This window comes from Nocardiopsis sediminis (assembly GCF_042650565.1).
Classification (GTDB): domain Bacteria; phylum Actinomycetota; class Actinomycetes; order Streptosporangiales; family Streptosporangiaceae; genus Nocardiopsis_B; species Nocardiopsis_B sediminis.
Genome location: NZ_JBHSBH010000012.1, coordinates 1 through 172,875 on the forward strand (window position 1 = coordinate 1; position 172,875 = coordinate 172,875).

Sequence of the window (172,875 nt, forward strand, 5' to 3'; positions counted from 1 at the left end):
AAACACCACTCGAGAACCAGACAGACCAACCGGATGCGGCCCCGCCCACCAGATTCTGCTACCAGACGGTGTGCGGATCGGCCGAGAGAAGACCACCGCCCGGCCGGCAGACCCAACAGGCCCGCGCCAGGCGACTCGAACGACTATAGCCGGTACCCACGGAAGCACCAACTCGCACCGGCGTGAGCTGACCGACACCGTGTCCCTCGGGTCCTTGGCCCCTTCGACCGACCCCATGCCGCCCCATGTCCCATGACCCATGCCCCGCAACGCATCAGGCCGCGCGCAGTGCCTCGCCCAGTCGACGCACACCTTCCCCGATCTCTTCCGGGGTGGGGGTGGCGAAGGAGAGCCGCATGGTCGCGGGGTCCGGGTTCTGCGCGAAGAACGGTGCTCCCGGGACATAGGCGACGTCGTGGTCGAGGGCCTTGCGCAACAGGGGCGTGGTGTCCGCGCCCTCAGGGAGCTTCGCCCACACGAACATCCCGCCGTCGGGCTTGTTCCAGGTGCTGCCCTCGGGCAGGGCATCGGGGAGGCCGGCGAGCATGGCGTCGCGGCGCGGGCGGTAGGCCTCGCGGAGACGGCTCACGTGCGCGGCGAGGTCGGTGGTCGCGAGGTAGGCGGCGGCCGCCGCCTGGTCGATGGTCGACGTGTGGAGGTCGGCGGCCTGCTTGGCGACGGCGAAGGGGCGCCGGACCGACTCGGGGGCGTACAGCCAGCCGAGGCGCAGCCCCGGAGCCATGATCTTGGAGAAGCTGCCCAGCAGCAGCGTGCGGTCGCGCGCCCCCTCGCGGGCGGCGATGGGGGTGATCGGGTCTCCGCCGTAGCGGAGCTCACTGTAGGGATCGTCTTCGACGATCCACAGGCCCTGGTCGGCGGCCACGGCGGCGATCGCGTCGCGGCGTGCGGTGGGCAGAGTGCGGCCGGTCGGGTTCTGGAAGGTGGGCACCAGGTACAGGAACTTGGGGCGTTCTCGGCGGACGATCTCGGCGAGGGCGTCGGGCAGGACGCCGTCGTCGTCGGTGGGCACCGCGACGATCCGGGCGCCGGCGAGGCGGAAGCATTGCAATGCGGCCAGGTAGCCGGGTTCTTCGACGAGCACCGTGTCGCCGGGGTCCAGCAGGACGGTGGCCGCCAGTGACAGGCCCTGCTGCGACCCGGTGGTGACGATGATCCCCGACTCGTCGTCGGGGAGCCCTTGGCGTGCCCGTCGCTCCGCGATGATCCGGCGCAGGCGGGGGTCGCCCTCTGTGGGGGAGTACTGGAGCACCCGCCGCGGGTCGGCGGTGATGACGTCGTCGAAGGCGGCGCGCAGCCCCTCGTGGTCGAACAGATCGGGGGAGGGCAGTCCGCCGGCGAAGGAGATGACGCCGGGCCGCGACACCAGGGCCAGCAGTTCGCGGACCGGCGAGCTGCGAACGTCGGCGATCCGGGCTGCGGGCGGGGGTGCAGGGGCTGCCATCGGGGCTCCTCACGGATCGGCTGGGCACGATGGCGCCACTCTACTCATCTGTTTCAGATCATGAGATCAAATTATCGGATCGTGAGACCGTGTGTCGTGATCACCTCCCCGGTCACCTCCCCGCTCCCCCCTCCGCGCATGCCGCCGGTCGAGGATGAACCCGTTGGCCGCGGCCGTGAACTGCATGACGATGCCGTAGACCGCGACCGGGATGGCCACTTCGGTGCTGTTCAGCAGGGCCGGGCTGAGGGCGATCGCGAGAGCGAGCGTGCTGTTGTGCAGGCCGATCTCCATGCTCGACGCGATGGCCTCGGGCCGGCCGACGCCCGCCCAGCGGGGCACCCAGTATCCGGTGGCGAGGCTGAGGATGTTGAAGATCAGCACCATGGCGCCCACGGCGACGATGTAGTCCCCGATGTTGGCCCACTCCTGCGCGATAGCCCCGGTGATGAGGGCGGCGAGCACGAGGACCGAGGCGATCTTCACCGGCCGCTCCATGCGCTCCGCGAAGCGGCTGCGGCGTGCGCGGATCAGCATCCCGATGGCCACGGGGACCAGGACCACCGCGCAGACCTGAACCAGCTTGCCGCCCTGGAGGCCCAGCGTGCCGTCGTCGCCGGCGAAGTAAGCCAGCGCGAGGTTGGTGATGACCGGCAGCGTGACGACGGCGATCAGCGAGTTGACGGCGGTGAGGGCGATGTTGAGGGCGACGTTTCCGCCGAACAGGTGGCTGTAGAGGCTCGCCATGGTCCCGCCGGGGGAGGCCGCCAGCAGCAGCATGCCCACGGCCAGTGGGGGAGCGGGGTCGAACAGCAGCACGAGGCCGAGGCAGGCCAGGGGCAGGACGACGATCTGGCAGCCCAGGCAGAGCAGTACGGCCCGCGGATGGGAGCGCAGCCGGGCGAAGTCGGCGATGGTCAGCGACATGCCCAGGCCGAGCATGATCACGGCGGGGAGGGCGATGGTGGCGAGGAGGGGGTCGATGGCGCACCTCGGGGCGTGGGGGTCGCTATGGGCTGCCCGGCGGACCACTGCTCGTTCGTGATGAACGTAGAACGCCCACTACCGGTCGGCAAGGGGGCGAACGGGCAGGCGTGCTCCCGCTGCGGCGCCTGCCGGCGAGCGATGGGCGGGCGGCCCGTGGGGGACGACGTCCGGGCGCTCGGGCCCGCCGGCCTCGGGGTTCTCCGTTCTCCAGGTGGCCGGACTCACATTGGGCACCCATCGCAGAGTAGATACGTGCGTATTATCTTTCTGGGAAGATAGATGCATTCCGCACTTCCGATCCGGTGAGGACCACCCCATATGAGTGACAGCGTCAAGCTCAGCGTCATCTACTACTCCGCCACCGGCACGGGCTACGAGATCGCCCGCGAGATCGCCGAGACCGCGGAGAAGGAGGGCGCGGAGGTGCGCCTGCGCAAGGTCGCCGAGCTGGCGCCGGCCGCCGCGATCGCGAGCAACCCGGCCTGGGCCGCCAACGCGGAGGCGACCAAGGACGTCGCCGAGGCCACCTCGGACGACATCGTGTGGGCCGACGCGGTCGTGTTCGGCTCGCCGACCCGCTACGGAAACGTCGCCGCGCAGCTCAAGCAGTTCATCGACTCGCTCGGCCCGCAGTGGGCGCAGGGGCTGCTCGCCGACAAGGTGTACAGCGGCTTCACCTCGACGTCCACCCTGCACGGCGGCCAGGAGTCCACCCTGCTGGCGCTGGGCAACACCTTCTACCACTTCGGCGGGATCATCGTGCCGCCCGGCTACACCGACGCCGCCAAGTTCGCGGACGGCAACCCCTACGGCACCTCCCACTTCGACGCCTCGGGCAACAGCCCGGTCGACGAGACGACCCGCACCGCCGCCCAGGTGCAGGCCAAGCGGGTCGTGCGCGTCGCCCGCGCGCTGAAGACCGACACCAGCCTCTGATCCGGCCCGCCCTCCCGGGGGCGATCCAGAGGAGGGGAGCGAGGGGACCGCGTTCGCGCGGTCCCCTCGCGCATGCCCGGCCCGCCCGGACGGGGGTCGCCCCCGGCGGATCCGCCGGGGGCGACGCCGTTCCCGAGCGCGTATCGCCATGGTGCTTCGTCGGCGTGTCGACAACGACACGGGGCGCCATGTCGACATCGGCGCCGGGCCCCGGACGGAAGAGGCGGGACTCAGGCCTCGGCGAGGGCGAGCAGGCGCGTGGTCGTGTTCCAGTTGCGGACGGTCGCCGGCGTGCCGAGGCGGCGCGCCAGCAGCGGGGTCAGCTTGGCGCGTCCCAGCCCGTCGGGGAGGTAGAGGTACAGCTCGCGCTCGCCCGGCACCATCTCCTCGGGGGCGAACGCTTCGGGGTCGAGAGCGGCGAGCCGGCCGGGGTCGGGCGGTGCCTTGAGGAAGCAGACGGCGCACTTGGCGGGGTCGCGGACGTCGAACGGGATGTCGTCGACGACCCGGCGCAGGTGGGCGGCGGTGCGCACCATGACGTCGACGTCGAGGCCCAGCCCGGTGGCGAGCCGCTCCTCGATGGCGGCGGCGACGGCGTCCTCGCCGCCGGCCGTTCCGGGAGCGGTGAAGACGGCGTTCCCGCTCTGGAGGAGGGTGGTGACGCCGGTGTGGCCGAGCCCGGTGAGCACGGCCCGCAGGTCGGCCATGGCGATCTTGCGCCTGCCCCCGACGTTGACCCCGCGCAGCAGCGCCACGTAGACGGTCATCCCCCGCACCCCTCTGCTCTGCCCGCACCGGGCGCGGGCCACCACGACGATACGGCGACACGGTGACATGTCGACCGGGCGACACGGAGCCAAGGGGCGCCCGGAGCGGTGGAATCAGCCGTTCCCGCGGTTCGGGGAGGTGGAACCGGCGGAATCGAGCACGCGCCGGAGCACGTAGGGGAGCAGCCCGCCGTTGCGCAGGTAGGCGAGTTCGTTGCGCGAGTCCACCCTGAGGGTCACCTCGTACTTCCGCTCCGGCGCGCCGTTGCCGGCGATCCGCAGGACGACCGGGTTGGCCCCCACGCGCAGGTCCCGCAGGCCCTCCAGGTCGACGGTCTCCGATCCGTCCAGGGCCATCGCCCCGGTGTCGGTCCCGGCCGTGAAGCACAGGGGCAGCACCCCCATGCCGATGAGGTTGCTGCGGTGGATACGCTCGAAGCTCTCGGCGATGACCGCGCGGACGCCAAGGAGCGCCTGTGCCTTGGCGGCCCAGTCGCGGCTGGAGCCCGCCCCGTACCCCTTCCCGGCGAGGAGGACCAGCGGGGTTCCGGCCCGGACGTGGCTCAGTGCGGCGTCGTAGACCGGGCGGACGGCGCCGTCGGCGGCGATCGCGTGGCCGCCGCGGCCACGGGCCTCCTCGGGCAGCAGCAGGTTGGCGACGGCGGCGTTGGTGAAGGCGCCCCGCAGCATGACCTCGTGGTTGCTGCGCCGGGTGGAGTACTGGTTGAGGTCGCGCGGTTCGGTGCCGAGGTCGCGGAGGTAGCGCCCGGCGGCCCCGTTGCGGGGGATGGCTCCGGCCGGGGAGATGTGGTCGGTGGTGACGAAGTCGCCGAGCCGCAGCAGGATCCGGGCGCCGCGGATGTCCGGCTCCTCGGGGGAACGCCGGGAGACGTCGCGGAGGTAGGGCGGGCGCCGGATGTAGGTGGACGACTCCGCCCACGGGTAGCGCTCCCCCTCGGGTGCCGGCAGCGAGGCCCATCGGGCGTCGCCCTCGCGGATCGCCCGTGTGTTCGCCGCGAAGGCGCCGGGGTCGAGGGCGGCACGGACCGTCCGCTCCACTTCGGCGTCGCCGGGCCACAGGTCGGCCAGGTACACCGGGCGGCCGCTGCGGTCGTGGCCCAGGGGCGCGGTGGCGAAGTCGTGCAGGACCGTCCCGGCGAGTGCGTAGGCGACCACGAGGGGCGGGGAGGCCAGGTAGCCCAGCGGTGTCCGGGGGTTGATGCGGCCGGGGAAGTTCCGGTTGCCGGAGAGGACGGCGACCAGGGTGCGGCCCTGATCGGCCAGGCCCTCCATGTCGGGGTGCAGCGGCCCGGAGTTGCCGATGCAGGTCATGCAGCCGTACCCGGCGGTGTGGAAGCCGATCTCCTCCAGTGCGGGCAGCAGCCCGGCGGCCTCCAGGTAGTGGGTGACCACGCGGGACCCCGGCGACAGTGACGTCTTCACCCACGCCTTGGGGGTGAGCCCGGCGGCGACGGCGTTGCGCGCCAGCAGCCCCGCCTGGACCATCAGCCGCGGGTTGGCGGTGTTGGTGCAGCTCGTGATCGCGGCGATCGCGACCGCGCCCTCGGGGACGGGGTCGCCCGATACCCGGCCGGCCGGTGCGGGGGAGGGGTCCGGGCGGTGCTCCCGGAAGGACCGGGGGACGGCGGAGAGGGGGAGGTGCTGGTCGGGGCGGACGGGGCCGGCCACGCTCGCCTCGACCTCCGCGAGGTCGACCTCGACGGTGCGGTCGTAGCGCGGTTCGGGGGAGCCGGGGCCGCGTTTGAGCCCCTGGGCCGTGAGGTAGGCGTCGACGACGGCCCGGTGCTCAGGGGTGCGGCCGGTCAGCCGGAGGTAGTCGGCCGTCACGTCGTCGTAGGGGAAGAACGCGCAGGTCGCCCCGTACTCGGGGGCCATGTTGGAGATGGCGGCGCGTTCGGCCCAGCCCAGGCCGGCGGCGCCGGGGCCGATGAACTCCACGAACTCGTCGACCACCCCCATGCCGCGCAGGATCCGGGTGAGGGTGAGCACGAGGTCGGTGCCCGTCACGCCCTCGCGCAGCCGGCCGCGCAGGCGCACGCCGACCGTGCGGGGGAAGGCGATGGCGACCGGCTCGCCGAGCAGCGCGGCCTGCGCCTCCAGCCCGCCGACGCCCCAGCCCACGACGCCGATGGCGTTGATCATGGGGGTGTGGCTGTCGGTGGCGACCAGGGTGTCGGGGTAGAGCAGGGGCTCCGGGCCGGTGCCGTCGCCGGCCTCCACGACGCGCGCCAGGGACTCCATGTTGACCTGGTGGATGATCCCCTTGCCCGGCGGTACGACCCGGAAGCCGGCGATGCTGCGCTCCGCCCACCGGATGAAGGCGTAGCGCTCCGCGTTCCGGCGGAAATCGATGTCGAGGTTGTGCTCCAGCGCATCGGGGCGCCCGTGGCTCTCCACGATCACCGAGTGGTCCACGACCAGGTCGGCGGGGATGACGGGGTTGATGTCCGCGGCGTCGCCGCCGAGTTCGTGGACGGAGTCGCGCAGCGCGGCGAAGTCGGCGAGGGTCGGCAGGCACGTGGTGTCGTGCAGCATGACCCGGCCGGGGTGGAGGGGCACTTCGCAGGCGGGCCCGTTGCCGCGGGCCCGGTCGAGCACGCGGCCCAGCGCCTCCGGTGCGCGGCGCGCGACGTTCTCGATCAGCACGCGGAGCGCGTAGGGGGTGGCGTCCAGCTCCTCCGGGGTCATCAGTGACCGCAGGTCGACATGGCGATATGTACGCCCGGCGACATGGAGCCGGGCTTCGGCGGGGCTGCTGGGGTGGTGGGCCATCGGCTCCCCTTACGGGCGCGTGGGGCGGCTGGATCCGCTGAAGCATCCAGAGCGCTTTTTGTTTCTCGTTGAAGATTAGTACAACATCCGCGCTTGATCGCGCATCGCGACCCCGGCGGCCGCATCGTGACGCGATCCTCGCCACCTCACCAGTTCGGGACGGCGGTGACGGCGAACAACGCCCACCGCAAGAACCCGCAGAAGACGTATTGCATCCAAGTGTTGATTGAGACAATATGGCCTGCGTCACCGAGGTGTGCGGCCCGCGTCATGCGGGCGGGCGCCTCGGGCGGCAGCGGCGCCGACCGGGCGCGACGACCCCGGGCCCCGGCCGCCGCAGGACCGACGGATGGAGAATCGTGAGCGCGCACAGCCCAGGCACCGGCAGCCGCCGGGACTTCCTCCGCGGGATGGCCGCGGTATCGGCCGCGGTCGCCGGAGCGCCCCTCTTCACCGCGTGCACCTCGGGGACGGGAACGGCCGCGGGGGCGCAGGGCCGCATCGGCGACCACTACCCCGCCGGCTACGGCCGGATCATCGAGGCGTCGCAGGACGAGGACGGCCTCACCATCTACTCCAACACCTCCCAGGAGAACTGGGCCCCGCTGTTCGCGGGGTTCCAGGAGCGCTACCCCTGGGCCGACAACCTCGCGGTCACCGCGCTGGGCAGCACCGAGGTCTTCCAGCGCTTCTATAGCGAGGACGCCGGCCACGGCTCCGCCGCCGACCTGCTGGTGGCCAACGCCCCCCAAGAGTGGGCGCGGTTCGCCGGCCGCGACGCCGCGCTGGCCTACGACACCCCGGAGCGGCCGTTCTTCGACGACAAGCTCGAAGGCCTGCCGGGCGTCTTCGCCCTCACCATCGACCCGGTGGTGATCGGCTACAACACGCTGCTGCTGGAGGACGTGCGGCTGCCGCGCAGCCTGGCCGACGTGGCGCGGCTGTGCGAATCCGACCCCGCGCGGTTCCGCGACCGCGTCACCACCTACGCCCTGAGCAACGCCTACGGGTTCGCCATCAACCACACCTATGCCGCAACGGCCGACGACCCCTGGGCGACGCTGGACCGGATCATCCCCTTCGTGCGCACCGAGACCTCCGCCGGCGCGATGGTCGACAAGCTCGTGTTGGGCGAGTACGCCATCAGCTACTTCCAGTCGGGCGGGGTCATCGCGCTGACCGCCGAGCAGAGCGAGGGGCTCATCGACTGGTCCTACATCGAGGACGGCACCCCGCTGGTCCCGCGCAGCGCCTGCATCCTGCGCGACGCGCCCAACGTCAACACCGCGAAGCTCTTCATCGACCACGCACTGTCGTACGCGGGCCAGGTCCAGCTCAGCGAGGGCGGGCTCACCCCGCACCGCGGCGACCTGCGCGACGACGACGCCCCCGGCCACTACGACGCCATCGTCGACGCCGTGGGCGCCGGCAACGCGATCCTCGTCGGCTACGAGGAGCTCGGCGACGCCGACGTCACCGCGCTGACCCGGCGGTGGGAGCAGGCGCGCAGCGCATAGCCCGCCGGCGCCCCCGTCCCGCCCGCCCACCGGCACACCTGGAGACCCCCGATGACGACCCTCACCCCGCCGCGACGACAGCTCCGCCCAGGCGAACTCGGCGTCCCCCACTACCGGCGCCCCGCGGGTGTCGGCCGCGAGAGCGCCGTGCACTACGGGGTGCTGGTGATCACCGCGGCCCTGGTCCTCGCCCCGATCCTGCCGATCCTCTACCAGTCCTTCGCCGACCGCCCGCTGTACGAGGCCGGCGGGCTGCTCACCGTCGGCAACTACGTGCGGCTGTTCACGGAGGCGGGGTTCGGGCGCGTCGTCCTCAACAGCCTCGTGTTCGCGGTCATGACGACCGTCATCGCGCTGACCGGCGGGGCGGCGCTGGCGATCCTGCTGGTGCGCACCCGCATCCCCGGCGGAAGGGTGCTCACCGCGGTCCTGCGCTGGCCGATCTACATCTCACCGCTGGTGCTGGCCTTCGGCTGGATCATCCTCTACGGCCCGGCCGGCTTCATCACCCTCGTTGTGAGCGACGCAGTCGGCTTCACCCCGTGGAACCTGTACACGATCCCGGGCATGGCGCTGACCGAGGCGGTCGCCGCGATCCCGCTGGCCTACCTGTACTGCGCGAGCGCCCTGCGCTTCTCCGACACCTCGCTGGAGAGCGCCGCCCGCACCTGCGGGTCGGGCCCGCTGCGCATCCTGTGGTCGGTGGTCCTGCCCACCCTGCGCCCGCCGCTCGTCTACAGCGGCCTGCTGATCTTCACGACGTCGCTGGAGTCCCTGAGCGTGCCGCTGCTCTACGGCCAGCCCGCCGAGATCGACATGTTCTCCAGCTTCCTCTACACCAACGGGATCGCGTCGATCGACCCCGACTACGGGATCCTCGGCGCGGCCTCGGTCGTCATCCTGGCCGTCACCGTGGTGCTGGTGTGGGTGCAGACCCGGCTGCTGCGCGACGGGCAGCGGTTCGTCTCCGTGCGGGGCAAGGCGGTCCGGCAGCGCCCGCTCGACCTCGGCCCGATCCGCTGGGCGGCGCTCGCGGTGATCGTGGCCTACGTCCTCGTCGGCCCGTTCCTGCCGATCATGGGGCTGCTGTTGCGCGCCTTCACCACGATCCTGACCCCGCTGGTCTCCCCGCTGGAGTTCCTGTCGCTGGACAACTTCGCGGTGATCTTCACCTACCCCGTCTACTCCACCTCGATCGTCAACAGCCTGATCGTCGCGCTGGCCGGCGCCGTCTTCCTCACGGTCTTCGCCACGCTGGTCGTCCTGGTCTCCCGCCGCTCCGGCTTCCGCTTCGCCCGCACCCTGGAGCTGCTCGCGCTGGCCCCCCAGGCCATCCCCGGGGTCGTCCTGGGCGTGGGCTTCTTCTGGGCCTTCACCCTGCTCCCGGAGAACACGGCGGCGGTGCGCGCGAGCCTCGTCGCGATCATCATCGTGTTCAGCGTGCGCTCGCTGCCGGTGGCCTTCGGCGCGGTCGCGCCGATCGTCATGCAGATCGGGACGGAGCTGGACAGCGCCGCCCGGGTCGCCGGGGCCGACTGGTGGCGCACCGTCGTGCACGTCTTCGCGCGGCTGCTCACGCCCGCCTATCTCTCCTCCTTCGTCCTCGTCTTCGTGCAGATGATCAAGGAGTTCGCCCCCGCCGTCTTCATCGCCACGGCGGCCACGCAGGTCATCGGCACCACCACGTTCGAACTGTGGATGCAGGGCACCACCGGGCCCGTTGCCGCCATGGCCACCATCCAGATCGCCATCACCGCCGTGTGCGTCGCACTCGCCGGGCGCATCGAGAAGGGACGCACCAATGCCTGAACTCGTCATCGACGGACTCCGCAAGCGGTTCGGCGGCACCACCATCCTCAACGGGATCTCGCTGACGGTGCGGGACGGCGAGTTCTTCACCCTGCTCGGCCCCAGCGGATGCGGGAAGTCGACCACCCTGAACTGCGTCGCCGGCCTCGAGCACCCCGATGGGGGCAGCATCCGGGTCGCCGGCACGACCTTCGTCGACCACGCCGCCGGGGTGTTCCTCGAGCCCGAGGCGCGCAACCTCGGGCTCGTCTTCCAGTCCTACGCGCTGTGGCCGCACATGACGATCGCCGGCAACCTCGCCTACCCCCTCAAGATCCGCAAGGTCGGCCGGGCGCGGCAGCGGGAGCTCATCGACGACGCGCTCGACAACGTCGGCATGAAGCACCTGCGCGACCGCTACCCCCACCAGCTCTCGGGCGGGCAGCAGCAGCGCGTCGCCCTCGCCCGCGCGCTGGTCTATGCGCCGAGCATCCTCCTGCTGGACGAACCGCTGTCCAACCTCGACGCGCAGCTGCGCGACCAGGCGCGCGCGTGGCTCAAGCGCCTCCAGGCCCAGGTGGGGATCACCACCGTCTACGTCACCCACGACCAGATCGAGGCGCTGGCCCTCAGCGACCGCATCGCGGTGATGCAGGACGGCGAGATGCTCCAGGTGGGCACCCCGCGGGAGATCTACGAGACCCCGGCGAGCCCCGAGGTCGCCGCGTTCATCGGCCGCTGCAACTTCCTGACCGGCACCGTGCACGAGCAGACCGGCCGGCACACGGTCGTCGCCCTGGCCGATGACGGCCGCATCCGCGCCGCCCGCGCCGACTGGGCCGCCGTGGGAGACCGGGTCACTGTTGCCGTGCGCGCGGAGAACGTGCTCGTGGACGATGCGGCGGGCGCCGGGCACTCCGACGCCTACAACCGCCTGGACGCCGAAGTCGTGCACAGCGCCTACGTGGGCGCGCGCTACGAGCACCGCCTGCGCATCGGCGCGAGCACGGTCCAGGCCGAGAGCGTGTCGGAGGGCGCGGGAGCGGCGGTGTCGGTGGCGATCAGGCCGGAGCACTGCATCGTCTACCCCGGGACGGCGCGGGGCGAGCTCGCCGGGGTCTGACGGCGCCGGCACCGGGCGGCCGGCGGACGGGGGGCGGCCGGCGGGGTCAGGCGGGCAGGCGCGGCACGTCGGGCTCGGGGCCGTGGCCGGTCTTGAGCCAGCGCACCCGGTCCAGGTGGGCGTGGAGCAGGGCCGACGCCTCCTCCAGCCGGCCCGCCTCGACCAGGTCCAGCAGGGCGAGGTGCTCTCGGGCCTGGTCGACCAGGCGCGCCCGGTCGAACTGGTGGCGGTACTCGATCAGCCGGCGCACCCGGTTCTGCCGGCGCAGCGCCTCGGAGACGAAGGAGTTGCCCGCGCAGGCGACGAGCATCTCGTGGAACTCCGCGCCCGTGCGGTACAGCCGGGCGCGGGGGGAGGTGAGGATGTCGCCGCTCAGCAGGGACTCCTGGCGGGCGCGGTGCTCGGCGAACGCCTGCGGGTCGGCGCGGAATCCCGGCTCCAGCAGGGCGGCGGGCTCGACGATCATCCGGAAGCGGTAGCTCTGGTCGTGCGCCTCGGTGGTGGACAGGACCCCCTGGAACTCCCAGCCCCGGCCGGGGCGGCGGCGCAGCAGGTCCTCGCCCTCCATCCGGGTCAGCACGCGCTGGGCGGCGCGCGGGCTCAGCCGGTAGCGGCGGGCGACCTCGGCGGTGGTGAACTCGCCGCCGAATCGGCCGCCGAGGTGGTCGTCGGCGATCTGGAAATAGGCGTCCTCCTCCGCGTCGGCGGATTCGGTCACGTCGATGCCGGGGATGTCCTCGGCGGCCCGGGTGAGGAAGAAGCCGCGGTTGGGGACCTGCTCGACGATGCCCAGCTCGGCGAGGAGCCCCATGGCCCGCCGGACGGGCGACCGCGACACCCGCAGGGAGTCGGCCACCCACTGCTCGCGCAGGTGCGCGCCCTCAGGCAGGGCGTTGCGCCGGGCGAGGTCGATGATCTGGGTGGCGATGGAGGTCGACAGGTCGCCGGAGGAGCGGCGGGCCCCGCCGCGTCGCGGGACGACTCCGGACGTCATGGACTCCCCAACGTGTGAACGGACGCGCCGCGCCTCGGGGGCGGACGCTTCGGTCCCAGCGTATAAGGCCCCCGTGTGGACACGTCGACAGGACGACTGGACGACAGGGCGATTCGGCGGCACCGCGCCATGGCGATCCGTCGGCTGGTCCGCGCTGGTCCGCGCCCGTCCGCCACGGGAGGGCGGGCAGGACCCGCGCTGATCACGCGGGGTCCTGCCCGGTGCGGCCGGCTCACCTGGTCCGGCGGTTGCCGTCCTTCTTGAGCGACACCGGGGCGTCGCGTCTGGGGGAGGCCGGCCCGGCGCCCTGGCCCGGCCGTGCGGGGGAGCGGGGCAGCCCCCGCCCCTGGGGGAGGTCCATGGCCCCGACACCCATGCCGCGGGCGGCCCCGCGCTCCGGCAGCGCCGGCAGCGGCCGCCCCTCGCCGTCGAGCAGGACGCCCTTCGGACCCTGCACGGTGTGCCCGCGCGGGTTGACGGCGGCGTGCCGGAACGCCTCGACCACACCGGCCGCGGCGTCGCGCCAGGAGTACTCCTTCAGGACGGTGCGCATCCGGGCCGCGTTGGCCACCTGGGCCGGGTAGTCGCGGATCATCCGGTCGATCGCCTGCGCCCAGGCCGCGACCCGCTCGCCGGGGCGCCGGTCGAGCCCGCGGTCGGGGACGACGAACCCGCGACCGGCGTCCCGGGCGCCGGGCACCCGGGTATCGGCGAAGAACTCCGCGACGCCGCTCTCCTGGTTGACCAGGACGGGCAGGCCGCGGGCCGCGGCCTCCGCTGCGACCAGGCCGAAGCCTTCGGCCACCGAAGGCATGACCGCGAGGTTGGACGCGGCATAGTCCCCGGCGAGCTCGTCGAGGTCGGAGGTGTAGGGGCGGATATCGACGATGCCGGCCGCCCCCACCCTGCCGGCGGCGTACTGCCGCTGCTGCTCCACGTAGGCCTCGGGGACGCCCCGGACCCGCAGCCGGGCGTCGACCCCGCGGGCGCGCAGCTCGTTGACGACCTCCAGCAGGTGGTCGTAGCCCTTGATGTCGTCGTTGACCCGGCCGGTGAAGAGGATGTCGAAGGTCTCGCCGCGAGCGGGTTCGACCGGCGGCCCGCTGACCACCGACCCGGGCAGCATCTCGTGGAAGGCGGGCTGCCGGGGGTTCGAGGCGGCCATGTTCCGGGCGACCTCGGTGAGGTAGGCGCCGACCCCGATCGTCAGGTCGGTGTCGGCCATCACCTCCCTCTCCAGCCGGACCATCGTCTCCTGCACCTCCAGCGGGCGTCCCTGGATCTCTGCGTAGCGCTGGATGGGCATGTGCACGACGTGGCCGAGCTGCGCCTCCGGGTACCAGTGCTGCCACACCGCCTTGGCGGCCGGGCCGGAGAACCGCGAGTGGCCGAAGACGGCGTGCGGCCGCCAGTCCGGGTCCATCCCGGGGACGTCCCCGGGGCCGCTGTGCAGAGGGAACTCCTGGAGCTGCTGCGAGGCCCAGCTGATGTCCGGGTCGCGGGGGATGAGCAGGATCCGGGCGTCGCCGTGCGGCTCGGTGCCGCCCACGGTGAGCAGGGTGACGTTGACGTCGGGCAGCGATGCGAGGGCCTCGGTGAGATGCCCGCTGGCGACCGGGACCCCGCCCGCGTTGCTGGCCCGTCCGCTGACATCCGCCACCACCAGGACCTCCAGGGGGGAGCCCTCCCCGGGGCCGCCGTCAGCCGGCTGTGAAGGCACGCTGGAACCGTCCTTTCAGGAACAGGTGGACCGGGTAGGCGGTGAAGTGGATGGTTCCGGCGCGCGCTCCGGGGGCCAGCCGGGCGGCCAGTTCCTCCAGGAGTTCCGCGGCGACGAGGGCCGCCTCACGGGAGAGCACGGTCCGGGTTCCCCCCTCCGCGAGGTCGCCGGGGGGCGGGTCGTCCGGCCCCAGCAGGCGCGGCGGAGGGGCCTCCGCGTGGAGGGCGCGAAGGTCACCGGCCAGCTCGGGGAAGGACAGCGGGCGGGCTTCGCCGGGGCCCCAGCGGTAGGCGTGCACGAGGTGCCGGCCGGGGTCGACGCCGGTGCGGGGCTCCCGCCATTCGGGGGTGTTGTCGTCCTCGTCGACCCGGGCCAGGTCCGCGGCGGCGTCGCAGGCGGCGATCCGGATCGAGAAGTCACCGTTCTCGACGGCGTCGGCCCGGCCGGGGACGGTCCGCAGGGCGGCCCGGGCCGCGTCGCGCAGCCGGGCGCGGTCGGCCTCGGCCACCCGGGCGGACGGAGCGGCCGCCGTGCCCAGCGGCGGGGCCGTGGCCGGGGCGGTGCCGGCGCCATCGGGGGCGAGGGGCAGCCGGAGGGAATCGGCGGCCTCGCACACCGCTTGGGCCAGGTCCGCGGCGTCCTGCGCCACGGGGTGGCCGGGCCGGCCCGGGGCCAGCCGCTCGTCGAGCTCGGCGAGCAGCGCGACCACCGCGCTGCGCCGGGCGTCGTCGAGGACCAGCGCAGGCCCGGAGGGGCCGCCGTCGTCCGGGGCCCCGCTCGGGCCCGGGTCGGCGTCGAGGCGCGCCTCCCACGCGCGGACCGCGTCGCCGAAGGGGATCGGGTGCCCCTCGGGCGTGCGGCGGGAGGCCAGGTGGCGCGCGGGGTCGAGCGGGCCGGGCGGTATGGCGTCCCCGGTCGGGACCGCGGAGAGGCACGCCTCCAGGTCGCGCCAGGAACGGGCGCGCTCCGGGGGCCAGAAGTCGCCGCGCCACACCGGGTCCCCCTGGACCCAGAGCATGCGGGCCGCCGCCGAGTAGAGCCGGCGATGGCTCTCGGCGAGGTCGGGCTTGGTGGTCATACGTCCCTTTCTTGCTGGTGCGGCGCCGGGTGCACGGCGGCGTCCGGCGACGGGCGGCCATCGGGCCGCCCGCCCTCGTTCCCCGTTTCCGCGGAGGGCCGCGCTCTGCGCCCAGGCGTTCAGAGCGGCGCCGCGAAGGCGCATTCTTCTCCCGCCGCCATTGGACACCGGAAGCACCCCTGCGGTTCCGTCGAATCCGAAGGTATTCGCATTCCGCACCGGAGAACGTGAGCGACCGCGTAGATTATTCATCTGCGGCGTTTCGAGGTGCCCTTCTCCGTCGCTCCGAATTTTTCCGCGGGCGGCGACCCGTCCCGCACGGCCTCCGGCCGCCGCACCCCGGAACGGCGCCGTACCCGGCGCTCCCGCCGTCCGGCCGACGCCGTGACCGGGGGATGACCGCCATCGAAAAGGGAAGGCGCCGATTCAGCACGGGCGCTTCCGGCGCCATTCCACGACGTCCGTTCCGCTGGATAACGCTACCGCTGCGCTCCGTGTTCGATTCCCCGGATACTGCGGTTATCTCCGCCCGCCGCGTCCCTATGATGAAGAAATGAATTGGGAATCGTCCTTCTATGAGCTGACCGCCATTGCGTCGCGTCAGCTGGGTCTCGTCACGGCCGCCCAGGCCGAGCGGGCGGGCGTCCCCGCCGAGGCCCTCGGCCGCTTCTCCGAGGCGGGCCTGCTGCTGGAACTCGACACCGCCGTCTTCCAGCTCTCAGGCAGCCTGGCCGACCCGATCGCCGCCTACCCCTACGCCGCCTGGCTGGCGATCGCCCCGGAGCGCTACGCCTGGGAGCGCCCGTCCGCGGCGCACGAGGACGCCGTCCTCTCCCACCACTCGGCCGCCCGGCTGCTGCGCCTGGGCGCCCCGTCGCAGGCGGGCATGGTCTTCACCTCGGCGGAACAGCTGGCGGCGCCGCCCGGGGCGACCGTGCGCACCGCCCCGCTCGCCCCGCACGAGGTCACCCGCGAGCTGGGCGTTGCGGTCACCACCGCGCACCGCACCATCGTCGACCTGGTCCGCAGCGGGACCGGCCACGACGAGATCGGCGGCGTCCTGTGGGCCGCCCTGCGCCGCGACCTGGTCGACATCCGGGCGCTGCACGCCGACCTCGCCCCGCTCGCCGGCCGGTACGGCTTCCCGGCCGACGGCGCCGCCTTCGCCGACCACTTCCTTGCCGACGCGGCCCCTGTGGCGCCGCCGCCCGCTCTGTCCCCCCGCAACGTGCGCGGCCTGGCGGAACTCCGGTGCCCGGCCCGCGTGAGCGAGGTCGAAGGGCTGCTAAGGGAACTGGCCGCCGGCCGCGCGGCCGGCACCGGCGCGGCCGTGCTCACCGAGGACCCCGAATTCACCCGCGGCATCGCCGCTGAGATCACCGGTCGGAGCGACACCCGTGGCTGACTCCCTCACACCCTTCCGGCGCGCCCTGAACGAGCGGGTCCGCGAGCGCGCCCGGATGCGCGGCACCTCGCCGCAGGACGAGCTCCGGCAGTGGGTCCTGCAACGGGTCATGGTCCGCCTCTTCGCCGCCCAGCCTGATCTCTGGATCATCAAGGGCGGGCAGATCCAGCTGGCGCACTGGGCCGACGGCCGCTCGACCGACGACGCCGACGTGTCCGCCACCGACGAGGTGCCCGCCACGGTGATGGCGGGGCGCTTCAACGACGCCATGGGCCAGGACATGGGCGACCATCTCCGCTTCGTGCCCGCTGGCGGGTTCGACACCAGCATCATGGACACCGGCCGGGCGGCGCGGATGCTGCACACCGTCTACCTCGGCGACAAGGTGCTGATGGAGGTGCAGACCGACGCCGCGCTCCCGGACGCGCGCCCGCGGTGGAAGCCGGTGAAGGACGTCCCCTTCCCCGAGCAGATCCACGCGTCCGGCGCCGAGGGCGAGAACCCGGTCCTGCGGATGCTGGACCCGCACGACGTGCTGCTGCACAAGATCACCGGCATGCACATGATGTCGCGCGACGGCAATCCCCCGTTCCGGGTCCAGGACATGGTCGACACCCTGTTCCTGGCCGACCGGCTGCACCTGGACGGCCCGGACCTGCACGCCATCCTCCAGAAGGAGGTCGCCTACCAGCACGCCGAATACGGCCGGCTGCGCATGCCGGCGGACCGCTTCGAGCTGCCCAACCCGAACTGGCACGAGGGGTACGCCGCCTACGCGGCGTCCACACCGGGCCTGGCCTACAAGACCCTCGACACCGCCGTCCCCGCCATGCAGCGGTTCCTCGACCCCCTCCTGGGCACCGAACCGCCCCAGGCCGACTGGAACCCCGACCGCAAGGAGTGGGTGGCGCGCACCGCGGAGGGCGCGCGCGGGACCGCCGTGCGGCAGAGCCGCACCGGCCTCACCTCCCTGGACAACCCCCGCGGGGCCGGCCCCGATATCCGCGGCTACCGCGGCCGAGCGAGCACCACCGCCGCCTCGGCACAGCCCGCCCACGACCAGGACCAGGGCCGGCGCAGGGGCAGAGGGGCCTGACGCCCGTCGGCCGTCCCGCCCCGGACAGGGCGGGACGGCCGACCGGGCCGGTTCAGCCGAGGGAGGGGCGGGGACGCCCCTCCTGGCCCGGCGACCGCCGGGGCGACCGCAGCAGCGGGTTCCCGTGCGCCTCGTCCGAGGCGGGGGCGGTGCGCCGGACCGGGCCGCGCTGCGCCGGCGTGTCCATGGCGACCATGCCGGTACCGGACGTCCGCTCCACCGTGGGGACTTCGGAGCGGCGCTCGCCCTCCGTAGGGCGGACCCACCGGCCGCGTTCGTGGTCCCAGTCGGCGTCGGGCGGATCCGGCAGGAGCAGCGGGTCGAGGAAGGCCCGCGCCACGGGCATCGCCGCGTCGAGCGTCCGCTGCGGGCAGCCCGGGGCGCGCGACACCGCCTTGGCGTAGCGCCGTTCCCACGACTCGTCGGGGACCTCGAAGCGGGGCGGAACGTGCAGCTCGTTACCGCGGGCCCGGATGAGGGCGAACTCTTCCCGCGTCACCTCGTGCAGCCTGCGGCCCGGGAAGTCCTCCTTGGCGGCCATCAGGAGGATGTCCACCAGATCCTTGGCCCGGCTCGGTGGCAGCCCGTCCCAGTGGATGAACAGCCCGCCGATCTTGTTGGCCATCTGGTTGAGCAGGGGCCGCACGCGCACGCCGGGGTCCGCGGCCTCGGTGCCGACGCTCACGAGGGGGCGGGGGAGCGGGCGGACGTCGGGCTCCGCCGCCAGCGGCGTGGACAGGACGACGTCGACGCTGACCCCGTCGACCCGCCTGCCGCCGCAGGTGACGGCGAAGTCGATCTGCGCGCCCGGGGGGGTGGAGAACTGCGTGGCCGCTTCGACCTCGAACCGGACGAAGTCGCCCGCGTCTCTCTCCGCCGCACGGATGAAGGCGGCCACCACCAGGTCGAGGCGGCCCTTCGCGACGGTCGACACGTCGAGGTCGGTGGTGAGCCGGAAACCGGGGTAGCGGATCGCCAGGGAGCGGCCGCCGTCGACCATCCACGTGTCCGGCCCGGCGGCGAAGACGCGTGCCAGCAGCCGGTTGTAGACGTGCTCGGTGACCTCCTCCGGCGGCGAGGTCCCGTTCTCCTCGGCGGCCTCTCCGGCGCGGTCCTGAAGCGCTTGCCAGAAGGTCTCCTCGGAGTAGCCGGTGCCCTCCTGCGGCGGCGAGGCCCCGTTCGCCTTCCTGGCGCGGTCCACAAGCTCGCCCAAGAACGTCTCCGGGCGTTCGGGGGAGTCACTCATCGGCCACCGCCCGGCCGACCACGAGCGCCGCGATCTCCCGCCCGAACGCCTCGTCCCTGGCCAGGACCTCGCCGGGGCCGCCGGCGCGCCGCAGGCTCGCCACCAGCGCGTCGCGCACCGCACCGACACGCTCGGGGTCGGTGAGCTCGACGTAGCCGACGAGGTTGCGCGGCGGGAGCGCGGCGACCGGGACGCGGGTCAGGAAGTGGGCGGCGAACCGGGGGCCCTCGTCCGGGAAGCCGTACTCCGCGGCCAGCGGCGCCAGGTCGCGGTGCAGGCGGAGCAGGTCGACCAGGTCCTTGCGGACCGCGTCGGAGACGGCCCGGCGCAGGTCGTCCAGGTCGTTCCAGTCGCGGACGAGGTCGACGAGGGTGCGGTGGGCCGTGGTCACCGGCACCCCGTGGACCACCTCCACCTCGTCGGCGCGGAGGGGGGCGGTGTGCAGGCGTATCCCCGGCGGGGCGCTCCGCGGGGCGGGCGCGGTGAACACCACCTCGCGGGAGGAGGGGCCGGTGATGCCGAGCACCTGGCAGGCCGACTCGTGGGAGACGACGGCGTCCTCGTGGGCGGCGGACGGCCGCTCCCACGCGAAACGCTCCTCGTCGAGCGCGAGCCACGCCGCGTACCTGTACATGTACACCGGTGCGGTTCCGGCGCCCGCGACCCGGTGGACCGACCAGCTCGGCCGGGACAGCAGGCCGGCGTCGGCGAGAACGGCCAGCCCGGCGTCGTCGATCCCGATCCGGTGGGCCTGGCGGGCCGTGACCATCCCGCACTGCCGTGCGGCGGCGTCCGACAGCTCCTTGAAGGCGGAAACCGATACGTGCGGATTCATCAAGGATGACTTTCTCGTTCTTAAACCCCTATGACCAGGCGATATCCGTCGGCCACGATATCAGCGGACACCTTCGGCCGGCGTCCCGCCATTGGTGCCCCAGGACATTTTATAAGGGCGCGAAAACGGAATGGTTCCGCGTTCTTCTCGCATTTTTCCGAAGGGCTCGCAGATTGCTAGGCTGCCGCCATGACCTGGGAAAAATCGTTCTACGAGTTTTCGCTCGTAGCGGGGCGCCAGCACGGGCTCGTCACCGCCGCGCAGGCGGAGCGGGCGGGGGTCGCCCCCGGCGACCTGGACCATCTCGTCGAAGCCGGGCTGATCCGGGAACACGACTGGTCCGTGTTCCAGCTCTCGGGCGCGCCCCTCTCTGTCCGGCGCGCCTCCCTGCACGCCGCCTGGCTCGCGCTGCGGCCGCGCGACTTCGCCTGGGAACGCCTGTCCGCTGTGCACACGGACGCCGTCCTCTCGCACGGCTCGGCGGCCCGCTTCTTCGGCCTGGGGGCGGTGCCGAGCGCGCAGGTGTCGTTCACCGCTCCGGGGGACGCGGGCCTGGAGACCCTGCGCGCCGCAACGGTCCACACGGCGTCGCTCGCCCCCGAGGACGTCATGGTGAGCGACGGCATCCCGGTCACCACACCGCACCGCACCATCGTCGACCTCGTCCGCGACTGGGCGGACCCCGGCGAGGTCGGCAGGGTCATGGCCGACGCGCTCCGCCGCGACCTGATCGACCTCCCGGCCCTCCACGCCGACCTCGCCCCGCTCGCCGGGCGCTACGACCTCCCATCGGACGGGCCGCGGTTCGCCGACCTCCTCCTCGGCGATCTCCCGCTCTCCGCGCTGCCGCGGCGCAGCCTGCGCGGCCACGCGCTGCTCCGCCACCCCGACCGGGTCGACGCGGTGCAGCGGGCCCTGGCCGGCGCGTCCTCGGACCGCACCGGGGGAGCCGGCGCGGACCTCGCCGTGCTCGCCCGGGACGCGGAGTTCGCCCGGCGGGTGGCCGCGGAGATCGTCGGAAAGGCGGAGGCCGATGGCCGGCGGTGACGAACCCTTCGCCTCCTTCTGGCGGGACCTGACCCGCCGGGTGCGGCGGCACGCCCACGAGCGCGGCACCACGTTCGAGGCCGAGATGCAGCAATGGGTGCTCCAGCGGGTCATGGCCCGCCTCTTCGCCGCCCAGCCCGACGACTGGATGATCAAGGGCGGGCAGACCCTCCTGGCACTCTGGCCCGACGCCCGCTGGACCGGCGACGTGGACGCGGTCCGGACGTCGCCCGTGCCGATCCGGCGGATGGTCGGCGACTACAACCACGCGATGGCGCAGGACTTCGGCGACCACCTCCGCTTCGTGCCCCGAGGGGAGGAGTCCTACGAGCCCTATGGCTGGGCGCGGATCACCCACGCCGTGTTCTGCGGGGACGTCGAGCTCATGGAGGTCGAGACCGACACGGTCCTGCCCGAGAAGCGGCCGCTGCGCAGGCCGCCGGAGATCGCGGACTTCCCCCGGCACATCCACCCGTCCGGCGACCCCCGGGAGAACCCGCCGCTGCGGATGCTCTCGGTCACCGACACCCTGGGCCACAAGGTGTCGGGCATCTTCAGTCGGTACTGGGAGGGCGGCCCGTCCGTGCGCGCGCAGGACCTGGCGGACCTGCTCTTCATCGCCGACCGGGTGGCGTGGGACGGCCCCGAGGCCCACGCCGTGATCCACGACGAGATCGCCTTCCAGCGCGCCGAAGGCAAGACCCTGGACGTGGGCGACCGCTTCGAACTCCCCAACCCCACCTGGTGGGAGCGCTACCCCCGCCACGCCGCCATGACCCCGGGCCTGGCCTACCCCACCCTCGACACCGCGATCCCCGCCGCGCAGCGCTTCCTCGACCCGCTCCTGGCCCCCGAACCACCCCAGGCGGACTGGAACCCCGACCGCAAGGAGTGGGTATCACGCACGGCCGGCCCCACGCGGGGACCCGCCGCCCACCAGAGCCTCACCGCGTTGGACAACCCCCGCGGAGCCGGCCCCGCGGTCCGCCGCCCCCGCGCCCCCACCGGCACGACCACACCCGCCCCCGCACAACCGGCCCACGACCAGAGCCGGCACAAGGGCAGAGGAGCCTGACCACTGGTTCCCGTCCTGCCGGCATAGGGACAGGACGGGAACCACGACACGAATCGCGCGAGGGGTCGAGGCACAAATGGCGGCCGGGCATAAAAAAAGACCTCCGAAAGGAGGTCTTTTCACAGGTGGGCGTACCAGGACTTGAACCTGGGGCCTCATCCTTATCAGTTCGATCATGGGCCACCGTAGGGGCTCGACGACCTGGGGGTCGGTGTCCGCTCAGCGCTGGGCCGATCGAGCGGTGTCCGCTGGTGTTGCTGTCGCTACTGCTGTCAGACCGATCCCCGCAGCCGTTGCAACCCCGACCATCGTCGCCCGGCCACAGCGCACGCCGCGCCTTTCCGCGGGCCCTGGGTGGCAGTTCTCCCAGCCCAAGCGGCGGGTGACCACGGTAACCGACCGGCGCGGGTTCTGGCGCGATCGGTCCGCACCGACGCACGTCCCGCATCGCGCCAGGTTCCGTGTCGGCCCCGGGGGTCCATGGGGGCGGGAGCCCCCTGGTACTACCAGTCCTCAACCGATCCGACGCGCCATCGTCGTGCCGCTCCACTTGGCCGTCGTGGACGCGACGGCGCGCCCCCAAGACGGCGGTGACAGGGACAGGCGACCCGCGCCACGTGCCCACCCCCGGCAGGCGGGCGCACGCTCGGGACCGGGCGGCAGCCCGCAGCCCGAGCGGCGGCCGGCACGCCGGGAGCGGCGGCGCGAAGCGCCGTCGCCTTGATCCCATACAGCCCAATTCGGCAACGTTCCGGATAGACCAATTCGACTTTGAGTACTGGCCCTAAATTCCAAACAGTTGACCTTTGATGCGGCGGACGATAATTTCTTTCAAGTCCACGTCGAATTTGATTCTCTACAAAAAACCTGGAGTGATCGAGAATCTCTATTCACGCATTTCTTATGCCCGGATGGGATAAGTACAGCACATGGGGAGAGGATCTCGGATTCCTCTATGCCCAGCTATATAGGAACGATGATGACCGCGATGCACCCCCGCGCATCTGGATCACCGAACCCAACTATCGAATTTCCACATTCGAACATCTTTCCGAGGTGGTAGCTCAGGAAATTTCTCGACATGAAGCACTAACAATCCCTACCGAAATTGCTCAGATGTACCTACGGCGCGGTCAAGAGTAGGTGAACGTCATGGGCACTTGGAACGATCGCCTGCGGCCTGGCCTAACGACTCGCCAGTGACTCCAGCGCTCGTGTCCATGGAAACGTGGCATGTGTTCCGGCTCCGCTGCCTGCTTCGTGGGGCTCGAATGCTCCGGGGCCGATAAGGACTGGGACACCTTCTTCGCGCAGGGACTTCACGCTGTGCTGGAACGGGATCCGGTTGGCGTAGGCGGAGTTAACGAACGGCAGAATGACGACCGGGATGCCCAACCCGATGGCCTCGTTGGCGACGTCCAACGCGTAGGTGTCGGCGATGCCGTTCGCCAGCTTGTTGACGGTGTTGAAGCTGGCCGGGGCGATGATGATGGCGTCGGCCTTCGGGGAACGCGGTGATCCTGCCTTGCGGTGGTGGCTGCGGACGGGGCGGCCGGTCTGCTTCTCCAGCGCTTCGGGGTCGATGAAGGTGAGTGCGGCCGGTGTGGCGATGACCTGGACGGTCCATCCGCGCTCGTGGGCGTGGTCGATGAGGACACCGACGTCTCCGGCCGGACCTGCCGCGCAGACGATGACGTACAGGGTCTTCGCGTCGCTCATCGGGTGACACCAGCCCTTTCGGCGAGATCGGTGATGTTGTACTTGAGGTGGCCGGACGCGCGTGCCTCAAGGTGGCTGATGAGTTCGTGAACGGCCGGACGGGTCCGGAGTTCTTCGCTGGCGAGGTGCTCGGCGCTCACGAGCGCTTCGTAGGCACGGTCGACCTTCCCCCACTGGCTGTATGCCCGTGCCGCGTCCACGAACAGCGTCACCTTGCGCTCCATGACATCGACGTCGTTCAGCCGGACCTGCCGCGCGTAGTCGATGGCGCTTCCGGCGTCTCCCAGTTCGACAGCAGTGCTCACCCGGTGCAAGAGGACGTTCGTCGGCCCGAACGCGGTCCACTGGTGGTTGTGGTCGCCCCCGAGACGGCCGCCGGCTGTTTCCGCCTCGTCCAAGAGAGACGTGGTCTGCCCACGGTTTCCTCTGCGGGCCGCTGCGACGGCTCCACTTAGGAGTAGCGCACCGTAGACGGACAGAGAATCGGGTGTCGCCCGGTCGGTAGCGCTGTCGACCCGTTCGGCCATGCTGGTCGCAAGTTCGGTTGCGGCGCCATAGTGGCGGTCACGCATCAAGGCTCGGGTGAGTACCCGCGAGCTGGCACCGATGGTCGTGGGGTTCTCGCTGCGCTCGGCGGCCTGAATGCTCCGGTCGGCCGCGATCCAAGCGAGTCCCTTGTCACCGGACTTCAGAAGAACGCTCGCCGCCACGTGGTACGCCTCCGCCTGGAGCACGTGGGCCTTGCGGCGGTCCTCGCCTTCGAGGTGTCGCGTGGCATCGCTGAGGCGTTCCAGCAGGCTCGGAATCCGGCGGGCGACCTCCGCATAGTGGCACGCCTGGTACCCGCTCTTGGCGGCGCTAACCGCCTTCGCCAACGACGCCACGCTCGGAAGCTGAGGCGGCGGCCCGGTGCGGACGCCCCCGTACCGCGTGAGGGCAGTGGCGATGGCGTCCAACTCCGGCCCGGGGCCGGTCGCCACCTGGAACACAGCCGCTCCGGCCAATCCGACGAATTCACGACGTCTCACGCTGTCCTCCCTAGCGCCCACTTCCACGCTAGGCGGCGGGACCAAGCCCGACCGCGCGATAGGGCTGCCACCGCCGGTGAGGACGGCGAGGTTCTTCGGCGCGAGCCCGAAGAGCATCCGAGACTGATCGGGCATGTCCAAGCCGTCGGCGATGCGCTCGAAGACCTCGAATGCGGTGACGCTCTTGCGCCCGTTCAGGATCTCGCTGACACGCCCCTGGGCGATTCCGGTGGCTGCGGCGAGACGGGTCTGACTCGCTCCTCCGTAGCGCTGCGCGAAGCTCAAGAGGCCGGAGACATCGCGGGCGATGAGGAGGCGACGCGTCTCTTCGCGGTCCCAGGCCCATGCGGGGATGCCGATGGGGTCCAAAGCTCGTCCCGGCATCAGAGCCTCTCGATCGCGCTTCGTCGTCTCGCCCTTCGCCATTATCCCCACGTGGGATATCCGCTGGGGATGGGGCCGTCGCTCCCACCGCGGAATCGTTGAGCCCATGAACGGGACACCGCTGACACCGTGCAGCCCTTGCCGCGGCCGGGGGTGGCGCTGGGTACGGGAGCGTCGGGCGACTCAGTGCGATGACTTCCCCGGACTCCAGGTGAACAGCGTTCGCGAAGAGTGCTGGCACTGCGGAGGATCCGGGGAACAGGCCATCACGCCACAGGAGGGGGTGGCGTGATGGCATATCGGAACGTCGCGTTCGAACTGGCCATGTTGAACAGGCTGCGTGTGCGCCTGGAATGGCTCGGCTTCGAGGTCTCTGTGATCGAGAGCATCGCCGCCCTTCGGGTGACCGCGCCCGGCGGTTCCGAAGCGCTCTGGGTCTCGGTGAACGGCAAGGGGCAGCTCTTCCTGTGGGACGGCGATTTCTGCATCGCGCGTGTACCCGCCTCCGTGGACCAAGCAGACCAGGTCTCTCGGCTCTTCTGGACGCACATGCCCCATCGGGCGCGTCATGGGTGACCTCGATGCCCAGATGTCCCGGATCCGGGACCTGATCGAGAGAGAGCTACGGCGAGAGTTCCCCACCTGCGACTTCTGTCAGCTTCCGCGCGGGTGGTGGGGCGCCTGGCACTTGGGCATCCGCATCACGGCTCCCACCGCCGGCCAACTCCGCCGGAAGCTCAACCGCTCGGTGAGCGAGTATGAAGGGCGCCGTGGTGGCCACCTTTAGGGCTGTCACGTACAGGTTCCGTTGTTAGCCTGAGTTGATAGAGCACCATGCGCGCCGGGGAACGGCACAGATCAGTTGAGCAACCTGGGATGGTAGTGAATGGCAGCCAACGGCGAACGGAAGTATGAGCGGGTAGCCCGCACGCTCCGCGAACGCATCACGCATGGCACCTACCGTCCCGGTGACCCGCTCCCCTCCGAGGGGCGCTTGGCCACAGAGTTCGAAGTTTCCCGTCCGACAGTGATCAGCGCCCTTGGCCTGCTGCGGGATGAAGGGCTGATCTTCACCCAGACCGGCGCGGGCTCCTTCGTCCGGGGCAAGACCCCCAAAGTCGAGGAAGTGCTGTCCCGGCCGGGTCTCCAGCTCCTCGACGGAGCCGAGGAATCACAGGCAGCGGAGCTGCTGCAAGCGGGCATCGTCGTCGCACCTCAGCACGTCGCCAACCTGCTCCGCCTCGATCGCCCGGCCAAAGCCTTCCTGCGGCAGTACGTCCTGCAAGACCAGGACGGCCCGGTGGAACTCGTCTCCGCGTGGTTCCCCTTGGAATTGGCCTCGGGTACCCGGTTCAGCTCGCCGGAGCCGCTGGGGTCGAGCATCCGCCGGCACTTGTTCGAGAAGAAGAAGGTCCGGTTGGATCACGCCGTCGAACGCATCATGGCGCGGTCCGCGACCCCAGACGAAGCGGGCGCCCTCGGCATCACGACCGGCGCACCCGTCCTGAATGTGGTCGTCACCGGACACGACGCCGGTGGAGACGCATTGCAGCTCATAGACGCCGTCCTGCCTGGTGACCGTCACGAGCTTCGGGACGTCTACCCGCTTAGCTGAGCCTGTCAGAAACTCCTGCGATACCGACTTGACCTATCAGGTTCACCCGCGTACTTTTGTCGCATGACCTGATAGGTCAGATTTTCGAAGAGAGCTTTCTTGATAGGAGTATTCCAATGGCGATTCAGGGTACGATCCCGGTGGCCTTCGGGACGGTGTTCCCCTTCGGCGCCTACGCGCTGGGCATTGAGGCGATCACGGACTTCGAGACCAAGCGTCCGCAGATGGACAAGGACTCGGGTCTGCCGCTGTGGGCGGTGGACGTGATCGATGCCGACCCTGAAGCTCGGGGCAAGGCCAAGTCGGTGAAGGTGAAGGTCGCCGCCGAGTACTGCCCGACGCTGCCCGATGAGGTTCCGGGGCTGCCGTTCCGGCCGATCGAGTTCGAGTCGATGTCGGTCATGCCCTACGTCGACGACAACGGTCGTCGTCCCCGTGTGGCGTACTCGCTGCGGGCCAAGGGCGTGAAGGCTCCGGGCGGTCCCGCGAACTCGCGCAAGACCCCGGCCGGTGCCGGTGCGGGCAAGGACGGTGCCTGATGGGTGGCCGTCACCGCAACGGGGTCACGTCCCCGGCGAGTGTGATGTCCCTGCACGCGCGGGGGGAGTCCTCGGCTGAGGCACGGTCCTACCCGGGGCGCTCGCCGGTGCTGGTGCTGTCGGTGGCCGGAACCCAGATCACGTTGGGCACCTCTGACCGGGAGCGGGTGAGCGCCGCTGACGTGGTCTTCACCCGGCTCCTGGCCGAACAGGCCGCCGCGTTCGCTCGTGCCTGCGAGCGGATGTATCGGGGGCGTGGGGATGCAGGGGTGCGCCGATGAGCGAGCGGGCTTCCGTGGGCGGGTTCTTGTTCAGCGCCGGTGACGAGGCGTGGGTGACCTGCCACACCTACCGCGACAGGACGCCGATCCTCGCCTTCTACGCGCCCAGTGCGGACCTGCGGGTGACATCGGTGTCGGGCAGGGGGCAGGTGACCGATGGGGATCTGCGGTTCGCCGAGTCCTTCGCCGAAGCGGCCACCGCCTACCTCGCCGATACGCAGCGCCTCCACGCCGAACAGTCCAGGCCGGTCGCCGACGACCCCTCCGAGGGCTCCGAAGCGGCCTGATAGACGAAGCGGGGCGGCCTGGTGCTCCAACACCTTGGCCGCCCCTTCAACCCCATCGCTACACGTATGCCCACACATGAACACGAGAGGTGTGCCCACCCTATGTTGCGCAGCAACGGTTCCGGGGCCGAACAGGTCCAACCGACCACCCCCGTCCCCGCTCAGTCCTTCCGCTTCTCCACTCCCGTTGTGGATACCCCCGGGATCTTCGTTCTCGGGTCATGGCTCGTCCGGCTCGTCCGCCTCCTGGTCCTGCTGCCGTTCCGCTTCCCCGTCGCCGTCATCACGGCCTCGGTCTCGGTGCTGGTCTTCAACCACCTGGGGTGGGTGTGGCTGGCCGTCGCCTGGACGGTGGCCGACCTGGGGCTGTTGGTCTGGTGGCGCCGCTGGCCCCAGACGTTCCGGCGCTACGTCGCGCTCCGCGTTCTTGCGGCGTGGCGGTGGCTGTCGGTCTACCAACGGCACTGGCAACCCGTGCTGGTCGTCGCCGGTCTCGCCGAGTCCTACCAGGAACGCCGCTACCTTCCGCGGATTCGGCGGGTCACCTGCACCGACTGGGCCGACCGTGTCCGGGTGCGCCTCGTGGCCGGCACGTCTCCGGCGGATATGGAACAGCGCGTGTCCGAGCTGGCGCACGGGTTCGGCGCTCCCTCCTGCCGTGTGAGCGTGCTGGGCGCGCGTGACGTGGTCCTGGAGTTCCCCCGACACGACACCCTCGCCGATCCCCTCGACGCCATGCCCGTACCCGAGGAACCCGACCTCGCCGCGCTTCCGGTGGGTGCCGGTGAGGACGGTGAACCCTGGCTCCTCCGGTTGCACGGAACCCACGTGCTCGTCGTCGGCGTGACCGGTGCGGGCAAGGGCTCGGTGCTGTGGTCGGCCATCCGCGCCATGCTCCCCGCGATCCACGACGGGACGGCAGAAGTCCGCGCGATCGACCCCAAGCGCATGGAGCTGTCGTATGGGCGGACCCTGTTCGCCGACTACGCAGACGACGGGAAAGCCGCCGTTGAGCTGTTGGAACAGGCGGTGGCCGACATGCAGGAACGCGCCGAACGCTACGCCGGGATACAGCGCTCCCACGTTCCCTCGACCCGTGACCCGTTCGTGGTGGTGGTGCTGGATGAGGTGGCGTTCCTGACCGCCTACCACCCCGACCGCGACGTCCGGCGGCGTGCGGAGAACGCCATTGCCACCCTCACGAGTCAGGGCCGGTCGGTGGGGTTCTGCGTGCTGGCCGCGTTGCAGGATCCGCGTAAGGAGGTCATGAACCTGCGGAACCTGTTCCCGGACAAGGTCGCGTTGCGCCTGGATGAGGCGGGCCAGGTCGACATGGTCCTCGGGGAAGGTGCCCGCGACCGTGGAGCACTCGCCCACCTGATCGACCCGGGCCTTCCCGGTGTCGCCTTCGTCAAGCTCGAAGGATCCCCCTCGCCCGTCCGCGTCCGGGCCGCCTACGTGACCGATGAGGACATCGACCGCATGGCCGGCGGTGGTGCCTGATGCCGACCCCGACCGGCAAGTCCACCCGCGCCGAACGCATGGCACAGCCGTTGGCGCGTGAGGTGGCCGAGACCATCGCCGCCGAGAAAGGGGTGTGCATCCGCCCCGTGGCCCTGCGGCGCACCGACCTGGCCACGGGCCGTTCCGAGATCGTGGACGTCCCGTGCGGGTCCACGCTGGAAAGCAAGTGCCCTGCCTGCGCCAAGCGCAAGAGGTCCCTTCGCCGGTCCCAGTGCGAAGAGGGCTGGCACCTCACCGAGGAACCCACCGTGGTCCCCGATGAACCCTCCGAGGTGCAACGCGGGTGGGTCGAACAGCGCGCCATGGTGACCGCCGAACGCGACCGCCTGGCCGAGAACGGGTCTACCGATCCTGAGGACCTGGCCGCGCTCGATGCGGTCATCGCTGACCTGGATGAGGAGATCTCGGCCTCGGGACTGCGCGGCAAAGCCGACCGGGGTTCCTCGGGTGCGGCTCGGCCTCGGCGGTCCCGCTCGACCCGCCGTCGTCAGGATGCGCCGGACCTGCCCAAGCGGCAGATGAAGCGCTCCACCGTGGGGCGGGCCTTCGAGGATCCCGACACGGGAAAGGTCTTCCGGCCGTCGCTGTTCATCACGCTCACCTGTGACACCTACGGGCGGGTGAAGAAAGACGGCACCCCGGTGGACCCCTCCACCTACGACTACCGGCGGGCGGCCCGGGATGCGTTGCACTTCTCCAAGCTCATCGACAGGTTCGTGCAGAACCTCCGACGTGTCGCCGGGTTCGACGTCCAGTACTTCGCGGCAGTGGAACCCCAACGGCGGTTGGCGCCGCACCTGCACATGGCCACTCGGGGCACCGTCCCCCGGGCGGAGCTGCGCCAGATCGCGGCGGCGACCTATCACCAGGTGTGGTGGCCCAAGGCCGGTGAGGTGGTCTACGCGGGGGAGGACCTGCCCGTCTGGGATGAAGCGACAGGTGCCTATGTCGACACCTCGACAGGGGAACTCCTGCCCTCCTGGGATGACGCGCTCGATGCCCTCGACGCCGACCCCGACGCCGAACCCATGCACGTGGTCCGGTTCGGGCCGCAGGTGGACGCCAAGGGCGTGATCGCCGGTTCCGCGGATGCCGACCGGTGCGTCCGGTACCTGGCGAAGTACCTGACCAAGGACATCGCCGAATGCCATGAGGTCGAGACCACCGCGCAGGAACGCCACGTTGACCGCCTGGTGGACGCGCTTCGGTTCGAACCGTGCTCGCCGAAGTGCGCGAACTGGCTGCGCTACGGGATCCAGCCCGACGACCCCAAGCCGGGTCTTCGCCCCGGGTTCTGCCGGTCCAAAGCCCACAAGCGCGAACACCTCGGCTACGCCGGGCGCCGCGTCCTCGTGTCCCGGAAGTGGTCCGGCAAGACCCTCGCCGACCACAAGGCCGACCGCCTGGCGTGGGTCCTCGATGCCCTCGGTGTCACCCCCGGCGATGACGGCCCGGACGATGGCGACACCCGTGCCGGCACTGACTTCCCCCTGGCCGTCGCCTCCAATGGCCACGCCTGGGAACTCGCCCGCCCCACCGATTCCGACGTCCCGCCCCGCGAACACCGCCTCCTCCGCGCGGTCGGTGAGGCGCTGAAACGCCGTGCCCAGCTCGACCACGCACGCGAGACCAATCTTTCGGCAACTGGAGTACCTGCATGACCGTCGTCCCGCTGAACCGGCGCCTCCTGACCGTCCCGGAGGTCATGAGCGCCCTGGCCTTGGGCCGGGGGAAGGTCTACGAGCTGATCCGCTCCGGCCGCTTGGAGTCGGTGAAGATCGGCCGTGACCGCCGTATCCCCGTGGACGCCGTTGAAGCCTTCATCACCGACCTTCGAGAGGACGCAGCCTGATGCCCAAGACGGCGCTCGCCACCCCCGAGGATCCCGATGGCCGCAAGGGCAAACGGTCCCGCGCGAACGGCGAAGGAAGCGTCTATCAGCGTCAAGACGGCCGCTGGGTGGCGTCGGCCTACGTGCTGGCGTCCGACGGCTCGATGAAGCGTGTGCAGCGCTATGGGCGTACGCGAAAGGAGGCATACGACAAGCTCACGGAGCTTCAGCGCAACAGCAACCGCAACGTCGCCGTGCCCGACCGGCCGTGGAAGCTGGGGGAGTACCTGGACTACTGGCTTGAGCAGGTGGCCAAGCCTTCGGTGCGCTCCACCACCTACGCCAAGTATGAGCAGACGGTCCGGCTGTACCTCAAGCCGAACCTCGGCACTCAGCGACTCGACCGGCTTCGGGTGGCCAAGCTTCAGACGTTCCTCAATGGCCGACTGAAGGCGGGGGACTCGGTGCCCAAGGTGCACGCGATGCGGACCACGCTCAGTTCCGCACTGACCCGTGCCATGCGCGAGGAATTGATCAGCGTGAACCCTGCCCGTCTCGTGACTCTTCCGGCAGAGGATCCGGAACGGATGCGGCCGTGGAACGCCGATGAAGCGAAGCGTTTCCTCGAATACGCACGCTCCAACCCGATGTACCCGGCGCTCGTGCTGATGCTGCTCTACGGCCTGCGCCGTGGGGAAGTGCTCGGGCTCAGTTGGGAAGATGTCGACTTGGAGACCGACGTCATGTCGATTCGTCGGCAGGTTCAGCGGGTGGACGGTGCCCTTGCCCTCGTGGACGTGAAGACGCGTGCGGGTCGGCGGTCGCTCCCGCTGCTGTCGTGGGCACGTGATGCCCTCATCGAACAGGCCGAGTGGCAGTCGGACAAGAAGCGTCGTGCGGGGGAGGGATGGGCGGAAACCGGTCTGGTCTTCACCACACGGACCGGAAAGGCCATCCAACCGCGCAGCCTGTCCCGGACCTTCGAGCGGCTGGTGAAGGCGTCGGGCATGCGGCCGATCCGCCTGCACGATCTCCGGCACTCGGTGGCCTCGCTGCTGAAGCGGGCGGGGGTCGCTCCGCGCGATGCCATGGAGATCCTTGGGCACAGCCGGATTTCGGTGACCATGGAGATCTATACACATAGCGACGAAGAGACACAGCGACAAGGACTCGGACGCCTGGGCGGAGCGATCTTCGGCGAAACCGGAAACGACGGCGGAGAATAGCCGCGTTGCTGTCGCTACTGATGTCAAAGGTCCCTGTCGGATTTCCGACAGGGACCTTTGTGCTGCTTATTGGGGTGGGCGTACCAGGACTTGAACCTGGGGCCTCATCCTTATCAGGGATGCGCTCTAACCGACTGAGCTATACGCCCGTGTTCCGAGGGAACTCTACCGCATGCGGGGGGTCGGGGCGAACCGGTTGACCTGGGATGCGGGGAGGAGGGACGCGGGGAATCGCGGCCCTCTTCCTCCGCTACTTTAGCGCCTTCCGGCGGTGGTCGGGACCGTCACTCGGACTCGGTCAGGGTGACGTCGATGCCGCCCACGAGGTCGGCCGCCAGGTTGTAGAGCATGGCCCCGACCGTCGAGAGCGCGGTGATCAGGATGATGTTCAGCGCGCCGATGAGGCCGGTGTAGCCGAGCACCCGGGTGGGGGAGAACCAGCTCTCGGGGTTGATGGCGAGCTCCTCGCCCTCGCCGCCGTCGGTGAGTGAGGCGATCAGGTCGGTCAGGGCGTCGAAGACACCGAGGCTCGACAGGATCGCGTACATCACGGCGATGGCGACGAACAGGATGATGAAGCAGACCAGCGCGATGACGAAGCTGAACTTCATCACCGACCACGGCTCCACTCGGCCGACGGTCAGGTGGGCCTTTCGGCTCGCCTTCGTCGCTCTGACCGCCGGCGCCTGCTGTGCCTGTTGCTCCTGCGGCACCGTCATCCGTACGCCCCCTTGTTCGCTCGCGGATTCCACCGCGTCTTCCGCCGCTGCCCGCGTCGCCGCCCCTGATGTGCCCGCGCCCGCCTGGGTACCGGCCGCCCAGGGCGTGCTCGGCGTACCCGACGTGCTGGGCGTACCCGATGAGCCCGCCGGCTCCGGTGCACCCGTGGCCTCCGGCGAACCCGTCGGCTCCGGCGTGCCGGGCTTCTCGGCCCGGTCGGCCTCTTCCACCTCGTCCGCCTTTCCGGCCGTGTCCGCCTCCTCGGCCGTGACCGCCGTGCCGGCCGTGGCGTTCACGGCCGCCTCGACGGCCGGGCCGGCCTCGGCGGTGTCTTCGCCCTCGGCGGGCACCCCGCCTTCGCCTGGCACCTCGTCCTTGGCCGACACCTCGCCCTTGGCCGGCTCCTCGGCCTCCGCGGGCGTTTCCGCCTCGGCGGCCTCGGTGCCCTCGCCGTCGTCGGCGTCGGCCGTGTCCTCGGACGCGGCCTCCGCCCCGGTGGCGGGCTCGTCGCCGGGACCGCCGGCGGTCCCGGCGGTGTCCCCGGTGGCGGGCTCGGACTCCGGCTCGGTGGTGCCCGGGGTGGTGTCGTCGGGGGNNNNGTGCGCCCTCGGCCGCCGCGTCCTTGGGATCGTCGACCGCCGTGGTCGACTCGGGGGCAGCGGATTCCCGTTGCGTGTTGTCAGACATGGCCACGTTACCGCTGGACTTTCCGTGTGACGGTGGATCCGGTCAAAAGGGGATGTGATGGCCGCCCCGGCCCGCGCGGGCGAGGGTGCGCCGCAGTGCCGCGGCGCTGGGCCGGGCACCGGTGGTGCGCGGTGCGGGGATCGGCGGATGCGGCGCGCGGGGGCGGCCGGTGGACGGCCGTGCCCTCGGTGCGCCGCACCGCTGGAAATGGTGCGGGTGGTGCGGATGATACCGGTCCGCGCCGATGCGGGCGGACCAACGGGGTGCGGACCCGGTGGGCCCGCCGACGGCGTCGGTCACACCGGCGGGAGGCGCGCACGGGGCCCTCAAGGGGCACCCGGTGCCCGAAGGGGACAAGGAACCGGGGCGGCCCGGTGCGGGCCGCAGGGCTCGCCCACAGGGGCCGGGAAGGCGCCCCTGCTCGCCGGGGAACGCCCATAGCCGCGCACCGGGGGAGTGCCCACGCCCGCACCCCGCTCCCACGGGCGCCGGGACGCCCCCCGCGCAAAGTCCGGCCACGGACGCCGGGGAGGCGACCCCGGGGCGCGGAGTGGGGCTCCGCGCTCCTGGTGCCTCCCCGGCGGCGGGGGTCACTCCCGGGCGTCCTCGGTGTCGCCCGGACCTGCCACGGTGGCGCCGGTGACCGCTTCGCCGGCGGTCGTGCCGGCCTCGGCGGTGTCGTCCGCTTCGTCGACGGCCTCCTCGGCCGCGGCCTCGGCGTTGCGGGCGATGGCGACGACGTGGTTGTTCTTGCCGAGGTTCATGAGCCGGACGCCCATGGTGGCGCGGCCCGACTGCTTGATCTCGGAGCTGCGGGTGCGGATGACCCCGCCGACGGAGGTGATCGCGAAGACCTCGTCCTCCTCCGGCGACACCATCAGCGCACCGACGAGCTTCCCGCGCGCCTCGACCACCTTCGCGGTCAGCACGCCCTTGCCGCCCCGGTTCTGCACCGGGTACTGGTCGGACGGGGTGCGCTTGGCGTAGCCGCCCTCCGTTGCCACCAGGACGTCGGCGGGGCCGTCGGTCTCGCGGATGACGTCCATGCTCAGCAGGTAGTCGCCTTCGAGGAACCGCATGCCGATGACCCCGCTGGTGGCGCGCCCCATGGGGCGCAGCGACTCGTCGGAGGCCGTGAACCGGATCGCCTGGGCGTCGCTGCTGATGAGCAGCAGGTCGTCGGTGGGGAACACCAGCCGGGCGGCGATCAGCTCGTCGTTCTCGCGCAGGTTGATGGCGATGATGCCGGCCGACCGGGAGGAGTCGAAGTCCTCCAGCCGCGACTTCTTCACCAGGCCCTCGCGGGTGGCGAGCACCAGGTACGGCGCGTCGTCGTAGTCGCGCAACGCCATGACCTGGGCGATCTCTTCGTCCGGCTGGAACTCCAGCAGGTTGGCGACGTGCTGCCCGCGGGCATCGCGCGCGGCCTCGGGCAGCTCGTAGGCCTTCGTGCGGTACACCCGGCCCTTGTTGGTGAAGAACAGGATCCAGTTGTGGGTGGTGGTCACGAAGAAGTGCTGGACGATGTCGTCCTGCTTGAGCTGGGCGCCGCGCACCCCCTTGCCGCCGCGCTTCTGGGCGCGGTAGTTGTCGAGGCGTGTGCGCTTGGCGTAGCCACCACGGGAGATCGTCACGACGACGTCCTCCTCGGCGATGAAGTCCTCCATGCGCATGTCGCCCTCGAAGGGGATGATGTGGGTGCGGCGCTCGTCGCCGTACTTCTCGACGATCTCGGTGAGCTCGTCGCGGACGATGGTGCGCTGCCGCTCGGGCGAGCCGAGGATGTCGTTGTAGTCCTCGATCTGCGACATCAGCTCGTCGTACTCGTCGGTGAGCTGCTGGCGCTCCAGGGCGGCGAGCTTGCGGAGCTGCATGTCGAGGATCGCGCGGGCCTGGATGTCGTCGATCTCCAGGAGGCCCATGAGCCCGATCTTGGCGTCGTCGGCGGAGGCGCTGCCGCGGATGAGCGCGATGACCTCGTCGATCCGGTCGATCGCCTTGATCAGCGCCCGCAGGATGTGCGCGCGCTCCTCGGCCTTGCGCAGCAGGTAGCGGGTGCGCCGGACGATGACCTCGATCTGGTGGGCGACCCAGTACCGGATCAGCTGGTCGAGGCGGAGCGTGCGGGGCACGCCGTCGACCAGGGCGAGCATGTTGGCGCCGAACGTGTCCTGGAGCTGCGTGTGCTTGTACAGGTTGTTCAGAACGACCTTGGCGACGGCATCGCGCTTGAGGACGATGATCAGGCGCTGGCCGGTGCGGCCGCTGGTCTCGTCCTTGACGTCGGCGATCCCGGTGACCTTGCCGTCCTTGACGAGCTCGGCGATCTTCTGCGCGAGGTTGTCCGGGTTGACCTGGTAGGGCAGCTCGGTGACGACGAGCGACTGGCGGCCGCGGGCGTCCTCCTCGACCTCGACGACCGCGCGCATGGTGATGGAGCCGCGCCCGGTGCGGTAGGCGTCCTCGATGCCGCGGCGGCCCACGATCAGCCCGTTGGTGGGGAAGTCGGGGCCCTTGATCCGCTCGATCAGCGCGTCGAGCAGCTCTTCGTCGGAGGCCTCGGGGTTGGCGAGGAACCAGTTGACGCCGGCGGCGACCTCGCGCAGGTTGTGCGGCGGGACGTTGGTGGCCATGCCGACCGCGATGCCCGCCGACCCGTTGACCAGCAGGTTGGGGAACCGGGCCGGGAGGACGACGGGCTCCTGGGAGCGGCCGTCGTAGTTGGGCCGGAAGTCGACGGTGTCCTTGTCGATGTCGCGGAGCATCTCCATGGCCAGCGGCGCGAGCTTGCACTCGGTGTACCGCATGGCCGCGGCGGGGTCGTTGCCCGGCGAGCCGAAGTTGCCGTTGCCGTCGACGAGCGGCATGCGCATCGACCACCCCTGGGCGAGGCGCACGAGGGTGTCGTAGATCGGGCTGTCGCCGTGGGGGTGGTAGTTACCCATGACGTCGCCGACGACGCGGGCGCACTTGAAGTAGCCGCGGTCGGGGCGGTACCCGCCGTCGTACATCGCGTACATCACGCGCTGGTGCACGGGTTTGAGACCGTCGCGGACGTCGGGCAGGGCCCGGCCGACGATGACCGACATCGCGTAGTCGAGATAGCTGCGCTGCATCTCGACCTGGATGTCGACGGGTTCGACGCGGTTGCCGCCGGTGTCCTCTGGGGCTTCCGGAGTGTTCGCATCCGTCACTGGATGTCGATCCTTTTCGCTTGAGTCGTTGGCTGGCCTCGGAACGTGCGGGCGGTCAGATGTCCAGGAAGCGGACATCCCGCGCGTTGCGCTGGATGAAGGAGCGCCGGGATTCGACGTCCTCGCCCATGAGCACGCTGAACATCTCGTCGGCCTGCGCCGCGTCGTCGAGTGTCACCTGGAGCAGCACCCGCCGCGCCGGGTCCATGGTGGTGTCCCACAGCTCTCCGGCGTTCATCTCGCCCAGGCCCTTGAAGCGCTGGACGAGGTCGCGCGGCCGGGGGTCGCGCTTGCCCCCCGCGATGCCGGCGGCGATGACCTGGTCGCGCTCGCGGTCGGAGTAGGCGTAGTCGGCGTCGCTGCCGCGCTGGTCCCACTTGATCTTGTAGAGGGGCGGCTGGGCGAGGTAGACGTGGCCGGCCTCGATCAGCGGCTTCATGAAGCGGAACAGCAGGGTGAGCAGCAGCGTGCGGATGTGCTGGCCGTCGACATCGGCGTCGGCCATCAGGATGATCTTGTGGTACCGCAGCTTGGCCAGGTCGAAGTCGTCGTGGATCCCGGTGCCCAGGGCGGTGATGATCGCCTGGACCTCGTTGTTGCGCAGGATCCGGTCGATGCGCGACTTCTCGACGTTGAGGATCTTGCCGCGGATGGGCAGGATCGCCTGGTAGTGCGGGTCGCGGCCGCCCTTGGCGGAGCCGCCGGCGGAGTCGCCCTCGACGATGTAGACCTCGCACCGCTCGGGCTCGGTGGACTGGCAGTCCGACAGCTTGCCCGGCAGGGAGGTGGACTCCAGGAGGGTCTTGCGCCGGGTGAGGTCGCGCGCCTGGCGGGCGGCGATCCGGGCGCGCGCCGCCGAGCTGGCCTTGGTGACGATGTCCTTGGCCTCGCCGGGGTTGCGCTCGAACCAGTCGCGCAGGTGCTCGTTGGTCACCCGCTGCACGAACGACTTCGCCTCGGTGTTGCCGAGCTTGGTCTTGGTCTGCCCCTCGAACTGGGGGTCGGCCAGCTTGGCGGAGATGATCGCGGTGAGGCCCTCGCGGATGTCGTCGCCGGTGAGGTTCTCCTCTTTCTCCCGCAGCAGCTTCTGCTCGCGCGCGTAGCGGTTCACGATCGACGTGAGCGCCGCGCGGAAGCCCTCTTCGTGGGTGCCGCCGTCGGTGGTGTTGATCGTGTTGGCGAAGGTGTGCACCGAGGAGGTGTAGGACTGGTTCCACTGGAGGGCGATCTCGGCCGAGATACCGTCGCCGTCCTCCTCGAAGGCGATGATCGACGCGTGCGCCGGCTCCTTCGACTTGTTGATGTGGCGGACGAAGTCCGCCAGCCCCTCTTCGTAGTGGTACGTGTGCACCACGGGGGAGTCGCCGATGAACTCCGGGCGCTCGTCGCGGATGGTGATGGACAGCCCCTTGTTCAGGAACGCCATCTCCTGCATCCGCCGCGCGAGGGTCTCGAAGCTGTAGGTGGTGGTCTCGAAGATCGACGGGTCGGCCCAGAAGGTGGTCATGGTGCCGGTGTCGGCGGTCTCTTCGCCCTTGTCGAGGTCGGCGACCGGCCGGGTCATCTCATAGCGCTGGCGCCAGACGTGGCCGTCGCGGCGGATCTCGACCTCGAGCGCGGTGGACAGCGCGTTGACGACGGAGACGCCGACACCGTGCAGGCCGCCGGAGACCGCGTAGGACTTGGAGTCGAACTTGCCGCCCGCATGCAGGGTGGTGAGCACCAGCTCGACCCCCGGACGCTTCTCGACCGGGTGGAGGTCGACCGGGATGCCGCGGCCGTTGTCGGCGACGCGGACGCCGCCGTCGGCCATGAGGGTGACCTCGATGGCGTCGGCGTGGCCGGCGAGGGCTTCGTCGACGGAGTTGTCGACGACCTCGGACACCAGATGGTGCAGGCCCCGCTCGCCGGTGGAGCCGATGTACATGCCCGGGCGTTTGCGTACCGCTTCGAGCCCTTCGAGGACTGTGATGGATCGAGCATCGTAGGCCAAGTGGAAACACCCTCCTGCTGGGGAACGCCTGCCAGACGGGCCCCCGACTGGGGAGGGGAACCGGCGCCGTGCCGCGGTGGCAGGGGTGATGTGGCCGAAGGCGCGCACCGCCCGGACACCGCTCACGGCTCCGAATCCCGCCGCCCACTCTTGGGGCGGGCTATACCGGCGGAAGCGTCCGAAGAACCGTCTCCATGATACCGCGCGCGTAGCCGGAAAGTGGCATTCGCGGCGCTGTGCCGCCCGAGAACGCGTGAATGGGCGGGGAGATGACTCCCCACACACGACCACCCCCGCGAGCAATTCCCCGCGCCGTTCAGCGCCGCTGAGGCGGTCCGGTCGGTGATGCGGACGACAGCCGGAGGTAACGCGCGGTTCTCCGGCCGGTCAACCCGCCCTGCGCGGTCCGGAGCCCCGCCCGCGGCCGGGCCCCTGCACCTTGATCCGCTGCACGGTGCCGTGCCCCAGCTCCTCGTTGAGCCGGCGCAGGAGGTCGCGGGTCATGGCGCGGGCGTGGGCCGCCATGGTCGCGGAATCGGCGGCGATGACCAGCTCGCCGGAGTCGTAGGTGACGGGCCGCAGGTGCTGGGCGTTGAACTCGCCCACGATGTCGGCCCAGCGGCCGAAGACGCCGCCGATCGCCACCTGCTCCTGCCAGCCGTGGTCGATCAGCCAGGCCCGCGCCGCCTCGCCGAAGAGCTGGGGTTCGTTGCGGCCCCGGAGGGGGCCGCGGCGGACCCGCCGGGGCCGGGAGTCGGGGGCGGCGCCGCGCTCGCGTGCGGCGGCCCGGGCCTGGGCGAGGGCCTGGCGGGCGAGGTCGGCCCCGGTGGGGCCGGCGGCGGCCGGGGGGTCGCCCGCGGGGCGGGGGTCGCGCGGGTCACTCACGGGTGACCGCCCCCTCCGACACCCGGAAGCGGGTCCCCTGGAGCTCGGCGGGGATGTCGTCGGGGACCGCGGCGCTGACGAGGACCTGCTCGGCGTGGCGCACGTGCTCGGCGAGCCGGCGGCGCCGCTCGGAGTCGAGCTCGGCGAAGACGTCGTCGAGGATCAGCACGGGGTCGTCGCCGTCGGCCCGCAGCAGCTCGAACCCGGCCAGCCGGAGCGCCAGCGCGTACGACCATGACTCGCCCTGGCTGGCGTAGCCCTTGGCGGGCAGATCGTCCAGGCTGAGCTGGAGGTCGTCGCGGTGCGGGCCGACCAGGCTCACGCCGCGCCGCAGCTCTTGGGGGCGGGCCTCGGCCATGGCGGCGCGCATGAGGTCGGCGATCGCGCCGCGGTCGGCGGGCATGGCCAAGGCGCCGTCGGCCTCGGCGGGCGCGGCCGAGCACCGGTAGCCGAGCACCGGAGGGCCGCCGGCCGTGGTGAGCTCGCCGTACGCCTTGGCGACCAGCGGCTGGAGCTCGGCGACCAGGGCCAGCCGGGCGGCGAGCAGCTCCGCGCCCGCGGTGGCCAGGTGGTCGTCCCAGACGTCCAGGGTGGCGAGGTCGGGCTCGCGGCGCTTGAACAGCTGGACCGACGCCGACTTCAGCAGGGCGTTGCGCTGTTTGAGGACGCGGTCGTAGTCGGACCGGACCCCGGCGTAGCGCGGGGTCCGGGCGACCAGCAGCTCGTCGAGGAAGCGGCGGCGCTCGCCGGGGTCGCCCTTGACGAGGGCGAGGTCCTCCGGGGCGAAGAGCACCGTACGCAGGATGCCGAGGATCTCCCGGGGACGGGTGGCGGGTGCCCGGTTGAGCCGCGCACGGTTGGCCCGGCCCGGGTTGATCTCCAGGTCGATGACGGCCCGGCGGTCGTCCTTGACGATCGCTGCGCGCACGATGGCGCGCTCGGCGCCCTTGCGGACCAGGGGTGCGTCGTTGGCGACCCGGTGGCTGCCGAGTGTCGCGACGTAGCCGATGGCTTCGACGAGATTGGTCTTGCCTTGGCCGTTGGGGCCGACGAACGTGCTGATGCCGGGCTCCAGCGCGAGGTCGGCGGACTTATAGGAGCGGTAGTCGGCCAGTTGCAGGTGGGAAACGTACATCCGGCCTCTCCTGTCCTACGGATCTGCCCGGGGTGCGGGGTACCGGCACGACCGGTCCCGCCGCACGCCGACGGGGATCGGTTTCACGTGAAACGCGGACCGGTCGGGGGTGGTCAGCTGCGGTGCGCCGGCTCGTCGGTGCTCTTGCTGACGGCGTGCCCGCCGAACTGGTTGCGCAGCGCGGCGATGACCTTCATCGCGGGGCTGTCGTCCTGGCGCGAGGCGAACCGGGCGAACAGCGCGGCGGTGATGACCGGGGCCGGGACGGCGTGGTCGACGGCGGCCTTGACGGTCCAGCGGCCCTCGCCGGAGTCCTGGGCGTAGCCGCGGATGGCGTCGAGCTCGGGGTCGTCCTCCAGGGCGCGCACGAGCAGGTCCAGCAGCCAGGAGCGCACGACCGTGCCCTCGCGCCAGCTGTCGAAGGTGCCGGGCACGTCGTCGACGATGTCGGAGGCGGCCATGAGCTCGTAGCCCTCGGCGAACGCCTGCATCATGCCGTACTCGATGCCGTTGTGGACCATCTTGACGAAGTGGCCCGCGCCGACACCGCCGGCGTGGACGTAGCCGCCTCCGGCGTCGGGGGTCAGGGAGTCGAGCACGGGCTTGACGCGGGCGATGTCCTCGGCGGTGCCGCCGACCATGATCCCGTAGCCGTTCTGCCGGCCCCAGACGCCGCCGCTGACACCGGCGTCGACATAGCCGATGCCGCGCGCCTTGAGGTCGTCGGCCCGGCGGCGGTCGTCGACGTAGTGGGAGTTGCCGCCCTCGACGATCAGGTCACCTGTGGACAGCAGCCCCGCCAGCGACGTGATGGTGGCGGCGGTGGGGTCGCCGGCCGGGACCATCAGCCACACCACGCGCGGCGCTTCGAGGCGGTCGACGAGTTCGGCCAGGGACTCGACGTCGCGGCCGTCGGCATTGAAGTCGAACCCCACGACCTCGTGGCCCTTGTCGCGCAGGCGCTGGGCCATGTTGCCGCCCATTCTGCCCAGGCCGACCATCCCTAGTTGCATGTGCTGATCCCCCAATTACCAAATCGACCTGTGGATAAATCTCGATGGCGCGGCACGGTCGTCAGCTCGAAAGCCGCACCGGCATGATCAGGTACCGGTAGTCGGAGGTCGCGTCGTCGTCGGCGGGCTTGCCGGTGATGATGGCCGGTTTGGTCGACGTCGTGAACTGGAGCCGGGCGATGTCGGAGCCGATGGCGTTGAGGCCGTCGAGCAGGAAGGCGGAGTTGAAGGCGATCTGGATGTCGTCGCCGTCGAGCGAGGCGTCGAGGACCTCGACCGCCTGGGCTTCGTCGCCGGTCCCGGCCTCGAGGACCAGCTGGCCGGAGCCGAACGCCAGCCGCAGCGGGGTGTTGCGCTCGGCGACCAGTGAGACGCGCTTGACGGCCTCGATGAACTCCGACTTCTGCACCTCGGCCACGGAGTTGAACGAGTCGGGCAGCAGCGCGCGGTACTTCGGGAACTCGCCGTCGAGGAGGCGGGTGGTGGTGCGGCGGCCGCCGCCCTCGAAGCCGATCATGCCCTCGCCGCTTTCGGCGCCGGAGAGCGCGATGGAGACCTCGGCGCCGCTGGTGAGCGACTTGGCGGTGTCGGCGAGGGTCTTGGCGGGCACCAGGGCGACCGCGGAGAGGTCGGGGTTCTCGGGCTTCCAGGCGAGCTCGCGGACCGCGAGGCGGTACCGGTCGGTGGAGGCCAGGGTGACGGTCTCGCCCTCGATCTCGATGCGCACGCCGGTGAGCATCGGCAAGGTGTCGTCGCGCCCGGCGGCGACGGCCACCTGGCTCACGGCGGCGGCGAAGGCGTCGCTGCCGACCGACCCGGTCAGCCGGGGCATCTCGGGGAGCGTGGGGTAGTCCTCGACCGGCAGGGTCAGGAGGGTGAACTTGGCGCTGCCGCAGGAGACGACGACCTTGGCGCCATCGGTGGCGATCTCCACAGTCTGTGGAGGAAGGTTGCGGGTGATCTCGGCGAGCAGCCGCCCCGAGACCAGGGTGGTGCCCGGCTCCTCGATATCGATGTCGACCGCGACCTGCGCGGAGACCTCGTAGTCGAAGCTGGAGAGCTTCAGCCTCTGCCGTCCGTCGCCCTCGCCGGCGTCGAGCAGCATCCCCGCCAGTACGGGGACCGACGGCCGCGCCGGAAGACTGCGGGCGGTCCAGGCCACGGCGTCGGCCAGTACGTCGCGTTCGACCCGGAACTTCACAATCCGACTCACTTTCCTCGGAACCTGGGAGCCCTCACTGCGGCGGGGCGGCGGCACGGGGGTCGCCGGGCGCGTCAAGGGGGCGGGTTCACACGGTACCCGGATTCCACTCCCGGCGCTGCCCACCACACACGTTCGCCGCCGGCCGGCCCGCCCCGGACCGGCCGGAGCCCGGTCGTCCACAGATTGGGGGCCCAGCCGATTTTTCACGCCACATGCTCTTCTAAAGAGGCGCAGTAGTAGTAGGGGCTGTGGATAGTGTGGATAACCATTGTTTTCGCAGGTCGTCCCGGGAATTTTTATCCACCGGGCCTGTGGGTGGGGCTGGGGAGAAGTGGCGCGTGCTGTGGACGCCGGATCTGCATCCACAGCCCGTCCACGGGTTATCCACCGCTCATCCACCGGTTATCCACGGTTCGCCCACAGGCGCCGGGGACGCGACGCGGACCGGCCGGGTCCCCCGCCCACAGGCCACCCACAGGTTGTCCACCGTTTCGGGGCGGTTATCCGCAGGGTTATCCACGGGTTGTCCACAGAAAAACGGCCCGGCCTGGGGATAACTCCGCCGGGCCGGGCCGAAAAAAAGGTCCTCAGATATTTTTCGACTGCTGTTTGATCCGGTTTGTCAGCTCGGTCACCTGGTTGTAGATGGACCGGCGTTCGGCCATGAGCGACCGGATCTTGCGGTCGGCGTGCATCACCGTGGTGTGGTCCCTGCCACCGAACTGCTGGCCGATCTTGGGCAGCGACAGGTCGGTGAGCTCGCGGCACAGGTACATCGCGATCTGCCGGGCGGTCACCAGCACCCGCGAGCGCGATGTGCCGCACAGGTCCTCGGTGCTCAGCCCGAAGTAGGACGCGGTCTGGGCCATGATCGCCGAGGCGGTGATCTCGGGCCCTTCGTCATCGGGGATCAGGTCCTTCAGGACGATCCCCGTGAGGTGCAGGTCCACCGACTGCCGGTTCAGGCTGGCGAAGGCGGTCACGCGGATGAGCGCGCCCTCGAGCTCGCGGATGTTGGTGGAGATCTTGCTCGCGATGAACTCCAGGACCTCCGGCGGCGCGGCCAGCCCCTCCTGGGCGGCCTTCTTGCGCAGGATGGCGATCCGGGTCTCGAGCTCGGGGGGCTGGACGTCGGTGATGAGCCCCCACTCGAACCGGTTGCGCAGCCGGTCCTCCAGGGTGACCAGCTGCTTGGGCGGCCGGTCGCTGGAGATCACGATCTGCTTGTTGGAGTTGTGCAGCGTATTGAAGGTGTGGAAGAACTCCTCCTGCGTCTGCTCCTTGTTCTCCAGGAACTGGATGTCGTCGACCAGGAGGACGTCGATGTCGCGGTAGCGGCGGCGGAAGCCGTCGGCCTTGCCGTCGCGGATCGAGTTGATGAACTCGTTCGTGAACTCCTCGGAACTGACGTAGCGCACCCGCGCGCCGTCGTAGAGGCGCTGGGCGTAGTGGCCGATGGCGTGCAGCAGGTGGGTCTTGCCCAGCCCCGAGCCGCCGTAGATGAACAACGGGTTGTAGGCCTTGGCCGGCGCCTCGGCGACCGCGACCGCGGCGGCGTGCGCGAACCGGTTGCTGGACCCGATGACGAAGGTGTCGAAGGTGTACTTCGGGTTCAGCCGCGCGGGCTCGGTGGCGGCGTGGGGCCGGTCCGCGGCCGCACCCGACGGGTCAGGGGCGCCGGGCGGAGGGGTCGCCGGCGCCGCACCCGCGCCGGGGGAGTCGGGCGGGGCGACCGGGCCGGGCCCGGGCTCGCCGTGGTCGGGTGCGCCGGGAGCGTGGCCGGCCCCGGGGTGCGGGGGCGGCGGGGTGTCCCACGAGGGCGTCTCCCACGACGGGGTCTCCCAGCGGTTGGGCGGGTCCCAGTGCCGGGGCTCCTGCCAGCCGCGGTAGGGGTCGTGACCGGCGCGCGGGGCGAGCAGGTCGTCGCCGGCGCCGCCGCGGCCGGCCTGCTGCTGGGGGTGGCCGGGGTGGGGCGGGTACCCGTGCCGGTCGCGATCGGCCGGGGCGGGCTCGCCCGGATGCTGCCGGTGCGCCGCGTGGTGATGGGGTGCCTCGCCGAACCGGTCGGCGGGCGGCGGCTCCACGGCCGCGGGCGCGGGTGCGGGTGCGGGCGCCGCGGGCAGGTCGTCGGGCGCGGCCGGCTGCCAGCCGTGCCCCGCTGGGGCGGGGGCCGGTGCGGGGGAGGGGGCCGGCGGGCCGTAGCCGCCGGGCTGCGGGGGTGCGGGCGGCGGGGCGGGCTGTACGACGGCGGGGTCGACGGTGACCGCGACCCGGATGTCGCGGCCCAGCTCGGCGGAGAGCGCCTGGCTGATGGCCGGGCGCAGCCGGGTCTCGAGGATCTCCTTGGCGAACTCGTTGGGGGCCGCGAGCAGGGCGGTGTCCTCGATCAGCCCCAGGGGCCGGGTCTGCGGCAGCCAGGCTCTCTGCTGCGGCGGCAGGGCGCTGTTGTCGAGGCTGTCCAGCACGCTCGACCACACCATTGCGAGGTTGACCTGTGCCTCAGACACGGTGACCTGCCATGGTTCGTCCCCTTCTCACGGTCGGCTGCTCCTGGCCCGGCGAACGGCCCCACGCGGTGCCGGACATCCCATTGTCCCGTCCGGCGGGGCGGGCGGGACACGTCGGGAAGCCGCGCTCACCACCTGTGCCCTGTGGGTAACCAGGGGTGTAATTGTGGACTGGGCTGTGTACGGTGTCGCGCCCGCGTGCGGGCTCTGGTTTCCTGGGTCCCAACGGGCTTCCACAACTTTCCGGCATCGTCCACATGTTGTGCACGGGCTTGTACACAGCCTGACAGAATCGCGCGACCGCGGTCGACTTATCCACAAATCCCTGGTCAGGGGCTGTGTGGAGGTCACCGGGCACGGTCGGTCACCGCCGCGGACGCACACATGGGGGAGCAGAACGAGGTTCCGTGGTTATCCACAGCTTAGGGGTGGCCGGGGACCGTACACAGCCTGTGGAGGACGTGTTGTCCACAGGCCGGCTTTTCTGTGGACGGTAGGATCCGGGCCGCACCGGCCGGGCCGCAGCGATTTGACCGCGGTCCGGGCAGCCCGTATGTTCTTTATGCTTTAGTCGCTATCCGTCTGTGCACCGGTCTTGCGGGCGCGGTGCGGGTAGGCGGGCGGGTGATGTCCTCCGACGTTCCCGTGACGTCGACGAGCGCAGACACACCTGGGCCCCGCGCCGGCGGGGCCGTGCCGTACTTTTCTGACACGCCTCTGGAGCCGAGCAGTGAGCAAGCGTACTTTCCAGCCGAACAACCGCCGTCGCGCGAAGGTCCACGGGTTCCGGCTGCGCATGCGGACCCGTGCTGGACGCGCGATCGTCGCCGCGCGCCGGAGCAAGGGGCGCGTGCGGCTGACCGTGAGCCAGTAGCCGCGGCGAATCGATCGTTGACGTTTGGGCCGGCTGCCTGCTTCGGCGGCCGGCCCTCTTCTCATGTTCGGGGGCCCCTCCGATGTTGTCGCCTCAGAACCGCATGCGGCGCAGCACCGAGTTCGGCCTCGTCATGCGCACGGGCCGGCGGGCCGGGCGCGACGCGCTCGGCGTCGTCTACGCCCCGCCCCCGCCGGCCGGGGCGGGCCCCGGCCATGGGGCGCCGCGTGTGGGGTTCGTGGTGAGCAAGGCGGTCGGCAACGCGGTGGTCCGCAAGCGCGTCCAGCGACGGCTGCGCCACCTGATGCGCGATCGGCTGTCCTCCCTGCCTGAAGGTAGCCTGCTGGTAGTGCGGGCCAGACCCCTGGCCGCGTCTCTGCGGTACGACACGCTGGCCGCGCAGCTCGACGGTGCTCTCGCTTCGGCGATGCGCCCCCGGAAGAACGCGACACGCCGTCGCCGGGGGCCCGGCGCATCCGGCGGTGCGCGGTCCGGCGAGGAGCAGGCGGATCGATGAGCGATGACAGACCCACCCCGGCGGCGCGGCTGCTGACGGTGCCCATCCGCGGGTACCAGCGGTTCATCAGCCCCCTGTTCCCGCCGGTGTGCCGGTTCTACCCCTCGTGCAGTGCCTATGCGGTGCAGGCGCTCGCGGTCCACGGGGCGTCCCGGGGGCTGTGGCTGACCGTCCGGAGGATCGCCCGCTGCCATCCGTTCCATCCGGGCGGACTGGATCCGGTCCCGCCCCGGAGGGGCGAGCGCGACGGGGAAGCGAATGACCCGGGCCGAGGGGCAGATGGCGATGTCGTTTCCCCGTCCGACGGCCTGTAGCGAATCGAAGTAAGAGGGAGTTGGCCGGTGCTGGACTGGCTTTACAACATCGTCGGCTGGGTGCTGATCCAGATCCACACGGGTCTGACCGCTCTGGGGCTGGATCCTGATAGCGGCTGGGCGTGGGGCCTGTCCATCGTCACCCTGACCGTTCTCGTGCGGCTCATCATGGTCCCGCTGTTCGTGAAGCAGATGCACACGCAGCGCAAGATGCAGGACATGCAGCCGCAGATGCAGAAGGTGCGCGAGCGCTACAAGCACGACAAGCAGCGCCAGCAGCAGGAGATGATGAAGCTCTACCAGGAGAGCGGCACCAACCCCGTCATGGGGTGCCTGCCCCTCCTGTTGCAGATGCCGGTCTTCTTCGCCCTCTTCAGCGTGCTGCGCAGCGTCGCCCAGGGCCAGGTGCAGTACGGCTTCACCGATCAGCTGGTGGCCAGCGCGCAGGGGGCGCTGATCTTCCACGCTCCGCTGGCCGCGCAGTTCACCAGCTCCACCCAGGAGCTCGCGCAGTACGGCGCCGACCCGATGATGGCCAAGGTCGTCATCGTCATCGCCTGCGTGATCATGGGTGCGACCACCTTCCTGACCATGCGGCAGAGCATCAAGCGCAGCTCGATGTCGATGCAGTCCGTGCAGATGGCGGACAACCCGATGATGCAGTCGCAGAAGATCATGATGTACATGGCGCCGGCCTTCGGCCTCTTCGGCCTGGGCATGCCCATCGGCGTGTTGATCTACTGGGTGACCTCCAACGTCTGGACGATGGGACAGCAGCACTTCCTGTACCGCAAGCACCCGGTGCCCGGCGAAGGCGGCGAGTCCGCGGCGCGGACGTCGCCGAACGGATCGGCGAAGGGTCTGCTCGGCAAGCGCAAGGAGTCCGCGCCGGAACCGGTCGAACAGCCTAAGATCGAGCGTAGGCAGCCGAAGAAGCAGTCGCGGGCCAAGCGCTCCGGCGGCAACCCGCAGAAGTAGGGCTTTCGGGGGTATCGGATGCGTGCGCAGGCGCCAGCCCTGGAAGCGCACGACCGGGCACCATCTCAGACGTTAGGAGACAGCTCGCTGTGAGCAGCAACACCGAGGACGCGGAGGACACCCGCGGCAGTGTCGCGGTCGCGGAGGCACCCGAGGATCGCGAGGCCGAGCCGGAGGGCGGCGTCGACCTGGAGGCCCTCGAAGCCGAGGGCGACATCGCGGCCGACTACATCGAGGGACTGCTCGACATCGCCGACTTCGACGGCGACATCGACATGGACGTCGAAGGCGACCGCGCGATGGTCGCCGTCGTGGGCGCGACCCTCGACGACCTCATCGGCGACAAGGGCGAGGTGCTGGAGGCGCTCCAGGAGCTCACCCGCCTCGCGGTGCACCGCAGCACCGGCAACCGCAGCCGGCTGATGCTCGACATCGGCGGGTACCGGGAGGGCCGTCGCAAGACGCTCACGCGCCTCGGTGCCGAAGCGGCCGAGGACGTGAAGAAGTCCGGTGAGGTGAAGCCCCTCGCTCCGATGACGCCCTTCGAGCGCAAGGTCGTCCACGATGCCGTGGCGGCGGCAGGGTTGCGGAGTGAGTCCGAGGGCGAGGAGCCCAACCGCTACGTCGTGGTCCACCCGGCCGACTGACCGGATCCGATGCGCACGGAGCTGTGCAACGGCGGGTAGATCACGGAGAAGTCCGTTTCCGGTTGAAACTGTGGCTCATGTTTCACGTGAAACGGCGGCGCACGAACGAATGGGCGCCCCCCACACATAGGATCGTGGGGGGCGCTTTCGTATGTCTCCCCCCGGCTTTCCCTGAGTGGTTTCGGCGACTCATCGAGAAGTCGACCTAGTGATACGCGCATGAAATGGCCAAGGTGGTGACTGATGACCGCGGGTGCTGACCGGCGTGTGGCACCGCCCGAACAGGCGAGGGTGCTGTTCGCCGACGCCCTGCCCCGAGTCGTCCGCTACGCGGACTTGCTGGCCGACGCCGGCGTGGAGCGCGGGCTGATCGGTCCGCGGGAGGTGCCGCGCCTGTGGGAGCGGCACCTGATGAACTGCGCCGTCGTCGAGGAATTGATCCCCGAAGGCTCTGATGTCGTGGACATCGGATCGGGGGCGGGTCTCCCCGGCGTCGTGCTGGGGCTGATGCGCCCGGACCTTACGGTGACGCTGCTGGAGCCGCTGCTGCGCCGCACGGTGTTCCTGCGGGAGTGTGTCGACCTGCTGGAGCTGGAGAACGTCACCGTACTCCGCGGCCGGGCCGAAGAAGTGAAGGCGGAGCTGCGGGCCGACATCGTGACCGCGCGGGCGGTGGCCCCGCTTCCGCGCCTCGCGGGGTGGGCGTTGCCATTGCTGCGCAAGGGAGGGAGCCTGCTCGCCCTCAAGGGAGAGCAGGCGGAGAGCGAGTTGGCGGAGTCGCGGGACGATTTGTCGGCACTACGTCCCTGCGTCGCCGATGTGATTCGGGTTGGGCGCGGTAAGGTCGAACCCGCTACCACGGTCGTTCGCGTCACGGTCACATCCGAGAGCGACCATGCCACTCAGCCCAGGACGCGACGTGCGCCGGGCGGCAGGAAAAAGCGCGGACGGAAGAGGTGAACTCATTCGTGTCCCAGAACCAGGCTGACAGCGTCGGTGCTTCGGTTTCACGTGAAACATCGTCGTGGGCGGACACCGATATCGATGTGATGGCGCCCCCTGCCGATCTCGATGTCGGACTCGATACGCCGATCGCGCGTGCGGCACGCGCGGCGATGTCGGTACGCGGCCACGGCGACGACTCATGGCCACGCCCCGCTGAGTGCCGCATCATCAGCGTCGCCAACCAGAAGGGCGGGGTGGGCAAGACGACCACCACCGTCAACATCGCCGCCTCGCTGGCGATGCACGGCAACCGCGTCCTCGTTGTCGACCTCGATCCCCAGGGCAACGCGTCCACGGCCTTGGGGATGGAGCGCGGCACCGATGCCCGTTCCATCTACCACTGCCTGGTGGAGGACGAGGAGATCCGCGACCTCGCGCGCCCGGTTCCCGATATCGAGAACCTGTGGTGCGTCCCCGCCACGATCGACCTCGCCGGCGCGGAGATCGAGCTCGTCTCCCTGGTGGCCCGGGAATCCCGGCTCAAGCGCGCCTTCGCCGCCTATGACGTCAGCGGGCTGGACTACATCTTCATCGACTGCCCCCCGTCCCTCGGGCTGCTCACCGTCAACGCGATGGTCGCCTGCGACGAGGTACTGATCCCGATCCAGTGCGAGTACTACGCGCTGGAGGGGCTCGGCCAGCTGCTGCGCAACGTCGACCTCGTGAAGTCCCACCTCAACCCGTCGCTGGAGATCTCCACCATCCTGCTGACGATGTACGACGGCCGCACCCGGCTCGCTTCACAGGTTGCGGATGAAGTACGCCAGCACTTCGGAGATCTGGTACTCAAGACATTGGTGCCGCGGAGCGTCCGTGTCTCCGAGGCGCCGAGCTATGGGCAGTCCGTCATGACCTACGATCCCGGGTCCACCGGCGCCGTCGCCTACATGGAGTCGGCCCGCGAGATCGCGTACCGGGCGAAGACGGGTGTCCGGACCTGAACACGGGACGTGAAGGGAGACGTCGGTGAGCCAGCAGCGGCGCGGGCTGGGCAAGGGGTTGGGCGCCCTCATTCCGCAGGGCCCCAGCGTGAGCGGTGGGGAAGGGACGGCGGCGCCCGCGACAGCGGAACGCGCCCCTGAACCGGTCGGTGGCGCCTATCTGGAGGAGATCGACGTCGGGTCGGTCGCCCCCAACCCCCGGCAGCCGCGCCAGCACTTCGACGAAGAGGCGCTCGAGGAGCTGCGCGCCTCCATCTCCGAGGTCGGCCTGCTCCAGCCGATCGTGGTGCGCAAGAACGGCCCCGACCGCTACGAGCTCATCATGGGCGAGCGGCGGTGGCGCGCCAGCAAGGAGGTCGGCCTCGACCGCATCCCCGCGATCGTGCGGGAGACCGGCGACGACGACCTGCTGCGCGATGCCCTCCTGGAGAACCTGCACCGCCAGCAGCTCAACCCGCTGGAGGAGGCCGCCGCCTACCAGCAGCTGCTGGACGACTTCGGCGCCACGCACGACGAGCTCGCCAAGCGGATCGGCCGTTCGCGCCCGCACATCACCAACACCCTCCGGCTGCTCAACCTCTCGCCCTCGGTGCAGCGCCGCGTCGCCGCGGGCGTGCTGAGCGCGGGGCACGCGCGGGCGCTGCTGTCGGTCGACGACTCCGAGACCCAGGACCGCCTCGCGCGCCGCATCGTCGAGGAGGGGCTGTCGGTCCGGGCGCTGGAGGAGATCATCACCCTGGGCGAGACCGGCGACGCGCGTACGGCCGCCCGTCGCAGCGCCGCCCGCTCGGCCCCGTCGCCGGAGATCGACGAATGGGCGAGCCGGCTGTCCGACGCCTTCGATACGCGGGTGAAGATCAACCAGGGGCGCAACAAGGGCAAGATCGTCGTCGAGTTCGCGACGATGGAGGACCTGGAGCGCATCATCTCTGCCATGGCGCCGGGCGCCACGCAGGACTGAGAGCCGGTGTCGGCGCGGTGCTGACCGCGCCGACACCGGACGGCAGGGCGCTAAGAGAACGGCAATGGTGATCCGTCGGCAAAGCGACACCGCGGCATGTCGACATAGTGCCGCCCCGGCGGCTCCTGTGGCCCAGTGGGGCACTACAAGCGGGACAGCCTGAGCCGCGCCTTGTTACTTGTTTCACGTGAAACAGCACGCAGCGAACGACCCCTCCGACCGGTCCGGCGCCGACGTCACTGCGAGCACGACGACGACCGATCACAAACGAAGGCCCCGGGATCGCGATCCCGGGGCCTTCGTTTGTGGAGCGCGGCGGATCAGATGAACTCCGCGAGGTCCTTCTCCAGAAGGCGCTTGGGCTTGGCGCCCATGATCTGCTTGACGACCTCACCGTCCTTGAAGACGTTCATGGTCGGGATCTGCATGACGCCGTACTCGCGGGTGATGTTGGGGTTCTCGTCGGTGTTGAGCTTGACGATCTTCAGCTTGTCGCCGTGCTGGTCCGCGATCTCCTTCAGGATCGGGGCGATCTGCTTGCAGGGACCGCACCATTCGGCCCAGAAGTCGACCAGAACCGGCTTGTCGCTCTTCAGTACTTCAGCTTCGAAATTGGCGTCCGTCACCTTGGTCAGGTCGGCCATGGCGGTCTCCTCGTAGTCGGGTCGGTCGTGTGTTCAACGGGCGGAGCGGTCCGGGGACCGGGGATCAGTTGCCGAGTTCGGCGAGGTGGCGCTCGGCGTCCAGGGACGCGGCGCAGCCGGTGCCGGCGGCGGTGATGGCCTGGCGGTAGCTGTGGTCGACGACGTCGCCGCAGGCGAAGACGCCGGGGATGTTGGTCTTGGTGGTGGGGGAGTCCACGGCGAGGTAGCCCTCGGAGTCGAGGTCGAGCTGGCCCTCGAACAGCTCCACGCGGGGGTCGTGGCCGATGGCGATGAACAGCCCGGTGACGTCCAGGCCGCTCTCCTCGCCGGTCACGGTGTCGCGCAGCCGCACCGACTGCACCTTGGTGTCGCCCAGGACCTCGACGACCTCGGTGTTCCAGAGGAACTTGATCTTGTCGTTGGCGCGTGCGCGGTCCTGCATGATCTTGCTGGCGCGGAGCTCGTCGCGGCGGTGGATGACGGTCACCGAGCGCGCGAACCGGGTGAGGAACGTGGCCTCCTCCATGGCGGTGTCGCCGCCGCCCACGACCGCGATGTCCTGGTCGCGGAAGAAGAAGCCGTCGCAGGTGGCGCACCACGAGGTGCCGCGCCCGGAGAACCGCTCCTCGCCGGGGACGTTGAGCTTGCGGTAACCGGACCCGGTGGCCACGATCACGGTGTGCGCGAGGTAGGAGTCGTCGCCCACCTTCACGACCTTGGGGGTGGCCGCGAGGTCGACCTCGGTGACGTCGTCGGCGATCAGCTCCGCGCCGAAGCGCTCGGCCTGCTTGCGCATGTTGTCCATGAGGTCGGGGCCCATGATCCCATCAGGGAAGCCGGGGAAGTTCTCGACCTCGGTGGTGTTCATCAGCGCGCCGCCCGCGGTGATCGACCCCTCGAAGACGAGCGGGCGCAACTCCGCGCGGGCCGCGTACACGGCCGCGGTATAGCCCGCGGGCCCCGATCCGATGATGATTACGTTGCGGACGTCGCTCACGCTGGCCGGCCCTTCGGTTCACTCGGAGGGTCGCATCGACCCTCGGGGGAAGTCGTCTCTACCAACAGATGGTAGGCGCGACCCATTCCCGGTGAGCCGAAGGGCCGGGTGCTGTCTTCCGCACCCGGCCCTTCCGCCTGCGCCGTTCTATTCGGGCGCGGGGACCGTGGTCTCGGCGAGGATGTGGTCGGCGGGGTCGCCGGAGCCGGTGCAGTCGGCGGAGACCACGACGACGTCGTAGGCCCCCGCGGACTCGCCGTCGGGGCCGGTCGCGATGTACATCACCCACGCGTCCTCAGGGGCGGAGTCGTCGCCCGGGGGCAGGAACTGCGCGACGTCGATCAGCGCGGGCCGCTCCTCGCCCTCCGCGGAGAGGCTGTGGACGCACGAGGCGACCTCGGAGGGCACGGCCGAGGGTTCGGCCTGGCTCATCGGGTCCGACCCGCCAGAATCGCTCTCAGGGGCTTCCGCGGCACCCACGGAGCCGGTACCGGAGTCGGCGAGGACACCGGACGCCTGGTCGGCGAGGTCGTCGTCGGTGTAGCCGGTGCCGGTCTCGAGCATGAGCGGGCGGTAGGGCGGCGCCGCGTCGGGTCCGGTCTGGTCGGCGGTGCCGTTGTCCGGGGCGGCCGCGGTGGGCGTGCTCGCATCGGGGGCCAGCGCACCGCGCACGATGGCGGCACCCCCGCCGATCACGACGACCGCGGCGGCGGCGCCCGCGAGATAGGGCAGCCAGCGGCCGGAGCCCAGCCGCGAGCGCAGCGAGACCACGTTGCCGCCCGCGGCAGCGGGGGCCGTGGGCACCGGGACCGCTCCCGAGAGGCGGTCGCGGCGGGTGTCGGCTTCGGCGCGCAGGGCCTCGTCGAGACGGGCGGCGACGGTGTCCGGCAGTGGGGGGGCCGGCACCTCCGCCAGAATCCGCGAGACCCCGGCCAACTCCGTCAGTTGCTCCGCGCATTCGGCGCATTCGGCCACGTGTTGTCGGACGGAGCGCTCTTCCTGGTCCTCTAGGAGCCCTTCGGCCGACAAGGCGAGAGTGTCCGCGTCCACATGAGACGTCACGATCTCCTGTCACCTCCTCTCGGGGATGTGACGTCCCGGGAGCGTTCAGGGTTCCTCAGATGGGCCAGATATGGCAGAAGTCGCGCCCGCCCTCGGGCGCAGCGGCTCTTGACCGTGCCCGATGCGACGTCGAGGATTTCGGCGGCCTCGTCGACCCGGTAGCCCATCATGTCGACGAGGACGAGGGCCAGGCGCTGCTCTGCGGGCAGCCGGGCGAGTGCGGCGTGCACGTCCATGGCGGAGTCGCTGCGCCCGGTGGGATCGGGGGTGATCCCCTTGGCGCGCTCGTTGGAGAGCACGTCGAGGGTGGCGTCGTCCGTGGGAACGGCGGGGCGCACCATCTTGCGGCGCATGCGGTCGTGGCAGGCGTTGATGACGATGCGGTGCAGCCAGGTGCTGACCTGGGCCTCGCCGCGGAACCGGTGGGCGCCGCGGAACGCGGACAGGAAGGCGTCCTGGAGGGCGTCGGAGGCCTCCTCGGAATCGCCGAGGACGCGGATCGCGACAGCCCACATGCGCTCGCGGTGGCGGCGCACGAGTTCCCCGAACGCCTGATCGTCACCTTGAGCGTGCCTGGACAACAACTCCTTGTCGGGGAGTTCCTGAACCGCGTCCATCACCGTTGTCACGTTTTCCCGCGCAGCTCGACCTCGTTGATGATCCCCCGGTAGCCGTCGCCGTCCTGGGGCACGTCAGTGAACCATATGACGACATAGCGACCCTCGGCCGGGTCCGCCAGCTTAACGTCGATTTCGCCGCTGACGCCGCTCTCGGCCGCAACGCTTTCGAGTTGTGACATCTCAGGTGCGTCACCGACCAGGATCTCGACCTCGTGCGGGCCGGATCCGAGGCCGATTGTGGCCTCGTGGAGCTCGGCGGGTTCGCCCATGTCGAGGATCAGGCCGACGCCGCTCTTGAGGTTGCCGAACCGCGGCCCCTGGTAGGTCTGGGTGTTCCACGCGGTCGAGGGGTCGCCGTCGATGGCATTTGGGGCGCGGTCGTTGTGCTCGCCGTCGCTGCCCTCGGGGTCGAAGCCGTCGGCCCCGGCGGGTTCGAGGACCGTGAGCTCATCGGCTTCGGGGGCGTCGTCGCCGGCCGCCGGCGGTTCGGGGTCGTCGCCCCCGCTCATGCTGCTGCCGACGTTCCAGGCGAGGATCACGACGACCACGAACACGAGCGCGCCGATCACCCCGATGAGGGTGCGGATCACCCGCGACGACCCGACACCGGAGCCGTCTGCGTGGCCCGGGGGCCGGTAGGCCCGGCGCGAGGGCGGCGCGGGCGCCGCGGGCTGCGCGCCGAACTCACCGGTCTCGCGCGAGGTGCCCCGCTCGGGTTCGGGCGGGGCCGGGGTGTGCGGGGCGAGCGGGATGGGCACCAGCCGCGGCACGTCGGCCAGGGCGTCGGCGATCTCCCGGGCGCTGGTCAGCGGACCGCCGCGCATCGGGGTCTGGAACGCCGCACGGCACACGATCTCGTTGAGGCGCTCGGGGATGCCGGCCCGGATCTGGCCGGGCTGGCAGGGCCGGCCGGAGACGACCGGCGCGGGGCGCAGGCCGCTCTGGGGGCCGTCGGGCCAATGGGCGGTCAGGGCGGCGTAGAGCAGCTTGCCGAGCCCTTGGGCGTCGTGGCAGGCGGGGTCGGGGGAGGTGATCCCGTGCAGGGCGGCGTCGACGCCGATCCCGGTGACCTTGACCGCGCCCCCGACGCTCCACATGAGCTTTCCCGGGGTCAGGTGCAGGTGGTAGAGCCCCGTGGCGTGCGCGGTGGCCAGGGTCTCGGCGGCCTCGGCGACCAGGCCGGCGGCGCGGTCGGGTTCGAGCGGTCCCTGCGCGAGCAGGTCGGTCAGCGACTGGCCGACGACCCATTCCTCGACGACGTAGGCCGTGGGCCCGCTGTCGTCGGCGTCGAAGACCTGGGTGACACGGGAGTCGGCCACGCGGCTGGTGGCACGGGCGGCCCGCACGACCTCGGCGGTGCGGGGGAAGCCTTCGGCGAACGTCCAGACGGCGACCAGCCGGGCCAGGGTTTCGTCGGTGGCCTTCCAGAGTGTGGCGCCGCCGGTTTCGCTCACGAGTTCGTCGAGCCGGTAGCGGCCCGCGAGCCGTGCGCCGGGCTCAATCATGAAGGTGCTCATGCCGGGAGTGACGGACGCGGCGGCCGGACGGAGGGATCCGCGGTGCGACCCGCGCGCCGAGGGGAGCCCGGGGGGTGTCCGGCCATGTCGTCTGTCCCCAACCTCCCTTCGGGCAGCTCGGATAACACGGGTGTGGCGGCAGAGAACAGCTGTTCCATGCTAGGACGCCTGAGCGGCACCTCTGGAGGACAAGTACATCCGACTCGGCATGCATGGTGGTCCTTACGTCGATTACACTCGGTCACTCGGTCCAGGTGATCAGCGACGTAGCAGGCGACTCCGGACCATGTCCAGGAAAGTTGTGACTTCCGTCACGCCCATGCGCTTGGCGACCAGGATGAACAGCCCGGCTCCGACCAGGCCCCCCACGACCATGGCCAGCAGCGATGGCAGGACCGTACCCGGCAGCAGCCCGAAGGTCACGATCATCGCGACCCCGAACACCGCGCTGGGGATCGACGCCACGTGCAGCAGGGCCAGGGTCCGCAGCACGCGGCGGCCGTCGAGCCCGTTCATCCGCTTGCGCAGCCCCTGCCAGGCCAGGATCGAGCCGACGATGTAGTAGAGGCCGTAGGCCACCGGCAGCAGCACGACGATGAGCCCGGGCGGCGCCACGAACAGCAGCGAGATCGCCACCGTGGCGTGGGCGGCCTCAGCGGGCAGGGCGATGACCGACGGCGTCTTGGTGTCGCCCAGGGCGTAGTAGACCCGCATCAGCAGCTGGAACAGCGTGAACGGGATGAGCATCACCGAGAACACCATCAGGATCAGCCCGATGCTCTGGGCGTCGTGCACCGATGTGCTGCCCCGCGCGTAGATCAGCACGCAGAACGGGATCGCGAAGACGACCATCGCCACCGAGATCGGCACGATCAGCACCGCCGACAGCCGGAACCCGCGGGAGAAGTCCGACCGGACCAGGTCCTTGCGGCCGTCGGCGACGTGCGCGCTCATCCGCGGCAGCAGCGCCGTGATCACCGAGACGGCGATGATCGCGTAGGGGAGCTGGAACAGCATCGACGCGAACTGGTAGGCGGTGATGCCCGCTCCCGCAACGGACTCGCCCGCCTCGGCCGCCCGGACCCCGGCCCGGGTTGCGACGTTGGTGGTGACGAGCAGGCCGGCCTGCGCCACACCGATGTAGACCAGCATCCACGCGGCGGTGCGCATGGCCTCGCCGAGGCCGGAGCCGCGCAGGTCCAGCCTCGGGTGCCAGCGGAAGCCGGCGGCGAACAGCGCCCAGATGAGCACCACGCACTGGAGCACCTGCCCCACGGTCGTGCCGATGCCCAGCAGCGAGGTCTCGGCGTCGGTGATCGACTCCGGGGTGCTGCCCGGCCCGGCGATCACCAGGAACATCGCGCCGACCGCGATGATGACCAGGTTGTTCAGCACCGGCGCCCACATCGGGGCGCCGAAGTGGTTGCGGCTGTTCAGCATCGCGCTGGCGACGCCGCTCGCGCCGATGAAGAAGATCTGGCAGAGCATGAACCGCGCCAGCAGGGTGGCGACCTCGTGCTGCGCCTGGGTGAACTCCCCGGCGTAGATCCGGATCAGCCACTCCGCGGCGAAGACGGTGACCAGGGTCAGCGCGCCCAGCGCCAGCAGCGCCACCGTGAACAGCCGCTGCTCGGTGGCGGCGCCGCCGTCGGCGTCGGACTTCTTCCGCTTGACCAGGAAGGGGACGAACACGCTGGCCAGCAGGCCGCCGATCAGCAGGTCGTAGACCGCGAAGGGGACCATGTTCGCGGTCTGGTAGGCGTCGCCGAGGAGCTGGGTGCCCAGCGCCGCCGCCAGCACGATCGTCCGGATGAACCCGGTCGCGCGCGACACGACGGTGCCGATCGCCATGATCGCGCTGGACCGCATGAGGTCGGAGGGCGCGGCGTGGGCCGCACCGCCGATCTCGTTGCCCTCCTCACCCGGGCGGTCCGCGGTGCCGAGGTCCCCGATGTCGGAGGGGTCGCGCCTGGTGACCAGTCCGGCTTCGGGCTCGGTATCGGGTTCCGAGCGCTCGACGGCGTCGAGCACCTCCTCGGGGAGGAGGAGGCGTCTGTGCGGACGATCCTTGTTCTGGGGGTGGTCGTTCGGCACGGTTCTGACGATCTTCCTGTGATATGCGGGGGAACACCGCGTGCCGGGGGCAGGGAGTACGCGGCGTTCAGCGGGGGAGGGGCGCTACCGCCCCAGTCGGGCGCGCACCAGGCCGACGACCGAGTTCAGCTCGCGCACCCGCAGGATCCAGGCGAAGAGCACGAACAGCAGGCCCCCGACCAGGCAGCCGACGACCGGGGCGCCGATGTTCGTTACCAGCCCCGTGCCGAAGCGCTCGGTGAAGAACCAGAGAACACCGATGCCGACGGCGACGCTCGGGACCGCGGCCAGGTGCAGCCGCAACAATGTTCCAATCGTGTGCCGCCCGTCAAGCCCGCCCAGCCGGCGGCTGAGGACGATCCCCGCGATGGTCAGGCCCGACAGGAAGGACAGCATGAACGCCGCGGCCACGCCGATGACCACCCGGTTGGGCGGCAGCACCGCGTACGCGGTGAGCGCCAGCGCGCCGTGGACGGCCACGTTGGCGATGCCGATGAGAGCGGGGGTGCGGGTGTCGCTCATGGCGTAGAACACCCGCAGCATCAGCTGGAAGACGGTGAACGGCACCAGGCCCAGCGCCATCACGGCGAGCACGAGGCCGATTCCGGCCGCGTCCGACGGCGAGGTGTTGCCCCGCGCGAACACCAGGGTCGACAGCGGCACTGCGTAGAGGGCGAGCGCGAGGCCCAGCGGCACCAGGACCAGGGCCGAGACGCGCAGCGTGCGGGAGAACCCGCCGCGCACCTCGCCCCAGTTCTCGTCGGCGGCGTGCCCGCTCATCTGGGGCAGCAGCACGGTGATCAGCGACACGGCGATGATCGCGTAGGGCAGCTGGAACAGCTGGTAAGCGTAGTTGTAGGCGGTGAGGCCGGCGCCGACGTCGAACCCCTCGCGGATGCTCGCGGCACCCGCCCGGTTGACGACGTTGGCGGTGATGAGGAAGCCGATCTGGGTCATGCAGGTGTACATGAACATCCAGCCGGCGGAGCGCAGCGCCTCGCCGAGCCCCGAGCCGCGCAGGTCCAGCCGCGGGCGCCAGCGGAAACCGGTGCGCCACAGCGAGCCCAGCAGCACGACGGTCTGGGCGGCCATGCCGGCGGCGGTGCCCACGCCCAGCAGCACCAGCTGGCCGTCGGTGACGGTCTCGACGGTGCGGCCGACACCGGCCACCCACAGGAACAGCCCGCCCACGCCGATGACCACGATGTTGTTCAGCACGGGCGCCCACACCGGGGAGCCGAAGCGGTTGCGGGTGTTGAGCATCCCGCTGACCAGGCCGCTGAGGCCGACGAAGAAGATCTGGGCGAGCAGGAACCGCGCCAGGTACACCGCGACCTCGGCCTGGCGGGGGTCGGAGTCGCCGAGGTAGAGGCGGGTGATGGGGCCGGCCGCCGCGACCATGATCGCGGTGACCGCGAACAGCAGCAGGACGGCGGCGGTGAACAGCCGGTTCTCGGTCTTGGCCCCGCCGTCGTCGTCGAGCTTGCGCCGCTTGACCAGCAGCGGAACGAGGACACTGGCGATGAGCCCGCCGATGAGCAGGTCGTTGACGATGAACGGGATGGTGTTGGCGGTGTTGTAGGCGTCGCCGAGGAGCTGGGTGCCCAGCGCCGCCGCGAGCACGATCACCTTCACGAACCCGGTCACCCGCGACACCATGGTGCCGATCGCCATGACCACGCTGGAGCGCATCATGCCGCCCGAGGACCGGGATCCGGATGATGCGCCGGAGGTCGTGGTGTCGTCACTGCCGTTCGCGGTGTCGGTGGCCACCGGCATCGGCTCCTTTCGAAAAGGTGGGCGCATGGTGAGGCGTGCGGGACGCGCGGGACGGACTCGCCCGGGGTCAGGCCCCGCCCTTGTCGTCGTCCTTCGGGGCCGGCGTCCCGCTGTCGTCGCCGGTGTCGGTGGCTGTGCCGGCGGTGTCCGCCGTGTTCCCGTCTCCGTCGCCTGAAGCGGCGTCGGGATCGGGTGCGGCGCCCGCGGCGGCGGCCCGGGTCCGCGCCCACTTGCGCACGGCCCTCGGGGCCAGCGCCACGACCAGCACCAGCGCCCCGGCGCCGCTGATCAGCAGCGCCTGGTTGCCCAGCCCGGTGGCGTTGACGTCGAGCGCCTGCTCACCGGAGACGGGCTCGCCCTCGGTGTTGTGCAGGCTCAGCTGGAGGACGGTGCGGCCGTTGATGCGCGCCGACAGCGGGACGTACACGGTCGTCTTGCCGCCGGGGCCGATCTCCATGGTGCCGTTGCCGCCCTCGACGCTCAGCCGCTCGGGGTTGGTCGACAGCATCGAGAGCTTGAGCCGGACCGTGTGGTCCTCGAGGTCGTTGGCGACGAGGATGCCGATGGTGCCCGTCTTGCTGGCAAGGGTCACGGGCTCGCCGGGGATGATCCGGACCTTGTCCATGTCGGCCTGCACGTTGTGCGCCACGAGCGCCCGGGTGGTGGCGGCGAGGTCGTCGTCCTCGCGCCAGGCGGCGGCCTCCAGCCGCAGGATCGCCGGGCGGAACGGGTCGGCGTCGTCCTCCAGGATGCTGTTGAACAGCCGGACGTCGCGGCGGATCCCGGCGACCTCGTCCAGGTGGTCGCCGCTCAGCTCGCGGTCGAGCGCCCGCTCCGGGTAGACGAGGTCGCCGCGCTGCGGCTCGGCATCGGGGTCGGCCTTGATGTCGTCGAGCGCGACCGGGTCGAGCCAGGGCAGGTCGTCGCTGGCCTGGAGCACGCCTTCGGCGAAGGCCGCGGAGGGGGTCCAGTCGGTGGGCGGGGCGGCCACGATCGTGCGGTCGGTGCCCGGGTCCTCGGCGCTGATCATCGCGGTCTCGGCGGCGAACCGCTGCTGGGCGAGGGCCGCCTGCCCGGGGCCCGTGCTGTCGCGCCCCAGGACGGCGGTGAGGCGGCTGTCGGCGACCAGGGCGGTGCCGTCCTCGTCGCCCGGCAGCGGCAGCGACGCCTCGGCGGTGGGGGTCGCGGTGCTCCACTGGCGGGCGGGCATGGCGGCGTCGCTGAGCAGGAAGCGCGTGGCGCCCTGCCCGGCGTAGAACTCGCGGGTGGCGCCGTCCATCACCCCGCCCGCCGGCCAGGCGTAGGCGTCGTCGGCGGGGCGGTCCAGGATCCGCTCGACGGCGTCCTGGCCCAGCGGGACGGCGGCCTCGGCGTCGGCACCGAGGTCGGCGCGGAGCAGAGCGGCGATGTCGGGCGCGGCGTAGGGGGTGGCGATCAGCGGGTCGCCGGCCAAAGCGGTGCGCGCCTGGTCCAGCCAGACCTGGGCGTTGAGGCTGGGGTCCATGGACTCGGTCGCGGGCGCGGCGTCGTCGTTGTCGCCGCCGGCCTCGCCGGGGTCGGTGACGACGTCGTAGGGGCCCTCGGTGAGGCGGGCGACGTCGTCGAGCAGGGCGGGGTCGACGGCCCAGGTGACGGGGACGCGGTCGCTGTCGCCGGTGGCGCGCGGCGCGTCGCCGGGGTCGTCGCCGGACGCGGCGTCCTGGCCGGCGTCGCCCTCCGACACCACCGGGGACGGGGTCGCGGGCGGCTCCAGGGTGATGGCGTCGTCCTGCGCTCCGGCGGTCAGCAGTCGGCCGAGCCGGCCTTCGGGGCCCACGCTCTCGCTGAGGCCGTCGCTGAGGTAGACGTCGTCCCCGGCCCGCTGCGGGGTCCCCATGAGCGGCCACACCCACGCGATCTCGACCGCATCGGGGCCGGAGCCGCCGCCGCGGTAGGGCAGGAAGGTGTGCTGCTCGCCCAGGGCGCCGCCGGAGGGGCCGGCGGCCTCGACCGACAGCGGGTAGACGCCGAACGCGCCGAGGCCGAGGTCCTCGGCGTCGGCCTCGACCGTGTAGTCGGCGGACTCGCCGGGCTCGATCGGGCCGTCGACGGTCGCGGTGGGCCCGGTTGCGGGCAGGTCGGCGCCGTGGTCGGCGTAGTCGTCGAGCTCCGACCGCGAGCCGAAGGGGGTCGCGGAGTAGCGGAGCCGGACGGTGACCTCGTCGAGGGGGGAGTCGGTGGTGTTGGTGACCGTGCCGGTCACGCGGACCGTGCTGTCCTCTTCGACCGCGGTGGGCGTGATTTCCTCGATGATCAGCGGGGCGGCGTCGTCGGAATCCTCGAGAGGGGCGGTGAGCGCCGGTGCCTGAGCATGATCGAACGCGGCCAGTGCCGGAATCAGGACGGCGGTCGTGGCCGCGACCGCGCCTACGTGAGCAAATCGACGCACGCCAGAAGAGTTTCCGAATCGGTTGACTGGTGGCCGACGGGATGCGACCGAACCGTTGGACGCCGCGGCCTCTCGTTCGGGTAACGCGGCGATCGCGTGGAGGAAGCGGCGCCGCGCCGGACTGATCTGAACGATACCCCCTCAGAGGGGTCGTCCCGAAGCGCGACGGCCCGCGGGCGGGAGAACGGGGGCGCCGTCCGGCCGCCGCCGATTCGCACCACGGGTCCGCGACACCTACCCTCTGGTGGTGTGCCGAACACTGCGCTTCCAGGTGAGAACCCCCGCAACGTCCCCGATGCCGCGGTCGCGGCGCCGTCCCCTGCTGCCGGGGAACTGACGGGCGGGCAGCGGGCGGCGATCACCGAACTGTTCGCGTCGATCGACACGGTCACCGAGGAACTGGGGGAGCGCTTCGCCGCGGCGGGGCACGAGCTCGCCCTGGTGGGCGGGCCGGTCCGCGACGCCCTGCTCGGGCGCGCCGTCCACGACCTCGACCTCACCACCGACGCCGTCCCGCAGACCATCCTGCGGCTGGTCGAGGGGTGGGCCGACTCCGTGTGGACGGTCGGCATCGACTTCGGCACGGTGGGGCTGCGCAAGAAGGGCCTCCAGGTCGAGATCACGACCTACCGCAGCGAGTCCTACCAGCCCAAGTCCCGCAAGCCCGAGGTCAGCTACGGGTCGTCACTGCACGGGGACCTGGTGCGGCGGGACTTCACGGTCAACGCCATGGCGGTGCGCCTGCCGGGGCACGTCTTCACCGACCCGTTCGGCGGCCTGGCCGACCTCAAGGCGCGGGTGCTGCGCACCCCGGGGCGGCCGCAGGACTCGTTCAGCGACGACCCGCTGCGCATCATGCGCGCGGTCCGGTTCGCGGCGCAGCTCGGCTTCGAACTGGCCCCCGAGGTCGCGGAGGCCGCCGCGGAGATGGCCGACCGCCTCGCCATCGTCTCGGCCGAGCGCGTGCGCGACGAGCTCGTCAAGCTGCTGCTCAGCCGCGACCCGCGGCGCGGGATCGAGCTGATGGTGGACCTGGGGATCGCCGGCCACGTGCTGCCCGAGGTCCCGCGGATGCGGCTGGAGATCGACGAGCACCACCGGCACAAGGACGTCTACGAGCACTCCCTGACGGTGCTCGACCAGGCCATCGCCCTGGAGAAGCAGCGGGGGATGGAGCCCGACCTCGTCCTGCGGCTCGCCGCCCTGCTGCACGACGTCGGCAAGCCCAAGACGCGGGCGTTCGAGTCCGGCGGCCGCGTGACGTTCCACCACCACGAGGTGGTGGGGGCGTCCATGAGCAGGAGCCGCCTGGCCGCGCTGCGCTTCCCCAAGGACGTGGTGGCCGACGTCGGCAAGCTCGTCGCCCTGCACCTGCGCTTCCACGGCTACGGGAAGGGCGAGTGGACCGACTCCGCGGTCCGCAGATACGCCCGCGACGCCGGGCCGCTGCTGGAGCGGCTGCACGTGCTGACCCGCGCCGACTGCACCACCCGCAACCGGCGCAAGGCCGCGGCGCTGGCGCGCGCATACGACGACATCGAGCACCGGATCGGGCGCCTGGCCGAGGAGGAGGAGCTGAACAGCATCCGGCCCGACCTCGACGGCAACGAGATCCAGGAGATCCTGGGCGTGGGCCCGGGGCCGGTGATCGGCAAGGCGTGGCGGTTCCTGCTGGAGCTGCGCCTGGAGAACGGCCCGATGGACAAGGAGGCCGCGGCGGCCGAGCTGCGCGCGTGGGCGGAGCGGCACGGGGGCTGAGGGCCGCGGCGGGACCGTCCGGATGTCGACATGCGGCCGTGTCGCCGTGTCGGCCTGTCACCGTGCCGACGGAACGGCGTCGGAGCGCGGCGGTGCGCGCGGTGATCACGATTCCCGGTGGGGTGTGCCGGCGGCCCGGGAAGGTCCGGTGAAGCGCGTTCGCCGGTATTTCCTTCCGGGCCTTTCGCCGTTGTCGTTGTACGGGTCGGGCCACTGGTTTACGGTTGGTGTATGTCGTTTTGGGCGTCGTCTCCCGAAGATCGTCCTGGAAAAATCCACGAAGCGCTGTTGATGCTCTACGCACAGGGGATCATCGACGGCCTGGAGGTGAAGCCCCATGAGGAGAAGCCGTACAAGGTGAAAATTCCCTCGGGGATATTCCACATGGACGAGGACCAGGCGGCGATGTTCTCCCTCGGTGCGGTGGTGGCGGCGTTCGGCCCCATCGCGCGCAAGGGGCGGTGATCCCGGGCTTTTCGTATTCGGCTCGGCCGGGTGAAATGCGGGGCCGGCCGGGCGCCGATCAATTGGACGTCGAATTCCGTGATTCGAAACTCATTTCCGTTTTTTCGCCCTGTGCCGAATGGCGGTCCCCGCCCGTGTGCGCCGGGGCGCCCGCGGCCCGGACCGCCCGTGCCCGGGCCGTCCAGCCGGCGCTCATCAGCGCGCAGATCGCGGCCATGGCCGCCACCGCCGCGGCGCTCACCCCCGATGGCGGCACCACCAGCGCCGCCACCGCCGCGGCCACGACGAACGCCGCGTTGAAGAGCATGTCGTAGACCGAGAACACCCGGCCGCGGAACGCGTCGTCGACATGTCGCTGAACCAGCGTGTCGACCGACACCTTCACCCCCTGGGCGACCACGCCCAGCGCGAACGCGGCCAAGGGGAACAGCGCAGGCGAGAACGGGAGCCCGAAGGCGAGCAGCGCGGCGGCGCCCAGCGCCAGCAGGCCCGCCATCCACGCGTCGGTCCCCACACGCGCGGCGGCCCAGGGGGTGGCGACGGCGCCCAGGAAGAACCCCGCTCCCGACGCGGCGAGGGCGACGGAGAACCCGGCCAGCCCGGCCACGCCTCCGCCGGTGAAGGTGTTGTTGTAGAGCAGCAGGGTGATCAGGGTGGACAGGCCGAACACGAAGCGCATCCCGGCGATCGTGGCCAGCCCGGACCGGGCCGGGCGCCGCGCCCAGATGTGGCGCGCCCCGTCGGCGAGGCCGGCCGTGACACCGCGCACCGCGGCGCGCATCCCGGCCCGGTCGCCAGTGCCGGGGCCGAGCTCGCGGCGGCCGAGGGTCAGCGCGGCCAGCGACGACGCGACGAACGCCGCGGCCGCCCCCAGCAGGATGAGCGCGGTCCCGCCGCCGCCCTCGCCGCCGAGCAGCCGCAGCCCGGCCCCGGCCCCCGCTCCGAGGAACACCGCGAACGTCCCGCACGTGGGTGTCACCGCGTTGGCCATCATCAGCTTCTCCCGCGGCACCACGTGCGGCAGCGCCGCCGAGAGCGCGGCCAGGAAGAAGCGGTTCACGCTCAGCAGGCACAGCGCGGTGGCGAGGAAGAGGGGCCCGTCCGACCCCGCCGCCACGAGCGCGGCCGTGCAGGCGGCGAGCACCGCCTTCGCCAGGGCCGACACCGCCAGGACCTGGCGGCGCGACCACCGGTCGATGAAGACCCCGGCGAACGGCCCGACCACCGAGAACGGCAGCAGCAGGACCGCGAACGCCACGGCGACCTCGGCCGCGGTCGTGTGCCGTTCGGGGGTGAAGAACACATAGCCCGCCAGCCCGGCCTGGTAGACGCCGTCGGCGAACTGCGCGACGACGCGCGTCCCGAACAGCCGCCGGAAGCGGGGGCCCTGGAGCACGTCGCGGAGGTCACCGAAGAAGGACACCAGGCAAGCGTATGTCGCGGTCGCCGGCGGGGCCGGGTGCGCGCCCGCGGACGCGCCCCGGATCGTCGCCGCATGTCGACTCGCCGACTCGCCGATGTGCCGGCACATCGGCGAATCGGCGGTACGGGGCGCCTTAGCGCTCGGCCTCCCCGGCGATGAAGCGCTCGACCAGGTCGTGGGCGTGGCTGTCGCTGTACTGCTCGGGCGGGGACTTCATGAAGTAGGAGGACGCCGAGAGGATGGGGCCGCCGATCCCGCGGTCCTTGGCGATCTTGGCGGCGCGGATCGCGTCGATGATGATCCCGGCGGAGTTGGGGGAGTCCCAGACCTCCAGCTTGTACTCCAGGTTGAGCGGCACGTCGCCGAAGGCGCGCCCCTCCAGGCGGATGTAGGCGAACTTGCGGTCGTCGAGCCACGGCACGTGGTCGGAGGGGCCGATGTGCACGGACCCGGCGTTGAGCTCGTGCGGGATCTGCGAGGTCACCGACTGGGTCTTGGAGACCTTCTTGGACTCCAGCCGCTCGCGCTCCAGCATGTTCTTGAAGTCCATGTTGCCGCCGAAGTTGAGCTGGTAGGTGCGGTCCACCACCACCCCGCGGTCCTCGAACAGCTTCGACAGCACGCGGTGCGTGATGGTCGCGCCCACCTGCGACTTGATGTCGTCGCCGACGATCGGCACGCCGGCGCGGGTGAACTTCTCGGCCCACTCGGGGTCGGAGGCGATGAAGACGGGCAGCGCGTTGACGAACGCGACCCCGGCGTCGATCGCGCACTGCGCGTAGAACCGGTCGGCCTCCTCCGAGCCCACGGGGAGGTAGGAGACCAGCACGTCGGCCCGCGCGGCCTTGAGGGCGGCCACGACGTCCACGGCGTCCTCCGCGGACTCCTCGATGGTCTCGCGGTAGTAGGTGCCCAGGCCGTCGAACGTGGGGCCGCGCTGCACGGTCACGCCGGTCGGCGGGACGTCGCAGATCTTGATCGTGTTGTTCTCGCTCGCGCCGATGGCGTCGGCCAGGTCCTGGCCGACCTTCTTGGCGTCCACGTCGAAGGCGGCCACGAACTCGACGTCGCGCACGTGGTAGGGGCCGAACATCACGTGCATGAGGCCCGGGACCCGGGCGGCGGGATCGGCGTCGGAGTAGTACCGCACGCCTTGGACGAGTGATGCCGCACAGTTGCCTACGCCCACGACGGCCACGCGTACCGAGCCCATTGGTCCTTGCTCCTTCTCGTCTACTGCTATCGGTGTGCTCGCAAGAGCGGTGTTGCGGATGTCCCCGGTGCCCCGGGGGGGTCAGGTGGCGGCCGGAGCCGGGGCGCGGTGCGTCGCGCCGCCGGGCGGCGGCCGCGGGTTCAGCGCCCGTTGCGGGCCGGAGGCGCCGGAGGTCGGTCGGCCGGGCGGTGGGGCGGCCCCGGCGCGGTTCCGGCGGCGGCACGGCCGCTGAGGGGCGTCCCGCGCCGGATCAGCGCCTCCAGCCAGCCGATCTCGTTCTCGAGCGCTTCCGCGCGGTGGCGGTTGAACTCGTGGACGTAGGGGTCGAGGGGTCCGGGGGAGCCGGCCAGGCGCTCGCGCAGGCACGCCAGCCGCTCCAGCAGCCGCGTGCGCCGGGCGGCGAGGACGCGCAGCCGCACCTCGGGCGGCACCCGTCCCAGCAGGGTGAAGTGCACGCCGAAGCACTCGTCGTCGTCGGCCGCGGGTGCGCTGTCGGCGAGGAGCCGGTGCAGCCGCTCGGTGCCGTCGCCGGTGAGCCGGTAGACGATGCGCGGCCGGCTCCCCGAGGGCGCGCGCCCGCCCGCAGCGGCGGAGACGTATCCGGCGCGCAGCATCTCCTTGAGGCACGGGTAGAGGGAGCCGAAGGAGAACGTGCGGAACGGGCCGAGTTCGCAGTCGAGCCGCTTGCGGAGCTCGTAGCCGTGCATCGGTGCCGCCGCGAGGTGGCCGAGGACGGCGAGCTCCAGGACCCTGGCCCTGTGGGTACTCATCCGGCCCTCCGATCCGCTGCCCGTCGTCGGCCGGGCGGCGCCGCTCCGGCCGGACCGCCCGTGACGGGAACAGCCGACCGCGCGCCGGTTCTGTTCCCCGGCCCTGCCCCTCATGCGAAGAACATGAACCAATAGGTGGTTTATCCGCGTATGACTATATCTAGTCGATACATCGGCGGCCTGTTGCCTTTCTAACACTCGGTCACCGCGCACCATGGGCGTCGCCGAGCGGGTGCCCGCCGGGGTGGCCTGGGGGTACCGTGGTCGGTCACAGAGACGGGGTGCGGCCCCGGCCCGTCTCGCCCGCAGCACACGGTTCGCCCGCGATCGCCGAACGTGATGTACGAATCCGTTGCGGCCGGTACTCTCGCGGCTGGGTTGTGCTATATGGCGGGATCGCTCTACCGTGACGGTTGCCCGGCACGTGGCCGCTCCGGTGTTCCCGCGTACTAGGGTCCGTGAGGACCCCGAAGCGCCGCGGTCGGCACGTCCCGTGCTCGACCGGGGCGCTCGCTCCGAAGCATCCGAAGAATGTCCAGACGGGTCGTCGACAGGAGGAGGACCAGGACGACGACTCCGGCACGGTCGAACCCCGCCGCCGCGCGGGGCGTGTTCCCATCGGGAACGCGGCCCTTCCGACCGGGCGAAAACCTCACGAACGGGTGAGGCGTCCTAAGAAGGGGTGGACGGAACCCTCTGGGACCAGAGCGGAGTCCATCCGACCGGCCAGCCGGACCGAATCCCCGCCTCCCGGGGAAGATCGCCCCCTCTCCTACCCGAGTCGAAAAGGCCGATCGGCCGCTGAGAAGCAAACGAGGACGCGTGAGTACCGAAAGACGACGGAGCGCAGGCGGACGTCGCCGGGCCAACGGCCCGGCCGATGACGCACGCGGCAACGGCGGCAGGCGCGAGGCCCGAGGCCCGGCCGAGGACGAACGCGCCGCCGGTCGCCGCAGGACACGGGATGACGACGGCGGTGGCGGCGGCTTCTGGGACGACGATCCCCCCCAACGCCCGCGCCGCCGCCCCGATGAGACACGGTCCGGGCGCGCCCGGGGCGATGAGACCCGAGCGGACGCCCGCGCCGCGGGGGCCCGGTCCGAGGGGCACCGCGAAGGCGGGCGCCGCCGAGCCGACGACGGCCGACGCCGGCCCCCCGAGGGCGGCAGGCGCGCCGCGGCGCACGGTGCGCGCTCCGAGGGCGGGCGCCGTGCAGCAGGCGGGGGCGGCGGGAACCGCCGCCGGCCGCCGACGCGCGGCGACGAGAACGACGACCGCGGGCCGGTGAAGCGCTTCTTCGCCAAGGCGTGGAAGCCCACGCTGATCGCCGGCGGGGTCTGTTTCGTCCTGGGCGTCGCGGGGCTGGGCATCGCCTACGCGATGACCGACGACCCCCGCACCATGGAGGAGCAGGCGGCGGCGACCCTGGCCGCCACCAGCATCTCCTACGCCGACGGCGAGGAGGCGCTGACCACCGGCGAGGTCAACCGCGTCCTGGTCACCGAGGAGCAGGTCCAGAACTCGCCGAACGTCATCAACGGCGTGCTCGGGGCCGAGCAACACAACTTTTACGAAGAGCCCGGGATCTCGATCGCCGGCACCATGCGCGCCGTGCTGTCGGCCGGCAGCGCGGGCGGCGGCTCGACCATCACCCAGCAGATGGCCCGCAACTACTACGACGGCCTGTCGCAGGAGCGGAGCTACATGCGCAAGCTTCGGGAGATCCTGATCTCCATCAAGGCCGGCCAGCTGATGGACCCCAACCAGATCCTCACCCAGTACCTCAACACCATCTACTTCGGCCGCAACGCCTACGGCGTGCAGGCCGCCTCGCAGGCGTACTTCAACAAGAACATGGAGGACCTCGACCCCTCCGAGGCCGCATTGATCGGCGCGATCATCCAGCAGCCCGGCAACTTCGAGAACTTCGAGCCCGGCTCGGACATCGAGGGCGTGCTCCAGGAGCGCTGGGAGTACGTCGTCAACGGCATGGTCGAGATGAACGAGGACAACCCGGAGCTCGGCATCAGCCAGGCCGAGGCCGACGAGCTGGAGTTCCCCGAGATCGTCGAGTACGACCTCGGCGAGAACCTCTCGGGCTACCGGGGCTACATCATGACCGCGGTGCGCGACGAGCTGGCGCAGCGCTACGGCCTCGACACCCAGCAGGTCTCCACCCAGGGCTACCAGGTCACGACCTCCCTGGACCCGAACCTCATGGAGGCCGCCGACACGGTGTTCGAGGACACCCTGCCGGACATGCCCGAGGAGACCGTCTTCGGCCTCACCGCGGTCGACCCCGCCACGGGCGAGATCAAGGCGTTCCACGGCGGCGACGACTTCACGACCGACCCCAACAACTCGCTCACCGCCGACGCGCAGGCGGGGTCGGCGTTCAAGCCCTATGTGCTCGCCGCCGGCCTGGAGCAGGGCATCGGCCTGCGCAGCATGTTCAACGGCGACTCGCCCCAGGAGTTCGAGGGGGTCGCCGAGCCGATCCAGAACGACAGCAACCGCGACTGGGGCGAGGTGGACCTGATCGAGTCCACCGCCAACTCGGTCAACACCAGCTTCGTCCAGCTCGCGATCGAGACCGGGTCGCAGTCGGTCGTCGACATCGCGGGCGATGCGGGTGTCTCCGAGAACGCGTTCACGACCGCCGAGATGGGCCCCAACATCGCGCTGGGCACCTACCGCGTCACGGCGGCCGACCAGGCGTCCGGGTTCGCCACGTTCGCCAACGGCGGCGTGCACATGCCGCGGCACATGGTGACCGAGGTCATCGGCCCCGACGGCGAGACCCTCCAGCCCACTGACGCCGCGGAGCTCGAGAGCGGCAACCGGGCGTTCAGCGCCGAGACCGCCGCCGACGCCACCTACGCCATGACCCAGGTCGTGGAGGACGGCGGTGGCGACAACGCCGCGCTGCCCGACGGCCGCCCCGTCGCCGGCAAGACCGGTACCTCCAACAGCGCCAAGTCCGCCTGGTTCGTCGGGTTCACCCCGCAGCTGTCCACCTCGGTGGGGCTGAGCCGCTCCGACGGCGAGGAACTGGTCATCCCCGGCGTCGACAACGTCTACGGTGGTTCGACCTCGGCCAACATCTGGCGCGAGTTCATGACCGTGGCCATGGAGGGCCAGGAGGTCGAGCAGTTCCCCGAGCCGCAGTTCGGCGGCACGGAGGAGTCCTACGGGATCCCGATCGAGCCCTCGCCCAGCCCCACGCCGGAGCCGTCCGACGGGCCGTCCGAGAGCCCGTCGCCCGACCCGTCGCCGAGCAATTCGCCGGACCCGTCCGACGGTCCGTCCGCGCCCAATTGCGACGTGCCGTTCGCCCCGCCGGAGTGCGACGAGGAGAACCCGGCCGACCCCACGGGCGGCCCGGAGGACCCTGCGGACCCGGAGAACCCGGAAGAGGATGACGGCGGCGGCGGGATCTTCGGATACCGGCGCGACTGACAGGCAGGACAGAGGACAAGCGTGACCTTCACGTCCGGTGAGCCCGGGCACGCCCGTGCCGGCGACGATCCCGTCGCCGGCACGCGGCGTTTTCCCGGCCGTTCCGAAATGCCCTGGACCGCCCTGACTGCGTTCGCCGTGATCGGCGCGGCCCTGGGCTACCTCGCCAAGGCCCCGTGCCGGTTCGGTGGCGCGTGGCTCTACGGCGGCCAGTACGAGGCCGGGTGCTACAGCGACGTCTTCCCGCTGTACTACCGCGACGGCCTGGACGACGGCGTCGTCCCCTACCTGGAACGGGAGATCGAGTACCCGGTGCTCACCGGGGGGCTCATGCACCTCCTGGGCCGGGCGGTGGCATGGCTGCCGGACCGGACCGCGCGGGCCTACGCCTACTTCGACGCCACCGCGCTCGTCATGGCGGGCTGCCTGGTCGCCGTCGTGCTGTGCACCGGCTACCTCGCCGGGCGCGGCGGCATCCTCCCGGGACCGGCCGGGCGGCCCTTCGACCGGCGGGCGGCGCTGCTCGCCGGGGGGTTCACCGCCCTGGTGCCGGCGGCGATGCTGGCCGCCTACATCAACTGGGACCTGCTCGCGGTGGCCCTGCTCATGGGGGGCCTGGCCGCCTACGCGCGCGGCCGGCAGTGGGCCGGCGGGGCGCTGATCGGCCTGGCCACCGCCGCCAAGTTCTACCCGTTCCTGGTCTTCGGCCCGCTGTTCGTCCTGGTGGTGCGGGCATGGTGGCGCAAGGAGCCGGGGCCGGGGCCCGGCGACCTGCTGCGTCCCCTCGGCGGCGCGGTGGCGGCGTGGTCGGCGGTCAACGTGCCCGTCCTCCTGGCGGCGCCCGACGGCTGGGCGACGTTCTTCCGCTTCAGCAGCGAGCGCGGCGCCGACTGGGGGTCGCCGTACTACCTGCTCGGCAGCCTCGGCCTGTTCGACTATGCCGACACCGACCTCGTCAACGCCACGGGCACGGTCTCCCTGGCGGTGGCGTGCGCGCTCGTCGCCGCGCTGGGGGTGTTCGCGCGCCGCAGGCCGCCCATGGAGCAGCTGGTGTTCCTCGTGGTCGCCGCGTTCCTGATCACCAACAAGGTGTGGTCGCCGCAGTTCGTCCTGTGGCTGCTGCCCCTGGCCGCGCTCGCCTGGCCGCGCCGCCTGCCGGTGTGGGCCGGCGCGGTGGCCTTCGGGCTGTGGCAGCTCGCCGAGGTCGGCTACTTCTTCGGGATCTGGCAGCACCTGCTGCACCAGAACCTCGCGGTCGAGGGGGTCGTCGGCGGCCTCCCCTTCGAGGGGTACGCGGTGGTGTCCCTCGCCCGCTCGTTGACCGTGGTCACGGTGGGTGCGCTCGTGGTTGTGGACAACCTCCGCGGCGGCGATTCCACGGCCTGACGGCTGATAGCCTTTGCTTTTGTCTGGCTAATTGCCCTCCTGCCATGGAAAGACCATGGCCGCGACAGTCCAGAGGAGGTACGAACGCCTATGCGTCGTTACGAAGTCATGGTCATCCTCGACCCCAACCTCGACGAGCGCACGGTCTCCCCGTCGCTCGAGCAGTTCCTGGGTGTCGTCCGCAACGATGGCGGCTCCGTCGAGAAGGTCGACGTCTGGGGGAAGCGCCGCCTCTCCTACGACATCGCCAAGAACTCCGATGGCATCTACGCGGTGATCGACCTCAGCGCCGAGCCCGCCACGGTCAAGGAGCTCGACCGCCAGCTCAACCTGACCGAGGCCGTCCTGCGCACCAAGGTCCTGCGGCCCGAGGCGCACTAGCCCCACCGGCGCCCCCGCGCCGGCGCACCGCGCCACCACGCCTGATCCGACTACTTCAATCCGGAGCCAACCCATGGCAGGCGAAACCCAGATCACGCTCGTCGGCAACCTCGTCGACGACCCTGAACTGCGATTCACCCCCAGCGGGGCCGCGGTCGCGAACTTCCGCGTGGCCTCCACCCCGCGTATGTTCGATCGCCAGAGCGGTGAGTGGAAAGATGGCGAGTCCATGTTCCTCACCTGCTCCGTCTGGCGACAGTACGCGGAGAACGTGGCCGAAAGCCTCCAGCGCGGCATGCGCGTGATCGTGCAGGGCCGGCTCAAGCAGCGGCAGTACGAGACCAAGGAAGGCGAGAAGCGCACCGTCTTCGAGATCGATGTCGAAGAGGTCGGCCCCGCGCTGCGCAGCGCCACCGCCAAGGTGGCCAAGGTGCAGCGGCAGGGCGGCCCCGGCGGCGGCGGTTTCGGCGGTGGCGGCGGCTTCGGCGGCGGCCAGCAGCAGGGCGGCGGCGGAGGCGGCTACGGCAACCAGGGCGGCGGCTACGGCGGCCCCCAGGGCGGCCGTTCCGGTCCCCCGGCCGACGACCCCTGGGCCACCGGCGGTGGCGGCGGCGGTGGATTCGGCGGCGGCGGAGGCGGGTTCTCCGACGAGCCGCCGTTCTAGCAACCCGGTATTTCTGTCCGAATGACCATCCCCGGGATATCCGGGGCTCTTGCAAAGGAGCACCACGATGGCGAAGCCGGCAGCACGCAAGCCCAAGAAGAAGGTTTGCCTGTTCTGTCAGGAGAAGCTGTCCTACATCGACTACAAGGACACGACTCTGCTGCGCAAGTTCATCTCCGACCGCGGTAAGATCCGCGCCCGCCGCGTGACCGGCAACTGCACGCAGCACCAGCGCGATGTCGCCACGGCGATCAAGAACGCCCGCGAGATGGCGCTGCTGCCCTACACCAGCACCGCTCGCTAACGGGGAACTCCGAGGAGGTTTAGTCGTGAAGCTGATTCTGACCCACGAGGTCAACGGTCTCGGCGCCCCGGGCGACGTCGTCGAGGTGAAGGACGGCTACGGCCGCAACTACCTGCTGCCGCGCGGGTTCGCCATCCGGTGGAGCCGGGGCGGGCAGAAGCAGATCGATTCGATCCGCCGGGCGCGTGCCGCCCGCGACATCCGCAGCCTGGACGACGCCAAGCAGGTCGCCGGCCGGCTCGGCGCGCTGAGCGTCACCCTGACCCAGCGCGCGGGCGAGGGCGGCCGGCTGTTCGGCTCCGTCACGGCGTCCGACGTCGCCGACGCCGTCAAGGCGTCGGGCGGCCCCCAGGTCGACAAGCGGCGGATCGAGATCCGCAACCCGATCAAGTCCGTGGGCGACCACAAGGTCGAGGTCCGCCTCCACCCCGAGGTCACGGCCACGATCGCCGTCGAGGTCGTCGGCTCCTAGCCGTCGGCCCGCCCAGGGACCGGCCGTCGTCCGGCCGGACTTTTTTCCGATGATCCCGGCTCCCGCGCAAGGGAGCCGGGATCATTGTTTCGGCGGTGCTCCGGCCGGGATACGACCGGGCCGATCATGGGCAAGACACGCCGTATTGCTCAAAGTGATTCTTTGGTCACCATTTGTCACTTATCTTTGCCTGTGGGGTGGTGGATCCACAGGAAGGATGGGACCGCGATGTCCGTATCCGAAGGACAGTGCCCGGGGGTGAGCCGCCGGACGGTGCTGCGCGGGGCGGCGGTCACCGCCGGCGCGGCGTTGCTGGGGGGCGCGGCCGACCTGGGAGGGGCACCGGGCGCGCTGGCGTCGACGGCCCCGCGGGTCTATACCCGCTCCGAATGGGGGGCGCGGTCGGCCAAAGCGGGGGCGCAGGTGCTCGCGAAGGGCCCCGACCGCATCGTCGTGCACCACACCGCCACGTCCAACAGCACCGACTACTCGGCCTCGCACGCCGCGGCGCTGTCGCGGTCCATCCAGCGCTTCCACATGGACACCAACGGGTGGTCCGACATCGGCCAGCAGCTGACCGTCAGCCGGGGCGGGTACATCATGGAGGGCCGCAACCGCACGCTGCCGGCGATCCGCGACGGCGGGCACGTGGTGGGCGCCCACACCGCCGACCACAACTCGCACGCCATCGGCATCGAGAGCGAGGGGACCTACACCTCGTCGGCGCCCACGGACAAGCTCCTGGAGTCGCTCATCGCGACCTGCGCCTGGCTGTGCGCCGTCTACGGGCTGAACCCCGCGCAGGCCATCGTCGGCCACCGCGACTACAACGTCACGACCTGCCCCGGGGACGGCCTCTACAAGCTGCTCCCGGAACTGCGGTCGGGCACCTCGGCCCGCCTGCGCTCGCTCGGCCTGCGGGTGGCGCAGCGGGCCGAGGACGTCCCGGCCGCGCACCTGCCGGGCTTCCCCGCGGTCCCGCAGGGCGAGCGGGTGGTGCTGTTCCACCACGGCCCGGCCGTGGGCGACCTCGATTGAACGGGGGAGCGGATCATCGGGGGCGCGTGGCACCCGTGACCAGCCACGCGCTCCCCCGGGCGCGCAGGGCGAGCGTGACCCCGCGCCCGGCCATCCACACCCCGAACGCCAGCCAGAGGGCCGTCAGCCGGTGCGCGGACCCCTCGGGGGTGCCCCACAGCACCAGCGCGGCGAACGGCAGGAAGGCCAGCATGGCCCAGGTGCTCGCCCAGGCGAGGTAGCGCTGGTCGCCGGCGCCCATGAGGACCCCGTCGAGCACCATGACCACCCCGCTCACCGGTTGCAGGAGGGCCACCACGACCAGCGCGCTCAGGATGAGCGCGTGGACCCGGGGGTCGGAGGTGAACGGCAGGGGCGCCCACGGGCGCACCAGCAGCACGGCCAGCGTGAACACCACCCCCGCCATGACCCCCCACTCGACCATGCGCCTGGTCGCGGCGCGCGCCCCCGCCGCGTCGGCCGAGCCGAGGTAGCGGCCGATGATCGCCTGCCCGGCGATCGCTATGGCGTCCAGCGCGAAGACCAGCAGCGACCACACCTGGAACGCCACCTGGTGCGCGGCGATCTCGGGGTCGCCCAGGCGCGCCGCAACGGCCGTGGTGATCACCAGCACCACCCGCAGCGCGACCGTCCGCACGAACAGCGCGAACCCGGCGGTGGCGGACTCCGCGAGCCCCCGCCGGCTGGGCATGACCGGAACGCCGTTGCGGAGCGCCCCCCGCACCACCACCCGGACGTAGACCGCGGCGCCCGCGCTCTGGGCGATCACCGTGGCCCACGCGGAGCCCGCGATGCCCCAGTCCAGCACGAGGACGAAGACGACGCCGAGCACCAGGTTGGCGATGTTGGCGCCGACGGCCACGGCCAGCGGGGTCCGGGCGTCCTGGAGGCCGCGCAGCACGCCGGTGCCGGCCATGATGATGAGCAGCGCGGGGATGCTGAGAAGGCTGATCCGCAGGTAGGTGAGCGCGTAGGGGGCGACGGCGTCAGAGGCCCCCAGCGCGTCGACCAGTAACGGGGCGGCGGGGAACCCGGCGGCGACGATCACCGCACCGATGATCGCGGCCAGCCACAGGCCGTCGATCCCGTTGCGCAGGCCGGCGGGGACGTCGCCCGCCCCGAAGTGCCGCGCGACCGCCGAGGTCGTGCCGTAGGCGAGGAAGATGCAGAGGTTGGCCAGGGTCATGAGAGCCTGTCCGGCGATGCCCAGGCCGCCGAGCGCCTCGGTGCCCAGGGTGCCGACGATGGCGGAGTCGGTGAGCAGCAGCAGCGGCTCGGACACGAGGGCGAAGAACGTGGGGACGGCGAGGGCGAAGATCTCGCGGTCGCGCGGGTGCCGGAACGGCGGTGCTGAGAGCAGTCTGGGCATGGCCTTGCCACGGTAGCGGACAGGTGTTCGAGGGTGTGGAGGGGGGTTATCCACCGCCGGAAGCCGGGGCTGTGGATAACTTGTGGAAAGCAACCTGAGAACTTTCTTGAACACACAGGCGGTGCATAGTGTTTCCGCTGGTCACAAGGGTTTTTCGGTGGTGTCCACGAAGTTATCCACAGGCGGTGTGCACAGGCTATCCGCAGAATCGCCCCATTCGTCCACAGGATCTCCCCAGCTCTGTCCACAGGCCGCTTTGCGCCGGGGGACGTTCAGTCGGGACAATCCAGGGGGCATGCTGGACATGCCGGTCGTGAAGCAGGGGGAGTTTCTCGTGAGCGTTGTCGATCATCCGCCCGAAGAGCGCGGGTTCGAGCGCACGCCGCCGCACGACATCATGGCCGAGCAGAGCGTCCTGGGCGGCATGCTGCTGTCGAAGGAGGCCATCACCCAGGTCGTCGAGATCGTGCGCTCGGCCGACTTCTACCGGCCGGCCCACCAGATCATCTTCGACGCCGTCGTGGACCTGTTCTCCCGTGGCGAGCCCGTCGACGCCATCTCGATCAACGCCGAACTCACCAAGCGCGGCGAGATCACCCGGGTCGGCGGCGCCCCCTACCTGCACACCCTGACCGAGGCCATCCCCACGGCGGCCAACGCCGGCTACTACGCGCGCATCGTCTCCGACCGCGCGGTCCTGCGCCGCCTGGTCGAGGTCGGCACCCGCATCGCCCAGATCGGCTACGCCGGCGACGGCGAGGTCGACGACCTCGTCGACCACGCCCAGGCCGAGATCTACAAGGTCGCCGAGAAACGCACCGGCGAGGACTACCTCCCGCTGAGCGACATCATGCCCGGCGCCCTCGACGAGATCGAGGCCATCTCCGCCCACGACGGCTCCATGACCGGCGTCCCCACCGGGTTCACCGACTTCGACCAGCTCTCCAACGGCCTCCACGCCGGCCAAATGATCATCATCGCGGCGAGGCCGGCCGTTGGCAAAAGTACGCTGGCCCTGGATTTCGCTCGAGCGGCGTCGATCAAACACCAGTTGACCAGCGTCTTCTTCAGTCTGGAGATGGGACGCAACGAGATCGTCATGCGGCTGCTCTCGGCCGAGGCGCGGGTGCCGCTGCACACGATGCGGTCGGGGCTCATGACCGACGACGACTGGGCGCGGCTGGCGCGGCGCATGGGCGAGGTCGCCGGGGCACCGCTGTTCATCGACGACTCCCCGAACATGTCGATGATGGAGATCCGGGCCAAGTGCCGGCGGCTCAAGCAGCAGCACGACCTCAAGCTGGTGATCGTCGACTACCTCCAGCTCATGAGTTCGCCCGGCCGCGTCGAGAGCCGCCAGCAGGAGGTCTCGGAGATGTCCCGGTCGCTCAAGCTCCTGGCCAAGGAGCTTGAGGTCCCGGTGATCGCGCTGTCGCAGCTCAACCGCGGACCCGAACAGCGCACCGACAAGAAGCCGCAGGTCAGTGACCTCCGTGAGAGTGGGAGCATCGAGCAGGACGCCGACATGGTGATCCTGCTCTACCGCGAGGACGTGCACGAGAAGGAGTCCCCGCGCGCCGGCGAGGCCGACCTCATCGTGGCCAAGCACCGCAACGGCCCCACGGCCACGGTGACCGTCGCCTTCCAGGGCCACTACAGCCGATTCGTCGACATGGCGCCCGGCTGACCTGTCGACATGCGGATATCCGGTCCCGTGCCGGGTGGCACGGGACCGCACCGCATGGGACCGCACCGCATGGGGCGAAGGCCGCGATCGATATGTCGACATTGCGATAGGGCGGCCGGCCGCCCATCCGCGGAGTGGGCCGAAACGGCGTGTGCCGACCGGCCGCGGTGGCGGGGCGGTCGTGCGATGGCGCTCCGCCACCGCGGCCCGGACGCCTATCGGTCCGCGTGTATGTCGGTAAAGAGTCCTGTCCGCATATCGACGAGCGGTTCGCCGGTCCGGCGGCGCCCGCCCCGCAAGGCCGTTCACCCGCTTCAGGTGGTGGGCTCCACATCCGGCAGGCGGTCCAGGACCGCGGTGTGGGTGCTCTGGAAGATGACCGACGTCCGGAAACCCACGACCTCCCTGCGCTTGCTGATCCGGTCGAGCAGGAACGCGTGCAGCTGGTCGAGGTCCTGGAGGGCCACGTGCAGCACGAAGTCGTCGCCGCCGGCGAGGACGAACACCGAGAGGACCTCCGGCAGGGCCGCGACGGAGTCCTTGAACTTCACGATCACCTCGCGGCTCAAGGGCCGGGCCTGCACCGAGACGAGGGCCTGCACCCCGCGGTTGAGTGCGGCCATGTCGATGTCGGCGTGGTATCCGCGGATCACGCCGCGCCGGGTCAGCGAGCGCACGCGTTCGAGGCAGGTGGACGGGGCGACCCCGAGCCTGCGGGCGAGTTCCCGGTTGGACAGGCGCGCATCCGTTTGGAGAATCCGGATGATCTCCGAATCAAGTTCGTCCATGCACGGATTTTCTCACCCGCCTCGATCGAACGTTCGCTGAGCGGGGGCAGGCGATGTGCGAACGAGTAGCTTCATGACGCGACTTCGAACGTTTGGGGTGATCACATGGCGCTGGATACCAAGCTCGTCCTCGTACTGAACGACACGGTCGACCCGCGGTTCGCGGTCAACGCCGCGGTCGTGACCGGCCTCAGCATGGGCGGTCGGCTGCCGCACCTGCTGGCGGAGGACGGGAAGGACGCTTCGGGCGGCGTGCACGCCGGCCTCAACCCGCACCCGGTGCCGATCCTCACGGCCGACCCCGCGCGCCTGCGCGCGATCCACGACGGGGCACGGGAGGACGACGGGTTGACGGTCGTCGGGTTCAACGAGGTGGCGCTGCGGGCGCGGGAGTACGGCGCCTATCTCGGCGATCTGGCGCGGACCCCGGCCGCGGACGTGGGCTACGTCGCGGTCGCGCTGTTCGGCCGGCGCGGCGCGGTCAACGCGCTGACCAACCGTCTCCCGCTGTACCGGTGAGTGTGTCCGGGAACGGCGAAGGGCCGGCCACGGTGTGGCCGGCCCTTCGCGTGCGGTGTCCCGTCAGAGCCAGTGGGCCTCTGGGCGGGTACGGCCGTCGGCGTCGGTGACCAGGACCCAGGTCATCGTGGGACGGCCGGAGGGCAGGGCCCCGGGGTCGTCGTCGACGGTGACGGGCGGCTGCGGTGCCGTCGTGGTCCACGCGCCGCGGGCGGGCCCGCCGGCCCGGCGCCCCGCGAGGCTGCGTGAACGACGACGAGTCGGAGCGGGGCGGCTGGTCTGCGACGCCGGAATGACCTTGCGAGCCATGCGGCACCCCCTTCGTTCGCCGTTGAGATTGTTTACGTTAACCCTTTGTTCACCTTCACGTCAATTCGGACGTGTCGGGATCGCCCTGGAAGGGCCGGTGTGCGCAGGGTCCGCGAGGGCTCCCGCCTGCGAAGGTGAACAGCAGGTGAACAAAAAGAAGCGCCCGCCGGACGGCGGGCGCTTCGGGCCATGTGGGTCGGAGAACGTACTGACTATCCGTCGGGATCCTTGAAGATCAGCCCGACCACCTCGAGGTAGAGCTGCTCTGGGTAGGGCACGAAGTTGATCCTGCTCAGGGCCTGGTCCTGACCGGCGGACTCCATGACGAAGGTGCCGTAGCCGAGGAACCGCCCCATGAGCGTGCGCTCGAAGCGCATGTCCGTGACCTTGCCCAGCGGCATCATGTTGACCTGCCGGGTGATCAGCCCGGTGGTCAGCAGCAGCCGTTGCGACGTGATGACGAAGTAGTCGACCGACCACTCCGCCACGCGCCACACGAACCAGACCAGGATCAGCAGCCACACCCACCAGATGACGGCGAGCGCGGCTGAGCTGTTGGTGATCGGGGTGTTGCTGAGGATGCCCGCGAAGATCAGCGAGCCGAGCACTGCGGCAACGGGCGTGATCAGGATCGCGGGGTGCCGCCGGATCGTGACCACGTCCTGCTCGTAGGGCAGCAGGTACCGGTTGACCGACGCCGGAGCGCGGTTGGGCGGAGCTACGAGCCTCATGGCCGCGTGACCCCTACACGCTCAGTGCGTTGACGAAGCGGGACAGTGATTCGGCAGCGGACATCAGACCCCCCAGACCGGTCTCGATGACCCCCGCAGCGCTTTCGGGCTGAGTGAGCAGATAAAACGCGACGAAGGCTATGAGGGCATACCCCAGCCATTTCTTCAACTTCGCCATGACCGACTCCCCAAGAATGCGGCTGACCCACTGACCCAAGGTGATTCTTACACCCGCGCCCAAGCGCGTAAAGCCGGATACCGGTCATCGGCGTGGCGTTGCCGGTGGGCGAGATGTGGTGCTCGTCACGCGGGTGGCGGGGTCAGCGTCGTTCGGCGAAGGCGAGCGCGAGCACCTGGAGGTGCTGCCGTGCGATGCGTTCGACCAGGTCAGGGGTTGCCCGGCCGGTGACGTCCAGGGCTCCTTGGCGGGCGGCTTCGACACACCGCGACACGGTGGCCTCCAGGTGCACGCCGGCGAACTCGGCGTTCAGCCGAGCGAGAACGGACGCGAAGTCGCGGGGCGAGGGGGTGCTCTTCTCGGGCATCTCACTCCTTGAGGGGACAGGGTGACGGCGGGCGCTCCGTGCCCGAGGGCTGTCATGCGGTGACGGCCCGAGGGGTCGGGGCCGGCGGTGGATCAGCCCGGGGCTTCGCCGGAAAACCAAGGTCAGCGGTGGGTCGTCGGTCGTTTCGGTCATGGGGTCCCGGCACCTCGTGTTCCTCTCACGTATGGGGCCCGGTGTCCGGTTCGAATTCGGTCTTTCGAAAACGCGGATGCCGACCGGACCCGGTTGCGAGAGGCCGGGGGACCAGAGGGTCTCGTGTGGTGGTTCCCGGCTTTCGGACATTCATTCAGCGAGATCCGGAAAGATACAAAAAAGCGCCCGACCGAAGGTTTCCGGTCGGGCGCACTGGGCCGCCGGGGCGGACCGCATGGAGAGGCGGGGGCCGGTGCTCAGACGAGCCCGTACAGCCGGTCGCCCGCGTCGCCGAGGCCCGGCAGGATGAAGCCGTTCTCGTTCAGGCGCTCGTCCACGGCGGCGGTCACCACCCGCAGGGTCGCACCATGGTCGGCGTCCAGGCTCGCGCCCAGCTTCTCCTCGACGGCCGTCAGGCCCTCCGGTGCGGCGAGGAGGCAGATCGCGGTGATGTGGTCGGCGCCGCGCTCCACGAGCAGCCGGAGCGCGGCGGCGAGGGTGCCGCCGGTCGCCAGCATCGGGTCGAGCACATAGCACTGCCTGCCCGAGAGGTCCTGCGGCAGCCGGTCGGCGTAGGTGGCCGGTTGCAGGGTGGCCTCGTCGCGCGCCATCCCCAGGAAGCCGACCTCGGCGGTCGGCAGCAGCCGTGTCATGCCGTCGAGCATGCCCAGCCCGGCGCGCAGGATCGGCACCACCAGCGGGGTCGGCCGGGTGAGCTGGGTGCCGGTGGTCGATACCAGCGGGGTGTCGACGGTCACCTGGGCCACCCGCACGTCCCGGGTCGCCTCGTAGGCGAGCAGCGTCACCAGCTCGTCGGTCAGCCGGCGGAAGGTGGGCGAATCGGTGCGGACATCGCGCAGCGTTGTGAGCTTGTGAGCGACGAGCGGGTGGTCGACGACCAGGGTCTGCATCTGGATACTCCGGGTGAGCTGGGCAAACGAGGGGGAATCGGCGTCCGAGTCTAGCGGCGTGCGGCGCCGGTCGCGGGGCATCGCCCGGCGGTCGCCTGCGGGACCGGGGCGCCGCCGGGGTGCGCGAATGTGCGCCGGGTCGGCCATAGCGTTCTGCCCGCGTCGGGAAGTCCGTTCTAATAGGACGTGTGAGCGCGGACTTCTATCACGGAGACAGCTCCCCGCGGGGAGACCGGGTCATGGACGGGCGGGGCCGCTACGATGACGCCGCACCGGGCGATCTGCGATCCTGGCCCGATCATGGCCGGGCTGGTGGGGTGACGATGACGGATCTCGAACACGACGATGACGGAACCGGTGACTTCGCGGCCGTCGCTTATAGGGAAGAGGACTTCTGGGATGTCTACCTGCTCCCCGAGGCCATCACCCTGGACCTCAAGGGGCTGCTGCACGCGCTGCGCCAGCAGCCCAGCATCAGCGGCGCGATCGGGCTGGTGTCGGTCGGCGACGACTTCTTCGTGATCATCCGCGTCTACGGGCGTGAGGAGGTCAGCCTGTTCCTCTCCGACGTCACCGCCTCGGCCGACTGGCCGGTGGCGCGCGACGTGCTGGAGTACCTCGACATCGACGTCCCCGATGACGAGGACCTGGACCAAGTGCTGCCGGCGGGCGACCTGTCGATCCTCGCCGACCTCGGCCTGGACGAGATGGAGTTGGGGGCACTGGCCGGAGATCTCGACCTGTACCCGGACGAAGTGCTGGCGAGCATCTCCGAGCGGCTCGGATTCCAGCAGGCGTTCCAGCGTGCCGTCGACGGGATGGGGTAAGGGTTCCTCCGGCGAGAGCCCGTGAGAAAGGACGGGAGAGCGTTCGGTGTCGATCTTCTCAGCGGTCTTTTCCCGCTCCGCCGGCGGGTGGTGGGGGGCCGAGGCCGAGGTGGCGCAGGCGGGCGGTATCGATGACATCGCCGATCTGATGCGGGACGTCGTCGCGGCGCACGACCCCGACGCCGCCGAGGGCACCATGGTGCTGATGCTCGAAGCCGACGACGAGTGGTTCGCCGTGGTCAGGGTCGACGACCACGGCGACCCCCGGGTGTTCCTCTCCGACGTCCGCGTCGTGCACGAGCATCCGGTGGCCGAGATCCTGCTCGACACCGGCACGATCCAGGCGCCCGAGCAGGCCGAGGGCACCGGGCAGAAGCCCTACCCGGTTCCCGGCGGCGACGACTCCCTCCTCGCCGATCTGGGGATCCCGGCAACGGAACTCGTCGAGCTCACCCTGAGCGAGGGGCTGCTCCCCGGCGACGTCCTGGACGAACTCTCCGAGCGTGCGGGCTTCGCCGAACGCCTCGACGCCCTCCGCCTATGACCGACCCGGACTCCGGTACGGAGGCGTCCCGCCCGGGCGCGGAGGCGTCCGGCCGGTCCACGAACGCGCGGGACACGGGCACCGGCGGAGCAGGGGGCCTGTCGGGCCGGGCGGCGGTCGACGCCGCGCTGCGTCTGGCCCTCGATGAGAGCGCGGCCACCGCCGGCAGCGGCGACGTCCCGGTGGGGGCGGTGGTGCTCGACCCGGAGGGTGCGGTCATCGGCACCGGCCACAACGAGCGCGAGGCCACTGGCGACCCCACGGCCCACGCCGAGGTCCTTGCGCTGCGCGCCGCCGCGCACCACACGGGCTCGTGGCGCCTCACGGGCTGCACGCTCGCCGTCACTTTGGAGCCGTGCACGATGTGCGCCGGCGCCCTCGTCCAAGCGCGCATCGCCCGCCTGGTCTACGGCGCACGCGACCCCAAGGCGGGCGCGGCCGGCTCCCTGTGGGACGTGGTCCGCGACCGCCGCCTCAACCACCGCCCCGAGGTCGTCCCCCCCGATCTGGTCTCCCCGGCCCTCGCGGAGCGCTGCGGCGCCGTTCTTATCGATTTCTTTTCGCAGCGGCGTATCCGGTAGAGTGTTCCGCGGTGGAGTCGCCTAGTGGCCGATGGCGCTCGCCTCGAAAGCGAGTAAGGGGCAACCCTTCGAGGGTTCAAATCCCTCCTCCACCGCCAGCGGGCCCGCATCCGGGTAACGGATGCGGGCCCGATTCATGTGACCGGCCCCCGGCTCCTCGCCGCCGTAGCCTCGCGCGGCCGCCCGTACCGCCGTCAGGGCAGCGCCGCGAGCTTTCCCTCGACCTCGGGTACCCGGGGGTCGTCCACGGCGCTGAGGAGGTCCAGGGCGGCGCCGAGGTGGGCCCGGGCCGCGCCGGTGTCGCCCGCCGACGTGTGGGCGTCTCCGGCGCCGATCAGCGCCACCGCCTCGCTGTCCTGGTCCTGGAGTTCCCGGAACTCCGCGACCGCGGTCGTGTACTCCGTGACGGCGTCGGTGTGGCGTTCCATCGCGTGCAGCACGGCGGCCGTCGAGCACCGCGCCCAGGCGATGGTCCATCGATCGTCGATGCCGGTGAAGATGCCGATCGCCGTGCGGCAGGCGGCCAGCGCCGCGTCGAACCGCCCCGTGTCGCGGTCGCACGCCGCGAGGCTCAGCAGCGCCATGCCCTCTCCCCGCCGCTCGCCGGCGGAGCGGAAGACGGTGACGGCCTGCCGAAGCAGCTCGGGTGCCCCGCTGTCGCGGTCCCGTTCCCAGCTGATATGCCCGATCATGCGTAGCGCGAAGCCCTCGACCCAGGCGTCGCCGACCTCCCGTGCCGCGGCGAGGGCGGCTGCGTAGTGCTCCAGGGCCGCACCGGGGTCGCCGAGCAGCCAGTCGGAGTCGCCGAGGCCGAGGAGGTTGCGGGCTTCGCCGAAGCGATGGCCGTCCGACCGGGCGGCGGCGACCCCCATGCGGTGCAGCTCCCGCAACTCGTGCCAGCGCCCGTGCTGTTCGAACAGGCCGCTTGCGGTGTCCGCGATGCGCCAGGCGAGGTCGGACTGCCCGTGCTCGATCGCGGAGCGCACGCAGCCGGTGAGGTTTGCGCGCTCGCGCTCGAACCAGGTGGCGGCGGAGTCGACGGTCGGGAAGGCCGTGGGGTCGGCGGCCGGGGGGTCGTCTGGGGCGTCCACGAACGGGAAGTTCGGCACGATGGTGAGCGCGGCGTTGCGTGCGGCCGCCAGGTACCAGCCCCCGTAGCGGCGGAGGACGGCGTTCTCGGACGTCGGGGCCTCCTCCTCCCGGAACCGTTCGACGGCGTACAGCCGGAGGAGGTCGTGCAGCCGGTAGTGGTCGCGACCGGTCCGCTGCACCAGGTTCGCCCGGACCAGCCCGTCGAGGATGGTGCGGGCCGGCCGCTCCGGGAGGTCCGCCGCAGTAGCGCATGCGGAGGTGGAGAACTCCGGTCCGGGGTGCAGGCCAAGGCGCCGGAAGAGCCGCGCGGAGTCCGGTGCGAGAGCGGCGTAGGAGGCGGAGAAGACCGCCCGGACATCGCTCAGATCATCCTCACCCGAGCCGAGGGCGTCGAGCCGCCGGTCCTCGGCGGCGAGGTCCCCGACCAGGGCGCTCACCGTCTCATCGGGGCGATCGAGGAGGCGCTCGGCGACGATGCGCAGGGCCAGCGGCAGGTGGGCGCAGTGGGCGACGAGAGCGCGTGCCGCCTCGGGCTCGGACTCGATCCGCTCGTTTCCGGCGGTGGCCCGGAGCAGGTCCAGCGACGCGGCCGTGGACAACGGACCGAGGGCCGTCCGCCGCGCGCCCTCACGCGTGACGAGGCCGGGCAGCGAGCTGCGGGCGGTCACCACGACCGTGCAGCCCGGTGCGGCCGGGATCAGCGGGCGGACCTGGTCGGCGGAGACGGCGTCGTCGATGACCAGGAGCATGCGCTTGCCGTCGAGGAGCGATCGGTACAGAGCCGAGCGCGAGTCGAGGTCGAGGGGGATGCGCTCGGGAGGGACGTCGAGGGCGCGCAGGAGGGAGTCGAGCGCTTCCGAGGTTCCCAGGCGCGGTCCCGGCCCGTGGCCGCGCATGTTGACGTAGAGGTCGCCGTCGGGGTGGTGCGAGCGCACACGGTGGGCCCAGTGAACGGCGAGCGCGGTCTTTCCGGTGCCGGGCGGGCCGCCGATGGTGGAGATCACCACCGCGGTGCGCGTGCCGCGTGCGCGCCCTTCGGCGCCGGGAAGCAGGGCGTCCAGCGCGGCGATCTCGGACTCGCGGTTGACGAACCCCGGGACCGCCATGGGGAGCTGGCGGGGCACGGGGCCGGTTGCGGACGCCGCGGCGATGTGCACGCCGCCGTGGACGGTCCCCGCCTGCACGACGGCGTGGGTGTCGCCGCGCAGCGTGTTGCCCCGGGATGCGGGTGCGGGGTCGCGGCCGCCGGAGTGTTCCGGGGGGTCGGCGGCACCACTGCTCATGGTGAGGCGGTCTCCAGGGGGTACATGGCGTCGTTGAAGCGGGCGTCGTATTCGGCGAAGGGGAGGGAGAGGTGCATGGCACGGTCGCGCCACGCATTCGCGGCGACGATCTGCCGTGGATCGCCGATCACAACGGGGCTGATCAGCGAGCCGTCGAGGCCGTAGTCCATGTGGACGAGCACGTGGGAGTCGAAGAGCCAGTAGTCGAGCCGGGGGAGCCCGCTGGGCCACTGGCCTTCAGGAACGGGGAGGATACGGATGTTCTCCCCGGCCAGGACGCTTTGGCGGTATCCGGTAACGCATTCGAAGCGGACGTAATCGGAAAGCGGCTCGGTCACCACGTGGACGCGGTCGTAGCGCCGCCCGCGGGCTATTCCGGAGCTGACCTCCTCACCCCATTCGCCAATGTCGGGGGAGAGGTCGTGAGTCCCTGCGAGGAAATCCGCGAACTCGCGCTCCTCGTGCTCCGCCGAATAGGTCTGGAGGGTCTCCAGCCGGAACGCCGAGTACTCGAACTCGTCGAAGAACCCTTCGAATTCCGCCCAGGAGATGTGGCGCGCCTGTTTCCGGCCTGCCGTCACGATGGCTTTTCCGTCGCGTAGCGTTCGACGGCCCTGACGACGACGTCCGGGTGGATGCGGACGGCGGTCTCACCGGGAAGCGGGTTCTTCAACTCCCGCAGGTCCGCATCGGACAACTGCACTCCCTGCACGACGAACTCCCCGGTGTCGGCGATGTAGACCGAGGGACAGTCCTTCAATTTGGATTCCCCGTCCTTGGCGAGCAGGGTGAGTTTCATGGGGGCTCCGATTCGGCGCGGTTCGGAGGGGCATTTCGTTGGAGGCTAGCAGGCGGGCGGGGCGATCAGGACTGGCTGGAAGGGGATGGTGTGGTATCTCGAGCATAGAAGCGGCGAATTTCCGCGATTTCGTCGTGATCGTTTTTCCGCGAGGCGCGGATCAGGCGCTTCACGTCCGCGGCGAAGAGAGCATTCCAGGTCGCTTCGGCTACTCGGTGCGGTTCGTCACCGCTCGGGGTGTCGACGGGCGACATCCCTCCTCCTCCCGGGCTTCGGCGGCGCACGTCGTGCGGTGTTCCCAGGGTGCGTGCGGGCGCCTTCTCCGCCGGGTCGGCCGCCGGCACCGGCCCCACCGCATCCACACGTCCACGATAGGCGGCCGCGCCCGCGTTGAGTAGGAGTGAACCGCCATACTGGGAGGGAGGTGGACCGGAGTCCGCGATCCGGGCCGCCCGTAACGGGGAGTCGGCCTGCGCACCGCGTGTCCCAGGGGAGGGTTCCGTGACCGTCGAGCGCGAGAAACTGACCTATGAGCTGTTCGGCACGGCGGTGCGGGAGCTGGCGCAGCAGGTGGCCGACGACGGGTTCGAGCCCGACATCATCCTCTCGATCGCGCGGGGCGGGCTGTTCGTGGCCGGCGGGCTCGGGTATGCGCTGGACGTCAAGAACCTGCACGTGGTGAACGTCGAGTTCTACACCGGGGTGGGGGAGACGCTGGACCTGCCGGTGATGCTGCCGCCCGTTCCCAACGTCGTCGACCTGGGGCGGAGGAGGGTGCTGGTCGCCGATGACGTCGCCGACACTGGCAAGACGCTCAAGCTCGTGCACGACTTTTGCGCGCAGCACGTCGCCGAGGTGCGCAGTGCGGTGATCTATGAGAAGCCGCGGTCCGAGGTGAAGTGCCAGTACGTCTGGCGCCGCACCGACCGCTGGATCGACTTCCCGTGGTCGGTCCGGCCGCCGGTCGTCCGCCGTGGTCACGGGGTCGGCGACGCCTGAGCGTCCGCTTGCCGGCCGGACGTCTGCGCCCCGGGAGCGGCCGCCTCCGGCTCCTGGTCTCAGGTCGAGTCGAGGCGGCGGAGGGTCTCGGCCGAGGCCTCGGCGATGTGGGCGTGCATGAGGCGGGCCGCCTGCTCGCCGTCGCCCTCATGGAGTGCGGCGAGGATCCCGCTGTGCTGGCGGGCCGACACCTCGTGGCGGCCGGTCAGGGAGATCGCCTGGAACGGGACGCCGTTCCACAGGCGGTCGATGAACTCCAGCAGGTAGGCGGAGTGGGCCGCTCGGTAGATCGCCCGGTGGAATGCGGCGTTGAGTTCCGGGACGTCGTAGGGGCGGTCCTCGCGCCGGGCCGCGGTGATGCGGTCGAGGGCGGCCTCGATCTCCGCCAGGTCCTCGGCGGTGGCGCGCCGGGCCGCGAGTTCGGCCGCCATGGGCTCCAGCACCAGCCGCAGCCGGTAGATCTCCTCCGCCGAATCCCGCCCGAGCCGGCTCACCACGGCGCCGAGGTTGGCCTGCTGCTCCACGAGGCCGTGCGCGGCCAGGAGCCGGATCGCCTCGCGGACGGGCGTGAGGCTCATGCCCAGTTGCCGGGCGGTCTGCTGCAACCGGAGCCGGTGCCCCGGCGGGAGGTCGCCGGACCGGATGGCGTCGCGTAGCGCCTCGTACGCCGCCTCGGCCTTGGTCGGCGTGCGCACGTGCTCCAGCGTCATGCGTCCACTCTAGACAGCTGGCCGGGCTCGTTCGTGCCCTTTCGTTCGCTTGTTCCGGTGTTTTTTATAAATTATTCTTCCTGTCATGCATGCACTCGACGGCGTCACCGTGGTCTCGGTCGAACAGGCCATCGCCGCTCCGCTGGCCACCCGGCACCTGGCCGATCTGGGGGCCCGGGTCATCAAGGTGGAGCGCCCCGACGGCGACTTCGCCCGGCGCTACGACACCGCCGTCAACGGGCTCTCCAGCCACTTCGTGTGGGCCAACCGGGGCAAGGAGAGCGTCGTGCTCGATCTCAAGGACCCCGGCGACGCCGCGACGGCGCGCGCGCTCGTTCTGGGCGCCGACGTGTTCGTGCAGAACCTCGCACCAGGGGCCGCCGCGCGGGCGGGGCTGGACTCCCAGACGCTGCGGGCCGCCGCGCCCGGCCTCATCGCCTGCGGCATCTCCGGCTACGGCACCGAGGGACCCTACGCGGACCGGAAGGCCTACGACCTGCTCGTGCAGTGCGAAGCGGGCGTCGTCTCCATCACCGGCACCGAGGAGGAGCCCGCCAAGGCCGGCATCCCGGTGGCCGACATCGCCGCCGGGATGTACGCGTTCTCAGGGATCCTCACCGCCCTGTTCCGCCGCGAGCGCACCGGCGAGGGCGCCACGCTCGACATCTCCATGCTGGAGGCGCTGGGCGAGTGGATGGGCTACCCGCTCTACTACGCGCAGTCGGGCGCCGCCCCGCCCCGCACCGGGGCGCGGCACGCCGCCATCGCGCCCTACGGGCCCTTCGGTGTCGGCGACGGCTCGCAGGTCTTCCTCAGCGTGCAGAACGACCGGGAGTGGCGGGCATTGTGCGCGACGGTGCTCGGCGACCCGGGGCTGGCCGACGACCCCCGGTTCGCCGGCAACCCGGGCCGCGTCGCCCACGAGCGGGAGCTGGCAGCGGTCATCGAGGCCGGCTTCGCCGGGCTGGACGCCGCCGGGGTGCAGGCCCGCCTCGAAGCCGCGGGGATCGCCAATGCCCGCCTGCGCACCCCCGAGGGGTTCGCCGCGCATCCGCAGCTGGCCGCGCGCCGCCGGTGGACCCGGGTGCCCTCGCCCGCTGGCGAGATCGCGGCACTGAAGCCCCCGATCAACCTTGATGGTGAGGAGCCGGTCATGGGGCCGATCCCCGGCCTCGGGGAGCACACCGAGGCGGTCCGCGCGGAGCTCGCCCGCGCCCGCGCCGCCGCGGCCGGGGAGGCGCCGTGAGCGCCGGGCCGGGGGCGGCCGTCAGCCGTTGGGGCCGTGGATCGCTGCGGCGGTCTCGTCGGCGCGGTTGGTCCACACCAGGCCGGTGAAGCCGTCGGGGATGCGCTCCAGCGACCCGATGTCGTCGAAGCCCTCGGAGAAGCCGCCCGACCCGGCGACGATCACCACGCGGGTGTCGGCGGCCGCCATGCACTGGGTGAACCGGGCCGGCCAGCCCCAGAGCCAGGGGCCGTACCCCTCGGGGACGTGCAGCTGCATCCGCGAGCAGGACGGCGGCACGTGCCCGGTCCACCCCACGGCCTCGTAGGCGACCAGGCAGTCCGTCATCATCGCCTTGGACATGACCCGCAGCTCCGGCAGCCGCTCGCGCAGCGCCGCGATCGGGCCGTCGCCGCCGTAGACGGTGAGGTCGGCGAGCCGCTCATCGGGGAGTTCGGCCAGCCGGCCGGCGAGCAGTTCGCCTTCGGCGGGGTCGTCGCTCTTGACGTGCAGGAGCAGGTCGTCGTCCGGGAACTCCGCCAGGACCTCGTCCAGCGACGGCATCAGCCCCTTGCCCGCCCCGCGGAACGGGTGGGTCTCGCCGCCGTCGGCCGTGTACCCGTAGCCGATGTCGGCCTGCTGGAGCTCGGCGAGGGTGTGGTCGCGGGTCGTGCCGCTGAGGTCGGTCCGGCAGTCGAGCTCCCAGTCGTGGAAGACGGCGAACTCCTCGTCGGCGGTCATGTGCACGTCGAACTCGACCTGGTCGGCGCCTGCGTCGAACGCGGCGCGCATGCCGGGGACGGTGTTCTCCAGGAAGTCGTGCTCCGGCTCGTCGATGCGCTCCGCCGTGCACGTGTCGTTGCCGACGCCCTCGTGGCCGAACGTCTGCCCGAGGCCCCGGTGAGCGAGCACGCCGTGCTCCTCGACGGAGTGGTCGGCCAGCAGATCGGTGTTGTTGATCCACATGAACGCCGCCGTGCACAGCAGCGCGGTGCCCGCCGCGCAGCGCTTGCGAAACCGCCGGCGCCTCCGCGCCGGCGCGCTCTCCCGTGGTGACATGGCGGGCATTCAACCACGGATCCGGCGGCTCGGAATCACTGCTGCGCAGGGGCGTCCTTCCGGCCGCCGGGCGCCTTATGGAGCGGACATGACGTGGCGTGCGCACCGCCACGGCACCGGCAGCCCGGTGCCGATCAGGGTGCGGCGCGCCGGGCGGCCGTCGAGGACGGCGAGGGCGCGGGCGGTGGCGACGATCGTGTCGAATGGCGCCGATCGGGCGTCGTAGATGTACAGCCGGCCGCCCGGCCGCAGGACACGCGCCAGTTCGGGGACGGCGGCCTCCGGGTGGTCCCAGTGGTGCAGGCTGAAGGACGAGACGATGGTGTCGAACGCGTCGTCGGCGAAGGGCAGGTCGGTGACGTCGCCGACGCGCGCCCGTGCGCGGTCGCCGAACCGGGACAGGTTTCCCTGCGCGGCGGCGGCCATGTCGGCGGACAGGTCGATGCCGGTCAGCGACAGGTCGGGCCGGCGGCGGGCGATCTCGGCGAGGAGTACACCGGGGCCCGTGCCGACGTCGAGAACCGACCCCCCGTCGGGGGCGGCGTCGGCCATGTCCTCGGCGATCCTGGCGTATAGGGGGCGCAGTGGCCATCTGGCGACACGGTCGTAGATCCGGCTTCCCCAGCCCTCGAAGAGGTGGGGCGCATTGGCGTGGTGGCCGTGGTTCCCGGCGGGCATAGCGACTCCAGAGTTGTAGACTGCAACCTAAGCTAAAGGCTTGAGTTGTGCATTACAACTCTCGGCACCGGGTAGGAAGGCGTTCGTGTGGACCGCGCGGCACCCGAACAGATCCACTCCCTGCTGATGGACGCGGTCCGTGCGACGGGGCTCCTCCAGCCCGACCAGGCGGTGCCCGGGACCTCGCTCTCGCTCTCGCAGTCGTTCGCGCTGCACGAACTCGACTCCGGCGACGCACTGTCGCAGCGCGAACTGGCCGCGCGGCTCCGGCTGGAGAAGAGCACGGTGAGCCGGATGGTGGCCGAGCTGGAGCGCAGAGGGCTCCTCGTACGCGAGCGCGATCCCGCCAACCGCCGGTTCTTTCTGCTGCGCCTCACCGACGAGGGGCGCGCCTTGCACCGCGGGATGGCCGCGGATCTCCGCGGCCGCTTCGCGCGCTGGGTCGCTGGGATGGACCCGGCCGAGCGCGACGGCCTCCTCGTGGGCCTGCCCGCCCTGGTGCGGGTCATCCGCGCCGGGGCGGCCGGAGCGGGCGCGCCCGGCGATCGGGACGCCACGGCGTAGACGAGGGGCGAACGCGAAGCCGGAGCGAGGCGAGCGGGCCGCGCCCGTCAGCGGGGGACGGGGGTGTGCAGGACGCCTTCGGCCATGAACCGGTGCAGGTTGGTGAAGGCCAGCCCGCCCATCGCCTCGCGGGTCTCGTGGGTGGCGCTGGCGATGTGCGGCAGGAGCAGCACCGAGTCGAGGTCCAGCAGCGGGGCGGGGACGTTGGGCTCGTCGGCGAAGACGTCGAGCGCCGCGCCCGCGATCCGGCCCTCGGTCAGCGCCGCGACCAGCGCCGGCTCGTCGACCACGCTGCCCCGCGCCACGTTCACCAGGTACCCCTGCGGCCCGAGCGCGTCGAGTACCGCCGCCGAGACCAGGCCGTGTGTGCCGTCGCCCCCCGATGTGGCGACGATGAGGGCGTCGGCGCCCGCGGCGAGCTCCTCCGCCGAGGCGGCGTAGCGGTAGGCCACGCCGTCGGCCGGACGGCGCGAGTGGTAGCTCAGCTCGACCCCGAACCCCTCCAGCCGGGTGGCGATCGCCCGGCCGATGCGGCCGAGGCCGAGGATCCCCACCCGCTTGCCGCTGACCTTCGCCGTCAGCGGGTACCCGTTCGGGGTCCACTCGCCGCGGCGCACGTAGCGGTCGGCCGCCGCGAGCCGGCGCATGACGTCGATCAGCCCGCCGACGGCGAGGTCGGCCACGCAGTCGGTGAGCACATCGGGGGTGTTGCTGACGTCGATGCCGCGGGCGCGCGCCCGGACGACGTCAGTGGTCTCGTAACCGACCCCGAAGTGGACGATCGCCTTGAGGTCCGGGAGCGCGTCCATGACGTCGTCGGGGACGCCGACCCTTGCGCTGGTGACGGCGGCCACGATCCCCCGCCCGCGCTCGGCCAGGAACGCCGCGGGGTCCGGGTGCTCGTGCAGCCGGACCGTGTCGTAGGACTTCAGGCCGGCTTCCAGCGAGGGCAGCAGTGGGCACATCTGGAGGACGGTGCGGTTCGGCGCGGACACGGTCACGACGGCTCCTCAAAGGGGGGATTCACTGCCGCCGCGGTGACTGGAACCCGTGCCCGGCCGCCCGCGGCGGGCGGCCGGGCACGGGGCAGAGGGGGAGACCTCGGGGTGTCAGCGCCGGCCGGTCTCCGGCTCTCCGTCGACCAGGCGCGGCAGGCCCGCGGGGTTGCCGTCGCGCAGCTCCTCGGGCAGCAGCTCCTGCGGCACGTCCTGGTAGCTGACCGGGCGCAGGAACCGCTCGATGGCGAGCGTGCCCACCGACGTGGTGGCCGGCGCCGATGTGGCGGGGAAGGGCCCGCCGTGGACGACCGCGTGCCCGACCTCGACCCCGGTGGGCCAGCCGCCGAACAGCACCCGTCCCGCCAGCAGCTCCAGCTTCGGCAGCAGATCGGCCGCAGCGGGGTGGTCGGCGGCGGTGGCGTGCACGGTGGCGGTGAGCTGGCCTTCGAGGGTCCCGAGGATCTCGTGCAGCTGCGCCAGGTCGCGCACCCGCACCACGAGCGAGGTCGCGCCGAAGACCTCCGCCTGGAGGGCGGCGTCGGACAGGAACGTTGCGCCGTCGGTGGCGTAGAGGCGGGCCTGGCCGCAGGCGGCGAGGGCGTCGTCGCCCGCGCCCCGGGCGATCTCGGTGACGCCGGGGCGCGCGGCCAGCGCCGCTCCGCCGTCGTCGTAGGCGCGGCGGATCCCGTCGGTCAGCATCGGCGCGGCGGCGGCCCCGTTGACGGCGTCCTGCGCCGCCGCCAGGAAGCCGTCGGCGTCGTCGACCGCGAAGACCAGCCCGGGGCTGGTGCAGAGCTGGCCGGCGCCGGTGGTGAGGGAGGCGGCGAAGGCGGTGCCGAGCGCCGGCCCGTTGTCGGCGAGCGCGCCGGGCAGCAGCACGACCGGGTTGACGCTCGACATCTCGGCGAACACCGGGATCGGCACGGGCCGCGCCGCCGCCGCGGCGCTGAGCGCGAGCCCGCCGGAGCGGGACCCGGTGAACCCGACGGCCGCGATACGGGGGTGGCGGACGAGGGCGGTCCCCAGTTCGGTGCCGGAGCCGAACAGCAGGGAGAACGTCCCCTCGGGCAGGCCGTGCGTGCGCACCGCGGCGCGGACGGCCCGGCCCACCAGCTCCGAGGTCCCCGGGTGCGCGTTGTGCGCCTTGACCACGACCGGGGCGCCGGCGGCGAGGGCGGAGGCGGTGTCGCCGCCCGCGACCGAGAACGCCAGCGGGAAGTTGGAGGCGGCGAAGACCGCCACGGGGCCGAGCGGGACCTTGCGCTGGCGCAGGTCGGGCTTTGGCAGCGGGGATCGGGCGGGGTCGCCGGCGTCCACGCGCACGCCCAGCCAGCCGCCCGCCCGGACGACGGAGGCGAACAGCCGCAGCTGCCCGGTGGTGCGCGCCCGCTCGCCGCGCACGCGCGGTTCGGGCAGCCCGGTCTCGGCCATGACCCGCTGCACGAGGGTGTCGCCGAGGGCGTCGATGTTGTCCGCGGCGGTCTCCAGGAACCGGGCGCGGACCTCGGGCGCGGTGCGGCGGTAGGTGCCGAACGCCGCGTGGGCGAGTTCCGCGGCGCGGGCGGCCTCGTCCGGGCCGCCCTGCCCGTAGCCGGGGTCGAGCCGCTCGCCGGTGGCGGGGTCGGTGGCGTGGGCCTCGCCGTTGCCGGCGGGGTGGACGTCGGCGTCGCCGATCAGGGTCGCGCCGGTCAGGGCGGTGGTTTCAGCGGTCTCGGTCATGCGCCGGCCACCTCGTCCACGAGGGCCTTGAGTTCGCCGTGCTCGGCCTCGGTGAGGTCGGTCAGCGGCGGGCGCACCGGACCGGCGGGCCGGCCGGTCACCGTGAGCCCGGCCTTCACGATCGACACCGCGTACCCGGCCCGCCGGTTGCGGATGTCCAGGTAGGGCAGGACGAAAGCGTTGAGCATGCGGTAGACGGTGGCGGCGTCGCGCGCGCGGACCGCCGCGTAGAAGTCGAGGGCGAACTCCGGGATGAAGTTGAAGATCGCCGAGGAGTAGGTGGTGACGCCCATCTCCAGGTAGGGCAGCGCGTAGGTCTCGGCGGTGGGCAGGCCGCCGATGGACAGCAGGCGGTCGCCGAGGCGCGCGTGGATGCGGGTCATCAGGTCGACGCTGCCGACCCCGTCCTTGAAGCCGACGAAGTTCGGGCAGGTGTCCGCCAGCTCCTGCACGGCGTCGAAGCCGAAGGCGGCGTTGGCCCGGTGGTAGACGACGACGCCGAGGCCCGTTGCCGCGCAGACGGCGCGGACGTGGGCGACCAGCCCTTCCTGCGTCAGTTCCGTGAGGTAGGGGGGGAGCAGGAAGACGCCGTGGGCCCCGGCGGCTTCGGCGTCGCGCGCCATGGCGACCGCCTGCGCGGTGCCGTAGCCCACGGGCGCGACGACCGGCTTGCCGTCGGGGGTCGCGGCGACCGCGGCGCGCACGACGCGGCCCACCTCGTCGGGGGTGAGGGCGAAGAACTCGCCCGTGCCACCGGCGGCGAAGACGCCGGAGGAGCCGAACGCGCCCTGCCGTTCCAGGTGCCCGCGGTAGGCGTCCTCGTCGAAGGAGAAGTCGTCGCGCGCGTGGGTGACGGGGAACGAGAGCAGGCCCGAGCCGAGGACGGATCTCAGTTCTTCGGGGGCGAACAGCGTCATGAGGCGGTCTCCGGATCGTCGATGGACTCGCTCCGAGCCTAGGGACGCCACTAATACCTGTCCAAGTCGAAGAATGCATCCCTTGATACCTTTTCAGCACAGACGATTGTGAGGAGGCGCCGATGCCCGGCCGTTTCACCCTCGACCAGCTGCGCGGATTCGTGGCGGTGGCCGACGAGCGCCACTTCGGCCGCGCCGCGCAGCGGCTGAACATGACCCAGCCGCCGCTGAGCCGGCAGATCCAGAAGCTCGAACACGCCCTCGGCGTCGACCTGCTGATACGGGCGTCGCGTGTCGTCGAGCTGACCCCCGCGGGGGAGGCGTTCCTGCAAGACGCGCGGCGGATGCTCGGCCTGGCCGAGGCCGCACCGCTGACGGCGCGCAACGCCGCGCGGGGCACGGCCGGGGCGCTGCACATCGGGTTCACCGCCGTATCGGCCCTGACGGTGCTCGGGGGGTGGCTGACCACGGTCAAGGAGCGGCTGCCCGATGTCGAGCTGACCCTCACCGAGATGGTCAGCCGCGACCAGGTGGACGCTCTGCTCACGGACCGCCTCCACGTGGGGCTGGTCCGCGGTGTCCCGGCATCCGACCTGCTCAGCGCCCGCTGTGTGCACACCGAGAGCCTGATCCTCGCCTGCCCGCGCGACCATCCGCTCACCGGCCTGGGCCGCCCGCCGACGTTGGCGGACATCAGCCGGCACGACGTCGTCACCTACACGCCCATAGCGGCGCGCTACCTGCACGAGCTCGTCATCACCGCCTTCCACGAGGCGGGCGTCGAACCGCGCTACGTGCAGCAGGTGCAGCAGGTGCACAGCCTGTTGGCGCTGGTCAACGCCGGTCTGGGGGTGGGGATCGTGCCGCGGTCGGGTGCGCGCCTGCGGCTGCCCAACCTGGCGTTCACCGAGATCGGCGGGTTGGCGCCCGACCTTGTGGAGACCCACTGCGTCTGGCGCACCGCCCACGCCAATCCGGTGCTCGATGCGCTGCTCTCGCTGACGGAGATGCGCGGGGGCGCCTCTTGACGGGCACCCGGACATCCGTCTACAAATGCAGACCACATGCGTGTTCCGAGACACACTGGGGTGTGTTCGCGGGCTCACCGGCATATCGACTCACCGGTTCATCGCTTCACCGGTTCGTCGGCTCGCCGGTTCACCGGCGTGATCGCTCACCCGGCGCACGCGCCCCTGCCGTCCGCCCGCCCCGCTCGGGTCGTGACGCCCGACCATCGGAGAGACGATGCAGTCAACCCGGCCGCCAACCGCACCCCCCCGGCTGCGCGGCGGGCGATCGGGGACGTTCGCCGCCCTCGCCGCCCTCGCCCTGCTCCCCGCCGCCGCCGGCTGCACCGTGGCCAACAGCGACGCGGCCGGATCCACCGGCACCCCCGGCCACACACTGCGGGTGGTCCTCGCCCAGGAGCCCCCGAACCTGGACCCCTGTGAAGGGTCCCTGACCTCCATCGGCGTCGTGGTCCGCTCCAACATCAGCGAACCGCTCATCGAGCGCGACCCGGTGAGCGGCGAACTGGAACCGCTCCTGGCCACCGAGTGGGAGCAGACCGAGCCCACCACATGGACCCTGGACCTCCGGTCCGACGTCACCTTCCACGACGGGCAGCCGTTCACCGCCGAGGACGCGGCGTTCTCCATCGACCGCGCGGTCAACTCCGACCTCAACTGCAACGTCGACGGCTACGTCTTCGACGGCAAGGACCTGGAGGTCGAGGCCGTCGACGACACCACGGTGACCGTCACCACCGAGGACCCCGACCCCGTCATGCCGCTGCGCCTCAGTTTCATCGAGGTCGTCCCCCGCACCACGAGCACCGGCACGAAGGTGCGCGAGCCCGTCGGCACCGGCCCCTACGCCATGGAGGGCTGGGAGACCGGCGTCTCGATCTCCCTGCGCCGCAACGACGACTACTGGGGCGAGGCGCCCGCCTTCCCCGAAGCCCGTTATGTGTGGCGGTCGGAGCCCGCCGTGCGCGCCGCGATGATCACCAGGGGCGAGGCCGACCTCGCCACGGGGCTCAACCCCGAGGACGCGACCGAGGACAACTCGGTGGCCTACCCCAACAACGAGACCACCGCGCTGCGGCTGGACGGCCGCGAGGCCCCGCTCGACGACATCCGGGTGCGCCGCGCCATCGACCTGGCCATCGAGCGCCAGGACATCGCCGACACCCTCTACGACGGGCTCGCCGAACCCGCCGCGCAGCTCGTGCCGGACGGCGTGGTCGGCTACAACCCCGATCTGGAGCCCACCGTCCCCGATCCCGAGGCCGCCCGCGACCTCGTCGCGGAGGCCGCCGCCGACGGCGTGCCGGTCGACCGCAGGATCTCCCTGGTCGCCCGCAACGGCCAGTTCCCGCGGGTCGCCGAGACCGCCGAAGCGCTCCAGTACCAGCTCGCGGCGGTCGGCCTGAACGTGGAGATCACCATGCTGGACACCGCCGCCCACCTCCAGTACCAGATCCGGCCGATGGCCGAGAACGTCGGCCCGGTCGCGCTGCTCGTCATGCACGGCAACCAGACCGGCGACGCGGCGTTCACCATCGGCCAGTACATGATGAGCGAGGGCGCCCAGTCCACGTTCGGCACCGCCGAGATGGACGAGCGGATCGCCGACGCGGGCGCGCTGTCCGGCGACGAACGCGCCGACGCGCTGGCCGGCATCCTCGCCGTCCAGAACGAAGACATCGCCCAATTCGCCCACATCGCCCACATGCAGGGCCTCATGGGGATATCGCGCACCGTCCGGTACGAGCCCAACTCCGCGAGCGGCGACGAACTGCGCCTGTCCGAGGTCCGGCAGGCCGACCAGGAGGGATCCTGACATGTTCGCCTTCCTGCGCACGCGGGTCGTCTCCAGCGCGATCCCCCTGCTGTTCGTGGTGCTGGGCGTGTTCTGCCTGGCGCGGCTGACCGGCGACCCCGTCAACCTCTACCTCCCGCTGAGCGCCACCCCCGAGCAACGGGCCGAGTTCTCGGCCGCCCACGGCTTCGACCAGCCCATCGCCGTCCAGCTGTGGGACTACCTCACCCAGCTCGTCCGCTTCGACTTCGGCACCTCGCTGCGCACCGGCCAGCCCGCGGACGAGATGGTGCTCGCGGCCTTCCCCGCGACGCTGCAACTGGCGGCGGTGACCATGCTCATCGCGATCACCGGCGCCGTCCTGATCGGCTGCCTGGCCGCCTACCGGCCCAACTCCCTCGCCGACCGGGTGTGCAGCTTCCTGTCCATGACGGCGGCCAGCATCCCCGACTTCTGGTTCGCGATCATGGGCGTGCTCGTGTTCGGCGTGACCCTCGGCTGGCTGCCCACATCGGGCGTCACCGGCGGCCCCGAGGTGTGGGTGCTGCCCATCGCCACCCTGCTCATCCGCCCCTTCGGCGTACTCGTGCAGGTCGTGCGCGGGGCGATGGTCGCGGCGCTGGCCGCGCCCTACACCAAGGTCGCCCGCAGCAAGGGGGCGAGCGAGGCGCGGGTCGTGTTCGGCCACGCGCTGCGCAACGCGTCCATGCCCGCCCTCACCGTCGCCGGCGACCTCACCGTCGGCCTGGTCAACGGCGCGGTCGTGGTCGAGACCATCTTCGGCTGGCCGGGCATCGGCAAGCTGATGATCGACTCCATCCTCCAGCGCGACTTCGCGGTGCTCCAGGCCGCCGTCCTGCTGACCGCGGTGACGATCTTCGTGCTCAACATCGTCATCGACGCCTGCTACGCCCTACTCGACGCGCGTGTGCGCCACGCCGTCCCGGCCTGAGAACGAGGAGCCCCGGATGACATCCCCGCATCTTCCTCCCGCCGAGACGGCGCCCGCGGCCCGGCGGCCGGCCCGCTGGTGGACCCTGCTCGGCAAGGACCGCTTCGCGGCCGCCTCCGCCGTGATTCTCGGCCTCGTGCTGCTGACCGCGGTCCTCGGCCCGCTGCTCATCGGCGACCGGGCCCGGCACCAGGACCTGGACGCATCGCTGCGCCCGCCCTCGCTCGACCACGGCCTCTTCGGCCTGCTCGGCACCGACGTGCTGGGGCGCAGCATGCTCGCCCGGCTCATCGAGGCCGCGGGCACGACCCTGTCCGTGGCGGTCCCGGCGGTCCTGTGCTCGCTGGTGATCGGCTCGGCGATCGGGATGTGGGCCGGCTACTACGGCGGGCTCCGGGAGAACGTCGCGATGCGCGTCGCCGACGTCATCCTGAGCTTCCCGTCGCTGCTGCTGGCCGTGGTCGTGCTCTACGTGTTCGCCCCCGGCATCGCCAACCTGGTGCTGATCCTGGCGATCGCGCGCATTCCCGTCTACCTGCGCACCGCCCGCGCCGAGGCCGCCGAGCTGAAGAGCAGGCTCTTCGTCGACGCCGCGCGCACGTTCGGCGCCGGGAGCTGGCCGACCATCTATCGGCACATCCTGCCCATCATCCTGCCCACGCTGCTGACCGTCGCCACGCTCGACTTCTGCTTCGTCATGCTCACCGAGTCCTCGCTGAGCTTCCTCGGCATCGGCATCCAGCCCCCGGAGGTCAGCTGGGGGCTGATGGTCGCCCAGGGCCGCCAGTACCTCCAGACCGCGTGGTGGATCGCGGTGCTGCCCGGTGTGGCGATCGTCGTCACCACGGTGTCGGCCACCGTGCTCGCCGCGTGGGCGCGCCTGGCCACCGACCCGGCGCAGCGCTGGCGGCTGACCACGCCGCGCACCAAGGGTTCCCGCGCGAACCGGAAGGGGATCAGCGCATGACCGCATCTGTTGCCACCGAGCCCGCCGCAGGGCCCGCCCTGGAGGTCGAGGGGCTGACCGTCGACCTCAGCACGCCCGCGGGCACGGTCCGCGCCGTCGACGGGATCGGCTTCTCCGTCCGCAAAGGGCGCACGCTGGCGCTGCTCGGCGAATCGGGGTGCGGCAAGTCCATGACCGCCCTGGCGGTCGCCGGGCTGCTCGACCCCGTCGCCCGGGTCACCGGCGGGTCGGTCCGGGTCGGCGGCACCGACCTGCTGCGGCTCGGCCCGTCCGAACGCAAGAAGCTCGCCGGGCCGGTCCTGTCCATCGTCTTCCAGGACGCGCTGACCGCGATGAACCCGGTGCAGACCGTCGGCGCCCAGCTCGGCGAGCCGTTCCGCATCCACCAGGGGCTGTCCCGCCGCGCCGCCCGGGAGAAGGCGATCGAGCTGATGGCGGCGGTCGGCATCCCGGAGCCGCGGGCGCGCGTGCGCTCCTACCCGCACCAGTTCTCGGGCGGGATGCGCCAGCGGCTGCTCATCGCCATGGCGGTCGCGCTCAGCCCCGACGTGCTGATCGCCGACGAACCGACAACGGCGCTCGACGTCACCGTTCAGGCGCAGGTCATGCAGCTGCTCGCCGACCTGCGGGCCGAACACGACATGGGGGTCGTGCTCATCACCCACGACCTCGCCGTCGTCGCCGAGCACGCCGACGACGTCGCGGTCATGTACGCGGGGACGGTGGTCGAGACCGGGCCCGTCCACGAGGTCTTCGCCCACCCCCGCCACCCCTACACCCGCGGCCTGCTCGACTCGGTCCCCGAGAATGTCGAGAAAGGGCAGGCGCTGCGCTCGATCCCCGGCAGCCCGCCCGAACTCAGCGCGATCCCGGCGGGATGTGTGTTCCGGGCCCGCTGCCCCATGGCGCGCGAGGCGTGCGCCGAGAGCCGTCCCCAACCGGCGCCGGCCGGCCCCTCCCGGGCCGCCGCCTGCCACTTCTCCGAGGAGCTCGCCCGTGCCTGACACAGCATCCGCCACAGCGGCGGGCACCGCACCGGACACCTCCGTGCCGCTGCTGGAGGCCACCGGCATCCGCAAGTCCTTCCGCGTGGCCGGCGCCCGCGGGTCGGCCCGGCTCACCGCCCTGGACGGCGTGGACCTGCGCGTCGGCCGCGGGGAGACGCTCGGCCTCGTCGGGGAGTCCGGCTGCGGGAAGTCGACGCTCGCGCGCGTCCTCCTCCTGCTCGAGCGCCCCGATGAAGGGACCGTCCGGTTCGAGGGGACCACCGACCCGTTCGCGCTGCGCGGCCGCGAGCTGCTGGCCTGGCGGCGCCGCGTGCAGATGGTGTTCCAGGACCCGTTCGCCTCCCTCAACGCGCGGATGACCGCGGCCGACGTCATCGGCGAGCCGTGGCGCACGCACCGCGACGCCGCCCCCGCCGACAAGGACAAGCGGGTCCGCGAGCTCCTCGACCTCGTCGGCCTGCGCGCCGGGGACGCCCACCGCTATCCGAGCGAGTTCTCCGGCGGCCAGCGCCAGCGGCTCGGGATCGCCCGTGCGCTCGCGCTGGGGCCCGACCTGATCGTGTGCGACGAGCCGGTCTCGGCGCTGGACCTCTCGGTGCAGGCGCAGGTCCTCAACCTCCTCGCCGACCTGCAAGAGCGGCTGGGCGTGTCCTACGTGTTCATCTCGCACGACCTGTCGGTGGTGCGGCACGTGGCCGACCGGGTCTCGGTGATGTACCTGGGCAAGGTCGTCGAGCACGGGCCCACCGAGAGCGTCTTCGACCGGCCGCTGCACCCCTACACCAAGGCGCTCATGTCGGCCGCGCCGTCGCTGGGTGCGTCGGCCGCGGCGGGGTCGCGCCGCATCCTGCTGGAGGGCGAGATCCCGTCGCCGCTGAACCCGCCGTCGGGGTGCAGGTTCCGCACACGCTGCTGGCAGGCGACGGACCGATGCGCGGGAGAGGCCCCGCCGGCGGCCCGCCGCGACGACGGCGACGCCTTGGAGGCGCACGAAGGGCTGTGCCACTTCCCGCTGGAGGGTGCGTCCGCGCCGGCCTGAGGTGGGGTGCCCTCGGCCTCGGCGGGACCTGCGCGGGTGATGGGAAGAAGGTGTCAGGAGCTGCGCGGGGCCACCAGGCCGGATTCGTAGGCGAGGACGACGATCTGGGCGCGGTCGCGGTCGCGGGCGTGGAGCTTGGCCATGGCCCGGTTGATGTGGGTCTTCGCGGTCAGCGGGCTGATCACCATGCGGTCGGCGATCTGGTCGTTGGAAAGACCCCGCGCGACCAGGGCGACGGCCTCGCGTTCGCGGTTGGTCAGTTCTTTCAGCCCCGTGCCGGTGCCGGCATTGAGCGGCTGGGTGACGTACCTGCTGATGAGTTTGCGGGTGACCGACGGTGCGAGCAGCGCGTCGCCGCGCGCGGCGACGCGTACGGCGTGCAGGAAGTCGTCCGGCAGGATGTCTTTGACGATGAATCCGGCGGCGCCGGCGCGCAGCGCGTTGAAGACGTATTCGTCAAAGCAATAGTTGGTCAGGACGACGACGTGCACCTGGGCCAGGTCCGGGTCCGCGGCGATGCGCCGGGTCGCCTCGATGCCGTCCATGACCGGCATCTGGACGTCCATGAGCGCGACGTCGGGCAGGTGCGCCCGGGCGAGAGCCAGGCCCTCATTCCCGTCGGAGGCCTCGGCCACCACCTCGATGCCTTCTTCGGCTTCCAGGAGCGCGCGGAATCCGCTGCGAAGGAGCGGCTGGTCGTCGACCAGCAGAACACGGATCATGACGTTGGGCCCACGGGAATCTCGGCTTGGACGGTGAAGCCGCCCTCGCTGCGCGGCTGCGCCCGCAGCAGACCGCCCAAGGCCGTGACCCGTTCGCGCATCCCGAGCAGCCCGACGCCGGGGGCCGGGGCGGGACCGGGCGCGGCCTTGCCGTCGTCATCGACCCGTATCGCGAGGACGGCCGGACCGTAGCCGTTGCGGCGGATGCGTGGCGAGCGATGTTGGTGAGCGACTCCTGAACGATCCGGTAGGCGGTCCGGTCCACAGCGGCCGGCACGTCGTGTCGTTGCCCATCGATCGTCAGCGTCGCGTCCAGGCCGGTCGCACGGGCCCGTTCAACCAGGGCCGGGACATGGTCGAGTCCGTGCGAGGGGGTCTTGCCGTCGTCGCGCAGCGCCTCCAGGGTCGCCCGCAGTTCCCGGGCCGCCTCTCCACCGGCATGCCGGATCGCGAGCAGGGACTCCGGTACATGTTCGCCACGCCTGCGGGCCAGGTGGACGGCGACTTCGGCCTGGACCTTGATGACCGAGATCTGGTGGGTGAGCGAGTCGTGCAGCTCCCGCGCGATGTGCAACCGCTCCTCGTCGGCGCGGTGCCGCGCGGCCTCCTCCCGTGTGCGCTCGGCTTCGTCCGCCCGCCGCTCGGCCTGTCGCAGCGCTTCCCCCGCGGCACCGGCGGCGATCAGCCACGCCACCTCCAGGGCGCTTCGAGCCTGCGCGAACGCTTCGCCCGTGTCGTGCAGGCCCGAGGCCAGGGCCGCGAGTGGGAGAGCGGCCAGCAGGGCCACGCTCGCGGCCACCGTGAAGATGCGGTGTCCCTCACGTACGGCGGCGTACACCGCGAACAGGTACGCGACGGCGGGCACGTCGAAACCGGCCGCCTGGTGACCCACCGCGCACAGCCCTGTGACGGCCAGGACGGGAACCGGCGCGCGACGGCGCGCGGCCAGCGCCAGGCCGCCGGCGGTCAGCAGCGCGTAGCCGAGCAGGTCGAGGTTCGTGGCGGAGTGCGGCCCGGACAGCCCGGTGACCAGCAGCGTCGCCGCCACGAAGACGGCGATCGCCCAGTCTCTGACACAGGCCCGGACACCGGGTCGTCCTGCACTCATGTGCGCACCTTAGCCGGATATCCGCGCGGGCGACTCCTGCGCGCGGATGATCGGCCGACTACCGCACACGCGGTACCTCCGTGGCTCCTGCGGCGTCCGCGGTAGCCGGCTGCGGCATCGGCGGCAGCGCGAAGTGCATGCGTCCGCTGGACGACCGGCGACGGGTCCAGCAGACATGATCAGGCGACGTCCAGTCGCAGGAGGAGGAGCACCTCATGTCAGTCCGATTCGTGCTTGCCGTGGCCGGAGCCGCCCTGATCGGAGGTTTCGGGCTTGCCGCACCGGAGGTCGCGCACGCCTCGGTCCAGCCGGCCGCCGCCAGTGTTTACGACATGAGCGCCGGGCGGCTCGGAGCCATCGTGGCCGCCTTGGTGGGCCTGATCGGGGTGGTCAACGGCGGGCTGGCCCTGGCCCGCTCCGCCGGTCGTATCGGCACCGGCAACGGACGGCTCGGGGCCGTTGTGGCCCTGGTGGCGGGGCTGATCGGCATGGCCCTCGGTGGGCTGATCACGGCCACCTCCGCCGGTGGTATCGGCACCGGAAACGGGCTGGGCGGGGCCATTGTGGCCCTGGTGGTGGGGCTGATCGGCATGGCCCTCGGGGTGCTGGCCCTGGTCCGTTCGCGCCGCACCGGCTGACCGCAGCGTTGCGAGTACGAGTGGGTCACGCCCCCGCCCGCACCACATTTTCCAGGGGCCGCCCCTCGGCCAAGCGGGCGATGTTGGCGGCGATCTCGGCCGCCCGGCCGGCGAACGTCGTGCGGGTGTGCCCCGAATGGTGCGGGGTCATCACGACGTTGTCGAGCGCGTCGAACGGGCGCGTGTACCCGCGGGCCCCGCCGCCGTCTTTGGGATGGCTCCACCACACGTCCAGCGCCGCGCCGGCGATGCGGCCCGCGGCGAGCGCGTCGTAGAGGGCGTCCTCGTCGACGATGGGGCCGCGCGCGACATTGACGAGCAGCGCGTCCGGGCGCATCAGCGCCAGTTCGCGGGCGCCGATCAGCCCGGTGGTCGCCGCCGACAGCGGGACCGTCACCACGACCACGTCCGACCCGGCCAGCAGCGCAGGCAGGCCGTCGTCGCCGTCGATGCGATCCAGGCGGACGCCCTCGGGCAGCGGGGCGCCGGGGGTGCGCCGGACCGCGCGGGCGTGCATGCCCAGCGCGGTCGTCGCCCGCACGACCTCGGTGCCGATCTCGCCCAGTCCGATGACACCGACCGTGCGGCCCGCGAGCGTGTCGCCGAGGGGGACGGCGGGGTCGACCGCGACCGATTCCCACCGCCCCTGGCGCAGCAGCGCGTCCGCCCGCCGCACCCGGCGCGAAAGCATCAGCGCCACCATCACCACGTGCTCGGCGATCGACGAGCCGTGGTGGAAGGTGTTGCACACGGCCACCCCCGGCGCGAGCGCGCCGAACGCGATCCGGTCGACCCCGGCGCCGGTGACGTGCACCAGCCGCAGCGCCTTCGCGGACGCGGCCATGCCGGCGGTCATCCGGGAGGCCACCAGGACGTCCGCGTCACGCAGCCGGCCGGCGACTTCGTCGTCGGGACGGCCCGCGAGGAACTGCCAGTCGTGGCCGTCGCCGCCGTTGCGGGTGAGCTCGTCGCGGAACCGGGTCAGGATCGGGTCGGTGAGCACGATCCTCACCGCGCACCGCCCCGGCCGGCCGGGCGGCCGCCCGCGCGGGTCACCACCGGGGGGCGGTGGGGTCGAAGCCGGGCTCGAACCGGCGCATGTACCCGGTGTCGTCGCGCTCGCGGATGCCGCCGGCGAGGTAGCGCTCGTGCAGCCGGGCCAGCGCGTCGCGGTCGAGCTCGACCCCCAGCCCGGGGGCGGTCGGCACCGCGACCGCGCCCTCGGAGAACGTGAGCGCACCGGGCACGATCACGTCGTCGGCCGGGTCCTTCCACGGCCAGTGGGTGTCGCAGGCGTAGGTCAGGTTCGGGGTGGCGGCGGCCAGGTGGGTCATCGCGGCGAGGCTGATGCCCAGGTGGGAGTTGGAGTGCATCGACAGGCCCAGCCCGAACGTGGCGCAGATGTCGCCGAGCGAGCGTGAGCGGTCCAGCCCGCCCCAGAAGTGGTGGTCGGACAGGATCACCTGCACGGCGTCCTGGGCGACCGCCGGCTTCACGTGGTCGAACGCCACTACGCACATGTTGGTGGCCAGCGGCATCGCGACCTCGCGGGCGACCTGCGCCATGCCGTCGAGGCCGGTGGTGGGGTCCTCCAGGTACTCGATCACGCCGTCGAGCGCGGCGCCGACGCGGATGGAGCTCTCGACGCTCCACGCCCCGTTGGGGTCCACCCGCAGCGGGTGGTCGGGGAACGCCTTGCGCAGGGCGAGGATCGCCTCGACCTCCTCCTCGGGCGGGAAGACGCCGCCCTTGAGCTTGATCGCGCCGAAGCCGTACTCGCCGATCATCCGCCGGGCCTGCGCGACGACCTGCTCGGGGTCCAGCGCCGCGCCCCAGGCGTCGTCGTCCTCGCCGGGGTGGCCGGCCCACTTGTAGAAGAGGTAGGCGCTGTAGTCGACGCGGTCCCTGACAGCGCCGCCGAGCAGGTCGCTCACGGGGCGGCCGATCGCCTTGCCCTGGATGTCCAGGCAGGCGACCTCGAACGGCGACAGCACGCGGTCGGCGGTACTGCTGCCGGTGACCATGCCGCTCATGCCGTGCCCGCCCGTGCTGCGGTCGCCCGACAGTACGCGGCGGATGCGGTCCGCGATCTCGTGCACGTGCCACACGTCCACGCCGGTGATCGCCGACGCGGCGGCGCGCAGGCGTTCGAGGTGCCCGGCGTCGCCGTAGGTCTCGCCCAGGCCGGTGATCCCGGAGTCGGTGACGACCTCGACGATCGCGCGCAGGGCGAGCGGTTCGTGGACGCCGACCGTGTTGAGCAGCGGCAGGTCGCGGAAGGCGACCGGGGTGATGCGCACGTCGCTGATGCGGTGCGGCTCGGCGGCCGCGTCGATGCTCACCTGGGTCCTCCGGCTGTGTCGGACCGGCGGCGCACGCCGGTGAAGGTGCGGAGCGGCGCCCCCTCCAGAGCGCACGCTTGAGGGGCAGCCTACCGGCGAATGGTTTATATAGGTAGACAGAAGACAGAATGAAAGACAGATGCGTGCACAGTGGAGCGGTTCGTACGCGGAACGTCACCGGCCGGGGAGTCGGCCGGCCGTCACATCCCCCCGGACCCGACCAGCCCGATCGAGACGGCGCCCTGCTCGATCGTGTCGCGCGCCGCGCGCATGGCGCCGACGATCTCCGCCTCGCGCGCGGGGGTCAGCCGCGCCAGCGGCACCGAGCAGCTGATGGCGTCGGCGGCGGGGCTCGCGTAGCGCAGCGGCAACGAGAAGCAGTGCAGGCCGAGGCTGTTCTCCTGGCGGTCGATCGCGTAGCCGCGCTCGCGGACCTCGGCCAGGTCGCGCAGGAGGGCGGCGCGGTCGGTGAAGGTGTGCTCGGTGAGCGGGGTCAGCTGCTCGGGCAGGTGCTCGTCGAGTTCGGGGCCGTCGAGTTCGGCCAGCAGCGCCTTGCCCAGCGCGGTCGAGTACGCGGGCAGGCGGCGGCCGACCCGGCTGTGCGGGCGCAGGTACTGGCTGGACGCGCGGGTCACCAGGTAGACGACGTCGCCGCCCGCGAGCCTGCCGAAGTGGAACGTCTCGTCGAGCCGTTCCCCGAGGGCGTCCAGCGCGGGCTTGGCGAGGCGCACATAGGGGTCGGTGTCGAGGTAGGTGGTCCCGGCGAGCAGGGCCCGGATGCCTATGCCGTACATCGTGCCGGACGCGTCCGTGCGGACCCAGCCGTACTTCACGAGCGTCCGCAGCAGCGCGTAGCAGCTGCTGCGCGGCATGCCGAGCGCCTCGCTCAGCTCGCGCAGCCGCGCGGGCCGGTTCTGCCGGGCGGCCAGCAGCTCCAGCAGCTCCACGGTCCGCGCCGCCGACTTCACGTCGCGCACCCCGGTGGCCTTCTCCCCGGTCGCGGCCTTCCGGGCGTCGTCGCCGGGAACGTCAGCCGGTGTAGCCATCTTCACCCTCTTCGCGATCACGCCGATCGGTATCCCACCCACCGCCCGCCGGCCCGGCCACCCAAGCTACCGGGCCCCGGACCCGGCGGCCGAGTCTGCGGCGGGTGCAGGGCCCCCGCGCAGGCGGGGGAGGCCGAAGGCGGCCCGGGCCGGGGCGCATCTGCGGATGAGTTCGTAGGTCGCCAGGCTCAGCGCGAACGACACCACCATGATCAGGGTGAACGGGACGGCACCGCGGTCGGTGACCTGCACGACGTAGTAGGCGACGGCGACCAGGTAGGTCTGGTGCAGGACGTAGACGGGGAAGGCCGCCGGGGTGAAGTAGGCCAGGAGCCTCGACCTCCTGCTCAGATACCGCTTCGCGTAGCCGAGCATCGCCAGCAGGGCGGGCCAGCACGCCAGGTGCTCCAGGAGGTGGGCGGGACCGCCCGACCGGATGCCGAGGACGTGGATCTGGGCGAGGACCGCCGCGGCCGTCACCAGCGCCGCGACGAGGTAGGTCCGCCGGTGCTCCTCGATCAGGTCGCCGATCGCGTCATCGGTCGCGATGAGGAACCCGAGCAGGAAGTAGGCGGCGAAGACCAGGATGTTCTTCCCGGCCACGTCCGGCAGCAGGGAGAGCGCGGCCACCGGGGCGAACGGCAGCAGGATGGCGAAGCGGCGCCGCATCCACACCGGTGAGTACCCGGACGCGAGCACCTTGCGCATCAGAGGCAGAAGCGCCATGGAGATGACGAAGAGGAAAGCGATGAACCACAGGTGCGCGGGCGATATCCCGCCGGCGTACTCCGACCAGCCGGAGAAGTCCGTGAAGTACGACCACAGGAACTCCCCGTATCCGCCCTGGTAGCCGAGGTGGAACCGCATGGCGTAGTAGGCCTGCGGCGGGACGACGACCAGGACGCCGAAGACGAACGGGACCAGGAGCCGGGAGAAGCGCTCGCCGGCGTAGGTCCGTGCCGGCCGCTGCCGGAGGGCATAGAGGCTCGACATCCCCGCGAGGAGGAAGAGGAGGGGCATGAACCAGTAGGACAGGTCCACGAGAAGGGTCGCGGGCGCGTTCACGTCGCCTTTGACGTAGAACGATTCAAGGTCGTTGAACACGCGGGAGGTGTGGAAGGGGAACAGGAAGAGGATCCCGATGTTGCGGAGCCAGTCGATGTGGTCTCTGCGCATGGCCGTTTCCATTTCGCCTTTCCTAAGCGTCCTGAGCGGCGGTGAGCACGGTGATGGCCCCATTGCCGGTCCGGGCGGTGATGGCGTGCGGGCTGCCGGCGTCCTCCGGCACGTCGGTGCGGACGTCGCCGCTGTCCGTCGAGGTCGTGACGGCATAGTCGGCGTCGGGGACCTCGACCGTCACCGCGCCGTTGTCGGCCTCCGCCTCGACGCTGTCGGGGACCCCGGTGAGAGCGAGGTGGATCGCTCCGTTCTCGGAACGCGCCTCGACGCGGCCCGAGGTGATGCCGGTGGCGCGCTGCTCGCCGCTGGCGGTGCGCAGCGCGAGGGGGCCTGAGGCGTCCTCGACCTGGATCGCACCGTTGTCCGTGGTGATGTCGAGCCCGGCGTCGAAGCCGGAGGCGGCGACCGCCCCGCTGCCGCCCTCCACGGTCACCGCCACCCCCTGGGGCACGAGCACTTCGTAGCGGGCGTCGCACCTGCCGAGGACGAGTGGCGCGCAGTCGGTGGTCAGGGCGAGGGTGTCCCCGGTGAGGTCCCAGCCCGCCTCGGTACGGGCGCCGATGGCGGACCATCCGGTGAACCGGCGCGTCACCTCGATCCCATCGACGTCCGCGGGCCGGATGTCCAGGTCGCCGCTCTCGGCGGAGACGGTGAGCCGTTCCCCGGCCGGCCCGAAGGTGCGCTCCTCCGGTGCGCCGTCACCGGCGCCGCCGCAACCGGCCAGGGTGGCCAAGGCGAGGACCGCGCCCGCGGCGGCGGCGAACGGGTGCAGGACGCGGGTGGATGTGAACACGCTCATGGAATGCCTCCGGGGGGGCGGCGCCGTCAGGGCAGGCCGAAGGGGTGCCCGGCGCGCCGGGCGGCGATCGGGCGGGTGGAGGAGGAGCGGGGCCGGGGAGGAGGGGGTGCGGTTCGGGAACGGCGGAGGCCGTCAGCCGTCGTCGGGCCGCGGGGCCAGCAGCGCGGTCAGGACGGTGGTGAGCGCCCGCTCGGCGGTATCGGCGGTGACCGCCTCAGGGTCGGCGAGGCGCTCCATGGACAGCCCGTTGGTCAGGCAGTGCACGATCAGCGCGGCCAGGTCGGGATCGACCGCCGGGCGGGTACCGGTGCGCTCGGCGACGTCGGCGATGGACCGCGCCGCCGCGTCGCGTTGTGCGCGGCGCAGAGGGGCGACGACCTCCCGGGTCGCGTCATCGCGGGCGGCGCGCGCCGCGAACTCCAGCCCGAGCCGCGCCCGTTCGGCGTCTCCGGCGATGCGCCCGGCGACGACGCGGGCCGCCCGGCCGATCGCCTCGGCGGGGTCGTCGGCGTCGCCGACCTCGGCCATGACCGTGGTGAGTTCCGTGTCGGAGCGCTCGCGCAGGATCGCGCCGAACAGGTCCTCCTTGCCGCCGAAGTTGGAGTACACGGCCCCTTTGGTGAACCCGGCTGCGCGGGCGATGTCCTCCAGCCGGCTGTCGGCGTAGCCCCGCTCCGCGAAGACCCGTGCGGCCGCGTCGAGCAGCCGCCGCCGCACTTCGTCACGCCGCGTCCGCGCGACCGGCCCGGGCGGTGCGTTCTCCTTCTCACTCATACGGGGAAATTAGCATACCCACGGGTATTGGATACCGGTGGGTATTGAAATGTGGTGGTCCCACCACATGGCATCCGGGATCCCGGCCGGTTGGCCCATGGCCCTCCGGGTTCCGGACGATCAGGCTCACGCGTTATGGAATGACCGCTTCGCAGTCGAGTCTCCGATCCCGCCTCCGGTGGCGCAGAGCCGCGGTGGACGACGCCGAGCGTGACGCCGGGCTGGGGGCACCGATGAACCGGGCCACCGCGGACCACTCGTGGTCGCGGTCGAACATCTCGGCGGGCTTGTCCACGGGGTGGTCAGCTTGCCGGGCCGCCGACGAGGACCAACCAGGTCGGCCGCTACGGGGTGGGCGAAGGTGTCCCGCCGAGTTCCTCCGGGCGCCGGTTGAGCGCCGCGCTGATCGCCGGGATGTCCTGGTACTCGCGCCAGTGCTTGATCAGGCCGTCGCGGACCCGCAGTACGCCGATGCAGGTCACCGAGGATCGCAGGCCGGTGTCGGTGACCGTCCCGGTCAGCTCGTATTCGACGACGATGACCTCGGGGTCGTCGGTCCGGTGGGTGGCCAGTTCGCGGAGCCGCTCGAACCGCACACTCAGGGCGGCGCTGCTGGTGCGGTAGTACTCCAGCCATGCCTCGCGGCCCTCGTGGCGCCGCATGCCCGGCGGGGAGAACGGGGTCTCGACCACGATGTCCTCGGCCAGCAGTTCGGCGGGCAGGAGTGTCGCCTCGTCCTCGAGGAGCGCTTCCTGCATGCGCCGGTAGATCGTGAGCGGGCCTGCGGCGTCGGTCGCCTGCTGTGTCATGGTGACACCCCTCTGACTTAAGATGAGTGGGACTCGACATTGAACATAATGAGTCTGACTCATGTTGACAAGAGGCAGATGGGGACGATGAATCGAAACGGTGTGCCGCCCGCCTCCGGTGGTGCCGGTGAACGACCGGTCCGCGCCGACGCCCGCCGCAACCGGGCGCGCATTCTGGAGGCGGCCGAGGCCGTGTTCGCCGAGCAAGGCGCATCGGCCTCGACGGAGGCCGTCGCCGCGCGCGCCGGCGTTGCGATCGGCACGGTGTTCCGGCACTTCCCGACCAAGCCCGCGCTGCTCCAAGCCGTGGTGATGAACCTGTGGGACCGGCTCGTCTCCGAAGTCGACGCCCTGGTCGACGACCCCGAAGCCGTCACCGCCCTCTTCGAGTTCTGCACCCGCGTCATAGCGATCGGCGCCCGGAACCGGGCCGTGTTCGACCGGCTCTCCGAGACGGGGACCCGGGTCCACGTCGGCGATGCCCTGAGACGCCTGCTCCCCGCCGTCGACCTGCTGCTCGAACGCGCCCGGGAAGCGGGCGCCGTCCGCGACGACCTGCGGTCGGATGAGCTGATCGCCCTGCTCGCGGCCATCTGCCAGGAAGCGATGACCGATGAGTGGAGCGAGCGGTTCCGCCACCGCGCGCTGACCATCCTCTTCGACGGCATGCGGCCGGCCGCACACTCGGGTTCAGCCCGCCCGATCGTCGATGCCCCCGCTGGCCGGGAGGGCACCGACTTCCCGTGTGTCTCCAAGGCAGTGGAGTCCTACCTTCTCGATGGCCAGGCCCCGGAGGACACCGACTGCCACGACCGCCCCCGGCCGGACGACGACACCCTCTAGCGGGCGAGCCCGAGACGGCGGCCCCGCCCGCCTGACCCGATGCGCTTCCTACCCTTCTCCCTGTTCGCAGTGGCGAGGCCCCGGCCGCAGACCGTAGGCGACCTTGAAACCGGCGAGCCACCCGTCGTCATGGAGCCGGGCGAACACCGCGTTGCGCACCGCGCGGTCGGCCGGCCAGCCCTGGGCCGCCGCCACCGTCGCCCAGCTCGGGCCGTGTCCGTGGAGCCCGCGGTAGCCCTCAACCCATCGGGCGACAGCGGGCTCGCGGCCGGCGATCGCGGCGTGTGCGAGCTTGTCGACGTCCTCGGGGGAGAGGGCGTCGCCGTCGTCCGCGGCGCGTGCCGGGGCGGGGCCGGGATCGGCGGGGCGCGGCGCCAGGTCCACCGCCACGCGGCCCAGTCGGCCGACGACGTCGGTGCCGCGGACGGTCTGCGGTGCGGGTTCGAGCCACCCGGACTCCGCGAGGGAGGTCACGACCCCATCGAGTTCCGGGGTGCCGTCCAACGCGCACGCGGTGACCAGTGCGGCGCCGCTGGTGTGCACCCGCCCGTCGGGGGAGGAGTGGGCGACCGTGTGGAGCGCGACGAGGCGGACGGGGTTGGGCTTCTTGCGCAGCTTCTTGTGGGCGAGCACGCGGCTCGCCCACCCCGAGATGCGGCTCCGCCCGTTCTTGCCGAGCCGCCACGGGTTGTCGGCCACCGCCGGGATCCCGCACGACGCGGGGTTCGCCGCATCGGCCTCCAGGACCCGCTCGGGGACGACCTCCAGCCAGCCTGAGGAGGTCAGAGCGGTCAGGCTCGCCATCGGCTCGCGGAGGCGGAGCGCGCGCAGGTCCTGGCCGAGCAGGTTGGCCCGCCCGGTGCGGGCGCCGCGCAGGAGGCAGACGAGGGCGAGGAGGCGGGTATCGGGGTCGTCGCCGATGCCCGCGTCGGCGAGGTAGGTCCACGCCCGGCGCAGAACCGCGGCCTGGTCGGCGTTGAGCCGCACGGTGGGACCGGACGGGCGCACCTGAGCCGGATCGGGATCGGCGGGGCGCCGGGTGCCGGGCGGGTTGACGATTCCGGCCTTTGCGCAGACCGGGCATTCGACGGCGCGTTCCAGATCCGCGCCGTCCCACATCGGGTTGGTCTTCTTCTTCCGTTTCCGTCTGGCCATGGGTCGACCGTTCTCTCCGCGTTCCCTGCCGCGCTGATCGCGAGGGAACTTACTCGCCGGTTCCGCACGGCGCCGATGATTTCGGCACCTTCCGACCACCTATGACATCAGAGCGCCGCGGACCGCGCAGGCCATTCGGCCGATAAATGCCGTGCGCGCGGCACGATCGCGGATCCCCGCGCGGCCGCATCTCCTCCGGGAGGCGGCGCGACCGATCGCGCACCGTTGACCTGCGCATCCTGAATTCCGGAAATATGAAGAAATATAGTGGTTACTGGATCAAGGTACGGGGGAAGAGTTTGCACTACCGCGATCCGCACGGCGTCGGCGTTTTCGTCGATCGCCGGCGCTGCGACGGTGCTCCCCGCTTTACCCCCGGTCCTCACCTGTTGGTGTCGTGCCGGGATTAGCGCCGTCGGCGGCCCTCTCTCCTCATCTCGCGATGGTGTTCTGTGGGCCGCCCGCGGTCGGGTTTCCGCAAACAGATCGAGCGTCAGCGGCGCCGCATGGCGGCGCCGTGCTCACGCGTTCGCTCTTGATGCGATCCGACCTGCGCACGTGAAGTGCCGGACCTCGGAATTACGAATCACGCTAAGAGGGCCCCACCCATGCCTGGACAGCCGCGGTGGGGCCCGCCCCCCGTAACGCCAGGAGGCGATCTTGATGATACTTATCCGCACTCTCCGCCGCCGAGCCGGCACCTTCGCACGGGAGAGGTGCTCCTACTGCACGGCTGAGGCGCTCTTCTATACCTACCCATGGGGCCCGCATCTCCCCGTCCCGGTCTGCGGCGGCTGCCGCAACCGCTGACCGTCCCCATGCCAACGCCCCGGCCGTAACGGCCGGGGCGCCTAGGGGATGGTGGAAAGCCGAATTCGGAAGGAGACGACGAGAACGTCTTACCGCGGTCAGTTCAGCCGGGAAGCTTCGCCGCACTGGAGCACCAGCTCCACGCTGACCTGTTCAATGGGTACGTCCAGAACTGCGGCGATGGCGTCACGCGCCATTTCCCCGGCGTCGGATAGCGTGGTCCCGAAGGTGTGCAGGCGCAGCGCAGGCACGTCGACGGACCAGTGACCGCCATCCCGCTCGCAGAGGACCCGGTAGTGGCGTTCGCTCACGGTGCTACACCGCGTCGATGTCGGCGAGGAGTGCTCGCCATTCCAGCGCGGGGATAGTCAAGAGGTGACGCTCTCTGTTCTGAGAGTCGCGCACCGGCACTCGCGCCCCGCCGTCCAAGCGTGCTTCAATGCAGTCGCCACCAGCGTTCGACCGCGATGACTTCACCCATTCTTCGTTCAGCATCTGGTTACGCTCCTGAGCGCGTCGGCCGTTTCCAGGGGGTCGATGGGAGTGGCCGTCAGAGTCGTTCGACCTCGATCAGGAGCGCCCGCCATTCCGGTGCAGGGAAGACAAGGTGCCCGGCCTCCCGGTTCATCGTGTCGCGGACCTGGACCACTCTGCCGTCAGGGGTCCGGCACTCCAGGCACTCGCCGCCACCGTATGAACGGGTGGACTTATGCCATCGCTCATCCAGCATTACAGCTCCTTCTGATCTCCTTGACCTTGGCCACCGAGTCCTTTGGGGAAAGGCCCCAGGCTGTCAGGGTCGTGACGATGCTTAGGAAGCGTGCGACTTCGCGGGGGCGATCGATGATCTCGCCCCCGGCCGCATGTTCCGCGTAGACGATCGGCAGGCGGTCGGTCGACTCGACCACGCGGAAGGGGCCCACACTGGCCCCGATCGCGCTCCCCTGCCCATCCGCCAGGACACACAGCGCAATCAGCCCTGATTCCGCCATTTCCACAATATGGTCATACTGTTCCGCCATGAGCCCCGGGTCCCCCATGTCTTGGCGGAGGACCGCCTCCGGGACGATCACCGTGAGAGAAGGATCCCCCGGTGTGATCAACCGCGCCGACCTCTTCGCCCGGAGCTGAAGACCGCCCTCGATCTCTTCGGGGGTGTCCAGTGGGCGCGCATTGGTCCAGACGACGCGCGCATAGGCCGGGGTCTGCACCGTTCCTGGGAGGACACTTGGGTGATAGGCGCGAATGCTGACGGCTCGTGCCTCGGCCTCATTCACTCGCGCAAACCAGGTGGGATCAATGCTGCGCCGATTAGCGTCGGACCATGCGCGCAGCAGCGCGCCACCGGTACCAAGAGCGTGGTCGAGTTGTTCTGCCGTATCGCGTTTTGCCGGGCGTGCGGCGCGCTCGATCTTTGAGAGCATTCCCGCGGTGATCGTCAGGGAGCGAGCCGTCTGCTCCAATGAAAGTCCTGCGTGGGTGCGGTGTCGCCGCACTTCCCGACCGAAGCTTGCCCATTGGGCAACGTACCTCTCTGTCATGGACATCAGCCTGAACCAACTCAATACCATGCGCTACGTGTTTGGCCAGTCTCGGCCGGTACGGGACTATTCGTGGATGCAATCCCATCGTCTGTGAACACTTATCCACGTAATAAGCCCCGCGACGGCCAGCAGCGTCCGGGGTATGGCCACCAGCTATTTCCCATCGGAGCTGATGACATGTCAGACGTTACTCAGGCCCCGCCGCGTGGGCGATGCGCCCGAATTCGTCCGTATCTCTTTCGTGTAGAGCGGCTGCTCGCCGTGCGGGGGTGCCGGTGATGGCCGTGCGGTATGACCGGCAATTCCCCGGCTGGGCCGAGCAGGTGCGGGAGGCTCGGGTGTGGACCGAGGAGGTCCTGGCCACCCACGACGGATTCGACATCCCCGACGACACCATCGCATCCGCCGTCCTGCTGGTGTCGGAGGCCGTCACCAACTCGATCCGGTATACGGCCAGCGGACGTGGCGGCACCTTCGGAGTCCGGCTGTATGTCGGTCGGGGGCGCATCACCATCGAGGTGGATGACGAAGGGTGTCCCGCCGGCGGGACACTGCCCTTCCTTCGGCCACTCACGCCGATGGCGCAGTTCGGGCGCGGGGTGACGCTGATCGACTACCTTGCCGCGTCCTGGGGCCCGCTGCCCGCCCCCCGCACCGGCGTCGTCTTCACCGTCACGTGGGACACCGGGACCGGTACCGCCGCGGCCTGACCTGCCTGCCTGACCACGGCGCCATTGAGCGTGGCTCCCGCCTTCGGAGGGGGAGGCGGGAGCCACTGAAAGACCGATCTGTCGCCGGTCAGCGGCCCAGCCAGCCGCCGTCCACGGGCAGGACGATGCCCGACACGTAGTCGGAGGCGCGGCCGGCGAGGAACACGGCTGCGCCGCCCAGGTCTTCCGCGGCACCCCAGCGGCCGGCCGGGATGCGTTCCACGATGGAGCGGCTCCGCTCCGGGTCGCGCTGGAGGGCCTCGGTGTTGTCGGTGGCGATGTAGCCGGGCGCGATCGCGTTGACGTTGACGCCCTTGGCCGCCCACTCGTTCGCGAGCGCCTTGGTGAGCCCGGCGATCCCCGACTTCGACGCGGTGTACCCGGGCACGTTGATGCCGCCCTGGAAGCTCAGCAGCGACGCGGTGAAGATGATCTTCCCGCGGCCCCGCTCGACCATCGAGCGGCCGACGGCCTGGGTCAGCACGAACTGGCTGCTGAGGTTCACTTCGAGCACGCGGTCCCACAGCTCGACCGGGTGCTCGGCGGCGGGCGCCCGCTCGATGGTGCCCGCGTTGTTCACCAGGATGTCGACACCGGCTCCCGCCAGGTGCTCGCCGAGCGCCGCCACGGCGTCGCGGTCGGCGAAGTCGACCCGCAGCGGGGTGAAGCTGCGCCCGGCCGCCCGCACCCGGCGTTCGGCCTCGCCGCCGGACTCCTCGATGGACGCGCTGACCCCGATGATGTCGGCGCCCGCCTGCGCAAGGGCCTCGGCGATCGCCAGGCCGATCCCGCGGCGGGCGCCGGTCACGACGGCCGTCGTGCCGCTGAGGTCGAACAGTCCCGTGCTCATGCCGTGGCCTCCTCTGGTGCCTCGGCGGCGAGGTCGATGAGGACCTTCATCGCCTGCCCGCTCTCCAGGGCGGCGAACGCCTCGGCGACCGCGGTGATCGGCTCGATGTGGGAGATCAGGTGTCCCGCGGGGACGGCCCCCTGCTCCAGCAGCTCGACGGCGCGCTCGAAGTCCTCGCGCCGGTAGACCCGGGCGCCCAGGATCCGGAGCTCGCGCCAGAAGACGCGGTGCAGGTCGACCGGCCGCGGCTGGGGGTGAATGGCCACGACGACCAGGGTCCCGCGGACCTTGACGAGGTCGGTCGCCGCGAGCACCGCCGCGGCGGCGCCGGAGACCTCGAACACGACGTCGGCGCCCGCGCCCCCCGTCCACTCCCGGACCCACTCGGCCTGGTCGGTGGCCGTGGGGTCGAGCACGGTGAAGCCCATGTCGGCGGCGGCCTGCCGGCGCTGCGGGTCGACCTCGGCCAGGACGACGTCGGCGCCCGCGTGCCCGGCGACGGCCGCGATGAGGACGCCGATGGGCCCGCCGCCGATGACGACCGCGCGGTCGCCGGCCGCCAGCTCCGAGCGGCGCACGTCGTGCACGGCGACCGCGATCGGCTCGACGAGGGCCGCGTGGTCCAGGCGCAGGTCCTTCGGCAGCCGGACGAGGGTGTCGGCGCCGACGTTCCAGAACCGCTGGAGCGCCCCGGGGGAGTCGATGCCGATGAAGTCGAGGTTCTGGCAGATGTGCTCGTTGCCCGCGACGCACGCGGGGCAGGTGCCGTCCCAGTCCAGCGGCATGACGGTCACGTGGTCGCCCACCTGCCAGTCGTCCGCCACTCCGTCGCCGAATGCGACGACGACGCCGCTCATCTCGTGCCCGACGATGGCGGGCGGGCTCACCCGGCCGTCCATGTGGCCGTGGAAGATGTGCAGGTCCGTACCGCAGATCCCGGTGTAGGCGACCTGGATCTGCACCTGCCCGGGTTCCGGTGGTCGCGGCTCGGTCTCCCGGATGCCGATCTGGCGGGGGCCGAGGTAGTTCGCGGTCAGCACTGTTCGCTACTCCCGTCGTCCGACGTCGCGTCCCGTGACTATACATCAGATGAAAGAGGCCGAACTTCGCGCATTACGTCGAAAATACGGCGCTTGTTCGATCAAAGATCAGACGTATACTCACACCGACGTCGAGCGCCTTAGAGGAGAAGTCGAGTCATGGCCAAGATCATCAGCGTGGACGTCGTCGACGTCCGCTTCCCGACATCGCTCAGCATGGACGGCTCCGACGCGATGAATAAGGACGGCGACTACTCCGCCGCCTACGTCGTGCTCCGGACCGACGACCCCGGCCTGTCGGGGTTCGGCTTCACCTTCACCATCGGGCGCGGGAACGACATCTGCGTCCTTGCGGCCGAGCAGCGCGCGCAGCCGCTCATCGGCCAGGCCGTCGACGACGTGGTGCACGACCTCGGCGGCGTGTACCGGCGGCTCAAGAGCGACTCCCAGCTGCGCTGGCTGGGCCCCGAGAAGGGGGTCGAGCACCTGGCGATGGCCGCGGTGATGAACGCCGTGTGGGACCTGGCGGCCCGGTCCGCCGGCAAGCCGCTATGGCGGCTCCTGGTCGACATGACCCCCGAAGAGCTGGTCGACGTCGCCGATCTGACCTATCTCTCGGACGTGCTCACGAAGGACGAGGCCGTGGCGATGCTCGCCGAGCTCGCCCCGACCCGCGCCGACCGCATCGCCGAACTCGCCGAGACCGGATACCCCTGCTACACGACCAGCGCCGGCTGGCTCGGCTACTCCGACGACAAGCTGCGGCGCCTGTGCCAGGAGGCGGTCGACTCCGGCTACCGCCACGTGAAGCTGAAGGTCGGCGCGGACCTCCAGGACGACATCCGCCGCCTGCGCATCGCCCGCGAGGTCATCGGCTACGACGCCGACCTGATGATCGACGCGAACCAGGTCTGGGACGTGCCCGAGGCGATCGCGTGGGTGCGCGCGCTGGCCGAGTTCAAGCCGCTGTGGATCGAGGAGCCCACGAGCCCCGACGACATCCTCGGCCACGCCGCGGTCCGCGAGGCGGTCGCGCCCATCGGGGTGGCGACCGGCGAGCACGGCATGAACCGCGTCCTGTTCAAGCAGATGTTCCAGGCCGGCGCGATCGACTTCTGCCAGCTCGACTCCGCGCGGCTGGCGAGCATCAACGAGATCGTCGCGGTGTATCTGATGGCCAAGAAGTTCGACGTCCCGGTCTGCCCGCACGCGGGCGGGGTGGGCCTGTGCGAGCTGGTCCAGCACCTGTCGATCTTCGACTACGTCGCCGTGTCGGGCTCGCTCGAGGGACGGGTCACCGAGTACGTCGACCACCTGCACGAGCACTTCGTGGACCCGTGCGTCATCGACAACGGCGCCTACGTGCTGCCGGAGGCCCCCGGCTACAGCGCGGAGATGTACGAGTCCACGCTCGCGGAGTTCGCGTTCCCCAACGGGCGCTACTGGTCGGGCGCCGCCGGTTCGTGACCGGCGAGGCCGCTCATGTACTGCTCGACCCCGAGCAGGTGGACGCCCATGCGGAGCCTGGCGGCGTCGGGATCGCGCGTCCTGAGCGCGGTCAGGATCGCCTGGTGCTCCGCGTGGGTGTGCAGCTCCACGCCCTTCTCGTCGATGGCCCGCCATAGGCGGGCCCGGACGGTCCGGCCGGCGAGCGCCTCGATGAGCGCGGCGAGGGTGGCGTTGCCGGACGCCGCGGCGATGATCCGGTGGAACTCGATGTCGGCGTCCATCACCGCCTCGTGGTCGACGGGCTCGGCCTGGAGCAGCTTGCCCATCGCGGACAGGACCTGCTCGGCCGCCGCGATGTCGGCGTCGCCGATGCGCAGCGCCGCCCGGGCCGCCGCCTCGGTCTCCAGCGTGCGCCGCACCGACTGGAGGTCGGCGATGTTCTCGGGGCGGTTCAGGTCGACCAGGAAGCCGATCGGGCTGAGCAGCCGGCCCGGGTCGAGCGCGGTCACGTAGGTGCCGTCGCCCTGCCGGGTCTCCAGGACGCCGGTCACCACCAGTGCGCGGACCCCCTCGCGCAGCGAGCCGCGCGATACGCCCAGGCGCGCGGCGAGGTCCTTCTCGATCGGCAGGCGGTCGCCGGGCGCCAGCCTGCCGTCCATGATCATGTGCTTGATGCCGTCCACGACGATCTCGGATTGGGACGGCGCCGGGGATGCCGGTGATGCACCAGTCATCCGACGATTGTCCCACATCCCGTCTCCTCGTTGCCGCGACGGCGCTCATTGATCAGACGTATGGGGGGTGAAGAGGCAAAAAATCCGCTCTGAAGTTGACAACTGTGATCATAGATCTGATGATTCCTGCTGGGTGTGACGCGGCACACCAGGCCGTGATCAGACGAAGGAGCCGTCGGCTATGACACAAGCACCGTTGCGCACGGGCCCCACACGGGTCCGCTGGTTGATCATCTGGGTGGCGTTCGCCGGGCTGACGATCAACTACCTCGACCGGGCGAGCCTGAGCGTCGCCCTGCCCTTCATGGGCGAGGACTTCCACCTGAGCGCGACCCAGCAGGGGCTCGTGTTCGCGGCGTTCTTCTGGGCCTACGACCTCTGCCAGCCCGTTGCCGGGTGGTACGTGGACAAGGTCGGCCCCCGCCGCTCGTTCTTCCTCGCGGCGGTGTGGTGGTCGGTCTTCACCGCGGCGACGTCGCTCGCGCGCGGCTTCTGGTCGCTGGTGACCATGCGGTTCCTGCTGGGGGTGGGCGAGAGCCCGGCCCCCAGCTCCGCGGCGAAGGTGGTGGCCACCTGGTTCCCCAAGCACGAGCGCGGGTTCGCCACGAGCATCTGGGACTCCGGGTCCCGGGTGGGCGCCGTCGTGGCGCTGCCCGTCGTCACCGGGATCATCGCGCTGCTGAACTGGCACGCCGTGTTCGTGGTCATCGGCGCGGTCGGGATCGTGTGGGCGTTCGTGTGGTGGCGGATCTACCGGGACCCGCGGCAGCACCCGATGGCCAACGAGGCGGAGATCGCCCACCTGGAGAAGGGCGGGGCGCGCACGGCCGAGACCGACACCGCGGACGCGCAGAAGATCCCGTGGCGGTCGCTGTTCCGCTACCGGACGGTGCTGAGCATGATGTTCGGCTTCTTCTGCCTCAACGGGGTCATCTACTTCTTCATCACCTTCTTCCCCTCCTACCTGGTGGAGGAGCGGGGCTTCTCCCTGCTCGACCTGGGGTTCTACGGGTCGATCCCCGGTCTGTTCGCGGTCCTCGCCGGCTGGTCCGGCGGCCTGCTCGCCGACCGGGCGATCCGTCGCGGCGCTTCGGTCACGCGGGTCCGCAAGACGGTGATCGTGGCCGGCCTCTGCGGCGGCTCGCTCATCATGTTCGCCGCGCTGGTGCCCGAGGCGTGGATGGCGCTGGCGCTGCTGTCGGTCTCCTACGGCAGCCTCACGGTCGCCGGCACCGGCATCTGGGCGCTGCCCGCCGACGTGGCCCCCAGCTCCAAGCACGTCGCCTCGATCGGCGGCCTCCAGAACTTCGCGTCCAACTTCGCGGGCATCATCACCCCGATCGTGGTCGGCTACCTGGTCGACTCCACGGGCTCGTTCGTGGCCCCGCTGCTCGTGATCGGCGCGCTCGCCTTGATCGGGGCGCTCAACTACCTGCTGGTCATGGGCAAGATCGAACCCCTGAAGCTGATCGCAACGGAACCGCGCCCGGCCGGTGACCCGGCGACCTGACCCGGCGGCCGCCGAAGGGCGGCCGGAACCGGGAACCACGAAGGCCCCGACCGCGCACCCGGTCGGGGCCTTTCGTTGAGCCTGCCCCCGATCTACAGGTGGAGTATCGGCTCAGCGGCCCCACCGGTGATCGTGGCCGTCTGGACGGTACTCCGGCACCGGGCCCTGGGACCGGTGCCGCGGGTCGCGCGGAGCGCCGTGTCCCCGACGACCGCCCTGCTTGGCGAGGTATCTCGATGCCGCGCCGGTGGCTTTGTCGATGTGCCGGTTGTACCTGCCGCCGGTGCGCTTCTTCACGGTCTCACCCGCCGTATGCAGATACCGGTTCGCCTTTCCGGGGTTCTTACGGATGAAACCGAGCACCTGCCGGAGCAGGCTGCGCAGGTTGGCCATCGTGCTCACCTCGTCCTTGACGTTTCTCGGGGGATGGGCGTGCCCTGCACGCCCATGATGCGACATGTCGCATCGCCGTCGGTCGGACAACGGCTGAGGACCGCACTCGTGTTCCGCTCAACGGTTGCACGAGCACCTGCTCCGCGGCCCCGAAAAGGCCAACTGAGACTGAAACTGAGACTACGGACGACGAAGGCCCCGACCGCGCACCCGGTCGGGGCCTTTCGTTAAGCCTGCTAGCAGGCTGGCGGAGGATACGAGATTCGAACTCGTGAGGGGTTGCCCCCAACACGCTTTCCAATCCTGAAGAGCCGCGTTCAGGGGAGGTCGGGGGCGTCTTGACCTCGCCTGACGGCGCGAACCGAACGCTTCTGGACCAGGCCGAACGCCAATGAATGAGACCACAAATGAGACCAAGCGCCGCCGCTCAGGCGTCCCGTGACCGGCGGATTTTCGGAGGGAGGGAATCCCCTTCGGGGGTTGCCGTTCGGCGCTCTGGGCGCATCTCAGAGCCCTCTTTTTGATCTTGGTGACCTGCTACGCCCGGATGAAGCACGGGACGCCGCCGGCGAGGGCCGTCGCTTGCTGGAGCTGGCAGTGCCCACCTCGTCCCGCGGGGGCCCGAACCGCCCGGCGACGCTCCCATGGTGGGCCCGCCGCAGAACCTGCACAACCCGCAGAACCTCCGTATCTGCTGGTGAACCCACGTGGGACGCGGGCCGCAGAACTCGTGCAAAACTCCAGCCGGAACCGCAGAACGCCGAAGCAGCCGTTGCTCGGAGTTCTGCGGGAGTATTGCGGCGGTTCTGCGGAGACAGCAACCCAACGTTCTTGCAGGCCACGGGGTTATGCAGGTTGTGCGGGTTGTGCGGCGTCCCGCTGGCTACCCATGGAGGAGCGCCTCGGCCAGCTCTTGCATGTCGTGAACGACGATCTCTGCTCCGAGCTCACGAAAGGCTTCCGCCTTCCATGAGCGGTTCGCGAACCCGACTGCTGTGGCGCCGGCGGCATGGGCAGCCTCCACGTCCGTCGTGGAGTCGCCTACCAGGACCGAACCCTTGGGCTCTGCCGCGAGCGCATCGAGGGCAAGCCGCAGCGAATGAGGATCCGGCTTCATGAGTCGGGGGGACACCTTGTCCCGTCCGATGACGTCGCGGACCAACGATCCCAGCGCGTGCTTGTCCATGAAGGCCCTGACCGCCTCTTCCGAGTTGTTGCTCACCACGGCCAGAGGGCGACCCGTCTCCACACACGCGCGCATGAATTCGACAGCGCCGGGCGTGGGCTCCGCTGTGGCGACGGACTGCACTTCGGCAGCGGTCAACGCAGCTTCGGCGGGCTCATGAAGATGCGATGCGAGTTCGAACAGCTCTCGCAGGACGACCATCGGATCCGATTCTGTAGCGAGCCGCGCCGGGATACGAACTCCCGCGGCTGCCGCCTGCTCCCGGAGGTGCTCCGCAACCTCCGGCGCTGGGTAGCCAGCGAATGCACTGCATACCGGTCCGTCGAAGTCGAGCATCACCCAACGGCACGCCCTGAACGTTCTGCGCTCATCCGGCGTCATGGTCCCGCCCCTTTGCAACAGACCCCCAGATGCTGTCGAACCACATCTGCGACTGTGACACGTACTGCGATCCGGTGGACTCCGAATCCTCATCGGCCCCATGGTGGAACAGGACCGCGTCTCTGCCCATGAGGTCGAAGATGCCGACCTTCTCCTTGCCCAGGGTGACCGTGTTCTCTGCCACGGGGTAGAAGCCGAAGAACACTTCGGACCGGTTGATGATGTAGAGCTTGAACATGGGTGCCACCGGATGCACCCGAGTCTCAACGGATGCGCGTTCGACCAGCCCCAGAGTCTCCAGCTCCTGCACAGAATCTTCGATGCCCTGGGTGTAGCGCAGCAGGATCCGATGCATGCGTGCTCGGACATCTGGGTCATCGCCGCCGGTGTCCCGCCGCGCTGGGAGCCCCATTGGGATCTGCATGTCGGGAACAAGGATCCGGATAGCGATGCTCTTCGGGCTCAATCGCCCATGGCGGACCTTGTCCAATGGCTCCTGCAGGGCGCCATGCAGTGTCTCCCCACCGAAGCCCGCGAAGTCGATCGTGACCCGAGGTTCGGCGAACGCTCGCTCGATGTGAGGACGTAGGCCCGCTGGTCGCTCAGTCCGTTCACGCACGTACACGCCGCGTCCCTGCTGTGAGATGACCAGTCCTTCATCACGCAGCAGCCGGATCGCCTGTTGAACGGTCATGCGCGCCACGCCGTAGGTAGTGGCCAGCTGCGGACCGGACGGCAGCTTGTCACCGGGCTCGAACTTCCGGGTGAGGATCGCGGCGCGAAGGGCACTCGCCACCTGCTGAAACGGCGGCCGGGGGTCTTCAGGATCGATGCTCATTCCCACAGCTTACGGGCAGTTGCCTAGGCAGCCTAGAAAGAATCTTCAGCGAAACTATTGACTGTCCTAGCCTGCCTAGCCAAGCTAGATGCATAGCCAACCTGGCCAAGAGGGTTCGTGGTTCATAGCCGCCTTCACGAGCCCTCACCTGCAAGGAGGTTCAGTGGAGATCAACCCGATGGAGATGACCACGCAGCAGCTGCGTGACGCTCTGCTGTCCGCCCCGGTGAGGTGCGCTACTCAGCCGGAGCTGTTCTTCGCCCCCGAAGAGCGCGAGTCCGCCGCCGCGAAGCGGATGCGCGAACAGTCCGCCCGGCTGCTGTGCGCCCGCTGCCCCGTCCGGGCCGTGTGCTTCGAACTCGCGATGCGCGAGCTTCCCGAGCACGGCACGTGGGGCGGTTTCACCGCCGACGAGCTTGCCGCCCTCGCGACCGATTCCGGGGAGGTGGCCTGATGTTCAAGCCCGCTGAGGCCGCCACGCCCGGCGAGGTGATGCGCGTCAACGGCAACCCCTACCCCATCACCGCCGTCCGGGCCTCGTTCGACGCCGTGTGGATCGACATCGACACCGGCCTGTTGGACCTGCCGGTCCGCTTCGACTACGGCCACACCATCGACGTCGACGCCGCCGCCTGACACCGGTTTGGCCCCTGCTTCGTAGCCGCCATCAGGGGCCACCACTCCAAGGAAGGACTCTCGTGACCACGATCTACATCACCTCGTTCGGCTGGGACCAGCCCGCCGGGGCCCCTGCCGCGAACCTGACCTTCGATCTGCGCACCCACTTCCGCGACCCCCACAAGCGCCCCGAGTTCCGGTACCTGACCGCCCGCGACCAGGTCGTCGTGGACACCGTGCTCTCCACCCCCGGCATCCGCCCCCTGGTCGCCTCCATCGCGGGCGCCGTCGCCGCCTACGCCTCGGGCCCGGTCGCCGCCGACATCACCGTGGCGGTCGGGTGCGTCGGGGGCCGGCACCGCGCCCCCAGCGTCGCGATGCTCCTCGCCGGGATGCTCACGGAGCTCGGCTACGAGGTCGCGGTCGACCACCGGGACATCGACCTGCCGGTCCTGACCCGCTGACCGGTCAGTCCCGTTGCTCCCCGCGCCCACACGGTCGGGGGGCGGCGAGACCGCCCGACCAGCGGACGGCCCAACCAGGAGGAAGCCTTATGCCCAAACGCACATTCCCCGCACCCGCTCCGGGTGCTCTCACCTTCGCCCTGAACGCGGAGTACGCGCAGGTGGAGGTGGCGGTCAACCCGACCGCGCCCGCCGCCGTCGTGATCCTCTCCGGCCCCGACGACGTCGTCACCGGCGCCCGCACCGACTTCACCGCGGGTACCTGGTCGCTGCGCTTGCCCACCGAGCACGCCAGCGGGATGCCCACGGTGATGACCCGCGGAAGGTCCACGTTCGTCACCGGCGGCACCATCACCGGCAACATGAGCGTGATCGGTGGCCAGGTATTCGTCAACGGTCGCCTGGTCACGCCCGGCCCCGCCGCGGAGCCGATCACGGTGCAGGTGATCCTTCCCCAGGAGTCGTCCCTTCGGACCGACATCACCGCGGGCCGTGTCGAGACCCGCGGCCGTCTGGCCACCGTGGAGCACTCCACCACCTCCGCCGACTTGACCGCCGACACCGTCGACTGGCTGTGGGCGGAATCGGTGTCGGGCGACGTGACCTTCGTGCGGATGGCCGACGCGGCTGAGGTGACCACCGTTTCCGGTGACATCCGCGCCAACGCCCGCGCCCGGGCCAACCTGCGCACGGTCTCCGGCGACATCCGCGCCGGGGTCGGCCCCGACACCCAGGTGGACGCCACCTCCGTCTCCGGCGACGTCACCGTGGCCGGCGGCGGGCCCCGTGTCCGCGCGAACAGCGTCTCCGGGCGCGTCCGCACCCTCCGCTAATGACTCCTCGTAGTTGGGTGCGGTCCCTGCTTCATAGCCGCCATCAGGGGCCGCACGTCCGCGCAGCATCACGCAGAAAGGACATGCCCGTGACCATGACCCCCGAACAGGCCACGGCCGACGCGGTCTCGTCTCCGAAGCCCATGACCGAACTGCTGGCCGTCGCATCCACGATCATCGCCAAGTTCAGCGAGCACCACCCCACCCTGGCCGTGAGCCTTTCCCACCTCAACGGCAAGCCCTCCATCAACTTCGGCGTCTCGCAGGCGGTGCCGAAGTCCACCTTCGAGCAGAGCAACGCGTTCATTCACGACCTGGCCCTCGCGCTGGACACCCCGGTCGACAACCGGCCGGACTTCCACATCGCGTCGGTGTCCCACCACAACTGGAACGACACGGGCATCTGGGTGTCGGGACAGGCCGTCGTCCGCCACGAGGTGAACGGGGGCGGGTCGTGATCGCCGAAAGCACGATCGCCGCGGCCATCGTGGGCGGAATCGTGGTCGCCCTGATCGGTCTGGCGCTGCTCAAGCTCGCCGAATTCCACCGCAAGGTGCGGTCGCGCCTGCGCAGGTGGGGCCGCACTCGCGTGGTCCTCACCCAGGCGCCCCGCCGTTCCACGAGGAGGCGTCGATGAGCGCTCTCATCTCCTTGGCCGCCTTCTTCCTGGTCGCCGTCATCGTGCGCGTGCTGGCCGGTGGCTGGTGGCCCGACCGCCGATCCGACCTCGACAACATCCGTCGCTTCTCCCAGGTGGGAGACCGCCGATGACGAAGCTGATGGACCTTGGCCGCGCGCTGGTCGACCGCGTGATCGTTGCGCTGTCGGCCCGCCGCGTGGCGGAGCTGGAAGCAGCCCTTGACGCGGCCCGCGTCCGGCACGACCGCGACATGGCCGCCGCCAACCGCCGCGCCGACTTCCGGGCCGAACAGCTCCGGTACACGATCCGCCAGCAGCAGGTGTGGCTTGGCGCCGCGTGGGACCGGGCCGAAGCCGCTGAGAAGGCGCTGAAGGCCGCGAAGGAGGATCAGTGATCAGGAAGACGACCCCCGCCGCGCCGGTGGATGAGGCGATGGTGGCAGAGCTGAAGGAGCGCGTGCGCGTCGCCAAAGCGGTCGCGTCCATCCCGGACCTGGCCCTGTTGGACGACGCCGATACCAACCCCGCCATGACCCCGCTGCGCACCGAGCTGTCGCAGAAGCGGCAGACGTCGCTGCTGCGGCAGCGGCACAAGGCCGAACTCCGCCGCCAGGAGCGCGAGGAGTTCGACCAGCAGATGGACGACCGCGGCCACCGGCTGGTGCGCCGCAGGGAGCTGTCGGAGTCCCCGGCGCGCAAGGCCGCCTCGCTGGAGCGGTTGCAGCGCTGGGTGGTCGGGCTGGGTGCGGCCGGGATCGCGGGCATGGGTGCGGCGTCCACCGCCGGTGTCCACGCGGGCCTGGTGGCGCTGATCGGCCCCGAGGTCGCGAATGCGGCCTGGGGGTACGAGCCCGCCGTCATCGTCCTGGTGGCCGGCGGCATCGTGGCCCGCTCCATCCTGGATCGCTCCGGCGGGCGGATGCCTACCGTGGTGACCGTCCTGGAGTGGACCGCGCTGGCGACCAGCATCGCGCTCAGCTGGTACGGATCCGGTGCCGGAGCCGCCCTGTTCCCCGTGGGTGTCGCGGTCCTGGCGCTGGTGATGCAGCAGATCCTTGCCGCGGTCGCCGACGCCAACGTCCACGCGCCCCGCCGCCCGCGGACCACCCCCGATGGCCCGGCCCGCATGGAGGACACCCCCGCCATGCCCGCGCCCGATCGTGTGGAGGCGCAGCAGCCCTGGGCCGATGCCGTGGGCGAGGAAGCGCGCGCCGGTCTCAGTGATGTTGAAGACCACCTGCGGCGCGCCAGCGTCGTCCCCCCGACCGAGCGGGAGGACGACGGGGGGTCCCTCGCCGTCATCCCCCCGGAGGACGACGACCCCACCAGCGCCACCGCGCCCGACGAGGAGGGGGAGGACGACGGGCCCGACGCCGCCCCGCCCCCGCTGGCCGATGCGGCCCGCCGCCGGTCGCAGACCGCCGCAGAGGCGGTGCGCGCCTACTACGCCGACAACCCCGACACCCCCATCAAGAGGGCCGCGAAGGACCTGGGGATCGACCCCAAGACGGTGCGCAAGTACCGGACGGGCGGTGCCCCGTGAACCGGCACAAGGCCGCCCGCACGTCGTGGCGGGTCCGTCTGCGGGCCGCCTTGTCCTTCGCCGATCACCTGGCCGCGCGGCTGGACGCCTACACCGCCGCCTGCCTGGACATCCGCCCCGTCCGCTCCTGGGGGAGCGACCTGGCCGCCTGGCTCGGGGAGTCCTGGCGGGCTCACCTGGCCGCCGCCCGGATCCGCCGGCACGGCCCCGGCCGGGGAGTGATCGCCGTCGTCATCAACCACCCCACCACCGACACCAGGAAGGACAGCCGTGAGCGCTGAGTCCACCTACGCCAAGCAGATCATCAGCGAACTCGAAGCCATTGAGTTCGAGACCGGCTCCGACGTCCGCAAGTACACCGAACTCGTCCGCCGCCTCTCCCGGGCGGTCGCGATGGAGCTGGAGTACTCGGCACAGGAGCTGGAGGCGGTCTTGAAGGACCTGCCGCCCGGCGACGGGGACGGGCACCTCACCGCGCGCATCAAGGCCCGGAGCGTCGCCCGCCACCTGCGCCGCGCCGCTGAGGCTCAGCGCACCGTGGGCATCGAGTCCGTGCGCACCTGGGGATCGATGCTCAAGCACTTCGAGCACCTCATCAAGCCCAAGAAGCGCAAGAAGACCATCGACCTGGGCTCCTGACCCCGACCCGACACCGCGGGGGCCGCGTCAGCGGCCCCCGCCCACCACGGAGGAGAACCACGTGGCTCGCAACGAACTCGTCGTACGGGGCCGGGACGGCGCGGAAGCCTCGGTCCGGCGCGGCACGACGGCCATGGACTACGTCCGCCCCTGGTTGGCCGCCCCCGCCCTTATCCCGGCCGGGTACCTGACCCACTGGCTGTGGGGAGACCTCGGACTGGGCACCGGACTGGCCGCCGCCGCGATCGCGGCCGCCGGCGGGGTCGTCACCTACGCCACCCACCGCCTGACCGGGGCTCGCACCTGGTACGCCCACCACATCTCCACCGCCATGACCGGCGGTGCCGGGGCATGGCTGACCCTGGCGACCATGTTCGGCCCCGGGCGTCCGCTCATGGACGCCCTCATCATTGGCGGGTCGGCCGCCGCCGCCATCGCGAACGTGCACCTGTGGGCGCGCTCGCAGGGGACTGCCGAGACCGCCCCGGCCAAGGGTGTCGGGCGGGTATTGCCCACCTTCGAGGAGATCGCGGCCAAGCTGCGGATCAAGCACGTGCGGGCCAAGCTCACCGCCGACACCGAGATGCAGCAGCGCCACGAACTGACCCTGGAGAACGGCGAGACCGCCGAATCCCTCCAGAACCGCGGCAAGGAACTGGCCAGCGCCTACGGGGTCGCCCCCGGCGCGATCCGCGTGATCGAGGACCAGTCGCGCGCCGACCGCGCCGAACTGGTCATCACCAAGAAGGACGTGATGGGCAAGCTCATCCCGTGGCCGGGACTGAACCCCGCCCACGTGGGGACCTCGATCACCGATTACCCGCTGGACCTGGGGGTCTACGAGGACGGCGAACCGTTCCTGAACCAGATCACCAACCGGCACAGCCTGACCGTGGGCATGGCCGGCGCCGGGAAGTCGGTGTACGGCAAGGTCAAGATGGTGCAGGTGGCTGCCCGGTCCGACACGTTCACGCTCGCGATCGACCTGGCGAAGGGCCGTCAGACCCTCGGGCCGATCGAGCACGCGATCGGATGGCCCGCCTACACCAAGAAGGACGCGCGCAAGCAGCTCAACGCCATCAAGCGTGCGATCAAGGACCGCGCGAACCACCTCGCCGATCACGGCTACGCCCAATGGGTGCCCGGGTGCGGGCTCACGTTCCTCTACCTGCTCGTGGAGGAGGCCGCCGAAGTCGTCGACTTCGACGAGATCGTGGAAGTCGCCCGGGTGGCCCGCTCGGTCGGCATTCAGCTGGAACTCTCCCTCCAGCGGGCCACCTGGGGCAACCTCGACACCGACACCCGCGCCAACCTCGGTGACGGGCTCTGCTTCGGGGTACGCGACCACGCCGACGCCACGTTCGTCCTGCCGGACTACGTGACTGAAGCCGGGTGCGACCCCTCCCGGTGGCGCAAGTCCAAGCCCGGCGCGCTCTACGCCGCGATCGAGCACGTGGACGTGGACCGGCACACGGTGGCGATCAAGACCTACGGGCCGCCCTCGACCAACCCGGCCGAAGAGAACCGGGACCTGAAGGCCGCCGCCGACGCCCTGCGACCCCAGGACGAGAAGTTGGACCCCGTCACCCGCAAGGCGTTCGGCGCGGACTACGCGGCCTTCTTGGAAGGCTCCACAGCTCCCGCTGCCGCCGCTCCCGCTACAACCGCGACCTCATCTCCGGTCGTCCGCGTCGCCGACGCAGAAGCCCAGGAGCAGGAGGAGACCGTGACCGCCGACTTCGAACCCATCATCCTGACCACTCCCGACGACGACCCGGACGTCTCTGGATCCCTTGACGAGGAGATCCCCGCCGTGGACGGCGAGGACTTCGCGCTGGCCCCGCGCAAGCGATCCAAGGAGAGCGCCGAAGAGGCCCGCGCGGCCATCGACGCGATGTTCCAGACGTGGATCGACCGCGGCATCCAGACCTTCCGGGCCCCGGAGGTCGGCGAGTCCCTGCACGACATCGGCATCGACCGCAAGCGCGCCTGGGTCTACCGGCAGCTCACCCGCTGGGAAGAGGAGGGCTTGATCCGCCACGAGGACGACGGGTCGTACACGATTCTCGCGAGCGGTCTCGTGGCGGCCTGAATCACCCATCCGAGGGTGTCTCAGCCCGTGTCTCCACTGGTGTCTCGACACCGTCTCCACTGGCGTCTCGACCCAGTGGAGACACGGGCTGACCTGTAACACCACGCCGGGGCGTCTCAACCCGCCCCGGCCACAAAAAAATGCGGTCCCGGTGCATAGCCGCCAAGCAACCACCGGGACCGCCACCCCACGAAGGGAGCACTTCCATCATGCCTCATGCCCGCTATCTCGATCCCACGGGCGAGAAGTACGGCCTGCCCACTTACCCCTGGGGAGCCGCGTGGGTCCTCGATGATGACCTGGCCACTCGTAAGCAGCTGGCCGCCATGGGGTTGCGTCCCGCCGGTCAGGAGCCCGCCGCGCAGCTGATGTGGGGTTCCCGACGCGGCAAGGGCCGCCGGGTGCGCACCGCGCTGCTCTACCGAATCAGCTTGTCCAAGCCGAAGTTGCCCATGACCCGGGCGCGCGCCCGTTCGCTGGCCGCGGCCATGCGCGCCCGGCACACCTGCCCCAGCTGCCACCTGGTGTTCATGTACTGCATCCCTACCTCGCTGGGACAGTGCCCCAACTGCGAATACGACACCGTCCCGGAAGACTGGGAACTCGGGTACCAGGACGCAGACGCCTACTTCGCCGCCGTCGACAGCGCATGGCTGGAGAACGCCGCGTGACCACCGCCAACGTCCTACCGTCCGTCCTTGCCGCCGCGGCCCGTGGGTGGCATGTGTTCCCCCTGATCTGCGGGACGAAGCGGCCCGACCGCCGGTTCACCGATTGGGAGCATCACGCCACCACCGACTCCGAGGCCATCCGCGCGTTCTGGGGGTCCGGCCGGTTCAATTACGGCATTGCCACCGGCCCGTCCGGGCTGGTCGTCATCGACCTCGACACCCCCAAACCGGGGGAGAGCGTCCCTCCGGAGTGGGCCAAGCCGGGGATCACCGATGGTGCGGACGTCTTCGCCGACCTCGCCGAACAGGCCGGTGTCCTAGACCAGGAGGGCGGCTACGACGCCACCTTCAACACCTTCACCGTGCGGACTCGTCGGGGCGGAACGCACCTCTACTACACGCCGCCGGAAGGAGTCCGGTTCCGCAACACCAAGGGCGGCACCCCCAGGGGGCTGGGGTGGCTGATCGACACCCGCGCGCAGGGTGGCTATGTCGTCGGCCCCAGTTCCTACGTCGCCGATGAGGACGGCGCCGGGCACTACGAGGTGATCAACCCCGCCGCCGCGGCCCCGTTGCCCACCTGGTTGGCCGACCGGCTGACCCCGAAGCCCGACCTGCGACCGGTGGATGCCGGGAAGGTCCGCCACCTGCTCATCCGAGGGAATGCCGCAGGGTACGGTGCCGCGGCATTGCGTGGCGAGGTCGAACGCGTACTTGGCTCCTCGCCTGGATCGCGCAACCACGCACTCAACACCGCCGCGTTCGCCCTCGGCCAGCTCGTCGCCGGTGGGGTGCTCCCCATTGGGTTGGTTCAGGACGCGCTGTTGGCCGCCGGGTGCAACGTCGGGCTCAGCGAGCGGGAGTGCGCGGCCACCATCTCCAGCGGGCTTCGCTCCGGTGCCCGTGAACCGCGCGGAGGTGCCGCGTGAGCGACGCGGAAGCGATCCTGTCCGGGCTCGACGCCGCCGGGGTACTCGCAGACATGCACACGCCCGCGCCCGAACCGTGGGATGCCCCCGTCCCCCTCGGTACCCGCGGGCCGCTGCCCGCCTTCCCGGTGGACGCGCTCCCCGAATGGGTAGCCGCGATGGTGGCAGCGACCGCAGAGGAGACCCAGACCCCCGCGGACATGGCCGGATGCCTCGCACTGGCCGCCCTGTCCACCGCCGCCGGCGGGCGCGCCCTGGTCCAGGTCCGCGGGACCTGGACCGAGCCGGTCAACATCTTCACCGTCGTCGCCATGCCACCCGCAAGCAGGAAGTCCGCGGTCTTCCGCGCCATGTCCGCGCCCCTGCTTCGGGCGGAAAAGCACCTGGCCGAACGGGCGCAGCCGCTCATCATTGATGCCCAGCTCGCCCGTGACGTTGCCACCGGTGCGGCTGAGAAGGCCAAGCGGGCCGCCGCGGGTAGCGGCACCCCCGGCGGTGATCCATCGCTCCTGGCCGACGCTGCTGATGCCGCTATGGCTGTGGAGTCCATCAAGGTTCCGGTGGTGCCCCGGCTGGTCGCCGACGACATCACCCCCGAAGCCGCCGCCTCACTGCTGGCCGAGCAGGGCGGGCGCCTGGCCGTGCTCTCCGCCGAGGGCGGGATCTTCGCCACGCTGGCCGGGCGCTACTCCGGGGTGCCGAACTTCGAGGTGTTCCTAAAGGGCCATGCCGGAGACATGCTGCGGGTCGACCGCAAGGGCGCACCGGCCGAGCACATCGACAACGCCGCCCTCACCCTCGGGCTGGCGGTGCAGCCCGAGGTGATCACCGAGATCGCCACCGGCCCCGGATTCCGCGGCAAGGGCCTGCTGGGCAGGTTCCTGTACTCGCTGCCGGCGTCCAACGTCGGCACCCGCAACGTCGAACCCGACCCCGCACCCGAGGAGGTCACCGCCGCCTACGACACCCAGTTGCAAAACCTTGTCCACACGCTCCACGACTGGGACGACCCCATCCAGCTCCAGCAGCGCCCCGAAGCGTTGGCCCTGCTCATGGAGCACGCACAGATCATCGAAGCCCGGCTTCACCCCGAGCACGGCGACCTGGGGCACATCGGCGATTGGGCGGGCAAGTACATCGGCGCCGTGGCGCGGTTGGCCGGGCTCATCCACCTGGGCACCGACCCCGTATCCGCGTGGCGGACACCGATCACGGCACAGACCGTGGCCGCCGCGATCCGGCTCGGGGAGTACTTCACCGCGCACGCGCTGGCCGTCTTCGACCACATGGGCGCTGACCCCGACCAGGAGCGGGCCCGGACTGTCCTGGACTGGATCACCAGGAAGAAGCCGGACCGGTTCACCGTCCGGGAAGCGTTCAACGGGCTCCCGCGGAGCGCGTTCCGCAAGGTCGCCGACCTTCGCCCAGCGCTGGAGTTCCTGGAGTCCTACGGCTGGATCCGCGAGGAACCCCCGCCGCCCACCAGCCGGAAAGGGGGCCGTCCGCCCTCACCCGCCTACCAGGTCCACCCCCAACTCATCCAGTGAAAAGCCGCCCCCGGCGCATAGCCGCCAAGCAACCGCCGGGGCCGCACTCCACGAAGAGGAGCACCACCATCATGCGCGTCATCCTCCACGAGAAGAAGCTGTACCGGGTTGAAGAGGCCGCCAAGCTGCTCGGAATCGGTCGCACGCGCGCCTTCGAGCAGGTTCGGCTCGGACGGCTCAAGTCCGTCAAGCTCGGCAACTCCCGGCTCATCCCCGCCGCCGCCCTGGACGACTTCGTGAACCTCCTGACGAGCGAGAGCGAGCACGACACCGCCGCGTGACCCCCTGGCGGGGGCGCGCCGCGGCGCGCCCCCGCCGCCGGACTTCTCAGGAGTGAAGCTATGACGGACAAGTCGAAGCGCACCCGGCAGCCGAACGGGGCGTCATCCATCTACTTCGGCAAGGACGGTCGGTGGCACGGGCGGGTGACCGTGGGCGTCAACGACGACGGAACCCCCGACCGCCGGCACGTGGCGAGGAAGAGCCGGAAGGACCTCACCAAGGCTGTTCGGGAGCTGGAGCGCAAGCGCGATGCAGGGACCGTGCCCAAGGCGGGGCGCAGGTGGCGTGTGGCTGGATGGCTCACGCACTGGCTGGAGGAGATCGCCGCCCCGTCCGTGAGCGAATACACCTACTCCGGCTATCGCGTGGACGTGAACGTCCACCTGATCCCTGGTGCCGGCGCCCACTGGCTCGACAAGCTCCAGCCCGAACACCTGGAGCGGCTCTACGCGAAGATGCAGGCCAACGGCAGCAAGCCCGCCACCGCCCACCACGCGCACCGCACCATCCGGACCGCGCTCAACGAGGCGGTGCGGCGCGGCCACCTGGCGAAGAACCCCGTCCTGCTGGCCAAGCCCCCGAAGCTCACCGAGGAGGAGACCGAGCCCTACTCGGTCGGCGAGGTGCGGCATCTCCTCAAGCTCGCCACGGCCCGGCGCAACGGCGCGCGGTGGGCGATCGCGCTCGCGCTCGGGCTCCGGCAGGGGGAGTCGTTGGGGCTGCGCTGGCCTGACATCGACCTGGTCTCCGGCGGCCTGCGGGTGCGCCGGAACCTGCTCCGGCCCAAGTACGCGCACGGTTGCGGTGACCCGTGCGGACGCAAGCCGGGCTTCTGCCCGGAGCGCGTCCGCACCAACCCGCTGACCAAGGACACCAAGTCGGCCGCCGGCCGTCGCCCGATCGGGCTGCCCGGACCGCTCGCCGAGCTGCTTCGCGAGCACAAGGCCGCCCAGGAGAAGGAGCGGGAAGCGGCCGGGGAGCTGTGGGAGGACGGCGGGTGGGTGTTCGCCGATGAGTTCGGCCGATCGCTCAACACGAACACCGACTTCCACGAGTGGAAGGCGCTGCTGAAGGAGGCCGGTCTCCGGGAGGCCCGGCTCCACGATGCGCGGCACACCGCCGCCACCGTGCTCCTGATCCTCGGGGTGCAGGAGCGGGCGGTCATGGGGATCATGGGCTGGTCCTCCTCCTCGATGGCGAAGCGGTACCAGCACGTGGTGGACGAGGTCCGGATGGACGTCGCCGACCGTATCGGCGAACTCATCTGGGAGCCGTCTGACGAGGGGGAGGAGGGCCCCGAAGAGGCCAACTGAGACCAAAACTGAGACCACGACGACGAAGGCCCCGACCGCGCACCCGGTCGGGGCCTTCGTCTTGCCTGCTTGAGGCGGCGGAGGATACGAGATTCGAACTCGTGAGGGGTTGCCCCCAACACGCTTTCCAAGCGTGCGCCCTAGGCCACTAGGCGAATCCTCCGCGGACAACTTTACATGCCGGGGTGGTGTGCTTCGAACGGTTTCCCCGTGCGGGAACGGTGGGGGAACGCACCGCCCGGGCCGCCCGTGTGCCGTCGCCCCCCCGTCCCGTTCGCGCCGCCGCCCCCGGCCCCCGAGGGATGGGCCCCGCGGTCCCCGGAGTCGGCTAGACTCTGGGCAGACCCCTCGTGCGGCGTCATCTTATGAACCTCCCCAGGGCCGGAAGGCAGCAAGGATAAGTAAGCTCTGGCGGGTGCGCGGGGGGTCCTTTCTTTCCCGGGACCCCTTGATCCGGCCTCCGGCCCCTCCCCACGATCCCCGGCGAACGCGTGCGGCTGTCACGGGGACACGGTTCAATGGGGGGTGGGTGTGACCGCGGAGGGAGCAGTGAGCACGCCGTGAGCATTGCGCTGTATCGCAAGTACCGGCCCGCCACGTTCGGCGAGGTGCGCGGCCAGGAGCACGTCACCGATCCGCTGCGCCAGGCGCTGCGCAACGGCCGGATCAACCACGCCTACCTGTTCAGCGGCCCCCGGGGCTGCGGCAAGACGTCCAGCGCCCGCATCCTCGCCCGGTCGCTCAACTGCGAGCAGGGCCCCACCCCCGACCCCTGCGGGAAGTGCGACTCCTGCGTCGCCCTGGCGCCCGACGGCGGCGGCAGCATCGACGTCATCGAGATCGACGCCGCGTCGCACGGTGGCGTCGACGACGCCCGTGACCTGCGTGAGCGCGCGTTCTTCGCGCCGGTGAACTCGCGCTACAAGGTCTACATCATCGACGAAGCGCACATGGTGACCCGCGAGGGGTTCAACGCGCTGCTCAAACTCGTCGAGGAGCCCCCGCCGCACCTGAAGTTCGTCTTCGCCACGACCGAGCCCGACAAGGTCATCGGCACCATCCGGTCGCGGACCCACCACTACCCCTTCCGGCTGATCCCGCCCAGCACGCTGCGCGAGCTGATGGAGGAGATCCTCAAGGAGGAGGGGGTCGCGTTCGACCCCGCCGCGCTGCCCCTGGTGGTGCGCGCGGGCGCAGGGTCGGCGCGCGACTCGCTGTCGATCCTGGACCAGCTGCTCGCGGGCTCCGACGAGAACGGCATCACCCGCGACGGCGCGGTCGCGCTCCTCGGCTACACCGATTCCAGCCTGCTGGGCGAGATGGTCGACGCGCTGGGCGCTGGCGACGGCGCGGCCGTGTTCGGCCTGATCGACCGCGTCATGGAGGGCGGGCACGACCCCCGCCGGTTCACCGCCGACCTCTTGGAGCGCACCCGCGATCTCGTGGTGCTGGCCGCGGTGCCCGACGCCCTCGACAAGGGCCTGATCAACGTCGCGCCCGATGCCGTGCAGCAGATGACCGAGCAGGCCGGGCGGCTGGGCCCCGCTGCGCTCACCCGCGCGGCCGAGATCCTGAACCAGGGCCTGACCGAGATGCGCGGCGCCACCTCGCCGCGGCTGCTGCTGGAGCTGCTCTGCGCCCGCGTGCTGCTGCCGGGCGCCGAACCCGGCGGTGGCGGCGACTCCGGAGCGCTCGTGGCGCGGCTGGACCAGCTGGAGCGGCGCATGGCCGCGGGCGTTCCGGCGGCGGCCCCCGCCGCCCCCGCTCCGGTGGCCCCCGCGGCCCCCGTGGCCGCGGCCCCTCCCGCCGCGCAGCCCGCATCCCCGGCGGCCCCGGCACCGGCCGAACCCGCTCCCGCACCGTCGGCCCCGGCCCCGGCACCGCAGCGGGCCGCCGACGACTGGCCGGAGCCCGCCCGCCCCGGTCCGTCGCGGCAGCAGCCCGCCGCCCGGCGGCCCGCCGCCCCGCCCGCGTCCGCGGCGCCCGCCCGGGGCGGCACGGTCGACATCGGGGCCGTGCAGGGTTCCTGGGGGCGGATCCTCGAGACCGTGAAGGGGTTGCGCCGCTTCACCTGGATGGTGCTCAGCGGCACCGACGTACGCCCCATGGGCGTCGACGGCAACCAGGTCCAGCTCGGGTTCTCCAAGCCCAACGACGCCAAGGGCTTCTCCAACAGCGGCAGCGACCAGGTGGTCGCCCAGGCGATCCGCCAGGTCCTCGGGGTCGAGGTCCGGGTGGTGGCGGTGCCCGCCAACGGTGCCCCGCCCGCGGCGCCGCAGCGCCCCGCGCCGCCGCCTCCGCCCCCTCCCGCCGCCGAGCCGGCGGGCTGGGACACCCCCGCTCCGCCGCAGGAGCGGCCCGCGCAGCCACCAGGGCCCGCCGACCCCGGGCCCGCGGCGCGCGGCGCATCGTCCGACACGCGGGAGCAGGGCGGCACCGGACCGCAGCGCCCTCTGACGACCCGGGAGGAGCCGCCTCCCGACCCCTATGAGGACGCCATGTCCTCACCGCCGCCCGAGGGGTTCGACGCGGGCGATGACGCCGACCCGGTCAACGACCCCGACGCCTCCCAGGCGCCTCCGCCGAACGCGTTCTCCCTGATCGAGTCGGAGCTGGGCGGCAAGCTCCTGGACAAGATCGACCACAACACCTGATCCCGGCCCGATCCGTGGCCGCGCCCCCCGGGGCCGCCCTCGCGCGCCCGGGTCAGCCCTCCGGGTGCGGCGGCCGCAGGCCCGGGAGCACGATGTCGACGATGGAGTCGGCGAAGGCATGGGTCAGCGGGCCGGGCCCGAGCTGCCAGCGGTACTGGATCGGGCTGAGCAGCAGCTCCACCGCCGTCTCCAGGTCGGCGCCGGCGGCGATCTGGCCCGCCTGCTGGGCGGCCTCCAGGCGGGTGCGGTAGGCCGCCAGGCCGGGGGCGAGCATCCGGTCGAACAGCTCCGCCGACAGCTGGGAGTCGGCCAGGACCTCGGAGTTGAGCGCGCGCAGCCGGGCGCTGTACTCGGGGTCGTTGTACTCGTCCACGGTCGCCCGCAGCACGGCCTTGAGGTCGGCCTCGATGTCCCCGGTGTCGGGCAGGGCGATGTCCTCGCCCCCGCTGTAGGCGGCGTCGAAGAAGGCGTCGAACATCACGGCGCCCTTGGAGGGCCACCACCGGTAGATCGTCTGCTTGCCCACGCCCGCGCGGGCCGCGATGGCCTCTATGGTGAGCTTGGCGTAGCCCTTCTCCATGACGAGGCCGTAGGTGGCGTCGAGGATCGCGCGGCGCGAGCGCTCACTGCGCCGCGAGCTGTTCGGTGTCGTCGTCTCGGGTGGCATGGGCCGAACCTACCAAGCGTCGAACCGAGACGTATCGTCTTGACGTAGGCTCGGAGCGCCGGACACAGACGAATACAGAGGAGATCCCCATGGGCAAGAGCCGCGACAACCTGCTCGGCCTCGGCGGCCAGCGCACCAGCATGTCCCGGGGCGCCATGCGCGGGTCAGGCTACTCGGGGAAGGGCGGGCGCCCCGACCCGCTGGAGGAGAAGCGCGAGCTGCTGCGCAAGCTCAAGGAGAAGCGGGACAAGGAACGGGAGGCCCAGGAGGGCGACGAGAGCGGGGACTGACCCCGTTCACCCGGCGCCTCAGCGGGCGACCGCCTCGGCCGCCGGCTCCCCCTCGGGCGCCGCGGCCGGAGGGAAGTCGATGTAGCCCTCCGGCCCGGTGCTGTAGTGCGACTCGTGACCGGCAGGGGGCGCCCAGCGGGTGCCCGAGGCGATGCGCGCGGGCAGGTCCGGGTTGGAGATGAAGGCGCGCCCGATGGAGACCAGGTCGGCGCCCTTCTCCCGCAGCAGCCGCTCGGCGGACCCCTGGCCGGTCACCTCGTGCTCCCCGGTGTTGCCCACGAGCGTTCCGCTCCACCGCGGTCGCAGGTCGGCCAGCGCCGGGTACACGGGGTCGTCGGTGAGGTGCAGGTAGGCCAGGCCCAGCGGGTCCAGGGCGGCGAGCAGGGCCCGGTAGACCGGGGCGGGGTCGGCCTCCACGATCTCGTTCTCGGGGTTGCCCGGGGACAGCCGCAGGGCCGTGCGCCCGGCGCCGACGGCGTCCGCCACGGCCTCGGTCAGCTCGATGGCGAACCGGGCGCGCCGGGCCGGCGGGCCGCCGTAGGCGTCGTCGCGCAGGTTGGTGTTGTCGGCGAGGAACTGGTGCGGCAGGTAGCTGTTGGCGCCGTGGATCTCCACGCCGTCGAACCCGGCGCGCATCGCCGCGCGCGCGGCGGCGGCGATGTCGGCGATGGTGGAGCGCACCTCGGCGGTGGTCATCGCGTGCGGGACGACGGCGTCGGCCTTGGCGGTGAGCGTGTGCACCCGCCCGGTCAGCGCCACGGCCGACGGCGCCTCGGGGTGGCCGCCGTCGCGCCGGTTGGCCGGGTGCCCGTTGCGGCCGGCGTGCATGAGCTGGGCGAAGATGCGGCCGCCCGCCGCGTGCACGGCGTCGGTGACCGTCCGCCACCCGGCGACCTGCTCCTCGGTGTGCAGGCCGGGCTCGTTGAGGTACTGGACGCCGCGTTCGCTGGGGGCGATGCCCTCGGACACGATCAGCCCGGCGCCGGCCCGCTGGGCGTAGTACGTCGCCATGATCGGCGTGGGGACGCCCGCTGTGTCGGCGCGCAGCCGGGTCATCGGGGCCATCACGATGCGGTTGGGCAGGCGGAGGCCAGCGGCGGTGTAGGGGGCGAGAAGCGGGGACGCGGGAACTCTGTCGTCGTTCATGGGACGACGGTAGAATGTGACGTGGATGTGAGTTTCAAGTCCCTGTGGTGGAGGTCACGATGCGCATCGGCGAGCTGGCGCGGCGGACCGGGGTCAGCGTCCGCTCCCTCCGCTACTACGAGGAGCAGGGCCTCCTGACATCGCAGCGCACCCCCGGCGGCCACCGCGACTACGCGGACGACGCCGTCGAACGCGTCGACCGGATCCAGTGCCTGTACTCAGCGGGCCTGTGCAGCTCCAAGATCTCCGAGCTGCTGCCCTGCATCCTCGACCACGAGCGCGGCGCGCCCGCCCCCGACCTCGTCGACCTGCTGACCGTGGAGCGCCGGCGCATCGACGGCATGATGGCGCAGCTGGCGGAGTCCCGGCGGATCCTCGACGGCGTCATCGCCTCGGCCGGCCGCGAGCACCGGGCCGATTCGGCCTGATCCGGCCCGGACCGCCCGGGGTGCCGCCGTTGCCCGGCCGTGAGCGGCTACGCTCGCAGACACCGGACAATGCAGCAAGGAGACGATGCAGTGAACCCTGGCGGCGGAATGGACATGCAGGCCCTCTTGCAGCAGGCGCAGGCGATGCAGCAGCAGCTCGTGCAGGCGCAGCAGCAGCTGGACGACGCGCAGGTCGAGGGCACCTCGGGCGGCGGGCTGGTCAAGGTCACGGTGAGCGGCCGCGGCTCGGTCGAGGACATCACCATCGACCCCAAGGCGATCGACCCCGACGACCTCGCCGACTCCGCGCAGACCATCGCCGACCTGGTCCTCGCGGCCATCCGCGACGCCGAGACCGGTGTCGAGGAGTTGCAGCAGGAGAAGATGGGCCCCTTGGCCGAGGGCCTGGGCGGCGGGCTGCCGGGCGGCGGTGGCGGGATGCCCGGCCTGCCGGGTTTCTAGGATCGGCGGCCCGCTGCGGTCCCGAGCGCGGCACCGGGTCCGTTAACGTTGGAGCCGATAGGGCTTCGAGTGAGTGGTAGGCGATGTACGAAGGCGCGGTTCAGAATCTGATCGACGAGCTCGGGCGGCTGCCCGGCGTCGGTCCGAAGAGCGCGCAGCGCATCGCCTTCCATCTGCTCGCCGCCGAGACCGCCGACGTCAAGCGGCTGGTCCACGCGCTGGTCGAGGTCAAGGAGCGGGTCCGGTTCTGCTCGGTGTGCGGCAACGTCTCCGAGGAGCAGGAGTGCCGGATCTGCCGTGATGTGCGCCGCGATGCCGCGGTGATCTGCGTGGTCGAGGAGTCCAAGGACGTCGTCGCCATCGAACGCACCCGTGAGTTCCGCGGGCGCTACCACGTGCTCGGCGGCGCCATCAGCCCCATCGAGGGCGTCGGCCCCGACGACCTCCGCGTCAAAGAGCTGATGGCCCGGCTCTCGGACGGCCAGATCACCGAACTGATCCTGGCCACCGACCCCAACCTGGAGGGCGAGGCGACCGCCACGTACCTGGCGCGCCTGGTCAAACCCTTGGGCCTGAAAGTCACCCGGCTGGCCAGCGGCCTGCCCGTCGGCGGCGACCTGGAGTACGCCGACGAGGTCACCCTCGGCCGCGCCTTCGAGGGGCGCCGGAGCCTGGAGTTCTAGGAGCTCCCGGCCGCCGGGCGGGCCCCCTCCCCCGGAGCCGGGGGCGGCGGCCCGGCCATGCGGATGAACCCGCCCGAACCGGGTATGCCCCCGCCCCGACGCCACCGAAACCGGGGCCGCTCCGGGACCGAAATCGGGGTGAAGCCCAGGTGAGAAGGTGTCCGCAGATTCCCGATAGCTACACTTCTTAGTTGATTACCGTGATCCCAACTCCTCAGGAGCAACGACCGTGGCTCTGATCGTGCAGAAGTACGGTGGGTCTTCCGTCGCCGACGCGGAAGCCATCAAGCGAGTGGCCCAACGGATCGTCGCCCAGAAAAAGGCGGGGTATGACGTGGTCGTCGTGGTCTCGGCCATGGGCGACACCACCGACGAACTCCTCGACCTCGCCGAGCAGGTGTCCCCGCTGCCGCCCGGCCGCGAGCTGGACATGCTGCTGACCGCCGGTGAGCGCATGTCGATGGCGCTGGTCGCCATGGCGATCGGCAACCTCGGCTACGAGGCCCGCTCGTTCACCGGCTCGCAGGCTGGCGTCATCACGACGTCCCTGCACGGCAACGCCAAGATCATCGATGTGACCCCCGGCCGCATCCAGGAGGCCCTGGACGAGGGCTCCATCTGCATCGTCGCCGGCTTCCAGGGTGTCTCGCAGGACAGCAAGGACATCACCACCCTGGGCCGCGGCGGTTCCGACACCACGGCGGTCGCGCTCGCCGCGGCGCTGAACGCCGATGCGTGCGAGATCTACAGCGATGTCGACGGCGTGTTCACCGCCGACCCGCGGATCGTCCCCACGGCCCGCCGGATCCCCAAGATCTCCTACGAGGAGATGCTGGAGATGGCGGCCAGCGGCACCAAGATCCTGCACCTCAGATGCGTGGAGTACGCGCGGCGGTACAACATCCCGCTGCACGTCCGCTCGTCGTTCAGCCAGAGGCCCGGTACCTGGGTCGTCTCCGAAGTTGAGGAAGCCGAAGGCATGGAACAACCGATCATCTCCGGCGTCGCACACGACCGGAGCGAAGCCAAGATCACGGTCGTGGGCGTCCCCGACAAGGTCGGCGAGGCCGCCTCGATCTTCAAGGCGCTGGCCGATGCCGAGATCAACATCGACATGATCGTGCAGAACGTGTCGGCCGCATCGACCTCGCGCACCGACATCTCCTTCACCGTGCCGATGGAGGCCGGGCAGACCGCGCTGTCGGTGCTGAAGAAGATCCAGGACACGGTCGCGTTCGAGGCGCTGCGCTACGACGACCAGATCGGGAAGGTGTCCCTGGTGGGCGCGGGCATGCGCTCCTACCCCGGTGTCACCGCGCGCTTCTTCGACGCCATCGCCCGCTCGGGCACCAACATCGAGATGATCTCCACCTCGGAGATCCGGATCTCGGTCGTGGTGGAGCAGGACCAGGTCGACACCGCCGTCGCCGCCGCCCACTCGGAATTCCAGCTCGACGCCGACCAGGTCGAAGCCGTCGTCTACGGAGGTACCGGCCGATGAGCCGCCGTCATCTACCCACCCTTGCCGTTGTCGGCGCCACCGGTGCCGTCGGCACCGTGATGCTCGACATCCTCTCCACCCGCGAGAACGTGTGGGGCGAGATCCGCCTCGTGGCCTCGCCGCGCTCGGCGGGCAAGCGCCTCACCGTCCGCGGCGAGGAGGTCGAGGTCCAGGCCCTGGCCCCCGAGGTCTTCGACGGCGTGGACGTCGCCATGTTCGACGTCCCCGACGACGTCTCCAAGGTGTGGGCGCCCATCGCCGCCGAGCGCGGCGCGGTCGCGGTCGACAACTCCGGGGCCTTCCGCATGGACCCCGACGTCCCGCTGGTGGTGCCCGAGGTCAACGCCGAGGAGACCGCCAACCGCCCGCGCGGCATCATCAGCAACCCCAACTGCACCACGCTCTCGATGATCGTGGCGCTGGGTGCGCTGCACCGCGCCTACGGCCTGACCGACCTCGTCGTGGCCTCCTACCAGGCCGCCTCCGGAGCCGGCCAGGAGGGCATCGACACCCTGCACGACCAGATCGAGAAGGTCGCCACCGACCGCACCCTGGGCGACCGGGCGGGCGACGTGCGCGCCGCAGTGGGCGAGCTGGGCCCGTTCCCGGCCCCGCTCGCGATGAACGTCGTCCCCTGGGCCGGCTCGCTGAAGGACGACGGCTACTCGTCGGAGGAGCTGAAGGTCCGCAACGAGTCCCGGAAGATCTTGAACCTCGCCGACCTGCGGGTATCGGCCACGTGCGTGCGCGTCCCCGTGGTCACCACCCACTCGCTGGTGGTGCACGCGACCTTCGCCACCGAGGTCGACGCCGACGCCGCACGCACCCTGCTGGCGTCGGCGCCCGGCGTGGTCGTGCTCGACGACCCCGCAGCGGGCGAGTTCCCGACCCCCGCCGACGTGGTGGGCACCGACCCCACCTGGGTGGGCCGCATCCGCCGCTCGGTCGACGACCCCAAGTCGCTCGACCTGTTCCTCTGCGGCGACAACCTCCGCAAGGGCGCGGCCCTCAACACCGCCCAGATCGCCGAGGTCGTGGCCCAGGAGTTCATCGAGGCCTGATCCCGGCGGGAAACACGCACACGGCGGGGGGGGCCCCCCCCCCGTCTGCGCTGTTCCTGCCGCCGTCACAGGGATACGGGCGCTTTCCGCTGCGGTGCTCACCGTCCTTTCTTCTGTGGGCGGGCGAGGCTGAGGCGGTAGAGGAGGCGGCAGTGGTCGACGGAGCCGACCAGATCGGAGGTTTCCACGGGGCGCTGGCCGTTGAAGTGGGTGCGTTCCACGACCAGGACGGGTAGGCCGGGGGCGAGTTGGAGGAGGGTGGCCTCGGGTTCGCGGAGTGGGCGGACGCCGACCTCCTCCACCACGCGGTCGATGATGACCCCGGCGGCGCCGAGCCGGTCGAGGACGCCGGTGCCGGGTTCGGCGTCGGCGGGGGTGCGCAGGGTGCCCTGGGTGAGGACCATGGGCTCCCAGGCGGTGTGCAGGGCGACGGGGGCGCCGTCGGCCAGGCCGAGGGAGCGGGTGCGGTAGACCATCTCGCCGTCGCGCAGGGTCAGCCGCCGCGCCACCAGGTCGTTCACCTTCACGGTGAGGGTGCCCAGCTCCTCGCGGTGCAGCGGCTCGACGCCGGAGCCCGAGGAGCGGTCCGTGCGGGAGAACCGGTGGATCTGCGGCACCGGGCGGACGTAGTAGCCCGACCCCGGGCGTGCCTCCACGAGCCCCTCGCTGACCAGCAGCCGCAGCGCATGCCGCGAGACCTGCTCGCTGACGTGGTGGGTGCGGGCCAGCCGGGACCGCGACGGCAGCCGGCTGCCGGGTGCCAGCTCGCCGTTCAGGATGGGGCGGCGGAGCATTTCGGCCACCCAGAGATAGCGCGGTTGCCCTCCCATGGCTACACGGCCCTTGGGGACGGTCCTTCCGTCGGCATCCCGGTGTTTCTCAGGGCGAAGTCCAGCTCGACGGCCATATGCCGGACGCGCTCCTCGACCACGAACGACCCGTGCCCGGCGTCGAAGCGGTGCACCTCGTGGGGTGTGCCCAGCTCGGCGAGCCGGGCGAGGTAGGTGTCGATCTGCCGGATGGGGCAGCGGGGGTCGTTCTCCCCGGCCAGGACCAGGACCGGTGCGGTGACCCGGTCGGCGTAGGTCAGGGGTGAAGAGCGCCGGTACAGCTCGGGTACCTCCTCGGGTGAGCCGCCGAACATGGAGCGGTCGAAGGCGCGGAGGGCCTCCATTTCGTCGGCGTAGGCGGTGACGTAGTCGGCGACGGGGACGCCCGCGATGCCCAGGCTCCAGGCGCCGGGCCGGACGCCCAGGCCGAGCAGGGTGAGGTAGCCGCCCCACGACCAGCCCTCGAGGATCAGCCGGCGGGGGTCGGCGAGCCCGGTGGCCACGGCCCAGTCGCGCACGGCGGTGATGTCCTCCAGCTCGGTCAGCCCCACGCGCCCTTCCAGGGCGTCGCGCCACGCGCTGCCGTAGCCGGTGGAGCCGCGGTAGTTGACGCGCACGACCGCGAACCCGTGGTCGACCCAGGCGGCGACGTCGGGCCGGAAGGAGTCGAGGTCCTGGGCCTGGGGGCCGCCGTGCACCACGAACACGGCCGGGTGGGGGGCGGGGGAGTCGCCGGGGACGGAGACCAGGGCGTGGACGGGGCCGCCGGGGCCCTCCACGACGACGTCGCGCACCGGGACGGACGGGGGCGCGGCGATGCCCGGGGGCGCCAGGACGACCCGGCCGGCGGTGTCGCGGATCGCGGGCGGCAGCTCCGAGCTGGACCAGGCGTACTCGACCGTGCCGTCGGGCCGTGCCGTCGCCGCCGACACCAGCCCGCGCGGGGTCGGGACCGGGGCGGTCGTCCCCGCGGCGAGGTCGTGCAGGTGCAGCCGCGACCGCGCACGGTCCTCCTGGGTGATCAGCAGGCGGGCGCCATCGGGCGTCCAGCCGGCCGACAGCTCGCCGTCGAGGCCGAGGCCCGGCCCGATGTCGCGCTCCTCCCCGGTGAGGGGGTCCCAGATGAGCGGTTCGGTCCGGCCCGTGCGCTCGTGCAGGACGAGCAGCCGGTGGCCGCCGGGTTCGAAGCCGACGGCGGTGAGGTCGCGCCCCGGTCCGTCCCAGAGGTCGGCGACGGTGGTCGCGCCGTCGCCGCCGGCGTCCAGCCGCAGGACGCGCACCGCCATGTGGCGGCTGTCGCCGTGCTCGCTGTGCGTGATGGCCAGCAGCGATTCGTCGTCGCTGAGCGCGGCGACACGGCCCTCCTGCCGGTGGGCGTAGACGGTGCGCGGCGGCGCGCCCGGCACGCACAGGTGCGCGCTGAACCCGTCGTCGGTCGAGCGGCCCACGACGGCCAGCCCGGACGCCCCCAGCGCGAGCCCGCCCATGTAGGAGGGCGCAAGCCCGGGGGCCGCGGCGCGGTCGGGCCCGCCGCCGAACGGCTGTGCCCGCCAGACGCCGAACTCGTCGCCGTCGGTGTCGTCGAACCACCACACCCACGCCCCGGAGGGGTCGAGTGCGGCCGTATGCGTGCCCTGCGGCCGCTCGGTCGCCTGCCGCTGTTCGCCCGTGCCCCGGTGCCAGGTGTGGATCTCCCACGTCCCGGAGGCGTTGCCGCGGAACAGGGAGTGGTCCGGCGCATCGCGCGCCCAGGAGGGGAGACCGGTCCGGCCTGCGCGGAAACGATCCTGCCAACGCTCGCCCATGATCTCCAGTAAAGCAGTGGAGTTCTGCTTATTGGGGGCGAATCGATGAGTCGACATGGTCCTACGCCGTCGAAACCACATGTCAGTACGGGGACGCGGGCCGCGGGGGCCTTCGCGCCCGGTGCCGGGGCGGCACGTGAGCACCCTCGTGGCGGATGTACGGAAGAATGCGGATATGCAAAGCGAGCCGCCCATGTCCCTAGATGACCTGCGCGTCCGCGCCGCCGGCGGCGAGCGCCTGCGCTACCTGTACTTCTGGGGCCACCGGGCGCGGCCCGACGGCACGCCCGGCCCCGGATGCCTGAGCCAGTGGTGGCCCGCGGCCTTCACGGTCGACGGGGTGCGCTACGCCACCGCCGAGCACTGGATGATGGCCGAGAAGGCGCGGCTGTTCGGCGACACCGCCGCGGCCGGACGCATCCTGGCGGCGGCCGAGCCGGGCGCGGCCAAGCGGCTGGGGCGCGAGGTCGCGGGGTTCGACGAAGCGGTGTGGCGGGAGCGGCGCTTCGACATCGTCGTGCGCGGGTCGGTGCACAAGTTCGGCCAGAACGCGGAGCTCGGGGCCTTCCTGCGGGCGACGGCGGCGCGCGTGCTCGTAGAAGCGAGCCCGCTCGACCGCGTGTGGGGGATCGGCCTGGCCGCCGACGACGAACGCGCGGCCGACCCGGCTCTGTGGCCGGGGGAGAACCTCCTCGGCTTCGCCCTCATGCGGGCGCGGACGGAGCTGGCCGCCGCAGGGGCATGAGCGCGGCGGGCCGCCTCCGCGGAACGGGCGGTTCCGGAACGGCAGGTCCCGGTGCGGCTACCGGCGGCGCGCCGCCGTGCGGCCCCGGCGCGCGCGGATCCGTTCGACGGCCGATGCCAGCCCGTGCGCCGATCCGAGCGCAACGGGCATCAGCAGCAGCGATCCGGTGCCCGGCGCCGCCGTGGGCACGCCGGCCCGGCGCAGCCGTCCCCAGGCCCACAGTGAGAACGGCGCGGCGATCACCGGCGCGGTCACCACGCCGGGGGTGTAGCCGCGGGTGAGCGCCGACTGCGCGAGGTGGGTCACCGTGTGCAGGCCGAACCCGGCCAGGGCCGCCTGGTAGAAGGGGCTGCGCCCGCCGGTGCGCGCGCCGTCGGCCGCGGCGGCGGCCATCACCACCCCCATGAGCCCGATCGCGGTCGCGGCGTGGGTGCGGGAGACGTCGAGCCGGTCCCAGACCCCGCCCGGAACGGCGGGGAACGCCGCCTCCAGCCGGGGACGCGCGCGGCGCGCCCACCCCGGCATGGTGATCAGCTCCTCGGCGTCGTGCAGCGCCCAGGCGGCCAGCAGCCCCCACGTGGCGGCCGCGGGGAGCGGGGCGGTCCCGGGCGCTGCCGAGGTCCGGGGGGCGGGATGGTTCGGCATGCCGCCATTCCACCACGCCCCCGTGTCACCGGCACGGCCGGCCGGGCCCTACAGGTCCAGGCGGGACACGGTCACGCCGTCGGCGGCCAGGAGGCGGCGGACCAGGGAGGGGTCGTAGTCGGCCAGCCCCGCGTCGTTGAGCACGAGCATGTCGACGGGATGCGGCAGCACGCTCTGCGGGTGGGTCTGGTCGATACCGGAGACCTCTGCGGGGTCGCCGGTGAAGCCCTCCGGGACCGCGGACGGGCGCAGCGCCCGGTAGACGTGCAGGTGCAGGTGGTAGGGGGCGTCGTCCGCGCCGCCGGAGCCGTTCACGTCGTAGATCCCGGTCGGGGCGAGGGCGCCGGTCCGCAGCCCGGCGTCCCTCTCGGCGGCACGGCGCGCGGCCTGCTCCGCGCTCTCCTCCGGTGCGATCGCGCAGCGCGGCAGCAGCCAGTGCCCGGCGTGGAGGCCGCTGCTGCGGAGGACGAAGGTGAGCGTCCACTCGGGCCCGGGAACGATGGCGGCCGCGGACATTGCGGGTTCGGCCGGCGGGTGCGGGGCGGTCATTCGGGGGGCGTCCCTCCTGGTCGGCGGTGGGCGGTGCGGACCACCCTTGCGTACGGTCCGCCACGGCGCCACCCGGCCGGGCACACGGTAGGACAACCGTGACCTTGCGTGTTCCACGTGAAACCAGGTGCGCCGCGACGGCGGCCGGGCCGTCCACCCGCCACGCCGGGTCGACGCCGGGCCTGCGGGGCGTCGGGGTGCCCTCCACGTCCGACGTGGCCGTGGACGGCGGCGTTCCGCCGGCGCCCGAAAAGCACCGCAGCGCCCGCCCGGCTTCCCGGGGCGGGCGCTGCGGCGGTGGACCGGCGGACTACAGGATGATCCGCATGGGGTTCTCCAGCACGTCGGTGAGGTCCTTGAGGAACGCGGCGCCGACGGCGCCGTCGATCGCCCGGTGGTCCACCGACAGCTCCAGCGCGATGGTGTTGCGGGCGACGATCTCGCCGTCGCGCACCACCGGCTGCTGCTTCATCGCGCCCACCGCGAGGATCGCCGCCTCGGGCGGGTTGATGACCGCGGAGAAGCTGTCGACCCCGAACATGCCCAGGTTGCTGACGCTGAACGTGCCGCCGCTCATCTCCTGGGGCTTGAGCTTGCCGTCGCGGGCGCGCCCGGCCAGCTCGCGGGTGGAGGTGGCGATCTGCGACAGCGGCATCGCGTCGGTGTCGTGCAGCACCGGCACGACCAGCCCGCCTTCGACCGCGACGGCCACGCCGACGTTGATCCGGCCGTGCCGGAACAGCTTGTCGTCCACCCACGAGGTGTTGACCTCGGGGTGCGCGGTCAGCGTGGTGGCCACGGCCTTGACGATGAGGTCGTTGAAGCTGACCTTGACGCCGGTGCTCGCGAGCTGCTCGTTGATCTGGCCGCGGAACGCCTTGAGCGCCTCGGCGTCGATCGTGCGCCGCAGGTAGAAGTGCGGCACCTGCTGCTTGCTCTCGGTCAGCCGGCGCGCCACGACCTTGCGGACGTTGCTCACCTTCAGCTCTTCGGAGGCGCGGCCGTCGTCGTAGGCCTCCTGGGGGCGGGCGGCCGCCGGGGCGGGGGCCCGCGCCGCCGCGGGCGCGGGGGCGGCGGGGGCGCCGGCCTCGCGCTGCCGCTGGGCGGCGGCCTCGATGTCGGCCCGCACGACGCGGCCCTTGGGGCCAGAGCCGTCGATGGACTCGATGTCGAGCCCGTACTCGCGGGCCAGCCGGCGGGCCAGCGGGGAGCTGAGCGGACGGGGGGCGGTGCCCTCGGCGGCGGGCGCCGGTGCCGGCTCGGTCTCGGCCGGAGCGGGGGCGGCCTCCGCGGCCGGGGCCGCGGGCTCCTCCGCGGGGGCGGCGGGGGCGCCGGACTCCTCGGGCACGGCGTCGGGGCTGTCGGCGAGGACGCCGATCACCGCGCCGATCGGCACGGTGTCGCCCTCGGCCACCGACTGTTTCACGAGGAAGCCGTCCTCGTAGGCCTCGTACTCCATGACGGCCTTGTCGGTCTCGATCTCGACCAGGACGTCGCCGGACGCGACCTTGTCGCCGACCTTCTTGACCCAGGAGCTGATGACGCCTTCCTCCATGGTGTCGGAGAGGCGCGGCATGTAGATCTCAGTCATCGTGTGCTTTTCCCCTTTACCCGACCCGCTTGCCCACAGCGCTCAGGGTCTCCTTGACAGCGGTGGTGATCGACTCGACCGACGGCAGCGCCGCGGTCTCGAGCGGCTTGGCGTAGGGCATCGGCACCTCGGCCATGGCGACCCGGCGCACCGGGGCGTCCAGGTAGTCGAACGCGCCCTCCTGGATGGTGGCGGCGATCTCGGCGCCGATCCCGTAGGTCAGCCAGTCGTCCTCGGCGACCACCGCGGACCCGGTCTTGCGCACCGAGTTGACGATCGTGGCGCGGTCGAGCGGCCGCAGGCTGCGCAGGTCGACGACCTCGACGCTGATGTCCTCCTTGGCGAGCCTCTCGGCGACCTGGGAGGCGACCATGGCCATCCGGGAGTACCCGATCAGCGTGATGTCGCTGCCCTCGCGGGTGACCGCGGCGCGGCCGATCTCGGCGACGGTGTCGTCGCCCTCGGGGACCTCGCCCTTGGTGTTGTACAGGCCGAGGTTCTCCAGGAACAGCACCGGGTCGTCGTCGCGGATGGCGGCGCGCAGCATCGACGCGGCCTCGGCGGGGGTGCTCGGCGCGAGCACCTTCAGGCCCGGGATGAAGGAGTAGAACAGCTCGATGTTCTGCGAGTGGGTGGCGCCGAGCTGCTGGCCGCCGCCCCCCGGGGTGCGGATGACCATCGGCACGCTGGTCTGGCCGCCGAACATGCCGTAGATCTTCGCGGCGTGGTTGATGATCTGGTCGATGGCGATCAGGGAGAAGTTGATCGTCATCAGCTCGACGACGGGGCGCAGCCCCAGCATCGCGGCGCCGATCGCGGCGCCGACGAAGCCCTCCTCGGCGATGGGGGTGTCGCGGACGCGGCGCTCGCCGAACTCCTTGAGCAGCCCCTCGGTGATCTTGTAGGAGCCCTCGAAGACGCCGATCTCCTCACCGAGGAGGAGGACGTTCTCGTCGCGGTGCATCTCGGCGCGCAGCGTGTCGCGCAGCGCCTGGCGGTAGGTGATCACGGACATGGACCCGCTCCTTTTCTACTCGGCGAAGACCGGGTCGGCGGGCATGCGGCGCGACTCGTTCGCCACGGGGGTGGCGTAGGTGTAGTCGAACAGCGTGGAGACCTCGGGGTGGGGGCTGTTCTCGGCGAAGTCGGCGGCGTCGGCGACCTCGTCGCGGACGGATCCGGCGATCTCGCTCTTGGTTTCCTCGGTGAGGATGCCGGCCTCTTCCAGCCGGGCCTCGAAGGCCGCGACCGGGTCGTTGGCCTTGGCCTCCTCGGCCTGCTCGGCGGTGCGGTACTTGGCGGGGTCGACCACCGAGTGGCCCTTCATCCGGTAGCTGGTGGCCTCCAGCAGGAAGGGGCGCTGCTCGGAGCGGGCGCGCTCGACGAGGTCGGTGGCGGCGTCGCGGACGGCGAGCACGTCGCGGCCGTCCACCCGGACGCCCTCGATGCGGAAGGCGGAGCCGCGCTTGTAGAGGTCGGGCTCGGCGGAGGACCGGTCGACGGTGGTGCCCATGCCGGTGAAGTTGTTGATGACCACGAAGACGATGGGCAGGTTCCACAGCGCCGCGATGTTCAGCGACTCGTGCCAGGCGCCGATGTTGGTGGTGCCGTCGCCCATCTGGCACATGACGACCTCGTCGCCGCCCCGGTAGGAGACGGCCAGCGCGGCGCCGGTGGCCAGGGGGAGCTGCCCGCCGACGATCCCGTAGCCGCCCAGCATCCGGGTCTCGGTGTCGTACATGTGCATGGACCCGCCCCAGCCCTTGGACACGCCGTCGGAGCGCCCGTAGAGCTCGGCCATGACGGTGCGCGGGCTCATGCCCTTGCCGATCGCGTAGCCGTGGTCGCGGTAGTTGGTGAAGAGGTAGTCGCGTTCCTGGAGGGCGGTCATGAGGCCGACGACGGTGGCCTCCTCGCCCAGGTTGAGGTGGCAGTAGCCGCCGATGCGCGCCTGCGTGTACGCCTGGCCGGTGCGCTCCTCGAAACGGCGGATGAGCAGCATCTGCCGGTAGTAGTCGAGCAGCACCGCGGGCTGCTCGTCGGAGAGGTCGGGGGTGTCGCCCTTCCGGCTCCGCCGGCGGCCACCCGTGTTCCTGGCGGTGCCGCCGCCCTTCGGCTTGGCCGTGTCAGCCATGGTGGTGCCTTTCTACGTACGGGAACGGCCTGGTCCGGGCCGGTAGGCCCGGGGAGGCCGGTGCCGGGGCGCGCGGTGGGCCCGCGGCCACGGCGTCCGCGCCGACGCCGGGCTCAACGGCGGGGTCGCGGGAGTGGCTGTTGAGTTGTCGTGGCCGAACACTCCGTGCGCTCGCCCCCCGGTGGTCGCTACCCTGCCCATTCCTGGGCGGAGGTCACCTGATCGTCCGGCCGGTTCGCGCGTGGCTCGCAACACGCCCGTCATCTGTGTGACGTGCGTCGCGCACACTCTACGTACTGATCGATGATCGATCAATACGACTTTAGGGGAGATCCGGGGCGTATTCGGCAAAGGGGGGTGGTCTTCGGCGCGCAGGCCCGGCCGGGCGGGTCATCTCACGGCATCGTGCGACTTCATTGCGGCCTCGACGTAGTTGAGCACGTGGTCGCGCACCATCCGGCCGACCTCGGGGTCGCACTTTCGAAACGCTTCCGTGATCTGGGCGTGGTCGGCGGCCTTGGCGTGCAGCTCCATGTTGAGCCAGCGGACCGACAGCCGCGTCCACACCTCGACCCCCAGCGACTCCCAGGTGTGCAGGAGCACGCTGTTGCGGGCGGCCCGCACGATCTCGCGGTGGAACTCGACGCTGTGCTTGATCTGCTCCTCGACGTCGCCCTCGGCGGTCGCGCGCTTGAGGGCGTCGACCTCGCGCTCCAGCGGGCGCGGGTCCTCGGCCAGGCCCGGGGCGGCGAGTTCGGCGGCGACAAGTTCGAGACCGGCGCGGACGGGATAGATCTCCGCCATGTCCGCAACACCGAAAGCGCGAACCCGGGCCCCCTTGTTCGGCACGGACTCGATGAGGCGCAGCGTCTCCAGTTCGCGCAGCGCCTCCCGCACTGGGGCCTGGCTGACGTTCAGCTCGGCCGCGATCCGCCGTTCGACGATGCGCTCCCCGGGCTGCCAGCGGCCTGAGAGCAGACCGTCGACGAGGACGCGGCGGATCTGCTCCCGCAGCGGGTTGCGGGCCAACCGGGACCGATCATCGGATCCCGTGGGCAGGTCGACCATCGACGGCCTTTCAGCTGGGTGGGGTTTCACGAGCGCTCAGGCTCATTACGAAGAGTGCCATACCACGGTGCGGGCCCGGCGTCATGCCCTGCGGCACGGGACGGCGGGCGCCATTCGGGCGGCTTCGGCGAACGGCAGGGGCACGGCCGCGGACAGGACGGTAAAGCGCGAGTTAGCACGTTCGTAAACGTCAGGGGCTCGCGGCGCGTCAACTTACAGGGCGCTATGCTCTCCTGTCGGAAATGTTCGAACAAAGCCGGGAGTCGTGAAGTGGCGTCCCCCACACGGGGGCGGTGGGACCGGTTCACCGATTGCGCCACCAGCGGTGTCCCCGGTCATGGACCGTAGTGACGACGCAGTTGTCACCGGTTGCGTGGATGCTCTGACCATGCGTCCCGCGGCTTCCCGACCCCTACAGAACGCGTTACCCGCCCGAATCCACCCGAGTCGACGTCCGAGCGGCGAGCCCGTCCCCCTACGCACAAGCGTGCCGCAGGCCAGCCCACAATTCGTGAGACAGCACTGAGCACACATGATGCATACATTGCGGATACGGTCGAACCCGCTGTTTCGGGCGGGCCATTCGATCCCCTCATTCCATAGGTCCCGGCGGGTATTGAGCACCGCCCCGGGGGCCGCTCTGGTGCGCACCGCGCGCCGGCGCTCCGGCGGGCCCGGGGTCACCTGGCCCAGCGTCAGCGAGATCGCGTGGGGGCTGGCATCGGACAAGCGCGCGATCGTGCTGGCCGTGGTGCTCATCACCATGACCGTGCTCTCCGCCGGCCCGCTGCACCCCATCGACATCTTCATCAACGAGGCGCCCCGCCCCTACTGGGACCAGGTGCGCGAACCGCTGATCCTGTGGCCCGACACCGTGGCGTCCCGGTTCGTCGCGCTGCCCGTGCTGGCCACGACCGCCATTCAGCTCGCCTACTGGCACCGCTCGTGGCGGCCGATCATCCTGAGCGTCGGCGGCGTGGTGGGCATGATGAGCATGGTCGCCATGATGAAGCTCATCCTCCAGCGCGGCCACCCGCGCACCGGCGACCCCTCGTTCTTCGCCGAAGGCGGGGTGTCCTTCCCCTCGGGCCACGGCGCCAACGCGATCCTGATCTACGGGCTCGTGCTGTTCCTCATCGTCCGCTACCGGGCGGCCCGGCCGCACATCATCCGCCGGCTCGGCTACTGCATCGTCGGCATCGCCGTGCTCCAGGCGTTCGTCTCCGCGTTCCTGCACTTCCACTGGTTCACCGACCTGCTGACCGGGATGGTCGCGGGCGGGTTCGCGCTCAGCCTGGTCATCCGGCTGGACCGGATGATCCCCGGCGGCCGCACCGCCACCTGGTGGCCCTGGTACGACCCCGACGGCGACGACCCCGGCTCCGGCTCCGGCGATGCGGCCGGCGTCCAGGGGGGTAGCGAAGCGCGCACCTCCGGCGGCGCGGGATGAGCCCGGCGGCCGGCGCGGGGCGGGTGCGCCGGTCCGTGGCCGGCGGCGTCGCGACCGTCACCATCGACAACCCCGGCGCCCGCAACGCCATGACGGCCGACATGTACCGGGCCGTCCCCCCGCTCTTCGCCGAGCTGGCCGCCGACCCCGCGGTGCGGGTCGCCGTGCTCACCGGCGCGGGCGACACCTTCTGCTCCGGAGCCGACATCGGCCAGCTCGACCGCATCGGCCACGGCGAGACCGACCTACCGACCCTGGCCGAAGAGGCCATTGCGGCCTGCCCCAAACCCGTCATCGCCGCCATCCGGGGCTACTGCTACGGCGGCGGCTGCCAGCTCGCGGCAGCCTGCGACCTGCGGATCGCCGCCGACGACGCGCGGTTCGCCATCACCCCGGCCAAGCTCGGCGTCCTCTACCCGGTGAGCGCGCTGCGGCGGCTGGTCCGGCTGGCGGGGACGGCCCCGGTCAAGCACCTGGTCTACACGGCCGCCGGCATCGACGCGGAGCGGGCGCTGCGGGAAGGCTTCTACAACGAGGTCGTCCCCGGTGCCGCCCTGGCACAGCGGGTGGCCGACCTCGCCGAGCTCATCGGCTCCCGGTCGCAGCTGACCGTCCGCGCGTCCAAGGACATCCTCGACCGCATCGGCGGCGGCGCCCTCACCCCGGAGCGGATCGCCCACTGGCGCGCGGAGATGTGGGCCGCGGGCGACCTCGACGAGGGCCTGGCGGCCTTCGAGGAGCGCCGCGCACCCCGCTTCCCGTGGACCGGGCCCGCGGCCCCCACGGACGACTGACCCCTCCCGACCTGCGCCTATCCCGGCAGGGACCCCGCCGCGGCCGCACCCCCGTGCCGGTGCGCGGGCGGCGTCGATCGGGCCCTCTGGTCCCGTTTCCCGCCGCGCGCACCGGGGCACGCTCGCCGGTGCGGCGGGGGCGAGGGGCGGGGGCGGCGATGAGCGGCGGTAGCGGGCGGGCACCGCGCGTGCGGACCGTGCCCGGGCGCACGGACCGCGTCGTGGTGGTCGGAGCGGGGCTGTCCGGCCTGGCCGCGGCGCTGCACCTGCGCGGCGCGGGGCGCGAGGTCACGGTCGTGGAGCGCGATGCGCACCCGGGCGGGCGCGCGGGCCGCCTCGACATCGGCGGCTACCGGATCGACACCGGGCCCACGGTGCTGACCATGCCCGATCTCATCGACGAGGCGCTGGCCGCCGTCGGGTCCTCGCTGGCCGAGACCGTGGACCTCGTCCCGCTGGCACCCGCCTACCGCGCGGCCTTCGCCGACGGCACCGAGGTCGACGTGCACACCGGCGCCGAGGAGATGGCCGCCGAGGTGCGGCGGGTCGCCGGGCCCCGGGAGGAGGCGGGCTACCTGCGGCTGCGCGCCTGGCTGAGCCGCCTCTACGAGGTGCAGATGCGGCGGTTCATCGACGCGAACTTCGACTCCCCGCTGGGCCTGCTCACCCCCGACCTCGCCCGGCTGGCCGCCATCGGCGGGTTCGGCCGGCTGGCCCCCGCCATCGGCCGGTTCCTGACCGACCCCCGGCTCCAGCGGATCTTCACCTTCCAGGCGCTCTACGCGGGGGTGCCGCCGCAGCGGGCGATGGCCGCCTACGGGGTCATCGCCTACATGGACACGGTCGCCGGCGTGTACTTCCCGCGCGGCGGGATGCGCGCACTGGCCGACGGGCTCGCCGGAGCCGCCGCCAAGGCGGGCGTCGCCTTCCGCTACAACGAGCCGGTACGCGAGCTGGAGCGCCGGGGCGACCGGATCACCGCCGTCCGCACAGCCCACGGCGGCCGGATCCCCTGCGACGCGGTCGTCCTCACCCCCGACCTGCCCGCGTCCTACCGGCTGCTGGGGCGGGTGCCCTGGCGCCCGGTGCCGCTGCGGTTCTCCCCGTCGGCGGTCGTCCTGCACGCCGGGACCGGACGCGCCTGGCCCGGGCTGCACCACCACACGATCTCCTTCGGCGCAGCCTGGAGCCGCACCTTCGACGAGATCACCCGGGTGGGCCGGACCATGAGCGACCCGTCCCTGCTCGTCACCCGGCCCACCGCCACCGATCCCGGCCTGGCCCCGCCCGGGCACGACCTGTTCTACGTGCTGGCGCCCGCGCCGAACCTGCGCACCGGCGGCCCCGACTGGCGCACCGAGGGGCCGCGCTACCGCGACGCGCTCGTGCGCACCCTGGAGGAGCGCGGCCTGAGCGGGCTCGGCGCGGCGATCACGGCGGAGCACCTGGTCACCCCGCACGATTGGGAGCGTCAGGGGCTGGCGTTCGGCACCCCGTTCGCCACCGCGCACACCTTCGCCCAGACGGGACCGTTCCGGCCCCGCAACCTGGTCTCGGGTACCGCCAACGCCGTGCTCGCGGGCTGCGGGACCACACCGGGCGTTGGCCTGCCGACCGTCCTGATCTCCGGAAAGCTCGCCGCGGCCCGCATCACCGGCGCCGCCCGCCCCGCAGGGAGCCGCTGATGGGGGCCGACACCGAACTCGACGCCGCGGGGATCAGCGGCGCGCCGCTGCGCGCGGCCTACGCCCACTGCCGCGACCTGCACGCCCGCCACGGCCGCAGCTACTACCTCGCCACCCGCGTGCTGCCGCCCGCGAGGCGGCCGGCCGTGCACGCGCTGTACGGCTTCGCGCGGTGGGTGGACGACGTCGTCGACGGCGCCGGCCCGCCGGACGGGGCGGCCGGCCCGCGCGGGCTGATCGACGCGGTCGAGGCCGACCTCGGGACCGCCCTTTCCGGCGGCCCCGCCGAGCGGCCGGTCGTGCGGGCCGTCGCCGATTGCGCGCGGCGCTACGACATCGACCCGCCGCTGTTCGCCGCGTTCCTCGCCTCGATGCGCATGGACCTCGACGTGACGGGCTACGCCGACTTCGCCGAGCTCCGCGGCTACATGTACGGCTCGGCGTCCGTGATCGGCCTCCAGGTGCTGCCCGTCCTGGGCACGTCGGTGCCCCGCGCCGAGGCCGCGCCGCACGCGGCGGCGCTGGGCGAGGCGTTCCAGCTCACCAACTTCCTGCGCGACGTCGCCGAGGACCTGGACCGCGGCCGGGTCTACCTGCCCGCCGACGTGCTCGCCGCCCATGGCGCCGACCGCGGCCTGCTCGCCCACTGCCGCCGCACCGGGGCCCAGGACCCGCGCGTGCGCGCGGCCCTGGCGGAGGTGGCCGGGGTCAACCGCGAGGTCTACCGGCGGGCCGAACCGGGGATCCCCATGCTGCACCCGGTGTCGCGCCCGTGTGTCGCCACCGCGCTGCGGCTCTACCGGGGGATCCTGGACCGCATTGAGGCCGCCGACTACGACGTGTGGACCCGGCGGCACAGCGTGCCGCGCGCCCGCCGCGCCGGGATGGCGCTGCCCGCCCTGGGCCGCGCCCTCACCGCGCGCCTGCTCACCCCGTGACCGCACCGACACGGGCGATGCCCCGTTGAGAGGACGACAAGGCCATGTCCCTCCCCGATCCCCGGCCGCGGCGGATCCCGCTGCGCCGGATGCCCGCGACCGTATGGGCCCGCCAGCGGCCGACCTGGCGCCAGGCGGCCCCGGCCGTCATCGGCGCGGCCCTGGACCGGGCGCTGGCCCGGCCGTCCGGGAACTGGTACGTGCTGGCCGCCGCCGACGAGATCCGCCCCGATCGGCCTTTCGGCCGGGTGGTCGCCGGGACCGAGGTGGTGGCCTGGCGCGGCGCCGACGGGACCTTGCACGCCGCGCCCGGCGCCTGCCCGCACCTCGGGGCGCCGCTGTGCCACGGCGCGGTGGACGCGGGACGGCTGGTCTGCCGCTGGCACGGGCTGGCGCTGGACGGCGGGGGCTTCCCGGGCTGGTCGCCGTTTCCCGCCCACGACGACGGCGTGCTGGCCTGGGTGCGCCTGGACGGGCCGGGCGGCGAGGAGCCGCTGGCGCGCCCAGTGCTGCCCGAGCGCCCGCAGGGCGCGCCCGTCATCTCCGCCGTGGAGAGCATGGCGGGGCGGTGCGAGCCCGAGGACATCGTCGCCAACCGGCTCGACCCCTGGCACGGGTCGTGGTTCCACCCGTACTCGTTCGTGGGGCTGCGCGTCACCGAGGTGCCCGAAGGGCCGGACCCCGACCCGGACCGGATGGTGGCGGAGCTGGCGTTCAAGGTCGCGGGCCGCTGGGGCGTCCCGGTGCGGGCGGCGTTCTCCTGCCCCGAGCCGCGCACGGTCGTCATGCACATCATCGAGGGGGAGGGGGCCGGCAGCGTCGTGGAGACGCACGCGACGCCGCTGGGAGTCGACCGCAACGGGGTGCCGCGCACCGCGGTGATCGAGGCGCTGATCGCCACCTCCCCGCGCCCGGGGTTCGCCCTCGCGCGGCGTGCGGCGCCCGCGGTCCGGTCGGCGATGCGCTTCGCGGCCCGGCGGCTGTGGCGCGACGACCTCGCCTACGCCGAGCGCCGCCACCTGCTGCGCACGGCCAAGCCCGGCGGGGGCTGAGGCCGCAGGCCACCCGGGCGCCCGGGTGGCGGTCCGGCGCGGCGCCCGCGGGCGGGTCAGCGGGTGCGCCGGGCGGTGCGGGCCAGGGCGCGCAGGAGCGGGACCCGGCCGCGGCGGGGGACGGTCCGGACCGTGTGGCCGGGCAGGCCCCATTGGCACAGGAGCCGGTTGGCCGCCAGCAGCCCGCTGGTGGCGGCGCGCTCCATCAGCGCCACCGGCAGGTCGACCCGCACGTGGTCGCCGGCCACGACCAGCCAGGGGTCGGGGGTGTGAACGGGCAGGCGGGCGCCGAACCCGCCCGGAGGGAACAGCGGGCAGTCGGCGTGCAGCTCGTGCCGCCGGTCGACGATGCGCGCCCCGCGCGTCTCGGGGTAAACGACGTGCAGCTGAGCGATCAGCCGCTCCTGCTCGGTCGCGGCGTCGCAGCCCTCGGGCAGGGCGTAGGCGTGCAGCTCCACCACCGAGCCACCGGTGCGCCGCGCCCATGCGGCGGCCTCGTCCTCGTAGCGCTCCAGCACGCTGATGTTGTCGAGCGTGGGGTGGCCGCCGGTGCCCAGGAAGCCGGGGCGGTCGGCGCGCACCGGCCGGTCCAGCCATAGCCGCGACACCAGGAACGGCGGGGCGGTGGGCACGCGTCCGGCGCCGGCCCGCCACGCCGGGGTGGCCAGCCCCGGCGACGCCTCCGCCAGCGGGCCGAGGGCGCCGGGGTCGGTGGCGAGCACGACCGCGTCGGCCTCCTCGGCGGTCCCGTCGGCGGCGTGGACCGCGAACCTGCGGCGCGTGCCCGCCCCGATCGCGGTGACGGGCCGCCCGGTGTGCACGTCCGCCCCGTTCTTCTCCAGGTACGCGGCGAGTGGGTCCCAGAGGGCCCGGGGGAAGGGCGCGGAGGGGACGTCGAACAGCAGCCCCTCCGCGGAGCCGAGGAAGTAGATGTGGAACATCAGCGCCAGCTCCGCGGCCGACAGCGACCGGGGGTCGGCGAAGAAGCTCCGGGAGAACACCTCGAAGGCGAGGTGGCGGGCGCCCGGCGGGAAGCGGACGAGGTCGAGGAAGCGCACCGCGTCCAGGTGGTCCAGGCGCCGGTAGACGCCCGGCACGTCCACGTCCAGCAGTTGCAGCGCGGCGGGGACGTTCACCGCGGCGGTGGCGGCCAGCGGGAAGCCGCGGCTGCGCAGGGCGAACGCCAGCGCGTTCCAGGGGGGCGTCTCGGGCAGCCCGGCGAACCGGTCGGCCTGGCCGCGGGCGTGCACCAGCGGGTAGTCGGGCAGCGGGGTGAGCATGCCCAGGCCGGGGTCGGCCCGGCGCAGCAGCGCCCGCAGGTTGTAGTACTGCCGGAAGAACGCGTGGAAGCCGCGGCTCATCGTCACCGCCGACCCGTCGGCCAGGGTCGTGGGGTGGCCGCGCAGCCGGCCCCCGAGCCCGCCCGCCCGCTCCAGGACGACGGTGCGCACACCGCGCTCGGCCAGGGCGGTGGCCGCGGACAGCCCGGCGATGCCACCGCCGACCACCACGGCGGACGGCGCCCGATCGGGCACCGCCCCGCGCGGCGCAGCGGGCGGGACGTCTTCGGCGAGCGGGTCGCGCCCCTCAGCGGTCATGAGGGGCCCTCCTCGGCGCGGTGCCCGTGGGTGGGGCCGTGGTGTTCCGGCCACCCGCGCCTGGGGGCACGTCCCGCGCGGCGGCTTTCCGCTTCGCGGCCGGCCGCAGGGCGCGCCCGGCCCTGACCCGGTTCGCCGGCAGCAGCCGGCACGCCGGCCCGCGGGCCGCCCGTTGGCGCGCGGGATGCTGTGACGCCTCCTCGCCCGCCAGGGCGGCGGCACGCAGGGGCCGACCCGGGTATCTCACGCGCCGCCCCCCGGCGCCGCCGGCGGGGTGTGCCCGACGAACGTGTGGGTGATGCCGTTCTGCCAGCCGGGCAGCGGCGCGGTCTTTACGCCCTCCAGGCCGGCGGCGCGCATGCGGTCGCGCAGTGCTGTGGCGCCGTCGAACGCCAGCACGCTGCGCCACAGGTAGCGGTAGAGGTCGGCGCGGCCGGTGAGCGCGCGGCCGGCGGGGATGACGATGCCCCAGCACACCGCGTGCCACACCGCGCGGGCGCGCGCCGAATCGGCGACGGAGTACTCGTGCAGCGCCACCCGCCCGCCGGGGCGCAGCAGCGCCGCCATGGCCCGGAGGGCCCGGTCGGGATCGGGGCAGTTGCGCAGCAGGTAGGCGGCGAGCACCGCGTCGGCGGGGCCGCCGATGTCCCTGAGGGTGAGGTCCTCGGCCCGGGCGTGCACGAACCGCACGCCCGGCGGCCAGCGCTTCGCGCGGGCGGCGTCGAGCATCCCGGCCGAGGCGTCGACCGCGATGATCTCGGCGCGCGGCAGGGCGCGCACCAGCGCCGCCGTGGAGGCGCCCGTTCCGCAGCCCAGGTCGAGCACGCGCAGCCCGGCGCCGCCCGCGGGCAGCCCGAGCCGCCGCGCCGACATGCGCAGGTGCCGGTGGTAGCCGGGGTTGGCGCCGACCAGCCGGTCATAGGACGCGGCGGCGGTGTCGAACTCGTCCGTCAGCGTTGCGGTGTCCATCGGGACCCCTCTGTCCGTTGAGGGCGGGGCCTGGGCGGGCTCGCGCACGCCGCCCCCGTCCGTGGTGTCGCGGAGCGGCCCGGCCGCCCCGTGCGATGCTGGGGCGCATGCGGGAGTTCGACGTGGCCGTCGTGGGTGCGGGAGCCGCTGGACTGTCCCTTACCCGGTGCCTGGACCGGATGAAACCGCGGCGGGGCGGCGGGGTGGATGGCGGCGTCGCTCTGATCGAGGCGCCCCCGGGGCCGTTGCGCGCGCCCGCGCGGACCTGGTGCTTCTGGGAGACCGGCGGCGGGCCGTGGGACGGTGTCCTGGCGGCCCGCTGGGACCGCCTGGAGGTGGTCGGCCCCGGAGGCGACCGCGTCGCGTCGCCGATCGCCCCTCTGTCCTACAAGATGCTGCGGTCGACCGACTTCGAGGCGCACGTGCGCGCGGGGCTGAGTGACAGGGTCGCGCAGGTCGGCGCGGCCGTGGAGGAGATCGAGGACGGCCCCGGCCGCGCCGTTGTACGCGGGCGCGACGCCTCCGGCGAGCCGGTCGAGATCGCCGCGCGGTGGGTCTTCGACTCCCGCCCGCTGCCGGCCCTGCCGCCGGCGCGCACCACCCTCCTCCAGCACTTCCGCGGCTGGTTCGTGCGCACCGCGGCCGACGCGTTCGACCCGGGCCGTGCGCTGCTGATGGACCTGCGCCCGCCGCAGCCGCCCAACGGGGTCGCGTTCGGCTACGTGCTGCCGCTGTCGCCGCGCGAGGCGCTGGTGGAGTACACCGAGTTCACGCGCGCGGTGCTCGACGACGCCGGGTACGACGCGGCGCTGCGCGACTACACCGGGCGGGTGCTGGGGCTGGGCGCGTTCGAGGTGACAGCGGCCGAGCAGGGCGCGATCCCGATGACCGACGGCGCCTTCCGCACCCGGGCGGGGCGCCGGGTGTTCCGGATCGGCGCGGCGGGGGGCGCGACCCGCCCGTCCACCGGCTACACCTTCAGCGGCATCCAGCGGCAGGCGGCGGCGGTGGCCGGCGCGCTCGCCCGTGGCCGCACCCCCGTCCCGCCGGTGCCCCACCGGCGGCGGCACCTGGCCATGGACGCCGTCCTGCTGCGGGCGCTCGACAGCGGGCGGATCGACGGGGCCGGGTTCTTCGCGGGGCTCTTCCGGCGCAACGGGATCCCCCGGGTTCTGGCCTTTCTCGACGGCGGTTCGCGGCTGCCCGGCGAGCTCGCGATGGGGTTCACGACCCCGGTCGCCCCCATGGCCCTGACAACGGCGGAATGCGCCTGGCGGGCGCTGCGCCCCATGTGAACGAAGTGCGCCACGGGACGCGGGATTCGGTGCGATCATGTTTCGCGGAGTTTCCACCAGGGGAATTCCGGAATCGGAGATCTTTTCCACGGAATCGGACGAGACCCGTCGATGCCGCGGTAAAAGACGGGTAAAGTGCGCGGCATGGCTACTCGTTCTCATGGACGCTTCAAGCGCTATGCGGCCCGGGCGACCGCCCTTGCCCTGTCGGCGGTCGTCGCCACCGGGACCGGGTTCGCGGTCCTGGGCGGGACCGCTTCGGCCGCCACCGCACCGGCAGGCGCCTACGCCTTCAACTGGGGCACCTCGGAACTGCGCGTCGGCGACTCCGGGCGCGAAGTCGAGGCGTTGCAGGAACGCCTCATGGAACTCGGCTACTGGATCGATTCCGCCGACGGCGAGTTCGGCGGCCTGACCGTCCAGGCCGTTTACGCCATTCAGAAAGCGGCGGGAATCGACCGCGACGGCATCGTCGGCCCCGACACCCGCGCCGCGCTCGACGACGGCGTGCGCCCCGACCCCTCCAGCACATCGGGCAACGTGGTCGAGATCGACCTCGAACGCCAGCTGCTCCTCGTCGTCTCCGACGGCGACGTGGAACAGGTCTTCAACACCTCCACCGGCTCCGGCGAGACCTACGAGTCCCGGGGCCAGGAGAGCGTGGCCGTCACCCCCACCGGCGAGTACACCGTCTTCCGCGGCGTCGACGCCTGGGACCCCGGCCCCCTTGGCGCGCTGTACCGGCCCAAGTACTTCAACCGCGGCATCGCCGTCCACGGCTACAACTCCGTTCCGCCCTACCCCGCCTCGCACGGCTGCGCCCGCGTCAGCATCGCCGCCATGGACTGGCTCTGGGACAGCGGGCGGCTGGACAACAACTCGGTCGTCATCGTCCGCTGACCCCCTCCCGGCTCCACGAACGCCCCGGACCCCCTCTCCGGGGCGTTCGCGTGTCCGGGGAAGGAGGCGGCGGCCGCGGGGTCAGCCGGGGGCCGGGGCGGGCTGCTGGCCGGCCGCCACGGGCTCGGCGCGGGCGAGGCGTTCCGCTTGCAGCGCGACGGCCATGGAGCGGTCGGGGCCGACCGAACCGCGCAGCGCCTTGCGGCGCGGCCGGCGCCGCATGAGGGTCCGGGCGTCGGCCTCGGACATGCGGCCCGCGGCCACGTCGGCGGAGAAGGCTTGGGCCATCCGGTGCCGGTAGGCGTGCCGGACGGTGAAGTACACCACGAGGGTGATCACGAAGTTCAGCATGGACGAGAACAGCGTGCCGCCCGGTGTCGCCGCCAGCAGCGGGGCGTTGAAGAACCAGTGCATGGCCACGGCCAGCAGGATCAGCAGGACGGCCGGCACCAGGCGCCGCGCCGGGGCCCGGCCGGCCGCGGCGGCGATCATGCCGAGTCCGGTGCCCGCGACCGCGGTCATCGCCCAGTGCGACCCCCACCCCGTCAGGATGACGCGGGCCGCGAACGACAGGATGACGGAGCCGGCGCCGGTGGTGGCGCCCTGTTCGATCACCAGGCTCAGCGCGTAGGTCAGGTTCTCCATGACCTGGAAGCCGAGCCCGACGAGCGCGCCGAACACGAACCCGTCCACGGGCCCGCGGAAGGCGCGCGGCGCCGCCAGCGCGATCAGCGCGAGGCCGCAGAGCTTCAGCAGCTCCTCGTTGAACGGGGCCGACAGCGACGGGCCCCACAGCGCCGTGAACGGCAGCCCCGCCGTCTTGGACAGCATTCCGTGCACCGCGTTGTTGGCGAGTAGCGCGCCCCCGGTGGCGGCGGTCGCCCCCCACAGCACGCAGGCCGCTGACAGGCCGCGCGGCGGCGACCACACCGGGCGGATGCGGCGCAGCAGCGCGAACCCGATCGCCACGGAGACGGCCAGCAGCACGAACGACAGGAGCGTCTCGCCGGGGAAGACCGCCATCTGCCCCCCGAAGGACGCCAGGATGGAGATCACCCCCGCCGCGCACAGCACCCCGAAGACCGTCCATATCGCCCGGCCCCGCTGCGACCGGGGGACGTGCAGCAGCGGGTGGCCGGGGTGCGGGCCGGCGTGCGGTGCGCCGGCGGGGCGCCGTTCGTGTGCCCCGGTGCGGGCGGGTCCCGGCTCGTAGGGGCCGTCGTGGCGGCTCATGATCCCGACCCGCCCTTCCCGGTGAAGGCGATGGAGGACGCGAGTTCGCCCGCCGCCCGCTGGTCGTCGTCGGAGGCGTCCGGCGCGGCGAGGATGGTCATCTCGACCGCGAAGGCCGTTCCGGGCGACGGGTAGACGACGGCGCGCCCCGTGCGGTCGCCGTCGACCAGCGGCCCGGTCCAGCCGCCGGCGTCGTTGCGGCTCATGGTGACGCGGGGCTCGCCGAGCTCGGCGCCGGGGTGGTCCACCTGGACGATCCGGCGCAGCCCCGCCCAGAGTTCGTCGATGTCGCGCGGCTGGTCCAGTACGGCGGACAGGACGGTCATCTCCACGCCGCCCCGGGTGAAGTGGTAGGTGCGCCCCTCGGTGCTCTGGCCGGGCCGGAGGGTCCAGCCGGGGCCGAAGGTGAGCCGCGCCTCGTGGCCGCCGCCTTCGGCGACGCTCATGGTGCTGCCGTCGGCCACCGGCTTCTCGTCGGCGATCGCGGCGTTGACGATCGGCCACCCGACCGCGAGCAGGAGCACGACGCCGACGATGACCGCCAGGCTCCGCCACGGCACCCGCGCGGCCGGGGGTACGCCGGTTTCGGGCTGTGTCTCGTGCATCGGCGCCCTCCGCTCCTCGTAGCGTCCGCGGACCGCGGTCCGCCCCGTTCATGCAAACACGGAGCGTGACGATCGCCGTTCAATGCGGGACGTGTCGGGCGTAAATTCCGCGTCCGGAACGGGGATGGACCGGCGGTCCGCGGCGGGGCGGGTCGTGGGCGCGCCCGCGGTCACAGCCGGGCGGCGAGCCCGTCCTCCAGGATGGCGAAGGCGGTGTCGGCGCGCGCGACGGCGCCGGGGTGGGCGTCATCGGCGGAGCGGCCCGCCGCCATCTCGGCCGCGTTGCGGGTGGCGAGGATGCGCTGGGTGGCGATGATCTGGCCGGCCGCGACGCCGGCCACCGTGTCGTCGCCGGTGCCCGTCTCCGCGAGCGCCGCGGCGAGGGCGGCCTCCCCCCGCGCGAGGTAGCCGTGCAGCCGCGACACCAGCGCCGGGGTGCCGTAGAGCAGGCGCTGGAACGCCAGCACCTCGGGGTGGTCGTTGAGGCCCGTTATGGGGTCGCGGCGGTCGAGGCCGTCGCGGAAGTGCCACCGGAGCGCGGCAAGCGGGGCGATTCCGGCCGCGCGGTCGCGCACGACCCGGGCCGCCTCGGTCTCGTGGTCGGCGAACCGGTGCAGGACCAGGTCCTCCTTGGTCGGGAAGTAGGCGAAGAGCGTGGGCTTGGAGACCTCGGCCGCGGCGGCGATGTCGGCGACCGAGACCCGGTCGAAGCCGGACTCGCGGAAGAGGGCGATCGCCGCCTCGGAGATCGCCTGCCGTGTGCGCTGCTTCTTCAGTTCCCTGAGCCCCGTCGGTTCGGCCATGGGGCCAGTGTAGGTGCGACGGACGTCGGGTTAAATAAATGACCGGGACAAAAAATTGACCAGGTTAATATGATGGTCGGGTCGCCGCCCCGGACACCGGCGTGCGCAGGCCGGCGCCCGGCCCACCGATCCGCCCACCGACGAAAGGCGCGCTCCGCCATGCCCGACCCCGCCCGCCCCGTCGACCCGGAGATCCGGGCCGAACGCGCCCACCTCGCGGCCGCCCGCGAAGCGCTCCGCCGGATGCGCGAGGACGTCCTGACCACCCGGACCGCGGTCGGCGACGCCGTCGTGGACAAGTACACGAACGCCGTCCTGCGGCGCTCGCGCGCCCTGCGCGCCGAGCACCTCGCCGACCTGCCCGATGTCCCGCTGTTCTTCGGGCGGCTGGACTTCCCGCCCGGCACCGTCCACGAGGACGCGCCCGGAACGGAGGAGCCCGGCACGGACGTTGCACCCGGCCCGCGCCCCGACGACGCCGTGCACATCGGGCGGCGCAACGTCCACGACGCCGCGGGCACCACGATGGTCATCGACTGGCGGGCCCCGATCGCCGGGGCGTTCTACCGGGCGAGCCCGCGCGAACCGATGGGCGTGCGCCGGCGCCGCCGCTACGGCTTCGACGGTGCCCGCCTCACCGCCTACGAGGATGAGCCGCTGGCCGCGGCCGGGCCGGCGGCGGACGGGCGCCCGATCAGCGGGCTGCTGGCCGCGGAGATCGAACGGCCGCGGTCCGGCCCGATGCGCGACATCGTGGCGACCATCCAGCCCGACCAGGACGACCTCGTCCGGGCCCCGCTCGACCGCGTCGTGTGCGTCCAGGGCGCGCCCGGGACCGGGAAGACGGCGGTCGGCCTGCACCGCGTCGCCTACCTGCTCTACATGGAGCGCGAGCGGCTGGGCCGCGCGGGCGCCGTCGTCATCGGCCCCAACCGGGCCTTCCTGGACTACATCCGCAACGTCCTGCCTGCTCTCGGCGAGCTCGGCGTCGCCCACACCACGATCGACGACCTCCTCGGCCGGGTCGAGGTCCGGCGCGCCGAGGAGCCGGACGCCGCGCGGATCAAGGGCGACGCCCGCATGGCCGAGGTCATCCGCCGCGACCTGTGGTCGCGGCTGCGTCCGCCCGCCGAGACGCTCGTGGTCCGCACCGGCGCGCGGCGCTGGCGCCTCTACCCCGATGAGCTGGCCGCCCTGGCCGACGAGGTGCGCGGGCGCGGCGTCCCCTACGGCGCCGGCCGCGGCCTCTTCGCCGGGCGCGTCGCCCGCGCCCTGCTGGCGCGGATGGAGGAGGCCGGGTGGCCCTGCGACGACCGCACTCTCACCGCACTCGGGCGCGACCGCGATGTCCGCGCGGCGGTCGCGGAGGTGTGGCCCGCGTGCGACCCGGCCCGGCTGGTCCTCGGCCTGCTGACCGACCCCGGCCGGCTGGCCCGCGCCGCCGACGGCGTCCTCGACCCCGGCGAGCAGGCCGCCCTGGCCCTGCCCGGGCGCCAGCGGACCGCGGCGGCCGCACGGTGGTCGGACGCCGACCTCGCCCTCATCGACGAGGCCGCCGGGCTGATCGAGCGGCCGGCCGCGCTCGGCCACGTCGTCGTGGACGAGGCGCAGGACCTCAGCCCGATGCAGTGCCGCGCCATCGGCCGCCGGCTGGGCCCCGCCTCGGCGACGGTGCTCGGCGACCTCGCACAGGCCACCCACCCGGCCGCGGTCCCGGACTGGCCGGCCCTGCTCCACCACCTCGGCGCGCCCGATGCCGCCCATACCGAGCTGGTCCGCGGGTACCGCGTCCCGGAGCAGATCATCGGGTTCGCCGCGCGCCTCCTCAAGGAGATCGCGCCGACCCTCCGGGAGCCCGAGGCCGTCCGCAGCGCCCCGGGGTCGCTGCGCGTCACCGCCGCCGGGGACGGCGGGCTGCGCGCGGCGGCCGTCCGCGCCTGCACCGAGGCGCTGGCGGGGGAGGGGGCGGTCGGGCTCATCGCCGCCGACGGCGACATCGCGGACCTCCACGGCGCGGTCACCGGCGCCGGGGTGGGCGCGTCCCTGCTCGGCGCCGACGACGGCGCGATGGGTGCGCAGCGCCTGGTCTGCGTGCCCGCCTCGCTCGCCAAGGGGCTGGAGTTCGACGCCGTCGTGGTCGCCGAGCCGGCCCGCATCGCCGGATCGGGGCCGCGCGGAGCGCACCGCCTCTACATCGCGCTGACCCGCGCGGTGAGCACCCTGCACGTCGTGCACGCCGCCCCGCTCCCCGAGCCGCTCCGCTGAGCGGGGCGGCTCGGCGTTCTCGTCGGGCGGGAGAGCGGGGCGCGCGAGGCGTTCGGGATCCTGTGGGGTTGCTGGGAATGCGCCGTACGGCCTTTCACCGCGCCGGAGCGGCGTGAAAGCGTCCGGCAAGAGCGCTGGAAGCGACTGCGGCGAGGCTGGGCGGTGAACGCTCCCGGCCGGGGCGACGACCGCCCCGGGGCCGGCGGCGGGCCGCTCACGGCCCGCGCCGCGCGCCGTGAGCGGCCGGTGAGCGGGCACCGGAGGAAGGGTGGAATGAGCGAGACCGCATCCCACACAGCGGAGCCGCCGGCGGTCGGCCTGCCCGACCAGCGGCGGGGGAGCGCCGACGATGAGGGATGGAGCGGCGGCACCGAACGGTGGGGCGGCGGCGCCGTGGGGTGGAGCGCCGACGCCGGCCCTGTGGCCGCGTCCCACACGGCGGAGCCGCCGGC

General features: G+C 71.6%; 167 protein-coding genes, 3 tRNA genes and 1 other RNA gene. 87 read left to right on the top strand and 84 right to left on the bottom strand.

All coding sequences use genetic code 11. From position 1 onward, the window contains the following. Window positions 1–274: 274 nt before the first annotated feature. Window positions 275–1,462: an aminotransferase-like domain-containing protein gene (locus ACFOVU_RS18010; RefSeq protein ID WP_378535155.1), complete on the bottom strand. Its 1,188-nt coding sequence runs from the start codon at window positions 1,460–1,462 to the stop codon at window positions 275–277. Window positions 1,463–1,528: 66 nt separating this feature from the next. Continuing rightward, window positions 1,529–2,446 carry a bile acid:sodium symporter family protein gene (locus ACFOVU_RS18015; protein WP_378535892.1) on the bottom strand — a complete coding sequence of 306 codons (918 nt, stop codon included), beginning with the start codon at window positions 2,444–2,446 and terminating at the stop codon, window positions 1,529–1,531. Window positions 2,447–2,767: 321 nt separating this feature from the next. Between ACFOVU_RS18015 and wrbA the strand changes: the two genes are divergently transcribed. Then, window positions 2,768–3,385, top strand: a complete 618-nt coding sequence (wrbA, locus tag ACFOVU_RS18020; protein ID WP_378535157.1) for an NAD(P)H:quinone oxidoreductase — start codon at window positions 2,768–2,770, stop codon at window positions 3,383–3,385. 230 nt (window positions 3,386–3,615) lie between these two features. On the opposite strand, the gene ACFOVU_RS18025 is transcribed toward wrbA, so the two are convergent. Both ACFOVU_RS18025 and acnA read right to left on the bottom strand, forming a co-directional pair. Continuing rightward, on the bottom strand, window positions 3,616–4,152 hold the full coding sequence (locus tag ACFOVU_RS18025) for a DUF1697 domain-containing protein (RefSeq protein WP_378535159.1): 537 nt from the start codon (window positions 4,150–4,152) through the stop codon (window positions 3,616–3,618). Window positions 4,153–4,266: 114 nt separating this feature from the next. Continuing rightward, the gene (gene acnA, locus ACFOVU_RS18030) at window positions 4,267–6,945 is read right to left on the bottom strand and encodes an aconitate hydratase AcnA (protein ID WP_378535161.1); all 2,679 of its coding nucleotides are present in this window, start codon (window positions 6,943–6,945) and stop codon (window positions 4,267–4,269) included. Between the two features lie 359 nt (window positions 6,946–7,304). On the opposite strand from acnA, the gene ACFOVU_RS18035 reads away from it, so the two are divergent. Genes ACFOVU_RS18035 through ACFOVU_RS18045 form a run of 3 tightly spaced genes read left to right on the top strand, consistent with a single transcriptional unit; the run spans window position 7,305 to window position 11,373 of the window. Continuing rightward, window positions 7,305–8,462, top strand: a complete 1,158-nt coding sequence (locus tag ACFOVU_RS18035; RefSeq protein WP_378535163.1) for an ABC transporter substrate-binding protein — start codon at window positions 7,305–7,307, stop codon at window positions 8,460–8,462. A 51-nt stretch (window positions 8,463–8,513) separates the two neighbouring features. Further along, complete coding sequence (locus ACFOVU_RS18040; RefSeq protein WP_378535165.1) at window positions 8,514–10,271, top strand: ABC transporter permease; 1,758 nt, start codon at window positions 8,514–8,516, stop codon at window positions 10,269–10,271. Continuing rightward, window positions 10,264–11,373, top strand: coding sequence for an ABC transporter ATP-binding protein (locus ACFOVU_RS18045; protein ID WP_378535167.1), 1,110 nt, complete (start codon window positions 10,264–10,266; stop codon window positions 11,371–11,373). The genes ACFOVU_RS18040 and ACFOVU_RS18045 overlap by 8 nt, the downstream gene beginning before the upstream one ends. Window positions 11,374–11,419: 46 nt before the next feature. Here ACFOVU_RS18045 and ACFOVU_RS18050 read toward each other — a convergent pair whose 3' ends face one another. The 3 genes from ACFOVU_RS18050 to ACFOVU_RS18060 all read right to left on the bottom strand — a co-directional run bounded on the left by ACFOVU_RS18050 (window position 11,420) and on the right by ACFOVU_RS18060 (window position 15,165). Continuing rightward, window positions 11,420–12,367 carry a GntR family transcriptional regulator gene (locus ACFOVU_RS18050; RefSeq protein WP_378535169.1) on the bottom strand — a complete coding sequence of 316 codons (948 nt, stop codon included), beginning with the start codon at window positions 12,365–12,367 and terminating at the stop codon, window positions 11,420–11,422. Between the two features lie 232 nt (window positions 12,368–12,599). Further along, entirely contained in the window at window positions 12,600–14,087 is a 1,488-nt protein-coding gene (locus ACFOVU_RS18055) for a glycosyltransferase family 4 protein (protein WP_378535171.1), read from the bottom strand. Continuing rightward, window positions 14,068–15,165 (bottom strand): hypothetical protein, encoded by a 1,098-nt coding sequence (locus ACFOVU_RS18060; protein ID WP_378535173.1) that lies wholly within the window; start codon window positions 15,163–15,165, stop codon window positions 14,068–14,070. The genes ACFOVU_RS18055 and ACFOVU_RS18060 overlap by 20 nt, the downstream gene beginning before the upstream one ends. A gap of 553 nt (window positions 15,166–15,718) precedes the next feature. On the opposite strand from ACFOVU_RS18060, the gene ACFOVU_RS18065 reads away from it, so the two are divergent. Continuing rightward, a complete protein-coding gene (locus ACFOVU_RS18065) occupies window positions 15,719–16,570 on the top strand; it encodes a type IV toxin-antitoxin system AbiEi family antitoxin domain-containing protein (protein ID WP_378535175.1) in 852 nt (283 codons plus the stop codon). Next, window positions 16,563–17,666, top strand: a complete 1,104-nt coding sequence (locus tag ACFOVU_RS18070; protein ID WP_378535176.1) for a nucleotidyl transferase AbiEii/AbiGii toxin family protein — start codon at window positions 16,563–16,565, stop codon at window positions 17,664–17,666. Before ACFOVU_RS18065 ends, ACFOVU_RS18070 begins: the two co-directional genes overlap by 8 nt. Before the next feature lie 52 nt (window positions 17,667–17,718). On the opposite strand, the gene ACFOVU_RS18075 is transcribed toward ACFOVU_RS18070, so the two are convergent. Continuing rightward, a complete protein-coding gene (locus tag ACFOVU_RS18075; RefSeq protein ID WP_378535178.1) occupies window positions 17,719–18,912 on the bottom strand; it encodes a nucleotidyl transferase AbiEii/AbiGii toxin family protein in 1,194 nt (397 codons plus the stop codon). Continuing rightward, window positions 18,905–19,747: a hypothetical protein gene (locus tag ACFOVU_RS18080; RefSeq protein WP_378535180.1), complete on the bottom strand. Its 843-nt coding sequence runs from the start codon at window positions 19,745–19,747 to the stop codon at window positions 18,905–18,907. The genes ACFOVU_RS18075 and ACFOVU_RS18080 overlap by 8 nt, the downstream gene beginning before the upstream one ends. Window positions 19,748–19,936: 189 nt before the next feature. On the opposite strand from ACFOVU_RS18080, the gene ACFOVU_RS18085 reads away from it, so the two are divergent. Together ACFOVU_RS18085 and ACFOVU_RS18090 are read left to right on the top strand one after the other, a co-directional pair. Continuing rightward, window positions 19,937–20,794: a type IV toxin-antitoxin system AbiEi family antitoxin domain-containing protein gene (locus ACFOVU_RS18085; RefSeq protein ID WP_378535181.1), complete on the top strand. Its 858-nt coding sequence runs from the start codon at window positions 19,937–19,939 to the stop codon at window positions 20,792–20,794. Continuing rightward, entirely contained in the window at window positions 20,781–21,869 is a 1,089-nt protein-coding gene (locus ACFOVU_RS18090) for a nucleotidyl transferase AbiEii/AbiGii toxin family protein (RefSeq protein ID WP_378535183.1), read from the top strand. The genes ACFOVU_RS18085 and ACFOVU_RS18090 overlap by 14 nt, the downstream gene beginning before the upstream one ends. Window positions 21,870–23,054: 1,185 nt before the next feature. Here the strand turns inward: ACFOVU_RS18090 and ACFOVU_RS18095 are convergent. Beyond that, window positions 23,055–23,588, bottom strand: a complete 534-nt coding sequence (locus ACFOVU_RS18095; RefSeq protein ID WP_378535185.1) for a flavoprotein — start codon at window positions 23,586–23,588, stop codon at window positions 23,055–23,057. Further along, window positions 23,585–25,042, bottom strand: a complete 1,458-nt coding sequence (locus ACFOVU_RS18100) for a helix-turn-helix domain-containing protein (RefSeq protein ID WP_378535186.1) — start codon at window positions 25,040–25,042, stop codon at window positions 23,585–23,587. The genes ACFOVU_RS18095 and ACFOVU_RS18100 overlap by 4 nt, the downstream gene beginning before the upstream one ends. Window positions 25,043–25,291: 249 nt before the next feature. Here ACFOVU_RS18100 and ACFOVU_RS18105 point away from each other — a divergent pair, with 249 nt between their 5' ends. The 8 genes from ACFOVU_RS18105 to ACFOVU_RS18140 all read left to right on the top strand — a co-directional run bounded on the left by ACFOVU_RS18105 (window position 25,292) and on the right by ACFOVU_RS18140 (window position 32,303). After that, a complete protein-coding gene (locus ACFOVU_RS18105) occupies window positions 25,292–25,576 on the top strand; it encodes a hypothetical protein (RefSeq protein ID WP_378535188.1) in 285 nt (94 codons plus the stop codon). 310 nt (window positions 25,577–25,886) lie between these two features. Continuing rightward, a complete protein-coding gene (locus ACFOVU_RS18110; RefSeq protein WP_378535190.1) occupies window positions 25,887–26,615 on the top strand; it encodes a GntR family transcriptional regulator in 729 nt (242 codons plus the stop codon). Between the two features lie 116 nt (window positions 26,616–26,731). Continuing rightward, a complete protein-coding gene (locus ACFOVU_RS18115) occupies window positions 26,732–27,154 on the top strand; it encodes a plasmid replication, integration and excision activator (RefSeq protein WP_378535191.1) in 423 nt (140 codons plus the stop codon). A gap of 277 nt (window positions 27,155–27,431) precedes the next feature. Then, window positions 27,432–27,722, top strand: coding sequence for a hypothetical protein (locus ACFOVU_RS18120; protein WP_378535193.1), 291 nt, complete (start codon window positions 27,432–27,434; stop codon window positions 27,720–27,722). Window positions 27,723–27,824: 102 nt separating this feature from the next. Continuing rightward, a complete protein-coding gene (locus ACFOVU_RS18125) occupies window positions 27,825–29,225 on the top strand; it encodes an FtsK/SpoIIIE domain-containing protein (RefSeq protein ID WP_378535195.1) in 1,401 nt (466 codons plus the stop codon). Beyond that, window positions 29,225–30,907 carry a replication initiator gene (locus ACFOVU_RS18130; protein WP_378535197.1) on the top strand — a complete coding sequence of 561 codons (1,683 nt, stop codon included), beginning with the start codon at window positions 29,225–29,227 and terminating at the stop codon, window positions 30,905–30,907. Before ACFOVU_RS18125 ends, ACFOVU_RS18130 begins: the two co-directional genes overlap by 1 nt. Beyond that, on the top strand, window positions 30,904–31,098 hold the full coding sequence (locus ACFOVU_RS18135) for a helix-turn-helix domain-containing protein (RefSeq protein WP_378535199.1): 195 nt from the start codon (window positions 30,904–30,906) through the stop codon (window positions 31,096–31,098). The genes ACFOVU_RS18130 and ACFOVU_RS18135 overlap by 4 nt, the downstream gene beginning before the upstream one ends. Beyond that, complete coding sequence (locus ACFOVU_RS18140) at window positions 31,098–32,303, top strand: tyrosine-type recombinase/integrase (protein ID WP_378535201.1); 1,206 nt, start codon at window positions 31,098–31,100, stop codon at window positions 32,301–32,303. Before ACFOVU_RS18135 ends, ACFOVU_RS18140 begins: the two co-directional genes overlap by 1 nt. Before the next feature lie 75 nt (window positions 32,304–32,378). Here the strand turns inward: ACFOVU_RS18140 and ACFOVU_RS18145 are convergent. From ACFOVU_RS18145 to dnaA, 9 genes are all read right to left on the bottom strand, one after another. Continuing rightward, window positions 32,379–32,452 (bottom strand) — tRNA-Ile (locus tag ACFOVU_RS18145). Between the two features lie 135 nt (window positions 32,453–32,587). Continuing rightward, window positions 32,588–33,391 (bottom strand): DUF3566 domain-containing protein, encoded by an 804-nt coding sequence (locus tag ACFOVU_RS18150; protein ID WP_378535203.1) that lies wholly within the window; start codon window positions 33,389–33,391, stop codon window positions 32,588–32,590. Window positions 33,392–34,300: 909 nt separating this feature from the next. Next, window positions 34,301–36,904: a DNA gyrase subunit A gene (gene gyrA / locus ACFOVU_RS18155; RefSeq protein ID WP_378535205.1), complete on the bottom strand. Its 2,604-nt coding sequence runs from the start codon at window positions 36,902–36,904 to the stop codon at window positions 34,301–34,303. A gap of 55 nt (window positions 36,905–36,959) precedes the next feature. After that, window positions 36,960–38,876: a DNA topoisomerase (ATP-hydrolyzing) subunit B gene (gene gyrB / locus ACFOVU_RS18160; RefSeq protein WP_449289738.1), complete on the bottom strand. Its 1,917-nt coding sequence runs from the start codon at window positions 38,874–38,876 to the stop codon at window positions 36,960–36,962. A 408-nt stretch (window positions 38,877–39,284) separates the two neighbouring features. Next, window positions 39,285–39,782: a DUF721 domain-containing protein gene (locus ACFOVU_RS18165; protein ID WP_378535209.1), complete on the bottom strand. Its 498-nt coding sequence runs from the start codon at window positions 39,780–39,782 to the stop codon at window positions 39,285–39,287. After that, window positions 39,775–40,917, bottom strand: coding sequence for a DNA replication/repair protein RecF (gene recF / locus ACFOVU_RS18170; RefSeq protein ID WP_378535211.1), 1,143 nt, complete (start codon window positions 40,915–40,917; stop codon window positions 39,775–39,777). The genes ACFOVU_RS18165 and recF overlap by 8 nt, the downstream gene beginning before the upstream one ends. A gap of 113 nt (window positions 40,918–41,030) precedes the next feature. Beyond that, window positions 41,031–41,930: a phosphogluconate dehydrogenase (NAD(+)-dependent, decarboxylating) gene (gene gnd / locus ACFOVU_RS18175; RefSeq protein WP_378535214.1), complete on the bottom strand. Its 900-nt coding sequence runs from the start codon at window positions 41,928–41,930 to the stop codon at window positions 41,031–41,033. A gap of 61 nt (window positions 41,931–41,991) precedes the next feature. Beyond that, complete coding sequence (dnaN, locus tag ACFOVU_RS18180; protein WP_378535216.1) at window positions 41,992–43,131, bottom strand: DNA polymerase III subunit beta; 1,140 nt, start codon at window positions 43,129–43,131, stop codon at window positions 41,992–41,994. Window positions 43,132–43,721: 590 nt separating this feature from the next. Then, window positions 43,722–45,641 (bottom strand): chromosomal replication initiator protein DnaA, encoded by a 1,920-nt coding sequence (gene dnaA, locus ACFOVU_RS18185; RefSeq protein ID WP_378535218.1) that lies wholly within the window; start codon window positions 45,639–45,641, stop codon window positions 43,722–43,724. Between the two features lie 730 nt (window positions 45,642–46,371). On the opposite strand from dnaA, the gene rpmH reads away from it, so the two are divergent. The 8 genes from rpmH to ACFOVU_RS18225 all read left to right on the top strand — a co-directional run bounded on the left by rpmH (window position 46,372) and on the right by ACFOVU_RS18225 (window position 51,878). Further along, complete coding sequence (rpmH, locus tag ACFOVU_RS18190; protein ID WP_378535220.1) at window positions 46,372–46,515, top strand: 50S ribosomal protein L34; 144 nt, start codon at window positions 46,372–46,374, stop codon at window positions 46,513–46,515. A gap of 82 nt (window positions 46,516–46,597) precedes the next feature. After that, entirely contained in the window at window positions 46,598–47,032 is a 435-nt protein-coding gene (gene rnpA / locus ACFOVU_RS18195) for a ribonuclease P protein component (RefSeq protein WP_378535222.1), read from the top strand. Next, complete coding sequence (gene yidD / locus ACFOVU_RS18200) at window positions 47,029–47,346, top strand: membrane protein insertion efficiency factor YidD (protein WP_378535224.1); 318 nt, start codon at window positions 47,029–47,031, stop codon at window positions 47,344–47,346. Before rnpA ends, yidD begins: the two co-directional genes overlap by 4 nt. 27 nt (window positions 47,347–47,373) lie before the next feature. Further along, window positions 47,374–48,324, top strand: a complete 951-nt coding sequence (gene yidC, locus ACFOVU_RS18205) for a membrane protein insertase YidC (RefSeq protein ID WP_378535226.1) — start codon at window positions 47,374–47,376, stop codon at window positions 48,322–48,324. 89 nt (window positions 48,325–48,413) lie between these two features. Continuing rightward, window positions 48,414–48,971, top strand: coding sequence for a Jag family protein (locus ACFOVU_RS18210; protein ID WP_378535228.1), 558 nt, complete (start codon window positions 48,414–48,416; stop codon window positions 48,969–48,971). Window positions 48,972–49,214: 243 nt separating this feature from the next. After that, window positions 49,215–49,931, top strand: coding sequence for a 16S rRNA (guanine(527)-N(7))-methyltransferase RsmG (gene rsmG / locus ACFOVU_RS18215; RefSeq protein WP_378535230.1), 717 nt, complete (start codon window positions 49,215–49,217; stop codon window positions 49,929–49,931). Window positions 49,932–50,086: 155 nt separating this feature from the next. Next, window positions 50,087–50,917 (top strand): ParA family protein, encoded by an 831-nt coding sequence (locus ACFOVU_RS18220; RefSeq protein ID WP_378535894.1) that lies wholly within the window; start codon window positions 50,087–50,089, stop codon window positions 50,915–50,917. A 25-nt stretch (window positions 50,918–50,942) separates the two neighbouring features. Continuing rightward, window positions 50,943–51,878, top strand: a complete 936-nt coding sequence (locus ACFOVU_RS18225) for a ParB/RepB/Spo0J family partition protein (RefSeq protein ID WP_378535232.1) — start codon at window positions 50,943–50,945, stop codon at window positions 51,876–51,878. Window positions 51,879–52,198: 320 nt separating this feature from the next. Here the strand turns inward: ACFOVU_RS18225 and trxA are convergent, their stop codons facing one another. The 8 genes from trxA to ACFOVU_RS18265 all read right to left on the bottom strand — a co-directional run bounded on the left by trxA (window position 52,199) and on the right by ACFOVU_RS18265 (window position 63,019). After that, the gene (gene trxA, locus ACFOVU_RS18230) at window positions 52,199–52,522 is read right to left on the bottom strand and encodes a thioredoxin (RefSeq protein WP_378535233.1); all 324 of its coding nucleotides are present in this window, start codon (window positions 52,520–52,522) and stop codon (window positions 52,199–52,201) included. Window positions 52,523–52,586: 64 nt separating this feature from the next. Beyond that, window positions 52,587–53,519, bottom strand: coding sequence for a thioredoxin-disulfide reductase (trxB, locus tag ACFOVU_RS18235; RefSeq protein ID WP_378535235.1), 933 nt, complete (start codon window positions 53,517–53,519; stop codon window positions 52,587–52,589). Window positions 53,520–53,666: 147 nt separating this feature from the next. Beyond that, complete coding sequence (locus tag ACFOVU_RS18240; protein WP_378535237.1) at window positions 53,667–54,569, bottom strand: hypothetical protein; 903 nt, start codon at window positions 54,567–54,569, stop codon at window positions 53,667–53,669. 8 nt (window positions 54,570–54,577) lie between these two features. Next, window positions 54,578–55,198, bottom strand: coding sequence for an RNA polymerase sigma factor SigM (gene sigM, locus ACFOVU_RS18245; RefSeq protein WP_378535239.1), 621 nt, complete (start codon window positions 55,196–55,198; stop codon window positions 54,578–54,580). 8 nt (window positions 55,199–55,206) lie between these two features. Beyond that, window positions 55,207–56,718 carry a protein kinase family protein gene (locus ACFOVU_RS18250; protein WP_378535241.1) on the bottom strand — a complete coding sequence of 504 codons (1,512 nt, stop codon included), beginning with the start codon at window positions 56,716–56,718 and terminating at the stop codon, window positions 55,207–55,209. 258 nt (window positions 56,719–56,976) lie between these two features. Then, window positions 56,977–58,812 (bottom strand): murein biosynthesis integral membrane protein MurJ, encoded by a 1,836-nt coding sequence (gene murJ / locus ACFOVU_RS18255; protein ID WP_378535243.1) that lies wholly within the window; start codon window positions 58,810–58,812, stop codon window positions 56,977–56,979. Between the two features lie 84 nt (window positions 58,813–58,896). Further along, window positions 58,897–60,591 (bottom strand): murein biosynthesis integral membrane protein MurJ, encoded by a 1,695-nt coding sequence (gene murJ / locus ACFOVU_RS18260; RefSeq protein WP_378535245.1) that lies wholly within the window; start codon window positions 60,589–60,591, stop codon window positions 58,897–58,899. A gap of 67 nt (window positions 60,592–60,658) precedes the next feature. Continuing rightward, window positions 60,659–63,019, bottom strand: coding sequence for a DUF6049 family protein (locus tag ACFOVU_RS18265; protein WP_378535247.1), 2,361 nt, complete (start codon window positions 63,017–63,019; stop codon window positions 60,659–60,661). 249 nt (window positions 63,020–63,268) lie between these two features. Here ACFOVU_RS18265 and ACFOVU_RS18270 point away from each other — a divergent pair, with 249 nt between their 5' ends. Beyond that, entirely contained in the window at window positions 63,269–64,777 is a 1,509-nt protein-coding gene (locus ACFOVU_RS18270) for a CCA tRNA nucleotidyltransferase (RefSeq protein WP_378535249.1), read from the top strand. A 291-nt stretch (window positions 64,778–65,068) separates the two neighbouring features. Continuing rightward, window positions 65,069–65,242 (top strand): hypothetical protein, encoded by a 174-nt coding sequence (locus ACFOVU_RS18275; RefSeq protein ID WP_378535250.1) that lies wholly within the window; start codon window positions 65,069–65,071, stop codon window positions 65,240–65,242. Window positions 65,243–65,300: 58 nt separating this feature from the next. Here ACFOVU_RS18275 and ACFOVU_RS18280 read toward each other — a convergent pair whose 3' ends face one another. The 3 genes from ACFOVU_RS18280 to ACFOVU_RS18290 all read right to left on the bottom strand — a co-directional run bounded on the left by ACFOVU_RS18280 (window position 65,301) and on the right by ACFOVU_RS18290 (window position 68,648). Next, the gene (locus ACFOVU_RS18280; RefSeq protein ID WP_378535252.1) at window positions 65,301–66,665 is read right to left on the bottom strand and encodes an MFS transporter; all 1,365 of its coding nucleotides are present in this window, start codon (window positions 66,663–66,665) and stop codon (window positions 65,301–65,303) included. A gap of 133 nt (window positions 66,666–66,798) precedes the next feature. Further along, on the bottom strand, window positions 66,799–67,878 hold the full coding sequence (locus tag ACFOVU_RS18285; protein WP_378535253.1) for an inositol-3-phosphate synthase: 1,080 nt from the start codon (window positions 67,876–67,878) through the stop codon (window positions 66,799–66,801). Between the two features lie 140 nt (window positions 67,879–68,018). Next, a complete protein-coding gene (locus ACFOVU_RS18290) occupies window positions 68,019–68,648 on the bottom strand; it encodes a PadR family transcriptional regulator (RefSeq protein ID WP_378535255.1) in 630 nt (209 codons plus the stop codon). Window positions 68,649–69,932: 1,284 nt separating this feature from the next. Between ACFOVU_RS18290 and ACFOVU_RS18295 the strand changes: the two genes are divergently transcribed. From ACFOVU_RS18295 to ACFOVU_RS18325, 7 genes are all read left to right on the top strand, one after another. After that, window positions 69,933–72,107, top strand: coding sequence for a transglycosylase domain-containing protein (locus ACFOVU_RS18295; RefSeq protein ID WP_378535257.1), 2,175 nt, complete (start codon window positions 69,933–69,935; stop codon window positions 72,105–72,107). Window positions 72,108–72,215: 108 nt separating this feature from the next. Then, window positions 72,216–73,493 (top strand): glycosyltransferase family 87 protein, encoded by a 1,278-nt coding sequence (locus ACFOVU_RS18300; RefSeq protein ID WP_378535259.1) that lies wholly within the window; start codon window positions 72,216–72,218, stop codon window positions 73,491–73,493. Window positions 73,494–73,583: 90 nt separating this feature from the next. Then, window positions 73,584–73,874 (top strand): 30S ribosomal protein S6, encoded by a 291-nt coding sequence (rpsF, locus tag ACFOVU_RS18305; protein WP_378535261.1) that lies wholly within the window; start codon window positions 73,584–73,586, stop codon window positions 73,872–73,874. Between the two features lie 73 nt (window positions 73,875–73,947). After that, window positions 73,948–74,538 (top strand): single-stranded DNA-binding protein, encoded by a 591-nt coding sequence (locus ACFOVU_RS18310; protein WP_378535263.1) that lies wholly within the window; start codon window positions 73,948–73,950, stop codon window positions 74,536–74,538. A gap of 67 nt (window positions 74,539–74,605) precedes the next feature. Continuing rightward, on the top strand, window positions 74,606–74,842 hold the full coding sequence (gene rpsR, locus ACFOVU_RS18315) for a 30S ribosomal protein S18 (RefSeq protein ID WP_017595522.1): 237 nt from the start codon (window positions 74,606–74,608) through the stop codon (window positions 74,840–74,842). A gap of 25 nt (window positions 74,843–74,867) precedes the next feature. Continuing rightward, on the top strand, window positions 74,868–75,314 hold the full coding sequence (gene rplI, locus ACFOVU_RS18320) for a 50S ribosomal protein L9 (protein WP_378535265.1): 447 nt from the start codon (window positions 74,868–74,870) through the stop codon (window positions 75,312–75,314). 228 nt (window positions 75,315–75,542) lie between these two features. After that, a complete protein-coding gene (locus ACFOVU_RS18325) occupies window positions 75,543–76,352 on the top strand; it encodes a peptidoglycan recognition protein family protein (protein WP_378535267.1) in 810 nt (269 codons plus the stop codon). 13 nt (window positions 76,353–76,365) lie between these two features. Here ACFOVU_RS18325 and ACFOVU_RS18330 read toward each other — a convergent pair whose 3' ends face one another. Then, window positions 76,366–77,721 (bottom strand): MATE family efflux transporter, encoded by a 1,356-nt coding sequence (locus tag ACFOVU_RS18330; RefSeq protein WP_378535269.1) that lies wholly within the window; start codon window positions 77,719–77,721, stop codon window positions 76,366–76,368. A 334-nt stretch (window positions 77,722–78,055) separates the two neighbouring features. Between ACFOVU_RS18330 and dnaB the strand changes: the two genes are divergently transcribed. Further along, window positions 78,056–79,408 carry a replicative DNA helicase gene (gene dnaB, locus ACFOVU_RS18335; RefSeq protein ID WP_378535271.1) on the top strand — a complete coding sequence of 451 codons (1,353 nt, stop codon included), beginning with the start codon at window positions 78,056–78,058 and terminating at the stop codon, window positions 79,406–79,408. A gap of 314 nt (window positions 79,409–79,722) precedes the next feature. Here dnaB and ACFOVU_RS18340 read toward each other — a convergent pair whose 3' ends face one another. Next, window positions 79,723–80,196 carry an Lrp/AsnC family transcriptional regulator gene (locus ACFOVU_RS18340; protein WP_378535273.1) on the bottom strand — a complete coding sequence of 158 codons (474 nt, stop codon included), beginning with the start codon at window positions 80,194–80,196 and terminating at the stop codon, window positions 79,723–79,725. Between the two features lie 105 nt (window positions 80,197–80,301). On the opposite strand from ACFOVU_RS18340, the gene ACFOVU_RS18345 reads away from it, so the two are divergent. Next, window positions 80,302–80,715, top strand: coding sequence for a DUF2000 domain-containing protein (locus ACFOVU_RS18345; RefSeq protein ID WP_378535275.1), 414 nt, complete (start codon window positions 80,302–80,304; stop codon window positions 80,713–80,715). A gap of 63 nt (window positions 80,716–80,778) precedes the next feature. On the opposite strand, the gene ACFOVU_RS18350 is transcribed toward ACFOVU_RS18345, so the two are convergent. The 5 genes from ACFOVU_RS18350 to upp form a co-directional block, all read right to left on the bottom strand. Further along, complete coding sequence (locus ACFOVU_RS18350) at window positions 80,779–81,024, bottom strand: hypothetical protein (RefSeq protein WP_378535277.1); 246 nt, start codon at window positions 81,022–81,024, stop codon at window positions 80,779–80,781. Window positions 81,025–81,236: 212 nt separating this feature from the next. Next, a complete protein-coding gene (locus ACFOVU_RS18355) occupies window positions 81,237–81,755 on the bottom strand; it encodes a PH domain-containing protein (RefSeq protein ID WP_378535279.1) in 519 nt (172 codons plus the stop codon). Window positions 81,756–81,768: 13 nt separating this feature from the next. Then, the gene (locus tag ACFOVU_RS18360; protein ID WP_378535281.1) at window positions 81,769–81,933 is read right to left on the bottom strand and encodes a hypothetical protein; all 165 of its coding nucleotides are present in this window, start codon (window positions 81,931–81,933) and stop codon (window positions 81,769–81,771) included. A 142-nt stretch (window positions 81,934–82,075) separates the two neighbouring features. Then, entirely contained in the window at window positions 82,076–82,300 is a 225-nt protein-coding gene (locus ACFOVU_RS18365; RefSeq protein ID WP_378535283.1) for a hypothetical protein, read from the bottom strand. A gap of 410 nt (window positions 82,301–82,710) precedes the next feature. Then, on the bottom strand, window positions 82,711–83,364 hold the full coding sequence (gene upp, locus ACFOVU_RS18370) for a uracil phosphoribosyltransferase (protein ID WP_378535285.1): 654 nt from the start codon (window positions 83,362–83,364) through the stop codon (window positions 82,711–82,713). A 323-nt stretch (window positions 83,365–83,687) separates the two neighbouring features. On the opposite strand from upp, the gene ACFOVU_RS18375 reads away from it, so the two are divergent. The 4 genes from ACFOVU_RS18375 to ACFOVU_RS18390 all read left to right on the top strand — a co-directional run bounded on the left by ACFOVU_RS18375 (window position 83,688) and on the right by ACFOVU_RS18390 (window position 85,414). Continuing rightward, the gene (locus tag ACFOVU_RS18375) at window positions 83,688–84,191 is read left to right on the top strand and encodes a tRNA adenosine deaminase-associated protein (RefSeq protein WP_378535287.1); all 504 of its coding nucleotides are present in this window, start codon (window positions 83,688–83,690) and stop codon (window positions 84,189–84,191) included. A gap of 46 nt (window positions 84,192–84,237) precedes the next feature. Further along, window positions 84,238–84,735, top strand: a complete 498-nt coding sequence (locus ACFOVU_RS18380) for a tRNA adenosine deaminase-associated protein (RefSeq protein WP_378535289.1) — start codon at window positions 84,238–84,240, stop codon at window positions 84,733–84,735. Next, complete coding sequence (locus ACFOVU_RS18385; RefSeq protein WP_378535291.1) at window positions 84,732–85,316, top strand: nucleoside deaminase; 585 nt, start codon at window positions 84,732–84,734, stop codon at window positions 85,314–85,316. Before ACFOVU_RS18380 ends, ACFOVU_RS18385 begins: the two co-directional genes overlap by 4 nt. Window positions 85,317–85,326: 10 nt before the next feature. Continuing rightward, a tRNA-Ser gene (locus tag ACFOVU_RS18390) sits at window positions 85,327–85,414 on the top strand. A gap of 96 nt (window positions 85,415–85,510) precedes the next feature. On the opposite strand, the gene ACFOVU_RS18395 is transcribed toward ACFOVU_RS18390, so the two are convergent. The 4 genes from ACFOVU_RS18395 to ACFOVU_RS18410 form a co-directional block, all read right to left on the bottom strand. Further along, entirely contained in the window at window positions 85,511–87,691 is a 2,181-nt protein-coding gene (locus tag ACFOVU_RS18395) for an ATP-binding protein (protein ID WP_378535292.1), read from the bottom strand. Then, on the bottom strand, window positions 87,688–88,272 hold the full coding sequence (locus tag ACFOVU_RS18400) for a DUF6879 family protein (RefSeq protein ID WP_378535294.1): 585 nt from the start codon (window positions 88,270–88,272) through the stop codon (window positions 87,688–87,690). Before ACFOVU_RS18400 ends, ACFOVU_RS18395 begins: the two co-directional genes overlap by 4 nt. Beyond that, window positions 88,269–88,490: a hypothetical protein gene (locus ACFOVU_RS18405; RefSeq protein WP_378535296.1), complete on the bottom strand. Its 222-nt coding sequence runs from the start codon at window positions 88,488–88,490 to the stop codon at window positions 88,269–88,271. Before ACFOVU_RS18405 ends, ACFOVU_RS18400 begins: the two co-directional genes overlap by 4 nt. A 65-nt stretch (window positions 88,491–88,555) precedes the next feature. After that, a complete protein-coding gene (locus ACFOVU_RS18410) occupies window positions 88,556–88,744 on the bottom strand; it encodes a hypothetical protein (RefSeq protein ID WP_378535298.1) in 189 nt (62 codons plus the stop codon). 247 nt (window positions 88,745–88,991) lie between these two features. Between ACFOVU_RS18410 and ACFOVU_RS18415 the strand changes: the two genes are divergently transcribed. Beyond that, entirely contained in the window at window positions 88,992–89,489 is a 498-nt protein-coding gene (locus ACFOVU_RS18415) for a phosphoribosyltransferase (protein WP_378535299.1), read from the top strand. 59 nt (window positions 89,490–89,548) lie between these two features. Here ACFOVU_RS18415 and ACFOVU_RS18420 read toward each other — a convergent pair whose 3' ends face one another. Next, window positions 89,549–90,199, bottom strand: coding sequence for a GntR family transcriptional regulator (locus ACFOVU_RS18420; RefSeq protein WP_378535301.1), 651 nt, complete (start codon window positions 90,197–90,199; stop codon window positions 89,549–89,551). Between the two features lie 85 nt (window positions 90,200–90,284). On the opposite strand from ACFOVU_RS18420, the gene ACFOVU_RS18425 reads away from it, so the two are divergent. Next, a complete protein-coding gene (locus ACFOVU_RS18425; RefSeq protein WP_378535303.1) occupies window positions 90,285–91,445 on the top strand; it encodes a CaiB/BaiF CoA transferase family protein in 1,161 nt (386 codons plus the stop codon). A gap of 21 nt (window positions 91,446–91,466) precedes the next feature. On the opposite strand, the gene ACFOVU_RS18430 is transcribed toward ACFOVU_RS18425, so the two are convergent. Both ACFOVU_RS18430 and ACFOVU_RS18435 read right to left on the bottom strand, forming a co-directional pair. After that, a complete protein-coding gene (locus ACFOVU_RS18430; protein WP_378535305.1) occupies window positions 91,467–92,483 on the bottom strand; it encodes a glycerophosphodiester phosphodiesterase family protein in 1,017 nt (338 codons plus the stop codon). A gap of 75 nt (window positions 92,484–92,558) precedes the next feature. Beyond that, the gene (locus tag ACFOVU_RS18435) at window positions 92,559–93,161 is read right to left on the bottom strand and encodes a class I SAM-dependent methyltransferase (protein ID WP_378535307.1); all 603 of its coding nucleotides are present in this window, start codon (window positions 93,159–93,161) and stop codon (window positions 92,559–92,561) included. An 87-nt stretch (window positions 93,162–93,248) separates the two neighbouring features. Here ACFOVU_RS18435 and ACFOVU_RS18440 point away from each other — a divergent pair, with 87 nt between their 5' ends. Continuing rightward, a complete protein-coding gene (locus ACFOVU_RS18440; protein WP_378535309.1) occupies window positions 93,249–93,725 on the top strand; it encodes a MarR family winged helix-turn-helix transcriptional regulator in 477 nt (158 codons plus the stop codon). 47 nt (window positions 93,726–93,772) lie between these two features. On the opposite strand, the gene ACFOVU_RS18445 is transcribed toward ACFOVU_RS18440, so the two are convergent. From ACFOVU_RS18445 to kdgD, 3 genes are all read right to left on the bottom strand, one after another. Next, on the bottom strand, window positions 93,773–94,726 hold the full coding sequence (locus ACFOVU_RS18445; RefSeq protein ID WP_378535311.1) for a 2-hydroxyacid dehydrogenase: 954 nt from the start codon (window positions 94,724–94,726) through the stop codon (window positions 93,773–93,775). A 108-nt stretch (window positions 94,727–94,834) separates the two neighbouring features. After that, entirely contained in the window at window positions 94,835–96,442 is a 1,608-nt protein-coding gene (locus tag ACFOVU_RS18450) for an aldehyde dehydrogenase (NADP(+)) (RefSeq protein WP_378535312.1), read from the bottom strand. Next, the gene (gene kdgD / locus ACFOVU_RS18455) at window positions 96,439–97,359 is read right to left on the bottom strand and encodes a 5-dehydro-4-deoxyglucarate dehydratase (protein ID WP_378535314.1); all 921 of its coding nucleotides are present in this window, start codon (window positions 97,357–97,359) and stop codon (window positions 96,439–96,441) included. Before kdgD ends, ACFOVU_RS18450 begins: the two co-directional genes overlap by 4 nt. Window positions 97,360–97,481: 122 nt before the next feature. Here kdgD and ACFOVU_RS18460 point away from each other — a divergent pair, with 122 nt between their 5' ends. The 6 genes from ACFOVU_RS18460 (at window position 97,482) to ACFOVU_RS18485 (ending at window position 104,147) form a co-directional block, all read left to right on the top strand. Then, a complete protein-coding gene (locus tag ACFOVU_RS18460) occupies window positions 97,482–98,387 on the top strand; it encodes a LysR family transcriptional regulator (RefSeq protein ID WP_378535316.1) in 906 nt (301 codons plus the stop codon). 217 nt (window positions 98,388–98,604) lie between these two features. Next, entirely contained in the window at window positions 98,605–100,203 is a 1,599-nt protein-coding gene (locus ACFOVU_RS18465; RefSeq protein ID WP_378535318.1) for an ABC transporter substrate-binding protein, read from the top strand. A 1-nt stretch (window position 100,204) separates the two neighbouring features. After that, entirely contained in the window at window positions 100,205–101,134 is a 930-nt protein-coding gene (locus ACFOVU_RS18470; protein WP_378535320.1) for an ABC transporter permease, read from the top strand. A 16-nt stretch (window positions 101,135–101,150) separates the two neighbouring features. After that, entirely contained in the window at window positions 101,151–102,101 is a 951-nt protein-coding gene (locus ACFOVU_RS18475) for an ABC transporter permease (RefSeq protein ID WP_378535322.1), read from the top strand. Continuing rightward, entirely contained in the window at window positions 102,098–103,105 is a 1,008-nt protein-coding gene (locus tag ACFOVU_RS18480; protein ID WP_378535324.1) for an ABC transporter ATP-binding protein, read from the top strand. The genes ACFOVU_RS18475 and ACFOVU_RS18480 overlap by 4 nt, the downstream gene beginning before the upstream one ends. Continuing rightward, entirely contained in the window at window positions 103,098–104,147 is a 1,050-nt protein-coding gene (locus tag ACFOVU_RS18485; protein WP_378535326.1) for an ABC transporter ATP-binding protein, read from the top strand. Before ACFOVU_RS18480 ends, ACFOVU_RS18485 begins: the two co-directional genes overlap by 8 nt. A gap of 53 nt (window positions 104,148–104,200) precedes the next feature. On the opposite strand, the gene ACFOVU_RS18490 is transcribed toward ACFOVU_RS18485, so the two are convergent. Both ACFOVU_RS18490 and ACFOVU_RS18495 read right to left on the bottom strand, forming a co-directional pair. Continuing rightward, entirely contained in the window at window positions 104,201–104,869 is a 669-nt protein-coding gene (locus ACFOVU_RS18490) for a response regulator (RefSeq protein ID WP_378535327.1), read from the bottom strand. Further along, window positions 104,757–105,917, bottom strand: coding sequence for a sensor histidine kinase (locus tag ACFOVU_RS18495; RefSeq protein ID WP_378535328.1), 1,161 nt, complete (start codon window positions 105,915–105,917; stop codon window positions 104,757–104,759). The genes ACFOVU_RS18490 and ACFOVU_RS18495 overlap by 113 nt, the downstream gene beginning before the upstream one ends. Window positions 105,918–106,192: 275 nt before the next feature. Between ACFOVU_RS18495 and ACFOVU_RS18500 the strand changes: the two genes are divergently transcribed. Continuing rightward, complete coding sequence (locus ACFOVU_RS18500; RefSeq protein ID WP_378535329.1) at window positions 106,193–106,615, top strand: DUF6223 family protein; 423 nt, start codon at window positions 106,193–106,195, stop codon at window positions 106,613–106,615. Window positions 106,616–106,640: 25 nt separating this feature from the next. Here ACFOVU_RS18500 and ACFOVU_RS18505 read toward each other — a convergent pair whose 3' ends face one another. The 7 genes from ACFOVU_RS18505 to ACFOVU_RS18535 form a co-directional block, all read right to left on the bottom strand. Then, window positions 106,641–107,618: a 2-hydroxyacid dehydrogenase gene (locus tag ACFOVU_RS18505; RefSeq protein ID WP_378535331.1), complete on the bottom strand. Its 978-nt coding sequence runs from the start codon at window positions 107,616–107,618 to the stop codon at window positions 106,641–106,643. 49 nt (window positions 107,619–107,667) lie between these two features. Further along, the gene (locus ACFOVU_RS18510; RefSeq protein WP_378535333.1) at window positions 107,668–108,957 is read right to left on the bottom strand and encodes a glucarate dehydratase family protein; all 1,290 of its coding nucleotides are present in this window, start codon (window positions 108,955–108,957) and stop codon (window positions 107,668–107,670) included. A gap of 200 nt (window positions 108,958–109,157) precedes the next feature. Continuing rightward, window positions 109,158–110,003 carry an IclR family transcriptional regulator gene (locus ACFOVU_RS18515; RefSeq protein ID WP_378535335.1) on the bottom strand — a complete coding sequence of 282 codons (846 nt, stop codon included), beginning with the start codon at window positions 110,001–110,003 and terminating at the stop codon, window positions 109,158–109,160. Window positions 110,004–110,069: 66 nt separating this feature from the next. Continuing rightward, the gene (locus tag ACFOVU_RS18520) at window positions 110,070–111,179 is read right to left on the bottom strand and encodes an acyltransferase family protein (protein WP_378535337.1); all 1,110 of its coding nucleotides are present in this window, start codon (window positions 111,177–111,179) and stop codon (window positions 110,070–110,072) included. A gap of 22 nt (window positions 111,180–111,201) precedes the next feature. Further along, complete coding sequence (locus tag ACFOVU_RS18525; protein ID WP_378535339.1) at window positions 111,202–111,981, bottom strand: DUF4097 family beta strand repeat-containing protein; 780 nt, start codon at window positions 111,979–111,981, stop codon at window positions 111,202–111,204. A gap of 132 nt (window positions 111,982–112,113) precedes the next feature. Next, complete coding sequence (locus ACFOVU_RS18530) at window positions 112,114–112,755, bottom strand: TetR/AcrR family transcriptional regulator (protein WP_378535340.1); 642 nt, start codon at window positions 112,753–112,755, stop codon at window positions 112,114–112,116. 344 nt (window positions 112,756–113,099) lie between these two features. Next, window positions 113,100–113,564 carry a nuclear transport factor 2 family protein gene (locus ACFOVU_RS18535; protein ID WP_378535342.1) on the bottom strand — a complete coding sequence of 155 codons (465 nt, stop codon included), beginning with the start codon at window positions 113,562–113,564 and terminating at the stop codon, window positions 113,100–113,102. A gap of 87 nt (window positions 113,565–113,651) precedes the next feature. On the opposite strand from ACFOVU_RS18535, the gene ACFOVU_RS18540 reads away from it, so the two are divergent. Further along, window positions 113,652–114,407, top strand: a complete 756-nt coding sequence (locus ACFOVU_RS18540) for a TetR/AcrR family transcriptional regulator (RefSeq protein ID WP_378535343.1) — start codon at window positions 113,652–113,654, stop codon at window positions 114,405–114,407. Window positions 114,408–114,455: 48 nt separating this feature from the next. Here ACFOVU_RS18540 and ACFOVU_RS18545 read toward each other — a convergent pair whose 3' ends face one another. From ACFOVU_RS18545 to ACFOVU_RS18565, 5 genes are all read right to left on the bottom strand, one after another. Next, on the bottom strand, window positions 114,456–115,562 hold the full coding sequence (locus tag ACFOVU_RS18545; RefSeq protein WP_378535345.1) for a hypothetical protein: 1,107 nt from the start codon (window positions 115,560–115,562) through the stop codon (window positions 114,456–114,458). 908 nt (window positions 115,563–116,470) lie between these two features. Next, window positions 116,471–116,683, bottom strand: coding sequence for a type II toxin-antitoxin system HicB family antitoxin (locus ACFOVU_RS18550; protein WP_378535347.1), 213 nt, complete (start codon window positions 116,681–116,683; stop codon window positions 116,471–116,473). A 4-nt stretch (window positions 116,684–116,687) separates the two neighbouring features. Next, window positions 116,688–116,867, bottom strand: coding sequence for a DUF397 domain-containing protein (locus ACFOVU_RS18555; RefSeq protein WP_378535349.1), 180 nt, complete (start codon window positions 116,865–116,867; stop codon window positions 116,688–116,690). Window positions 116,868–116,922: 55 nt separating this feature from the next. Next, window positions 116,923–117,102, bottom strand: coding sequence for a DUF397 domain-containing protein (locus tag ACFOVU_RS18560; RefSeq protein WP_378535351.1), 180 nt, complete (start codon window positions 117,100–117,102; stop codon window positions 116,923–116,925). Further along, the gene (locus ACFOVU_RS18565; protein ID WP_378535353.1) at window positions 117,092–117,943 is read right to left on the bottom strand and encodes a helix-turn-helix domain-containing protein; all 852 of its coding nucleotides are present in this window, start codon (window positions 117,941–117,943) and stop codon (window positions 117,092–117,094) included. The genes ACFOVU_RS18560 and ACFOVU_RS18565 overlap by 11 nt, the downstream gene beginning before the upstream one ends. Before the next feature lie 251 nt (window positions 117,944–118,194). On the opposite strand from ACFOVU_RS18565, the gene ACFOVU_RS18570 reads away from it, so the two are divergent. Further along, a complete protein-coding gene (locus ACFOVU_RS18570) occupies window positions 118,195–118,626 on the top strand; it encodes an ATP-binding protein (RefSeq protein WP_378535355.1) in 432 nt (143 codons plus the stop codon). An 88-nt stretch (window positions 118,627–118,714) separates the two neighbouring features. On the opposite strand, the gene ACFOVU_RS18575 is transcribed toward ACFOVU_RS18570, so the two are convergent. Continuing rightward, the gene (locus ACFOVU_RS18575) at window positions 118,715–119,476 is read right to left on the bottom strand and encodes an SDR family oxidoreductase (protein ID WP_378535356.1); all 762 of its coding nucleotides are present in this window, start codon (window positions 119,474–119,476) and stop codon (window positions 118,715–118,717) included. Beyond that, window positions 119,473–120,516, bottom strand: a complete 1,044-nt coding sequence (locus tag ACFOVU_RS18580) for a zinc-dependent alcohol dehydrogenase (protein WP_378535358.1) — start codon at window positions 120,514–120,516, stop codon at window positions 119,473–119,475. Before ACFOVU_RS18580 ends, ACFOVU_RS18575 begins: the two co-directional genes overlap by 4 nt. Window positions 120,517–120,675: 159 nt before the next feature. Between ACFOVU_RS18580 and ACFOVU_RS18585 the strand changes: the two genes are divergently transcribed. Beyond that, window positions 120,676–121,983, top strand: a complete 1,308-nt coding sequence (locus ACFOVU_RS18585) for an L-fuconate dehydratase (protein WP_378535360.1) — start codon at window positions 120,676–120,678, stop codon at window positions 121,981–121,983. Here the strand turns inward: ACFOVU_RS18585 and ACFOVU_RS18590 are convergent. Then, complete coding sequence (locus ACFOVU_RS18590) at window positions 121,956–122,699, bottom strand: FadR/GntR family transcriptional regulator (RefSeq protein ID WP_378535362.1); 744 nt, start codon at window positions 122,697–122,699, stop codon at window positions 121,956–121,958. The two genes, ACFOVU_RS18585 and ACFOVU_RS18590, sit on opposite strands and share 28 nt — an antisense overlap. Before the next feature lie 181 nt (window positions 122,700–122,880). Between ACFOVU_RS18590 and ACFOVU_RS18595 the strand changes: the two genes are divergently transcribed. Further along, window positions 122,881–124,209, top strand: a complete 1,329-nt coding sequence (locus tag ACFOVU_RS18595) for an MFS transporter (RefSeq protein ID WP_378535364.1) — start codon at window positions 122,881–122,883, stop codon at window positions 124,207–124,209. Window positions 124,210–124,320: 111 nt separating this feature from the next. Here the strand turns inward: ACFOVU_RS18595 and ACFOVU_RS18600 are convergent, their stop codons facing one another. The 3 genes from ACFOVU_RS18600 to ACFOVU_RS18610 form a co-directional block, all read right to left on the bottom strand. Then, window positions 124,321–124,602, bottom strand: a complete 282-nt coding sequence (locus ACFOVU_RS18600) for an antitoxin (RefSeq protein ID WP_378535366.1) — start codon at window positions 124,600–124,602, stop codon at window positions 124,321–124,323. A gap of 883 nt (window positions 124,603–125,485) precedes the next feature. Beyond that, window positions 125,486–126,124 carry an HAD family hydrolase gene (locus ACFOVU_RS18605; RefSeq protein ID WP_378535368.1) on the bottom strand — a complete coding sequence of 213 codons (639 nt, stop codon included), beginning with the start codon at window positions 126,122–126,124 and terminating at the stop codon, window positions 125,486–125,488. 31 nt (window positions 126,125–126,155) lie between these two features. Continuing rightward, window positions 126,156–127,007 (bottom strand): GntR family transcriptional regulator, encoded by an 852-nt coding sequence (locus ACFOVU_RS18610; RefSeq protein ID WP_378535370.1) that lies wholly within the window; start codon window positions 127,005–127,007, stop codon window positions 126,156–126,158. Between the two features lie 163 nt (window positions 127,008–127,170). Between ACFOVU_RS18610 and ACFOVU_RS18615 the strand changes: the two genes are divergently transcribed. The 17 genes from ACFOVU_RS18615 (at window position 127,171) to ACFOVU_RS18695 (ending at window position 138,577) form a co-directional block, all read left to right on the top strand. Further along, the gene (locus tag ACFOVU_RS18615) at window positions 127,171–127,461 is read left to right on the top strand and encodes a WhiB family transcriptional regulator (protein ID WP_378535372.1); all 291 of its coding nucleotides are present in this window, start codon (window positions 127,171–127,173) and stop codon (window positions 127,459–127,461) included. Next, window positions 127,461–127,643 carry a hypothetical protein gene (locus tag ACFOVU_RS18620; RefSeq protein ID WP_378535374.1) on the top strand — a complete coding sequence of 61 codons (183 nt, stop codon included), beginning with the start codon at window positions 127,461–127,463 and terminating at the stop codon, window positions 127,641–127,643. Before ACFOVU_RS18615 ends, ACFOVU_RS18620 begins: the two co-directional genes overlap by 1 nt. Window positions 127,644–127,705: 62 nt before the next feature. Beyond that, on the top strand, window positions 127,706–128,089 hold the full coding sequence (locus ACFOVU_RS18625) for a RapZ C-terminal domain-containing protein (protein WP_378535376.1): 384 nt from the start codon (window positions 127,706–127,708) through the stop codon (window positions 128,087–128,089). An 89-nt stretch (window positions 128,090–128,178) separates the two neighbouring features. Continuing rightward, on the top strand, window positions 128,179–128,922 hold the full coding sequence (locus ACFOVU_RS18630; RefSeq protein WP_378535378.1) for a DUF4097 family beta strand repeat-containing protein: 744 nt from the start codon (window positions 128,179–128,181) through the stop codon (window positions 128,920–128,922). An 89-nt stretch (window positions 128,923–129,011) separates the two neighbouring features. Continuing rightward, on the top strand, window positions 129,012–129,380 hold the full coding sequence (locus ACFOVU_RS18635) for a hypothetical protein (RefSeq protein ID WP_378535380.1): 369 nt from the start codon (window positions 129,012–129,014) through the stop codon (window positions 129,378–129,380). After that, window positions 129,377–129,559, top strand: a complete 183-nt coding sequence (locus ACFOVU_RS18640; protein ID WP_378535382.1) for a hypothetical protein — start codon at window positions 129,377–129,379, stop codon at window positions 129,557–129,559. The genes ACFOVU_RS18635 and ACFOVU_RS18640 overlap by 4 nt, the downstream gene beginning before the upstream one ends. Then, window positions 129,556–129,693, top strand: coding sequence for a hypothetical protein (locus ACFOVU_RS18645; RefSeq protein WP_378535384.1), 138 nt, complete (start codon window positions 129,556–129,558; stop codon window positions 129,691–129,693). Before ACFOVU_RS18640 ends, ACFOVU_RS18645 begins: the two co-directional genes overlap by 4 nt. Further along, entirely contained in the window at window positions 129,690–129,956 is a 267-nt protein-coding gene (locus tag ACFOVU_RS18650; protein WP_378535385.1) for a hypothetical protein, read from the top strand. Before ACFOVU_RS18645 ends, ACFOVU_RS18650 begins: the two co-directional genes overlap by 4 nt. Continuing rightward, the gene (locus tag ACFOVU_RS18655; RefSeq protein WP_378535387.1) at window positions 129,953–131,104 is read left to right on the top strand and encodes a hypothetical protein; all 1,152 of its coding nucleotides are present in this window, start codon (window positions 129,953–129,955) and stop codon (window positions 131,102–131,104) included. The genes ACFOVU_RS18650 and ACFOVU_RS18655 overlap by 4 nt, the downstream gene beginning before the upstream one ends. Continuing rightward, complete coding sequence (locus ACFOVU_RS18660) at window positions 131,101–131,385, top strand: hypothetical protein (RefSeq protein WP_378535388.1); 285 nt, start codon at window positions 131,101–131,103, stop codon at window positions 131,383–131,385. The genes ACFOVU_RS18655 and ACFOVU_RS18660 overlap by 4 nt, the downstream gene beginning before the upstream one ends. Beyond that, window positions 131,375–131,743 carry a hypothetical protein gene (locus ACFOVU_RS18665; RefSeq protein ID WP_378535390.1) on the top strand — a complete coding sequence of 123 codons (369 nt, stop codon included), beginning with the start codon at window positions 131,375–131,377 and terminating at the stop codon, window positions 131,741–131,743. Before ACFOVU_RS18660 ends, ACFOVU_RS18665 begins: the two co-directional genes overlap by 11 nt. Window positions 131,744–131,804: 61 nt before the next feature. Next, entirely contained in the window at window positions 131,805–133,835 is a 2,031-nt protein-coding gene (locus tag ACFOVU_RS18670; RefSeq protein WP_378535392.1) for a hypothetical protein, read from the top strand. A 209-nt stretch (window positions 133,836–134,044) separates the two neighbouring features. Then, complete coding sequence (locus ACFOVU_RS18675; RefSeq protein WP_378535394.1) at window positions 134,045–134,506, top strand: RRQRL motif-containing zinc-binding protein; 462 nt, start codon at window positions 134,045–134,047, stop codon at window positions 134,504–134,506. Next, window positions 134,503–135,435, top strand: coding sequence for a bifunctional DNA primase/polymerase (locus tag ACFOVU_RS18680; protein WP_378535395.1), 933 nt, complete (start codon window positions 134,503–134,505; stop codon window positions 135,433–135,435). Before ACFOVU_RS18675 ends, ACFOVU_RS18680 begins: the two co-directional genes overlap by 4 nt. Next, window positions 135,432–136,982, top strand: coding sequence for a YfjI family protein (locus tag ACFOVU_RS18685; RefSeq protein WP_378535397.1), 1,551 nt, complete (start codon window positions 135,432–135,434; stop codon window positions 136,980–136,982). The genes ACFOVU_RS18680 and ACFOVU_RS18685 overlap by 4 nt, the downstream gene beginning before the upstream one ends. Before the next feature lie 71 nt (window positions 136,983–137,053). Further along, on the top strand, window positions 137,054–137,263 hold the full coding sequence (locus ACFOVU_RS18690; protein WP_378535399.1) for a helix-turn-helix domain-containing protein: 210 nt from the start codon (window positions 137,054–137,056) through the stop codon (window positions 137,261–137,263). A gap of 60 nt (window positions 137,264–137,323) precedes the next feature. Further along, window positions 137,324–138,577 carry a tyrosine-type recombinase/integrase gene (locus tag ACFOVU_RS18695; RefSeq protein WP_378535400.1) on the top strand — a complete coding sequence of 418 codons (1,254 nt, stop codon included), beginning with the start codon at window positions 137,324–137,326 and terminating at the stop codon, window positions 138,575–138,577. A gap of 78 nt (window positions 138,578–138,655) precedes the next feature. Here ACFOVU_RS18695 and ACFOVU_RS18700 read toward each other — a convergent pair. Then, window positions 138,656–138,740: transfer RNA gene (locus ACFOVU_RS18700), tRNA-Ser, on the bottom strand. A 176-nt stretch (window positions 138,741–138,916) separates the two neighbouring features. On the opposite strand from ACFOVU_RS18700, the gene ffs reads away from it, so the two are divergent. Then, an RNA gene (gene ffs / locus ACFOVU_RS18705) (signal recognition particle sRNA small type) lies at window positions 138,917–139,012 on the top strand. Between the two features lie 125 nt (window positions 139,013–139,137). Then, window positions 139,138–141,231, top strand: a complete 2,094-nt coding sequence (locus ACFOVU_RS18710; RefSeq protein ID WP_378535402.1) for a DNA polymerase III subunit gamma and tau — start codon at window positions 139,138–139,140, stop codon at window positions 141,229–141,231. A gap of 52 nt (window positions 141,232–141,283) precedes the next feature. Here the strand turns inward: ACFOVU_RS18710 and ACFOVU_RS18715 are convergent, their stop codons facing one another. Next, on the bottom strand, window positions 141,284–141,898 hold the full coding sequence (locus tag ACFOVU_RS18715; protein WP_378535404.1) for a TetR/AcrR family transcriptional regulator: 615 nt from the start codon (window positions 141,896–141,898) through the stop codon (window positions 141,284–141,286). 89 nt (window positions 141,899–141,987) lie between these two features. On the opposite strand from ACFOVU_RS18715, the gene ACFOVU_RS18720 reads away from it, so the two are divergent. Further along, window positions 141,988–142,188, top strand: coding sequence for a DUF6243 family protein (locus ACFOVU_RS18720; protein WP_378535406.1), 201 nt, complete (start codon window positions 141,988–141,990; stop codon window positions 142,186–142,188). An 18-nt stretch (window positions 142,189–142,206) separates the two neighbouring features. Here ACFOVU_RS18720 and ACFOVU_RS18725 read toward each other — a convergent pair whose 3' ends face one another. After that, on the bottom strand, window positions 142,207–143,334 hold the full coding sequence (locus tag ACFOVU_RS18725; protein ID WP_378535408.1) for an alkene reductase: 1,128 nt from the start codon (window positions 143,332–143,334) through the stop codon (window positions 142,207–142,209). A 59-nt stretch (window positions 143,335–143,393) separates the two neighbouring features. Here ACFOVU_RS18725 and ACFOVU_RS18730 point away from each other — a divergent pair, with 59 nt between their 5' ends. The 5 genes from ACFOVU_RS18730 (at window position 143,394) to ACFOVU_RS18750 (ending at window position 147,469) form a co-directional block, all read left to right on the top strand. Further along, on the top strand, window positions 143,394–143,762 hold the full coding sequence (locus ACFOVU_RS18730; protein ID WP_378535896.1) for a MerR family transcriptional regulator: 369 nt from the start codon (window positions 143,394–143,396) through the stop codon (window positions 143,760–143,762). Window positions 143,763–143,870: 108 nt separating this feature from the next. Further along, window positions 143,871–144,224 carry a YbaB/EbfC family nucleoid-associated protein gene (locus ACFOVU_RS18735; RefSeq protein ID WP_378535898.1) on the top strand — a complete coding sequence of 118 codons (354 nt, stop codon included), beginning with the start codon at window positions 143,871–143,873 and terminating at the stop codon, window positions 144,222–144,224. An 83-nt stretch (window positions 144,225–144,307) separates the two neighbouring features. Next, entirely contained in the window at window positions 144,308–144,907 is a 600-nt protein-coding gene (recR, locus tag ACFOVU_RS18740; RefSeq protein ID WP_378535410.1) for a recombination mediator RecR, read from the top strand. A gap of 229 nt (window positions 144,908–145,136) precedes the next feature. After that, a complete protein-coding gene (locus ACFOVU_RS18745) occupies window positions 145,137–146,408 on the top strand; it encodes an aspartate kinase (protein ID WP_378535412.1) in 1,272 nt (423 codons plus the stop codon). Further along, window positions 146,405–147,469: an aspartate-semialdehyde dehydrogenase gene (locus ACFOVU_RS18750; protein WP_378535414.1), complete on the top strand. Its 1,065-nt coding sequence runs from the start codon at window positions 146,405–146,407 to the stop codon at window positions 147,467–147,469. The genes ACFOVU_RS18745 and ACFOVU_RS18750 overlap by 4 nt, the downstream gene beginning before the upstream one ends. Before the next feature lie 98 nt (window positions 147,470–147,567). On the opposite strand, the gene ACFOVU_RS18755 is transcribed toward ACFOVU_RS18750, so the two are convergent. Both ACFOVU_RS18755 and ACFOVU_RS18760 read right to left on the bottom strand, forming a co-directional pair. After that, complete coding sequence (locus ACFOVU_RS18755; RefSeq protein WP_378535416.1) at window positions 147,568–148,299, bottom strand: GntR family transcriptional regulator; 732 nt, start codon at window positions 148,297–148,299, stop codon at window positions 147,568–147,570. 2 nt (window positions 148,300–148,301) lie between these two features. Beyond that, a complete protein-coding gene (locus tag ACFOVU_RS18760; RefSeq protein ID WP_378535900.1) occupies window positions 148,302–150,104 on the bottom strand; it encodes a prolyl oligopeptidase family serine peptidase in 1,803 nt (600 codons plus the stop codon). Between the two features lie 193 nt (window positions 150,105–150,297). On the opposite strand from ACFOVU_RS18760, the gene ACFOVU_RS18765 reads away from it, so the two are divergent. Beyond that, window positions 150,298–150,849 (top strand): NADAR family protein, encoded by a 552-nt coding sequence (locus ACFOVU_RS18765; protein ID WP_378535418.1) that lies wholly within the window; start codon window positions 150,298–150,300, stop codon window positions 150,847–150,849. Between the two features lie 57 nt (window positions 150,850–150,906). Here the strand turns inward: ACFOVU_RS18765 and ACFOVU_RS18770 are convergent, their stop codons facing one another. The 6 genes from ACFOVU_RS18770 to ACFOVU_RS18795 form a co-directional block, all read right to left on the bottom strand. Then, complete coding sequence (locus ACFOVU_RS18770) at window positions 150,907–151,494, bottom strand: HXXEE domain-containing protein (RefSeq protein WP_378535420.1); 588 nt, start codon at window positions 151,492–151,494, stop codon at window positions 150,907–150,909. Between the two features lie 48 nt (window positions 151,495–151,542). Continuing rightward, entirely contained in the window at window positions 151,543–152,043 is a 501-nt protein-coding gene (locus ACFOVU_RS18775; protein WP_378535421.1) for an NUDIX domain-containing protein, read from the bottom strand. 310 nt (window positions 152,044–152,353) lie between these two features. Next, the gene (locus tag ACFOVU_RS18780; RefSeq protein ID WP_378535423.1) at window positions 152,354–153,634 is read right to left on the bottom strand and encodes a dihydrolipoamide acetyltransferase family protein; all 1,281 of its coding nucleotides are present in this window, start codon (window positions 153,632–153,634) and stop codon (window positions 152,354–152,356) included. Window positions 153,635–153,650: 16 nt separating this feature from the next. Continuing rightward, window positions 153,651–154,649, bottom strand: a complete 999-nt coding sequence (locus ACFOVU_RS18785; RefSeq protein WP_378535425.1) for an alpha-ketoacid dehydrogenase subunit beta — start codon at window positions 154,647–154,649, stop codon at window positions 153,651–153,653. A 15-nt stretch (window positions 154,650–154,664) separates the two neighbouring features. Beyond that, window positions 154,665–155,768: a pyruvate dehydrogenase (acetyl-transferring) E1 component subunit alpha gene (pdhA, locus tag ACFOVU_RS18790; RefSeq protein WP_378535427.1), complete on the bottom strand. Its 1,104-nt coding sequence runs from the start codon at window positions 155,766–155,768 to the stop codon at window positions 154,665–154,667. A 390-nt stretch (window positions 155,769–156,158) separates the two neighbouring features. Continuing rightward, window positions 156,159–156,836: a GntR family transcriptional regulator gene (locus ACFOVU_RS18795; RefSeq protein ID WP_378535902.1), complete on the bottom strand. Its 678-nt coding sequence runs from the start codon at window positions 156,834–156,836 to the stop codon at window positions 156,159–156,161. A gap of 640 nt (window positions 156,837–157,476) precedes the next feature. On the opposite strand from ACFOVU_RS18795, the gene ACFOVU_RS18800 reads away from it, so the two are divergent. The 5 genes from ACFOVU_RS18800 to ACFOVU_RS18820 all read left to right on the top strand — a co-directional run bounded on the left by ACFOVU_RS18800 (window position 157,477) and on the right by ACFOVU_RS18820 (window position 162,755). Then, window positions 157,477–158,286, top strand: coding sequence for a phosphatase PAP2 family protein (locus ACFOVU_RS18800; RefSeq protein ID WP_378535904.1), 810 nt, complete (start codon window positions 157,477–157,479; stop codon window positions 158,284–158,286). A 35-nt stretch (window positions 158,287–158,321) separates the two neighbouring features. Further along, entirely contained in the window at window positions 158,322–159,080 is a 759-nt protein-coding gene (locus ACFOVU_RS18805) for an enoyl-CoA hydratase/isomerase family protein (RefSeq protein WP_378535429.1), read from the top strand. Window positions 159,081–159,238: 158 nt separating this feature from the next. After that, window positions 159,239–160,765: a phytoene desaturase family protein gene (gene crtI, locus ACFOVU_RS18810; protein WP_378535431.1), complete on the top strand. Its 1,527-nt coding sequence runs from the start codon at window positions 159,239–159,241 to the stop codon at window positions 160,763–160,765. Next, window positions 160,765–161,703, top strand: coding sequence for a phytoene/squalene synthase family protein (locus ACFOVU_RS18815; protein WP_378535433.1), 939 nt, complete (start codon window positions 160,765–160,767; stop codon window positions 161,701–161,703). The genes crtI and ACFOVU_RS18815 overlap by 1 nt, the downstream gene beginning before the upstream one ends. A gap of 44 nt (window positions 161,704–161,747) precedes the next feature. Continuing rightward, window positions 161,748–162,755: a DUF5914 domain-containing protein gene (locus ACFOVU_RS18820; protein ID WP_378535435.1), complete on the top strand. Its 1,008-nt coding sequence runs from the start codon at window positions 161,748–161,750 to the stop codon at window positions 162,753–162,755. 56 nt (window positions 162,756–162,811) lie between these two features. On the opposite strand, the gene ACFOVU_RS18825 is transcribed toward ACFOVU_RS18820, so the two are convergent. Together ACFOVU_RS18825 and ACFOVU_RS18830 are read right to left on the bottom strand one after the other, a co-directional pair. Further along, window positions 162,812–164,353, bottom strand: coding sequence for an FAD-dependent oxidoreductase (locus ACFOVU_RS18825; protein WP_378535437.1), 1,542 nt, complete (start codon window positions 164,351–164,353; stop codon window positions 162,812–162,814). Window positions 164,354–164,596: 243 nt separating this feature from the next. After that, window positions 164,597–165,322 carry a class I SAM-dependent methyltransferase gene (locus ACFOVU_RS18830; protein WP_378535439.1) on the bottom strand — a complete coding sequence of 242 codons (726 nt, stop codon included), beginning with the start codon at window positions 165,320–165,322 and terminating at the stop codon, window positions 164,597–164,599. A 107-nt stretch (window positions 165,323–165,429) separates the two neighbouring features. Between ACFOVU_RS18830 and ACFOVU_RS18835 the strand changes: the two genes are divergently transcribed. After that, window positions 165,430–166,617, top strand: a complete 1,188-nt coding sequence (locus tag ACFOVU_RS18835) for a lycopene cyclase family protein (RefSeq protein ID WP_378535441.1) — start codon at window positions 165,430–165,432, stop codon at window positions 166,615–166,617. A 144-nt stretch (window positions 166,618–166,761) separates the two neighbouring features. Beyond that, entirely contained in the window at window positions 166,762–167,517 is a 756-nt protein-coding gene (locus ACFOVU_RS18840; RefSeq protein WP_378535443.1) for a L,D-transpeptidase family protein, read from the top strand. An 81-nt stretch (window positions 167,518–167,598) separates the two neighbouring features. Here the strand turns inward: ACFOVU_RS18840 and ACFOVU_RS18845 are convergent, their stop codons facing one another. From ACFOVU_RS18845 to ACFOVU_RS18855, 3 genes are all read right to left on the bottom strand, one after another. Then, window positions 167,599–168,750, bottom strand: coding sequence for a PrsW family intramembrane metalloprotease (locus tag ACFOVU_RS18845; RefSeq protein ID WP_378535445.1), 1,152 nt, complete (start codon window positions 168,748–168,750; stop codon window positions 167,599–167,601). Beyond that, window positions 168,747–169,355, bottom strand: a complete 609-nt coding sequence (locus ACFOVU_RS18850; protein ID WP_378535447.1) for a hypothetical protein — start codon at window positions 169,353–169,355, stop codon at window positions 168,747–168,749. Before ACFOVU_RS18850 ends, ACFOVU_RS18845 begins: the two co-directional genes overlap by 4 nt. A 170-nt stretch (window positions 169,356–169,525) precedes the next feature. Continuing rightward, complete coding sequence (locus ACFOVU_RS18855) at window positions 169,526–170,158, bottom strand: TetR/AcrR family transcriptional regulator (protein WP_378535449.1); 633 nt, start codon at window positions 170,156–170,158, stop codon at window positions 169,526–169,528. A 159-nt stretch (window positions 170,159–170,317) separates the two neighbouring features. Between ACFOVU_RS18855 and ACFOVU_RS18860 the strand changes: the two genes are divergently transcribed. After that, window positions 170,318–172,423 (top strand): HelD family protein, encoded by a 2,106-nt coding sequence (locus tag ACFOVU_RS18860; RefSeq protein ID WP_378535451.1) that lies wholly within the window; start codon window positions 170,318–170,320, stop codon window positions 172,421–172,423. Window positions 172,424–172,875: the final 452 nt, after the last annotated feature.

Coding starts and splice junctions, on each gene's coding strand:
- ACFOVU_RS18010 (WP_378535155.1), bottom strand. CDS start 1,462: ATGGCAGCCCCTGCACCCCCGCCCGCAGCCCGGATCGCCGACGTTCGC.
- wrbA (WP_378535157.1), top strand. CDS start 2,768: ATGAGTGACAGCGTCAAGCTCAGCGTCATCTACTACTCCGCCACCGGC.
- ACFOVU_RS18025 (WP_378535159.1), bottom strand. CDS start 4,152: ATGACCGTCTACGTGGCGCTGCTGCGCGGGGTCAACGTCGGGGGCAGG.
- acnA (WP_378535161.1), bottom strand. CDS start 6,945: ATGGCCCACCACCCCAGCAGCCCCGCCGAAGCCCGGCTCCATGTCGCC.
- ACFOVU_RS18040 (WP_378535165.1), top strand. CDS start 8,514: ATGACGACCCTCACCCCGCCGCGACGACAGCTCCGCCCAGGCGAACTC.
- ACFOVU_RS18045 (WP_378535167.1), top strand. CDS start 10,264: ATGCCTGAACTCGTCATCGACGGACTCCGCAAGCGGTTCGGCGGCACC.
- ACFOVU_RS18050 (WP_378535169.1), bottom strand. CDS start 12,367: ATGACGTCCGGAGTCGTCCCGCGACGCGGCGGGGCCCGCCGCTCCTCC.
- ACFOVU_RS18060 (WP_378535173.1), bottom strand. CDS start 15,165: ATGACCACCAAGCCCGACCTCGCCGAGAGCCATCGCCGGCTCTACTCG.
- ACFOVU_RS18065 (WP_378535175.1), top strand. CDS start 15,719: ATGAATTGGGAATCGTCCTTCTATGAGCTGACCGCCATTGCGTCGCGT.
- ACFOVU_RS18075 (WP_378535178.1), bottom strand. CDS start 18,912: ATGAGTGACTCCCCCGAACGCCCGGAGACGTTCTTGGGCGAGCTTGTG.
- ACFOVU_RS18080 (WP_378535180.1), bottom strand. CDS start 19,747: ATGAATCCGCACGTATCGGTTTCCGCCTTCAAGGAGCTGTCGGACGCC.
- ACFOVU_RS18085 (WP_378535181.1), top strand. CDS start 19,937: ATGACCTGGGAAAAATCGTTCTACGAGTTTTCGCTCGTAGCGGGGCGC.
- ACFOVU_RS18090 (WP_378535183.1), top strand. CDS start 20,781: ATGGCCGGCGGTGACGAACCCTTCGCCTCCTTCTGGCGGGACCTGACC.
- ACFOVU_RS18095 (WP_378535185.1), bottom strand. CDS start 23,588: ATGAGCGACGCGAAGACCCTGTACGTCATCGTCTGCGCGGCAGGTCCG.
- ACFOVU_RS18100 (WP_378535186.1), bottom strand. CDS start 25,042: ATGGCGAAGGGCGAGACGACGAAGCGCGATCGAGAGGCTCTGATGCCG.
- ACFOVU_RS18105 (WP_378535188.1), top strand. CDS start 25,292: ATGGCATATCGGAACGTCGCGTTCGAACTGGCCATGTTGAACAGGCTG.
- ACFOVU_RS18110 (WP_378535190.1), top strand. CDS start 25,887: ATGGCAGCCAACGGCGAACGGAAGTATGAGCGGGTAGCCCGCACGCTC.
- ACFOVU_RS18115 (WP_378535191.1), top strand. CDS start 26,732: ATGGCGATTCAGGGTACGATCCCGGTGGCCTTCGGGACGGTGTTCCCC.
- ACFOVU_RS18120 (WP_378535193.1), top strand. CDS start 27,432: ATGAGCGAGCGGGCTTCCGTGGGCGGGTTCTTGTTCAGCGCCGGTGAC.
- ACFOVU_RS18125 (WP_378535195.1), top strand. CDS start 27,825: ATGTTGCGCAGCAACGGTTCCGGGGCCGAACAGGTCCAACCGACCACC.
- ACFOVU_RS18130 (WP_378535197.1), top strand. CDS start 29,225: ATGCCGACCCCGACCGGCAAGTCCACCCGCGCCGAACGCATGGCACAG.
- ACFOVU_RS18135 (WP_378535199.1), top strand. CDS start 30,904: ATGACCGTCGTCCCGCTGAACCGGCGCCTCCTGACCGTCCCGGAGGTC.
- ACFOVU_RS18140 (WP_378535201.1), top strand. CDS start 31,098: ATGCCCAAGACGGCGCTCGCCACCCCCGAGGATCCCGATGGCCGCAAG.
- recF (WP_378535211.1), bottom strand. CDS start 40,917: ATGTACGTTTCCCACCTGCAACTGGCCGACTACCGCTCCTATAAGTCC.
- gnd (WP_378535214.1), bottom strand. CDS start 41,930: ATGCAACTAGGGATGGTCGGCCTGGGCAGAATGGGCGGCAACATGGCC.
- rnpA (WP_378535222.1), top strand. CDS start 46,598: ATGTTGTCGCCTCAGAACCGCATGCGGCGCAGCACCGAGTTCGGCCTC.
- yidD (WP_378535224.1), top strand. CDS start 47,029: ATGAGCGATGACAGACCCACCCCGGCGGCGCGGCTGCTGACGGTGCCC.
- rsmG (WP_378535230.1), top strand. CDS start 49,215: ATGACCGCGGGTGCTGACCGGCGTGTGGCACCGCCCGAACAGGCGAGG.
- ACFOVU_RS18220 (WP_378535894.1), top strand. CDS start 50,087: ATGTCGGTACGCGGCCACGGCGACGACTCATGGCCACGCCCCGCTGAG.
- trxA (WP_378535233.1), bottom strand. CDS start 52,522: ATGGCCGACCTGACCAAGGTGACGGACGCCAATTTCGAAGCTGAAGTA.
- sigM (WP_378535239.1), bottom strand. CDS start 55,198: ATGGACGCGGTTCAGGAACTCCCCGACAAGGAGTTGTTGTCCAGGCAC.
- ACFOVU_RS18250 (WP_378535241.1), bottom strand. CDS start 56,718: ATGAGCACCTTCATGATTGAGCCCGGCGCACGGCTCGCGGGCCGCTAC.
- murJ (WP_378535245.1), bottom strand. CDS start 60,591: ATGCCGGTGGCCACCGACACCGCGAACGGCAGTGACGACACCACGACC.
- ACFOVU_RS18275 (WP_378535250.1), top strand. CDS start 65,069: ATGCTCTACGCACAGGGGATCATCGACGGCCTGGAGGTGAAGCCCCAT.
- ACFOVU_RS18285 (WP_378535253.1), bottom strand. CDS start 67,878: ATGGGCTCGGTACGCGTGGCCGTCGTGGGCGTAGGCAACTGTGCGGCA.
- ACFOVU_RS18290 (WP_378535255.1), bottom strand. CDS start 68,648: ATGAGTACCCACAGGGCCAGGGTCCTGGAGCTCGCCGTCCTCGGCCAC.
- ACFOVU_RS18300 (WP_378535259.1), top strand. CDS start 72,216: ATGCCCTGGACCGCCCTGACTGCGTTCGCCGTGATCGGCGCGGCCCTG.
- rpsF (WP_378535261.1), top strand. CDS start 73,584: ATGCGTCGTTACGAAGTCATGGTCATCCTCGACCCCAACCTCGACGAG.
- ACFOVU_RS18310 (WP_378535263.1), top strand. CDS start 73,948: ATGGCAGGCGAAACCCAGATCACGCTCGTCGGCAACCTCGTCGACGAC.
- rpsR (WP_017595522.1), top strand. CDS start 74,606: ATGGCGAAGCCGGCAGCACGCAAGCCCAAGAAGAAGGTTTGCCTGTTC.
- ACFOVU_RS18325 (WP_378535267.1), top strand. CDS start 75,543: ATGTCCGTATCCGAAGGACAGTGCCCGGGGGTGAGCCGCCGGACGGTG.
- ACFOVU_RS18330 (WP_378535269.1), bottom strand. CDS start 77,721: ATGCCCAGACTGCTCTCAGCACCGCCGTTCCGGCACCCGCGCGACCGC.
- ACFOVU_RS18340 (WP_378535273.1), bottom strand. CDS start 80,196: ATGGACGAACTTGATTCGGAGATCATCCGGATTCTCCAAACGGATGCG.
- ACFOVU_RS18345 (WP_378535275.1), top strand. CDS start 80,302: ATGGCGCTGGATACCAAGCTCGTCCTCGTACTGAACGACACGGTCGAC.
- ACFOVU_RS18350 (WP_378535277.1), bottom strand. CDS start 81,024: ATGGCTCGCAAGGTCATTCCGGCGTCGCAGACCAGCCGCCCCGCTCCG.
- ACFOVU_RS18355 (WP_378535279.1), bottom strand. CDS start 81,755: ATGAGGCTCGTAGCTCCGCCCAACCGCGCTCCGGCGTCGGTCAACCGG.
- ACFOVU_RS18360 (WP_378535281.1), bottom strand. CDS start 81,933: ATGGCGAAGTTGAAGAAATGGCTGGGGTATGCCCTCATAGCCTTCGTC.
- ACFOVU_RS18365 (WP_378535283.1), bottom strand. CDS start 82,300: ATGCCCGAGAAGAGCACCCCCTCGCCCCGCGACTTCGCGTCCGTTCTC.
- upp (WP_378535285.1), bottom strand. CDS start 83,364: ATGCAGACCCTGGTCGTCGACCACCCGCTCGTCGCTCACAAGCTCACA.
- ACFOVU_RS18375 (WP_378535287.1), top strand. CDS start 83,688: ATGACGGATCTCGAACACGACGATGACGGAACCGGTGACTTCGCGGCC.
- ACFOVU_RS18385 (WP_378535291.1), top strand. CDS start 84,732: ATGACCGACCCGGACTCCGGTACGGAGGCGTCCCGCCCGGGCGCGGAG.
- ACFOVU_RS18395 (WP_378535292.1), bottom strand. CDS start 87,691: ATGAGCAGTGGTGCCGCCGACCCCCCGGAACACTCCGGCGGCCGCGAC.
- ACFOVU_RS18405 (WP_378535296.1), bottom strand. CDS start 88,490: ATGAAACTCACCCTGCTCGCCAAGGACGGGGAATCCAAATTGAAGGAC.
- ACFOVU_RS18410 (WP_378535298.1), bottom strand. CDS start 88,744: ATGTCGCCCGTCGACACCCCGAGCGGTGACGAACCGCACCGAGTAGCC.
- ACFOVU_RS18420 (WP_378535301.1), bottom strand. CDS start 90,199: ATGACGCTGGAGCACGTGCGCACGCCGACCAAGGCCGAGGCGGCGTAC.
- ACFOVU_RS18425 (WP_378535303.1), top strand. CDS start 90,285: ATGCATGCACTCGACGGCGTCACCGTGGTCTCGGTCGAACAGGCCATC.
- ACFOVU_RS18430 (WP_378535305.1), bottom strand. CDS start 92,483: ATGTCACCACGGGAGAGCGCGCCGGCGCGGAGGCGCCGGCGGTTTCGC.
- ACFOVU_RS18435 (WP_378535307.1), bottom strand. CDS start 93,161: ATGCCCGCCGGGAACCACGGCCACCACGCCAATGCGCCCCACCTCTTC.
- ACFOVU_RS18450 (WP_378535312.1), bottom strand. CDS start 96,442: ATGACCGAGACCGCTGAAACCACCGCCCTGACCGGCGCGACCCTGATC.
- kdgD (WP_378535314.1), bottom strand. CDS start 97,359: ATGACGCTGTTCGCCCCCGAAGAACTGAGATCCGTCCTCGGCTCGGGC.
- ACFOVU_RS18460 (WP_378535316.1), top strand. CDS start 97,482: ATGCCCGGCCGTTTCACCCTCGACCAGCTGCGCGGATTCGTGGCGGTG.
- ACFOVU_RS18465 (WP_378535318.1), top strand. CDS start 98,605: ATGCAGTCAACCCGGCCGCCAACCGCACCCCCCCGGCTGCGCGGCGGG.
- ACFOVU_RS18470 (WP_378535320.1), top strand. CDS start 100,205: ATGTTCGCCTTCCTGCGCACGCGGGTCGTCTCCAGCGCGATCCCCCTG.
- ACFOVU_RS18475 (WP_378535322.1), top strand. CDS start 101,151: ATGACATCCCCGCATCTTCCTCCCGCCGAGACGGCGCCCGCGGCCCGG.
- ACFOVU_RS18480 (WP_378535324.1), top strand. CDS start 102,098: ATGACCGCATCTGTTGCCACCGAGCCCGCCGCAGGGCCCGCCCTGGAG.
- ACFOVU_RS18490 (WP_378535327.1), bottom strand. CDS start 104,869: ATGATCCGTGTTCTGCTGGTCGACGACCAGCCGCTCCTTCGCAGCGGA.
- ACFOVU_RS18500 (WP_378535329.1), top strand. CDS start 106,193: ATGTCAGTCCGATTCGTGCTTGCCGTGGCCGGAGCCGCCCTGATCGGA.
- ACFOVU_RS18515 (WP_378535335.1), bottom strand. CDS start 110,003: ATGGCTACACCGGCTGACGTTCCCGGCGACGACGCCCGGAAGGCCGCG.
- ACFOVU_RS18520 (WP_378535337.1), bottom strand. CDS start 111,179: ATGCGCAGAGACCACATCGACTGGCTCCGCAACATCGGGATCCTCTTC.
- ACFOVU_RS18525 (WP_378535339.1), bottom strand. CDS start 111,981: ATGAGCGTGTTCACATCCACCCGCGTCCTGCACCCGTTCGCCGCCGCC.
- ACFOVU_RS18530 (WP_378535340.1), bottom strand. CDS start 112,755: ATGAGTGAGAAGGAGAACGCACCGCCCGGGCCGGTCGCGCGGACGCGG.
- ACFOVU_RS18535 (WP_378535342.1), bottom strand. CDS start 113,564: ATGACACAGCAGGCGACCGACGCCGCAGGCCCGCTCACGATCTACCGG.
- ACFOVU_RS18540 (WP_378535343.1), top strand. CDS start 113,652: ATGAATCGAAACGGTGTGCCGCCCGCCTCCGGTGGTGCCGGTGAACGA.
- ACFOVU_RS18545 (WP_378535345.1), bottom strand. CDS start 115,562: ATGGCCAGACGGAAACGGAAGAAGAAGACCAACCCGATGTGGGACGGC.
- ACFOVU_RS18555 (WP_378535349.1), bottom strand. CDS start 116,867: ATGCTGAACGAAGAATGGGTGAAGTCATCGCGGTCGAACGCTGGTGGC.
- ACFOVU_RS18560 (WP_378535351.1), bottom strand. CDS start 117,102: ATGCTGGATGAGCGATGGCATAAGTCCACCCGTTCATACGGTGGCGGC.
- ACFOVU_RS18565 (WP_378535353.1), bottom strand. CDS start 117,943: ATGGTATTGAGTTGGTTCAGGCTGATGTCCATGACAGAGAGGTACGTT.
- ACFOVU_RS18570 (WP_378535355.1), top strand. CDS start 118,195: ATGGCCGTGCGGTATGACCGGCAATTCCCCGGCTGGGCCGAGCAGGTG.
- ACFOVU_RS18575 (WP_378535356.1), bottom strand. CDS start 119,476: ATGAGCACGGGACTGTTCGACCTCAGCGGCACGACGGCCGTCGTGACC.
- ACFOVU_RS18585 (WP_378535360.1), top strand. CDS start 120,676: ATGGCCAAGATCATCAGCGTGGACGTCGTCGACGTCCGCTTCCCGACA.
- ACFOVU_RS18590 (WP_378535362.1), bottom strand. CDS start 122,699: ATGACTGGTGCATCACCGGCATCCCCGGCGCCGTCCCAATCCGAGATC.
- ACFOVU_RS18595 (WP_378535364.1), top strand. CDS start 122,881: ATGACACAAGCACCGTTGCGCACGGGCCCCACACGGGTCCGCTGGTTG.
- ACFOVU_RS18600 (WP_378535366.1), bottom strand. CDS start 124,602: ATGGCCAACCTGCGCAGCCTGCTCCGGCAGGTGCTCGGTTTCATCCGT.
- ACFOVU_RS18605 (WP_378535368.1), bottom strand. CDS start 126,124: ATGCTCGACTTCGACGGACCGGTATGCAGTGCATTCGCTGGCTACCCA.
- ACFOVU_RS18610 (WP_378535370.1), bottom strand. CDS start 127,007: ATGAGCATCGATCCTGAAGACCCCCGGCCGCCGTTTCAGCAGGTGGCG.
- ACFOVU_RS18620 (WP_378535374.1), top strand. CDS start 127,461: ATGTTCAAGCCCGCTGAGGCCGCCACGCCCGGCGAGGTGATGCGCGTC.
- ACFOVU_RS18630 (WP_378535378.1), top strand. CDS start 128,179: ATGCCCAAACGCACATTCCCCGCACCCGCTCCGGGTGCTCTCACCTTC.
- ACFOVU_RS18645 (WP_378535384.1), top strand. CDS start 129,556: ATGAGCGCTCTCATCTCCTTGGCCGCCTTCTTCCTGGTCGCCGTCATC.
- ACFOVU_RS18650 (WP_378535385.1), top strand. CDS start 129,690: ATGACGAAGCTGATGGACCTTGGCCGCGCGCTGGTCGACCGCGTGATC.
- ACFOVU_RS18675 (WP_378535394.1), top strand. CDS start 134,045: ATGCCTCATGCCCGCTATCTCGATCCCACGGGCGAGAAGTACGGCCTG.
- ACFOVU_RS18690 (WP_378535399.1), top strand. CDS start 137,054: ATGCGCGTCATCCTCCACGAGAAGAAGCTGTACCGGGTTGAAGAGGCC.
- ACFOVU_RS18695 (WP_378535400.1), top strand. CDS start 137,324: ATGACGGACAAGTCGAAGCGCACCCGGCAGCCGAACGGGGCGTCATCC.
- ACFOVU_RS18715 (WP_378535404.1), bottom strand. CDS start 141,898: ATGCCACCCGAGACGACGACACCGAACAGCTCGCGGCGCAGTGAGCGC.
- ACFOVU_RS18720 (WP_378535406.1), top strand. CDS start 141,988: ATGGGCAAGAGCCGCGACAACCTGCTCGGCCTCGGCGGCCAGCGCACC.
- ACFOVU_RS18725 (WP_378535408.1), bottom strand. CDS start 143,334: ATGAACGACGACAGAGTTCCCGCGTCCCCGCTTCTCGCCCCCTACACC.
- ACFOVU_RS18730 (WP_378535896.1), top strand. CDS start 143,394: ATGCGCATCGGCGAGCTGGCGCGGCGGACCGGGGTCAGCGTCCGCTCC.
- ACFOVU_RS18735 (WP_378535898.1), top strand. CDS start 143,871: ATGGACATGCAGGCCCTCTTGCAGCAGGCGCAGGCGATGCAGCAGCAG.
- recR (WP_378535410.1), top strand. CDS start 144,308: ATGTACGAAGGCGCGGTTCAGAATCTGATCGACGAGCTCGGGCGGCTG.
- ACFOVU_RS18750 (WP_378535414.1), top strand. CDS start 146,405: ATGAGCCGCCGTCATCTACCCACCCTTGCCGTTGTCGGCGCCACCGGT.
- ACFOVU_RS18755 (WP_378535416.1), bottom strand. CDS start 148,299: ATGGGAGGGCAACCGCGCTATCTCTGGGTGGCCGAAATGCTCCGCCGC.
- ACFOVU_RS18760 (WP_378535900.1), bottom strand. CDS start 150,104: ATGGGCGAGCGTTGGCAGGATCGTTTCCGCGCAGGCCGGACCGGTCTC.
- ACFOVU_RS18765 (WP_378535418.1), top strand. CDS start 150,298: ATGTCCCTAGATGACCTGCGCGTCCGCGCCGCCGGCGGCGAGCGCCTG.
- ACFOVU_RS18770 (WP_378535420.1), bottom strand. CDS start 151,494: ATGCCGAACCATCCCGCCCCCCGGACCTCGGCAGCGCCCGGGACCGCC.
- ACFOVU_RS18775 (WP_378535421.1), bottom strand. CDS start 152,043: ATGACCGCCCCGCACCCGCCGGCCGAACCCGCAATGTCCGCGGCCGCC.
- ACFOVU_RS18780 (WP_378535423.1), bottom strand. CDS start 153,634: ATGACTGAGATCTACATGCCGCGCCTCTCCGACACCATGGAGGAAGGC.
- ACFOVU_RS18785 (WP_378535425.1), bottom strand. CDS start 154,649: ATGTCCGTGATCACCTACCGCCAGGCGCTGCGCGACACGCTGCGCGCC.
- pdhA (WP_378535427.1), bottom strand. CDS start 155,768: ATGGCTGACACGGCCAAGCCGAAGGGCGGCGGCACCGCCAGGAACACG.
- ACFOVU_RS18795 (WP_378535902.1), bottom strand. CDS start 156,836: ATGGTCGACCTGCCCACGGGATCCGATGATCGGTCCCGGTTGGCCCGC.
- crtI (WP_378535431.1), top strand. CDS start 159,239: ATGAGCGGCGGTAGCGGGCGGGCACCGCGCGTGCGGACCGTGCCCGGG.
- ACFOVU_RS18815 (WP_378535433.1), top strand. CDS start 160,765: ATGGGGGCCGACACCGAACTCGACGCCGCGGGGATCAGCGGCGCGCCG.
- ACFOVU_RS18820 (WP_378535435.1), top strand. CDS start 161,748: ATGTCCCTCCCCGATCCCCGGCCGCGGCGGATCCCGCTGCGCCGGATG.
- ACFOVU_RS18825 (WP_378535437.1), bottom strand. CDS start 164,353: ATGACCGCTGAGGGGCGCGACCCGCTCGCCGAAGACGTCCCGCCCGCT.
- ACFOVU_RS18830 (WP_378535439.1), bottom strand. CDS start 165,322: ATGGACACCGCAACGCTGACGGACGAGTTCGACACCGCCGCCGCGTCC.
- ACFOVU_RS18835 (WP_378535441.1), top strand. CDS start 165,430: ATGCGGGAGTTCGACGTGGCCGTCGTGGGTGCGGGAGCCGCTGGACTG.
- ACFOVU_RS18840 (WP_378535443.1), top strand. CDS start 166,762: ATGGCTACTCGTTCTCATGGACGCTTCAAGCGCTATGCGGCCCGGGCG.
- ACFOVU_RS18845 (WP_378535445.1), bottom strand. CDS start 168,750: ATGAGCCGCCACGACGGCCCCTACGAGCCGGGACCCGCCCGCACCGGG.
- ACFOVU_RS18850 (WP_378535447.1), bottom strand. CDS start 169,355: ATGCACGAGACACAGCCCGAAACCGGCGTACCCCCGGCCGCGCGGGTG.
- ACFOVU_RS18855 (WP_378535449.1), bottom strand. CDS start 170,158: ATGGCCGAACCGACGGGGCTCAGGGAACTGAAGAAGCAGCGCACACGG.
- ACFOVU_RS18860 (WP_378535451.1), top strand. CDS start 170,318: ATGCCCGACCCCGCCCGCCCCGTCGACCCGGAGATCCGGGCCGAACGC.